At 57.3% G+C, this 229620-nt stretch carries 213 protein-coding genes, 2 tRNA genes, 2 other RNA genes, 2 pseudogenes and 1 other annotated feature (1 of these 220 running past the window's edge); of the genes and pseudogenes, 97 read left to right on the top strand and 122 right to left on the bottom strand.

The window, feature by feature from the left end:
* Positions 1 to 427, bottom strand: the start of a protein-coding gene (gene rihB / locus E7738_RS04955) for a ribosylpyrimidine nucleosidase (RefSeq protein WP_222950939.1). The gene continues 506 nt to the left of window position 1, outside the view; the window shows 427 of its 933 coding nt (coding positions 1-427); its start codon is at positions 425 to 427; the stop codon falls past the left edge of the window.
* A gap of 136 nt (positions 428 to 563) precedes the next feature.
* Here rihB and yeiL point away from each other — a divergent pair, with 136 nt between their 5' ends.
* Positions 564 to 1256: a transcriptional regulator YeiL gene (yeiL, locus tag E7738_RS04950; protein ID WP_058780660.1), complete on the top strand. Its 693-nt coding sequence runs from the start codon at positions 564 to 566 to the stop codon at positions 1254 to 1256.
* Between the two features lie 2 nt (positions 1257 to 1258).
* Here the strand turns inward: yeiL and E7738_RS04945 are convergent, their stop codons facing one another.
* Complete coding sequence (locus tag E7738_RS04945) at positions 1259 to 1993, bottom strand: SDR family oxidoreductase (protein WP_394516161.1); 735 nt, start codon at positions 1991 to 1993, stop codon at positions 1259 to 1261.
* 109 nt (positions 1994 to 2102) lie between these two features.
* Between E7738_RS04945 and E7738_RS04940 the strand changes: the two genes are divergently transcribed.
* The gene (locus E7738_RS04940) at positions 2103 to 2936 is read left to right on the top strand and encodes a LysR family transcriptional regulator (protein WP_058780566.1); all 834 of its coding nucleotides are present in this window, start codon (positions 2103 to 2105) and stop codon (positions 2934 to 2936) included.
* 40 nt (positions 2937 to 2976) lie between these two features.
* Here E7738_RS04940 and E7738_RS04935 read toward each other — a convergent pair whose 3' ends face one another.
* Positions 2977 to 3732 (bottom strand): SDR family oxidoreductase, encoded by a 756-nt coding sequence (locus tag E7738_RS04935; protein WP_394516160.1) that lies wholly within the window; start codon positions 3730 to 3732, stop codon positions 2977 to 2979.
* 322 nt (positions 3733 to 4054) lie between these two features.
* On the opposite strand from E7738_RS04935, the gene E7738_RS04930 reads away from it, so the two are divergent.
* Entirely contained in the window at positions 4055 to 4498 is a 444-nt protein-coding gene (locus E7738_RS04930; protein WP_152391002.1) for an NUDIX hydrolase, read from the top strand.
* Between the two features lie 745 nt (positions 4499 to 5243).
* Here E7738_RS04930 and E7738_RS04925 read toward each other — a convergent pair.
* The 4 genes from E7738_RS04925 to E7738_RS04910 all read right to left on the bottom strand — a co-directional run bounded on the left by E7738_RS04925 (position 5244) and on the right by E7738_RS04910 (position 8267).
* Positions 5244 to 5759: a phenolic acid decarboxylase gene (locus E7738_RS04925; RefSeq protein WP_058758650.1), complete on the bottom strand. Its 516-nt coding sequence runs from the start codon at positions 5757 to 5759 to the stop codon at positions 5244 to 5246.
* A gap of 183 nt (positions 5760 to 5942) precedes the next feature.
* The gene (locus E7738_RS04920) at positions 5943 to 6860 is read right to left on the bottom strand and encodes a nucleotidyl transferase AbiEii/AbiGii toxin family protein (protein WP_058780563.1); all 918 of its coding nucleotides are present in this window, start codon (positions 6858 to 6860) and stop codon (positions 5943 to 5945) included.
* Positions 6835 to 7389, bottom strand: coding sequence for a type IV toxin-antitoxin system AbiEi family antitoxin (abiEi, locus tag E7738_RS04915; RefSeq protein WP_021506034.1), 555 nt, complete (start codon positions 7387 to 7389; stop codon positions 6835 to 6837). Before abiEi ends, E7738_RS04920 begins: the two co-directional genes overlap by 26 nt.
* Positions 7390 to 7535: 146 nt before the next feature.
* Positions 7536 to 8267: a YoaK family protein gene (locus E7738_RS04910; protein WP_127834093.1), complete on the bottom strand. Its 732-nt coding sequence runs from the start codon at positions 8265 to 8267 to the stop codon at positions 7536 to 7538.
* A 228-nt stretch (positions 8268 to 8495) separates the two neighbouring features.
* Between E7738_RS04910 and E7738_RS04905 the strand changes: the two genes are divergently transcribed.
* Complete coding sequence (locus E7738_RS04905) at positions 8496 to 9275, top strand: alpha/beta hydrolase (protein ID WP_058780561.1); 780 nt, start codon at positions 8496 to 8498, stop codon at positions 9273 to 9275.
* An 85-nt stretch (positions 9276 to 9360) separates the two neighbouring features.
* Here E7738_RS04905 and E7738_RS04900 read toward each other — a convergent pair whose 3' ends face one another.
* Positions 9361 to 9891: a GNAT family N-acetyltransferase gene (locus E7738_RS04900; RefSeq protein WP_058769804.1), complete on the bottom strand. Its 531-nt coding sequence runs from the start codon at positions 9889 to 9891 to the stop codon at positions 9361 to 9363.
* Between the two features lie 275 nt (positions 9892 to 10166).
* Here E7738_RS04900 and E7738_RS04895 point away from each other — a divergent pair, with 275 nt between their 5' ends.
* On the top strand, positions 10167 to 11594 hold the full coding sequence (locus E7738_RS04895) for a purine-cytosine permease family protein (RefSeq protein ID WP_058780560.1): 1428 nt from the start codon (positions 10167 to 10169) through the stop codon (positions 11592 to 11594).
* A gap of 129 nt (positions 11595 to 11723) precedes the next feature.
* Entirely contained in the window at positions 11724 to 16307 is a 4584-nt protein-coding gene (locus tag E7738_RS04890; protein WP_394516159.1) for an ATP-dependent helicase, read from the top strand.
* On the opposite strand, the gene E7738_RS04885 is transcribed toward E7738_RS04890, so the two are convergent.
* The 5 genes from E7738_RS04885 to E7738_RS04865 form a co-directional block, all read right to left on the bottom strand.
* Positions 16304 to 18400 carry an FUSC family protein gene (locus E7738_RS04885; RefSeq protein ID WP_125308677.1) on the bottom strand — a complete coding sequence of 699 codons (2097 nt, stop codon included), beginning with the start codon at positions 18398 to 18400 and terminating at the stop codon, positions 16304 to 16306. The two genes, E7738_RS04890 and E7738_RS04885, sit on opposite strands and share 4 nt — an antisense overlap.
* Positions 18401 to 18722: 322 nt before the next feature.
* A complete protein-coding gene (locus E7738_RS04880) occupies positions 18723 to 19838 on the bottom strand; it encodes a lactonase family protein (protein ID WP_394516158.1) in 1116 nt (371 codons plus the stop codon).
* Positions 19839 to 20158: 320 nt separating this feature from the next.
* A complete protein-coding gene (locus tag E7738_RS04875; RefSeq protein ID WP_132462505.1) occupies positions 20159 to 21433 on the bottom strand; it encodes an MFS transporter in 1275 nt (424 codons plus the stop codon).
* On the bottom strand, positions 21408 to 22478 hold the full coding sequence (locus tag E7738_RS04870; protein ID WP_394516157.1) for an amidohydrolase family protein: 1071 nt from the start codon (positions 22476 to 22478) through the stop codon (positions 21408 to 21410). The genes E7738_RS04875 and E7738_RS04870 overlap by 26 nt, the downstream gene beginning before the upstream one ends.
* Positions 22479 to 22745: 267 nt before the next feature.
* The gene (locus E7738_RS04865; RefSeq protein ID WP_021506023.1) at positions 22746 to 22928 is read right to left on the bottom strand and encodes a DUF1289 domain-containing protein; all 183 of its coding nucleotides are present in this window, start codon (positions 22926 to 22928) and stop codon (positions 22746 to 22748) included.
* Between the two features lie 121 nt (positions 22929 to 23049).
* Here E7738_RS04865 and E7738_RS04860 point away from each other — a divergent pair, with 121 nt between their 5' ends.
* The 4 genes from E7738_RS04860 to E7738_RS04845 all read left to right on the top strand — a co-directional run bounded on the left by E7738_RS04860 (position 23050) and on the right by E7738_RS04845 (position 26247).
* On the top strand, positions 23050 to 23325 hold the full coding sequence (locus E7738_RS04860) for a metal/formaldehyde-sensitive transcriptional repressor (protein WP_058769814.1): 276 nt from the start codon (positions 23050 to 23052) through the stop codon (positions 23323 to 23325).
* Between the two features lie 46 nt (positions 23326 to 23371).
* Entirely contained in the window at positions 23372 to 23722 is a 351-nt protein-coding gene (locus E7738_RS04855) for a DUF3147 family protein (RefSeq protein ID WP_394516156.1), read from the top strand.
* 83 nt (positions 23723 to 23805) lie between these two features.
* Positions 23806 to 24831: an NADP-dependent oxidoreductase gene (locus E7738_RS04850; protein ID WP_058758571.1), complete on the top strand. Its 1026-nt coding sequence runs from the start codon at positions 23806 to 23808 to the stop codon at positions 24829 to 24831.
* A 150-nt stretch (positions 24832 to 24981) separates the two neighbouring features.
* Complete coding sequence (locus E7738_RS04845; protein ID WP_058758572.1) at positions 24982 to 26247, top strand: SfnB family sulfur acquisition oxidoreductase; 1266 nt, start codon at positions 24982 to 24984, stop codon at positions 26245 to 26247.
* Here E7738_RS04845 and E7738_RS04840 read toward each other — a convergent pair.
* From E7738_RS04840 to rluF, 6 genes are all read right to left on the bottom strand, one after another.
* Positions 26244 to 27608 carry an LLM class flavin-dependent oxidoreductase gene (locus E7738_RS04840; protein ID WP_104186636.1) on the bottom strand — a complete coding sequence of 455 codons (1365 nt, stop codon included), beginning with the start codon at positions 27606 to 27608 and terminating at the stop codon, positions 26244 to 26246. The two genes, E7738_RS04845 and E7738_RS04840, sit on opposite strands and share 4 nt — an antisense overlap.
* A gap of 3 nt (positions 27609 to 27611) precedes the next feature.
* Positions 27612 to 28595 (bottom strand): ABC transporter permease, encoded by a 984-nt coding sequence (locus tag E7738_RS04835; protein WP_282954093.1) that lies wholly within the window; start codon positions 28593 to 28595, stop codon positions 27612 to 27614.
* On the bottom strand, positions 28588 to 29601 hold the full coding sequence (locus tag E7738_RS04830) for an ABC transporter permease (RefSeq protein WP_125308654.1): 1014 nt from the start codon (positions 29599 to 29601) through the stop codon (positions 28588 to 28590). The genes E7738_RS04835 and E7738_RS04830 overlap by 8 nt, the downstream gene beginning before the upstream one ends.
* Positions 29598 to 31121: a sugar ABC transporter ATP-binding protein gene (locus tag E7738_RS04825; RefSeq protein ID WP_136547408.1), complete on the bottom strand. Its 1524-nt coding sequence runs from the start codon at positions 31119 to 31121 to the stop codon at positions 29598 to 29600. The genes E7738_RS04830 and E7738_RS04825 overlap by 4 nt, the downstream gene beginning before the upstream one ends.
* Positions 31111 to 32097, bottom strand: coding sequence for a sugar ABC transporter substrate-binding protein (locus E7738_RS04820; RefSeq protein WP_058774665.1), 987 nt, complete (start codon positions 32095 to 32097; stop codon positions 31111 to 31113). The genes E7738_RS04825 and E7738_RS04820 overlap by 11 nt, the downstream gene beginning before the upstream one ends.
* Positions 32098 to 32362: 265 nt before the next feature.
* On the bottom strand, positions 32363 to 33244 hold the full coding sequence (gene rluF, locus E7738_RS04815; protein WP_394516155.1) for a 23S rRNA pseudouridine(2604) synthase RluF: 882 nt from the start codon (positions 33242 to 33244) through the stop codon (positions 32363 to 32365).
* A 264-nt stretch (positions 33245 to 33508) separates the two neighbouring features.
* Here rluF and E7738_RS04810 point away from each other — a divergent pair, with 264 nt between their 5' ends.
* Positions 33509 to 34141: an MmcQ/YjbR family DNA-binding protein gene (locus E7738_RS04810; protein ID WP_223821222.1), complete on the top strand. Its 633-nt coding sequence runs from the start codon at positions 33509 to 33511 to the stop codon at positions 34139 to 34141.
* Here the strand turns inward: E7738_RS04810 and E7738_RS04805 are convergent.
* The 11 genes from E7738_RS04805 to E7738_RS04755 all read right to left on the bottom strand — a co-directional run bounded on the left by E7738_RS04805 (position 34125) and on the right by E7738_RS04755 (position 45987).
* Complete coding sequence (locus E7738_RS04805) at positions 34125 to 35069, bottom strand: metallophosphoesterase (RefSeq protein WP_394516154.1); 945 nt, start codon at positions 35067 to 35069, stop codon at positions 34125 to 34127. The genes E7738_RS04810 and E7738_RS04805 overlap by 17 nt on opposite strands.
* Positions 35070 to 35081: 12 nt before the next feature.
* A complete protein-coding gene (locus E7738_RS04800) occupies positions 35082 to 35900 on the bottom strand; it encodes a carbohydrate ABC transporter permease (protein ID WP_021506011.1) in 819 nt (272 codons plus the stop codon).
* Entirely contained in the window at positions 35897 to 36808 is a 912-nt protein-coding gene (locus tag E7738_RS04795) for a carbohydrate ABC transporter permease (protein WP_211724428.1), read from the bottom strand. The genes E7738_RS04800 and E7738_RS04795 overlap by 4 nt, the downstream gene beginning before the upstream one ends.
* Positions 36809 to 36818: 10 nt before the next feature.
* Positions 36819 to 38096, bottom strand: a complete 1278-nt coding sequence (locus E7738_RS04790) for an ABC transporter substrate-binding protein (protein ID WP_104092961.1) — start codon at positions 38094 to 38096, stop codon at positions 36819 to 36821.
* 27 nt (positions 38097 to 38123) lie between these two features.
* Positions 38124 to 39227, bottom strand: a complete 1104-nt coding sequence (locus tag E7738_RS04785) for an ABC transporter ATP-binding protein (RefSeq protein WP_058758581.1) — start codon at positions 39225 to 39227, stop codon at positions 38124 to 38126.
* Positions 39228 to 39383: 156 nt separating this feature from the next.
* Positions 39384 to 40349 (bottom strand): sugar-binding transcriptional regulator, encoded by a 966-nt coding sequence (locus E7738_RS04780; protein WP_021506007.1) that lies wholly within the window; start codon positions 40347 to 40349, stop codon positions 39384 to 39386.
* Between the two features lie 108 nt (positions 40350 to 40457).
* A complete protein-coding gene (locus tag E7738_RS04775; RefSeq protein ID WP_088518233.1) occupies positions 40458 to 41315 on the bottom strand; it encodes a phosphogluconate dehydrogenase C-terminal domain-containing protein in 858 nt (285 codons plus the stop codon).
* Positions 41312 to 42130, bottom strand: a complete 819-nt coding sequence (locus tag E7738_RS04770) for a sugar phosphate isomerase/epimerase family protein (RefSeq protein ID WP_262255634.1) — start codon at positions 42128 to 42130, stop codon at positions 41312 to 41314. The genes E7738_RS04775 and E7738_RS04770 overlap by 4 nt, the downstream gene beginning before the upstream one ends.
* Complete coding sequence (locus E7738_RS04765; RefSeq protein ID WP_262255633.1) at positions 42127 to 42903, bottom strand: triose-phosphate isomerase family protein; 777 nt, start codon at positions 42901 to 42903, stop codon at positions 42127 to 42129. The genes E7738_RS04770 and E7738_RS04765 overlap by 4 nt, the downstream gene beginning before the upstream one ends.
* Positions 42904 to 42905: 2 nt before the next feature.
* Positions 42906 to 44651, bottom strand: a complete 1746-nt coding sequence (locus tag E7738_RS04760; protein ID WP_262255631.1) for a dihydroxyacetone kinase family protein — start codon at positions 44649 to 44651, stop codon at positions 42906 to 42908.
* Position 44652: 1 nt separating this feature from the next.
* Positions 44653 to 45987 (bottom strand): MFS transporter, encoded by a 1335-nt coding sequence (locus E7738_RS04755; RefSeq protein ID WP_058774655.1) that lies wholly within the window; start codon positions 45985 to 45987, stop codon positions 44653 to 44655.
* A gap of 433 nt (positions 45988 to 46420) precedes the next feature.
* Between E7738_RS04755 and E7738_RS04750 the strand changes: the two genes are divergently transcribed.
* The gene (locus tag E7738_RS04750; protein WP_021506001.1) at positions 46421 to 46879 is read left to right on the top strand and encodes an RpiB/LacA/LacB family sugar-phosphate isomerase; all 459 of its coding nucleotides are present in this window, start codon (positions 46421 to 46423) and stop codon (positions 46877 to 46879) included.
* Positions 46880 to 46995: 116 nt separating this feature from the next.
* Here E7738_RS04750 and E7738_RS04745 read toward each other — a convergent pair whose 3' ends face one another.
* The 3 genes from E7738_RS04745 to E7738_RS04735 all read right to left on the bottom strand — a co-directional run bounded on the left by E7738_RS04745 (position 46996) and on the right by E7738_RS04735 (position 50047).
* Entirely contained in the window at positions 46996 to 47700 is a 705-nt protein-coding gene (locus tag E7738_RS04745) for a pirin family protein (RefSeq protein WP_394516153.1), read from the bottom strand.
* Between the two features lie 80 nt (positions 47701 to 47780).
* Positions 47781 to 48458, bottom strand: coding sequence for a glutamate racemase (locus E7738_RS04740; protein WP_394516152.1), 678 nt, complete (start codon positions 48456 to 48458; stop codon positions 47781 to 47783).
* Positions 48459 to 48625: 167 nt separating this feature from the next.
* A complete protein-coding gene (locus E7738_RS04735) occupies positions 48626 to 50047 on the bottom strand; it encodes a carbohydrate porin (protein WP_071813574.1) in 1422 nt (473 codons plus the stop codon).
* Positions 50048 to 50525: 478 nt separating this feature from the next.
* On the opposite strand from E7738_RS04735, the gene E7738_RS04730 reads away from it, so the two are divergent.
* Entirely contained in the window at positions 50526 to 51992 is a 1467-nt protein-coding gene (locus tag E7738_RS04730) for a catalase (protein WP_104186617.1), read from the top strand.
* A 59-nt stretch (positions 51993 to 52051) separates the two neighbouring features.
* On the opposite strand, the gene E7738_RS04725 is transcribed toward E7738_RS04730, so the two are convergent.
* Entirely contained in the window at positions 52052 to 54412 is a 2361-nt protein-coding gene (locus tag E7738_RS04725) for a membrane-bound PQQ-dependent dehydrogenase, glucose/quinate/shikimate family (protein ID WP_394516151.1), read from the bottom strand.
* A 574-nt stretch (positions 54413 to 54986) separates the two neighbouring features.
* On the opposite strand from E7738_RS04725, the gene E7738_RS04720 reads away from it, so the two are divergent.
* Both E7738_RS04720 and E7738_RS04715 read left to right on the top strand, forming a co-directional pair.
* Complete coding sequence (locus E7738_RS04720) at positions 54987 to 55955, top strand: GT-D fold domain-containing glycosyltransferase (RefSeq protein ID WP_394516150.1); 969 nt, start codon at positions 54987 to 54989, stop codon at positions 55953 to 55955.
* 202 nt (positions 55956 to 56157) lie between these two features.
* Positions 56158 to 57477, top strand: a complete 1320-nt coding sequence (locus E7738_RS04715; protein WP_394516331.1) for an MFS transporter — start codon at positions 56158 to 56160, stop codon at positions 57475 to 57477.
* 3 nt (positions 57478 to 57480) lie between these two features.
* Here E7738_RS04715 and E7738_RS04710 read toward each other — a convergent pair whose 3' ends face one another.
* Positions 57481 to 58113 carry a DapH/DapD/GlmU-related protein gene (locus tag E7738_RS04710; protein ID WP_104186610.1) on the bottom strand — a complete coding sequence of 211 codons (633 nt, stop codon included), beginning with the start codon at positions 58111 to 58113 and terminating at the stop codon, positions 57481 to 57483.
* A 137-nt stretch (positions 58114 to 58250) separates the two neighbouring features.
* On the opposite strand from E7738_RS04710, the gene E7738_RS04705 reads away from it, so the two are divergent.
* Positions 58251 to 59153 (top strand): ParB/Srx family N-terminal domain-containing protein, encoded by a 903-nt coding sequence (locus tag E7738_RS04705; protein ID WP_394516149.1) that lies wholly within the window; start codon positions 58251 to 58253, stop codon positions 59151 to 59153.
* A gap of 186 nt (positions 59154 to 59339) precedes the next feature.
* On the opposite strand, the gene E7738_RS04700 is transcribed toward E7738_RS04705, so the two are convergent.
* Positions 59340 to 60434, bottom strand: coding sequence for an oxidoreductase (locus tag E7738_RS04700; RefSeq protein ID WP_394516148.1), 1095 nt, complete (start codon positions 60432 to 60434; stop codon positions 59340 to 59342).
* Positions 60435 to 60536: 102 nt separating this feature from the next.
* Here E7738_RS04700 and E7738_RS04695 point away from each other — a divergent pair, with 102 nt between their 5' ends.
* A complete protein-coding gene (locus E7738_RS04695; protein WP_394516147.1) occupies positions 60537 to 61430 on the top strand; it encodes a LysR family transcriptional regulator in 894 nt (297 codons plus the stop codon).
* A 528-nt stretch (positions 61431 to 61958) separates the two neighbouring features.
* Here the strand turns inward: E7738_RS04695 and E7738_RS04690 are convergent.
* The 15 genes from E7738_RS04690 to E7738_RS04620 all read right to left on the bottom strand — a co-directional run bounded on the left by E7738_RS04690 (position 61959) and on the right by E7738_RS04620 (position 76357).
* Positions 61959 to 63254, bottom strand: coding sequence for a PQQ-dependent sugar dehydrogenase (locus E7738_RS04690; protein ID WP_058780535.1), 1296 nt, complete (start codon positions 63252 to 63254; stop codon positions 61959 to 61961).
* Positions 63251 to 63673, bottom strand: coding sequence for a DUF2231 domain-containing protein (locus E7738_RS04685; protein ID WP_394516146.1), 423 nt, complete (start codon positions 63671 to 63673; stop codon positions 63251 to 63253). Before E7738_RS04685 ends, E7738_RS04690 begins: the two co-directional genes overlap by 4 nt.
* Before the next feature lie 115 nt (positions 63674 to 63788).
* Complete coding sequence (locus E7738_RS04680; protein WP_211726161.1) at positions 63789 to 64625, bottom strand: MBL fold metallo-hydrolase; 837 nt, start codon at positions 64623 to 64625, stop codon at positions 63789 to 63791.
* 262 nt (positions 64626 to 64887) lie between these two features.
* Positions 64888 to 65391 (bottom strand): thioredoxin domain-containing protein, encoded by a 504-nt coding sequence (locus tag E7738_RS04675; protein WP_394516145.1) that lies wholly within the window; start codon positions 65389 to 65391, stop codon positions 64888 to 64890.
* Positions 65388 to 66110: a DsbA family protein gene (locus E7738_RS04670; protein ID WP_031279069.1), complete on the bottom strand. Its 723-nt coding sequence runs from the start codon at positions 66108 to 66110 to the stop codon at positions 65388 to 65390. The genes E7738_RS04675 and E7738_RS04670 overlap by 4 nt, the downstream gene beginning before the upstream one ends.
* Entirely contained in the window at positions 66110 to 68113 is a 2004-nt protein-coding gene (locus E7738_RS04665) for a protein-disulfide reductase DsbD family protein (RefSeq protein ID WP_021505981.1), read from the bottom strand. Before E7738_RS04665 ends, E7738_RS04670 begins: the two co-directional genes overlap by 1 nt.
* A gap of 49 nt (positions 68114 to 68162) precedes the next feature.
* Entirely contained in the window at positions 68163 to 68513 is a 351-nt protein-coding gene (locus tag E7738_RS04660) for a hypothetical protein (protein ID WP_394516144.1), read from the bottom strand.
* 120 nt (positions 68514 to 68633) lie between these two features.
* Positions 68634 to 70958 (bottom strand): pyrroloquinoline quinone biosynthesis protein PqqF, encoded by a 2325-nt coding sequence (pqqF, locus tag E7738_RS04655; protein ID WP_394516143.1) that lies wholly within the window; start codon positions 70956 to 70958, stop codon positions 68634 to 68636.
* Entirely contained in the window at positions 70958 to 72100 is a 1143-nt protein-coding gene (gene pqqE / locus E7738_RS04650) for a pyrroloquinoline quinone biosynthesis protein PqqE (protein ID WP_394516142.1), read from the bottom strand. The genes pqqF and pqqE overlap by 1 nt, the downstream gene beginning before the upstream one ends.
* Entirely contained in the window at positions 72087 to 72365 is a 279-nt protein-coding gene (gene pqqD / locus E7738_RS04645; protein WP_021505975.1) for a pyrroloquinoline quinone biosynthesis peptide chaperone PqqD, read from the bottom strand. Before pqqD ends, pqqE begins: the two co-directional genes overlap by 14 nt.
* 4 nt (positions 72366 to 72369) lie before the next feature.
* A complete protein-coding gene (pqqC, locus tag E7738_RS04640; RefSeq protein WP_021505974.1) occupies positions 72370 to 73125 on the bottom strand; it encodes a pyrroloquinoline-quinone synthase PqqC in 756 nt (251 codons plus the stop codon).
* Complete coding sequence (gene pqqB / locus E7738_RS04635; RefSeq protein WP_021505973.1) at positions 73122 to 74048, bottom strand: pyrroloquinoline quinone biosynthesis protein PqqB; 927 nt, start codon at positions 74046 to 74048, stop codon at positions 73122 to 73124. Before pqqB ends, pqqC begins: the two co-directional genes overlap by 4 nt.
* A gap of 55 nt (positions 74049 to 74103) precedes the next feature.
* Entirely contained in the window at positions 74104 to 74175 is a 72-nt protein-coding gene (pqqA, locus tag E7738_RS04630; RefSeq protein ID WP_010617686.1) for a pyrroloquinoline quinone precursor peptide PqqA, read from the bottom strand.
* A 149-nt stretch (positions 74176 to 74324) separates the two neighbouring features.
* Positions 74325 to 75344, bottom strand: coding sequence for a dipeptidase (locus tag E7738_RS04625; protein WP_394516330.1), 1020 nt, complete (start codon positions 75342 to 75344; stop codon positions 74325 to 74327).
* Between the two features lie 83 nt (positions 75345 to 75427).
* Positions 75428 to 76357, bottom strand: a complete 930-nt coding sequence (locus E7738_RS04620; RefSeq protein WP_040679533.1) for an ABC transporter substrate-binding protein — start codon at positions 76355 to 76357, stop codon at positions 75428 to 75430.
* 399 nt (positions 76358 to 76756) lie between these two features.
* On the opposite strand from E7738_RS04620, the gene sapA reads away from it, so the two are divergent.
* From sapA to E7738_RS04600, 4 genes are all read left to right on the top strand, one after another.
* Positions 76757 to 78379, top strand: a complete 1623-nt coding sequence (gene sapA / locus E7738_RS04615; protein ID WP_058758605.1) for an ABC transporter substrate-binding protein SapA — start codon at positions 76757 to 76759, stop codon at positions 78377 to 78379.
* A gap of 2 nt (positions 78380 to 78381) precedes the next feature.
* A complete protein-coding gene (sapB, locus tag E7738_RS04610) occupies positions 78382 to 79347 on the top strand; it encodes a putrescine export ABC transporter permease SapB (RefSeq protein ID WP_021505968.1) in 966 nt (321 codons plus the stop codon).
* A 411-nt stretch (positions 79348 to 79758) separates the two neighbouring features.
* Positions 79759 to 80769 (top strand): hypothetical protein, encoded by a 1011-nt coding sequence (locus E7738_RS04605; protein ID WP_394516141.1) that lies wholly within the window; start codon positions 79759 to 79761, stop codon positions 80767 to 80769.
* Positions 80770 to 81605: 836 nt separating this feature from the next.
* Positions 81606 to 81995 (top strand): hypothetical protein, encoded by a 390-nt coding sequence (locus E7738_RS04600; protein ID WP_394516140.1) that lies wholly within the window; start codon positions 81606 to 81608, stop codon positions 81993 to 81995.
* Between the two features lie 255 nt (positions 81996 to 82250).
* Here E7738_RS04600 and E7738_RS04595 read toward each other — a convergent pair.
* Positions 82251 to 82408, bottom strand: a pseudogene (locus tag E7738_RS04595) (Arm DNA-binding domain-containing protein); the annotation flags it as partial.
* A 78-nt stretch (positions 82409 to 82486) separates the two neighbouring features.
* Between E7738_RS04595 and sapC the strand changes: the two are divergent.
* From sapC to E7738_RS04570, 5 genes are all read left to right on the top strand, one after another.
* On the top strand, positions 82487 to 83377 hold the full coding sequence (sapC, locus tag E7738_RS04590) for a putrescine export ABC transporter permease SapC (RefSeq protein WP_104092980.1): 891 nt from the start codon (positions 82487 to 82489) through the stop codon (positions 83375 to 83377).
* Positions 83377 to 84372 carry a putrescine export ABC transporter ATP-binding protein SapD gene (gene sapD / locus E7738_RS04585; RefSeq protein WP_021505966.1) on the top strand — a complete coding sequence of 332 codons (996 nt, stop codon included), beginning with the start codon at positions 83377 to 83379 and terminating at the stop codon, positions 84370 to 84372. Before sapC ends, sapD begins: the two co-directional genes overlap by 1 nt.
* Entirely contained in the window at positions 84372 to 85175 is an 804-nt protein-coding gene (sapF, locus tag E7738_RS04580; RefSeq protein ID WP_059012295.1) for a putrescine export ABC transporter ATP-binding protein SapF, read from the top strand. The genes sapD and sapF overlap by 1 nt, the downstream gene beginning before the upstream one ends.
* A 141-nt stretch (positions 85176 to 85316) precedes the next feature.
* The gene (gene fabI / locus E7738_RS04575; protein ID WP_021505963.1) at positions 85317 to 86105 is read left to right on the top strand and encodes an enoyl-ACP reductase FabI; all 789 of its coding nucleotides are present in this window, start codon (positions 85317 to 85319) and stop codon (positions 86103 to 86105) included.
* A 194-nt stretch (positions 86106 to 86299) separates the two neighbouring features.
* Positions 86300 to 87430 carry a CMD domain-containing protein gene (locus E7738_RS04570; protein WP_104092981.1) on the top strand — a complete coding sequence of 377 codons (1131 nt, stop codon included), beginning with the start codon at positions 86300 to 86302 and terminating at the stop codon, positions 87428 to 87430.
* On the opposite strand, the gene E7738_RS04565 is transcribed toward E7738_RS04570, so the two are convergent.
* Both E7738_RS04565 and E7738_RS04560 read right to left on the bottom strand, forming a co-directional pair.
* Positions 87427 to 88323 carry a LysR family transcriptional regulator gene (locus E7738_RS04565; protein WP_058774755.1) on the bottom strand — a complete coding sequence of 299 codons (897 nt, stop codon included), beginning with the start codon at positions 88321 to 88323 and terminating at the stop codon, positions 87427 to 87429. The two genes, E7738_RS04570 and E7738_RS04565, sit on opposite strands and share 4 nt — an antisense overlap.
* 188 nt (positions 88324 to 88511) lie before the next feature.
* Positions 88512 to 90101, bottom strand: a complete 1590-nt coding sequence (locus E7738_RS04560) for a PTS transporter subunit EIIC (RefSeq protein ID WP_104092982.1) — start codon at positions 90099 to 90101, stop codon at positions 88512 to 88514.
* A 247-nt stretch (positions 90102 to 90348) separates the two neighbouring features.
* Here E7738_RS04560 and E7738_RS04555 point away from each other — a divergent pair, with 247 nt between their 5' ends.
* From E7738_RS04555 to pdeR, 5 genes are all read left to right on the top strand, one after another.
* The gene (locus tag E7738_RS04555; RefSeq protein WP_215785867.1) at positions 90349 to 92658 is read left to right on the top strand and encodes an FdhF/YdeP family oxidoreductase; all 2310 of its coding nucleotides are present in this window, start codon (positions 90349 to 90351) and stop codon (positions 92656 to 92658) included.
* A gap of 126 nt (positions 92659 to 92784) precedes the next feature.
* A complete protein-coding gene (locus E7738_RS04550; protein WP_394516139.1) occupies positions 92785 to 94719 on the top strand; it encodes an exoribonuclease II in 1935 nt (644 codons plus the stop codon).
* Positions 94720 to 94904: 185 nt separating this feature from the next.
* Positions 94905 to 96971, top strand: a complete 2067-nt coding sequence (locus tag E7738_RS04545) for a carbon starvation CstA family protein (protein ID WP_394516138.1) — start codon at positions 94905 to 94907, stop codon at positions 96969 to 96971.
* Positions 96964 to 97260: a YbdD/YjiX family protein gene (locus E7738_RS04540; RefSeq protein ID WP_058774631.1), complete on the top strand. Its 297-nt coding sequence runs from the start codon at positions 96964 to 96966 to the stop codon at positions 97258 to 97260. Before E7738_RS04545 ends, E7738_RS04540 begins: the two co-directional genes overlap by 8 nt.
* 153 nt (positions 97261 to 97413) lie before the next feature.
* Positions 97414 to 99399 (top strand): cyclic di-GMP phosphodiesterase, encoded by a 1986-nt coding sequence (pdeR, locus tag E7738_RS04535; RefSeq protein WP_394516137.1) that lies wholly within the window; start codon positions 97414 to 97416, stop codon positions 99397 to 99399.
* Between the two features lie 15 nt (positions 99400 to 99414).
* On the opposite strand, the gene E7738_RS04530 is transcribed toward pdeR, so the two are convergent.
* Both E7738_RS04530 and araD read right to left on the bottom strand, forming a co-directional pair.
* Positions 99415 to 100281, bottom strand: a complete 867-nt coding sequence (locus E7738_RS04530; RefSeq protein WP_021505954.1) for a crotonase/enoyl-CoA hydratase family protein — start codon at positions 100279 to 100281, stop codon at positions 99415 to 99417.
* A 293-nt stretch (positions 100282 to 100574) separates the two neighbouring features.
* Positions 100575 to 101273 (bottom strand): L-ribulose-5-phosphate 4-epimerase, encoded by a 699-nt coding sequence (gene araD / locus E7738_RS04525; RefSeq protein WP_021505953.1) that lies wholly within the window; start codon positions 101271 to 101273, stop codon positions 100575 to 100577.
* Between the two features lie 383 nt (positions 101274 to 101656).
* On the opposite strand from araD, the gene osmB reads away from it, so the two are divergent.
* The gene (osmB, locus tag E7738_RS04520) at positions 101657 to 101872 is read left to right on the top strand and encodes an osmotically-inducible lipoprotein OsmB (RefSeq protein ID WP_031279061.1); all 216 of its coding nucleotides are present in this window, start codon (positions 101657 to 101659) and stop codon (positions 101870 to 101872) included.
* A gap of 69 nt (positions 101873 to 101941) precedes the next feature.
* Here the strand turns inward: osmB and yciH are convergent, their stop codons facing one another.
* The 5 genes from yciH to pgpB form a co-directional block, all read right to left on the bottom strand.
* Positions 101942 to 102265 (bottom strand): stress response translation initiation inhibitor YciH, encoded by a 324-nt coding sequence (yciH, locus tag E7738_RS04515; RefSeq protein ID WP_104092986.1) that lies wholly within the window; start codon positions 102263 to 102265, stop codon positions 101942 to 101944.
* Positions 102265 to 102972 (bottom strand): orotidine-5'-phosphate decarboxylase, encoded by a 708-nt coding sequence (gene pyrF, locus E7738_RS04510; RefSeq protein ID WP_141495399.1) that lies wholly within the window; start codon positions 102970 to 102972, stop codon positions 102265 to 102267. The genes yciH and pyrF overlap by 1 nt, the downstream gene beginning before the upstream one ends.
* Positions 102973 to 103177: 205 nt before the next feature.
* Positions 103178 to 104347, bottom strand: a complete 1170-nt coding sequence (lapB, locus tag E7738_RS04505) for a lipopolysaccharide assembly protein LapB (RefSeq protein ID WP_058758617.1) — start codon at positions 104345 to 104347, stop codon at positions 103178 to 103180.
* 6 nt (positions 104348 to 104353) lie between these two features.
* Positions 104354 to 104659 carry a LapA family protein gene (locus tag E7738_RS04500; protein ID WP_058771279.1) on the bottom strand — a complete coding sequence of 102 codons (306 nt, stop codon included), beginning with the start codon at positions 104657 to 104659 and terminating at the stop codon, positions 104354 to 104356.
* Between the two features lie 126 nt (positions 104660 to 104785).
* Positions 104786 to 105550 carry a phosphatidylglycerophosphatase B gene (pgpB, locus tag E7738_RS04495; protein WP_021505947.1) on the bottom strand — a complete coding sequence of 255 codons (765 nt, stop codon included), beginning with the start codon at positions 105548 to 105550 and terminating at the stop codon, positions 104786 to 104788.
* A 230-nt stretch (positions 105551 to 105780) separates the two neighbouring features.
* Between pgpB and ribA the strand changes: the two genes are divergently transcribed.
* Positions 105781 to 106374, top strand: coding sequence for a GTP cyclohydrolase II (gene ribA, locus E7738_RS04490; RefSeq protein ID WP_058758620.1), 594 nt, complete (start codon positions 105781 to 105783; stop codon positions 106372 to 106374).
* 71 nt (positions 106375 to 106445) lie between these two features.
* On the opposite strand, the gene acnA is transcribed toward ribA, so the two are convergent.
* The 5 genes from acnA to topA form a co-directional block, all read right to left on the bottom strand.
* Complete coding sequence (acnA, locus tag E7738_RS04485; protein ID WP_394516136.1) at positions 106446 to 109127, bottom strand: aconitate hydratase AcnA; 2682 nt, start codon at positions 109125 to 109127, stop codon at positions 106446 to 106448.
* A gap of 436 nt (positions 109128 to 109563) precedes the next feature.
* Complete coding sequence (locus E7738_RS04480; RefSeq protein ID WP_021314644.1) at positions 109564 to 109740, bottom strand: hypothetical protein; 177 nt, start codon at positions 109738 to 109740, stop codon at positions 109564 to 109566.
* A 3-nt stretch (positions 109741 to 109743) separates the two neighbouring features.
* Positions 109744 to 109902 carry a YmiA family putative membrane protein gene (locus E7738_RS04475; protein ID WP_071813666.1) on the bottom strand — a complete coding sequence of 53 codons (159 nt, stop codon included), beginning with the start codon at positions 109900 to 109902 and terminating at the stop codon, positions 109744 to 109746.
* A gap of 492 nt (positions 109903 to 110394) precedes the next feature.
* Positions 110395 to 111369 carry an HTH-type transcriptional regulator CysB gene (gene cysB / locus E7738_RS04470; RefSeq protein WP_021510116.1) on the bottom strand — a complete coding sequence of 325 codons (975 nt, stop codon included), beginning with the start codon at positions 111367 to 111369 and terminating at the stop codon, positions 110395 to 110397.
* A gap of 192 nt (positions 111370 to 111561) precedes the next feature.
* A complete protein-coding gene (topA, locus tag E7738_RS04465) occupies positions 111562 to 114159 on the bottom strand; it encodes a type I DNA topoisomerase (RefSeq protein WP_127834126.1) in 2598 nt (865 codons plus the stop codon).
* A 370-nt stretch (positions 114160 to 114529) separates the two neighbouring features.
* Between topA and E7738_RS04460 the strand changes: the two genes are divergently transcribed.
* The gene (locus tag E7738_RS04460; RefSeq protein WP_058771275.1) at positions 114530 to 114778 is read left to right on the top strand and encodes a DUF2498 family protein; all 249 of its coding nucleotides are present in this window, start codon (positions 114530 to 114532) and stop codon (positions 114776 to 114778) included.
* A gap of 26 nt (positions 114779 to 114804) precedes the next feature.
* Here E7738_RS04460 and sohB read toward each other — a convergent pair whose 3' ends face one another.
* Complete coding sequence (sohB, locus tag E7738_RS04455; RefSeq protein ID WP_058758624.1) at positions 114805 to 115851, bottom strand: protease SohB; 1047 nt, start codon at positions 115849 to 115851, stop codon at positions 114805 to 114807.
* Positions 115852 to 116025: 174 nt separating this feature from the next.
* Between sohB and E7738_RS04450 the strand changes: the two genes are divergently transcribed.
* Positions 116026 to 116790, top strand: coding sequence for a YciK family oxidoreductase (locus E7738_RS04450; protein ID WP_021510112.1), 765 nt, complete (start codon positions 116026 to 116028; stop codon positions 116788 to 116790).
* Positions 116787 to 117374: a cob(I)yrinic acid a,c-diamide adenosyltransferase gene (cobO, locus tag E7738_RS04445; protein ID WP_058771274.1), complete on the top strand. Its 588-nt coding sequence runs from the start codon at positions 116787 to 116789 to the stop codon at positions 117372 to 117374. The genes E7738_RS04450 and cobO overlap by 4 nt, the downstream gene beginning before the upstream one ends.
* Positions 117375 to 117407: 33 nt before the next feature.
* On the opposite strand, the gene rluB is transcribed toward cobO, so the two are convergent.
* The gene (gene rluB, locus E7738_RS04440) at positions 117408 to 118286 is read right to left on the bottom strand and encodes a 23S rRNA pseudouridine(2605) synthase RluB (RefSeq protein WP_021510110.1); all 879 of its coding nucleotides are present in this window, start codon (positions 118284 to 118286) and stop codon (positions 117408 to 117410) included.
* Positions 118287 to 119104: 818 nt separating this feature from the next.
* Between rluB and E7738_RS04435 the strand changes: the two genes are divergently transcribed.
* On the top strand, positions 119105 to 119761 hold the full coding sequence (locus E7738_RS04435) for a serine protease family protein (RefSeq protein ID WP_394516135.1): 657 nt from the start codon (positions 119105 to 119107) through the stop codon (positions 119759 to 119761).
* On the opposite strand, the gene E7738_RS04430 is transcribed toward E7738_RS04435, so the two are convergent.
* A complete protein-coding gene (locus tag E7738_RS04430; protein ID WP_021510107.1) occupies positions 119762 to 120382 on the bottom strand; it encodes an L-threonylcarbamoyladenylate synthase in 621 nt (206 codons plus the stop codon).
* A 12-nt stretch (positions 120383 to 120394) separates the two neighbouring features.
* Positions 120395 to 121279, bottom strand: coding sequence for an RNase RNM (locus E7738_RS04425; protein ID WP_088517175.1), 885 nt, complete (start codon positions 121277 to 121279; stop codon positions 120395 to 120397).
* 155 nt (positions 121280 to 121434) lie between these two features.
* Positions 121435 to 121539 (top strand) — a sequence feature (Trp leader region).
* 23 nt (positions 121540 to 121562) lie between these two features.
* On the opposite strand from E7738_RS04425, the gene E7738_RS04420 reads away from it, so the two are divergent.
* From E7738_RS04420 to E7738_RS04395, 6 genes and pseudogenes are all read left to right on the top strand, one after another.
* Positions 121563 to 123125 carry an anthranilate synthase component 1 gene (locus tag E7738_RS04420; RefSeq protein ID WP_031280219.1) on the top strand — a complete coding sequence of 521 codons (1563 nt, stop codon included), beginning with the start codon at positions 121563 to 121565 and terminating at the stop codon, positions 123123 to 123125.
* Positions 123125 to 124718, top strand: a pseudogene (gene trpD / locus E7738_RS04415) (bifunctional anthranilate synthase glutamate amidotransferase component TrpG/anthranilate phosphoribosyltransferase TrpD). The gene E7738_RS04420 and the pseudogene trpD overlap by 1 nt, the downstream one beginning before the upstream one ends.
* A 1-nt stretch (position 124719) precedes the next feature.
* Positions 124720 to 126087, top strand: coding sequence for a bifunctional indole-3-glycerol-phosphate synthase TrpC/phosphoribosylanthranilate isomerase TrpF (trpCF, locus tag E7738_RS04410; protein WP_394516134.1), 1368 nt, complete (start codon positions 124720 to 124722; stop codon positions 126085 to 126087).
* 46 nt (positions 126088 to 126133) lie between these two features.
* Positions 126134 to 127327 carry a tryptophan synthase subunit beta gene (gene trpB, locus E7738_RS04405; protein WP_058758632.1) on the top strand — a complete coding sequence of 398 codons (1194 nt, stop codon included), beginning with the start codon at positions 126134 to 126136 and terminating at the stop codon, positions 127325 to 127327.
* The gene (gene trpA, locus E7738_RS04400) at positions 127327 to 128130 is read left to right on the top strand and encodes a tryptophan synthase subunit alpha (RefSeq protein ID WP_238561984.1); all 804 of its coding nucleotides are present in this window, start codon (positions 127327 to 127329) and stop codon (positions 128128 to 128130) included. The genes trpB and trpA overlap by 1 nt, the downstream gene beginning before the upstream one ends.
* A gap of 171 nt (positions 128131 to 128301) precedes the next feature.
* Positions 128302 to 128616 carry a BON domain-containing protein gene (locus E7738_RS04395; protein WP_021510099.1) on the top strand — a complete coding sequence of 105 codons (315 nt, stop codon included), beginning with the start codon at positions 128302 to 128304 and terminating at the stop codon, positions 128614 to 128616.
* A gap of 47 nt (positions 128617 to 128663) precedes the next feature.
* On the opposite strand, the gene ompW is transcribed toward E7738_RS04395, so the two are convergent.
* Complete coding sequence (ompW, locus tag E7738_RS04390) at positions 128664 to 129296, bottom strand: outer membrane protein OmpW (RefSeq protein WP_058771265.1); 633 nt, start codon at positions 129294 to 129296, stop codon at positions 128664 to 128666.
* A gap of 244 nt (positions 129297 to 129540) precedes the next feature.
* Between ompW and E7738_RS04385 the strand changes: the two genes are divergently transcribed.
* From E7738_RS04385 to yciA, 4 genes are read left to right on the top strand one after another with little or no spacing between them, the layout of a single operon-like run.
* Positions 129541 to 129957 (top strand): YkgJ family cysteine cluster protein, encoded by a 417-nt coding sequence (locus E7738_RS04385; protein ID WP_021510097.1) that lies wholly within the window; start codon positions 129541 to 129543, stop codon positions 129955 to 129957.
* A gap of 27 nt (positions 129958 to 129984) precedes the next feature.
* Positions 129985 to 130719, top strand: coding sequence for a YciC family protein (locus E7738_RS04380; RefSeq protein WP_262257920.1), 735 nt, complete (start codon positions 129985 to 129987; stop codon positions 130717 to 130719).
* A 60-nt stretch (positions 130720 to 130779) separates the two neighbouring features.
* Positions 130780 to 131319, top strand: coding sequence for a septation protein A (locus tag E7738_RS04375; protein WP_058758637.1), 540 nt, complete (start codon positions 130780 to 130782; stop codon positions 131317 to 131319).
* 54 nt (positions 131320 to 131373) lie between these two features.
* Positions 131374 to 131790 (top strand): acyl-CoA thioester hydrolase YciA, encoded by a 417-nt coding sequence (yciA, locus tag E7738_RS04370; protein WP_058758638.1) that lies wholly within the window; start codon positions 131374 to 131376, stop codon positions 131788 to 131790.
* Between the two features lie 52 nt (positions 131791 to 131842).
* Here yciA and tonB read toward each other — a convergent pair whose 3' ends face one another.
* Positions 131843 to 132574, bottom strand: a complete 732-nt coding sequence (gene tonB / locus E7738_RS04365; protein ID WP_193750260.1) for a TonB system transport protein TonB — start codon at positions 132572 to 132574, stop codon at positions 131843 to 131845.
* 205 nt (positions 132575 to 132779) lie between these two features.
* Here tonB and E7738_RS04360 point away from each other — a divergent pair, with 205 nt between their 5' ends.
* A complete protein-coding gene (locus E7738_RS04360; RefSeq protein ID WP_010617723.1) occupies positions 132780 to 133076 on the top strand; it encodes a YciI family protein in 297 nt (98 codons plus the stop codon).
* Positions 133076 to 133249 carry a hypothetical protein gene (locus E7738_RS04355; RefSeq protein ID WP_021510092.1) on the top strand — a complete coding sequence of 58 codons (174 nt, stop codon included), beginning with the start codon at positions 133076 to 133078 and terminating at the stop codon, positions 133247 to 133249. Before E7738_RS04360 ends, E7738_RS04355 begins: the two co-directional genes overlap by 1 nt.
* A gap of 16 nt (positions 133250 to 133265) precedes the next feature.
* Here E7738_RS04355 and E7738_RS04350 read toward each other — a convergent pair whose 3' ends face one another.
* A complete protein-coding gene (locus E7738_RS04350; RefSeq protein ID WP_088517180.1) occupies positions 133266 to 133439 on the bottom strand; it encodes a YciY family protein in 174 nt (57 codons plus the stop codon).
* Between the two features lie 162 nt (positions 133440 to 133601).
* On the opposite strand from E7738_RS04350, the gene cls reads away from it, so the two are divergent.
* Positions 133602 to 135062 carry a cardiolipin synthase gene (gene cls / locus E7738_RS04345; RefSeq protein ID WP_021510090.1) on the top strand — a complete coding sequence of 487 codons (1461 nt, stop codon included), beginning with the start codon at positions 133602 to 133604 and terminating at the stop codon, positions 135060 to 135062.
* A gap of 37 nt (positions 135063 to 135099) precedes the next feature.
* Complete coding sequence (locus tag E7738_RS04340; RefSeq protein ID WP_013509338.1) at positions 135100 to 135429, top strand: HI1450 family dsDNA-mimic protein; 330 nt, start codon at positions 135100 to 135102, stop codon at positions 135427 to 135429.
* Between the two features lie 58 nt (positions 135430 to 135487).
* Here the strand turns inward: E7738_RS04340 and oppF are convergent, their stop codons facing one another.
* From oppF to E7738_RS04305, 7 genes are all read right to left on the bottom strand, one after another.
* Positions 135488 to 136492, bottom strand: coding sequence for a murein tripeptide/oligopeptide ABC transporter ATP binding protein OppF (gene oppF / locus E7738_RS04335; protein WP_058785617.1), 1005 nt, complete (start codon positions 136490 to 136492; stop codon positions 135488 to 135490).
* Positions 136489 to 137508, bottom strand: a complete 1020-nt coding sequence (locus E7738_RS04330) for an ABC transporter ATP-binding protein (protein ID WP_021510087.1) — start codon at positions 137506 to 137508, stop codon at positions 136489 to 136491. The genes oppF and E7738_RS04330 overlap by 4 nt, the downstream gene beginning before the upstream one ends.
* An 11-nt stretch (positions 137509 to 137519) precedes the next feature.
* Positions 137520 to 138428, bottom strand: coding sequence for an oligopeptide ABC transporter permease OppC (gene oppC / locus E7738_RS04325; protein ID WP_021510086.1), 909 nt, complete (start codon positions 138426 to 138428; stop codon positions 137520 to 137522).
* A 15-nt stretch (positions 138429 to 138443) separates the two neighbouring features.
* Entirely contained in the window at positions 138444 to 139364 is a 921-nt protein-coding gene (gene oppB, locus E7738_RS04320; protein ID WP_021510085.1) for an oligopeptide ABC transporter permease OppB, read from the bottom strand.
* A gap of 81 nt (positions 139365 to 139445) precedes the next feature.
* On the bottom strand, positions 139446 to 141086 hold the full coding sequence (oppA, locus tag E7738_RS04315) for an oligopeptide ABC transporter substrate-binding protein OppA (RefSeq protein WP_021510084.1): 1641 nt from the start codon (positions 141084 to 141086) through the stop codon (positions 139446 to 139448).
* A gap of 158 nt (positions 141087 to 141244) precedes the next feature.
* Complete coding sequence (locus tag E7738_RS04310; protein WP_394516133.1) at positions 141245 to 142879, bottom strand: ABC transporter substrate-binding protein; 1635 nt, start codon at positions 142877 to 142879, stop codon at positions 141245 to 141247.
* Between the two features lie 571 nt (positions 142880 to 143450).
* Positions 143451 to 144098, bottom strand: coding sequence for a YchE family NAAT transporter (locus tag E7738_RS04305; protein WP_031280216.1), 648 nt, complete (start codon positions 144096 to 144098; stop codon positions 143451 to 143453).
* 444 nt (positions 144099 to 144542) lie between these two features.
* Here E7738_RS04305 and adhE point away from each other — a divergent pair, with 444 nt between their 5' ends.
* Positions 144543 to 147221 carry a bifunctional acetaldehyde-CoA/alcohol dehydrogenase gene (gene adhE, locus E7738_RS04300; RefSeq protein ID WP_394516132.1) on the top strand — a complete coding sequence of 893 codons (2679 nt, stop codon included), beginning with the start codon at positions 144543 to 144545 and terminating at the stop codon, positions 147219 to 147221.
* 53 nt (positions 147222 to 147274) lie between these two features.
* Here adhE and tdk read toward each other — a convergent pair whose 3' ends face one another.
* Positions 147275 to 147895 carry a thymidine kinase gene (tdk, locus tag E7738_RS04295; RefSeq protein ID WP_058757709.1) on the bottom strand — a complete coding sequence of 207 codons (621 nt, stop codon included), beginning with the start codon at positions 147893 to 147895 and terminating at the stop codon, positions 147275 to 147277.
* Positions 147896 to 147905: 10 nt separating this feature from the next.
* Between tdk and E7738_RS04290 the strand changes: the two genes are divergently transcribed.
* Entirely contained in the window at positions 147906 to 148217 is a 312-nt protein-coding gene (locus E7738_RS04290) for a hypothetical protein (protein WP_394516131.1), read from the top strand.
* 82 nt (positions 148218 to 148299) lie between these two features.
* Positions 148300 to 148707, top strand: a complete 408-nt coding sequence (gene hns / locus E7738_RS04285; protein ID WP_031280215.1) for a histone-like nucleoid-structuring protein H-NS — start codon at positions 148300 to 148302, stop codon at positions 148705 to 148707.
* A gap of 98 nt (positions 148708 to 148805) precedes the next feature.
* Here hns and E7738_RS04280 read toward each other — a convergent pair whose 3' ends face one another.
* The 5 genes from E7738_RS04280 to rssA all read right to left on the bottom strand — a co-directional run bounded on the left by E7738_RS04280 (position 148806) and on the right by rssA (position 154317).
* On the bottom strand, positions 148806 to 149813 hold the full coding sequence (locus E7738_RS04280) for an NAD-dependent epimerase (protein ID WP_394516130.1): 1008 nt from the start codon (positions 149811 to 149813) through the stop codon (positions 148806 to 148808).
* Positions 149814 to 149827: 14 nt separating this feature from the next.
* A complete protein-coding gene (locus E7738_RS04275) occupies positions 149828 to 151168 on the bottom strand; it encodes a UDP-glucose dehydrogenase family protein (protein ID WP_021510077.1) in 1341 nt (446 codons plus the stop codon).
* Between the two features lie 23 nt (positions 151169 to 151191).
* Positions 151192 to 152100 carry a UTP--glucose-1-phosphate uridylyltransferase GalU gene (galU, locus tag E7738_RS04270; RefSeq protein ID WP_021510076.1) on the bottom strand — a complete coding sequence of 303 codons (909 nt, stop codon included), beginning with the start codon at positions 152098 to 152100 and terminating at the stop codon, positions 151192 to 151194.
* 193 nt (positions 152101 to 152293) lie between these two features.
* The gene (gene rssB / locus E7738_RS04265) at positions 152294 to 153310 is read right to left on the bottom strand and encodes a two-component system response regulator RssB (RefSeq protein WP_021510075.1); all 1017 of its coding nucleotides are present in this window, start codon (positions 153308 to 153310) and stop codon (positions 152294 to 152296) included.
* Positions 153311 to 153411: 101 nt separating this feature from the next.
* The gene (gene rssA / locus E7738_RS04260) at positions 153412 to 154317 is read right to left on the bottom strand and encodes a patatin-like phospholipase RssA (RefSeq protein WP_021510074.1); all 906 of its coding nucleotides are present in this window, start codon (positions 154315 to 154317) and stop codon (positions 153412 to 153414) included.
* 96 nt (positions 154318 to 154413) lie between these two features.
* Here rssA and E7738_RS04255 point away from each other — a divergent pair, with 96 nt between their 5' ends.
* From E7738_RS04255 to xthA, 8 genes are all read left to right on the top strand, one after another.
* The gene (locus tag E7738_RS04255; protein ID WP_040679954.1) at positions 154414 to 154869 is read left to right on the top strand and encodes a YchJ family protein; all 456 of its coding nucleotides are present in this window, start codon (positions 154414 to 154416) and stop codon (positions 154867 to 154869) included.
* Positions 154870 to 154926: 57 nt separating this feature from the next.
* Positions 154927 to 155775, top strand: a complete 849-nt coding sequence (gene purU, locus E7738_RS04250; protein WP_031280214.1) for a formyltetrahydrofolate deformylase — start codon at positions 154927 to 154929, stop codon at positions 155773 to 155775.
* A 144-nt stretch (positions 155776 to 155919) separates the two neighbouring features.
* A tRNA-Tyr gene (locus E7738_RS04245) sits at positions 155920 to 156004 on the top strand.
* Between the two features lie 44 nt (positions 156005 to 156048).
* Positions 156049 to 156133 (top strand) — tRNA-Tyr (locus E7738_RS04240).
* Between the two features lie 40 nt (positions 156134 to 156173).
* A non-coding RNA gene (locus tag E7738_RS04235) (RtT sRNA) lies at positions 156174 to 156301 on the top strand.
* Between the two features lie 40 nt (positions 156302 to 156341).
* Positions 156342 to 156469: non-coding RNA, RtT sRNA (locus tag E7738_RS04230), on the top strand.
* Between the two features lie 236 nt (positions 156470 to 156705).
* Positions 156706 to 157833 carry a DDE-type integrase/transposase/recombinase gene (locus E7738_RS04225; protein ID WP_196368259.1) on the top strand — a complete coding sequence of 376 codons (1128 nt, stop codon included), beginning with the start codon at positions 156706 to 156708 and terminating at the stop codon, positions 157831 to 157833.
* 265 nt (positions 157834 to 158098) lie between these two features.
* Positions 158099 to 158905, top strand: a complete 807-nt coding sequence (gene xthA, locus E7738_RS04220) for an exodeoxyribonuclease III (protein WP_241798709.1) — start codon at positions 158099 to 158101, stop codon at positions 158903 to 158905.
* Between the two features lie 33 nt (positions 158906 to 158938).
* On the opposite strand, the gene E7738_RS04215 is transcribed toward xthA, so the two are convergent.
* From E7738_RS04215 to E7738_RS04200, 4 genes are all read right to left on the bottom strand, one after another.
* Complete coding sequence (locus tag E7738_RS04215; protein ID WP_394516129.1) at positions 158939 to 159235, bottom strand: YnjH family protein; 297 nt, start codon at positions 159233 to 159235, stop codon at positions 158939 to 158941.
* On the bottom strand, positions 159235 to 161157 hold the full coding sequence (locus E7738_RS04210) for a DNA topoisomerase III (RefSeq protein ID WP_309787035.1): 1923 nt from the start codon (positions 161155 to 161157) through the stop codon (positions 159235 to 159237). The genes E7738_RS04215 and E7738_RS04210 overlap by 1 nt, the downstream gene beginning before the upstream one ends.
* 21 nt (positions 161158 to 161178) lie before the next feature.
* The gene (gene selD, locus E7738_RS04205) at positions 161179 to 162222 is read right to left on the bottom strand and encodes a selenide, water dikinase SelD (RefSeq protein WP_241798707.1); all 1044 of its coding nucleotides are present in this window, start codon (positions 162220 to 162222) and stop codon (positions 161179 to 161181) included.
* A 153-nt stretch (positions 162223 to 162375) separates the two neighbouring features.
* The gene (locus E7738_RS04200; protein ID WP_021510067.1) at positions 162376 to 162927 is read right to left on the bottom strand and encodes an NAD(P)H nitroreductase; all 552 of its coding nucleotides are present in this window, start codon (positions 162925 to 162927) and stop codon (positions 162376 to 162378) included.
* A 171-nt stretch (positions 162928 to 163098) separates the two neighbouring features.
* On the opposite strand from E7738_RS04200, the gene sppA reads away from it, so the two are divergent.
* The 3 genes from sppA to pncA all read left to right on the top strand — a co-directional run bounded on the left by sppA (position 163099) and on the right by pncA (position 166679).
* On the top strand, positions 163099 to 164955 hold the full coding sequence (gene sppA / locus E7738_RS04195; protein WP_058781814.1) for a signal peptide peptidase SppA: 1857 nt from the start codon (positions 163099 to 163101) through the stop codon (positions 164953 to 164955).
* A gap of 85 nt (positions 164956 to 165040) precedes the next feature.
* Positions 165041 to 166054 (top strand): asparaginase, encoded by a 1014-nt coding sequence (gene ansA / locus E7738_RS04190; RefSeq protein ID WP_058757717.1) that lies wholly within the window; start codon positions 165041 to 165043, stop codon positions 166052 to 166054.
* A 16-nt stretch (positions 166055 to 166070) separates the two neighbouring features.
* Positions 166071 to 166679, top strand: a complete 609-nt coding sequence (gene pncA / locus E7738_RS04185; protein ID WP_058757718.1) for a bifunctional nicotinamidase/pyrazinamidase — start codon at positions 166071 to 166073, stop codon at positions 166677 to 166679.
* Between the two features lie 35 nt (positions 166680 to 166714).
* On the opposite strand, the gene E7738_RS04180 is transcribed toward pncA, so the two are convergent.
* The gene (locus tag E7738_RS04180; RefSeq protein WP_394516128.1) at positions 166715 to 166996 is read right to left on the bottom strand and encodes a YeaC family protein; all 282 of its coding nucleotides are present in this window, start codon (positions 166994 to 166996) and stop codon (positions 166715 to 166717) included.
* A gap of 2 nt (positions 166997 to 166998) precedes the next feature.
* Positions 166999 to 167409 carry a peptide-methionine (R)-S-oxide reductase MsrB gene (gene msrB / locus E7738_RS04175; protein WP_021510062.1) on the bottom strand — a complete coding sequence of 137 codons (411 nt, stop codon included), beginning with the start codon at positions 167407 to 167409 and terminating at the stop codon, positions 166999 to 167001.
* Between the two features lie 338 nt (positions 167410 to 167747).
* On the opposite strand from msrB, the gene gapA reads away from it, so the two are divergent.
* Positions 167748 to 168746 carry a glyceraldehyde-3-phosphate dehydrogenase gene (gapA, locus tag E7738_RS04170; RefSeq protein WP_021510061.1) on the top strand — a complete coding sequence of 333 codons (999 nt, stop codon included), beginning with the start codon at positions 167748 to 167750 and terminating at the stop codon, positions 168744 to 168746.
* 74 nt (positions 168747 to 168820) lie between these two features.
* Positions 168821 to 169696, top strand: coding sequence for a D-hexose-6-phosphate mutarotase (locus E7738_RS04165; protein WP_058771253.1), 876 nt, complete (start codon positions 168821 to 168823; stop codon positions 169694 to 169696).
* A gap of 24 nt (positions 169697 to 169720) precedes the next feature.
* Here E7738_RS04165 and E7738_RS04160 read toward each other — a convergent pair whose 3' ends face one another.
* Together E7738_RS04160 and E7738_RS04155 are read right to left on the bottom strand one after the other, a co-directional pair.
* On the bottom strand, positions 169721 to 170569 hold the full coding sequence (locus tag E7738_RS04160; RefSeq protein WP_241798705.1) for an aldo/keto reductase: 849 nt from the start codon (positions 170567 to 170569) through the stop codon (positions 169721 to 169723).
* Between the two features lie 83 nt (positions 170570 to 170652).
* Positions 170653 to 171402 carry a MipA/OmpV family protein gene (locus tag E7738_RS04155; protein WP_058774604.1) on the bottom strand — a complete coding sequence of 250 codons (750 nt, stop codon included), beginning with the start codon at positions 171400 to 171402 and terminating at the stop codon, positions 170653 to 170655.
* A 409-nt stretch (positions 171403 to 171811) separates the two neighbouring features.
* Between E7738_RS04155 and yeaG the strand changes: the two genes are divergently transcribed.
* The 6 genes from yeaG to E7738_RS04125 all read left to right on the top strand — a co-directional run bounded on the left by yeaG (position 171812) and on the right by E7738_RS04125 (position 180538).
* Complete coding sequence (gene yeaG, locus E7738_RS04150) at positions 171812 to 173746, top strand: protein kinase YeaG (protein ID WP_021510057.1); 1935 nt, start codon at positions 171812 to 171814, stop codon at positions 173744 to 173746.
* A 90-nt stretch (positions 173747 to 173836) separates the two neighbouring features.
* Positions 173837 to 175111: a YeaH/YhbH family protein gene (locus tag E7738_RS04145; protein WP_031280211.1), complete on the top strand. Its 1275-nt coding sequence runs from the start codon at positions 173837 to 173839 to the stop codon at positions 175109 to 175111.
* 231 nt (positions 175112 to 175342) lie between these two features.
* Positions 175343 to 177070 (top strand): potassium/proton antiporter, encoded by a 1728-nt coding sequence (locus tag E7738_RS04140; protein ID WP_021510055.1) that lies wholly within the window; start codon positions 175343 to 175345, stop codon positions 177068 to 177070.
* A gap of 75 nt (positions 177071 to 177145) precedes the next feature.
* Positions 177146 to 177379: a DUF1480 family protein gene (locus tag E7738_RS04135; protein ID WP_021510054.1), complete on the top strand. Its 234-nt coding sequence runs from the start codon at positions 177146 to 177148 to the stop codon at positions 177377 to 177379.
* 378 nt (positions 177380 to 177757) lie between these two features.
* Positions 177758 to 179224, top strand: coding sequence for an undecaprenyl-phosphate galactose phosphotransferase WbaP (gene wbaP, locus E7738_RS04130; protein ID WP_031280210.1), 1467 nt, complete (start codon positions 177758 to 177760; stop codon positions 179222 to 179224).
* A 120-nt stretch (positions 179225 to 179344) separates the two neighbouring features.
* Complete coding sequence (locus tag E7738_RS04125) at positions 179345 to 180538, top strand: multidrug effflux MFS transporter (RefSeq protein WP_241798704.1); 1194 nt, start codon at positions 179345 to 179347, stop codon at positions 180536 to 180538.
* Here E7738_RS04125 and dadX read toward each other — a convergent pair.
* Positions 180531 to 181601 carry a catabolic alanine racemase DadX gene (gene dadX / locus E7738_RS04120; protein WP_058757726.1) on the bottom strand — a complete coding sequence of 357 codons (1071 nt, stop codon included), beginning with the start codon at positions 181599 to 181601 and terminating at the stop codon, positions 180531 to 180533. The genes E7738_RS04125 and dadX overlap by 8 nt on opposite strands.
* A gap of 21 nt (positions 181602 to 181622) precedes the next feature.
* Complete coding sequence (locus E7738_RS04115) at positions 181623 to 182924, bottom strand: D-amino acid dehydrogenase (protein WP_394516127.1); 1302 nt, start codon at positions 182922 to 182924, stop codon at positions 181623 to 181625.
* Between the two features lie 499 nt (positions 182925 to 183423).
* On the opposite strand from E7738_RS04115, the gene E7738_RS04110 reads away from it, so the two are divergent.
* Complete coding sequence (locus E7738_RS04110; RefSeq protein WP_058781821.1) at positions 183424 to 184959, top strand: SpoVR family protein; 1536 nt, start codon at positions 183424 to 183426, stop codon at positions 184957 to 184959.
* Positions 184960 to 185283: 324 nt separating this feature from the next.
* On the opposite strand, the gene fadR is transcribed toward E7738_RS04110, so the two are convergent.
* Positions 185284 to 186003, bottom strand: coding sequence for a fatty acid metabolism transcriptional regulator FadR (gene fadR, locus E7738_RS04105; protein WP_058757728.1), 720 nt, complete (start codon positions 186001 to 186003; stop codon positions 185284 to 185286).
* A 309-nt stretch (positions 186004 to 186312) separates the two neighbouring features.
* On the opposite strand from fadR, the gene dsbB reads away from it, so the two are divergent.
* Positions 186313 to 186843 carry a disulfide bond formation protein DsbB gene (gene dsbB / locus E7738_RS04100; protein ID WP_325923765.1) on the top strand — a complete coding sequence of 177 codons (531 nt, stop codon included), beginning with the start codon at positions 186313 to 186315 and terminating at the stop codon, positions 186841 to 186843.
* A gap of 57 nt (positions 186844 to 186900) precedes the next feature.
* On the opposite strand, the gene E7738_RS04095 is transcribed toward dsbB, so the two are convergent.
* The 3 genes from E7738_RS04095 to E7738_RS04085 all read right to left on the bottom strand — a co-directional run bounded on the left by E7738_RS04095 (position 186901) and on the right by E7738_RS04085 (position 188618).
* A complete protein-coding gene (locus E7738_RS04095; protein WP_021510046.1) occupies positions 186901 to 187347 on the bottom strand; it encodes a YcgN family cysteine cluster protein in 447 nt (148 codons plus the stop codon).
* Positions 187348 to 187412: 65 nt separating this feature from the next.
* On the bottom strand, positions 187413 to 188072 hold the full coding sequence (locus tag E7738_RS04090; protein ID WP_021510045.1) for a fumarylacetoacetate hydrolase family protein: 660 nt from the start codon (positions 188070 to 188072) through the stop codon (positions 187413 to 187415).
* Positions 188073 to 188342: 270 nt separating this feature from the next.
* On the bottom strand, positions 188343 to 188618 hold the full coding sequence (locus E7738_RS04085; RefSeq protein WP_021510044.1) for a YcgL domain-containing protein: 276 nt from the start codon (positions 188616 to 188618) through the stop codon (positions 188343 to 188345).
* A 153-nt stretch (positions 188619 to 188771) separates the two neighbouring features.
* Here E7738_RS04085 and minC point away from each other — a divergent pair, with 153 nt between their 5' ends.
* The 3 genes from minC to minE are packed head-to-tail and all read left to right on the top strand — an operon-like array spanning position 188772 to position 190598.
* Positions 188772 to 189479 (top strand): septum site-determining protein MinC, encoded by a 708-nt coding sequence (minC, locus tag E7738_RS04080; RefSeq protein WP_241798700.1) that lies wholly within the window; start codon positions 188772 to 188774, stop codon positions 189477 to 189479.
* Positions 189480 to 189512: 33 nt separating this feature from the next.
* Positions 189513 to 190325, top strand: a complete 813-nt coding sequence (minD, locus tag E7738_RS04075) for a septum site-determining protein MinD (protein WP_021510042.1) — start codon at positions 189513 to 189515, stop codon at positions 190323 to 190325.
* A 3-nt stretch (positions 190326 to 190328) separates the two neighbouring features.
* Positions 190329 to 190598: a cell division topological specificity factor MinE gene (gene minE / locus E7738_RS04070; RefSeq protein WP_010616394.1), complete on the top strand. Its 270-nt coding sequence runs from the start codon at positions 190329 to 190331 to the stop codon at positions 190596 to 190598.
* 55 nt (positions 190599 to 190653) lie between these two features.
* Here the strand turns inward: minE and rnd are convergent, their stop codons facing one another.
* The 5 genes from rnd to E7738_RS04045 form a co-directional block, all read right to left on the bottom strand.
* Positions 190654 to 191775 (bottom strand): ribonuclease D, encoded by a 1122-nt coding sequence (gene rnd / locus E7738_RS04065; RefSeq protein ID WP_059009717.1) that lies wholly within the window; start codon positions 191773 to 191775, stop codon positions 190654 to 190656.
* Positions 191776 to 191880: 105 nt separating this feature from the next.
* Entirely contained in the window at positions 191881 to 193554 is a 1674-nt protein-coding gene (gene fadD, locus E7738_RS04060; protein WP_241798699.1) for a long-chain-fatty-acid--CoA ligase FadD, read from the bottom strand.
* 208 nt (positions 193555 to 193762) lie between these two features.
* On the bottom strand, positions 193763 to 194356 hold the full coding sequence (locus tag E7738_RS04055) for a Slp family lipoprotein (RefSeq protein ID WP_010616392.1): 594 nt from the start codon (positions 194354 to 194356) through the stop codon (positions 193763 to 193765).
* 60 nt (positions 194357 to 194416) lie between these two features.
* Positions 194417 to 195118 carry a tRNA (adenosine(37)-N6)-threonylcarbamoyltransferase complex dimerization subunit type 1 TsaB gene (gene tsaB / locus E7738_RS04050; protein WP_021510038.1) on the bottom strand — a complete coding sequence of 234 codons (702 nt, stop codon included), beginning with the start codon at positions 195116 to 195118 and terminating at the stop codon, positions 194417 to 194419.
* A 52-nt stretch (positions 195119 to 195170) separates the two neighbouring features.
* Positions 195171 to 197081, bottom strand: a complete 1911-nt coding sequence (locus tag E7738_RS04045; RefSeq protein WP_211724388.1) for an ATP-dependent DNA helicase — start codon at positions 197079 to 197081, stop codon at positions 195171 to 195173.
* Positions 197082 to 197206: 125 nt separating this feature from the next.
* On the opposite strand from E7738_RS04045, the gene E7738_RS04040 reads away from it, so the two are divergent.
* Positions 197207 to 197551, top strand: coding sequence for a RidA family protein (locus E7738_RS04040; protein ID WP_021510036.1), 345 nt, complete (start codon positions 197207 to 197209; stop codon positions 197549 to 197551).
* A gap of 13 nt (positions 197552 to 197564) precedes the next feature.
* Here E7738_RS04040 and E7738_RS04035 read toward each other — a convergent pair whose 3' ends face one another.
* Positions 197565 to 197750, bottom strand: a complete 186-nt coding sequence (locus E7738_RS04035) for a YoaH family protein (protein WP_021510035.1) — start codon at positions 197748 to 197750, stop codon at positions 197565 to 197567.
* Positions 197751 to 197865: 115 nt separating this feature from the next.
* On the opposite strand from E7738_RS04035, the gene pabB reads away from it, so the two are divergent.
* The 4 genes from pabB (at position 197866) to E7738_RS04015 (ending at position 203141) form a co-directional block, all read left to right on the top strand.
* The gene (pabB, locus tag E7738_RS04030; RefSeq protein ID WP_394516126.1) at positions 197866 to 199218 is read left to right on the top strand and encodes an aminodeoxychorismate synthase component 1; all 1353 of its coding nucleotides are present in this window, start codon (positions 197866 to 197868) and stop codon (positions 199216 to 199218) included.
* Between the two features lies 1 nt (position 199219).
* A complete protein-coding gene (locus tag E7738_RS04025) occupies positions 199220 to 199789 on the top strand; it encodes a CoA pyrophosphatase (RefSeq protein WP_394516125.1) in 570 nt (189 codons plus the stop codon).
* A 190-nt stretch (positions 199790 to 199979) separates the two neighbouring features.
* Positions 199980 to 201344, top strand: coding sequence for an L-serine ammonia-lyase (gene sdaA / locus E7738_RS04020; protein WP_394516124.1), 1365 nt, complete (start codon positions 199980 to 199982; stop codon positions 201342 to 201344).
* A 234-nt stretch (positions 201345 to 201578) separates the two neighbouring features.
* The gene (locus E7738_RS04015; RefSeq protein WP_021510031.1) at positions 201579 to 203141 is read left to right on the top strand and encodes an EAL domain-containing protein; all 1563 of its coding nucleotides are present in this window, start codon (positions 201579 to 201581) and stop codon (positions 203139 to 203141) included.
* A gap of 12 nt (positions 203142 to 203153) precedes the next feature.
* On the opposite strand, the gene E7738_RS04010 is transcribed toward E7738_RS04015, so the two are convergent.
* A complete protein-coding gene (locus E7738_RS04010; protein ID WP_021510030.1) occupies positions 203154 to 204722 on the bottom strand; it encodes a TerC family protein in 1569 nt (522 codons plus the stop codon).
* A gap of 510 nt (positions 204723 to 205232) precedes the next feature.
* Here E7738_RS04010 and manX point away from each other — a divergent pair.
* The 4 genes from manX (at position 205233) to E7738_RS03990 (ending at position 208464) form a co-directional block, all read left to right on the top strand.
* Entirely contained in the window at positions 205233 to 206195 is a 963-nt protein-coding gene (manX, locus tag E7738_RS04005) for a PTS mannose transporter subunit IIAB (RefSeq protein WP_394516123.1), read from the top strand.
* Positions 206196 to 206252: 57 nt separating this feature from the next.
* Positions 206253 to 207053 (top strand): PTS mannose/fructose/sorbose transporter subunit IIC, encoded by an 801-nt coding sequence (locus E7738_RS04000; RefSeq protein WP_031280203.1) that lies wholly within the window; start codon positions 206253 to 206255, stop codon positions 207051 to 207053.
* A gap of 14 nt (positions 207054 to 207067) precedes the next feature.
* Positions 207068 to 207913, top strand: coding sequence for a PTS mannose transporter subunit IID (locus E7738_RS03995; protein ID WP_021510027.1), 846 nt, complete (start codon positions 207068 to 207070; stop codon positions 207911 to 207913).
* Positions 207914 to 208005: 92 nt separating this feature from the next.
* On the top strand, positions 208006 to 208464 hold the full coding sequence (locus tag E7738_RS03990) for a DUF986 family protein (RefSeq protein ID WP_021510026.1): 459 nt from the start codon (positions 208006 to 208008) through the stop codon (positions 208462 to 208464).
* Here E7738_RS03990 and rlmA read toward each other — a convergent pair.
* The 5 genes from rlmA to E7738_RS03965 all read right to left on the bottom strand — a co-directional run bounded on the left by rlmA (position 208461) and on the right by E7738_RS03965 (position 211608).
* Positions 208461 to 209267, bottom strand: a complete 807-nt coding sequence (gene rlmA, locus E7738_RS03985) for a 23S rRNA (guanine(745)-N(1))-methyltransferase (RefSeq protein ID WP_152390951.1) — start codon at positions 209265 to 209267, stop codon at positions 208461 to 208463. The two genes, E7738_RS03990 and rlmA, sit on opposite strands and share 4 nt — an antisense overlap.
* A 140-nt stretch (positions 209268 to 209407) precedes the next feature.
* A complete protein-coding gene (gene cspE / locus E7738_RS03980) occupies positions 209408 to 209617 on the bottom strand; it encodes a transcription antiterminator/RNA stability regulator CspE (RefSeq protein ID WP_021510024.1) in 210 nt (69 codons plus the stop codon).
* An 83-nt stretch (positions 209618 to 209700) separates the two neighbouring features.
* Positions 209701 to 209775 (bottom strand): DUF2627 domain-containing protein, encoded by a 75-nt coding sequence (locus E7738_RS03975; protein WP_110866451.1) that lies wholly within the window; start codon positions 209773 to 209775, stop codon positions 209701 to 209703.
* Positions 209776 to 210315: 540 nt separating this feature from the next.
* Positions 210316 to 211314 carry an MBL fold metallo-hydrolase gene (locus E7738_RS03970; RefSeq protein ID WP_262257882.1) on the bottom strand — a complete coding sequence of 333 codons (999 nt, stop codon included), beginning with the start codon at positions 211312 to 211314 and terminating at the stop codon, positions 210316 to 210318.
* Positions 211315 to 211332: 18 nt separating this feature from the next.
* On the bottom strand, positions 211333 to 211608 hold the full coding sequence (locus tag E7738_RS03965) for a YebO family protein (protein WP_152390949.1): 276 nt from the start codon (positions 211606 to 211608) through the stop codon (positions 211333 to 211335).
* A gap of 218 nt (positions 211609 to 211826) precedes the next feature.
* On the opposite strand from E7738_RS03965, the gene E7738_RS03960 reads away from it, so the two are divergent.
* Entirely contained in the window at positions 211827 to 212063 is a 237-nt protein-coding gene (locus E7738_RS03960) for a YobH family protein (RefSeq protein WP_021510021.1), read from the top strand.
* A 40-nt stretch (positions 212064 to 212103) separates the two neighbouring features.
* Here the strand turns inward: E7738_RS03960 and kdgR are convergent, their stop codons facing one another.
* Positions 212104 to 212895, bottom strand: a complete 792-nt coding sequence (kdgR, locus tag E7738_RS03955; RefSeq protein WP_262257881.1) for a DNA-binding transcriptional regulator KdgR — start codon at positions 212893 to 212895, stop codon at positions 212104 to 212106.
* Positions 212896 to 213057: 162 nt separating this feature from the next.
* Here kdgR and E7738_RS03950 point away from each other — a divergent pair, with 162 nt between their 5' ends.
* Positions 213058 to 214440, top strand: coding sequence for an MFS transporter (locus tag E7738_RS03950; protein WP_394516122.1), 1383 nt, complete (start codon positions 213058 to 213060; stop codon positions 214438 to 214440).
* Positions 214441 to 214483: 43 nt separating this feature from the next.
* Here E7738_RS03950 and htpX read toward each other — a convergent pair whose 3' ends face one another.
* The 4 genes from htpX to E7738_RS03930 all read right to left on the bottom strand — a co-directional run bounded on the left by htpX (position 214484) and on the right by E7738_RS03930 (position 218913).
* The gene (htpX, locus tag E7738_RS03945) at positions 214484 to 215365 is read right to left on the bottom strand and encodes a protease HtpX (protein ID WP_394516121.1); all 882 of its coding nucleotides are present in this window, start codon (positions 215363 to 215365) and stop codon (positions 214484 to 214486) included.
* A 210-nt stretch (positions 215366 to 215575) separates the two neighbouring features.
* Complete coding sequence (gene prc, locus E7738_RS03940; RefSeq protein ID WP_021510017.1) at positions 215576 to 217615, bottom strand: carboxy terminal-processing peptidase; 2040 nt, start codon at positions 217613 to 217615, stop codon at positions 215576 to 215578.
* Between the two features lie 20 nt (positions 217616 to 217635).
* Positions 217636 to 218316 (bottom strand): RNA chaperone ProQ, encoded by a 681-nt coding sequence (gene proQ, locus E7738_RS03935; RefSeq protein WP_010616374.1) that lies wholly within the window; start codon positions 218314 to 218316, stop codon positions 217636 to 217638.
* Positions 218317 to 218412: 96 nt separating this feature from the next.
* On the bottom strand, positions 218413 to 218913 hold the full coding sequence (locus E7738_RS03930; protein WP_058774590.1) for a GAF domain-containing protein: 501 nt from the start codon (positions 218911 to 218913) through the stop codon (positions 218413 to 218415).
* Between the two features lie 218 nt (positions 218914 to 219131).
* Between E7738_RS03930 and yebS the strand changes: the two genes are divergently transcribed.
* The 3 genes from yebS (at position 219132) to rsmF (ending at position 224516) form a co-directional block, all read left to right on the top strand.
* Complete coding sequence (yebS, locus tag E7738_RS03925; RefSeq protein ID WP_394516120.1) at positions 219132 to 220376, top strand: membrane integrity lipid transport subunit YebS; 1245 nt, start codon at positions 219132 to 219134, stop codon at positions 220374 to 220376.
* A complete protein-coding gene (locus tag E7738_RS03920) occupies positions 220345 to 222978 on the top strand; it encodes a PqiB family protein (protein ID WP_058771299.1) in 2634 nt (877 codons plus the stop codon). The genes yebS and E7738_RS03920 overlap by 32 nt, the downstream gene beginning before the upstream one ends.
* Positions 222979 to 223091: 113 nt before the next feature.
* Positions 223092 to 224516, top strand: coding sequence for a 16S rRNA (cytosine(1407)-C(5))-methyltransferase RsmF (gene rsmF / locus E7738_RS03915; protein WP_150360568.1), 1425 nt, complete (start codon positions 223092 to 223094; stop codon positions 224514 to 224516).
* Positions 224517 to 224522: 6 nt separating this feature from the next.
* On the opposite strand, the gene E7738_RS03910 is transcribed toward rsmF, so the two are convergent.
* Complete coding sequence (locus E7738_RS03910; protein ID WP_394516329.1) at positions 224523 to 225170, bottom strand: metallophosphoesterase; 648 nt, start codon at positions 225168 to 225170, stop codon at positions 224523 to 224525.
* 251 nt (positions 225171 to 225421) lie between these two features.
* Here E7738_RS03910 and E7738_RS03905 point away from each other — a divergent pair, with 251 nt between their 5' ends.
* Positions 225422 to 226153 (top strand): class I SAM-dependent methyltransferase, encoded by a 732-nt coding sequence (locus tag E7738_RS03905; RefSeq protein ID WP_394516119.1) that lies wholly within the window; start codon positions 225422 to 225424, stop codon positions 226151 to 226153.
* A 234-nt stretch (positions 226154 to 226387) separates the two neighbouring features.
* On the opposite strand, the gene E7738_RS03900 is transcribed toward E7738_RS03905, so the two are convergent.
* On the bottom strand, positions 226388 to 226558 hold the full coding sequence (locus E7738_RS03900; protein ID WP_165899336.1) for a hypothetical protein: 171 nt from the start codon (positions 226556 to 226558) through the stop codon (positions 226388 to 226390).
* Positions 226559 to 226944: 386 nt separating this feature from the next.
* Between E7738_RS03900 and E7738_RS03895 the strand changes: the two genes are divergently transcribed.
* The 4 genes from E7738_RS03895 (at position 226945) to E7738_RS03880 (ending at position 228621) form a co-directional block, all read left to right on the top strand.
* A complete protein-coding gene (locus E7738_RS03895) occupies positions 226945 to 227175 on the top strand; it encodes a hypothetical protein (RefSeq protein WP_394516118.1) in 231 nt (76 codons plus the stop codon).
* 75 nt (positions 227176 to 227250) lie between these two features.
* Positions 227251 to 227643 carry a YgiW/YdeI family stress tolerance OB fold protein gene (locus E7738_RS03890; RefSeq protein ID WP_394516328.1) on the top strand — a complete coding sequence of 131 codons (393 nt, stop codon included), beginning with the start codon at positions 227251 to 227253 and terminating at the stop codon, positions 227641 to 227643.
* Positions 227644 to 227712: 69 nt separating this feature from the next.
* Entirely contained in the window at positions 227713 to 227883 is a 171-nt protein-coding gene (locus E7738_RS03885) for a hypothetical protein (protein WP_058774586.1), read from the top strand.
* A gap of 177 nt (positions 227884 to 228060) precedes the next feature.
* Entirely contained in the window at positions 228061 to 228621 is a 561-nt protein-coding gene (locus E7738_RS03880; RefSeq protein ID WP_199189155.1) for a diguanylate cyclase, read from the top strand.
* A 110-nt stretch (positions 228622 to 228731) separates the two neighbouring features.
* On the opposite strand, the gene E7738_RS03875 is transcribed toward E7738_RS03880, so the two are convergent.
* The 3 genes from E7738_RS03875 to E7738_RS03865 form a co-directional block, all read right to left on the bottom strand.
* On the bottom strand, positions 228732 to 228860 hold the full coding sequence (locus E7738_RS03875) for a hypothetical protein (RefSeq protein ID WP_256445323.1): 129 nt from the start codon (positions 228858 to 228860) through the stop codon (positions 228732 to 228734).
* Between the two features lie 256 nt (positions 228861 to 229116).
* Entirely contained in the window at positions 229117 to 229266 is a 150-nt protein-coding gene (locus E7738_RS03870) for a cold shock small protein YmcF (protein ID WP_223815600.1), read from the bottom strand.
* 20 nt (positions 229267 to 229286) lie between these two features.
* Positions 229287 to 229499 carry a transcription antiterminator/RNA stability regulator CspE gene (locus E7738_RS03865; protein WP_021510003.1) on the bottom strand — a complete coding sequence of 71 codons (213 nt, stop codon included), beginning with the start codon at positions 229497 to 229499 and terminating at the stop codon, positions 229287 to 229289.
* Positions 229500 to 229620: the final 121 nt, after the last annotated feature.

Below are 229620 nucleotides of genomic sequence, written 5' to 3'. Positions count from 1 at the left end.
TAGGAATGATTTTCGGCTGCATGCGCATCGCTACTGCAATATTAGTGAGCGGGCCGACCGGCACCAGCGTGATATCCCCGTCGCTGTTCATCAGCGTATCGATAATAAAGTTCACCGCGTGCTTTGTTTCCGCTTTACGCTTCAGCGGGCCGAACACCGGGCCGTCAAGACCGGTTTCGCCGTGAATATTATCGGCGACGATCTGCTGGCGCATAATCGGCTGCGGCATGCCGGCATAAACTGGCGTGTCGATATTCAGCGTCTGGCAAACGTTCAGGCCATTAACCAGCGTTTTGTCCAGAATTTGATTGCCCGCCACGATACTGATGCCGAGTAATTCAATCGCCGGATGTTTTGCGGCCAGCATGATGGCGATGGCATCATCATGACCGGGATCACAGTCCAGAATAATTTTACGTGCTGTCATGGTTTACTCCTCAGCTTCTTTATTTATCACCTTAATTTCATTGCAGAAATTTTCCGGTGCGGTAGGGTAGAGGCCTTCACCTTAGCAGCGGCGTGACACGCCAGAGTATGAGAAATCTCATAGTGGACATCGAATGATGAAAGAAATAAATAATGACGCGCTGAAGCAGCAGTTAATAATGGCGTCCGGCTATTGCGATAAATTTTCAGCCGATGTGATCCCGCACACACATTTATTTCATATTCTTGCCGGGGACTATATTGTGCGCGAGGGGACTCTGCCGGCGTATATGTTTTATCTGGCGCGCGGTCGCACCAAACTGTATGTCACACTGGCCAATGGCCGTATTTCGCTGGTGGATTTCTTTAATGCGCCCTGTTTTATTGGCGAGATTGAAGTGCTGGATGAAACGCATGCTTCACGCGCGGTGCAGGCGATTGAAGCCTGCTGGTGCCTGGCGCTGCCGGTGAAAACCTGCCGCACGCTATTGTTAAATGATGCGCAGTTCCTGCGCCACGCCTGTCTCGGTTTAGTGAAAAAGAATTTCCGCAATATTGTCACCTCAACGCGCAATCAGGCGTTTCCGCTGGTTAACCGGCTGGCGGCCTTTATCCTGCTGACCCAGCATGATGGTGTGTATAAAGAGAAGCATACGCAGGTGGCGGAGTACCTTGGCGTGACCTATCGCCACCTGCTGTATGTGTTTGCGCAGTTCAGCGCAGAAGGGGTGCTGCGTAAGCAGCAGGGGGGTTATGCGATCGGTAACCGCGCGGCGCTGACGGCCTTAGCCGAAGAGATGGAGCCCGGCGCAGCGCTGCCGGGTCACTGAGTTTATGCGCCCTGGCGGGTGGCCGCCAGCACGATCTCCCGCACGCAGACCGACTGCGGCTGCGAATAGGCGTAATCGATGGCGCTGGCCACGTCGTCTGCACTGAGCACCTTGCCGCCCATTTCAGCTTTCCAAGCGTGATAACCGTCCTTAATTGCTTCGCTGGTGGTGTGACTCAACAGCTCGGTTTCAACTGCGCCCGGCGCGATAACGATCACGCGTACATTGTGCGGCGACAGCTCTTCGCGCAAATTCTCTGACATGCCATGTACAGCGAATTTAGTGCCAACATACACTACGTGATTAGGAAACGTCTTCCGTCCGGCCACTGAGCTGATATTAATGATCGTGCCCCTTTTGCGGTCAATCATGCCTGCGGTGACCGCCTGCACGCCATTGAGCAGGCCTTTCACGTTGACGTCGAACATCTTATCCCATTCGCCGGCATCCTGTTGTTCAATCGCGCCGAGCAGCATCACGCCTGCATTGTTAATCAGCGCATCGACCGGGCCAAACTGCTGCTCAGCATCCTGCACTGCGGCGGTAAATGCGTGGCGATCGGTCACATCAACCGCGCGGCACAAGGCGTTGGGCAGGTTCAGTGCCGTCATACGATCGATACGGCGAGCCAGCAGCAGCAGGGCATGTCCACGCGCCGAAAGCAGTTTCGCCGTGGCAAGACCGATACCGGAACTGGCGCCGGTGATAACGATTAAGGGTTTAACATTCTGGGTCATAATGACTTCCTCATAGATAAAATTAATGGCGGAGCTGAGGCGTGCACTTTAAATCGCGCAGCAATTAGTGAAAAATGGTTTATTTCTTTCGCCGATATAATGATTTTCTATGGATAAGCGACAACTAAAAGCATTTATCTGCGTGTTTGAGGAGCGCAACATCACGCGCGCCGCACAGTTACTCAATCTGACGCAGCCCGCGCTCTCGGCCACGATCAAACTGCTGGAAGAGGAGCTGGCCACCACGCTTTTTATCCGCAGACCGCGTGGCGTGGAGGTCACGGAGGACGCTCGCGTCCTTTATCCGCAGGCGCGCAAGATGCTTAGCGATATGCAGGCGCTGGTCACACGCTTTCGGCAGCCGTCGGATTGCCTGCCGCTGAAGATTGGTGTCGAAGGGGATGTCGCGCCCGCCCAGCTGGCGCAACTGCTGACGGCCATCCGGCAACATTTTCCCACGGTGCTGCTTAGCGTCGAGCCCGGCTGCGTGGGCGATATCCGGCTGGCGTGTGAAAGCCTGCGCTGCGAAGACGAGCTGTTTATGCCGCTGTTTGAAGAGCACTACGTGCTGGCGTATCCCGCCAGTCATGCGCTAAATCAGCTGGAAACGCTGACCCATGACCAGTTACATCCGCTGCCGTGGGTGATGGTGCCGACTGATGAGTCACATCAGCGGCTGCTGCCTTTTTACGGTACGGGTGCGGCCGCGGCCAACGCCGGCAGCTACGCGCTGGCGCTGGATCTGGCGGAAGCCGGCTTTGGCGTCACCATTGCGCCGGCGCCGCTGGTTGCCGCGCGGCATCGCCTGGCCTGGCGCGCTTTACCCGGTCAGCCGCTGATGCGACGTGTCGGCATTTGCTATGCGGTTCAGGCGCAGGCCAATCCAGCGGTAGAACGGGTGCTGGCGCACTTCAGCCACGGCGCGCCTTTGCGTACATCATGATAGATCCGGTGCGCTGCCGGGCGCACCGGATCAAAGTGGATTAGCGCGGGTTCATCATGTCAAACATGGCGTCAAAATTGCCGTCGCGTTCGGCCCAGCGCCGCGCGTGGTCGCGCTCCAGCAGCAGTTCGCCGCGCGCAACCGGACCATTTTCCAGCATCTGCAGAATCTGCGCGATATAGTCGTCCAGCGGCATGGCGCGGGGATCGCTGAGCTGTTGATTACCGGTCAGCGCCGTCTGTAAATACGGCGGCAGCATTTCCAGCACCTCGACCGGGGTATTACGCAGCTGATGACGCAGCGAAACCAGCCAGGAATGCAGAAAGGCTTTGCTGGCGCAGTAGGTGGGAAAACTGGCCAGCGGCAGGAAGGCCAGCGCGGAACTGGTTGCCATCAACGTGGCCTGCGGCTGACGGCGCAGCAGCGGTAAAAAAGCGGCGGTGACGCGAATCACACCGAGGATGTTGGTCATCACGATTTGCTCAGCAATATCACTGGTCCATTCGTCCGCCGTCACCGTTTCCGGCTGCGAGATACCGGCGTTGGCGATCAGCACGTTGATATGCGGAAACTGCGCGTGAATCGCCGCGGAACAGCGGGCGAGGGCGGTGGTGTCATTAACGTCCAGAGCAAAGCCGGTAATGGCCGGGCGCTGGGCGGTGATCTCATCGAGCAGCGCCTGACGTCTGCCGGTGATAATGACGCGGTTACCGCGATCGTGGAAAACCTCGGCCAGGCGGCGGCCAATACCGCTGGTTGCGCCGGTGATGAGCAGGGTGTTGTTGGTCAGTTTCATAATGTGCCTTGTCAGTCAGAGAATGAAAGGCCACGTGCGGTGATGCACTGCTAGCGATCCCGATAAACAGGATGCGTAGAAAGCGTGAACGATGCCGTGGCGCTGTTCCGGTTTTCCTCTGCGCAGAGGCCCATTCCGGTTCAGGGCGCGTTGGATGACGGTAACGCCTACGGCAAGTCAGAAGTGAGATGCGCGTTTACTATATAGCGAGCCGGGGAGGGATGTCTATCCTGTCGTCCTGTTCCTGCAGACTGTGACGTTTCGTTTTCTGACCATGATCAGTTATGCTGATTTGTATTAAAAATCATAAAGGAATTATAAAGTGCGCACCCGCGATTCGGCTCGTTTGCTTATTATAAATCCTCTTAATCAGGTTTTATTATTCTGGTTTAAGCATAAAAATAATGCCCTGTCAGGCAGAGAATACTGGGCCACACCCGGCGGAGGCGTTGAACCGGGAGAGACTTTTGAACAGGCAGCTATCAGAGAGCTCAGAGAAGAAACAGGCTTTTATGTCGATGATGTGGGTCAGCCGCTAACTGAGCGCATTTTTGAAATGACGCTTCCCAGCGGTGAGGTGGTTTTGGCAAATGAACGATTTTATTTAATTAAAGTTGGAGATGAAGATATCCGTACCAGTGGTTGGACTGAAAATGAAAAGTTAGTCATTGATAGTTATCACTGGTGGGATCTTACTGAGCTGCGAAACACTCGCGACGTCGTTTATCCAACAAATATTGCTGATCTCTGCGCATTGCCAGATTAATCACGCGACGTGTCATAGCGTTGAGCGTGTGAATCTATCATTGCCGCTTTCAAATGGAATCTTATTGCAGATGATAAGAGTATGTTCAGTAGAGCAGACACAAGCTCAGGAAAGCAAAGTTTGAAGCATGAACTCACGGCAATGCTTGCAGAATTTATACAGGTATTTCAGGATTTTCAGCAGGTAGGACTAAAGCGGCCTGGTTAGCTTTGCCCCTGTGATCAAATGGCGCATAATGTATATTATGTTAAATAAGATATCTGATCACGTATCTCAATCCTTCAGTTTCGCCCTTCACGCCTCTTACCAGGCCTACAACGCATTCCACCTATCCCACCGGTCTGTTTGATGGACACCACGGCGTTATCCTGGTGCGCATCAATGCGCACCCTACAACAGACTGCCCGGTTAGCTTCAGCTATCTCTTCGCTCATCCACAATGACAACGAATCACGCGACACCATGGCGATATCCTGGTGCGCATCAATGCGCACCCTACAACTGAATACCCGGTTAGCTTCGCCCGGTGGCTTTCCATGTCTTTAGCTCATCCAGCATGACAACGCTACGCGAAAACTTCCCGGTTATCCCTCAGCGCTTTTGTCAGATTTCACGTAGCGCGATCGGTCTGTTTGCTGAATATCGCGACGTCATCTTAGTGCGCATCAATGCCTCGCCGCACTGCACAATCGCAGGGGCGCCATTCATGGCGACCGAACCCGGCGCCGTCAGCGGATTGCCAGCCTCATTTATCTTTAAAATAATCTTCCGGCATTTGTCCCGGCGGCATGTTGATTACGGCATCATTATCCGGACCTTCATTCTTCATGTAGGTCACTTTGGCAAACTCAGGAATCACTACGTACGGATACGCTGGCCCTTCATCACGGAAACGATGCATATCTTCGATAAATTCATTCTGATAGCAGATGGTTTTTTCCGGATGCTGTCCTTCGCCGGCAATCCACTGCGGGAAAAAGATGGTGCCGTGAATCACCTTGCGGTTGATATCAAACAGCAGACTGACGCAGGTGCCGGTCGGCTCGTGCCAGTCGACTTTATAAATGCCCGGCGCGAACTGCACCGCATTCATACTTTGGTTGGTCACCCAACGGCCACCAACCAATCCCTGATGGATACGATAATCACAGGTTGTTGCGTTGCGCGCGTACCACTCATATTTCCAGCCATTATCATAGGTATAAACGAAATGCGTCCCAACAAACGCAGACAAATCTTTGGAAAATTCATCCGTTATCATGGTGTTATCCATTGTTTTACCTCATCAGCAGTTTGTTGAAGCAGGAATAGTAAGTTATAGCGCCTGTGAGAAAACCAGACGGCAAATTAACAAAAAAAATCCGCTTCCTGAGCGTGCTGCCGGCTTGACAGCGCCCGTCCCCTGCTCTTTTATCTCCTCTGTACGCCGGGCCAGCTGTCGCTGTTACATTCTGAAGGCGTCGTCTGGCCGTTTTCCTGCTAAATCTCGCTGCAATCTTTGCAACAGCGAGGTCAAACGTTCGGCGATGTAATCGGTAAATTCTGCACGTCCCAGCGTTCTGGCAAATACCTGCTGGGGTATGAAACGACGCATCTCGTTGTAAAAACGTCCGTCTTTGACGATGTTTTCGATACCAGCCAGTCGTTGTTTTAATAACTTTTCATAGTCAGGAATTCGGTAATCCTCGATTTTTTGCCGAATCCAGCCCACATCATACGCAGCGCCTTGCTGCATCAGCCAGGGTAAATCCCAGACATCGCGGTAACGAAGATATTTGGTGGTCGCAACCAGGGAAATAAGCTTATCACTCATGATTTCGTCGAGACTTTCACACATTACCAGCGTATCGCTGTAGCCATCCGGCAACACCGGATAATTGCGGCTTAGCGGCAACGGTTTGCGACTGTAAGCGGGAATATTAGCAACTTCGACCTTGATGCGTTGCTTAGGCATATCGCGTTTTTCGGGTGCCGTCGTCACGGAGACCTGCCATTTATCGACTCTGATCTCTTCATAGCCCGGCTGGCGGCGAAGTTCTGCCGGCTCTTTGACCGTAACTTCTAAACCGTAACGCGTGCCGAGATAGTCTTCGATACAGACCTTCATGTTTTTTAAATCTGCACCGGAAAAATTGATGCCGCCGGCGAAATCCAGGTCCTCGCTGAATCGATTGCCGTCATAACATAGCCGCAAAGAGGTACCGCCCTGAAACGTCAGATTTTGCAGCAGACCCGCTTTATCCAGACAGTAAAGGATGTCGTAGTGTAAAAGCTCTTTTTCCACTACGTTACGCATACCCTCGAGTTGCGCTGAAGCCATGGCCTTAGCGACCAGTTCAGTGAAACTGACTTTCTGATTCATCGTTCGTTTCCGCCTCATCAATCAGATGCGTATTACGCCCCACCCGACGTAAATCGCGCAGTGCGGCTTTTTTGGTTGCCAGGCGCAAAGGTGACTCGCCCAAAATGGTGTCCTGCAAAATTTGTTCAGGCGATCGTTTGGTATGCGTGAATTCGATCACGCCATAAGGCGTAATGTGTTCTTCAGAACGGCCCGTGGTCATAACGGTAAGACGCCCCATCGGGATTTGTGAAATTACACCGTAAGCCGATAACGCCGATTCCAGGCTCAGGTAGCTGTATTCTCCTCTGCGCAACGTCTGTACGATTCTTTCCAGCGTGTAAGCGTCTTTACTTCTCGCATAGGCGTAAACATAGACGCCACGGCTGGCGCGCTGCAGGATGCCGTCCTTCACCAGACGGTTCAGGCCAGCGTTGAAAGCCTTGTCACTGTCGTCATAAAAGACTTTGGCTAAATCACGAACAGCAAAGACATAGCGCCCCTGCCTGTCAAACGCATTAAGCCGCTCGATTGCCGTCATTTTGTTCATATAAGTCTACGGGAAAACCACATTTATAGAGTATTCATGTGTACATGATTTGCCCAGCACTTTCAAGTGCACATGAATACCAGTAAAAAGTAGTATTCGTGTGCACTTAATCCGCCTGCTTCAAATCGGAAAACTCTTCGTCGGTGTTACCAAAATCGCATGCCGGTTAAATGCAGGGTCCTGGCGATGCCACCGACGGCGATCAGCGCCAGCACAATGCCCAACCCCGCCATCGCTTCAAATCCAAGGTGTCTGAACAGCAGATAACCGACAACGCAGCCGGACAGAAATGAGAAGATCGTAACCAGATGAGTAAAAAGCACGGTTCGATGGCCATCGCGATCGGCGGCCTCGCTTTGACTGAAGGATGCGCGTAGCCAGGATCCCAGTGCGATGCCGGCGTCGGTCAGTGTGCCGGTCACGTGCGTGGAGCGAACGCGACCGGAGGAAAGCTGGGTCGAGGTTGAGTTATGAATGCCCATCAGCAAACTCAGCGTAACCAGAATTTCGCCGTTGTTTCGTTCGGAATACCACAGGATTTCTACCAGGGAGGTCAGCAGCAGGAAAATACCCTCTGCCAGCAGCACCTGACAGTAAATGGTGCGCAGATTCCGCTTCAGGCCGTAAGCTACCGTCAAACGCGCCAGCATGGCACCGCAGACAAAAGCAAAAATCAGCACGGCCAGAAATAGCAGATCGTGCAGGTCAGAACCATTCACCTCTGCCGAAATTTGCGAGGTATTGCCGGTCATATGGGAAGGGAAAAAACCGAATGCGCCAAACGCCATGGCGTTGAGGATACCGGCCGTGGTGGCCAGCGTTAACGCCAGCAGGCGATCTTCGCTGTGAGAGCGGATTTTCTTCTTGCGCAACAGCATAATCTATTCAGCACTCCTTTGAGAGATTCTCGGGTTGGTCGGGTCTCATCCTTATCAAGCATAGCGGCTATGCTCCGACTCACGGCTAATCCTCTGCTTTTATTACTTTTAAATCCTCCGCTGCCACATCGTGTCGCTGTCATTTTTTTGTCATTTCCACGTCAGCGGAATGTTGGTCCCCGGCGCTTACAGTGGTGCATGAACCCCGATTAATTATGAGGACCGATCATGACATTACGCAAAATCACGGCGCTGGCGGCGCTGGTAATCTCTGCCCTGAGTGCCGGACTGGCGCACGCCGACAGCGCTGCCGCGCCGCAGGAAGTAAAAAATATTGTGCTGGTCCATGGCCTGTACGCTGATGGCTCCAGCTGGGGCAAAGTCATCCCACTGTTGCAGGCGAATGGTCTGCACGTCACCGCGGTGCAAAACCCAACGACGTCGCTGAATGATGACGTGGCGGCGGTGAAACGCGCGCTGGCACAGCAGGACGGACCGGTGATTCTGGTTGCGCACTCTTATGGCGGCATGGTTATCAGCCAGGCGGGCGATGAACCTGAAGTGAAGGGGCTGGTGTACATCGCGGCGCGCGCGCCGGAGGCCGGTGAAGATTATCCGGCGCTCACCAAAAAGTTCCCTGCAGCACCCGTTGCCGCTGGCCTGAAGTGGCGTGACGATGGCTTTGGCGCGCTCAGTGAACAAGCGTTTATCCATGACTTTGCCGGCGATCTGCCGGAAAGCGAAGCGCGGGCTTATTACGCCGTTCAGCAACCGATGGGTAAAGCCATTACCCAGGCGAAAACCAGCGTGGCGGCCTGGCATAGCAAACCGAGCTGGTATTCGGTGTCGACGGAGGATCGCACTATCAATCCGGATCTGCAGCGCTTTATGGCGAAACGCATGCATGCGCAGACCATCGAACTCAAGGCCAGCCATGTGTCGCTGATTTCCCAGCCGCAGGCGGTGGCAAATCTGATCATGAAAGCCGCGCACGTACCAGGGTATTGATCGCGCCCTTACCGGGTGCATGTTTGATAGCGGCGCAATTTATTGCGTGATAAATCGCGCCGCTACCAGAGGTGCGCGCCCTGCCTCACGAATGCGCTGGGGCACTCTTCATATCCAGTTCATAAACCACACAGGGCTGGTCGTAATGCTGCTCGATACCGCGATAGCGCATACCCAGCCGCTGCATCACCCGATGGGATGCAAGATTTTCCGGATGTGCCACCGCCACCAGATAATCTACTCCAATCTGCCCGGTAGCAAACTGCACAATTGCCGTGGCGGCTTCGGTGGCGTACCCTTTTCCCTGACTGCTGCGCAACAGTCGCCAGCCAATTTCCAGCGGCGCCTGTTCCTGATGGGCCAGATGCTGCAGACAAGCCGCCCCGACGATGTCATCGCTGCTCTTCTCGCGGAGTGCCCACCAGGAAAAACCATAGCGCTGCCAGCGTTGCTGCACGCGCTCAATGGTCGCCAGCGTCTCGTCCTCGCTCTTCACCTGTCCCTCATTGATATAACGCATGATTTCCGGGTCATCATCCATCGCGCGCAAGCCGGCGAGGTGGCTTAGCGCAAAAGGTTCCAGTCGTAAGCGTTCTGTTTCAATCACTGCCTGCATAACTCTCTCCCCGGGTTGTCCTGTTCGCCACCGGTAGTGGCTGTGTAGTTAGCGCATCATCGCCTTTGTGCGCGTCCGTTACCGGCCAGGCTCCTGACATTAACGGACAACATTGCCAGCGTCATCACAATTTCCAATGACCAGTCAGCTTGTAACCTCATCAACCTCGTGACAATATCGCTACATGTATATACATGTATGTTTCGTGACATTTACCACTGACTAACAAGAAAAATCAATGACTAACCACCTTTAGCCGTTCCAGCGAGGAAACTATGTCCGCTCAGATACCTGCCGCAGATTATTCAGGTGCAGAGAAACAGCGCCTGTCAGAAACACGTTCCATTGATTACATCCCGCTCAGCGAGCGTCACGGGCATCCGTTTAGCCAGTTCACATTGTGGTTTGGTGGCAATTTGCAGATCACCGCCATTGTTACCGGTGCGCTGGCGGTGGTACTGGGCGGCGATGTGGTCTGGTCGATTGTCGGTTTACTGGTGGGACAGATCGTCGGCGCGGCCATCATGTCGCTGCACGCGATCCAGGGCCCGCGCCTTGGCCTGCCGCAGATGATCACCAGCCGTATGCAGTTTGGCGTTTTTGGCGCGGTGATCCCGCTGGTGCTGGTGTGCATTATGTATGTGGGCTTCTCGGCCAGCGGCACGGTACTGGCCGGCCAGGCGCTGGCGAAGCTGGTCAACGTCAGCAATGCAGCCGGCATGATCATCTTCAGCGCCATCATCATTGTGATTGCGGTGCTCGGCTATCGGGTGATTCATAAACTCGGCAAAGTGGCTAGCGTCATCGGCGTGCTGGCGTTTGTTTACCTGTTCATCACCCTACTCTCCAGCCACGATTTAGCGGCCGTCTGGCAAAATCAGCACTTCAGCGTTGCCAGTTTTCTGCTGGCGGTATCGCTCTCCTCGTCATGGCAGATTGCGTTTTGCCCTTATGTGTCGGACTACTCGCGCTATCTGCCGGTGGATGTCTCCGCGAAAAAGCTGTTCAGTTCGGTGTTTTTTGGCACCGTGCTGGGCACGCAGGCATCAATGACGCTCGGCGTCATTGTGGCTGCAATTGCGGGTAAAGCGTTCTCCGGTAATGAAGTGGGCTACATCGTCGGGCTGGGCAGCAGCGCCACCATGGCGATGGTCATCTACTTCGCCATCTGCTTTGGCAAAATCACCTTCACCACGCTCAATGCCTACGGCAGCTTTATGTCGCTGACCACCATTGTGTCCGGTTTTCGCCAGCAAACCGCGATCAGCCGTGGCGGACGTATCCTGTTTGTGGTGCTGATGGTCACGCTCTCCTGCATCATTGCGCTACTCAGCGAACCGGCGTTTCTCAAATCATTTACCCACTTCCTGCTGTTCCTGCTGGCCTTTTTTGTGCCGTGGAGCGCCATCAGCCTGACGGATTTCTATCTGATTACCAAAGGGAAAGTCGATGTGCCCGCGCTGTCGCAACCGGATGGCCGCTACGGTCGCTGGAACTGGGCCGGCATTATCATTTACTTCCTCGGGGTGCTGGTACAGCTGCCATTCATTGATAACCCGCTGCATCATGGTTCCCTGACGTGGATTTTTGCCGGCAACGATGTGTCATGGATCATCGGCTGGTTTGTTACCGCATTGCTGTGGCTGGGGGCGCGTCGTTTCGACCGCCGTGGTGCACTCGCGCAGTCGATCTACCCTGAGTGACGTTGTCACAGGTATGCTGAGGGCGGCGCGATATTGCGCCTCCCTCACTCCAGTAACATCCTGATAATGCCGTAAACGCTGCGGCAGGCTACACTGCTGATCGCCCTTTCGAGAATGCAGGAGTCATGGATGCCAGCCTCAGCGCTTTCACTGTTCACCCCGGCCACGCAACAGTGGTTTCGCCGCACTTTCCCGGCGGCGACCCCCGTACAACAGGAAGCCTGGCGCGCCATCGCCAGCGGACAACACTGCCTGGTGATTGCTCCAACCGGCTCCGGCAAAACGCTGGCGGCATTTCTGCATGCGATCGACGCGCTGTTTCGCGAGCGTAGCCGCGACGAACCCGTAGCGCGCAGTCATAAGACGCGCATTCTGTATATTTCACCGGTTAAAGCGCTTGCGGCTGACGTGCAGCGTAACCTGGCGCTACCGCTGGCGGGCGTTGCCGCTCAGCGCGCGGAATTGGGTGAGGCGGATATCACGCTGGAGGTCGGCATGCGCTCCGGCGACACGCTCAGCGCCGAACGGGCAAAGCTGCAGCGCCGGCCGCCGGACATCCTGATTACTACCCCGGAATCGCTTTTCCTGCTGCTGACGTCAAAAGCCCGCGAAACGCTGCGCGGCATCTCAACCGTGATTATTGACGAAGTGCACGCGGTGGCCGGAAGTAAACGCGGCGCCCACCTGGCGCTCAGCCTGGAACGGCTCGATGTATTGCTGGCGCAGCCTGCTCAGCGCATTGGCCTGTCGGCCACTGTGCGACCGCCAGAAGCGGTGGCAGCTTTTCTCGGTGGCGCGGGCGCTACGCGCATCGTCAACCCGCCGGCGCAGCGGCCGCTGCAGCTGACAATTACTGTGCCGGTAGAGGACATGACGGATATCCAGCAGCGTCCCGATGCGCGCGCCGCGCAGGAGAGCAGCCTCGCCGCCGGTTCCATCTGGCCGCATATTGAAGCCGGCATCCTAGATGAGGTATTGCGCCATCGCGCGACTTTGGTGTTTACCAATTCGCGTGGGCTGGCGGAGAAACTCACCGCACGGCTCAACGAACTGTATGCGCGACGCGCCGCGCCAGAGCATGGCGTAGCAGAGCCAGCCCTCGCCTATGGCTCTTTTAGCGGTGGAACCGAAAAACGCGCCACGCCTGCTGAAGCGTATATTGCCCGTTCGCATCATGGCTCGGTGTCGAAAGAGCAGCGGCTGGAGATTGAGAACGCCCTGAAAGCCGGCGAGCTGCGCTGCGTGGTGGCGACATCCAGTCTTGAACTGGGAATTGACATGGGTGATATCGATCTGGTGATTCAGGTCGGGGCACCGCCTTCGGTGGCCAGCGCGCTACAGCGTATTGGCCGGGCCGGCCACCAGGTCGGCGGTACGCCGAAAGGCATTATCTGGCCGCGCACGCGCCGCGATCTGGTTGATGCGGCCGTGACGGTGGACGCGATGCTGGCAGGCGAACTGGATGCTATCGCTTTGCCACACAATCCGCTCGATATTCTCGCCCAGCATACGGTGGCGGCGGCGGCCATGGACACCCTGTCAATCGAGGCGTGGTATCAACAGGTACGCCGTGCCGATCCGTTCAAAACGTTACCGCGTAACGCCTTCGATGCGGTGCTGGACATGCTGTCTGGCCGCTACCCTTCGGACGAGTTTGCTAACCTGCGCCCGCGCATCATCTGGGATCGACAACAGCAAACCTTAAGCGGTCGCCCGGGCGCGCAGCATCTGGCCGTCACCAGCGGTGGCACCATTCCGGATCGTGGGATGTTCAGCGTGATGCTGCCGGAGGGCGAAGAACAGTCTGGTGCGCGCCGGGTCGGCGAACTGGATGAGGAGATGGTGTATGAGTCGCGGATTAACGACATCATCACGCTTGGCGCCACCTCGTGGCGCATCCAGCAAATTACGCACGATCAGGTGGTAGTGGTGCCGGCACCCGGTCGCTCGGCGCGCCTGCCCTTCTGGCACGGCGACAGTCTCGGGCGTTCGGCGACACTCGGCGAAGCCATTGGCCGCTATTTGCGACATGCCGCCAGCGGGATGTTGCCCGGCAGCGACAACCTTGACGCCAATGCCCGACACAACATTCGTGCGCTCATCGACGAACAGATCGCCGCCACAGGCCTGGTGCCTGACGATCGCAATTTGCTGATTGAGCGCTGTCGCGATGAAACCGGCGACTGGCGCGTGATTTTGCATTCCCCTTATGGTCAGCGCGTGCATGCGCCATGGGCGCTGGCCATCGCTGAGCGGATTGGCCGTCAGATGGGCCTCGATCCGGCCGTGGTCGCCAGCGATGATGGGATTGTCGCGCGCTTCCCTGACAGCGAAGGCCGGGTGCCAGGCGCTGAACTGTTTTTGTTTGCGCCGGACGAACTCCAGCGACAGGTGACGGCTGCGGTGGGACATTCTGCGCTGTTTGCCGCCCGCTTCCGCGAATGTGCCGCGCGCGCCCTGCTGCTGCCGCGCCGCAATCCCGGTAAACGTTCTCCGCTGTGGCAGCAGCGGCTGCGCGCCGGGCAACTGCTGGAGGTGGCGCGGCAGTTCGACGATTTCCCGATTTTGATCGAAACCGCGCGTGAATGTCTGCAGGACGTGTATGACCTGCCGGCGCTGCATCAGCTGATGGCGCGGATACAACAGGGCGAGGTTAAGCTGACTGAAGTTACTACCGATACGCCCTCGCCGTTTGCTGCACCGCTGCTGTTTGGCTATGTCGCCGAATTCATGTATGCCAGCGATGCGCCGCAGGCGGAGCGGCGCGCGTCAATGCTGGCGCTCGACAGCACGCTGCTGAGCGATCTGCTGGGCCAGGTTGAGATGCACGAGCTGCTGGCACCCGAGGTGGTGGCACGCGTTGAGCAGGAGCTTCAGCGCACCGTCCCCGATTATCAGGCCAGCACTCAGGAAGCTGTGGTTGATCTGCTGCGCGAGCTGGGGCCGCTCACTGTGCCGGAAATCACGGCGCGCTACAACGGTGAGGCGGCGCTGATGCCGCTGCTAACCGCGCTGCAACAGGCGCAACGCATCATTCAGGTTACGATTGCGGCAGAAGCGCGCTGGGCTGTCGCCGAAGATGGCGTGCGGCTGCGCGACGCACTGGGCACGGCGCTGCCAGCTGATCTGCCCGCCGGGCTGCTCGCGCCGGTGGCCCGTCCGCTGCATGACTTACTTAATCGCTATCTGCGCACCCACGCTGTCGCCACCAGTCTGCAAATCGCTGCCCGCTTTGGCCTGGGCCGGGTCGTGGTCGACGACACGCTGGAAGAGCTGCGTCAGCAGCAACGCGTACTGAAAGGCGATTTCCTCTCGCCTGCGGTCGATGCGTCAACGCAGTGGGTAGCGGAAAGCGTATTTCGTCGTTTGCGCGTGCGATCGCTGCAGGCGGCGCGTGAGGCCACCCGACCGGTCGAAGCGCCGGCGTACGTGGCTTTTCTGCTTGAGCGTCAGGGATTGCTGAGCGACGTCGCGGCATCTGCGGCACAGGGCGCCTTTGCCGGTATCAACGGCGTGGTGCGGGTGATCGAACAGCTGGCTGGCGTGGCGCTGCCGGTTTCGCTGTGGGAAAGCCAGATTTTGCCGGCGCGGGTGCGTGATTATCAGCCAGCGATGCTGGATGAGCTGCTCTCTTCCGGTGAAGTCATCTGGAGTGGCCAGCGGGCCCCTGGCGCGCAGGACGGACTGGTCTCACTGCACCTGAGTGAGTTTGCCAGCGAAACGTTACCTGTGCCTGATGAAGGTAATAATGTGACATTGTCACCTTTGCAGCAGGCGATTGTGGCGCAGTTACAGGACGGCGGCGGCTGGTTCGCCCGCGAGCTGCTGCCGCGCGTGATGGCGCAGCATGAACATGCTGTCGACCCCGGCGAAGTCTTTGCCGCGATGTGGGAGCTGGTATGGCGCGGCTATCTGACCATGGATACCTGGGCCGCGCTGCGCCAGCTCAGCACCACCAGCCACACGCCGCGTCCACGCCCGGCCCGTCCTGCGCGCAGTCGCCACAGTCGGGCCAGTTTCGCAGCCAGCCGCAGTGCTGCTGCGCAGCCCTCGCTCAACAGCATGGCCGGACGCTGGTCGCTGATTGTGCGGCAGCCGCTGACCGACACCGAACGCGCCCTGGCGCTGACTGAAAATATGCTCGACCGCTTTGGCGTGATCACGCGCGGTGCCGCCGTGGCAGAGCAGATTCCCGGCGGCTTTCCGGCATTGCAGCCGCTGTTGCGCGGCATGGAGGATGCCGGACGGCTGCTGCGCGGGCGCTTTGTTGCCGGCATGGGCGGCGCGCAGTTTGCTGAAAATCCGGCCATCGACCGGCTGCGCCAGCTTGGCAGCGCGCAGGCCACGCATCCGCCGGTGGCGCTGGCAGTGCTGGATCCCGCCAATCCCTTTGGCGTGCAGCTGGCGTGGACACTCAGCGTCGGTGGCGTGCGGCCTACCCGCCGCAGCGGCGCACTGGTGGTGATTGGCGATGGGCGCGTTATGTTGTGGCTGCCGCCGGGTGGTAAAGAGCTGTTAACTTTTGGCGACATTAGTGAGGAGCAACGCCAGGCCGCCATCGTGGCGCTGGGCCAGGCCTTACGCCGGGAGAAAACCCATAGCTTCATCCTCGAACGGGTGGACGATCAGCCGGCCAGTCAGTCATCGCTGCTACCGGCCCTGAAAGCCATCGGCTTTTCCCGCGTGCCGAAAGGCTACAGCTGGTATGGCTAAGCCTGCAGGCGGTAACGATGCTGCTGCAGGCGTTCGGCCTGACGCGGCGTGGCCGCCGGCCAGCTAAGTTGCGGAAACAGGTATAACCGGATGCTGAACAGATGAAACAGCGGCAGCAGCAGCGCCTCGTCACGCTGCGCCAGCTGCTCCAGCTGCATCAGCAGCACATCGAGCTCCTCCTGCAAATCTTCATGCGGTGGCGTCTGCAGCGACTTCAGCCTGCGCTTGAGAAACAGTCCCAGCTCGTGAAACATCTGCCCGCTGTCCAGCTGATAACGGCTCAGCAGCGCCTGATGGCGTGCGTAGTAGTCAAAGCTATTGACCCCCAGCCACACCTCGGTCAGCAGCATTCCCGCCGGCGCCATATCGGACTGCGGATCAAGGTGCAGGCGTGGCAGCACCACGTTGACCTTATCCAGCATCAGGCCAATAAAACGCTGGCGTCCCAGCAGCGATGAGCCGGTGCGCTCAATCTCCTTGATAAAGCGCAGCAGTTCACGCAGGCCGTGACGCACGGCACGGCGCGCGGTCCACGATGGCCGCTTGTTGCGCATCAGCGCGGTCAGGATCACCGCAAACAGCACGCCGGCCATTGAAGCAATCGCGTTATTCACCAGCAGCACCAGATCGGGTTTCAGATGATGTCCGAGCCCGATAAAGCCGGGGATCTGAATCGCCACGCTCAGACCGATCATGTTGCTGGCCGGTCGCGCAATCATCAGTCCGAGCAGCAGCAGACCCGGTGCCAGGCAGAGGATCAGCGCCTCGAACGAGGTTGCCTGCGGCAGCAGCAGCGCGACATAAATCACGCTGATAAAGATCGCCACAATCACCCCACGAATAAACAGCTTCATTGAGGTCAGCGGCGTATCGAGGCTGGCGAAGAAGGAGCTGAGAATCGCGGCCATCACTGGCGCTGATGCCCCGTCGCGCCAGCCGGTCGCCATCCACAGCAGGCAGGAGCCAAAGGTGGCGCAAAATGCCGTCAGCGCCGACAGCCGAATCAGCCCTTTGTCGAAAAAGCGATGCGTGCGTTTGCCGCGCGCCAGCGTGGTGTCGCCTGACAGATCGCTGACCAGCCCGCCCACACTCTGGTAAGCCCCGGCGATACGCACAAAATCCACCAGCCGCTCCAGCAGGCCGGTAAATAGCAGACAGTGTTCGGTAGACAATTCGCCGTTGCGCCACGCTGCATTCAGCCGATCCTGACAAAGGCTCAGTTCCAGCTGAATACCAATGACATCGCCCACCGCTTCGCCATCATTCAGCCACAGCAGGAACTGCTGCAGGGTCTGCTCAACCCAGGCAGGAAAGACAATCTGGCGCGCCGCAAGCCGCTGCAGCCGCATCTCAATCGCCGTCAGCGTGGGGATTAAGTATGAAAGATGCTGATACTGCGTGCTGACCAGGCGAATCAGACGCCGGGCCGCGTCGCCCTCGTACACGCAATGGGTAATCAGGATCTCGACCTGCTGCGGATTAGTGGCCATGCGGGTCAGGATTTCGTCGCGTTCTGGCGATCGGTCAGCGGAAATGCCAGAGAGTAAATCGCGGCACAGCTTGCGCCCGTTGAGATACCACTGGCTGACGCTCTGCTCCAGCAGACTGCGCATCGAGACCGGAAACAACAGCGCGTGCACCAGGCTACTACAGACAATGCCCAGGGTAATTTCTTCAATGCGCGACAGCACGGTACTGGTGATACCGAGCGGTGTCGTCACCTCCGGGAAACCCATAATCGCGGCGCTGTAGCCCGCCAGCATAAAGACATAGCTTTTCGGCGTGCGGTCGTGCAGCGACAGATAGAGACACAGGCTCACCCACAGTGAGATACACAGGCTGAACAGCAGCGGATGCGCCACGGTGAGTGGAAAGATAAAAAAGATAAAGACGCCACCGAGCAGCGTGCCGAGCAGGCGGAACAGCGATTTGGAGATGGTGGAGGCCGAATAAAGCTGCGATGCCACAAACACCGTGGTCAGCGCCCAGGCGGGACGATCAACATTTAGTTCTAGAGCCAGATACAATGCCAGAAAGGCGGCCAGACAGGTTTTTACAGCAAAAAAAACGGCGTTTTTCGAAAACCACTGCATGTCACGGAGACCAGAAGGCGCTAAGTGCGGCGTATCCTGCCAGAATCTGGCGGGCGCTCATCCCGATAACTACGACAAATTGTTTCGTAATCGAAAACGGTGTTCATACGCGCCTGACATCAGGCACTGAATGCTTTAAAGAAACTAATCGAACGCAGCGATCGGCGGGTCGCCGGCGGGATATCTGCGCTGCCACTGCCGCAGAAAGCAGCAATCTGCCTTCAGCGGTAGAAATGTGTCGCAGATCACACTTTGCTGCCGGACGATGCTATCCATAAAATAATTTCGCGCAATAAGGCGCAGTTTCCTGCGCCCGATCATTTTAATAGCTGACGATGGTCACCCAGTTCGCGTCCCGGCCGGCTGGCGCTTCGCCCACCCGCTGCAACGCCCCGCTGCGCGCCTCAATGGCGTAGCTGCCAATAACCGCACTCTTCTCACCGCTCACCACCAGCCAGCGGCCATCGGCGCTGATCGCCATGCCGCGCGGCTGTTTCTCCACCGGCCAGCTGCCGATCAACGTCAGTTTGCCATCCTGCTGGTTAACACGGTAACCGCTCACGGTACTACTGGTGCGCTCGCTGACATACAGAAAACGCCCGTCCGGCGTCAGCTGGATATCCGCTGACCAGATGCGCGGCGTGCTGTCGCTGTAACCCGGCGGCCGTTCACGGCCATGTTGCAGATGATACTGCGCCGCCACCGCGTTGGGCGTTTCCGCCACTTTCACCAGCTCGCCGCTGGCTTCGCGCCGGAACTGGGTAATGATGCCGCCCATTTCACCAATGTTGTACAGATAGCGATTATCCGGCGACAACACCGAGTGGCGCGGACCGTTATCGGCGGCGGTTGCTACCTCCCCCTTGCCGAGGGCGCTCAACGTGCCGTTTGCGCCCAGCCGGAGCTGCAGCACGCGATCGGTGCCAAGATTACCCACATAAGCGTGACGACCGCTGGCATCGACAATCACCGAATGCGCCGCATGACCGGTTTTATAGCTGCCGACCGGCGGCGTAGCGATGGTGCCGCTGGCTGTCAGGCGGTAAACCTGCACCACGTCGCCGTCATATGAGGCCCCCAGCAGAAAGCGTCCCTGACGGTCAGTGCTGATGTAGGGGTAACTGGCCGCAGCCGGCACGGTGTGCCGGTTGTTCAGCTCGCCGCTCTGCGAGTCAATCTGCCAGCTCGCCAGCTGCAGCGGTTTACTGCGAATCGCCGCGTACAGCGTTTTGTGATCCGCACTGAGCGCCATCGGCATCACTTTTCCCCCGGCCTCAGTGTGGCCAAGCAGCTGCAAAGCGCCGCTGCGCGCGTCCAGCGTATAGCGCGCGATGGTGCCGTCGTCGGCGGCGGATACGTACACAAAGGTCTGCGCCAGCAGTGGCGCGCTCACCGTCATTGCCGCCAGCAGCGTAACGGTGCGCAGGCTGTTTATCATGGTGTTCTCCTTGATGAGGGTAATCAGACCCGGTTATACGCAGTAAAGCACGCGCCTGTTATGTGAGATTGCCCGACGTCACCTGGGCACTTCTCCAGCAAGTCAGGCTAATCAGGCAATTAGCGCGCCGGCGAACCTGATGTTTTGTCCGGGTTTGTGCGCGGGCTCACCTGGCGTGGCCGCGATGTGGTGCAGGATTTTGCGGTGATGATTCTGGCTACGGTGGGTATACCACACAACTGGCTGAACACCTGACAGCGCGTCAGGTGTTCAACCGTGTCACAGGTTTTAACCTGCCGATTGCGCGACAGGTGCACAGCTTACTGCAACTTCACGCCTTTGGTTTCTGGCGCTAACCAGACCACCACCATCGCGGCAAGAAAGGCGATCACCGTAGTGGCCAGCCCGGCGGTGAATCCTCCAACGCTGGCCACAAAGCCAATCAGCAGCGGCGCGATAAAGCCGCCCAGGCGCCCGCCGTTATACGCCAGCCCCATTAAAAAGCCGCGTGACTGCGTGTCGCCAATGATCTCGGCGAGGAAAGGACCGGAGCCGGCAAAAATACCGTTTACGCCAAACCCTGCCATGAAGATGGCAACCATCAGAATCAGCGGCTGAGTGGTCGCCAGATACATGCCGACCGCCACCGCACCGATAAACAGGTAGAGCAGAAACATCGGCCTGCGCCCCCACTTATCGGCCAGCAGTGAGAACACCAGGAAGCCTGCAATGGCACCGGTTTGCAGGGCCAGCACAAATTTCAGGCTGTGAAGAAAATCAAGATGCTTAACTTCACGAAGATAGGTTGGCGTCCAGGTGAATACGCCCCAGAACAGGTACTGAATGAAAAAGATAAAGGTAAATGCCAGCAGCAATCCTTTGAGGTTGATTTTGCCGGTACCTGCTGTTTTGCTCTGGCGGTGAGCGCGTTCCTGCTGGCGCGCCAGCCAGACGGGTGATTCAGGCGTGATATAAGCAATAACCATCATGATAAACACCGGCAGTGCGCCAATCATGAAAAGGTAGCGCCAGCCGCCGTTTTCCAGCCCGCCGGTCAGGGCCGTCACCAGCGCCGTCAGGCCAATCGCCAGAATCGCCCCCACCGGTAACCCCATTTGCATCAGCGCGCCACCGCGTGCACGACGTTCCGGACGCCATGTTTCGGCGATCAGTGCCGCTCCTGACGTCCACATGCCGCCCATACCCAGCGCACCGCAGAATCGCAGCGCAGCAAACGCCTGAGGATTGTGGGAGAACGCCAGCAGTCCGGAGAAGAGTGAATAGATGGCGATACAGATGAAGGCCGTTCTGACGCGTCCGATCTTATCGGCAACCAGCCCAAAAAGAATGCCACCAATAATCTGCCCGCCTGCCGTGGTGCTGATAAACACGCCAAGTTCTGTTTTGCTGACATCAAATACCACGCCCAGTACCGGTAGTAACAGCGAGAGCAAAAACGAGTCATAGCTTTCAAACGTCCACCCTAACCCGCCCAGCGCCAGCGTCCTTTTTTCTGCCGATGTATACGAGATCGCTGCAGCGGACTCATCCTGCGCCAGGGGAGGCGCTTCATGCAGTCTTGATTTGATATTCATCCATATTCTCCAGGGAGGATAAGCGATAGCGTGCAGCCGCGGTGCGCCAGAACAGCTGTTCTCTTTCGGTTGGCGAAGCGTGCTCAGCCAGCTTTTTACAGGCATTCCAGAATACGCCGTAGCTGAACATCCCTTTGTCGACCGGGAAGTTGCTGGCAAACATACAGCGCCCGACGCCAAACGCGTCAACCAGGGTTTCAAACTGCGGCCGCCAGGCCTGCGAAAGCGTCTGAGAGTCCGGCGGTATGGCATGCTGGGCGAAGGAGTAGCCCATGACGGTCATGCCGAAACCGCTGATTTTGATGCTCACGTTTGGCAACGCCGCCAGCGCAATGATGGCCTTTTTCCATTCCTGGAAGGTGGCATCCCGTTTGTCGGCATACGGCCCGCTACCGATCGGCCCGCCGCAATGGTCCACAATAATGTGCAGATCGGGTAGCGCCCGTGCCAGCTCAGCGATTTCATCGAGTTGGGTGTGATAAACCCAGACATCCAGCGACAGTCCTTTGCGGGCCAGGCATGCGGCACCGCGCCGGAATGCGGCACTGGCCGCCAGACCGGCGGGCGGCGTCGCGGGACTGGATACCACGCGCGGGTCATCGTGCCAGGCCAGCGGATTACGCATCCCGCGTAATCGTCCCCCTGAACGTTCCGTCATGCTTTCAATCACCGGCAGCAGGTCATCGCCAGCCAACAGGCTGGCACCGCCGACAATCGCTTCACAGCCTGCCGCCGCGCCGTAATGGCCGCTGTCAAACATTGCCGCGACGCCGCTGGCAAACTCCACCTCACCGACGGGTTTGAAGGCCTCCGGTCCGTTGCGGCGCAGCATTGAACGGCACTGAATGTAGACGGTAGAGAGTATCCGGTGGCCGGATGTTTCGATATCGTGGCTGAATTCAGGCGCCAGATAACGCCCTGTCTGGCGGTCCCATAAGTGATGATGCGCATCGACCATCGGCAGGTCGGGCATCAAAGCGGGCTCATGATGCAGTGCCAGCCAGTGCTCTCTGACAGGCAGATGCGGTGCGTTAACGATCTCCATAGTATCCCCTCTTAACTGCCTGATTTAAATCAGGTCTGAAACGCTGCTGGCGTGCCTCATCGGTGAAGCAATGAGTTGCACCAGGTAAAACACAGTTTTACATAGTAAATTGACTATAGATTCACCGCATAACCGATAGCCAGCAAAAAGGGGATGTTAATGATGTAAGTAAGATGTTAATCACAAATGTCCTGCTACACCGTCAGGTTTCAATCTTTGGCAGCAGCGTCACCCTCAATGTGTGTCGCCTCGACCTGACGAACAAAACTACGCCTCTCGGGTTTTAAGCGCTTTCAGGCGCGCCGGAAGCGCCCGCTCTGTCGCTTTGCGATGGTAAGGCGAAAGCTTGCGCCAGCTTTGGGTTTCCCCACGGGTGCGTCCGCATCCTTCGCACCAGCCGGTTTTCGTATCAAACACACAGAGATCGATGCACGGCGATTTTGCGGCCATATCCAGCCTCCTGGGATTTGGATGTCAATGTCGGGGTAATCAGTTGCAGGCGGCCCGAAAGCGCCGTAAAGTGAGTTATATACTATACCCCAGTATAGAACATGATCAACCGGAGGCAGTAATGGCCCATACCCTGAGAAATCAGAAAAGCTTGCTCACCCGCATTCGACGTATAAAAGGTCAGGCGGCGTCGCTGGAAACCGCCGTCGAATCGGGTGAAGAGTGCCTCAAGGTACTGCAGCAGGTCGCGGCAGTGCGCGGCGCTATTAATGGCCTGATGAGCGAATTGCTCGAAGGCCATATACGCGAACATTTGATGAACGCAGAGGCTACGCCGCAGGCGCGAAGTGAGGATCTGGAAGAGATCGTGGCGGTCATTCGTTCTTACCTGAAATAGAACCTCAGGCACGCAGCCGGCTTAATAATAATTATCGGGAATAACGATGCTCTGGCTAATCTCAAAATACGCGTTAACCGCCTTTATGGTGGTACTGATCTCAGAAGCCGCGAAACGCAGCGATCGTCTGGGCGGCCTGCTCGCCGCTTTACCGCTGGTCACCTTGCTGGTGCTTATCTGGATGAAAATAGAAGGACAAACGCAGGAAAAAATTGCCGCTCACGCATGGTATACGTTCTGGTATGTGGTGCCGACACTGCCGATGTTTATCCTGTTTCCGTTTTTTTACCAGCGCGTCGGCTTCTGGCTCACGCTACTGCTCTCCTGCGTGATTACCGTGGTGCTGTTCGCCCTCTGGGCGGTAGTGCTGAAGCGGTTTGGTATCATTCTGATGTAGGCGCAAGCCGCATCAATCATCCATTCCCTGCCCGGTCATTGGCTACACTTGCTGTTTTACCCGCGCAGAAACAAGGAAATGCTATGACTCAACACGCTTCACTCAATCACGCCTGGCTGCTGGCGTCACGCCCGGACGGCGAGCCGGTGAAAGAGAACTTCCGCTTTGTCGAACAACCGCTGCCGCAGGTGCAGGCGGGACAGATGCTGCTGCGCACCCACTATCTGTCGCTCGACCCGTATATGCGTGGCCGCATGGATGACAGCAAATCCTACGCGCCGCCGGCGCAACTCGACCAGCCGATGGTCGGCGGCACCGTATGCCAGGTGGCGGAATCGCAGCATCCGGATTTCAGCGCCGGCGACTGGGTACTGGCGGCCAGCGGCTGGCAGAGCTATGCCCTGTCCGATGGCACTGGCGTGACTAAAATCGGTCATCTGCCCCATCCATCCTGGGCGCTGGGTATTCTGGGTATGCCGGGCTTTACCGCCTACATGGGCCTGATGGATATCGGTCAGCCCAAAGCCGGTGAAACGCTGGTTGTCGCCGCCGCCACCGGGCCGGTGGGTGCCACGGTCGGTCAGCTCGGTAAGCTGAATGGCTGCCGCGTCGTCGGCGTGGCCGGCGGCGAGGAGAAGTGCCGCTACGCGATTGACACCCTCGGTTTTTCCGCCTGTATCGATCATCATCGTGACGATTTCGCAGAACAGCTGGCGGCCGCCTGCCCGGACGGTATCGACATCTATTTTGAAAACGTCGGCGGCAAAGTATTCGATGCCGTCTTCCCGCTGCTCAACACCGCCGCGCGCGTGCCGGTGTGTGGCCTGGTGTCGGGCTACAGCAGTCGCGAACTGCCACCCGGCCCCGATCGCACGCCGCTGATCATGGGCGGGATTCTGAAACGCCGCATCCGTATGCAGGGCTTCATCATCTTCCAGGATTATGGCGATCGCTATCCGGAATTCCTGCAGGCGATGACGCCGCTGGTCGAGCAACAAAAAGTGTTGTACCGCGAACACATGGTAGAAGGACTGGAGCATGCGCCGCAGGCGTTTATTGACATGCTGAAAGGCAAAAACTTCGGCAAAACCGTGGTGAAAGTGGCGTAGCCAGCGGTTCTCTCCCCGACTGTAAATCCGGCCTTAGTGTGCGAGCACTAAGGCTTTTTTGCGCTTTGCTTAACCGCTATTGAGATATAAGCCCTCCGCGTGCGCATGCGATGATGCCCTCCTCTATCCTCTTCTACCGGAGAAGTCATTATGTCGCTGACCTTAGCCGACTCCGCGGCGCTGCCGCGTAAAGTCAATACGCAACAGGCGGAAGCACCGGTGCCATTACCGGCTGGCGCCGCGCATATCATTCGCGACGATGCGGAAGCTATCGCCGTAGCCCATCAGTTGGCGGCCAGCTTCGCGCGCGAGGCGGCACTGCGCGATCGTGAGGGCATTCTGCCCCTCAAAGAGCTGGATGCGTTCTCGCAAAGCGGCCTGTGGGCAATGGCCATCCCCAAAGCCTGGGGCGGAGCGGGCGTGTCGTGGACCACCGTGGCCAGGGTGATCGCCATCATTTCAGCTGCCGATCCGGCGCTCGGTCAGCTGCCGCAAAACCATCTGGCCGGTGTGGCCCATCTGCTGGAAGACGGTAGCGAAGCACAAAAACAGGTACTGCTGAGCGAGGTACTGGCCGGGCTGCGCTGGGGTAACGCCTTTTCGGAGAAGCATGGCCGCACGGTCGCCGATTTTCAGACGCGCTTTCGGCGTGACGGTGATGAGGTGGTGATTAACGGGGAAAAATTTTATGCCACTGGCGCGCTGCTGGCGCATCGAATCCATGCCGTGGCGCTGGACGAGCAGGACCGGGCGCATCTGATTGTGCTCGATCGCGACACGCCAGGCATCAGCGTCATTAATAACTGGTCGGCCTTTGGTCAGCGCACGACGGCCTCCGGTACCGTACTGCTGGAGAATGTCCGCGCCCCGCTGTCGCGCGTTATTCCAACCTGGCAGGCGTTTGAGCGGCCAACCGCTGCCGGGCCGATTTCACAGATCATTCAGGCGGCGGTGGATGTCGGTATTGCGCGCGGCACCATTGAAGACACCCTGCAATTTGTTCGCGAACGCTCGCGGCCGTGGATTGACAGTGGCCAGGCGCGCGCTGCCGATGACCACTTCACGCTGGCGGCAGTCGGTGATTTGAAAATCCGCCTGCACGCTGCCGAAGCGCTGCTGTGGCAGGCCGGTGCAGCGATTGACGCCGCGCTGACGCAGCCCGATGAGACCAGCGTGGCACGCGCGACCGTGGCCACCGCCGAGGCCAAAGTGCTGACGACGGAGATCGCTCTGCTTGCCGGTAACAAACTGTTTGAGCTGGCTGGCACCCGCGCCACGCTGCAGGAGTTTAATCTGGACCGCCACTGGCGCAACGCGCGCACCCATACGCTGCACGATCCGGTGCGCTGGAAGTATTACCACGTGGGTAATTATTATCTCAACGGCACGCCGCCGCCGCGCCATGCGTGGAGCTAAGGGCGGCGGAAGCGCGTTGCCGGATGGTCAGCTGCCAGGCGCGGCTGACCCGTGAGACGTTCACGCAAGGTTAACGGCTGTGCTGGCTGAGGACGCACCCGCCCGCGCTGGCGCAGCACCGGCATGACCCAGGCAATGAAATCGTTGAAGCTGCCCGGGCTAATAGCCCAGCCCAGATTAAAGCCGTCCACGCCCGATTCTGCCGCAAACTGATCCAGCCGATCGGCAATGGTTTCGCCGCCGCCCACCAGCAACGGATGCAGACCACCGATACCGATGTAGCGTGCTGCCTCACGCAGCGTCCAGCGTTTTTGATCGTCAATTCGCGTCAGGCTGGCCAGCGCCGAACGGCAGGCGTCGGTTGCGCGAAAGGCCAGCGGCATGTCCGGATCCTCCTGCGACCAGTCGATACCGGTCCACGCCGAGAAGAGCGCCAGCGCAGCCTCTTCACTGATGTATTGCTGATAATCCTCAAGTTTGGCCCGGGCGGCGGCATCATCTTCGGCCGTGATCACCGTGATGGCTGTGACAAAACGCAGCGACGCCGGATCGCGCCCTTCTGCCACGGCCAGCTGACGAATGCGCTGAATATCGCTGGCAATCGCCTGCGCGGTGACGCCACCGAGGAAAATGACTTCTGCGTTACGGGCAGCAAACTGCGCACCGCGTGCCGAAGTGCCAGCCTGAAACAGCACCGGGGTGCGCTGTGGGCTGGGCTCACTGAGATGTGCATCCGGCACCTGATACCAGCGACCATAATGCTGAATAGCGTGCACTTTTTGCGGATCGCTATACAGGCTGTTGGCTTTATCGCGGCTAACCGCATCTTCCTCCCATGAGCCTTCCCACAGCTTCGCGGTCACATCCAGAAACTCCTGTGCGCGATCGTAACGCTCATCATGCGGCAGCTGCCGGGTCAAACCCAGATTGCGCGCCGCGGAATCAAGCATGGAAGTCACCACGTTCCAGGCGATACGCCCGCGGGTGAGATGATCAAGCGTCGTGAACTTGCGCGCCAGCAAATAAGGATGTTCGTACGTGGCAGAGACCGTAATACCGAAACCGAGGTGCTGCGTGACGGCTGCCATGGCTGAGACCAGCAGCAGCGGATCGTTCACCGGCATCTGAGCGGCCAGGCGCAACGCCGCGTCCGGCTTGCCCTGCCACACATCCAGTTGTCCCAGCGCATCAGCAATAAACAGCGCATCAAAACCTGCTGTATCAAGCTGCCGCGCGAGGGTCGTCCAGTAATCCAGCTCGGTATAGCGGTGCGCCTGATCCTGGGGATGTCGCCACAATCCGGCAGAGAGATGACCAGGGACATTCATCATGAACGCAAACAGCAAAAACGGTGAAGGCATCCGTTACCCTCCTCGGACAGGGCGACGCGCACGCAGTGCACCCACGGCCAGTACCACAAAGATCAGTGCGCCGGTTGCCACCTGCTGCCAGTAAAAGTTCCAGCCGACCAGCAACAGTCCGTTGGCGATGAAACTCAGCAGCACGACACCCAGCAGCGTACCCGGCACATTCGGGCGGCGCGAAGGCGCGAAGGTCGCGCCAATAAAGCTGGCACCGATGGCATTCAGCAGATAGGCATTGCCCGATAACGGTACCCAGGCTTTGACATTGGCGGCGAGAATTAACCCGACGATGCCGGCGACCAGTGCACTGAATATGAATGCCAGCGCGGTGAGACGTTTGACCGCCACGCCAGAATGATGCGCTACGCTGAGCTGTTCACCCATCATGCGCAGTGCGCGACCGCTGGCGCTGCGGTGCAACAGTTGATACAGCACCAGCGCCACGCCCAGCAACAGCCAGAGCGGTAGTGGAACGCCAAGTAGCGTGCCGTGACCAATAGCGGTAAAACCCGCCGGCAGCGTCTGGCTTAGCAGATAGACCGGCTGCCCACCGTTGGACGACAGTTGCTGTACGCTCTGACCAATAAACAGCGTGCCAAGCGTGGCGAGAAACGGCTCAACGCCGAGTTGTGTCACCAGAAAAGCGTTGAACACGCCTACCAGCAGTGCCGCCGTCAGCGCACCCAACAGCGCCAGCGGCAGCGCGACCTGATGCAGTACCAGCGTCACCAGCACCAGGCAGGCGACATCAATCGCCGTACCGACGGACAGATCGATCGCGCCGATACGCGTGACCAGCGTCATGGCCAGCGCCACAATCGCCAGCGGTGCGACATTATTCAGCAGCACGCTACGAATGTTGGCGACAGTGGCAAACGCGGGCGCGGCGATGATGAAAAACAGCAGCAGCGCAACAAAGGTCAGCACCATCAGGCTGCGCAACAGCCCCGGCACTTTTTTACCGCTCAGGCTCAGTTCAGACATGAGATGCCCTCCCCGCCTGACGGCGCCGCAGTAGCGCGGTCAGCGCCACAACCAGCAGGATGAGCACACCCTCGACGCCGTTAATCCAGTAACTTGAGACGTTAACCAACTGAAAGCCGTTGGCTATCAGACTCAGAAACAGCGCGCTGATCAGTGCACCGCCCAGGGTCGGCACCAGGCGACGCGAAAACACCACGCCGAGCAGCGCGGCGGCAATCACCATCAGCAGATTGTCGTTAGCGCCCGGCGAACTGCCGCTGAGCAGCGCCACCGAGGCAATGGCTGCCAGTGCAGCGCTGAAGCCGCACAGCACATAACTCAGACTTTGATAGCGCGCCACGCTAATGCCCGCCGCGTTGGCGGCCTGCGGATGGCTACCCACCGCCTGCAGGCGCAGGCCAAACGCGGTGAAACGACTGAGCCCGAGTGCACTCAACGCCAGCAGCAGAAATCCCCAGCCGAGCCAGGAAACGCCCAGCGGTCCGCTGGCTATCAGCAGGTTTTGCAGCGCGCTGCTGGCGGAAATCGACGCGTTTCCGCTCAGCACCATCTCCAGTCCCATGGCGATGTTCATGCTGGTCAGCGTCGCCAGCAGGGGCAAAATACCAAGCCAGACAATCGCCAGGGCATTGAATATCCCCACGGCGATGCCGGTGAGCAGCGTGAGCAGCAGCGCATAAGTGACAGAGTGTTGCTCAGCGATCTGCGACGCGAATACCGCGGCACACAACCCCATATTAGCGGCAATGGATAAATCAATGCCGCCGCTAATCCCCTGAACACCGCCACCGCTTAGCACCAGCGTCAGACCCAGCGCCAGCGTTCCCACCACCGCCGTTTGCTGCAATACGTTACCGAGGTTGATCACGCTGAGGAAAATAGGCGACAGCCAGGCAAATACCGCCAGCACCAGTACAATAATCAGCAGCGCGACGTGCTGCAGCCACGGCTGCCCCTGCGGTTTGCCTGCCGCCGTCACCACCGCCGGTTGGCTCAGTTCACTCATAGGATTTGCTCCGTCAATGCGCCCGTGCCGGAAGCCAGGGACAGAATCTCCTGGTGACTGGTGTGCCGGGCGGACAGCGTGGCGACCTGCTCGCCGCGCGCCAGCACAATAATGCGGTCGGCGAGCGTTTGCAGTTCCAGCAGATCGGTGGAAAACAGGATAATCACCGCCCCGGCAGCCGCCAGCTGCTGCAGGGTTTGATAAATGGCGGCCTTGGCGGCAATGTCGACGCCAACCGTGGGCTCATCCAGCAGATAGAGCGTGGCGTGGGTGTTGAGCCATTTCGCCAGCACCGCTTTTTGCTGATTTCCGCCGGACAGCTGACGCAGCGGTGCCAGCTGGCCCGGTGTGCGGATCACAAGCTGGCGGATGTTGTCCGCCACCAGCACGGTCTCGGCGGTTGCGGAGACGCCGCCCCAGCGCAGCAGGCGCTGCACGGTCGTCAGGGTGATGTTGTCGCGCAGGCTCACATCGAGCGCGATGCCGTTGGCGCGGCGATCTTCCGGCACCAGCGCGATGCCACGTTTCACCGCGGCATGTGGCGAAGCCGGTACGCCGTGCGTCTCACCTACGCGCAGCGTCCCGCTCACGCCACGTTCCAGACCAAACAGTGCGCTGATTAACGCCTTCCCTCCGGAGCCCAGCAGGCCGGTAATGCCAACGATCTCGCCACGTCGTGCGCTGAAACAAACATTGTGAAAGCGACCCGGCGCGCTCAGGGCGTCTACGGTCAGCACCAGCTCGCCGTCAGGTGGCAGACCGCGCGGTGCAATCGCCTGCTGCGTCTCACCGATCATGGCATTAATCAGCGCCTGCGGAGAAAGGGCGTCGCCGGTAAAATGCGCGACGTCTTTACCATCGCGCAGCACCGTAACCCGCTGGCACAGCGCCTGGATTTCATCGAGATAGTGAGAAACGTAGATCAGTGCGATCCCCTGCTGACGCATACGTTCAATAACGCGAAACAGCGCCTGCACCTCGTGGCGCGCCAGCGCGGCGGTCGGTTCATCCAGTACCACCACGCGCGGCGCGCGCTGTAATACGCGACAGATCTGCACCAGTTGCTGTTCCGCCACACTTAACCCGGCGATCAGCGCATCGGGATCGATCTGCAGATCGAAGTGCTGTTGCAGTAGCTGCCGCGCCTGCTGCCGCATACGCCGGCGATCGATAAACGGTGTGCTGCCAATCCGTGGCTCATTACCGAGCAGCAGCGCTTCCGCCACCGTCAGCGTGCCTGGCAATAGCCGCTCCTGATGAACAATGGCGATGCCCTGCTGTTGTGCCTGAGCCGGACTGGTCAACACCAGTGGCCGGCCTTCCAGCGTCACGCTGCCCTCATCGGCAGCGTGGATGCCGCCCAGCACTTTGATCAGCGTCGATTTTCCGGCTCCGTTATGCCCAATCAGCCCATGCACTTCGCCGGCGTGGACATCAAGCGATACCGCTTGCAGCGCGGGAATGCCGTCAAAGGCTTTACTGATCTGGCGCAGTTGCAGTCGCACTGTCTTATTTATCATCGCTCTGGCCCAGCGTTTGCTGCGCCTGCGCCGCATTCTCTTTGGTGACCAGAATGGCCGGAACATAGGTGGCAGGCGGAAGTGAACGATCGCCGGCAAGGTATTTCGCCACATTTTGTACCGCAGTCTGTCCGATCAGATAGGGTTGCTGCGCCACCACCGCCGCCGCGCTGGATTTCGGATCTTTCACCAGCGAGACCACGTCCGGGCTGCCGTCCACGGCGTAAGTTTTGATTTCACTGCGACCGGCAGCATCAACCGCCTGAGTGGCACCAATCTGCGGTACGTCCCATGCCGCCCAGATAGCCTGTACTGACCCTTGCGGATACTTGTTAAGTAGCTGACTAATCTGCGCATAGGCATCCTGCACGGTATTGGGAATGACGTCGCGCAGTTCGGGCTGAATGATTTTAATTTTCGGATACCATTTCAGCACGGCTTTTAACTGGTCATAGCGCATCGCCACCACCGGCACGCCATAAAAACCATTAAACACCAGAATATTGCCTTCGCCGCGCAGATCATTGACCAGTTTTAATGCCAGCTGCTCGCCAATATAAAAGTTATCGGAGGTCGTGACGTTAATACTGGATGGGCTGGCGGTATCTACGGTAAATAAGGGAATGCCGGCGTCGCGAATTTTTTTCAGCCAGGGTTCCAGCACTGAGGCGGTGCCCAGCGTTTCAATAATGGCATCCGGTTTTTGTGCAATCAGCGTTTGAATTTGCGCGATCTGCTGTGACTCTTTGCGTCCGCCATCCAGCGCGATAGGCGTGCCACCCAGCCGCTTTACTTCATCAATTTGTCCCTGATAGGCTTTCAGATCCCAGTAGTGATCGGTACCGGCCACGGTAATACCGATACGTTTACCGGCCAGTGAGGGAATGGATGCATCAGCGGCGCGAGCGTGCAGCGACAAGCCGGCGAGCAGCGATGCAGAGGCCAGTAATAGTCCGGCCAGGCGGTGTTTATGCATTGTTTATATCCCTGGAAAAGGTTCAGCTAAATAAGGTGAGTGACGCCTGCTATTCGGCGTATAGCTGAAAATTATCACAGTCACTATTTATCCCTAATGCCATTTTCTCCTTTGAATATGCAGCGGATTTGCATATTGATTGCGTGAAAAAGCATGACCGGGCGCAGATATTCTGACGCCCGGTTATAAATAATAAAAACGTGGCTGGAATGAAGGCGTGCGGCGCTAAAGATACGTGATGGTCGCGGGCGCCGCGGGTGTGATTTTAACGCCCTTTTTTCTTGCGTCCCGGCTGGGTAAAGCGCTTGCGGTTAGCGCCCTGACCCGCTTTGTCACTCTGTTTCGGTGCGCTGACGGCCGGTTTTTTCGCGGCGGGCGTCGCCGCTTTCTTCTTCGCCTGTGCCTGCTGCGTTTTTTGATCTTCTGACGACGAATCCTCAATCAGCTTAAACAGATCGATCAGTTCATCGTCCGTCAGATCGCGCCACTCACCAAGCGGGATACCTTTCAGGCTCACGTTCATGATCCGCGTGCGTTCCAGCTTCGTCACTTCATAGCCAAAGTGTTTGGCCATGCGGCGAATCTGCCGGTTCAGTCCCTGCACCAGGATAATACGAAATACAAAGGTCGACTCCCGCTTCACTTTGCATTTTTTCGTCACTGTGCCGAGCATCGGTACGCCCGCCGCCATACCAGCAATAAACTCGTCGGTGATCGGCTTATCTACCGTGACCACGTACTCTTTTTCGTGATTGTTACCGGCGCGCAGGATTTTATTCACCAGATCGCCGTGATTGGTGAGCAAAATCAGCCCCTGCGAGTCTTTATCCAGCCGGCCAATCGGGAACACGCGCTTGCTGTGGTTGACGAAGTCACCAATGTTGTCACGCTCGCCCTCTTCCATGGTAGTGACAATGCCCACCGGCTTGTTGAGGGCGATTAATACCAGATCGTCTTCGTTGCGCGGTTCAATCAGCCGCCCGTTGACTTTGACCTCATCCCCGGCGAACACCTGCGCACCGACGCTGGCGCGTTTGCCGTTAATGAAAACGTTGCCTTGTTCGATGTAACGATCGGCGTCACGGCGCGAGCAGATTCCGCTCTCGCTGATGTATTTATTCAGGCGCGTGGATGAGTTGGGCAGCATGGTTCCTCCGAAAAAAAACGGACTATACAGCATGTGCGCGCGTTGCGTAAGGCTGGGTTAAGCGTCCGGTGGCGGTTGTTCTTTGCGGTGTGATATGGCGAAAAAGCGGTGCCGGGTGTCATAGCGATTTATGGCACATAAAAATCCATCCTGTCGGTTAAAATAGCCCGCACGCCCCTGAGCAAACTCCGGGTATTCTGAACACCTCTCCGTTAACCAGGCATGAAAATGTACAACGTAAATCATCTTTTCGTCAGCCGGGAAATGAATGTGAAAAAGCTGCTGGCTTACGGTTTTCGCAAGGATGGGCAGGATTACGGCTACCGCTGTGATGTGATGAATAAGCAGTTCACCCTGCAGGTAAACATCACTACTCAGGGTGACATTGCCGCCACCATTATCGATAAAGTCACAGGAGAAGATTACATTCTTCACCGTATTACTTCTGCCACCGGTGCCTTTGTGGGGCAGGTTCGTGAAGAACATGACGCTATCTTGCTGGATATCGCAGAAAAATGTTTCCCGCAGAAGCATTTCAAAACAACGCAGGCCGATGCGATCGTTCAGCACCTGAAACAGCAGTATCAGACTGAGCTGGAATTCTTATGGCCGCGCTTTCCTGAAAACGCTATCTTTCGCCGCAAAGATAATCAAAAGTGGTTCGGCGCGCTGTTGACGATTCACAGCAGCAAGCTGGGCCGACCGGATGATAGCCTGATTGAAATCGTCAATATTAAAGTCTCGCCGCAGGCGATCGCTTCGCTGGTCGATGGCGAGGTTTATTTCCCGGGCTACCATATGAACAAAAAGCATTGGGTCACCCTGTGTCTGGATGGATCAGTCCCGACGGCCGAGGTTTTGTTGCGCATTGACAACAGTTTTAACCTGGCCGGCTAGCAATCGGCGCGGCACCGTATACCTCTTCGCGGCTGATTTCGCCGCCCCATCCCCGCAGCCGCAACGTCTCGCCCGTCAGCTCCACCACCGCAAAGGGCACGCGCGACGGGCCATCCAGCATCCCCTTCAGGGTTATAAACACGGTATCCGCGCGGCGATGATAGCCGCCACGGTGATCGTGGCCGGCAAAACAGGCGCGCACGCCATAGCGGCAGAACAGTTCTGCCAGCTGCGCACCGTTGAGCAGACTGTGGCTGTAGCCCGGTGCCAGCGGATAATGGCCGAACACCACCACCTGCTGGCCGCAGGCGCGGGCCTCAATAAGCTGCGTTTCCAGCCATGCCAGCTGCGTCGCACCGACCGCGCCATTCCACGGCTGCGCCTGCGGTTGCTGGCGCGCCTGTAAATCAGCCAGCAGTGCGGCCGCGCGCTGGCGATCGTCGCCGTTGTGTTGATTGCAGTACAGGCTGATATCGTTGCCGTCGTAGACAATAAAGCGCCAGCCCTGCAGCTGAAAGGCATAGTAACTTTTTGGCAGCGGCAGCGCGTCATCGAGGTGCTGCGCGATGGTCTGGGCGTCGTGATTCCCCAGCACCACGGCATGCGGATGGAGTAGCCGATCGTAGAGCGGCAGCAGCGTGGCATAGCTGGCCCAGTGGCGATCCACCAGATCACCGAGCGTAACGACAAAATCCAGCGGCTGCTGATTGAGCGCGTTTATCGCCTGCGGCAGCTTATGCAGCGCATGACGATAGTAGAGATTCGCCGGGACATCCGCCTCAACGTCAGCATATTGCGGATCGGCCAGCAGCCCGAAGCGCAGCGTGCCGTCGAGCGGTGCCGCGCGTAAATCCGGTAACTGATACAGCTCAGCGACATCACCCAGCCGCTGGCGTTGCGCTGCGGTTAGCGCATGGGCATATCCCATCTCTGGCTCTCCTTAGCGAATGCCGGCACGCATGAATGACTGAATAAACTGCCGCTGGAACAGCAAAAACAGCAGCAGCAACGGCAAGGTGGTCATCAGCGTAGCCGCCCCAATCAGCGCCCACTGCACGCCCTGCTCCGGCGCGGAAAACAGCTGCAGCCCGACGGTTAACGGACGCACCTGAACCGAGTCGGTGATCACCAGCGGCCAGAGAAAATCGTTCCAGTGGAAACTGATCGAGACCAGCGCGAACGCCACATAGATTGGCTTTGCCAGCGGAATGTAGATGTGGCGCAGAATGTAAAACCGGCTGGCCCCTTCAACGGTTGCCGCCTCTTCCAGCACCAGCGGAATGCTCTTGAACGTCTGCCGCAGCAGAAAGATGGCGAACGCCGAGGCAAAGTACGGCAGCGCAATGCCGGTCAGGGTATCGCGTAGCCCGAGCGCGCTGATGGTGCGGTAATTATTCAGAATCAGCACATCCGGGCTGATCATCAGCTGCAGCAGAATCAGCGCGAAGAGGAAACCGGAAAATTTCAGGCGGAACCGCACCAGTGCATATGCGGCCAGCGTGGCCAGCACCAGCTGGACCACCACAATCATCAGCACCAGCAGCGTGGTATTGAGGAAGTAGCGGGCAAACGGTGCCGCGTGCCAGGCATTGATGAAGTTCTCCAGCGTCAGCGGTGCCAGCAGCGAAAAGTGCCCCTGGCCGGCGGCCGGATGAATGGCAATCCACAGCGCCACCAGCATCGGCAAGCTCCACAGCAGCGCGGCCAGCCAAATCAGCAGGTTGAGCGCAAAACCGCCCGGAGAGGATGCAGCTTTCATTGATAATGGGCTCGCTTATCCAGCAGATGAAATTTGATCAACGCAATCGATCCGAGGATCACCAGCAGCACCACCGTCATGGCAGACGCGGCTGGCATGTCCCAGAAACTGAACGCGGTACGATAGATATAAAACAGCAGCAGGCTACTGCTGTTGTTTGGGCCGCCGTTGGTCATGGCAATCACCTGATCGACAATGCGGAAGGCGTTCATCGAGGCGTTGATCAGCACAAACAGCGTGGTAGGCAACAGCAGCGGCCACTGCACGCGGCGGAAAAAGTAACCGCGCGATGCGCCTTCAATGGCGGCGGCTTCGCTGAGGCGCGGATCGATCTGCTGCAGGGCGGCGAGGTAAAAGATCATGAAAAATCCCGCCTCGCGCCATACCGAAACCGCCATCAGGCAGTACAGCGTGGTATCCGGCTCGCCGAGCCAGTTGACCGCCGGTAGCGAAAACCATGCCAGCAGGCTATTCAGGATGCCAAGCTGTGGCGTGTAGAAAAACAGCCACAGATTGGCGATGGCGATCATCGGCAGCAGCGACGGAATGAAGAAGGCCGCACGCACCAGTGCGTTGCCGCGCAGCCGACGATTGACCGCCAGCGCCATCAGCAGCGCCAGCGTCACCGCCAGCGGAATGGTGATCAGCGCATACAGCAGGTTATTCCACAGCGACTGCATAAAAATGTCGTCATCCAGCAGCGCGCGATAGTTATCCAGCCCGACAAAATGGGCCGGATGCGAAGCGCGCGCGGCGCTGAACAGGCTCTGCCACAGCGTGGCCAGCGCCGGATAATGGGTAAACAGCAGCAGGAAGCTGAGCGCGGGCAGCAGCAGCAAATAGCCGCTGAGCTGCAGTGACCACCCGCGCGGGCGCAGCGTGGTGGCGCTGCCAGAGAATGAGCTCATCACGCGGCCGTCACTGATAGTTTTTCAGCAGGCGGTCAGCCTGTTTCTGCGCATCGGCCAGCGCCTGGGCCGGGGTTTTGCTCTGCGTCACCGCTGCTTCAATGGCGTGATTGAGCGCGTCCTGAATCTGCACGCTGTTGTAGGTCGAGAGCTCCGGCTGGGCATATTTCAGCTGCTCACGCGCCACCAGTGCCTGAGGCACCTGCTGCACATAGGCTTTCATTGCCGCCGTGTCCCACGCTGCCGGCGAGGTGGCGACATAGCCGGTAGCGATACTCCAGCGCGCGGCCTGTTCCGGTGCGGTGACCCAGCGGATGAAGCGCATCGCCGCCTGCTGCTGCGCCGGTGAGGCGCTTTTGAACACGTACAGGTTGCCGCCACCGGTCGGGCTGCCGCGCTGGGTTTTCTCCGGCAGCATGGCGACGCCAAACGGGAAGGTCGCGTTGTCGTGCACGTTGGTCAGGTTGCCGGTGGTAGTGACCATCATGGCCGTTTTACCACTGATAAAGTCCTGCGGCGTGGTGCCCCAGGCAATCGCGCCTTTCGGCGAGACTTCCTCTTTCTGGCCGAGGTCGGTCAGCCACTGCAGGGTTTCCACGTTGCCCGGCGTGTTGAAATACACGGCGTTGCCCTTGCCGTTATCCAGCCGTCCGCCATTGGTGGCTGCCAACCCCTGGAAATTCCAGTAGCCGTTCGGCGTGGAAGGGATTTCAATGCCCCACTGGCTGACGCCGCTGGCCTGTTTCAGCGTCAGTTTTTTGCTGAATGCCACCACCTGCTGCCAGGTGGCGGGCGGTGTATTCGGATCGAGACCGGCTTTCTCAAATGCCTGTTTGTTCCAGTACATCACCACGGTTGAGCGCTGAAAAGGCACGCCCCACACTTTGCCCTCAATGCGACGCAAAAAGGCCGGATAGAAGCTGTCGATCCACTGTTTGCCCTCTTCACCCGTGGCTAAATCGCTGGCGGCGACGATGGCACCGGCATCCATCAGCGACCAGGCTTCAATATCTCCCATCACCGCCAGCTGCGGTGCGTTACCGCCGCGAAACGCCGTCAGCGCTTTGGTCACGGTGGTGGCGTAATCGCCGGTGTAGACCGGCTGAATGCTGATCTCAGGGTGCTGTTTTTCAAAATCCGCCACCAGGGCTTCCACGGTGTGGCTGACTTTACCGCCGACCGCAATCGGGTAGTACATCTGTAACTTCACCGGCTCAGCAGCAAACACCGACGCGGAGGCACACAGCATAACGACACAAGCCAGAGGCGAGAAACGGATCGCAGACATGATTTTCCCTTGAATAAACGACAACGGTTAAACAGCGTATTTTTTCTCAGCGAGCAACATCGGGTGTTCAGCAGCGACACAGCGCTGGCCGCTGGTGGTGGAAAACAGGTATTGCCGGCTGGTGGACCACTGCAGGCCGACCAGACTGTCATCCGTGAAGCGCTGCAGGCCGGGCACTTTGACGGTCAGTGATTCCGTGATGCCGGGCAACCGACAGACCAGCAGCGTATCCGCGCCCATGTATTCGTAGCTCACTACCCGCGCACTCAGCGCGGCCTGCTGTGGGGCGACCAGCTGGATATCCTCCGCGCGCAGGCCCAGACTCAGCGCCGTTTCGCCGGCATAGCTCAGCAGCGGTGTGCTGAGATGGCTGAGGTAGTGATGCGCGCCTTTGCTGTGCAGTGGCAGGATGTTCATCGGCGGTGCGCCAATAAACTGCGCGGCAAAACAGCTCGCCGGCTGGTTGTAGAGCTGGTCTGGCGTGCCGTGCTGCTCAATGCGGCCATCGTTAAGCAGAATGATGTGATCGGCCATGCTCATCGCTTCGGTCTGATCGTGGGTGACGTACAGCATGGTCAGCCCGAGCTGCTTTTGTAGCGCGCGGATTTCGCGCCGCATGCTCTGACGCAGTTTGGCATCCAGGTTGGATAACGGCTCATCCATCAGGCACAGCGTATTGTTGGCGATCACCGCCCTGCCCAGCGCCACGCGCTGCTGCTGCCCGCCGGAGAGCTGTGAAGGCAGGCGCGCCAGCAGCGGTTCCAGTTCAAGCAGTGCGCTGACCTGCGCCAGCCGGGCGGCAAACTGTTGCTTATCTTCACCGCGCGCCTTCAGGCCAAACAGCAGATTCTCCCGCACGCTCAGGTGAGGAAACAGCGCGTAAGACTGAAACACCATCGAAAGCTTGCGCTGCGCCGGTGGCAGAGGCGTGACGTCGGTGTGATTGAAATAAATGCGGCCGCTGTCGGCCGTTTCCAGCCCGGCGAGTGTGCGCAACAGCGTCGATTTACCGCAGCCTGAAGGCCCCAGCAGTGCGACGAAACTGCCTTGCGCCACGTCGAAGCTGATATCCTGCAGCGCGATTTTATCGCCCCAGGTTTTGGTGATGTGTTGCAGCGAGAGATGGCTCATGCATCCGCAGTCCTGAAATCAGAATGGCGGTAAGCTAGCTGAGGCGGATGAAAGATTTATGGCGCTGACGTGACGGTTGGGTGATGGACGGCGACCTGGCGCAGAATCTGCCCTCACCCGGCACGCCCGCAGGCCGTGCCGGCAGGCGTTTATGCGTTACTGCGACATGCTCAGAATGGTGCGGATGTTCTGCGCCGTGGTGGCAATGATATCGATAGCGCCGGTGCGCAGCGCGCCGAGGATCGCCATGGCTTTGGTGTTTTCAGCGGCAATGGCAATCACGCAGGGAATTTTACGCAGCTCGTCGATACTGAGGCCAATTACCCGGTCGTTCATCACCGTATCCACGTGCTGGCCCTGGGCATTAAAAAAATCATAGCCGGCCACATCACCGGTCACGCCCTGATTGACGCTGGCATCAATGATCTCATGTGGTGTGAACCAGCCGAGCTTCACCATATAGCTGTTTTCGTTCATGTCACCGATGCCCACCAGTGCCACATCCGCTTTGCGCGCGCGGTCGAGCGTCTCTTTGATGGTGCCGTTTTGCATGAAGGCGTCGCGTAGCGCCCGGTTTTCGACGTAAGCCGGGGCGTACAGGGTTTCGCTGATGCCGCCAAACTTTTTGGCCAGCCGGCGGCTGATGTGGTCCGCGTTGATGGCATCCCCCGGACGATGGGTGCCGCCGATGCCGCTGATAAACAGGCAGTTGCGCGTCGGCACCTGACCGGGATAATCGGCGACGGCCGCCACGTTGCGCCCCTGGCCCACGGCGACAATGGCGTTGTCTTTCAGCGACTGCGCGAGATGCGCCGACACCAGCGCCGCCACCTGACGCCGCTGCTCGTCGCTGTCTGGCGAATCGAGGGCAATCAGCGCGCGCTGCAGATGAGGAAAGCGCGTCTGCAACTGCTGTTCCAGCCGCGTACTGAACACCGGATGGTAGCGCACATTGATCTCGACGATGCCCTCTTCACGCGCGCGTTTCAGCAGTCGCCCCACCTTGATACGGGAAATCCCAAACTTACGCGCAATCTCCTCCTGGGTGATTTCGTCCTGATAGTAGGCGACGGCAATTTCCGTCAGCAGCTCGGAGTCCTGAGAAAGCGTGTTTTTTTCCATCCGTTACCTGTCTTGTATCGTCGTGCGGAGTGCTCAGCAGGGAGTTATATCATTGATGCGACTCGCTTCGCCAGCCAGCAACGCCGCGAGTCGCCGCTGCTGTCACGCTTAACGCTGAATGGCGTCAATTTTCAGCATGCGGGCAATAACCTTATCCAGCTCTTGCTGATCGAAGATCTGTTTCCAGTCCGGTTTGATGATCTTCTCGCGGCCATACTCCATGGCGATCATGCAGGCGTCCGAGAACGGGTTGGTGGCGCGGAAAGCCACCGCCAGCGCAATCTGAATATGGCCGTACAGCATGGCCTTCGCTGCTTCTTCCGGGACGCCGCTGTGTTTCACCGTTTCATCCAGCGCCTCTTTCATGAAGGCACCGACCATGCAAGCGACGGTTTCGACCAGCGTCGGCTCCAGATACGCCAGTTGCGTCACCGTGACCCAGTGCACCTGATCAACCGGGCCGTACATCACGCTGATTACCTTACTCAGCTCTGCCTTCTGTTCAGCGCTGCCGCTTTCCCAGGCTGCCGCGACGTGCTGAACGGCAGCGACGCCTCCAAACGCATCGGCGTGCTCCTCTTTGGTGTAGCGGGCAAGAAATACCGACGGATGGCACGGGTGCGCGACCGCGTATTCGATGCCGTCACGCTGGGCGATCAGGTTGGCGTAGGCCGCGGCCGGATCGAGCGTCAGCAGCACTGCACCGCTTTGCATTTGTGGCACCACACTTTGCGACACTTTGCCCAGTACGATATCCGGCACGGCGAGGATCACCACGTCACTCAGCGGCACCACCGACGCGGCATCCGACAGCTCGCGTCCCTGTGCAGTCACCTGCTGCTGCGCCTGCGGTGAATTCTCGCAGTAAAACACCTGATAAGCGCTGTGCTGCAAATTAGCGGAAATACGCATGCCCATTTTGCCGCCTGCGCCGATCACGGTGATGGTTTTCAATGCCTTGCTCATGTTAACGACTCCTGATCTTGTTTACTGCGTAGGAATTCAACGGCGCGGCGGGTCCATTCGGCTTCCCGCGCGCAGGTCTGCGCGGCATCGTCCTGCCACGGCAACCAGTGTTCGATGATTTGGTTGATGTCGCGATCGGCTGGCCGCACGCTGGCGATCAGCCGGTCATAATCCAGCTTTCCTTCGCCCATCGGACAGCCGGCCAGGGTAAAACCGACCCAGCCGGCACGGCGGGTAAAGGCGAAATCTTTGATGTGCAGATTGCCGACGCGCGCAGCGGTATTGGCGATCACCTGCTCCTGCAGCTCCAGTCCGGCGACGCAGTTGGCCGGATCGAGACAGACGCACAGCCACGGCGAGAGAAAGCGGTTGATCACCGACATCATCGCCGCGCTGCTGACCTGCTCGTAGGTTTCCAGGCACAGCCGCACCTTCTGGCGGGCAAAATCCGGCAGCACGGCAGCAATCAGATTGGCCGCTTCATCCAGCGATGGCCGGTGATCGGCGGTGTTGAACATTGAGCGCACCACGCGCGCGTCGAGAATAGCGGCGATGTGCAGATAGCGGCGCAGGTGCGCGCTGCCGAGACCACGCGTGCCCAGCTCCAGCGTGATGCCAAGTGCATCCGCCTGCTGACGCAGCGCCAGCAGCTGTTCATCTGACCACTGCTCAATCGCCGGGTAGTCGCAGATCTGGAATACTGACACGTCGAGATCGGCGGTGTGCTGCAGCATCTGCGCCAGCGTGAGCGGCTGTGGTACCTGAGGCGACATGCGCCAGAAAAACGCATAGGTACTAAGTCCAATGCGGCTCATGACGGCAGCTCCTCAGCCAGCTCACTGGCTTCCTGCACGATTTGCGCCAGCGCCTGCGGATCGTGGGCAAAGCGGCCGAGGAACAGGCCGTTGACGTCGCCGCCGAGGCGCTGAATCAGACCCGGCCCGGCGCTGCCGCCGTAAATCACCCGCAGCGTGATGCCGTCGGGCGTCGTCAGCTGCTGTAGCCCGCTGCACACCGCGCAGATGTAGCTGTCCGGCGCCGGCTGCGGTGCGCCAATGGCCCACTGCGGTTCGTAAGCAAACAACACCTCACCGCTGAGCGCGTGTTGCGCGGCCTCCGCCAGCGCCTCCTGCAGCTGCTGCTGACACAGCGCAATCGCCTGCTCAGGCGTGCCCTGCTGCGGTTCACCGATGCACAGCACCGGGGTCAGGCGATAACGCAGCGCCATCGCCACTTTGGCGGCAATCTGCGTTTTATCTTCATGAAAATGGCGACGGCGTTCGGCGTGACCGATCTCCGCCAGTGAGCACCCCAGCTCCTGCAGCATGCTGGCGCTGACCTCACCGGTCCAGGCGCCGTTTTCCGCCTGACACACGTCCTGCGCGCCGACGCGCACCGGCGTGCCGGCAAAGATTTCCGTCACCGCCGGGATGGCCGGATAAGCGGGCAGCACAAACAGCCCGACATCACCGCGCTGCACTGCCGGATGCTGCGCCAGCGTCGCGACCTCGCGACACCACGCCAGCGTTTGCTGATAGCCGAAATACATTTTCAGGCTGACGCCAAGCCAGATTTTAGGCTGAGCCATAATTACGCTCCCTGTTCAGATGCACTGTGTTCTTTTAACAGATCGCCAACGGTGTTGACGATCATCGCCAGTGAAACCGCACCGGCGTCCGGCGTGCCAACGCTTTTCTCGGCCAGCGGCCGCGCACGCCCCACTTTCGGTACCAGCTGCGCGGTGGCCTGCGCGGCCTGCTCCGCCACCGCTGCCGCACGTAACCAGGCTTCGGTGAGTGATGCGCCCTGCGCGACCGCAGCGCTCAGCGTGTCGCTAAACGGAACCAGCACGTCAACCATGGTTTTATCACCGACGCGCGCTTTGCCGAAGTGCATAATGCCCTCTTTGGCATCCCGGACGCCGGCAGCGACGCGTGTTGCATCCGCTGCCGCGCTGTCGCCCAGTGCGGTGCCGAGCGCGGTCAGTGCCACGCCCCACAGTGCTCCGGACGTGCCGCCCGCTTTATCCGCCCAGGCATCGGCGGCGCGACACAGCAGACTGCCAGCGCCGGCGCCACGCGCGGCCACCTCACGCGCCTTTTCTACCGCGCCGAGTACGCCGCGCTCCATACCAATGCCGTGATCGCCGTCGCCCGCTACCGCATCAATGTCGCCCAGCTGGCCGGCATGACGCTGAATCATCACCGCCACCGCTTCCAGCAGTTCAAGAACGCGCCGTGCGCTGTGTTGTGATGCAGTGCTGGCCTGCGGTAACGTCTCTTCACGGATCTCTTCGCACTCGGCGGCGCTGAGCGGTTCGGCAATCAGGACGCTGCCTTTGCGGTAGGCCGGCGTATTGGCCGGCGCGCGCCACAGCGTTTCCAGTTCATCATCGAGCCACATCAGCGTCAGCGAGACGCCCGCCATGTTAAAACTGGTAACGAATTCGCCGACATCCGGCTCCACCACCTGCAACTGCGCCGCCGACAGCAGCTGGGCGATGCGGCGATATACCACAAACAGCTCTTCATACTTGACTGAACCGAGACCGTTGAGGATTACCGCCACGCGCTGTCCCGCCACCTGCGCCACATCCGCTGGCCGCTCACTCAGCAGTCGGTCGACAAAGATTTCTGCCAGCTCGTCAGCGCGCGGCACCGCTGTTTCGCTGATGCCCGGCTCACCGTGGATGCCCAGCCCGAGCGCCATGCGCCCTTTCTCTACCTCAAACAGCGGATGCGAAGCGCCCGGCAGCGTACAGCCGGAAAAGGCCACGCCGAAGGTGCGGGTGCGATCGTTGGCGTGCTGCGCTTTTTTCAGCACCGTAGCCAGATCGTTACCCGCTTCTGCCGCGGCCGCCGCCACTTTAAACACACACAAATCGCCGGCGACGCCGCGTCGCTTCAGGCGTTCATCGTGGCTGGCGCTGGACACATCATCCGTTACTGCCAGCACCTCACAGGCAATACCCTCAGCGCGCAGCCGCTCGCACGCCTGACCAAAATGCAGCACGTCACCGGCATAGTTTCCAAACAGCAACAGCACACCCGCACCGTTATGCGCCGTGCGCGCGACGTTATAGATTTGCTGCGCCGACGGCGAAGCGAACAGGTTGCCCATTGCCGCCCCGTGCGCCAGGCCCTGGCCGACCAATCCGGCAAAGGCGGGATAGTGACCGGAACCGCCACCGACAATCACCGCCACGGTATCCGGCTGGCTGCGCGTGCTGCGCACCACGCCACCGCTCACCTGGCGTACTTTATCGGCGTTGGCGGCCACAAAGCCTTCGATCAGTTCCGCCGCAAACGCGGATGGCTGGTTAAACAGGTACGTCATGTTATTGCTCCTGTACAAATGAGGCTGGCAGAGGCTGCGCGCGACGGCGATTGAGGAACAGCATCAATACAGCGGAGAGCAGCATAAAACCGCCGACCACGAACATCGGTAACACATAACTGTGAGTGGCATCATGCAGTGCACCGGTGATGTAACCGGCGGAGAAACCCGCCACGTTGCCCAGGGTGTTAATCAGCGCAATCGCCGCCGCTGCCGATGCGCCGGTCAGGAACTGCGTCGGCAGCGTCCAGAAATTGGGCAACGCGGCGAAGATGGCGCTGGCCGTTACGGCGATCACCAGGATGGTGGTAAACGGTGAATCCATGTAGAGCGCCAGCGGTACGCTGACGCCGCCCGCGACCGCAGGAATCGCGATGTGCCAGGTTTTACAGCCACGCCGCGCGGCATCCCGCGACCAGAAAAACATCACGACGGCGGCGATCAGGTACGGCACGCCGGTGATCAGCCCTTTCTGCATCACATTGAAGGTGGTGCCAAACTGCTGCTGGAAGCCGGCGATAATGGTCGGCAGGAAGAACGCCAGCGCGTACAGGCCGTAAATAAAGCCGAAGTAGATCAGGCACAGCATCCACACGCGGCTGTTGCCCATCACCGAACGCACGCTGTGCGGGTGCTGGCCCTGCTTGTGCTGATGTTCCGCCTCCAGTTCGGCTATCAGCCAGTTTTTCTCGTCGTCATTCAGCCACTTCGCCTGACGCGGCGAGTCCACCAGCCAGAACAGCGCCACAATCCCGATGAGGATTGCTGGCAGCGATACGCCCATAAACATTACGCGCCAGCCCTCCAGGCCAAACAGCCCGTGCTGCTCAATCAGCGAGGCAGCCAGCGGTGCGCCAAATACCACCGTCAGCGGTTGTGCCAGGTAGAACAGCGAGAGAATTTTGCTGCGGTGGCGCGCCGGCACCCACAGGCTGAGATAAAGGATGGCGCCCGGGAAGAAACCGGCCTCGGCAATCCCCAGCAGCAGGCGCAGCGTGTACAGCCCTTCGACACTGCTGACCCAGGTAAACAGCAGCGAGACGATGCCCCAGCTGATCATGATGCGCGCCAGCCAGCGCCGCGCGCCGAACTTATGCAGCGCCAGGTTGCTGGGCACTTCCAGCAGGATGTAACCAATAAAGAAGATGCCGGAGGCGAGACCAAACTGCAGCGCACTGAGGCCGAGGTCCTGCGTCATGCCGTTTGGGCCGGCAAAGGAAATGGCGGTGCGATCGAGGAAGTTGATAAAGAACATCAGCGCCACAAACGGTACCAGGCGCCAGGAGATTTTGCGGATTGCGGTCTGCTCAACCGCGCTGACAGCAGAGTGATTCATAACCCACCTCCGAAACGTGCGCAGTGAGACGGTGTTGGCCAGGCGCAAAACCGGCGCTGGCGACAGACAAAATGCGAGGTAAGAAGCAAATGACACATGTTCGAGTCCTCAATGGGTCTTCTTGTACATGGATAGGGTCATGCGAACAAATGAACACTACACGGATATTTGATCACTCCTCAAGCGCAGTTGGCGAAAGTGTGACAGTGCGCATGAGATTTGATTTCAGCGACATTTTCAGGATTTTTCGCAGCAGAGCGGTGCTGCGCGACCATGGCGGCAGGGTTGGCACAAGATTTTACGTGGCAGATCGCTAAATCATATGAACTGGTATTGAACATATGTTTGAACTTGTGGCAGGCTATCAGTGAACATCTAATCACCTGACGAACATATGTGCAGGTGTCAGACCCTGTATCACTGGAGAGACGTGATGAAAACTATCGCTATTGGTGCCGATGATGCGGCTATCGATTTGAAAAACATCATTAAAAAGCTGCTGGAAGAGCAGGATTATCAGGTAACTGATTACAGTAACGACGCGCAAAATGACCGCCCGATGTATCCGGACGTGGCGTTTGCGCTCGCTACGGCGGTGCAGCAAAAGCAGTTTGAGCGCGGCATTTTGCTGTGTGGCACCGGCATTGGCGTCGCGATTGTTGCCAATAAAGTGGAAGGCGTGCGCGCCGCGCAGTGTCATGACACCTTCTCCGCCGAGCGCGCGCGCAAAAGTAATAATGCCCAGATCATGACCATGGGCTCACGCGTAATTGGGCCGGAGCTGGCGAAAAACATCGTTAACGCCTGGCTGGCATCCGAGTTTGAAGGGGGGGGTTCGACCGCCAAAGTGGAGAAGATCGGTTACTACGAACAGGTGTCACACGCGAAATAAGAGGTTATCGGGCGCTGAGTTGCAGAGCCGGCAGCGCCTGAGTGCGTGACATCGCCAGCGGCACGCTGACACGACTGGCCACTTTGGTGCGTGCCAGCCGTGTCATAGCCGGTGTTTTAACTGCCGCTTAGCGTACCGCTCAGCACCGCAGGCGCATCCTGCTGCACCAGAAAGGCGACCAGCAGGGCGTCGCGTTCACCGTGGATAGCCGGCAAGGCAGCGCTATCGCTCACCGCATCGCCTTTTTGCAGCCGCACATCCCCGGTGCGTACAATGCCCTCCAGCACCGTGACCCAGCTGGCATAACCCGGCAAATGCGGCACCTCGATCTGTGCGCCACGATCCAGCCTGACGTCATAGATGTAAACGGCCTGACGCAGCGTCAAAGGTGCCGCGCTGTGCTGCGGACCGGCCAGCAGCGTCCACTGGTTAAGTGCCGCCCCTTCTGCCCGGTACACGCTCTGCACCTGCCCTTCACCGCCACCGGATGCCGGGCGGATGTACGCCTGCAGCATTTCGCTTTCAATCAGCGGTGCTGACTCTTCATGACGTACCCCACTGCCCGCGTTCACCAGCAGTGCGCGTTTGCCGTTGAGGGCGAGAGTCTCTCCCTCCTCGCGCCGGTACTGCACCGAGCCGCGCCAGACATAGCTGAAAATTTCATCATCCTGATGACGGCGCATCGGTACCACCGCGCCGGGCTTCAGCGTCATCTGGTCGACAATCGCCAGCGCGCCCAGTTGTTCTCCCGGCCGCTGCCGGCGAATGGTAAAGGGACCGTATTCAAACAGCTGGTCACGCTGCGCTTTAATCACGTTCATCAGTGGCTTCCTCAAAAATCAGGTTCTGATGACCATCATAAAGGCTGCAAAATTGCGTAACAGTAGGGCTTTTTGTTGGCTTAAATCAGTGGTTTTGAATGACCTTCGTCCGCGCCTTTAGCCTGCTGCAGTACGAAGCTGAGCGCCAGGTGCGGGCTGGTAAGTGGCCGCTGTAGCGCAGGAAAACGCGACGCGGCGCCGGCCATTGACACCTGCGCTAACGCCACCTGAACCGCGCCCTGCTGCTGTCCCTGAGCGACGGCATCGGCTATCAGCGTGTAATAGTCGTCCAGCCGGCCAGCTTTGAATGCGGCCCAGGCATCCGGGATAAGCCTGACTTGCGGACGCTGGTCGGGTGCCAGACGCTCCGGGCAAAACAGCTGGCGTGTGCTGAGCAGCGTAGACTCTGCGGCACACAGCACCAGCGCGGGTGCGCCACGGCGATGCACTTCGTCCGCCAGCATACGGTCAGTGCGATAAACCGCACAGCGCTGTTGTGGATCGCGAAAGCTGTCTGCGGCGGCACCTAAGGTAGAGCAGGTAATCAGTATCGCGTCGAACCACGGCGTCAGGCTGAGTAACAGCTGCTCCAGACGCTGCTGCTGGACCGGCGTCATGCCACCGCTGAGCTCTGCTTCTGCCAGCAGATGTGGCATCACCAGATGGCTGATTTGCTGAGGCGGAATGCCGAGCGACTGCGCGGCGTCATCAAAAATAGCAATATTACTGGCGGCGGTATGCAGGCAGGCAATGGTCACAACGATTCCTTATCGCTTCAGGTTCAGTACGTTGCACTATAGCCATAATCGGTGACGGAATGCAGCTTTACCGCTGGCTGGCAGGCTTCGCCGGATGCGGTGCGAGGCATTTTTCAACGCCTCGCACCGTGCAACCTTCCTTCAGCCGGTCAGCGCGAAGTGCGATCTCAGAACCACACTTCTGCCTGTACGCCAAAGTTCCAGCTACCGCCAGCGGTAAAGCCCGCGCTGCCGAAATCATCGTTCAGCGCATAGTTGTCCAGCGCTTTAGACCAGTTCATCCAGGTCGCGAACAGGCGAATCTCCGGTCGCACCAGCATGTCGTTGATGTTGCCGACTTTAAATGTTGGCGCAAAGGTCAGCTTATACACGTCGCCCTTCACCGCGTTGTACGTCGCGATGCTGCCGCCATCCTGATAGCTGCGGCCATTGGGTTTGAGGTCCATATACAGCCACGACGCTTCATATTGCAGCGCAAAGTTTTCCGTAATCGCCTGGGAGGCGCGCAGGTTGATGGTTGCCCAGTCATAGCGATCGCCTTTGCGGTAGCGATCCTCGCTGTGCTGCGCCAGCAGCGACGGGGCGACTGACCAGCGATCGCTCAGTGGCATCACGCCAAAGGTGGCCAGTCGCAGCGCGCTGGCGTTGCGCGTTAAGTCGCCGTCGCCACCGATCTGCCGGGTTTCTGCGCCCAGCCCTTTCCCCCACTGAATGGCGTGAGTGCTGCTGCCCGGTGCCAGTCCGTAGAAGCGGTTTTTATCGTGCCAGGCCAGCATGGTAAACACGCCGTGCTTTGCCGTATCGTCACTGCGCAGCGCATAGCTGCCGGTGGTCGATGCGCGCCCTTTCAGCTCGTCGTTGCCGTTTGCGCTCATGCCGGTCAGCATCCACTGCCAGTTACCGTAAAACTGGTTCGAGGTCAGCAGCAGGTTTTGCACGTTGTTATCGTCGTAGCGGCTGCTGCCCAGGTCGCCAAAACTGCGGCCATAAATGGAGAAATCGCTGCGCCATTGCTCGTTCCATTGCAGGTTGCTGATGCCGCCGCCGGTGCCGCCAAGAAAGACGATATCGGTATCAGTGAAGTGCAGATCAAAATTGTCGCCGTCAAAGCGTTTACCTGCCCACAGCGAGGCATGTTGCGCGGCGCCCCCAAAGCTGGGCAGATCCCCCATTTCGACATACACCTGGCGGATATTCAGATTATTGTCGTTATTCTGCACCCACGGGTCCGGACTGGATGAGCCATCTGCCAGCAGCGCTTTGAAATTGGCCCACGAACCATTACTGAACCGGGTTTGGTTATGAAAGCCCAGCTCGATGTAGTGATCTTTTTCATTACCTAACCGGCCAATATGCGCATCGCCGCCGATCGAACTGGCAGGCGAAATAGCAGGTCCGGCACGTCCGCCGCGCCCTTTGTCATTAACCAGCAGGCCGGAACGGGCGTACCCGGAAAAGCGGAACGTGTTGGTTGTTCCGGCGCTCGCCTCCTTTTGCTGCTGCTCATCGCGCGCGATTTTCTCTTCCAGCTGGGCCAGACGCTGCTCCAGCGTTAATGACTGTGCCGCTGCACTGCCACCCACCATCATCCCCGCGATAGCCAGCGCCAGGCGCGCGGTTTTAGCCTTATGCATCACCATATTTATCTCTCTTATTATGTCCATTCATTAATTACAACGGGATTGCCTTTGACGCAGCGAGAGCATAAATAAGCGGATTGCGGTTCTTTTTGATCAATATCATTAAATTAAAAAGTGATATTTTACATGAAGTTATAAAATGATTGATTAATTCGAGGTCTGTTTTTACTTAAATGGAAAAATCCTTTGCGACCTGTCTTAAAAGACGGGTGAATTAATTTTTCTTTTCCGATCCCATTCGCAGAATGGCGCTTTTTCCGGCACGGAAAATCTGCTTAGCCAGCAGCAGAAATAAAAAAGCGAATTTGCGAGCTGTGCCGCATCGCTTAATGCGGCAACCAGATGAGACGGCGCAATTATTCGGGCAAGCCTGCGCCTCGCTGCTACGCTTAGTGGTTGGATTATCCTTACAAAAGCTGGAGATATTATGAGCAATGACGATCGCAAGCCGACCACCACGGATGCTGGCATTCCGGTAGCCAGCGACGAACATTCTTTGTCCGTCGGTCCAGACGGCCCGCTGATGCTGCACGATCACTACCTGATTGAGCAGATGGCTAACTTCAACCGCGAACGTATTCCAGAGCGTCAGCCGCACGCCAAAGGCAGCGGTGCATTTGGCTATTTTCAGGTGACAGAAGATGTCAGCCGTTACACCAAAGCGGCGGTATTTCAGCCCGGCACCAAAACCGATGTGGTGATGCGCTTCTCCACCGTGGCCGGCGAGCGCGGCAGCCCGGACACCTGGCGCGATCCGCGCGGCTTCGCGATCAAGTTTTACACCAGCGAAGGCAACTACGACATGGTGGGCAATAACACGCCGGTGTTCTTTATCCGTGACCCGATGAAGTTCCAGCACTTTATCCGCTCGCAGAAGCGCCGTGCCGACAACAATCTGCGTGATAACGATATGCAGTGGGATTTCTGGACGCTGTCGCCAGAGTCGGCGCACCAGGTCACCTGGCTGATGGGCGACCGCGGCATTCCGAAAAGCTGGCGCCACATGAACGGTTACTCCAGTCACACCTATATGTGGGTTAACGCCGCCGGGGAAAAATTCTGGGTTAAATACCACTTCAAAACCGATCAGGGTGTGGAGTTCCTGACGCAGGATAACGCCGATCTGCTGGCCGGCCAGGACGGCGATTACCATACGCGCGATCTGTTCAGCGCCATCAAAAATGGTGATTTCCCCAGCTGGACGCTGTACATGCAGATCATGCCGTTTGCCGAGGCGGAAACCTACCGCTTCAACCCGTTTGATCTGACTAAAGTCTGGCCACACAGCGATTATCCGCTGATTAAAGTCGGCAAACTGATGCTGAACCGCAACCCGACCGACAACCACGCGCAGATTGAACAGGCGGCGTTTGAACCAAACAACCTGGTACCCGGCATCGGGCTGAGCCCGGATAAGATGCTGATTGGCAGGGTGTTTGCCTATGCCGATGCCCACCGCGCCCGTCTTGGCGTTAACTACAAGCAGATTCCGGTTAACGCCCCGCAGGCACCGGTGCACAGCTACAGCAAGGATGGCGCGATGCGCATCAATCCGGTCAGCGATCCGGTTTATGCGCCGAACTCGAAAGGCGGTCCGGTGGCGGACGGCGAGCGCTACCCGACGGATTCCACCTGGGAAGCGCACGGCAACATGGTGCGTGCACCCTACACGCTGCGTCAGGATGATGATGACTTTGGCCAGGCCAATACGCTGGTCAATAAAGTGCTGGATGAGGCGGCACGTGATCGTCTGGTGAATAACGTCAGCGGTCATCTGCTCAACGGCGTGGAGGAGCCGGTGCTGTCGCGCGCGTTTGAGTACTGGCGCAACATCGACCAGACGATTGGCGATCGCATTGCCCAGCGGGTACAAACCGAGCGCGCCAAGCGTTAATGCGCTGATTTATAAATATAAAAAAGGCGCCCGCGGGCGCCTTTTTTGCATCGACAGGATTATTTCAGACGGAACGCCACCACGCTGTCGCCGGCTTTGGTGCCGAGCGAACCGTGACCGCCTGCGGCAATCACCACGTACTGCTTACCGTCGCTGCCCATGTAAGTGGATGGCGTCGCCTGCGCGCCGGCGCTAAGCTCCTGCTGCCACAGCAGTTCGCCGGTGGTGCTGTCATAGGCGCGAATGAAGTTATCTGCGGTCGCACCGTGGAACACCAGATCGCCGGCCGTCAGCAGTGGCCCGCCGTGCGCCACCATGCCCATCGGGAAGCCAATCGGGAAGCGGCCCGGCAGGAAGCTGGTTTTCAGGTTTTTCGTGGTGCCAACGCGACGCAGCCATTCGGTTTTGCCGGTTTTCAAATCCACGCCGACCATGCGGCCCCACGGCGGTGCAATGCAGGGAATGCCGAGATCGGAGGCCAGCTGCTGGATGTGGATGGCGTAATCACCGTGGAAGTTTTCGTTCCAGTAAGGCTGGCCATCTTTGGTGAACAGGCGCTCCGTCGCCGTGGCGGGCGTACGCTTGATCAGGTTGTATTTGTAGGCGAGGCGCACCGGTGCGGCAATCAGCATCTGACGCTGCGGATCAACCGCCACCGATCCCCAGTTGAACACCCCGATATTGCCCGGGAACACCAGCGAGCCGCCTTCTGTGGCTGGCGTCCACGGATTGCCGTCATAGCGCAGGCTGCGGAAATCCATACGGCAGGCCATTTGATCAAACGGTGTGATGCCCCACATTGACTTCTCAGTCAGCGGCTGCGGAATAAAGTTCAGACTGGATACCGGCTGGGTGGCGGCGAATTTCTCGCCCGGCACGCCGCCTTCCGTCGAAACCTTCACGTCGTTAACCGGATAAACCGGCTGGCCGGTCAGGCGATTGAGCACAAACAGGTTGCCGGTTTTGGTCGGCAGGATCACCACCGGCTGTTTCTGGCCCTGATAATCGATATCGACCAGCGACGGTTGTGACGGGTTATCGCGGTCCCACAGATCGTGATGGGAGCTCTGATAGCGCCATTTGAATGCACCGGTCTGCAGATCGAGCGCCACTAACGCATCACGGAATTTCTCTGTATTGCTATTGGCATCGCGCTCGATGCCCAGTTCATCCGGCGAGGCGTTGCCAAACGGCACATACACCAGGCCGTTTTTCAGGTCAGCGCTCAGCGTACCCCAGGCCACCGGCGTATCCTGCGGATAGGTCTGGCCAGCAGCTATCGGCGCGGTATTTTGCGGATTAGCCGGATCAAAGTTCCACACCAGACGACCACTTTGCACATCATAGGCGCGAATTACGCCAGACGGGTTACCGCTGTTGAAGCCGTTATCCATAACCGAGCCGCCGACAATCACCAGATTGCCCGCGACCAGCGGCGCGGCGGTCTGCATCAACGCGTGTGGACGAACCTCACCCATATTGGCATGCAGATCCACCACACCGTTGTTGCCAAAATCGGCGCACGGTTTGCCGCTGTCGGCATCCAGCGCAATCAGCCGGGCATCGGTGGTGGCGTTAAAGATGCGTTTGCGGCACATCGCCGGCGTCGCCGCCGTGTCCTGTGCGGCAACCGGTGCGCCCGCGTAATAGCTGACGCCACGGCAGGTCTGATGCTGCTGCAGATAAGAACGATCTTTCGCCGGCGTGTATTTCCACTTCACCGCACCACTCTGCGGATCGAGCGCGTGGACCTCATTGTGCGGCGTACAGAAATAGAGCATGCCGTTGGCTTTCAGCGGCGTGGCTTCGAAGGTGTATTCGGTGGCATCGTTATCCTGACGCAGATCGCCGGTGTGATAGGTCCAGGCCACTTCGAGATTGCGCACGTTCTCTTTGGTGATCTGATTCAGGGCGGAGAAACGCAGGCCGTCGGCGGTGCCGCCGTAGGCGGTCCAGTCAGCGCTCGCGCCCTGCTCGCTGTGTTGTTCACGCGCATTGCTGATGGTGCCGGCCTGCGGCAGCGGATCGTAAAAGCACAATCCAATCACCAGTACAATCATGATGGCCACCGTGCTGCCGAGCAGGCCGTGGAAGCGACGCTGTCCCTGATACAGCGGTTTGACCACCCACGGCATCGCCAGCCACAGGCCGATCACGCCAAACAGATCGCCGCGCGGGATCCACTGCCACTTGTCGAAGCCGACTTCCCAGATCATCCATGCCAGCGTTATCCACATCAGCACCGCATACAGGCTCAGCGCGCTGCGCTGATTGCGGAACAGTAAAATGGCGGTGATCAGTAATCCCACCGCCATCAATGCGTAAAATGCGCTGCCGCCCATCATCAGCAGCTTGCCGCCCATATAGAGCAGCGCAACACCCAGAATCGCCAGCACGAGACTGGTCAGTTTGTTTATCATGCGAATCCCTCAACGCTCATCATTATTAACCACCCCAAACTAAAGACACATAAACTCAACAAAATATTAACTTACGTAACCGTTAGTTAAAAATCTGCCTGGCGGCGTGTCGTTAGTGCCGCTTATCAATGTAGCTCTGCTCCTTCATGCTGCGCCCCGCTTCGCTCGTAGTGTGAGTGAAATCACGTTTCAATTTTGTTGGAGGAAATTAATCAATCATCAGGAAAATCCGCATTTTTTGATAACGCAGCGTGCGATATGACTCATGGCGCGACAGGCGTGCTGCCGGGCACAGCCTGCAATTTGTCGGCGCACGTATTTCTGGTGAAATTATTTAATTGATTAGTGGCGTACAAATGCGATTTGTCCTGGTCATGTCAGAACCTGATGGTAAAAAAGCAGGCAACGCTGCGCTTTGCTTCAAAAAATAACGCCTGTCCGGCGCGGTGACATTGATAAATGAAATAGCGTATTTATTATTTTGAGAGTTTCCTTAGCCTGCCTGCCAAATTAATCGGTGATATATATTATCTGACTGCTCTGCGGCAAAGCCGCTTATAAAAAGAAGGTTATTATGATCAGCGCAGACGCTTTTTATCGCAAATTACGTTTTCCATTTAAACTCACACACGCTGCCATTAAATTTCCCGTGGCCAATGCGCACGCCCGGCAATACCAGGTCCTGTCAGCAGAACAGACCATCGACCTGCTGCTCAGCAATGACCGGCTCTCAGTGTGCCGCTATGGGGATGGGGAACTGGAAATGACGCTATTTAAGAATATTGGCTTTCAGTCTTTTGATGAGCGCCTCTCCATTCGCCTGAAAGAGATCATGCGCCGTGGCACGCAGAGCGATAATCGCTGTCTGCTGTGTATGCCTGATGCCTTTCGCGGTACCGGGAATATGCGTTTTGGCTCAGCGCTTTTCTGGTTTTTTCATAAAGCGTTTTTCTTTCGCCACTATGAGCATTTATTAAAGAAAGGCTATCGCTATGGTAATACGTCGGTAACGCGTCCTTATCATGATTATAAAGATAAACAGCCGGCGGCGCGTATTTTTGCCAAATTTAAACAGCTGTTTCACGATAAAAAAATTCTGATTGTTGAGGGTAGCGGCACGCGCCTTGGTCTCGGGAACGATCTGCTGGATGGCGCGCGGCAGATCCGGCGCATTACCACCCTCAACCGTAACGCGTTTTCGGTTTATAACGAGCTATATAGTAATGTGCTGGCGCACGCGCGCGAGTTCGACATGGTATTGATCTCCCTTGGCCCGACGGCAACCGTGCTGGCTTACGACCTCAGTCAGCACGGTATTCGCTGCATTGATACCGGCCATATCGATATTGAGTATGAGTGGATGCGCAGCGCGGCACGCACCAAGGTGCAGGTCGCGGGGAAAAATGTGAATGAGGTCGGTTTATTACAGAGTGACGAGCAGCATGAAGCGGATGCGCATTACCGCAGCCAGATTCTGCTGCACGTTGGCTTAGGTCAGGAGCCACTGCGCAGTGCCGCAGTGGTCACGCAGCCGATAGTGTGATGCAGCGCACCGTAACCGATCGTGCCGGCGATCGGTTTGGTGCAGCACGCTCAGATAGCGAGTATTTATTAGCCAGCGCGATGGTTTCGACTGCGGCGGCGCGGGCACTTATGCCATGGCGGACACTAATTAGTTAGCAGCCTTAGCAATCTGGCATTACCTTTGCTTAATGATTCCTGTGTTCATTTTCAGGAGTCGCATGATGAAAGCGTCCTCAACCCGCTACACCATTTTCTCGCTGCTGTTTCTCATCGCACTGATTAACTACATCGACCGCGGTGCGCTGTCGTTCGCCGCCAACGCCATCTCGCAGGAATTTCACTTCAGTAAAGTGCAACTCGGTGCCGTGCTGGGCTACTTTGGCTTTGGCTATCTGTTCGGGTCGCTGTGCGGCGGCTTCCTTGCCGACCGGCTGGGCACCAAAAAGGTCTGGCTGATGGCTGGCATTCTGTGGTCGCTGCTGGAGATCGCCACCGCCTGGGCCGGAGAGCTGGGCATGGCGCTGTTTGGCGGCTCGGCGATCATGGGGTTTGCTGCACTGCGCGTGCTGTTTGGCTTCAGCGAAGGGCCGGCCTACGCGTTGATGAACAAAACCATCGCCCACTGGGCACCGGATAACGAACGCGGTTTCGCGCTGGGAATTGGCCTGCTGAGCACCCAGGTGGGCTCGCTGCTGACCGCACCGATTGCCGTCGGACTGCTGCTGCTCACCAACGACTGGCGCATGATGTTTATGCTGCTCGGCGCGTTTTCACTGCTGGCGATGCTGCTGTTTGCCCGCCACTTTACTGATACGCCACAGCAGCATCCCCGTGCCAATGCCGTCGAGCGTCAGCTGATCATTACCGGGCAACGCCAGCAGCCGCAGGACGAAGGCGCGCTGCCGTGGTGGCGCTTCTTCACCAGCCGCACGCTGGTGTGCAACGCGCTGGGCTATTTCAGTTTCCTCTACATCACCTTTACCCTGGTGACCTGGCTGCCGAAATATCTGCAGGATAATTTCCACTATGACCTGCACTCGCTGTGGTATGTGGCGATGATCCCGTGGAGCGGTGCCTGCCTGACGGTGCTGCTGGGCGGGCGCATCGCCGATCGCCTGCTGGCGCGCTTAAACAATCTGCGGCTGGCGCGCAACCTGTTTGCCGCCGTGACGCTGTGCGCCACCGCCTGCTGCTTTATGGCCATTCCCTGGGTCGGATCTGCTGCCGGGATTATCGCGCTGATGACGCTCGGCAACGCGCTCAATGCGCTGGTGAATAACGTCTACTGGTCGGTCGTGATTGACGTGACGCCGAAGGCATCGGTCGGCACCTTCAGCGGCATGACGCTGGCCATCGCCAACCTCGCGTCGATCATTTCACCGATGCTGTGCGGCTGGCTGGCGCAGTACTACGGTTATAACGCCATGTTTACCGTCACCGCCTGTATCGCCTTTGGCAGCATGCTGGCCATGACGCTGCTGCAGCCGGAGAAACGCCTGCAAGCCGATGCGCCGCCAGCCGCCGCGCAGCAGGCTGTGTAAGGGTTATCGCCCGTGCCGCTGGCAGAAGGCGGCGATATCCGGCGACTGAAAATCCGCCAGGTGCGCCATCAGCTTCTCCAGCGGCCAGTTCCACCAGGCAATCGCCTGCAGCTGCGCTGCGATGTCAGCGCTGAAACGGGCGCGAATCGGTTTCGCCGGCACACCTCCGACAATGGTGTAAGGCGGCACATCTTTACTCACCACCGCCCCGGCCGCCAGCACGGCGCCGTCACCGACCGTCACGCCAGGCAGGACAATCACGCCGTGACCGATCCACACATCGTGACCAATGATCACCCGATCGGCACGGCGTCCGGCGAAGAAACCGGCATCGCGCTGCGCGTGGCTGTCGTAATACTCCGGGCAGTAGGTGAAGCGATGCTGTGAGGCGCGATCCATCGGATGATTCGGTGCCCCGATACGCACCTGATTGGCGATGGCCGTGAAGCGGCCAATCTGCGTATCCGCCACGCAGCAGTGTTCCCCAAGGTAGGAAAAATCACCCAGTTCGCTGTATTCCAGATAACTGTGCGCCAGAATTTCACACTGCTGGCCAATCTGCGTGTCGCGCAGACGGACGCTGGGATCGATCGCGGTGTGTTGCAGTTTAGCGGGATGCTGTGTGGCAGAAATCATAAAGCAGGTACTCCGTTGTGGTCAGATGTCTGGATAAGTGGTTGCCTCAACGCAACCGCGAGCCACAACACTAGAGCGGGAAGATGACAGGAATGCTATCGTGTTGCTCCACCGGGAGATCTTCAGGAGAAAATGGAATGAAAGCGTCCCTGCCGTTATTAGCCTTGCTATTCAGTACCGCCCCCGCCTTTGCCGCCCTGCCGCCCGACATCAAAGCCGGAGAAATTGTGCAGGTCGAACTGGCGCAGCTGCATCCCACTCAGGCCGCCATTGGTTATCGCCAGCTGGATTACAAGCAGCATCGTTATCAGGCCGATCCGGAAAAGCTGTTCGATGACTATTGCGAAAGCATGGGACAAAAAGGGGTGAAAAGTTTCACGCCGCGCTCCACCCTGCGCGATCCGGCCAGTTTCAGCTGTAAGGCGCCGGTCGGAAGCGAGCCTGGCCCGATGAAAACCGCGGTGATCGGCCCGGATAATCAACTGTACCTGACTGATGGTCACCACACGTTCAGCAACTTTGCTGACATGGCCGGCCTGTCAACGCCGGTGCAGGTGCGCATTACCGATGATTTCCGCCCGCTGAAAAGCCAGGCTGCTTTCTGGCAGAAAATGGCGGCGGCACATCTGGTGTGGCTGGAGACGCCAAACGGTAAAATCGCCCCTGAAGCGCTGCCGCAGGAGCTGGGTCGCCAGCATATGCAGGATGATGAGTATCGTTCGCTGATCTATTTTGTGCGCGATATCGGCTTCGATAAGCCAGGCAACCCGCCGCCGTTCCTGGAGTTCTTCTGGGGACAGTGGCTGAGCCGGGAACTGCCGCTGAAAGCGTTCAACCTGCACGACCGCGACGGCTACGCCGCAGCGGTGAAAAAGGTGGCGGAGAAGATGGTGAGCGTGCCGAAGGACACGGTGATTGCGCAGAGTGATAGCGGTCCGCTGACGGCGCAGGCGCTCGGTGCCAGAGACGCGGTGAACCAGAAGGCGCTGAACAAGTTAAGCGCCGATAACGGTAAGCTGAGCTGGGCGTTTAAACGTTAAGCGGGCTGGGTAGTGTTGGGTTTATCCAGGTGCGCATCAATGCGCACCCTACAAAATTACACACTATTGCTGCTGGTGCGCAGCAATGCGCACCCGACAAAACCCCACACCATTGTTGCTGGTGCGCGGTCATGCGTTTTACACCGTTGTGGCAGGGTCGCCATGGATGGCGACCGAAAACGGCGGTTATATCAGCTCGCTGTTTTTAACATCCGCGGACGGTGCCAGCAGGTTTTGATCGAAGGCGCGCAGCGGCTGGCCGTGACGAACGCGCTGTGGCCAGTCCGGATTGGCCAGCGCGCTTTTGCCCAGCGCCACATAATCTGCGCCCTGATACAACGCCATGCCGGCGCGTTCGGCATCTGACAGCGATCCGTTGATCACCACCGGCAACTGTGGCGCAGCCTGGCGCGCCAGCTGTAGCAGCGACTCTGCCGCGTCCGCGAACGCTGGCTGCAACGCATCGTGCTCGGTCAGATGCAGATAATCGATACCTGATTCAGCCAGCAGCGCAAATACCTGGCGCGCTCCGGCAGCGCCCTCCTGCCATTTATGCGTAAAATCATTCACTTTCCCCTGGGAAATCCGCACGCCCAGCGTGACGTTGGCACCGATGCGCTGTCGCACCGCGGCAATCACCTCCCGCGTCAGCGTCAGTCTTGCGATAATATCGCCGCCCCAGCGGTCGCTGCGCTGGTTGGTGTAATCGGTAAAGAACTGATCGAGCAGATAACCGTTGGCCGCGTGAATTTCAATGCCGTCAAAACCGGCTGCCTCAATGGCGCGCGCCGCGCTGTCAGCAAAGGCGTCAATCACCTGCTCAATCTGTTCATCACTCATGGCGCGCGGCAACGGATAAGCGCCGTGGCCATGGTAAAACCGCAGCTGTTCGCCACGTGGCGGGATCGCCGAAGGCGCCAGCGTATCGCGCCGGTAAATATTGCCCTGCGATATCGCACCGGCGTGCATCAGCTGTGCAATGATTTTGCTGCCGTGCTGGTGCACGCTGTTGGTGATGGCCCGCCAGCCGGCGATCTGCTGGCGATTGACCAGCCCGGCCTGAAAAGCGTAAGTCTGTGACCAGGCTTCATCGATGTAGAGACCTTCGGTGATTACTGCGCCAAAGCCACCGCGGGCGAAACGCGTGTAGTACTGCTGCATACGCTCGCCCGGGACTCCATCCACACTGGCGGAGATGCGCGTCATCGGTGCCACCATCAGGCGATTGGTTAAATCGAGGTGGTTAAGAGTACTGCTCTGAAACAGGTGTTTGTCGGTCATTCGGCGCTCTGAAATAAATTATCATCAGGAGCCATTATAGTGAGTCGCCATTGTGGCAAAAATGACCGATTATGATACGTCTGCTTAACGGAAACCGTTACAATGAACTCCCGGGATATTGATGTTTTTCTGATGGTGTCACAAACCCGCAGCCTGACGCAGGCGGCGCGGCGGCTCGGCACCACCACTATGACCGTGTCGCGCCGGCTGGCCTCACTGGAGGAAGATCTCGGCGTACGGCTGCTGCATCGCACCACGCGCGCCATTGCCCTTACCGATGAAGGCGAAGAGTTTCTTCCCTATGCCAGAACGCTGGCCGAGACCGAACAGAGCGCACGCAACCTGTTCGCGCCCGATAAACAGGGGGCCACCGGCCAGCTGCGCATCACCGCGCCTACGGGGTTTGGCCGCCGCACCATCATTCCGTTACTGCCGTCACTGATGGAGCAAAACCCCGGGCTGCGCGTTGAGTTTCAGCTCAGCGACGATGTTACGGACATTGTCGGGCTGGGCTTTGATGTCGCAATTCGCATCGCCCCGCTGCGCGATTCCCGCCTGGTGGCTCACCGTCTGGCCGACAACCCGCGCCGGCTGTGTGCGGCTCCGGGCTATCTGCAATGCTTCGGCACGCCGCGTCATCTGGCGGATCTGCATCAACACCACTGTCTGCGCCTGTCGAATGTGGTGCAGTGGAGTTTTATGGTGGACGGTCATCTCTCCAGCCTGAGCGTTGACGGGCGCTTCAGCGGCAGCAATGTCGAAGGGGTGCGTGCGCTGTGCGTGGCCGGCAGCGGCATCGCGCAGCTTTCTGAGTGGGATGTGCGGGAAGAGCTGGCATCCGGCGAACTGGTGGCGCTGGAGCTGGAGGACGCGCAGCCGCAGATGCTGGGCGTGTGGGCGCTGTTTCCCACCACGCGCCACCTGCCGGCGCGCGTCAGCGTGTTTGTTGCGGCGCTCAGACAGGCGATGCAACAGCAAAGCCGGCCCGGCGCGTGACGCGGGTGTACGAAAAAAGGCGGAGGGGTGAGCTCCGCCTTGTTTCAAGTTCCGGTCAGTGCGCCTGACCGGTCAGTTGCAAAAGGGCAACGATGATTTGCAGGATCACCCGGACCAGGTCCAGGAGTAATCGAACAAGTTCCATCACTTTCCTTCTCCTCTGACAGGAGCGCACTGTTCAGCTTTCGGGGCCCTGACTCTACCCGCCGACCGCCTAAGCACATCTGTGAGGAGCGCTGAGCGGCACTCATTGTGAAAGCCACAGGCCAGCACCACCTGAAACCTGCCGGGGTTTGACTATCCGCGCCCCTGGAGTCATCAGAAAACAATAAGCATCCGCCGCGCTCAACACCTGTATAACCATACAGTATTTTAGCGAAACTTGAAATCTTTCGCTGCACATTTTATCATTCCTTTTGTGAGGAGTGCTGAGCACCCCGTTCCGAGCGCGGTTACCAGCCGGGTGACGAACATAAAAAAAGGATTTGGCGACATAAGCCAAATCCTTTTTTATTGCCTGCGATGACCCTACTGTGCGGCGCTGATACGCCAGATCGCGTTGCCGGCATCGTCGGCAATCAACACCCCGCCCTGATTATCCGTCGCCAGTCCTACCGGCAAACCGCGTACCTGTTTCTGATCGTCGGTGAGGAATCCTGACACCACCGTCTGCGGTTGCCCGACCGGTTTGCCGTTTTCAAATTTCACCCAAATCACTTTATAGCCGTTGAGCGGCGTGCGGTTCCAGCTGCCGTGTTCACTGATGAACGCGCCGCCGCGGTACTGCGGCATATTATCCGCGCCGTAGAACAGCAGGCCGAGCGGTGCCACGTGTGAGCTCAGCGCATAGTCCGGCTTGATGGCTTTCGCGACCAGATCCGGCCGCTGCGGCTGCGCGCGCTCGTCGACGTGCTGACCAAAGTAGCTGTACGGCCAGCCGTAGAAACCTTTGTCCTGCACGGAGGTCAGGTAATCCGGCACCAGATCCGAACCGATTTCGTCACGCTCGTTGGCGATGGCCCACAGCTTGCCGCTTTGTGGCTCCCACTGCAGACCGGTAGGATTGCGGATGCCGCTGGCATAAATGCGGCTGGCACCGGTTGCGGCGTCCACTTCCCACACCGCCGCGCGGCCATACTCTGCGCCGATACCGTTCTCAGTGATGTTACTGTTGGAGCCGACACCGACGTACAGTTTGCTGCCGTCCGGACTGGCGAGCAGCGCTTTGGTCCAGTGGTGATTCAGCTCACCGCCCGGCAGCGACGTCACCTCTTCCGGCGGCGTACGGATTTCGGTTTCGCCGGTCTGGTAAGGGAATTTCACCAGGCTGTCGGCGTTAGCCACATACAGCGTATTGCCAATCAGCTGCATGCCAAACGGCGCATTGAGGTTTTCGATAAACCGGTGCTGTTGCCACTTGCCGTTAACGTTGCGTAGCAGCGTGATGCGGTTGCCGCCCGGGCCACCTTTGCCGGAAGATTTCTGCACCAGGCTCATGATCAATTCTTTCGGTGCCGTGACCGGGTTTTTCACCCCGTTGGCTTCTGCCACCAGAACGTCGCCATTAGGAAGCACATACAGTTGACGCGGGTGCATCAGGCTGGCCGGGATTTTCTCGATCTTCAGGCCGTCGGCCACTTTTGGTGTCTCGCCCTCTTTCCACGCGGTGCCTTCCGGCACCTGCATCGGCGGCATAAAGAAGTTTTTGGCCTGCGGCAGCTGCGGATCAGGGCCGATTTGCCGTTGCGGATCGAGGTCCGATCCGCTGTCGCAGGCGCTCAGCAGTACCGCAATCCCCAGCGCACTCATTACACGAAATTTCATGGGCGACCTTCCTGTAAACGACGCTCGCGCAGCGCCAGCTGCAGATTCGCTATCAGCAACACCACCACCACCAGGGTGGAGAGCGTCACGCCCATCGGCACCACCGCATAGGCATCGCGGCTGTGAATGAATGCGTTGACGATGGCCAGCACGATTGCCAGCAGCGACAGCCAGAAATGGGTTTTCTCTGCGGCAGGTGCGCCACGGAATAAATGAATCAGGCTGATTAGTCGCGGCACAATCGCCAGCACCAGCCCGATGGCTATCAGCCAGCTGGCGGCTTTGGTCCACATGACGATGAAGGTTTGCAGATAGATAATATCAAACAGCCAGGCCGCAAAGAAAAAGCCCAGCGGCAACGGCTCAAGCAGGGTAAACAGCGTCACGCCAACAACCGAGCGTCCCGAGGTATGGTACATCGCACTCTCCCTATTACAGTTTTTCCAGGCGAGAGCGATCCGGCCAGGCATCGCTTCGCACGCCTGAGAAATATTAGTAAAGATAAAGAGTCATGCGCACAGCCCGCACAAAAAGTTAACCGTGCCGACGGAACTGGTTCAGTTCCTGCGCGTCGTGGCTGCAGAACAGTTGCACCTCTTGCGCGTGCTGCAGTGACAGCTCACGCAGCCGCTGCTGATTGCTGTGCCAGGCGGCGCGGTCACTGCACATCAGGCGCTGATAGGCGCGCAGGCCCGGCGTACAGTGGCGCTGGCTGTGGTACATTTCACCGCGATAAAACCAGGCGTCGCCGCCATGCAGCAGCCAGCCGCCCTGATGACGAATCGCCACGCCCGCATGGCCCAGCGTATGTCCCGGCAGCGGCACCAGCAGAATCTCATCGCTGAGATCGTCGACCGCCTTCACCGCATCAAAGCCATACCAGCGCTCGCCACCGCTGGCGTAACCGCGCCAGCCATCGTGCGCAGTCCACTGCTGCGGGCGAAACCGCTGACGCGCCAACCAGCTGCTGTCGCCCGCCTGGGTTACGGTATCCAGTTCACGCTGCAGCAGATGAATGCGGGCGGCCGGAAAATCACTGATGCCGCCGGCGTGGTCAAAATCGAGGTGGGTCAGAATAATGTGGCGCACCTCTTCCGGGCGAAAACCCAGCAGCTGAATCTGTGCCAGCGCGCTGAGCTGCTCGTTATAGCGAATATTATTCAGCGCGCGGAAAAAGCCCGACAGGCGGCGGTCAGGATGGCGCATATCCTGCGTGCCCAGACCGGTATCCACGAGGATTAAACCGTGACGGTCAGTTTCCAGCAATAAGCAGTGGCACACCAGTTCAGCAAACGGACCTTTGCTGAAACCATCGAATAACGCGCCACCGAGCGGGCACATGCAGCCACAGTTGAGGTGATGAATTCGCATTGTTCTCCCCCAAAAATAAAATGGCGCGAGCGCGCCGTTATTAAATGAATAAATAAAAAAGTGATTTAACATATATGTGCCATGATGATGACAATTGCAAATAATCCAGAGTCATTCATTTATCGCTTTATTTATTACTCATTTAATTTCAATGCATTGAAATATTGAATGCGGATTTTTAATGAGCAAAAAAAAATAACCGCAGCGCAAGGTTATTCACGCTACGGTTATTTATCGCGGTCGGTTAACCGTTAATGATTAATCAGGCAGCGCGTGCCGCCCACCACAGGCGCAGCTTCAGCCCCCAGCTGCTGGTCCAGCCGCTGCTGGTGCTGACCACCTTGCCCTGATGCAGCACGATGAACGTCGGCGTGGCGCTGATTTGCCAGCGCTGTCCCAGCGCCCCGCTTTCATCATTGACGGCGAATCCCCGTACTCCTTTTTTATCCAGCCAGGTGGCAACGCGCGCATCGCTGCCGGATCGCAGAGCCACACTGACCACCTGCGTGCCGTGCTGACTGAGCGAGGCCACCGTCGGTGTGGTGAGTTTGCACACGCCACACCAGCTGGCCCAGACGTAAACCAGCACCGGCCGCTGCTGGCTCAGCGTCGCCAGGTTCACCTCGCCCTGCAGCGCGCTGAGCGGCTGCCGGGCCACATCCGCGGGCAGCTGCGGTGCACGCAGCCAGTCCATGGCCAGCAGCAGCGCCGCTGCCATCAGCACCAACAGCACGCCTTCGCGCAGCCAGCGCGTTACCCGGCTCATGGCTGAGCCTGTAGCGCACCTTTTACCGCGGCTTCCAGCTGTGCATAAGGCACTGCCCCGCTGATCAGCTGATTGCCCACCAGCGTGGCGGGCGTACCCTGCACACCGAGCTGCTGCGCCAGCGTCAGGTTGAGGTTGATGGTGTCGAGGCTGGCGGTGCTCGGCGCCGATAAGCTGATGCCACTTTTGTCCAGCGCGGCGGCGATGCTGGCTTCATCATGGTTGCCTTTCTTTGCCATCAGCCGTTCATGCAGCTTAAGAAAGTTATTCGGCTGCTGCTCCCACACCGTCAGCGCCAGACGCGCCGAACTGAGCGAGCTTTCAGCGCGGTACGGCAGCGGCTTCAGTACCACCGCCACCTGCGGATAGTTGTGCAGCAGTTTTTCGATATCCGCCTCAAACTTTTTGCAAAAGACGCAGTTGTAATCGGTGAAATAGACCAGCGTCAGTGCCGGTTTTTTGGCACCGATGCGCGGTGAGCCGGCATCGTCAAACAGCGCCGCGCGGTTTTTCTCTACCATCTGCGCGACCACGTTTTGCTGCTGGCGCGCGGCTTCTTTATCAAATGCGTCGGCGGCTTCCGCCAGAATCGCCGGATTTTGCACCAGGGTTTCGCGAATCAGTTGTTTGATGCGCGCCTCCTGCTCGGGGGTAAATGGCGCGGCGGCCAGGGCGGGTGCCGCCAGTAACATCAGCGAAAGTAACAGGGATTTTTTCATCATTTTTTTGCCTCAGAGAGTGTTGAAATCACCGCATCACGACTTAATAACGGCGATAAAATCTGGCCGTGCGGCAGTGCCGGGCCATAAATCTGGTTAAAGGGGATCGCTACGCGATCGCGGCGGCGCAGGAACTCGCCGATGGCCGGATCCGGTTGTGTCCAGTCACCGCGCAGCAGCACCACATCCTCTGCGCCGAGGGCGGCACGCACGTCAGGCTGATTCAGCACCCGTGATTTATTCACTTTGCAGGTGATGCACCAGTCAGCGGTGACATCGACAAAGACGCGCTTATCCTGCTCCAGCGCCTGATTGATGGCGGCTTCGGTCAGTGGTTGCCACACCAGCGATTCTTCTTCCGGTGAGAGACGCGTCAGCAGTAACAGCGCGCCCGCCAGCGTCACGGTAATAAACACCAGACCTGCCTGCGGCAGCGCGCGGCGTGCGATTAGCCAGCCCGTCAGCGCCAGCATAAGGATGGCCGCCAGCAGAATGGCGACGGTGCTGCCCCAGTGGGGAATCAGCAGCGTCACCAGCCACAGCGTTGCCAGCAGCATCAGCAGCCCCAGCAGCGTGCGCAGATGCAGCATCCAGCGCCCCGGACGTGGCAGGCAGCGCGCCATACCCGGCAGCGCCGCAACCAGCAGCCACGGCAGACTCATGCCGACACCGAGCGCGACAAACAGCAGCCACAGCTGCGGCAGCGGCGCGGTCAGCGCATAGGCGACGGCGGTGCCAAGAAACGGTGCGCTGCACGGCGTCGCCAGCAGCGTGGCAAAGGCCCCCTGGCCAAAATGCCCTGCCAGGCCGGCACCGCCGTGCGTCGCCAGCCGGGTAGTCAGGCCGGAAGGCAGGCGAAAATGCAGCAGATCGAACAGACTGGCGCTGAACAGGAACATCACCAGCACCATCACCAGCAGAAAGCCGCTGCTCTGAAACTGAATGCCCCAGCCCAGCGCCTGACCGCTGAGCCGTAGCACGGTCATCAGCAGCGCCAGCAGCAGGAAAGAGAACAGAATGCCGGCGCTGGACGCGAGAAACTGCTGACGCGTCTGGCGTTGCGTCTGTCCCTGCTGCTGCACCAGACTGCTCAGTTTGATCGCCAGCACCGGCAGCACACAGGGCATCAGGTTGAGAATCAGCCCGCCGAGCAGCGCCAGCAGCACTACCGACCACAGCGTGGCGTTTCCGGCAGAGGGAGAAAACAGCGGCTGATGACCAAGGGTCAGCTGGCTTTGCTGAGCGATACCGGCGTCAGCGATAACCAGCGACAGCGCTTTACCGCGCAGGTCCGGCGCGGCCTCGCCCCATTCATCGGTTACTGCCACGCGGGCGGTCAGCATCTCGCCCTGCACGCTGATTTGCGGCGCCGCCAGCATGCTGCCCTGCGGATAATCAAAGAACAGTTCCGGCTGCTGCCAGCCCTGCTGACGCTGCGCCCGGATTTGCAGCGTGCCATCAACGAAGCTGGCATCAAGCTGATCGGTCAGCCCGCTGTCAGCCGGGATCTTCCCCATCGCCTGGGCGAAATCACGTGCAAAATCCGGACTGGCGGGCTGCGAGAGATCGAGCTGGAACGGAAAATCCGTCAGGATGCAGACGTCGCTACAGGTGGACAGCGTCAGCGTGCCGGCCAGCGTGCCCTGCGGGGCAGAATCGAGCACGATGGGCAGCGTAACGTTGCCTTTGTAGCCCTGCGTGGTGAGGCCGCTGACGTCAAAGCGCGCTGGCACTGGCCACGACCAGCGGGCGTTGACATCCGGCGTTTGCCAGCGGATTTCCGGCGCGACGCCGCCTTCGCCCGGCGAGCGCCAGTAGGTTTTCCAGCCCGGCTGCAGGCGAATATCCAGCAGCAGTTGCAGGTGATCGCCCTGCGGCGCGGCGCGCAGGCGCACTTCGGCGTGGCTGTTTTGCGCATTGCGCAGCCAGCCGGTATCGGCGGCTTGCACGCTCAGCGCGCAGCTCGCCACGAGGAGCAGCAGGCTCCTGATCAGGAATGTCATAATCGTTTCTCCGGTGAATAACAGGGTTTACGCGGTGGATCGCGTAGTGTTATTCCCGGAAGACGCAGAGCGTGAGATGGCGCCGTCGCAGCGGCACAAACAGCGGTTCACACCGCCAGACAGTGGCAGACGAGGGCTGGAAGAGCGTGGCGATCAACGCCAGCAGCAGTACGAGGAATGGCAGCGCGGTATCGAGCAGCGGCGCGCTGCCGCTGAGTGACTTAGCGCCCAGCGCACAGGGTTTATCACTGCTGGCACCGTCATCAACGGCGGCGCTGTGAGCAGTAATGCTAACGACAGGCTGAGTCGGGAGATTGAAGCTGCGCTGGACGAGACAAAACGCCAGCACCAGACAAACCAGTGCCAGAATCCATTTTGCGCGTTGGGGCGATATCGTCATGCCACAGCCTCAGAGAAAAGTGCGGCCAGTTTATGCAAAAGCAGCAGAAACACCAACCCCTGCTGTGTAAACTTTTGTCTTTATGCCAGCGGGAGCAGGCTGACTGCAGAGAGGGAGAAATTATTCACGTTGATTAATCAGCAAGCGCCAGCGGCGGCGTTCGCGCAGCAGGCGCTGATGCAGCCGCTGCAGCTGGGGTAACGTGAGTGCAGCGACCGCTTCTGGCGTAAGCACCGGCAGTCCCTGCTGTTTTCGCAGTGCCTCACTGGCGGCGTCGGCGTTCTGGTGTGGCTGGCACTGCGCCAGTAGCGTCACCTGCCAGCCCTGCAGGGTTTCATCGTTGATGGCGGCGAGTTCACTCACCATGTCACGCAAAAACGCTTTGCAGTGTTGCAGCAACGTGCGCCAGCCAATGGACGGTGATTGCAGCGCCAGCTGCAGTCCATCCACATCCGCCACGCGCTGGTAGCGCGCTGACACCACATAGCCAATCTGTTGCCCGACCCGCAGCCGCTGAAAGAAGCGTGGTTCAAACATCAGCGCCAGCGCACGCAGCGCCGCGAGGCTGGCATCATCGGCAGCGGGCAGCGGAATAAACAGCAACAAGGCCTGATCGTTCGCCGCACAGCGCAGCGCGCTGACGCCGTGCTGTAGCGCAGCCGCGCGCGTCGGCGCAGGCTGAGTCCGGACCACCTCGCTCAGCCCGTGCGCGGCGTGCAGACTGACGCTTTCGCTGTGGCCGCACCAGGCGGCCTGCCATGCAGGATGCACAGCCGGGGCCAGCAGCTGCTGCGGTAGCGCTTCCAGCAACTGACGAATCACAATACTTTGTGCAGCACGGTGCGGTTGCGGCAGCACCGGCGCATTCAGCGCCGCCAGCACGCCAGGCAGCTGTTGCAGCGCGGGCATTGCATCGTCAGGCAGATCAATCACCAGTTGCCAGACGCCCTGCTGCTGCTGCCAGCGTCCGCTGCCACCGGCATGGCGCAGCGCAGCCAGCCGTGGGCGCAGCTGCTGCTGCCAGCTTAGCGCCGCCTCGTCACTCAGGGTGTGATAAAACGCCGGGCGCACCAGCAGCGTTTCCCGCGGCTGCACCGGATTTGCGCGCAGTAACGGCGCGCAATTTGCCGGGAGTTCCGGCAAATGCAGGGCGTCAGCGCACGGATAAAATGACCAGTTAACCGGCGTGACCGGGCCAGCCGCAGTCTGTGGCCATGGCGCGCGCTGCAGACAGAATCCCTGCGTGGTATAAGGCGCGGCGGACAGCTGTCGCTGCGTCAGCAGCCGCGTACACGAGGCCTGTGGCAGTGCGGCGATAAAACCGGTGAAATCTGCGGGAACGTCAGCTGATGGCGCCGATCCCAGCGCCCGTCCGCGCAGCTGCGTCAGCGGCGACAGCGCAGCGAAATCCTGCTGTGCCAGTTGCAAATAGTGGCGATGTTGCGCTGGCGTGGCGGCGCGCACCGCACGCAGATGCTGCCAGAAGAGCTGTTCAATGCGTCTTGCCGCCGACGCTGACAGCGCTGGCGCACTGAAGCGCAACGCCAGCCAGCTATGATCGGCGCTCTGCCACAGCCATTCACACTGCAGCGATGCGCACAGTTGCTCGCTGCGCAGCTGCGCCATCAGGCTGCCAGGGGCTTCATCCTGCCAGAAAGCCTCCAGCAATGTGACGTTGTCACGCAAAGCGCTTTCTTCGCCGTTGATAAACAGGCTAAGCCAGAATGACTCTTCATCGGCAAGCTGGATGAGCGTTTCAACTGGCTCCGGCGCGGAAATGGCTGGCAATAAGGAGTGCGCCGCACCGCCTGACTGGCGAACAGCAAACGCCTCGGCCAGCTGCTGTAATTCATCCAGCGATTGCGGTCCGCTCAGCCACAGCTGCTGGTTGGCGGCGACAAAATGCTGCTGATGAAACAGCCTCAGCGCCTGCTGCAGTTCCGTTACGTTGTCACCAAAACACGCTGCACTCCCGACGCGAAAGCGGCGCAGTGCGCCACCGGCCGCGTCGAGCAGCGCTGCTTCACTCAGCGTTTCGGCATGATGCCGCAGCAGTTGATATTCTGCCTCAATGACCGCCGCTTCCTGCGTAATCGCCGTACCGGTTAGCAGTGGCGCAGCCAGCATATCTGCCAGCCTTGCCACGCCCGCCGCCTGCGCCTGCGCCGGCAGCTGGAAGAACCAGGCACTGCGGCTGAGTTGCGTGGTGGCATTCACCTGACCACCCTGTTGCTGCAGCCACGGCATCAGGCGCTCATCGCCGGTAAAGCCAGCGCTGCCGCAAAACAGCAGATGTTCCAGCAGATGCGCCAGGCCGGGCCAGCGATCGGGTTCGTGCAGGCTGCCCGCGCCGACGCGCACCAGCGCTGCGCTTTCCCGCGCGTCGGGCTGGTGCGACAGATGACAGCGCAGACCGTTAGCCAGCGTCAGGCTGCGTTCGCACATCAGGTGACCCGCTGTTTGAAAATCAGCTCAGAGTTGCTGCGGTTGCGGAACTGCAGCTGGGCGATTTTGATATCGCTGCAGCTGGCTTCGCGGCGTGCCTCAAGAATTTTTCCGTGATGCGGCGACTTGCTGCAAACCGGGTCGGTGTTGTCGGCATTGCCGGTCAGCATGTATGCCTGGCAGCGGCAACCGCCGAAATCTTTCTCTTTCTCATCGCATGAGCGGCACGGTTCCGGCATCCAGTCGAAGCCGCGATAGCGATTGAAGCCAAACGAGTTGTACCAGATATCCTCCAGGCTCTGCTCCAGCACTGAGGGAAACTGCACCGGCAGCTGGCGCGCGCTGTGACAGGGTAACGCCGTGCCTTCCGGTGTCACGCTGAGAAATATCGATCCCCAACCGCCCATACAGGGTTTGGGCCGCTCTTCGTAGTAATCCGGCGTGACGAACAGCAGATTGGTGAGATTACCGCTGCTGCCCATGCGCTCACGGTAGCGCGCAACCACCGCTTCGGCGCGGGCAATCTGCTCGCGCGTTGGCAGTAATCCCTGACGATTAAGATGCGCCCAGCCGTAGAACTGACAGGTGGCCAGTTCGACATCATCCGCCTCCAGCTCAATACACAGATCGATGATTTTATCGATCTGGTCGATGTTATGGCGGTGCAGCACGAAGTTCAGCACCATTGGGTAGCCGTGCTTTTTCACCGCCCTTGCCATCGCCAGCTTCTGCTGAAACGCCTTCTGCGAACCGGCCAGCGCTGCGTTCAGCGTTTCATCGCTCGCCTGGAAACTGATCTGGATGTGATCCAGCCCGGCGTCGGCAAAAGCGTCGAGCTTTTTCTCCGTCAGGCCAATGCCGGAGGTGATCAGGTTGGTGTAAAAACCCAAATCGCGCGCGGCGCGAATCAGCTCCGGCAGATCTTTGCGCGTCAGCGGTTCACCGCCGGAAAAGCCCAGCTGCACGCTGCCCATGGCGCGTGCCTGGCGGAACACCTCGATCCACTGTTCGGTGCTCAGCTCTTGTTCCTGCTGCGAAAAATCCAGCGGGTTCGAGCAGTAAGGACACTGCAGCGGGCAGCGATAAGTCAGCTCCGCCAGCAGCCACAGCGGCGCATTCACGCCAGGTTTATTCGGGTTCACGACACTGGATCCACTTCTGTTCAATGGCCGATTGCAGGAAGTCTTTGACGTCATCATCGACGCCGCCCGCTTCCGGAAAACGCGCATTGAGCGTGGCGATAATGGCCGCCACATCCTGCTTGCCGGTCACCAGTTCCAGAATGGCGGCAGCGGTTTCATTCAGCTTCGCCATCCCTTCCGGGTAAAGCACCACGTGGCTGTCCTGCGCGGCTTCCCACTGCAGACGATAGCCGCGGCGAAACGCCGGAATCAGAGTTTCTTTCATGTGATTACACCAGTCTTGTACTGTGCCAGGCGACCTGATCGGTCACCGTGTGGTACGGCGGACGCTGCAGCGCGTATGCCATGGTCATGGCATCCAGCATGGTCCAGAGAATGTCGAGTTTAAACTGCAGGATCTCCAGCATACGGTTCTGCTGCTCAGCGCTGGTAAAGACCTCCAGCGCCAGCGCCAGGCCATGTTCCACATCGCGGTTCGCCTGGCTCAGGCGGCTGCGGAAGTAGAAATAGCCTTCCTCTTTGATCCACGGATAGTGCTGCGGCCAGCTGTCGAGGCGCGACTGATGAATCTGCGGGGCAAACAGCTCGGTGAGCGAGCTGCACGCTGCTTCCTGCCAGTTGGCGCGACGCGCAAAGTTGACATAGGCATCAACGGCAAACCGTACGCCCGGCAACACCAGCTTCTCTGACAGCAAGACTTTGCGATCGAGACCAACCGCTTCTCCCAGCTGCAGCCAGGCTTCAATGCCGCCTTCCTCACCGTTACGACCGTCGTGATCGAGGATACGCTGTACCCATTTACGGCGCGTTGCCGGATCCGGACAGTTGGCCATGATCGCCGCATCTTTCAGCGGAATATTGGTCTGATAGTAAAAACGGTTCGCCACCCAGCCCTGAATCTGCTCGCGCGTCGCGGCACCGTTGTGCATCGCGATATGGTAAGGATGGTGAATATGGTAATACGCGCCTTTGGCACGCAGCGCCTGTTCAAAGGCTTCGGGTGACAACGCCTCGGTAATAATCACGATGCGGACTCCTGCAAATGAATCGCCATGCCGTCCCAGCTCACTTCAATGCCCTGCTGCGTCAGGAACTGGCGCTGCGGCGAATGCTCGTTGAGAATCGGATTGGTGTTGTTAATGTGAATCAGAATTTTGCGTCTGGCCGGCAGCGCGGCCAGCAGCGCCATCAGCCCCTGCTCTTCCGCCAGCGCCAGATGGCCCATGGCTTTGCCGGTATTTTTGCCGACGCCGGTGGTCAGCAGCTCATCATCCTGCCACACGGTGCCGTCGATCAGCAGGCAGTCGGCTTTTTGCAGCCACGGCATAATCACCGCATCCGGTTCGCCGAGGCCTGGCGCATACAGCAGCGTCTGCCCGCTGGCGGTGTTTTCGATAAACAGCGCCACGTTATGTCCCGGCAGCGGACGATCGCGATACGGCGAATACGGTGGCGCATTGCTGAGAATTGGAATGGCGGTGAATTGCAGACTGGCGCAGACGTCAACGCGAAACGGCTCAAGCGGCGTAAGCGCACGATGTTGCAGGCCACCGTTCCAGTGCTGCAGCATGGTAAAAATCGGGAAGCCGCTGGTGAGGTCGGCATGCACTTCCGGCGTGCACCATACCTGATGCGGGCAGCCCTCACGCAGGCTCAGCAGACCGGTGGTGTGATCGATCTGGCTGTCGGTCAAAATAATGCTGCCAATCGCCGTTCCGCGCAGCACGCCGTGTTTCACCAGTTCCGGTGTCCGGGCGATTTGCTGGCTGATGTCCGGCGAAGCGTTGCACAGCACCCAGTCGGTACCGTTATCGCTGACAATGATTGAGGATTGGGTGCGCGCCTGCGCCTGGAGCGTGCCGTTACGCAGCCCGCTGCAGTTGGCGCAGTTACAGTTCCACTGCGGAAAGCCACCGCCAGCCGCCGAACCGAGGACTTTAATAAACATGTGAAGGACCGAAGCAGGAAAAGAAAATGCCCGCACGAACGGCGGGCAGGACGTCTTAGCGGTTGGAGATGTACAGCGTTACTTCCAGGCCCAGACGCAGGTCAACAAACTCAGGTTTTTTCCACATAATATTCTTCCTCATAGTCTTAAAACGCAGAGCAGGCTCTGCTAAAAACATTGCGACAGAAACAAGGCTTCTGCCAGCAATGGATAACGCGGGGCGATGTTGCGCCAATGTAGCGAGCAGATCAACCCTGATTGCGTAAGGAAATACACTTAAGCCTGCCAGATTTGGTGCAATACCCGCTGCCAGTTGCCCCAGGCAAGTTGTTCCAGCAATGCCTGATCATAGTTGAGACTGCGCATCAGCGCATACAGCCGCGGCAAACCGGTGACATCTTTAAGCTCTGCGGGCACGCTGATGCCGTCAAAATCCGACCCCAGCGCGACGTGATCGCTTCCCATAATAGTCATCAGATGCTCACAGTGTTTAACAATTTCGATCAAGCCGCCATCATCGTCGCGCTTACCGTCGGCGCGCAGAAAGGCGTTGCCGAAGTTAATGCCGACCACGCCACCGCTATCGCGAATCGCCCGCAACTGGTCATCGGTAAGGTTGCGCGGCTGCGCGCACAGCGCGTGCGCATTCGAGTGGCTGGCGACCAGCGGCGCGGATGAGAGCCGGGCTGTGTCCCAGAACGCTTTTTCATTCATGTGCGACACGTCGATCATCATGCGCTGCTGATTCGCCAGCGCGATCAGCCGCTCGCCGTCGGCGGTCAGTCCCGGACCGCTATCCGGCAAACCGGGAAATGCGCCAGTAACGCCAGCGCCAAAGCGATTTTCCAGATTCCAGAACGGACCGATGCTGCGCACACCCGCCTGCCAGAAGGCGGCAAGATCGGCGCCGTCGCCGTCAAAACCGTCCGCACCCTCAATGTGCGCCACCATCGCCAGTACGCCGTCGCGCCGGCAGGCGGCGATATCGGCGCTGCTGAGGCACAGGCGCGCCCGGCCGTCAGAACGGGCAACCAGCGTTTTCAGAATCTCCAGCTGCTGCCACAGGATCTCCAGCGGCTGCCAGGCTTCACCGGCCAGTTGCGGCGCCACTTCGCTGACGTAGCGCTGCGGCGGCACAAACAGCGCAAACAATCCGCCGGAAAAGCCGCCCTGCTGCATGCGCGGAAAATCGAGGTGTCCTTTTTCGATACCGGTAAAGAAGGCGGCGGCTGGATCGTCGCGATGATGCAACCACAGGTTGAGCAACAGGTCATTATGACCATCAAAGGTTTTGATTAACATTGGGTTATCCGCCACGGATTTGATGCCGCCATGCTACGCGCATCACGCCTGTTCGCCAAATACCGGCGCACAAAGGGTTACTGTTGTGCCACCTGCAGACCGCGATAAAAGGTCGGCTTGACATCGAGTGGCTGAGCAATCAGGCCGTACTTTTGATAAAAGTCGGCGGTTTCCTGCTGCTGTTGTACGGTGTGGTCGTCAATGCTCTGCCAGTGTGACTGACGTCGGGCAAAAGATTTGGCGGCAGCCTCCTGAGGAAAGCCGATGATCTTCGCCAGCCTGGCGGAATATGCCTCAACGTGGCGATTGGCCCAGCGATCAGCGGCCGCCAGCCGGTTAATATAATCCTGCAGCGCCGCACGTTTACTGGCGTCACTCAGTGCCGCATCGGTGGCGGCGAGGAAGCTGTTGCCGCTGGAGAGCCCCACGCCGTTGATCAGCACGCGGCCGGTATGCGTTACTTCTGCCAGCGCGGTGTAAGGATCCCAGGTTGCCCACGCATCGACGGAACCACTTGCCAGCGCAATGCGCGCATCGGCAGGCGTGAGAAAGCGCCAGCTGACGGCTTTATCGCTCAGCCCGGCACTTTCCAGCGCTTTCAGCGCGATAAAATGACCGATCGACCCGCGCCCGGTGGCGATGCGTTTACCGCGCAGATCCCGCGGCGTTTTGATGGGTGAGTCCGGCGCAACCAGTACCGCCAGCCCGGCCGGGGTGGATTTGCTGACGGCCACCGCTTTGACCTGCGAACCTGCGGCCAGCGAGAACAGCAGCGGCGCATCACCAATAATACCGGCATCAACCGCCCCGGCATTCAGGGCTTCGGCCAGCGGAGCGGCGGCCGGAAATTCCGCCCATTCGATACGGTAGGAGAGATCGTTGAGCTGCTGCGCTGCTTCCAGCTCGGCGCGCATGTTGCCCTTTTGATCGGCAATGCGCAGGGTAACGCCGTGCGCCGCGACGCTGCCGCTGGCCAGTAACAGCATCGTTAAAGTCACTCTTTTCATTATCATTTCTCTGCTGATGAAAAGCCCAGACTACCCTGCGCGTAACAAATGACCGATGCCGATTTCGCATGAGGATTGCCGGAAGGAACATAACGATGCGCGGCTGATGAGGGCGCAAAAAAAAGCCCGCAACACGAGGTGCGGGCAACGTAATACTGGAAGCAATGTGAGCAATGTCGTGCTCTTCTTCGGTAGAGCCACCGTCGAAGCGCAGAAGAATAATAATCATTCCTATTATCATCTGTAAAGCTCTAATTGAGAATTTTTCTCATTTCCACACTAAGGTTGTGCTTACCCCCTTCTCCCGCTGGGTAAAAAAAGCGCAGATACGCGGCGGATTTGGGGAGTACGCTTGCTTTGCGATACACTCTCGCTATTGCCCGAGAATCGTTGAGTTCTATGCCAAAATTATTCCCCGCGCTGCTGCTTGGTCTCAGCGTCCTGAGTGCCTCTGCGCTCGCCGCGCCCGCGGACTCTATCCGCCACAGCGGCTTTGTTTATTGCGTCAACGGCACGGTTAACACCTTCAACCCGCAGATGGTCAGCAGCGGGCTGGTGGTCGATACGCTGGCGGCACAGTTGTATGACCGCCTGCTCGACGTCGACCCTTATACCTATCGCCTGATCCCCGATCTGGCGCAGAGCTGGGAAGTGCGCGATAACGGCGCGACTTACCGCTTCCACTTGCGCAAAGATGTTTCGTTCCAGCATACCAACTGGTTTACGCCGACGCGCAAAATGAACGCCGACGACGTGGTCTTCAGCTTTGCCCGCATGTTTGATCGCCAGCATCCGTGGCATAACGTCAATGGCGGCAGCTATCCCTACTTCGACAGCCTGCAGTTTGCCGATTCGGTGCAGAGCGTGAAGAAGCTGGATAACGATACGGTGGAGATCCGCCTAAACAGCCCCGACGCCTCGTTCCTGTGGCATATCGCCACCCACTACGCGCCGGTGCTGTCACAGGAGTACGCCAGCCAGCTGAGCGCGGCAGGCCAGCAGGAACAGCTGGATCGCCAGCCGGTGGGCACCGGCCCGTTCCAGCTGAGTGAGTACCGCACCGGGCAATATCTACGTCTGGCGCGCAATCCGCACTACTGGAAAGGCGTGCCGCGTCTGCAACAGGTGGTGATCGACCTCGGCGTGGGCGGCACTGGCCGCCTGTCGAAATTGCTGACCGGCGAGTGTGACGTACTGGCCTACCCGGCCGCCAGCCAGCTGTCGATTCTGCGCGACGATCCGCGCCTGCGCATGACGCTGCGTCCTGGCATGAACATCGCCTATCTGGCGTTTAACACCCGCAAACCGCCGCTCGACCGTCCGGAAGTGCGCCACGCGCTGGCGCTGGCGATCAATAACGAGCGGCTGATGGAGTCGATTTATTACGGCACGGCGGAAACCGCAGCCTCGATTCTGCCGCGCGCCTCGTGGGCCTACGATAATGATGCGCGCGTGACGGAATACAATCCGGCAAAAGCGCGTGAAGCATTAAAAGCGCTGGGCATTGAAGATTTGCATCTGCGCCTGGTGGTGCCGACCACCTCGATGTCGTGGAACCCCAGCCCGCTCAAAACCGCCGAGCTGTTGCAGGCGGATCTGGCGCAGGTGGGCGTGCGCGTCACCATCGCGCCGGTCGAAGGACGTTTTCAGGAAGCACAGCTGATGGCCATGAACCACGATTTAACCCTGACCGGCTGGGCCACCGACAGTAACGATCCGGACAGTTTCTTCCGCCCGTTGCTCAGCTGCGCGGCGATTCGTTCGCAGACCAATTACGCGCACTGGTGTTCGCCGGCGTTTGATGAAGCGCTGCAGCGCGCGCTGCTGTCGCAGCAGTTGTCGGCGCGTATCGATAGCTACGATCGCGCCCAGCAGATGCTGGCGCAGGCGCTGCCGGTCCTGCCGCTGGCGTCGTCGCTGCGTCTGCAGGCTTACCGGCACGATATTAAAGGCCTGGTGCTGAGTCCCTTCGGTAATGCCTCGTTCGCCGGGGTTTACCGCGATGAGCACGGCGAGGAGTAAGCATGATCATCTATCTGTTGCGTCGCCTGCTGTTGCTGATCATCACCCTGTTCTTACTCTCGCTGGTGAGTTTCAGCCTGAGCTATTTCACGCCCAACGCGCCGCTGGAAGGCGCCTCGCTGTTCGATGCCTGGTGGTTCTGGTTTAAAGGGCTGCTGCAGTTTGATTTCGGCGTCTCCAGTACCAACGGTCAGGCAATTGATATACAGCTGCGCGAGGTGTTTCCCGCCACGCTGGAACTGTGCGTGCTGGCGTTTATGCTGGCGCTGCTGGTCGGTATTCCGCTCGGCATCTGCGCCGGCGTAATGCGCAATAAATGGCAGGATAAAGCCATCAGCGCGCTGGCGCTGCTCGGCTTCTCGATGCCGGTGTTCTGGCTGGCGCTGCTGTTTACCCTGCTGTTTTCGCTGACGCTGGGCTGGCTGCCGGTTTCCGGCCGTTTCGACCTGCTCTATCCGGTGCAGAACATTACTGGTTTTGCCCTGATTGACGCCTGGCTTAGCCCTTCACCGTGGCGGCATGAGATGCTGGTCAGCGCGCTGACGCACCTGATTCTGCCGGTGATTGTGCTGGCTGTGGCACCGACCACCGAAGTGATTCGCCTGCTGCGCAACAGCACCAGCGACGTGATGGATAAAAATTACGTCAAGGCAGCGGCAACGCGCGGCTTGTCGCGCTTCACCGTGATTCGCCGTCACGTGTTGCACAACGCACTGCCGCCGGTGATCCCGCGTCTTGGCCTGCAATTCTCCACCATGCTGACGCTGGCGATGATCACCGAAGTGGTGTTCAACTGGCCCGGACTGGGACGCTGGCTGATTAACGCCATCCGTCAGCAGGATTACGCGGCGATCTCCGCGGGCGTGATGGTGGTTGGCGGGCTGGTAATTCTGGTCAGCGTACTGTCGGATATTATCGGTGCGGCGCTCAATCCGCTGAAACACAAGGAGTGGTATGCCCTCAGATAGAGTTTTATTTTAGATAAAAAACATTATATATCAATATAATGCATGAAGTGACTCAGCAAAATCATAATTGAAGCACTCTGAGATGGATACATTATTATGCTTTGGCAGCTGCGGCGATGAGTGACTAACACCCTGGTAAATAACCAGCTCTGCACAATAAGCTGTGCAGAGTATAATATTCGGTGGAAAGTTAAAGGTCGCAGGCTGGAGTAGAACTTTCAAATCATAGGCTTCAGATTATGGATGAAGCGGATTTGCGAGATTTCGAATGTTATGTTTCAGTGCGTGGTGACCACACAAAGCAGGTTATAACTCTTTTTGCGTAACGCAGTAGAATTATTTATATTATTGAAAGCTTTATTGGACGCGCCTCACTTAAGCTTGTTACACCAATAGTTGGAGAATGGAATCATGGCACGTAACATCGCCCCCGGATATTGTGTAGTAGAACGCGCCGGATCTCTGGATTATCAGGCAAGGGAGATCTTCAGGGACATTCGCAGCCCAGCCGTAAACATGTTTATGCAACTAAATGCCGATACGCCCTGGTTAAGGCCGGGACAGATACTGATTGTAGCTGACCCGGATACACCCGCTCCTCTAACTATGCAGGCACTCACAACATTAAAACAGGCAAAATCACGCACTAATAACGCATTAATCGGCGTTAATGTCGAAGAAGCCGGTTTTATGCAAAAGCACTACGGCATGATTGCGGCGCTAACCAGTGCCGGAGATAAAATTTTCGGAACCGCCGGAGATGCCGGTGAAAAATATTTCAATGCCATTGAGCAGACGCTAAAGAAAATTGAGGCAAGTTATCAGAATCAGTTTCGCACCCAGGGAACGCTGATTGGGCAGCAGTTTTTTGTCGAGCGAAATCAGTTGCTGAATCAGTTAAAGGAATTAGTAAATAAGCCCTTACTCAAAAATCTGGCCCGATACTCCATAAAATTCCAGCAGTACGAGAGTATGAAACGTGCGCTGAACTTGTCCAGTCGTTCGATAGTTCACGAGTGGTCGACGGTGGGTATAGGCGCTATACCAGGATATTCTTATTATGTAGGCAATGCAGCTAAAGCCGCCAGATTCATGAAAATGGGAGGTTTTATTGGCATTGGATTTTCTTTTGCTGGGACCACGAATGATGTGGTGGATGCTTGCAGTAAAGGCCGGGAAGGTGAATGTGGGAAAATTGCGGTTAAAGACTATTCAAAATTTGCGTTTACAACAGGTGGGGGCATGCTGGGTGGCGTATGGGGTAGTTCTGCCGCATTAGCTGGTTGTGCTGCTATAGGAATTGTAACAGCGGGTGCTGGAGGGGTTGCATGCGCAGTTGTTGGTTCAGTCGCCGGTGGTTATGTAGGAAGCACAGGGGCAGAGACAATACTCAACAAAGTAATAGACCATTATGATAACTAATAAAATATTGGCTGGCTCATCACTGTTTTTTGGGGCTTTAGGCTGCGTCCTTCTAATCGTGTCACTTGTCGTTTACATCTTTAAAAGACAGGATTACACTAATTTAGTATCCTCTTATCAAGAAAGGTATAAATTACCTGCCCCTTGCACATTCTATTATATGACTGGATTTTTTGGGGCATTCCCCGTCATTAGGTTTTTTATAAAATTAAGCAAAAAGAAAAAAATGAGCCACATTAACTTAAACGATCCCGCTTATTCTTTTTTTGATGACGAAAAAATGAAAATACGTAAGTGGATGAGGCTTTATTCTTTTCTTTGGTTCACTGCTACCGCATGTTATGTGTTATTTGCTATTTTTGGCCTGCTTTTGCCATGATACTTCAATGGTCCCTATAAGAGCCAAAGTAGAGAATCAATCCACCTCCAGACTGACATCACTTTATCCGGCATGTCAGTGAGCGCGCCGGCGCCCTTTACATCCATCTTGCCGGTTGACACGGTTTCGTTGGTGTTACGGATGTGCGAATCCAGGATCACATAGCAGTTGTGCTGGCCTTTCTTTTGCTGGGACCACGAATGATGTGGTGGATGCCCCAGTAAGGGGAATGTGGGAAAATTGCTGTAAGGGACTACTCAAAATTTATAGTTGGCACTGCCGGAGGAGTAGTTGGAGGGGCATATGGCGGTGCTGCAATGGCCGGTGTTTGTGCTGCTGTAGGTATTGCTACCGTGGGTGTATGTGGGGTGGCATGTGCTGTTGTAGGATCTGTAGCAGGTGGTTACCTTGGCAGCACTGGTGCAGAAGCGATCGTCAATAAAGTAACAGAGCTACTATGATAACTGATAAATTATTAGCGAGCACATCATTATTTTTTGGCTTATTGGGTAGTGGGCTGATAATTTTTTCATTTCTTGTCTATGTGGCAAAAAGAAAAGGCTATCATAAATTAATCTCTTCTTACAGCATGAAATATAAATTCCCCTCCCCTTGTTCTTTCTATTACATGGTGGGGTTTTTTGGTGCATTTCCGGTTATACGGTTTTTTATAAAACTGAGCCAGAGGAAGAAAATATTTCTTATGGACATTAATGACCCGGCATACGCCTTCTTTGATGATAAAAACATCAAAATACCCCGCTGGATGAAGCTTTTTTCTGCACTGTGGTTTGCAGCTACGACATGTTTCATCGTTTTCGCTATTATCGGTCTCCTGTTACCATAATAATTAAAGGCCCACCTCAGGGCCTTTTCTCAGTCCCAGCTATCCATCTTCAGCCTGTCATCCAGCATCGCCAGGCAGCCTTCAATGAACCCGTTTGCCACCTGAAACTTTATCCGGGCAAATTTGCTTCAGCCAGCACATACAGGAATCGATTATCAGAGCATCATTTTCTTTGCAACTGATACCGGGAGCGCTTTCCTGAAGCAAACTTTTAAAACCAGCCACTGTTGATGGACAGCCAATGTCGTTTTCAATTTTTATGCTGTCTGGAGCTACCTGCTGGCGAGGATCTAGCCCCTCGGTGATTAACAGTCTATATTGCTGACGCCCTTCCCTTGCCTGCGACAGGGGTATCGACGGATAATCCCCTATAGTTAGCTGGATGGGCTTGCCCTCCAGCGATACCAAAAAAAACGAAATCGAGATAACCGCCTGATATGAATTTTTTGAATAAAAATTGCGCGAATTAAACCCTAGTAAAACGGATACGTATGCCCTCAGATAACATCTACGCCGAGAAGCGGCTGCCGAGTGCGTTTCGCCTCAGCTGGCAGCGCTTTTATCGCGATACCAGCGCCATGATTGGCCTGTACGGCTTCGGCATCCTGCTGTTTCTCTGCCTGTTCGGCGGGCTGCTGTCCCCTTACGGTATCGACCAGCAGTTTCTCGGCTATCAGCTGTTGCCGCCGTCGTGGTCGCGCTACGGCGATGTCTCCTTCTTTCTCGGCACTGACGATCTCGGGCGCGATGTGCTAAGCCGTTTACTGAGCGGCGTGGCGCCGACGGTTGGCTCTGCGCTGCTGGTTACGGTGCTGGCAGCAATCTGCGCGCTGCTGCTGGGCGTGCTGGCGGGGATAACCCACGGTTTGCGCTCGGCGGTGATGAATCACGTGCTGGATACGCTGCTGTCGATTCCCTCTCTGCTGCTGGCGATTATCGTGGTGGCCTTTCTTGGCCCGCGGCTGGAGCATGCAATGCTGGCGGTACTGCTGGCGCTGATCCCGCGTCTGGTGCGCGAAATCTACACGGCAGTGCATGATGAGATGGAAAAAGAGTATGTGGTGGCGCTGCGGCTGGATGGCGCGCGCAACCTGAATATTTTGTGGAATGCGGTGCTGCCAAACGTCCTGCCGCTTCTGGTCAGTGAATTTACCCGCTCGCTGTCGATGGCGATCCTCGACATCGCCGCGCTCGGCTTTCTTGACCTCGGCGCGCAGCTGCCCTCGCCCGAATGGGGTGCGATGCTGGGTGACGCGCTGGAGCTGATTTACGTGGCGCCGTGGACGGTGATGCTGCCGGGTGCCGCGCTGATGATAAGCGTATTGATTGTTAACCTGCTGGGCGATGGCATCCGTCGCGCCGTCGCTGCGGGAGTGGAATAATGCCGTTACTGGACATCCGAAATCTGACCATTGAATTCATGACCGCTGAAGGTCCGGTGAAAGCGGTCGATCGCATCAATCTGACGCTAAACGAGGGCGAAGTGCGTGGCCTGGTGGGCGAATCCGGCTCGGGGAAAAGTCTGGTGGCGAAAGCCATCTGCGGCGTGACCAAAGATAACTGGCGCGTCACCGCCGACCGCATGGTGTTCGATGATATCGATCTGCTGCGCCTGTCGCCGCGCGAACGGCGGCGTATCGTTGGCCATAACGTGTCGATGATTTTTCAGGAGCCGCAATCCTGCCTCGATCCTTCTGAAAGTGTCGGCCGCCAGCTGATGCAGGCCATTCCACGCTGGACCTTTAAAGGCCGCTGGTATCAGCGCCTGTGGTTCTGGCGCAAAGAGCGCGCCATTGAGCTGCTGCACCGCGTCGGCATTAAAGATCACAAAGACATTATGCGCAGCTTCCCGTATGAGCTGACCGAAGGCGAATGTCAGAAGGTGATGATCGCCATCGCGCTGGCCAATCAGCCGCGCCTGCTGATTGCCGATGAGCCGACCAATGCCATGGAACCCACCACGCAGGCGCAGATTTTCCGTCTGCTGAGCCGCCTCAATCAGAATAACAACACCACGATTTTGCTGATCAGCCATGACCTGCGCACCATGAGTCAGTGGGCGGACCGCATCAACGTGATGTATTGCGGACAAACGGTGGAAACGGCGCAGAGTGACGATCTGATGGAAACGCCGCACCATCCGTATACGCAGGCGCTGATCCGCGCTATGCCCGACTTTGGCCGCGCGCTGCCGCATAAAAGCCGCCTGAATACGCTGTCCGGCGCGATACCGTCGCTGGAACATCTGCCGATTGGCTGCCGTCTCGGTCCGCGCTGCCCTTACGCGCAGCGTAAATGCATCGAAACGCCGCGCCTGAGCGGCACTAAAGCGCATCTTTATGCCTGCCACTTCCCGCTGAATATGGAGAGCCAATAATGGAAACCCTGCTGGAAGTGCGCAACCTGAGCAAAACCTACCGCTACCGCACCGGGCTGTTCCGACGCCAGCATGTTGAAGCGGTGAAAAACGTCAGTTTTACCCTGCGCGAAAAGCAGACGCTGGCCATTATCGGCGAGAACGGTTCGGGCAAATCCACGCTGGCGAAGATGCTGAGCGGCATGGTGGCGCCAAGCGAAGGTGAGATGCTGATCGACGATCACCCGCTCTCTTATGGCGATTACGGCTACCGCAGCCAGCGGATTCGCATGATTTTTCAGGATCCGTCGACGTCGCTCAATCCGCGCCAGCGCGTCAGCCAGATCCTTGATTTTCCGCTGCGGCTGAATACCGGGCTTGATGATGAAGCACGCGAAAAGCGCATTATTGCCACGCTGCGTCAGGTCGGGCTGCTGCGCGACCACGCCGGCTACTATCCGCACATGCTGGCCCCCGGCCAGAAGCAGCGTCTGGCGCTGGCGCGCGCGTTGATTCTGCAGCCAAAGGTGATTGTCGCTGATGAAGCCCTCGCCTCGCTGGACATGACCATGCGTTCGCAGCTGGTGAACCTGATGCTGGAGCTGCAGGAGAAACACGGCATCGCCTATATTTATGTTACTCAGCATCTTGGCATGATGAAGCACATCAGCGACCAGGTGCTGGTGATGCATCAGGGCGAAGTGGTGGAGCGAGGCGGCACCGCTGACGTGCTGGCCTCGCCGCTGCACGACTTAACCAAACGGCTGATTGCCAGCCATTTTGGCGAAGCGTTAACCGCCGAGGCGTGGCGGCGCGAGCGTTGAGTGCTACGGCCGTAGCGGAAAACGCGGCGCGATTTACCCCATTTGATACAGACGTGCTAGAATCCGCACGTCGATTAACGTCGGTCGCACAATTTTTAATCATCGCGACCGCCAACAACAATGACCATAAGGATTACAGCTATGGGTTTTCTTTCCGGTAAGCGCATTCTGATTACTGGCGTTGCCAGTAAACTTTCCATCGCCTACGGTATTGCGCAGGCGATGCACAAACAGGGCGCAGAACTGGCTTTCACCTACCAGAACGACAAACTGAAAGGTCGCGTGGAAGAGTTCGCTAAAGAACTGGGTTCAGACATTGTTCTGCCGTGCGATGTGGCAGAAGACGAGAGCATCACTGCCCTGTTCACTGAACTGGCAAAAACCTGGCCGAAATTTGACGGCTTTGTTCACTCCATCGGCTTCGCCCCGGGCGACCAGCTGGATGGCGACTATGTGAACGCCGTTACCCGTGAAGGCTTCAAAATCGCGCACGACATCAGCGCCTACAGCTTTGTGGCGATGGCCAAAGAGTGCCGCGCGATGCTGAACCCGAACGCAGCACTGCTGACCCTCTCTTACCTGGGTGCAGAGCGCGCTATCCCGAACTACAACGTGATGGGTCTGGCGAAAGCGTCGCTGGAAGCCAACGTGCGTTACATGGCGAATGCGATGGGTCCGGAAGGCGTGCGTGTTAACGCCGTGTCTGCTGGTCCAATCCGTACCCTGGCCGCATCAGGCATCAAAGATTTCCGTAAGATGCTGGCACACTGCGAAGCGGTTACCCCGATTCGCCGCACCGTCACCATCGAAGACGTGGGTAACTCTGCGGCCTTCCTGTGTTCAGACCTGGCGGGTGGTATCACCGGTGAAGTGGTGCACGTGGATGGCGGCTTCAGCATTGCCGCGATGAACGAGCTGGAACTGAAATAAGTTCTGCGGGCGAGCCAGGTGCTCGCCCTTTTTCTTTTCTCTCCCCGCCTTATAGCCACACGCTATTAATTATTCCCCATCATTCTTTTGCCGTGGACAGCCGTTCAGCGACGATAAGCTAGCCCTTGAGTGGCGATGCGCTTTTCAGATTTGCCCGTTGTGCACTCAGTCCGTTTTTTGCGAAAGGAATGACCATGGAACACCGCCGTTCTCCCGGCCATGACCACTGGTTTTATGAAAGCCAGACTCGCCCGCATACGTCCGCTACTGCTCCCCTGGTTCCCGAAGCCGCTCATATTGATGACCGTTTTCTGCTCGGCCTGCAGCAGGAAGCCAGCGCCCTGCAGCCGCTGCTGCAGCACTTTCAGCCAGTGCTACAGGCGGCACGTGACCTGAGCCATACCCTGCTGCCCGATGCGGTCAGCACTTCGCTGACCCATACACTAACGCTTTACGATCGTCTCAGCACCGCACTCACGGTGGCGCAGGTGGCTGGCGTGCAGCGGCTGTGCAATCACTACTCGGCGCGGCTTAATCCGCTGCCGGGACCGGATTCTTCGCGCGAAAGCAATAATCGCCTGACGCAAATCACGCAGTATGCGCGCCAGCTGGCGATGCAGCCGGAGCTGATTACCGCCAGCAGCATCAGCGCGCTGGATGCGGTAGGCCTGACTGAACCCGATATCGTTACGCTCAACCAGCTAGTAGGCTACGTCAGCTATCAGGCGCGCGTGGTCGCCGCGCTTCAGGCGATGATGGGCCTGCCGGTGCGCTGGATCCCTGGCGTCACGCCGCCCGCCGACGCCGATGCGGCGCTGTTCAGTCAGGCTGCTGCCTGGCAGCACGCCATCAAGCCGGTTGAGCTGCGCTATGCCAGCGCTGACCAGCTGGCGGCGGTGACCTTTTGTCAGGGTATGGCCGGACTCGACGACGCCGTCTGGCTGCTGGTGCACGATGCCCAGGCGCTGTATGGCTGGGCGACGCTGCGTCAGCGGCTTGAGGCTTATGGTGGGGAAGAGGAACAGCTGGCGCAGGCAGTCAGCGCGCGCGTGCTGGGCTGCCGACGCCAGTTCGCGCAGCTGGCGAACGGCTGGCGCACGCATTTGCTGCACGGTGTGGATCAGGCCAGCGATGACAGCCTGACGCAGCAGGTAATCGCGCTGAGCGCCCAGCTTACCCGGCTGCCGGAGCGCTTCAGTGCTGCCCATCTGCAGCCGCTGTTAAACGCGGGCTGGGGCAGCGAGCGCCTGTTCACGCTGATGCAGGCGGTGGCATTTGCCAGCTGGCAGGATCGACTGCTGATGGCGCTGGGCGAAGCGCGCTAATCCGCCAGGTGGCGTCGTGCTTCGTCAAAGAAGTGCTGCGACAGCGGCGACGCCCTGCCCGGCTCGGCAATCACCAGCGCCGCCTGACGTCCCATCGGCGCGATATCAATCGGCCGGCGCGCCAGATGGTGCAGCATTTCCGGTAGCAGATGGCCGCAGGGCGACACCATGACGCCCAGGCCAACCTGCGCACTCTGAATCAGCTGCATCACCGAGGCGCTTTCCACAATCACTCGCGGCAGCACGCCGGTTTCACGCAGCTGTCCGTCGAGGTAACGCCGGAAATAGCGCGTGGGCTCGGCCAGGCACAGCGGCTGGCTCGCCAGCGTGTGCAGCGACAGCCGCTCATGCTGCAGCAGCGCCGGGAAATGATCGGGATGGAAAATGGCTTCGACGCCGCGATCGTTGAGCAGCGCGGTCTGGAAATGCAGTTCCCGCAGTGACGTCAGCTCAAAAAAGCCGATACCGCCGTCCACGGTGTGGCTGTTAAGCGCTTCCAGCAGTTGATCGGCGCTCATGGCGGAAACGCGATAGTCGAGTTGCGGATAGCGCGCTTCCACCGCTTTCAATAACGCCGGCAGCGCCACGCTGCACTGCGGCATCACGCCCAGCCGCAGCGTGCCGTTGACGCCGTATTTGAGCGACTCCACTTCCAGCTTCAGTCCCTGATACACCGAAACAATTTCGCGCGCCCACGTCAGCACGCGTTCCCCTTCCGGCGTGAAGCCGTCAAAGTTGTTGCTGCGATTGATCAGCGACAGCCCAAGCTCACGCTCAAGGTTTTTAAGCCGCATCGAGAGCGTGGGCTGGCTGACGAAGCTGGCCTCCGCCGCGCGGCCAAAATGGCGCTCGCGCTCCAAATTGCACAAATAAATCAATTGCTTGATGTCGATTTTCTTATCCACCGTCGAAATTTTATCGCGTTATGGTAGCAAAACTCGTCGCGCCCCAACGCGCACTCAGCGAAGAAATTTCTGCGTTGTCAGGCGGATTGCTCAGGCGGATAGCGGGTGATGTATACGCGGAGACGCGGCGGGTCGCCACCGACCGCGCCCCACATGATTAACGGTACCGCCCGGCATCAGGCGACGCCGAGCGCACTTTTCACCTCGTTAGCGATTTTCTCGACCTGCGGCCCGTAAATCACCTGCACATCGTGCTCACTGACGCGGTTGACGCCGTTGGCACCGGTCGACAGCAGCGTTTGATCCACCACTTCTTTCATCTCTTTGACCCGCACGCGCAGGCGAGTGAAGCAGCAATCGACGTCCTCTATATTGGCCTCTCCGCCCAGCCCGCTGATGATCACGCGGGTGCGTTCATCCGCCGCCACCTGCAGCGGTTTGGCTTCCTCTTCGGATTCGCGCCCCGGCGTTTCCACCTGCATCCGGGTAATCACCAAGCGAAAGCCCCAGTAATAAACCGGCGCATAGATGGCGCCCAGCACCAGCGTCCACCACCAGTGGGTTTTGCTGCCGCCGAGAATGCCAAACACCAGCAGATCAATCGCGCCGCCCTGCACGTTACCGATCATCAGGTGCAGCATCGACATCAGCATAAATGACAGGCCGGTCAGCAGCGCGTGCATCACGTACAACACCGGTGAGACGAAGATGAAGCAGAACTCCAGCGGTTCGGTGATGCCGGTGGTAAACGAGGTCAGCGCGCCGGCCAGCACCAGCGCTTTGACCCGCTGCTTATGTTCAGGTTTGGCAGTGTGATAGATGGCCAGCGCGGCGGCGGGCAGACCGAACATCATTACCGGGATTTTGCCCTGGGCGAGAAACTGCGTGGCGGTACGCACGGTGTCGTCCGGAATCGCGCCGGGATGGGTCAGCGAGGTGTTGAAAATATTCAGCGCGCCGACGATGGTCTGGCCGTCCACCGTCGCCATGCCGCCAATCGGCGTAAAGCGCACGGTTTCATTGAGGATGTGATGCAGGCCGGTCGGGATCAGCAGGCGCTCGCAGGCGCCGAGCAAAAAGGCACCGTACTGACCGCTTTTACCGATCATCTGACCGACCCACGCGATGCCCTGACCGATGGTTGGCCAGATAAGCGCCAGCAGCACGCCCGTCAGCGGCAGCACCACCACCGTCACGATGGGCACAAAGCGACGCCCGCCAAAAAAGCTGATCGCCGTGGGCAACTGCTGGGTATAGAAGCGGTTGTGCAGCATCACAGTGAGCAGGCCGGCAATCACCCCGCCCAGCACGCTCATGTTGTAGGTAAAAATGCCGAGCATGTCGATGTACTCGGCTGACGTCATCATGGCGCTGGTCTGGTCCATGCCCGCCTGCTGCAGCGCTTCGGGCGTAGTGGTGGCTGCCGTCAGCCCTTTCGCCGCCAGCGTGGCGCTGATCCCCACATTCATGGCGATATAGCCAATCACTGCCGCAAACGCGGCGGTGGGTTTCTCCGCTTTGGCCAGCCCAATTGCGCTGGCGACGGCAAAAAATACCGGCAGGTTGGCAAACAGCGCGCCCGCCACTTTACGAATAAAACCGATGATCAACTGCGGCACCTGTAAACTGGCAAATGCTTCACCGGTGATCGCCGGATTCTGCAACGCGGCGGCCAGACCGAGAAAAATACCGGCGGCAGCAATGACGGAGATCGGCATCATTAAGGCTTTGCCGAATGCGTGAACCTGACTGGCAAGTTGCTTCATGGAGCGCGCCCTTTTGCTAACGGAAAGAGCAATTATTAGCCACTATTTGGCCGCACACTTACCCGCCGGCGCGCGACAGCCGATAATTTATGATGGCGATCACGCTTTTATCCCTGGCGCGCGATAAACGTTAACTATCGCACCATTAAGTCAATCAATTAGACAACTTTTGCCGTCAGTCGCACACTTCTCACCAACAGAAGTCATATTCTGATAACAATTCATAAACAATAAGCCTGCGACTATCATGAAATTTAAACGTAAGATTCAGCCCTATCGCGCCGCTGCGGGCGGCTGGGGCTCGCTGGAAGCCACCACCCGTTTTGTCCTTGACAGTAAAGCCGCCCTGAAAAACATGCGTAATCTGATGCGCATGAACAAAGCGCGCGGCTTTGACTGCCCGGGCTGTGCCTGGGGCGATGATAACAAAAGCACCTTCAGCTTCTGCGAAAACGGCGCGAAAGCCGTGACCTGGGAAGCGACACGCCGCGTCGTCGAGCCAGAATTTTTTGCCCAGCACAGCGTCAGCACTCTGTATCAGCAGAGCGACTATTTCCTTGAGTATCAGGGCCGTCTGACCCACCCGATGCGCTACAACAGCGCGACCGATCACTATGAACCGATTAGCTGGGATGACGCCTTTGCGCTGATCGCGCAGCATCTGCAGGCGATGGACCATCCAAACCAGCTGGAGCTGTACACCTCCGGTCGCGCCAGCAATGAAGCCTCCTGGCTGTACCAGCTGTTTGGCCGCGTGCTGGGCACCAACAATTTCCCTGACTGCTCCAACATGTGTCACGAAGCCAGCGGCACCGGACTGAAACGCAGCATTGGCGTCGGTAAAGGCACCATTCGCCTGGACGATTTCGACCACGCTGATGCGATTTTTGTCTTTGGCCAGAACCCCGGCACCAACCATCCGCGCATGCTGCACAGCCTGCGTCACGCCGCCGATCACGGCGCCAGAATCGTGACCTTTAATACCCTGCGTGAGCGCGGCCTGGAACGTTTTGCCGATCCGCAGAAGCCGCTGGAAGTGGTGACGTCGATGGCCGGCAACATCAGTTCTGCCTATTATCAGCCCAACCTCGGCGGCGATATGGCGGCGGTGCGCGGCATGGTCAAAGCGCTACTGGAAGAGCAGCGTAAACGGCTGGCCGCCGGTGAAAAAGGCATATTCGATCAGGCCTTTATTGACGCCAACACCCAGGGCGTTGAGCAGTATCTGGCGGCCGTCGACGAGACCCGCTGGGAGCAGATTGTGCAGCAGTCGGGCCTGAGCGAAGCGCAGATTCGCGAAGCCGCCGCCATTTACCAGAGCGCCGAACGGGTGATCATCACCTGGGCGATGGGCATTACTCAGCACAAACACTCGGTCGATACGGTACGGGAAATCGTTAACCTGCAGCTGCTGTTTGGCCAGCTCGGCAAACAAGGCGCGGGTCTGTGTCCGGTGCGCGGCCACAGTAACGTGCAGGGCAACCGCACCATGGGCATCGACGAGAAACCGTCGAAAGCGTTCCTTGATGCGCTGGGCGCGCATTTTGCTTTTGAACCGCCGCGCGAACACGGTCATAACACGGTTGAAGCGCTCAACGCCATGCTGCGTGATGAAGTCAAAGTGCTGATTGCGCTGGGCGGTAACCTCGCGGCGGCGGCACCGGACTCACCGGTTACCGAAGAAGCGCTGCAGCACTGTGGTCTGACGGTACACATCAGCACCAAGCTGAACCGCAGCCATCTGGTACCGGGCCACGAAGGCCTGATTCTGCCGACGCTGGGCCGTACCGAGCGCGATCGCCAGGCCAGCGGCAACCAGTTCATCACCGTGGAAGATTCGTTCAGCATGGTGCATGCCTCAGAAGGTGTCGGTATTCCGCTGGCAGAGACGCAGCGTTCGGAAACAGCCATTGTGGCCGGTATCGCGCACGCGACGCTGGGCAGCGACCACATCGACTGGCTCGGCATGGCCGCTGACTATAATGTCATTCGCGATCACATTGCGGCGACCATCCCCGGCTTCGCTGATTTTAACCGTCAGTGTGATATTCCCGGCGGCTTTTACCTCGGTAACGCTGCCGCAGAACTGCGCTTCAATACGCCATCGCGTCAGGCAGAATTCAGCGCGGCGGCGCTGCCGACCTCGCTGTTCCCGCAGCTGGGCAATGACGTTGAAGTGCCGTTCACGTTGCAGACGCTGCGCTCGCATGACCAGTACAACACCACCATTTACGGCCTGGATGACCGCTATCGCGGCGTATACGGTCAGCGTGAAGTGGTGTTTATCCACCCGGACGACATGGCGTCGCTCGGTTTCAGCGAAGGGCAGTTGGTTGACATTGAAACCCTGTGGAATGACGGTCTGACGCGTCGCGTCAGCGGCTTTAAGCTGGTGCCGTATAATATTCCGCGCGGTAACCTTGCCGCCTACTATCCGGAGACCAATCCGCTGGTACCGCTCTCCAGCTACGGTGACGGCAGCGGCACGCCCACCTCCAAATCGGTACCGGTGAAGCTGGCGCTGACCGCCGCCGCGCCCACCCAGCGTATCGCCTGAGTTCTGTGCGTTACCAGAAAGTAAAAAGCCGCGTAAAGCGGCTTTTTCGCCTGTTTTAGCCTTGCCGCGCGGACCTGATTCGCGTAAAACTGTCCACCGCTCTTAGGCCACGAAACTAAATATATTATGTTCCAGGATAACCCGCTGCTCGCGCAGCTGAAAGAGAAGCTTCACGCGCAGACCCCGCGCGCCGAAGGTGTTGTGAAAGGCACGGAAAAAGGCTTTGGCTTCCTCGAAGTTGACGCTCAGAAAAGCTACTTCATTCCCCCTCCGCAGATGAAGAAAGTGATGCACGGCGACCGCATTTCCGCCGTGATCCACACTGATAAAGACCGCGAGAGCGCGGAGCCGGAAACCCTGATTGAGCCGTTCCTGACGCGCTTTGTCGGCCGCGTGCAGAAAAAAGATGACCGCCTGTCTATCGTGCCGGATCATCCGCTGCTGAAAGACGCGATTCAGTGCCGTGCGGTGCGTGGCCTGACCCACGATTTCCAGAACGGTGACTGGGCCGTGGCAGAGATGCGCCGCCATCCGCTGAAAGGCGATCGCGGTTTCTATGCCGAACTGACCGAATTTGTTGTCACCGCGGACGATCACCTCGCACCGTGGTGGGTCACGCTGTCGCGCCACAATCTGGAGCGCGAAGCGCCGGAAGTGGGCTTTGGCGAGATGCTGGACGAACAGCTGCAGCGTGAAGATCTCACCGCGCTGAACTTTGTCACCATCGACAGCGCCAGCACCGAAGATATGGACGATGCGCTGTATGTTGAAGAGCTGGCAGAAGGTAAGCTGGCGCTGACCATCGCTATTGCCGACCCGACCGCTTACGTTGCTGCCGGCAGCGAACTCGACCAGCTGGCCTCCAGACGCGCCTTCACCAATTATCTGCCGGGCTTTAATATCCCGATGCTGCCGCGCGAACTGTCAGATGATGTCTGCTCGCTGCGCCCTAACGTCAGGCGTCCGGCGCTGGTGTGTCGCGTTACTGTGCTGCCGGATGGCAGCCTGGCTGACGATGCCCACTTCTTTGCCGCGTGGATCGAATCCAAAGCCAAGCTGGTGTACGACGAAGTGTCGGACTGGCTGGAGAACAGCGGCAGCTGGCAGCCGGAAAATGACACCATCGCGCAGCAGATTCGCCTGCTGCATCGCCTGTGCCTGGCACGTGGCGAGTGGCGTCAGACGCACGCGCTGGTGTTCAAAGATCGCCCTGACTACCGCTTCGTGCTCGGTGAGAAAGGCGAAGTGCTGGATATTATTGCGGAACCGCGCCGCATCGCTAACCGCATCGTGGAAGAAGCGATGATCCTCGCCAACGTCTGCGCCGCTAAAGTGCTGCAGGAGAAGCTTGGCTTCGGTATCTACAACCTGCACACCGGTTTCGACCAGGCGAACGCGGAACAGGCGACTGGCGTACTGGCTGGTCACGGTATCACGGTTGATCCGCAGGCCATTACCACGCTGGAAGGCTTCCGTCAGCTGCGTCGTCAGCTTGATGCGCAGCCAACCCAGTATCTCGACAGCCGCATTCGTCGTTTCCAGAGTTTCGCCGAAATCAGCACCGAACCGGGTCCGCACTTTGGCCTCGGCCTCGACGCCTACGCGACCTGGACGTCACCGATTCGTAAATTCGGCGACATGATCAACCATCGTCTGCTGAAGGCCATCGTGCGCGGCGAAAGCATTGCACGGCCACAGGATGACGTGACCCTGATCATGAGTGAGCGTCGCCGTCTCAACCGCATGGCCGAGCGCGATGTCGGTGACTGGCTGTACGCGCGCTTCCTCGCGCCGTTTGCCGGTACTGACCGTAAATTCAGCGCCGAGATCATCGACGTTTCCCGCGGCGGCATGCGCGTGCGCATGCTGGAGAACGGTGCGGTCGCCTTTATCCCTGCCCCGTTCATTCACGCCGTGCGTGACGAACTGGTGTGCTCGCAGGAGAGCGGCACCGTGCAGATCAAAGGTGAAGTGGCCTACCGCGTGACCGATGTGATTGATGTGACCATCGCCGAAGTGCGCATGGAAACACGCAGCGTGGTGGCCCGTCCGGCCGCCTGAGCATGAAATCGTGCGGGATAACAGCCGTTATCCCGCATTTTTCCCCGCCCGCCTGAGCAGTTGTTAAATTTGTTTCCCGCTTCACACTTCTGATCCGATTCTCTGTCGTTAACAATTCATTACATTACTTTTAACTTGTTGTATTCCGATCGCCTTTTTTCCCGGTCCCTACAAGGAGTTAACTCATGAACAACGTCAGAACCGGATTGATCTGGTTAGCGGTGGCGTTAATTGGTGCGGCTGCGTTCGCCATGCTGGCGCTCAGTCGCGGCGAGCACGTTAATGCCGTCTGGCTGGTGATCGCCTCCGTCGCCTGCTATAGCATCGCGTATCGCTTCTACAGCCTGTTTATCGCCAGGCGCATTTTTGAGCTGGACGACCAGCGCCGCACGCCGGCAGAGCGCTTCAATGACGGGCTGGACTATGTTCCTACCAACAAATGGGTGCTGTTTGGCCACCACTTTGCCGCCATCGCCGGTGCCGGTCCGCTGGTCGGGCCGATCCTGGCGGCGCAGATGGGTTTTCTGCCCGGCACCATCTGGATTCTGGTCGGCGTGATGCTGGCCGGCGCGGTGCAGGATTTTCTGGTGCTGTTTATCTCCACGCGCCGCGACGGTCGTTCGCTGGGTGAGATGGCGCGCCAGGAACTGGGCTCGTTCGCCGGCGTGGTCACCATGCTCGGTGCGCTCGGTGTGATGATCATTATTCTCTCCGCGCTGGCGCTGGTGGTGGTGAAAGCGCTGGCTAACAGTCCGTGGGGGCTGTTTACCATCGCCGCCACCATTCCGATTGCTCTGTTCATGGGCGTGTACATGCGCTTTCTGCGTCCGGGTAAAATCGCCGAAGTGTCGATCATCGGCTTTGTGCTGATGATGGCGGCGATCATTTACGGCGGTGACGTGGCGGCCGATCCGTACTGGGGACCGATTTTTACCCTGAAAGGCACCGAGCTGACGTGGGTGCTGGTGATCTACGGTTTTGTTGCCTCGTCGCTGCCGGTGTGGCTGCTGCTGGCGCCGCGTGATTACCTCTCCACCTTCCTGAAAATCGGCGTGATCATCGGGCTGGCGGTGGGCATTCTGTTCGCCATGCCGGAACTGAAGATGCCGGCGGTGACGCGCTTTATCGACGGCACGGGGCCGGTGTTCTCCGGCGCGCTGTTCCCGTTCCTGTTTATCACCATTGCCTGCGGCGCGATCTCCGGCTTCCACGCGCTGGTGTCGAGCGGTACCACGCCAAAACTGGTGGAGCGCGAAAACCATATTCGCTTTATCGGCTATGGCGCCATGCTGATGGAGTCCTTTGTGGCGATCATGGCGCTGATTTGTGCATCGGTGCTCGATCCAGGCGTCTACTTTGCTATGAACTCACCGGCGGCGCTGATTGGCACCACGGTGGAGAACGCGTCTCAGGTAATTAACGGCTGGGGCTTTGTGGTGACGCCGGAGATGCTGAGCGGTATCGCCGGCGAAGTGGGCGAAAGCACCATTCTCTCCCGCGCCGGTGGTGCACCGACGTTTGCCGTAGGGATGGCGCATATCATCACCGAGGTGTTTAACAGCCGTGCAATGATGGCGTTCTGGTATCACTTCGCCATTCTGTTTGAGGCGCTGTTTATCCTCACCGCCGTGGATGCCGGTACCCGCGCCTGCCGTTTTATGGTGCAGGATTTGGTCGGGACCGTGGTACCTTCGCTGGCTAACAACCGCTCGTGGCTCGGGAACATGGCCGGTACCACCGTGGCGGTGGCCGGCTGGGGTTTCTTCGTGTATCAGGGCGTGGTCGATCCGCTCGGCGGCATCAACACCCTGTGGCCGCTGTTCGGCATCGGTAACCAGATGCTGGCGTCGATGGCGCTGATCCTCGGTACTGTGGTGCTGTTCAAAATGAAAAAGCAGCGTTACGCCTGGGTGACGATTGTGCCCACCGCCTGGCTGTTTATCACCTCTATGACCGCCGGCTGGCAGAAAATTTTCCATGAGAAACCGTCAATTGGTTTCCTCGCGCAGGCCAGTAAGTTTCGTAAAGGTCTCGATGAGGGCGTGATTATCGCACCGGCGAAAACCGTGGCCGACATGCAAACCATCGTGTTCAGCAACCAGATCAACGCGGCGCTGTGCGGCTTTTTCATGCTGGTCGCGGTTACAATGCTGATTGCGGCGTTCTTCGTGATCCGGCGCGCGCTGCGCAGTTCAGTGCCGACCACTCATGAGTCAGACGTGTCACTGCGTCAGGAGGTGCGAAATGTCTGAGGCCATTTTACGCTGGAAAAAGCCGCACGCGGGCTGGCAAATTCAGCAGTGCTTACCGCTCGCTGCCCGCGCCCCTGCCGCGCCGCGCTCACGCTGGCAGCGTCTGTGGCAGGGATTACAGCAGAGCTTCCGGTTAATGGTGGGCGTGCACGACTATCAAACTTATCTGAAGCATATGCGCGAAAAACATCCGGAACAGACCCCCATGGATGAGCGCGCCTTCCATCGTTACTGCCTGGAGGCGCGTTTTCCCAGCCAGGCGGGTAAACTCGGCAAGTGCCCGTGCTAACCTTTCAGCCCCGGAATCCGGGGCTTTTTCGTGCCATTCTTTAATAAAAACAAAAATATATTCAGTTTGCATCTTGTGCTGGCGCAGGAGGTTGAATACTGTTGCTAAAATAATGAGATACCCCTGCTGCGCATTCCTCCGGAGGAAGTTTCCATGACCGATGAACAAGGGCAAACGTTGCTATATACCTTGTTTGGCACAACCAGCCCTCATTGGCGTTTAACTTCAGATAGCGATGCGCTGCATTTTGCCGAAGATGAAAATGCCAATACCAATATGGCGGTGCCCCTGACGCCGGCTCAGGCCAGTCTGCTGCGTGCCATGACGGTAATTACTTCCAGCATCAACCTGACTCTTTCACTGCACGGCTCGCCCGTGCCGATGCACTTTGTCGGCCGTAAAGTGAATCAGTCCACCTGGGCCGGTACCGCATCCGCCTGGGGCGATACCTCGTCGGTGGCGCGCGATTTAACCCTTGGCCTCTCCTTCGCCGAACAGGTGGTGTCTGAAGCGAATTCAGTGATCGTCATCCTCGATCAGCGCGGCAACATTCAGCGTTTTAACCGCCTGAGCGAAGAGTACACCGGCCTGAAAGAGCAGGAAGTAATTGGCCGCAATGTGTTTCAGCTGTTTATGACCAAACAGGAAGCGCAGGCGTCGCGCCGCAATATCGCCAGCTTCTTTCGCGACGGTAACTCCTACGAAGTGGAGCGCTGGGTTAAAACCCGAAAAGGTCAGCGACTGTTTCTGTTTCGTAATAAGTTCGTCCACAGCGGTAGCGGAAAAAATGAAATTTTCCTCATCTGTTCCGGAACCGACATCACAGAAGAGCGTCGGGCGCAGGAGCGCTTACGCGTTATGGCCAATACCGACACGGTGACGGGCCTGCCGAATCGCAACGCTATCCATCAGCAAATTAGCCTGGCACTGGAGCTGGCTAACGGCAGCCAGACCGGCGTGGTTTACCTCGATCTCGACAATTTCAAGAAGGTAAACGATGCCTACGGCCATATGTTTGGCGACCAGCTGCTGCAGGCGGTGTCGCTGGCGATCCTCAGCTGTCTCGGCAAGGACCAGACGCTGGCGCGCCTCGGCGGTGATGAGTTTGTGGTACTGGCTGAGCACACCAGTCAGGCGGCGCTGGAGGCAATGGCCTCACGCATTCTGGAGCGGCTGCGTCAGCCGTTCCGTATCGGGCTGATCGAAGTCTACAGCGGCTGCTCGATTGGTATCGCCCTCGCCCCGCTGCATGGTGAAGATCGCGAAAGTCTGATTCGTAACGCCGATACCGCGATGTACCACGCTAAAGAGAACGGGCGCGGCAAATTCTGCGTGTTCGCCAGCGAGATGAACCAGCGCGTATTTGAATATCTGTGGCTGGATACCAATCTGCGCAAAGCGCTGGAGCAGGATCATCTGGTGGTGCACTATCAGCCGAAGATCGATCGCGACGGCGAAGTGCGCAGTGCCGAGGCGCTGGTGCGCTGGAATTCACCTGAACGCGGCCTGGTGCCGCCTGGCGATTTCATCTCTTACGCGGAAGAGTCCGGACTGATTGTGCCGCTCGGGCGCTGGGTGATGCTGAACGTGTTGCAGCAAATCGTAAAATGGCGCAGCGAAGGCATTTACCTGCGTGTCGCAGTGAACGTTTCCGCCAAGCAGCTGATCGACCAGAGCATCTACAGCGACCTGAAACAGGCGCTGAGCGAAGCGGGCATCAGCGAGTGTCCGATAGACATCGAGCTGACGGAAAGCTGCCTGATCGAGAACGAGGCCGGTGCGCTGAAGCTGATGAAACAGTTTCAGGAGTTAGGCGCACAGGTGCATCTGGATGATTTCGGCACGGGCTACTCTTCGCTTTCCCAGCTGGCGCGCGTGCCGATCGATGCGATTAAGCTGGATCAAAGTTTTGTGCGCAATATCAACAAGCAACCGGTATCGCAGTCGCTGGTGCGCGCGATCGTTGCCGTGGCGAAAGCCCTGGATTTACAGGTCATTGCCGAAGGCATCGAAACCAAAGCCGAAGAGAAGTTTGTGCTGACCAACGGTGTCGATGGGCGTCAGGGTTATTATTATGCGAAACCAATGCCCGCAGAGCAGCTCGGGCATTGGCTGGCTAAGCATCCTGCCCGCGTTTAACGTCTTAGCGTACTGCTAACCGGCTTTGCGCAGTGATGCGCTGTGACGATTTTGCAGCTGTACCAGACGTTCCATGTAGGCAATATCTTTCGGTTCCAGCGTGAAAGCATAGTCGACCCAATCCTCAGTAATATCCATCAGTTCTGCCCGTGACAGCTGCAGCACGCGCTGTCGCGCTTTCAGCATGGCACGGACTCCATTCAGTTTTGGCCGCAGCGTATCGATGAAGGTGCGCGTGGTGCGGTAGCTGTCACCGGGCTGGAACACTTTGTCGACCAGACCACGGGTTTCATACCACTCTGCGCTGTGCGACTCCCCTTCACAGATCAGCTCTTCGGCCAGCTTCATCCCGGAGCGGCGGGCCACCAGTGAGTAGCCGCCCATGCCGGGGAACAGGTTGAAGGCAATTTCCGGGAAGCCCATACGCGCACTGTTCTGCGCCAGAATGAAGTGGTGCGCCAGCGCTGCTTCAAAACCGCCGCCTAAGGCACTGCCCTCAATCATCGCCAGCGTCACTGCGCCGGTATCAAACCCACGGGCCGCTGAATGGATGCAGTCAACACAGGCGCGGGCGTAGGCGCGCAGTGCTTCACGGCGGTTGTTGCGAATGCATTCGACAAAGAAACGCAAATCGCCCCCGGCGTTAAACATCTGCGGCACCAGCGATCCGGTCACCCAGAAATCAATTGGCAGACCGGAACGCTGGGCGGCGTAGCTCAGGTTCATGATCTCCTCAATTAATTCGTGGTTGAAACTGGGGCGCGGCTGAGCGCGCAGCATCATCCACATGGTGTGTCGGCCTTCCTCATAATAGGCGGCGAGCTGGGTGGTTTGGCCGACTTCGGTAAACAGGCGGCAGGTTGGTTGGTTAATTACTGTCATCGTCTCATCCTCTATTTATGTGATGCGTTAAACGCCACATCAGCGTAATGCAGAGTGAGGCCAGACCAAATGAGAGTTTGATTTATAACGTAAAATCCAGAGAGATCCCCGAGCCCCTGCCTGAGGAAAGATTAGCGGGCTTACATAATGACGGCGCAACAGCCGGCAAGCGCATAAATACGCTTAACACATAGTGAATAAATCACAGCATTAACAGTCCCCGTCTCGTCCGGGCACGCAATCCCCTTAAATAAAAAAGGCACCCGCCGGTGCCTTGAGACAACATCACGCGCTCAGCCTTGCCCGTACCAGGCGTTCTTCCCGTGCTTGCGCAGATAGTGCAGGTCAAGCAGGGTCTGAGCGATAGGCGGTAGCTCCGCGCGCAGCTGCTCAGTGTGCAGTGCCATATAGGCCACCTCTTCCAGCACCACCGCACTGTGCACCGCGCTATGTGCGTCTTTACCCCAGGCAAACGGCCCGTGGGAGTTCACCAGCGCAGCAGGAATCGCGCCGGGCTCGATGCCGCGCTGCGCAAAGGTTTCAATGATGACCTGGCCGGTGTGCCATTCATATTCCTGCTCAATCTCTGCCCGTTGCATCGCGCGGGTGCAGGGAATGGTGCCATAGAAATCGTCAGCGTGCGTGGTGCCCCATGCCGGGATGTCCCTGCCCGCCTGTGCCCAGATGGTGGCGTGGCGCGAATGGGTGTGCACGATGCCGCCAATCTCCGGCCACGCCAGATACAGTGCGCGGTGTGTCGCGGTATCCGAGGATGGCCGCAGCTGGCCCTCCACGACATTGCCGCTTTCCAGTTCGACCACCACCATGTCGTCGCGCTGCATCTGCTCATATTTAACGCCCGAGGGTTTGATCACCAGCAGCCCGCGCTCGCGGTCTACCGCACTGACATTGCCCCACGTAAAGGTCACCAGGTTGTAACGCGGCAGGTCGAGATTGGCCTCCAGAACCTGCTGTTTCAGCGCTTCCAGCATTGTGTTTTCTCCGCCATACAGTCATTACTGAATTGTGCGGAGCCACCGGTAAAAACGTTATGGAGGGAATGGCTGGATTAGCAGCGGAAAGTGGCTAAAGCGGGCAAAGTGTGGGGTTTGATACGGGATCCGGATGCGGACACCACGTCAGGATTTCAGAGTTTTCTTTCTGCATACACATCCGCTTACGCCTAGAATTATCTCAAGCCTGCGGCGGTACCAAAATGGTCTTTGCCAGCAGCGTGAACAACGCGCGCTAAGGGCTGCGCGCCAGCGTGCAGGCTGAAGGAAAAGCACCGCCTGAGTGCATTGGGCGAACAACTTCAGGGCGTAACATCTATACTTAACGAGTTGCCTCTGAGCAAACCATCAAGGAGATGTCCATGACTACAACAATGAAACGCGTGACGGTTGCCGTGCTGGCAACGACGTTAGTGGTGGCCCTGAGCGGCTGTTCCAACTGGTCAAAACGTGACCGCAACACGGCGATTGGCGCCGGTGCCGGTGCTATTGGTGGATCGGTGCTCACCAACGGCAGCGCGCTGGGTACCGTCGGTGGCGCTGCGGTGGGCGGCATTATTGGCCATCAGGTTGATTAATAATAATATTGTAGCAGGCTACGCAGCGCATCTACGTCACATCGGGCCACCTTGCGTGGCCCGCTTTCATTAACCGCCCGCCAGTTTAACCTTCATGCCTTTGGCTTCCAGCAGCGTTTTAAGCAAATCGCGCTTATCGCCCTGAATCTCAATCACGCCCTCTTTCAGCGCCCCGCCGCAGCCGCACTTCTTCTTAAGCTCGGCCGCCAGCTTTGCCAGCGCGTCATCATCGAGATCGATGCCGGTAATCAGGCACACGCCTTTACCTTTACGCCCGCTGGTCTGGCGCTGAATGCGCACGATGCCATCGCCTTTCGGTCGCTGCGGTTTCTCTTCAGTATGTGTAATACGGCCGGTTTCGGTGGAGTAAACCAGCGGATTGTCCTGAGCCATTAGCCCTCCTGTAAACTGTGCAGGATTTGCTGCAGCGTCTGCGCCGGATCGGCAGATTGGGTGATCGGTCGCCCAATCACCATGTAATCCACGCCGGCCTGTTGTGCCTGCTGCGGCGTCATGATGCGGCGCTGATCGCCGGCCTCGCTCCCCGCCGGGCGAATACCCGGCGTGACCAGCGCGAAATCCTGCCCGATAACCTGTTTAAAGTGCGCGGCTTCCTGCGCCGAGCACACCACACCATCAAGACCACACTCGCGGGTCAGCCGTGCCAGACGCTCAGCCTGCTGCGCCGGCGATAAGGTGATGCCAAGACCTTTGAGATCGTCTTCGTCCATGCTGGTCAGCACCGTAACCGCAATCAGCAAGGGCGCATCACTGCCAAACGGCAGCAGCGCTTCGCGTGCCGCATTCATCATCCGCGCCCCGCCGCTGGAATGCACGTTGACCATCCACACGCCGAGATCCGCTGCCGCCGCGACCGCATGTGCCGTCGTGTTCGGGATGTCATGAAACTTGAGATCGAGGAACACCTCAAAACCGCGCGCCTGCAACGTCTTCACCAGCGACGGTCCAAACAGGGTAAACATCTCTTTACCCACTTTCAGACGACACTGGCCCGGATCGATACGGTCAACGAACTGCAGTGCGCTATTGAGATCATGATAGTCGAGTGCCACCAGAATCGGTGAGTGAGTAACAGGCATAACGTTTCCTCAGAGGCTGGCACCCGCAGGCGCGATGGACAAACGGCAAGCATTCTACCCGTGCAACCCGGCCACGACAACGTTGCGACGGCGATTGCCTTGCTGTTTGACGAGGTGATGCACAGTGCTGAAGCGTGGATGATAATTTCTCCTTTAGTATGTTGTAACTACTATGCGTTATGAATAATCACCGAACGCGGCCAGCTTACTGGCCGTCGAGTCCGCGAATCGGTTTAACGGAAGACCAGGCACGGCACGATGGGCAGTGCCAGTAAAGCGCATGCGCGGTGAAGCCGCACTTCTGGCAGCGGTAGCGCGGTTTAGTACGAATCTGTTCGCCAACCATGTCGCGCAGCACCATCAGACTCTCTTTGGCGCGGCCATCTTCTGCCTCGTGCAGGTGGAAATCCATCAGACGATGGAACACGCGCATGGTGGGATGACGCTGCAGCTGACGGTTAATGTAAAGCTGAGCCGCTTCCGGCCCCTGCTGCTGCTCCAGAATGTCCGCCAGATAGAGTTCCGCCGCGGCACCGGTGTTCTCTTCAACGCAGCGTTGCAGGAACTGCGCCCAGCTGTCAGGCTGCTCCAGTCGCTGATAGCAGGTTTCCAGCATCGGCAGCGTTTCGCTCACCAGTTCTTTGTCCTGCTCCAGCACGCGCTGCAGCCGCTGCGCCGCTTTCGCGTATTCGCCCTGCTCCATCAGGATACGTCCCATCATGATGGAAACGCGCGCGCTTTGGTGGTCGGCCGCTTCACCCTTTTTCAACAGGCTCATGGCACGATCGAGGTCATCACTGCTCAGCGCCTGCAGCGCCAGCTCGCAGTAGAAATGGGCGATTTCGCCCTTCTGCTTATCCTTACCGAGTTTTACCAGCCGCTCCGCCACCTCGATGGCTTTCTGCCAGTCGCTGGTCGCCTGATGAATCAGCAGCAGCTGCTGCAGCGCGCTGATGCGAAAATCGGTTTCATCGATCAGCTGACTGAACATGTCTTCGGCGCGATCGTACAAGCCGGCGGCCATATAGTCGCGTCCCAGCTGCTGAATGGCCAGCAAACGCTGATCGTAGGTAAGCGACGCGCTTTCCATTAGCGACTGGTGGATGCGGATGGCACGGTCGACTTCGCCGCGCGAACGGAACAAGTTACCGAGCGTCAGGTGGGCTTCAACGGTGCCGCTGTCCTCTTTCAACATATCGAGGAACAGATCGACCGCTTTATCCTGCTGATTAGAAAGGAGAAAGTTGACCCCTGCCACGTATTCGCGTGACAGACGGTTAGCTTCCTGTTGCTTATCCTGTTGCGCGCTGCGGCGGCCCATATACCAGCCGTACGCCGCCGCGACAGGAAGAAGCAGAAACAGCAATTCAAGCATCGAACATTAATCCCGACGCACTGCAGTGGAGGTGCTATTTACCGCAGCAGATTGTTCATTTTGCGCCTGCATACGTTTCAGTTTGCGCTGTGCATGCGCCAGCGAAACACGAATGCGCAGCCAGAACAGGCCACAGATCGCCCAGCCCAGCAAAAATCCGGCACCAAACAGGCAGGCCAGCAAGGTTGAAATGCGGAATTCGCCCTGCGCCAGCAGATAGTTGAAGGTGACAATCTGGTCATTATGCGCTCCGAGCGTGACGGAGATGATGAAAATGACCAAAACCACGAGAAAAATCAGCAAATATTTCACAATGCGTCCTGTCGTGAGGTTATCCGGTAGAGTATGCCAAAAAAGTGCCGCCGTTGCTGCTTATCCGCGCAGCAGTTAGTGCCCTTTCTGCAAGTACAATCAATCATATGGGGGCAAAGGGAGAAATTACAATCCGTCATCGCGCCCGGCAATCTCACGCTGCTCTTCCGGTGGCACGCTGAGCGGGCCACAAAAGCGCTGCGCCAGCCAGGTTGCCAGCGTCACCAGCAGCCACGAGATCAGCGTCGCGACCACCAGATCGCGCGGCCAGTGCATGCCCAGTACCAGCCGGCTGCCCATGACCAGCGTCGCCCAGACAAACAGCACCACCACCGTAACAACATGCCGGCGCGGCCATAACAGGCCAATCACCAGCAGCGCCCAGCTGGCGGCAAACATGGTATGGCCAGACGGAAAAGCAAAGCCCGTCTCAAACGCCCAGTGATTTTTTAACCAGGCGGGCAGCTTTGTGTCATTGGCGAGCAAGGCGGACACCATTTCGCCGCGCTGCTGCCGTTTCAGCTGATAAAACTGCTGTTCGTTGACGCCGTGGCTGTGCTCAAGCCAGACCACATACGGCCGCGGCTCCTGCACCTGCTCTTTAATAAAGGTTTTGGTCGACTGACCGGCCAGAATCGCGCCGTTCATGATAATCAATAACAGAATGGCCGGCCTGAGGCGAAAGCGCAGGCACCACAATACCCAGCCGCTCAGAATCAGGCTGGTCAGCGTGCCCCACGGACTGGTGACGGTTTCGGTGATCCAGAACAGCACGCGCAACAGATGCCCGCTCTCCCCCGGTTGCCACTGCCAGCCGGAAAGCCATACGCCCAGCGGCATCAGCAGTAATAAAAACGCACCCAGCGTGGTGCGTTGCACAATTTTTAACATCTCGTCCCTTTATTGTTTCCCGACCTGACAGGCGTATTGCATAACTTTAGTTGAAAAAAGAATAACATACCCGTTGCGGCTTAGATAATTGTGCTTTATCACTACAATCACTCTGACTGATTAGCGGCCCTGGTTCAGGTTGTGGCACAATATTGGCAGTTTCGTCGGGCCAGTCGGGCCCGTGCGTTATCATGATGATAGCGCATCCTCTGAAGGTTCTGGAGAGTCACATGCAGCTGAAACGGGTAGCAGAAGCCAAACTGCCCACGCCATGGGGAGATTTCCTGATGGTTGGTTTTGAAGAACTGGCAACCGGCCACGACCACGTCGCGCTGGTTTATGGTGATATTAGCGATCACAATCCGGTGCTGGCGCGCGTCCACTCCGAATGTCTTACCGGCGATGCGCTGTTCAGCCTGCGCTGCGACTGCGGCTTCCAGCTGGAAGCGGCGCTGACCGCCATTGCGGAAGAAGGACGCGGCGTGCTGCTGTACCATCGTCAGGAAGGGCGCAACATCGGGCTGCTGAACAAAATTCGCGCCTATGCGTTGCAGGACAAAGGCTACGATACGGTGGAAGCGAACCATCAGCTGGGCTTTGCCGCCGATGAGCGTGACTTCACCCTGTGCGCCGACATGTTTAAACTGCTGGGCATTAATGAAGTGCGTTTGCTGACCAACAATCCGCGCAAAGTGGAGATTTTGTCAGAAGCGGGCATCAATATTGTCGAGCGCGTGCCGCTGATCGTCGGCCGTAATCCGAAAAATGCGCACTATCTCGATACGAAAGCTGAGAAGATGGGGCATCTGCTGCCGAAATCGTAATGCGGCGGTGCGCTCTCGCATCATGCACTTTCTGCGTCAATAATAAAGCCGGGCATGCCCGGCTTTGTTTTTTAGTTGAGCATATTGCGTATCACGTAATGCAGGATGCCGTCGTTCTGGTAATAGGTCAGCTCATTACCGGTATCGATACGACAACGAGTATCCAGCGTCTGCTGACTGCCGTCAGCCCGCGTCAGCGTTACCGGGACGCTGCAACCGGGCTGCAGCTGCGCCAGATTTGCCACGTCGATACGCTCTTCCCCGGTCAGCTGCAGCGTCTTACGCGTTACGCCCGCCGGGAATTCCAGCGGTAAAATACCCATGCCGATAAGGTTAGAGCGGTGAATACGCTCGAACGATTCGGCAATCACCACGCGCACGCCCTGCAGACGCGGACCTTTCGCCGCCCAGTCGCGGCTGGATCCGGAGCCGTACTCTTTCCCGGCGATCACTGCAAGCGGCACGCCCTCCTCCTGATACTTCATCGCCGCATCGTAGATAGCCAGCTGTTCCTGGCTCGGATAGTGCCGGGTATAACCGCCCTCGACACCAGGCACCATTTCGTTGCGAATACGGATGTTAGCGAAAGTACCGCGCATCATGACTTCGTGGTTGCCGCGTCGTGAGCCATACGAGTTGAAGTCGTTACGCTCAACGCCGTGCGCAAGCAGATAACGCCCCGCCGGACTCTCCGCTTTAATGCTGCCAGCAGGGGAAATATGGTCGGTCGTCACCGAATCACCGAGCATCGCCAGGATGCGCGCGCCACTGATGTCCTGCACCGGCTGCGGCGTTTTTTCCATATCGTCAAAGAACGGGGACAGCCGGATATAGGTGGAGCCTTCATCCCAGTCGTAGGTGGCGGCTTCGCTGACTTTGATCTGCTGCCACTCGGGCGTACCGTCGAACACCTCGGCATACTCTTTATGGAACATGTCGCTGGTGACTTTCTGCACCGATGCGGCAATCTCTTCCGGCGATGGCCAGATGTCCTGCAGATAGACATCATTGCCCTGCTGATCCTGACCGATCGGATCGGTCTGCAGGTTGATCTTCATGTTACCCGCCAGCGCATACGCCACCACCAGCGGCGGAGACGCCAGCCAGTTGGTTTTCACCAGCGGATGGATGCGCCCTTCAAAGTTACGGTTGCCGGACAATACGGCACCCACCGTCAAATCGCCCTCTTTGATCACGCTTTCGATCTCATCCGGCAGCGGGCCGGAGTTACCGATGCAGGTGGTGCAGCCGTAACCCACCAGGTTAAAGCCCAGCTCATCAAGATACGGGGTCAGCTGCGCCACGGCGAGATAGTCGGACACCACTTTTGATCCTGGTGCCAGCGAGGCTTTTACCCAGGGTTTACGCATTAGTCCGCGCTCGACGGCTTTTTTCGCCAGCAGGCCAGCCGCCATTAAGACGCTGGGGTTGGAGGTGTTAGTACAGGACGTAATCGCGGAGATCACCACGGCGCCATCATCCAGCTGGATGCGGTCGCCGGTTTCACTGTCCAGATAGCTGACCGTTTTATGCGGCTTCTGCGCGTGATTCACTTCCAGCTCGTTACTGGCGTCAAAGGCCGCCGGTACGTCGCCGAGGGAGACGCGGTCCTGCGGACGTTTCGGACCGGCGAGGCTCGACTCAACCTCGGCCATATTCAGCGCCAGCGTGCTGGTAAAGATGGGCTCATCGCCCGGGTTACGCCACAGCCCCTGCTGTTTTGCATAGGCTTCCACCAGCTCAACTTGCTGCGCATCGCGCCCGGTGAGCGTCATGTAGCTGAGCGTTACTTCATCAATCGGGAAGAAACCGCAGGTTGCGCCATATTCTGGTGCCATGTTGGCGATGGTTGCGCGATCCGCCAGCGGCAGATCGGCCAGTCCGTCACCATAGAATTCGACAAACTTACCGACCACCCCATGCTTGCGCAGCATCTGCGTCACGGTTAATACCAGGTCGGTGGCGGTGATACCGGGGCGCAGTTTGCCGGTCAGCTTGAAACCCACTACATCGGGAATCAGCATCGAAACCGGCTGGCCCAGCATGGCGGCCTCAGCTTCAATGCCGCCCACGCCCCAGCCAAGCACACCCAGGGCGTTGATCATGGTGGTATGGGAATCGGTGCCGACCAGCGTATCCGGATAAGCCACTTCTTTGCCGTCCAGCGTTTCATGCCAGATGGCTTTACCAAGGTACTCCAGATTGACCTGATGACAGATACCGGTGCCCGGCGGCACGACGCGGAAACGGTTAAAGGCTTTTTGCCCCCAGCGCAGGAAAACATAGCGTTCGTGGTTGCGTTCCATCTCCAGGCGCACGTTTTCTTCAAATGCATCGTCATCGCCAAAATGGTCGACCGTGACCGAGTGGTCAATCACCAGATCGACCGGTGACAGCGGGTTAACTTTCGCCACATCACCGCCCAGCCGCTTAACGGCTTCACGCATCGCCGCCAGGTCAACCACGGCCGGTACGCCGGTGAAATCCTGCATTAATACGCGCGCCGGACGATAAGCAATTTCGCGATCGGCATGTGCAGTTTGCTGCCACGCCACCAGCGCCTGAATATCTGCTGCCGTTACGGAATCTTCATCCTGCCAGCGCAGCAGGTTTTCCAGCAGAACCTTGAGGGATTTTGGTAAGCGATCGATGTCACCGACCTGCTGAGCGGCTTTCGGCAAGCTGTAGTAATGATATTTTTTTGCCCCTACTTCCAGCGCATCCTGACTCTGCTCACGTAACGTTAACGACATAACTCCTCCTTTTATGGGCTCTTCTGCTAAACCTCAGAGAGTGCAAGGTTTAGCTTAAAGATAGACCACATTTTCGTTAACGTTTTGATAACAACACGAATTGACACACAAAACCGCAACGAAAAATGCCCTGACTAGTGTCAGGGCATTCAGAAAGCGTTAACTGGCAGGATTAGCGAATTACAGGACGGCCCAGACGGCCGCAGCCCAAAAGGCCATTGAGAAGGCATAAACGCTGAGCCATGAAAAAGTTGTGGTATTCATCTGTCACTCCTCCCGGATCGCGGGCAACAAAAAGCCATCGTCTTCAGCGTTGTACTGATGACACCGTTTTTTTAGATGCTGAGTGTTAAAGGACGGGCTTTTAACGTGCCCACCGGAGAGTCCGGTAAAATGCGCGACAGTATGTCTTAATAAGAATTGGACGCAGACTGCGTTATTTAGACTTCGGATCCATGAATGATTCGATAAAGCTGCGCTGCTGCTCACTCAGTTCCCAGGAAGCCGGGATTGCCACTTGCGGTTCAGCAGGCGCTTCTTTGGCTTTGCACACCGGTGCTTTAGGCTGACGCGCAGCGACCGGATATTTACGACTGAGTGTATTTGCCCACATGGCTTAACCCCACATACGCCAAATCATTAACGCCACCACTACCCAGAACAGTGCTGAAGCAGCGAAGACAGTCAACCAGGCTTTGCGACGGATGTTACCTGAACGCTCTACCTTGGTGCTTTTAGCCCGGAAGTCCGGTTGTACAGTTAATCTCGTAGTCATAGTTTTTGATAATCACTCTCAATAAAACGATTGATAACAACGATGAAGATTTAGGACGAATCCTAAACTTGTTAAGTCCAAAAATCCAGTTATTTTTATTGAGCACAACGATTAACGCTATTTATCAAAACCGCCAAAACTGATGAGATAAATTTAAGCACGCTGCAAACTATTAATTTAATAGTTACATTGTAAATTTGGCTTAAACCAAAATTAGATCCACTCTAAATTTGAGTTTAATTTAACGAGCCAGTTAAAAAGCCCTTTCTCATCAGCTCTTAACTGGAGTATGGGAATATTCCTGGCAGTCCGCAAAGCGGCAAAGTAAAAATTGTGTACTGATTCGCATTTAATAAATAACAATGAAAAAACATGTGACGCATGTTTCATTTACAAAAAAATAATGGAATTTTTTGAGGTTCTGCTGGTGCTAAGCGGCGGGAAGTGTGCGGGAAGTCGCTGGACATCCCGCAAAAATAATGAGTTAGGTGATTACCTGAAAGGAAGCTTGATATCGCGGAACATCGCTTCAATATCTTCGTTTGAGCGCAGCGCCACAGCGGCGTCCACCACGTCTCGCGTCAGATGCGGTGCGAAGCGCTGAATGAAATCATACATATAGCTGCGCAGGAAGGTGCTGCGCCGGAAACCAATCTTGGTAGTGCTATTGGTGAAGATTTCTGAAGCTTCGATGCGCACCAAATCCGGATCGGAAACCGGGTCCACCGCCATGCTGGCAATCACCCCAACCCCCAGGCCTAAACGCACATAGGTTTTGATAACGTCGGCATCGGTTGCGGTAAAAACAATACGCGGCGTTAAACCGGCACGGTTAAACGCAGTATCCAGTTCTGAGCGGCCGGTAAAACCGAAGGTGTAAGTCACCAGCGGGAAATCAGCCAGCTCCTCAATCGACACATTGGATTTCCCCGCCAGCGGATGATCCGGTGTGACCACAATGGCGCGGTTCCAGTGATAGCACGGCAGCATAATCAAGTCGTCGTACAGGTGCAGCGCTTCGGTGGCAATGGCGAAATCGGCGTTGCCTTTGGAGACCGCCTCAGCAATTTGTGTGGGCGAGCCCTGATGCATATGCAGGGAAACGCGCGGATAGCGTTCGATAAAGCCTTTGATTACGCCAGGCAGTGCATAACGTGCCTGAGTGTGGGTCGTGGCCACGTACAGCGATCCTTTATCTGGCCAGGTGTGCTCACCGGCAACCGATTTGATCGCATCCACTTTGGACAAAACTTCGCGGGCAATACGGATAATCTCTTCACCCGCTGGCGTCACCTGCGTCAGATGTTTGCCGCTGCGGGCAAAAATCTGCACGCCCAGCTCATCTTCCAGCATGCGCACCTGCTTACTGATGCCCGGTTGCGAGGTATACAGCCCCTCTGCCGTGGAGGAGACATTGAGGTTGTGGTTAACGACTTCAACGATGTAACGCAACTGCTGCAATTTCATAGTTATATCTTCCCGATAGCGACAGAGGTGCATTCCCTGCAGGCGTGTATCCGCCCTGATGGCGTAATAATGAGGGAAAGCGAGTCAGCAAAATGCAATAAGCTATAACTACTATATCAGTTAACGTAAGAATGTAGAACGATTAGCTATAAGGATGGGAAAAAGGCCAGCGAACGCTGGCCTCCAGGGGGGTTACTTCTTCGCTTCCTGCCACTTACCGTCGATATAGAAAACCGACCAGCCGGTCGCTTTGCCCTCTTTTTCTGAGGCAACATACTGCTGTTTGGTCTTACGGCTAAAACGCACCAGCGTTTTATTGCCTTCCGGATCCACTGCCGGCGCTTCGGCCAGATATTTCAGTTTCTCCGGCAGACGGTCAGCAAAGCGCTGCAGCTCTTCCACCAGCGGCGCACGGGTTTCACGCGATTTCGGGAAGGTGTTAGCGGCCAGGAACACGCCCGCAGCTCCGTCACGCAGCACAAAATACGCATCCGATTTTTCGCACGGCAGCTCCGGCAGCGGTACCGGATCTTCTTTCGGCGGCGCGACTTCGCCGTTACGCAGAATCTTACGGGTATTTTTACACTCGTCGTTGGTACAGGCCATGTACTTACCAAAACGCCCCATCTTCAGGTGCATTTCAGAGCCACATTTTTCGCACTCAACAATCGGACCGTCATAACCTTTAATACGGAATTCACCCTGCTCGATTTCATAACCGTCACACTCCGGGTTATTACCACAGACGTGCAGTTTACGGCCGTTGTCGATCAGGTAGCTGTCCATCGCGGTGCCGCATTTCTGGCAGCGACGACGGGCGCGCAGCGCGTTGGTTTCGGCATCATCGCCTTCCAGCACGTTAAGCACTTCGTTTTCCGGGATCAGGTTAATGGTCTGCTTGCAGCGCTCTTTCGGCGGCAGTGCATAACCGGAACAGCCCAGGAACACGCCGGTGCTGGCGGTGCGAATTCCCATTTTGCGTCCGCAGGTTGGGCAGTCGATGGAGGTCAGCACCATCTGGTTCGGCTGCATGCCGCCCTCTTCCGGATCTTTCTCCGCCTGCTCCAGCTGCTGGCTGAAATCACTGAAGAATGAATCCAGCACCGCTTTCCATTGCGCTTCGTTATTCGCGACCTGGTCGAGACTGTCTTCCATGTGCGCGGTGAAATCATAATTCATCAGCTCACGGAAGTTCTCTTCCAGACGATCGGTAACAATCTCCCCCATCTTCTCGGCGTAGAAACGGCGGTTTTCCACCCGCACGTAACCGCGATCCTGGATGGTGGAAATGATCGAGGCATAGGTAGACGGGCGGCCAATGCCACGCTTCTCCAGCTCGCGCACCAGCGAAGCTTCGCTGAAGCGCGCCGGCGGCTTGGTAAAGTGCTGGCCCGGCAGCAGGGATTTCAGATCCAGCGTGTCGCCCACGTTCACCGGCGGCAGCGTCAAATCTTCATCATTTTTACGCAGCGCGGGCATCACTTTGGTCCAGCCGTCGAAACGTAGCGTACGCCCTTTCGCTTTCAGTTTGAAATCTGCCGCGCCGACGGTCAGCGTGGTGGAATCATATTGCGCAGGCACCATCTGGCAGGCCACGAACTGGCGCCAGATCAGCTGATACAGCTTCTGCGCATCCGCTTCCATATCCTTCAGCTGCTCGGCGGCAACGTTGACATCAGAAGGACGAATCGCTTCGTGCGCTTCCTGTGAATTCTCTTTGCTGGCATAGGTGTTGGGCGCATCCGGCAGGTAGTTCTTGCCGAATTTTTTCTCCACATAGCCACGCGCCATCGCCACCGCATCCTGACTCAGGTTGGTGGAATCGGTACGCATATAGGTGATGTAACCGGCTTCATACAGACGCTGCGCCATCATCATGGTTTTCTTCACGCCAAAACCAAGGCGGGTGCTCGCCGCCTGCTGCAGCGTCGAGGTAATAAACGGCGCCGACGGTTTGCTGCTGGTCGGCTTGTCTTCACGATCCAGAACGGCGTAACGCGCCTTTTCCAGGATGGCCACGGCCGCTTCGGTTTGCTCGCGGTTCACCGGGCGGAACGCTTTGTCGCCCTGATGCGTCACCCTGACCGCCAGCGCATCGCCTTTCGGCGTCGACAGATCGGCGTCAATTTCCCAGTACTCTTCCGGTACGAAGGCTTTGATTTCGCGCTCGCGCTCCACCACCAGGCGCACGGCAACCGACTGCACGCGTCCGGCCGACAGGCCACGGGCAATTTTTTTCCACAGCAGCGGTGAGACCATATAGCCCACCACGCGGTCCATAAAACGACGCGCCTGCTGCGCATTGACGCGCTCAATATTCAGTTCGCCCGGCTTCTCGAACGCCTGACGAATCGCATTTTTGGTGATTTCGTTAAACACCACGCGGCTGAAGCGTTTGTCATCGCCACCGATCACTTCCCGCAGGTGCCAGGCAATGGCTTCCCCTTCGCGGTCAAGGTCGGTTGCGAGATAGATGTGGTCGGCATCGGCAGCCAGGTTCTTCAGTTCGGAGACGACTTTTTCCTTGCCGGGCAGAATCTGGTAGTCCGCTTCCCAGCCGTGCCACGGGTCAACGCCCATGCGATTAACCAGCGCGGCCTTTTCATCTTTCTTTACTTTCTTGCCGGTTTTCGCCTTTTCCCCGTCGGCACTTTTACGGGCCGTTGAACCACTGGTCGGCAAATCACGGATATGACCGACGCTGGATTTCACCACGTAGTCATTACCGAGGTATTTATTGATTGTTTTGGCCTTTGCCGGGGACTCAACGATGACGAGTGCTTTACCCATATGTACCTTTACCTAATTGAAACGTCCTGATAAACGGGAGAGGATTGGCAGCCCCAAAACCCAATGGGTTCAATATTGCTGCTGACTTTTTGCTTTTCAAGCCAGCGGGGACAATCTCTGGTCAGATTGCATCGGCATTTGCAACTTGATGATTAAGAGCGAGTTTTCCGTCTGACGGTATCACACATCCTGGTGTGATCTCCCTGAAAGCTGAATCGCCCACACTCTACCTGATAAAATCTGTTACGCAACTTAATTAGCATTCTGTTTAATTTCTCGCCAGTTTTCTGACCGAACGCTGATTTGCTGAACGCACCGACAGGCAAGTAATATAGAAGGAGAAAATTCGCTGTCAAAAAAGAGGTGAAAAATGTCAGCAGAAACGGAATCCATTTCACACCAGGCGCTACTGGAAATCGCTAATCAGCTCCTTCAGCAGCACGATGAATATTTTGCCGGGATGGAAGCCACTGAGGTGATTCAGCAGGGCGAGGTTCTGGTGTTTCGCGGCCCGTGGTTCCTCGACGATGAAGGGTTGCCGACCGCCAAAACCACGGCGGTGTTTAACGTGTTTAAGCACCTTGCCGTGGTGCTCTCCGCGCAGTATCACCTGGCATAAAAAAACCCGGCCTGCGCCGGGTTGGTTCACAACAGCGGTTTATCACCGCGCTGCCAGATTTTCAGAATCAGCCGCTCGGCTGCCACGCTGGCACTGTGGGTCACGCGATCAATCATTTTTTTCTTGCGCGCGAAGTGCACGCCCAGCACGCTAAAACGGTCCATGCGCGCAATGATCAGCGCATCGCTGGTACCAATCTCATCAATTAGCCCCAGATCCAGCGCCTGACGGCCATACCAGTGTTCGCCCGTCGCCACTTTGTCCAGATCCAGCGCCGGACGCATCTGATGCACAAAATCTTTAAACAGCTGATGGGTTTCATTCAGGTCTTCCTGAAACTTCTCCCGCCCTTCCTCGGTATTCTCACCAAACAGCGTCAGCGTACGTTTGTACTGGCCGGCAGTGTGCAGCTCCACATCAATGTCGTTACGCTTCAGCAGCCGGTTAAAGTTAGGGATTTGCGCCACCACGCCGATGGAACCAATGATGGAGAACGGCGCCGCCACGATGCGATCCGCAACGCAGGCCATCATGTATCCACCGCTGGCGGCAACTTTATCCACCACCGCCGTCAGTTGCAGCCCCGCATCACGCAGACGTTGTAACTGCGACGCGGCCAGGCCATAACCGTGCACCACGCCACCGGGGCTTTCCAGCCGCAGCAGCACTTCATCACCCGGCTGTGCCACCGCCAGCACCGCGGAGATCTCTTCGCGCAGCGAGCTGACTTCGCCGGCGTCCATACTGCCTTTGAACTCCAGCACATAGAGAGTCGGCTTCGCCGCTTCAGTTACACCGGCTTTGGCATTGCGCTTTTCGGCTTTGGCTTTCTGTTTCTCTTCTTTCTTATGCTGCTTCAGCCACACTTTTTGCGCCTGCGGCTTCATCTTCGCCAACTGCAGGTCCTCTTTCATCTCACGATAGGCTTCGTCGAGATGGGTTAAGCGCAGCTGACCGCCGCTGTGACGTTTACGCAGCGCGGCATTTAGCACAATCAGTACAATAGCTGCGATCGCCACCACGACGGTGACGGCCTTGGCCAGAAATAATCCATAGCTGGAGAGTAAATCCATTCTGCCGCCTTATTAAACAGTGAATTACAGTCAAACCCTGAGTTTACCCGCTTTGATGCCGTTCGTCGCCTGAAATGCCGGCAGGCGGCACAGAATGCGCGTTGCGGCGATTGCACCTTGCGCCAAATTGAGGCATAAAGCCAAAAAACCCTCTGACCTGCAAAGGACATCGCTGTGCATTATCAACCGAAAAGCGACCTGCTGGACAATCGCATCATTCTTGTGACCGGCGCTTCCGACGGCATCGGCCGCGAAGCCGCCCTGACCTATGCGCGCTACGGTGCGCGCGTGATTCTGCTCGGCCGCAACGCCACCACGCTACAGCAAACCGCTGAGGCGATTAATCAGCTCAATAAACAGCCCGCCGCTACGCTGCTGCTGGATCTGGCGCACGCCACACCGGAAAGCTGCCAGCAGCTGGCACAACAGGTTGCCGCGCTGGTGCCGCGGCTGGATGGTGTGCTGCATAACGCCGGCATTCTCGGTGAGATCGTGCCGCTGGCGGAACTCGATCCGGCGGTCTGGCAGCAGGTGATGCAAATCAATCTCGACGCCACCTTCTATTTAACGCAGGCGCTGCTGCCGCTGCTGCTGAAATCCGACGCCGGTTCGCTGGTGTTCACCACCTCCAGCGTGGGCCGCACCGGCCGCGCAGGCTGGGGCGCGTATGCCGTGTCGAAATTCGCCACCGAAGGCATGATGCAGGTGCTGGCCGATGAGTATAAAAACCGCCATCTTCGGGTGAACTGCATCAATCCCGGCGGCACGCGCACCAAAATGCGTGCCAGCGCCTTCCCGGAGGAGAATGCCAGCCTGCTGAAAACCCCGGCCGACCTGATGCCGCTCTACCTCTATCTGATGGGCGATGACAGCCGCCGTAAAACCGGCATCAGCTACGATGCACAACCGGGGCGCAAGCCGGGACCGGCCAGCGCATGAGCGATCGTCACCAGCAACGCCAGCAGCGGCTGAAAGAACAGGTTGACGCCCGCATCGCCGCCGCCACCGAAACGCGCGGCATCCTGATGGTGTTTACCGGCAACGGCAAAGGTAAAACCACCGCCGCTTTTGGCACCGCGCTGCGCGCCTGCGGCCACGGTAAAAACGTGGCTGCCGTGCAGTTTATTAAGGGTGAATGGCCTAACGGCGAACGCAATCTGCTGGCGCAGCACGGCGTGGAGTTTCAGGTGATGGCCACCGGTTTTACCTGGGAGACGCAAAACCGTGCCGGCGATACGGCCGCCTGCCAGCAAGTGTGGCAACAGGCCAGACGTATGCTGCAAGACGCGTCGCTGGATCTGGTGATCCTCGATGAAATCACCTACATGGTGAGTATGGATTATCTCGATCTGGATGAGCTGATTGCTGCATTGAAGCAGCGTCCGCCGCAGCAAAGTGTGATCATTACCGGGCGCGGCTGTCACCGCACGCTACTGGAACTGGCGGATACCGTCAGCGAGATGCGTCCGGTCAAACACGCGTTTGATGCCGGCATTCAGGCACAGCAGGGAATCGACTGGTAAAAACTGACGCCGCAGGCGCGGCGTCGGGGAGCATCAGGCACCGCGTTTGGTGTTGTTGCGACGCGGGCTGTTATTGCTTACCGCGCTATGGCGTTTCACCGCCCGGCGGATTTGGTTCGCTTTGGTGCGGCGACGATCTTTCTCGACCGCCACTTTGGTCACGGTCTCTTCCGGCAGTCCCACCAGCTTACGCAGGTAGTTGACCGCCGGCAGTTCCATCTCCATCCAGCCGCCGCGCGGCAGACCTTTTGGCAGCTGAATATCGCCGTAGCGCACGCGCATCAGACGGCTAACCTGCACGCCAACCGCTTCCCACAGACGACGCACCTCACGGTTACGCCCTTCCGTCAGGGTGACGTTGTACCACTGGTTAATGCCTTCGCCGCCGGCGAATTTGATGGTTTTGAACGCTGCCGGACCGTCTTCCAGCTGCACGCCCTTGCTCAGCTGACGCACTTTTTCGTCATCCACTTCACCAAATACGCGCACCGCGTATTCACGCTCAACTTCGCGGCTTGGGTGCATCAGGCGGTTGGCCAGCTCACCGTCAGTGGTGAACAACATCAGACCGCAGGTATTCACGTCCAGACGGCCGACGGCAATCCAGCGTGAACCGCGCAGGCGCGGCAGACGATCAAATACTGTTGGGCGCCCTTCAGGATCGTTGCGCGTGCACAGCTCACCTTCCGGTTTGTAATACGCCAGTACGCGACACACCTCGGTGGCCGATTCAGCAATCGATACCAGATGGCCATCAATACGGATTTTCAGGGTTTTGTCATTTTCGATGCGATCGCCCAGCGTCGCCAGTTTGCCATCGACGCTGATGCGTCCGGCTGAAATCATTGCTTCGATTTCACGGCGCGAACCGTGTCCGGCGCGCGCTAATACTTTTTGTAATTTCTCGCTCATGGAGCTGCCTCGTTGTCGCCTTCCCAGGCGTCGTGGTAATGAAGAGGTAAGATACCGGCGTTACCAGGTCCCGTATCAGAATCTGTGACCGCTTCGCGCCAGGTGCCAGCGCGGACGGCCGGAGATTTTACACCAGCTACAGTTTCGTTAACACCTTTTCCTTTTCTGCCGATAATAAAGCGCCTGTGATCCGGAGGCTGAAGCGGGCAGTAAGGTCATTGATTCAGATTTCTGATTGATTTGCGTAACGAGCGTCAGGATAGCCTGCGCAACCCGCTGAAATTACGTCGTTTTGCCTGAGACCGTTTATTTATTTAATGTTGCGCCGATTAGTGCCGCAATAGATTAAAGAGGCTCACCAGTCTGTTACCCGCAATGTTCCCGGCCAGGCTGCAGTTGTGCAAACAGAAAATCGGCGCAAAACACCAAAATCAGCACAAAGAACTGAATAGTGGTGTTAGTAAAGCTTATTGCAGCCAGCAGCCCCAGCCATACAGCGGATTGGCGCTGCAGGTTGGATTAAGTCTGTATTTTCGCTTTTATTTGATAAAGATTAAATATGATGAATTGTTCTGCCGCGAAAACTGTGTAAAATTTAATCCTGAATTCGGCTAAGCAGTATCAGAAATTATTTTAATTACTTTTTATAAGCTTTAAAACAACAAGCCATTAACAAATAATGGTACAGCTGGCCTGATAATATAATCCGGCGCGCTCAGGAAATGGCGCGCTAATCGTTTCACGGATTGAATTTAATTTGTCTGTCGAAAGTCTTCACCAGGGATTTTGCTGACGGACATTAAATGAAGACCGCCATCATGAGAACCTCCCTGCTTTGGCCGGCGCTTGCAGCGCTGGCACTGAGCGGCTGTTCCGTGGGCCATACTGAGTACAGTCGTACGGCGCTGCAGCACGTGGATATGAGCGTGACCGGCATCCCGACGGTACTGGGTTTGGGCATCCTCGGTACAACCATTCCGTTAACGCCGGAATACAGCCTGACTGCCGCGCACGTGGCCAAAACCGCCGTGCAGCGCGTGAAGGCTTATCACCCCTATTGCGACGTCGCAATTATTTATCATAAAAATAGTCCGGATACGCTGGCGAAATTCCGCAGCAGCGCGGTGGGCGAGCCAATTAAAATGTATGGCTATAGTTTTATTTCCGCGATGCCGGTGGAGTCGAGCGGCGTTAATCTGGCGCGTACCGCCATTAATAATCGCTGGAATAAAAAGCCCTGTATGGCAATGGCTTCCGATGCCGGTGTCGTTCAGGGGATGTCGGGCGGCGCTGTCTATAATGCCGACCAGACAATTAGCGGAGTGATTGTGGGTTACAGCCATGAAATTGCTAACGTACGCAGCAAAAAAGTCATCTTAAAAGATGTCTCGCTGTACATTCCGTACGGCGATTTCAAACGCTGGCTGGAAGCCAATATCGGCCAGACGCCACAAACAGCGCCTGGCCAGGCGTAATCACAGGAATGGGCGGGTATCGCCTGCCCCTTCACGCACGATGACGGGCGCATCGCTGGTGAGATCGATCACGGTGGTTGGCTGCTGGCCCAGCGTGCCGCCATCGATAATTAAATCCACCAGCTTGCCGATGCTGTGCTGGATCTCTTCCGGATCGGATTCAGTGAAATCATTGCCTGGCAGCATCAGTGAGGTCGACATCATCGGCTCATTGAGGCGTTCCAGCAGCGCCAGCGCCACCGGGTTTGACGGGACGCGCAGGCCGATGGTTTTACGTTTATCGTTCATCAGGCGACGCGGCACTTCTTTAGTGGCCTTCAGAATGAAGGTGTAATTGCCTGGCGTATTGTTTTTCAGAATGCGAAACGCGCTGTTATCCACCTGCGAATAGGTCGACAGCTCAGAAAGATCGCGGCACATCAGGGTAAAGTTATGGTTACCATCGAGCTGACGAATGCGGCAGATGCGTTCCATGGCATTCTTCTCTTCCAGACGGCATCCCAGCGCGTAGCCGGAATCGGTCGGATAGACAATAACGCTGCCTTTATTGAGATAATCCACCGCCTGATTAACCAGACGCGGCTGCGGATTTTCCGGATGAATGTGAAAAAGTTGACTCATAAAAACCTCATATCACCCATCAACGTGCGATCTGACCGGCGCTAAAGCGGGAAAACGCTCCCAGACCGGCTCCACGCCGCCCGGCAGCCATAGCTTGCGCCCCAGTTCAATCCACGGACAGGGTTGGTGAAAATCGGACCCCTGCGAAGCCGCCAGCTGATTATCGCGCGCATAGCTCGCCAGCTGGGTACGTTCATTCGGTGCCTGCTGACACTGTGCCACTTCCATCGCATCGCCGCCTTCTGCGGCAAAATGCGCAATCAGTCGCTTCAGCCATTTGGCCGACAGCCCGTAGCGCGCAGGATGGGCCAGCACCGCCACACCGCCAGAATGATGAATAGCATCAATGGCTTGTTTAATTGTACACCATTGTGGTGGCACGTAGCCGGTTTTGCCGCGCGCCAGATAGTTTTTAAATACCTGCGCCATGTTATCGGCTTTGCCCAGCTCTACCAGATAGCGGGCAAAATGCCCGCGGGTGATCACCCCGCCCTGCGCCAGACGCTGAGCGCCGGCCAGCGCGTCAGGAATGCGCGCGCGCTCCAGCCGTTCAGCAATCAACTCTGCACGTGCCATACGGCACTGGTGCTGCTGCGCCAGAAAAGCGGTTAACGCCGGATGCTGCGTATCAACGTTGAGCCCGACAATATGAATTTCGTGGTTTTCCCACAGCGTCGACGCTTCCACACCGGCCAGTACCCGTAGCGGTAGCTGAAGCTGCTGCACCGCCGCCTGCGCTTCAGCAACGCCCGCCACGCTGTCGTGATCGGTAATCGCCAGCACGCCGACGTGCATCTCAACGGCGCGCTGCACCAGCGCGGTCGGCGTCAGCAAACCGTCAGAAGCCTGGGTATGGCTGTGTAAATCATAAAGTGGAAAACGGGCGATATCTGACAAGGTCACTCCAGCGACTGCATTAAACCGGCTGGCATGATAACGATTTTGCCCGTAACTGAAAAAGGGTATTGACTTTTTTCACCCGAACCAGTTAACTAGTACACAAGTTCACACGTAACGGGTATTTAATCATGGCTCTTATCGGTACGCATGTTAATGGTTGGTGGCGCGATGATCCCTTTCACGGGCGACGTCGTCATGCACATTTTGCGTAACCGCAGTGCAGATACCTGAGCCCGCCACCGAGCGGGCTTTTTTTTGAGCGAAATTCAGAGAATCCATTATGGCTAATGCGAAACCTACATTGAAGTTGATTACCGGTACCGCGCCCTACCGCGAAGATCCGGCCGCAGTGTTTCATCAATTATGCGGCGCACGTCCGGCAACTCTGCTGCTTGAATCTGCCGATATCGACAGCAAGCAGAACCTGAAAAGCCTGCTGATTGTCGACAGCGCGCTGCGCATCAGCGCCCTGGGCAATGTTGTTACCCTGCAGGCGCTGTCGGAAAACGGCCGCGCGCTGCTGCCGCTGCTGGACGAAGCACTGCCCCCCGAGGTGCGCATCGCCGTGCGCCCGGACGGACGTGAGCTGCATTTCACGCCGGTTGAGGGTCTGCACGATGAAGACTCCCGCCTGAAAGCGCTGTCGGTGTTTGATGCGCTGCGTCTGATTCCGCATCTGGTTAACAGCCCGGCCGAAGAACGTGAAGCCATGCTGCTGGGCGGCCTGTTTGCCTACGATCTGGTGGCGGGATTTGAAGATCTGCCGCCGCTGCGCAATGACCAAAGCTGCCCGGATTACTGTTTCTACCTCGCCGAAACGTTACTGGTGATCGATCACCAGCAGCGCAGCGCCCGTCTGCAGGCCAGCCTGTTTGCGCCGTCCACCAGCGAGTTTCAGCGTCTGCAGAGCCGTATTGAACAGCTGCACGGTCAGATGACGCAGCCAGCACCTGCGCTGCCGGTGCAGCGCGTCGAGCAGATGACGCTGAGCACCAGCCAGAGCGATGAAGCTTACTGCAACGTGGTAAGCGAACTGCAGCAGGCCATTCGCATCGGCGAAATCTTCCAGGTGGTACCGTCGCGCCGCTTCTCACTGCCGTGCCCGTCACCGCTGGCGGCTTACGATACGCTGAAAAACAGCAACCCCAGCCCGTACATGTTCTTTATGCAGGATCAGGACTTTGCGCTGTTCGGCGCTTCGCCGGAGAGCTCGCTGAAGTATGACGCCAGCTCGCGCCAGATCGAAATCTACCCGATTGCCGGTACGCGTCCGCGCGGTCGCCATGCGGATGGCTCGCTGGATCGCGACCTGGATAGCCGTATTGAACTGGAAATGCGCACCGATCATAAAGAGCTGGCTGAGCACCTGATGCTGGTGGATCTGGCGCGCAACGACCTGGCGCGTATCTGTGTGCCCGGCAGCCGTTACGTGGCGGATTTAACCAAAGTGGACCGCTACTCGTTTGTGATGCATCTGGTGTCCCGCGTGGTAGGCACGCTGCGCAACGATCTTGATGTGCTGCACGCCTATCGCGCCTGCATGAACATGGGCACGCTGAGTGGCGCACCGAAAGTGCGCGCGATGCAGCTGATTGCGGAAAAAGAAGGTACGCGGCGCGGCAGCTACGGCGGCGCGGTCGGCTACTTCACCGCCAGCGGCGACCTGGATACCTGCATCGTCATCCGCTCCGCCTGGGTGGAAGGTGGCGTCGCCACCGTGCAGGCCGGTGCCGGCGTGGTGCTGGATTCTCAGCCTCAGGCTGAAGCGGATGAGAGCCGCAACAAAGCCCGCGCGGTATTGCGCGCCATCGCTACTGCCCATCACTGCAAGGAGATTTTCTGATGGCCGATATCCTGCTGCTCGATAATATCGACTCCTTTACCTACAACCTCGTTGATCAGCTGCGTACTTTTGGCCACAACGTGGTGATTTACCGCAACAACGTCCCGGCAGAAGTGCTGATCGACCGCCTGCAGCAGATGGAAAACCCGGTGCTGATGCTCTCACCCGGCCCTGGCGCACCGAAAGATGCCGGCTGCATGCCGCAGCTGTTACAGGCGCTGCGCGGTCAGCTGCCGATCATTGGTATCTGTCTCGGCCATCAGGCTATCGTCGAAGCTTACGGCGGGCACGTCGGCCAGGCGGGCGAAATTCTGCACGGCAAAGCCTCCGCCATTACCCATGATGGCGAGGCGATGTTTACCGGCCTCAGCAACCCGCTGCCGGTGGCGCGTTACCACTCGCTGGTGGGCAGCAATACGCCGGCGGAACTGACGGTTAACGCCGGCTACAACGGCATGGTGATGGCGGTGCGTCACGAAACGGACCGCGTGTGCGGCTTCCAGTTCCATCCCGAGTCGATTCTCACCACGCAGGGCGCACGTCTGCTGGAGCAAACACTGGCCTGGGCGCTGGCGAAATAACAGGGAGATGATGATGCAAACTATTCTGGAAAAACTGTATCAGGCGCAAACGCTGAGCCAGGCCGAGAGCCACCAGCTGTTCAGCGCGATTATTACCGGACAGCTGGAGCCGACGCAGCTGGCAGCGGCGCTGATCGCCATGAAAGTGCGTGGCGAGCGCCCGGAAGAGATCGCCGGTGCCGCCTCCGCGCTGCTGGCCGATGCCAGACCGTTCCCGCGTCCGGACTATACCTTTGCCGATATCGTTGGCACCGGCGGTGACGGCAGCAACAGCATTAATATTTCAACGGCCAGCGCCTTTGTCGCCGCCACCTGCGGGCTGAAAGTGGCCAAGCACGGCAACCGCAGCGTCTCCAGCAAATCCGGATCTTCCGATCTGCTGGCCGCTTTCGGTATCAATCTCGACATGCCGGCGCAGCAGGCACGGCAGGCGCTGGACGATCTCAACGTCTGCTTCCTGTTTGCGCCGCAGTATCACAGCGGTTTCCGCCACGCGATGCCGGTGCGCCAGCAGCTGAAAACCCGCACGCTGTTTAACGTGCTGGGTCCGCTGATCAACCCGGCGCGCCCACCGCTGGCGGTGATAGGCGTTTATAGTCCGGAACTGGTGCTGCCCATCGCCCAGACGCTGAAAGTACTGGGCTACCAGCGTGCTGCCGTGGTGCACGGTGGCGGCATGGATGAAGTGGCGCTGCACAGTGCGACCCAGGTCGCTGAGCTGCGTGACGGCGAGATCACCAGCTATCAGCTGACGCCGGAAGACTTTGGCTTCAGCTTCCAGCCGAAAGAGGCACTGGCCGGCGGCACACCGGAAGAAAACCGTGACATTCTGACGCGTTTGCTCCAGGGTAAAGGCCAGCCCGCCCACGAGCAGGCCGTTGCGGTAAATGTCGCAATGTTGCTGAAAGTATTCGGAAATGAAGATTTGCGCGATAACGCTGAGCGCGCCATGGCTGCCATTCGCAGCGGTCAGGCGTACGAGCGCGTTGTGGCACTGGCAGCGAGAGGATGAAATGAGTATCAAGGGCACCGTATTAGAGAAAATTGTGCAGGATAAAGCCCTGTGGGTTGAAGCACGTAAATCGCAGCAGCCGCTGGCCTCCTTCCAGAACGATCTGCAGCCGGCGGAACGTCATTTTTACGAGGCGCTGCGTGGCACGCGCACCGTCTTCATTCTGGAGTGTAAAAAAGCCTCCCCGTCTAAGGGACTGATTCGCGCCGATTTTGATCCCGCGACTATCGCCGGGATCTATCGCCATTACGCCTCTGCAGTGTCAGTGCTGACCGATGAGAAATATTTCCAGGGCAGCTTTGATTTCCTGCCGGTGGTCAGCGCCGCCATCACGCAGCCGGTGCTGTGCAAAGACTTTATTATCGATCCCTACCAGATTTACCTGGCGCGCCATTATCAGGCCGATGCCATTCTGCTGATGCTGTCCGTACTGGATGATGAGCAGTACCGTCAGCTGGCTGCGGTGGCGCACAGCCTGAAAATGGGCGTGCTGACCGAAGTCAGTAATGAAGAAGAGCTGGAGCGGGCTATCGCGCTGGAAGCTAAAGTGGTCGGCATCAATAACCGCGATCTGCGTGATTTGTCGATTGACCTGAATCGCACGCGTCAGCTGGCCCCGCGTCTCAGCCATGGCGTCACCGTGATCAGCGAGTCCGGCATCCATAATTACGCCCAGGTGCGCGAGCTGAGCCATTTTGCTAACGGCTTTTTAATTGGCTCAGCGCTGATGGAAGAGCACGACCTCGACGCCGGCGTGCGCCGCGTGCTGCTGGGCGATAACAAGGTGTGCGGCCTGACCCGCCCGGAAGACGCGCAGGCCGCGCATCAGGCTGGCGCGCTGTATGGCGGCGTGATTTTTGCCGCCGGTTCGCCGCGCCAGGTTAACGAGGCGCAGGCGCAGGCGTTGATCGCCGCTGCGCCACTGAAGTATGTCGGCGTGTTCCGCAATCAGGTTATCAGTGACGTTGTCACGTTAGCCGCGCGTTTATCGCTTGCGGCCGTCCAGTTGCACGGCGACGAAGACAAAGCCTACGTTGCGGAACTGCGCCAGGCGCTGCCAGCCAGCGTGCGCATCTGGAAGGCACTGAGCATTAAAGATCGGTTGCCGCCACGTGACTGGCCGCACGTTGATCGCTACGTGCTGGATAATGGCCAGGGTGGCAGCGGTCAGCGCTTTGACTGGTCGCTGCTGCAGGGTGAAGACCTGGCTGATGTGCTGCTGGCCGGTGGCCTGAGCGCCGATAACTGCGTCGAAGCCGCTCAGCTCGGCTGTGCCGGCCTCGACTTCAACTCCGGCGTGGAATCCGCGCCGGGCATCAAAGATGCCAGCAAAGTCGCGGCGGTATTCCGCACGCTGCGCGCCTATTAATTGCGTCTGCCCGCCTGCGGGCGGGCCGGATAAGGAAGAGGACACGATGACGACATTACTTAATCCCTACTTTGGCGAATTTGGCGGCCAGTATGTGCCGCAGATTTTGATGCCAGCACTGCGTCAGCTGGAAACGGCCTTTGTTGAAGCACAGCGCGATCCGGCGTTTCAGGCTGAATTCACTGACCTGCTGAAAAACTACGCCGGTCGCCCGACGGCCCTGACGCTGTGCAGCAACCTGACCAAAGGCAGCAAAACCCGCCTGTACCTGAAGCGCGAAGACCTGCTGCACGGCGGCGCACACAAAACTAACCAGGTGCTGGGCCAGGCGCTGCTGGCAAAACGCATGGGCAAAAACGAGATCATCGCGGAAACCGGCGCCGGTCAGCACGGCGTGGCGTCGGCACTGGCGTGTGCTCTGCTCGGCATGAAATGCCGTATTTACATGGGCGCGAAAGACGTTGAGCGTCAGTCACCCAACGTGTTTCGCATGCGGCTGATGGGCGCAGAGGTGATTCCGGTACACAGCGGCTCGGCCACGCTGAAAGATGCCTGTAACGAGGCGCTGCGCGACTGGTCCGGCAGCTACGAAACCGCGCACTACATGCTCGGCACTGCCGCAGGTCCGCACCCGTTCCCGACCATTGTGCGTGAATTCCAGCGCATGATTGGCGAAGAGACCAAAGCGCAGATTCTGGAAAAAGAGGGTCGCCTGCCGGATGCGGTACTGGCGTGCGTCGGCGGCGGTTCTAACGCCATCGGCATGTTTGCGGATTTCATCGAAGAGAGCAGCGTGCGCCTGATCGGTGTGGAGCCTGCGGGTCACGGTATTGACACCGGCGAGCACGGTGCGCCGCTCAAGCACGGTCGCGTCGGCATCTATTTCGGCATGAAGGCGCCGATGATGCAGACCGAAGAGGGACAGATCGAAGAGTCCTACTCCATCTCTGCCGGTCTCGATTTCCCGTCGGTCGGTCCGCAGCATGCGCACCTGAACAGCACCGGCCGCGCTGACTACGTGTCAATCACGGATGATGAAGCGCTGGAGGCCTTTAAGACGCTGTGTCGTGCAGAAGGCATCATTCCGGCACTGGAGTCATCGCACGCGCTGGCGTATGCGCTGAAAATGATCCGCGAAAACCCGGACAAAGAGCAGTTGCTGGTGGTGAACCTTTCCGGCCGCGGCGACAAAGACATCTTTACCGTTCACGATATTCTGAAAGCTAAGGGAGAGATCTGATGGAGCGTTATAATCAGCTGTTTCAACGTCTGTCCGCGAAACAGGAAGGCGCGTTTGTGCCCTTCGTCACCCTTGGCGATCCGTCGCCGGCGCTATCTCTGAAAATCATTGATGCGCTGGTCGCGGGCGGTGCGGATGCGCTGGAGCTGGGCATTCCGTTCTCTGATCCCCTGGCCGATGGACCGACGATTCAGGGCGCTACGCTGCGCGCCTTTGCCGGCGGCACCACCGTAGCGCAGTGTTTTGAAATGCTCGCCACCGTGCGCCAGAAATACCCCGATCTGCCGATTGGCCTGCTGATGTACGCCAACCTGGTGTTCAGCAGAGGTATCGACAACTTCTACGCGCAGTGCGCTGCGGTGGGCGTTGACTCGGTGCTGGTGGCTGACGTGCCGGTGGAAGAGTCGGCCCCGTTCCGCCAGGCGGCGATGCGTCACAACATTGCGCCGATCTTTATCTGTCCGCCCAACGCGGATGACGATCTGCTGCGCGAAATCGCCTCGCACGGCCGTGGCTACACCTATCTGCTGTCACGCGCCGGCGTTACCGGTGCGGAAAATCGCGCCAGCCTGCCGCTGCACCATCTGATCGAGAAGCTGCGCGAATATCATGCTGCGCCGCCGCTGCAGGGCTTCGGCATTTCTGAGCCGGGTCAGGTGAAAGAGGCCGTTGCCGCCGGAGCCGCCGGAGCCATCTCCGGCTCGGCCATCGTGAAAATCATCGAGCGTAATCAGAACGACCCAACGGCGCTGCTCAGCGAACTGCAAACGTTCGTCAGCGATCTCAAAGCGGCTACCCGCTAAGTTGGCACGGCCCTGCACTGGCTGCGGGGCCCTTCTTACTTCTTACCCCTTTTTTCTCCCCTGCGACAAACTTTTTCATCGCGCCTGAGTTGCCGAAATGCGAGGCACGGCCCACACTTAAGCGTGCCGTCACGTTACGGTGCACCACCATCTATGACAGGGAGATAACCAATGAAATTGTTCAAAGTCGTTGCGGGTTTTTTAGTGGCTGCAGTGATGGCGCTCACCTTAAGTGCCTGTGCACCAACAGCAACAAAGGAAGGGACCGGCGGTTACATTGATGACACGGTCATTACCACCAAAGTGAAGGCTCAGCTGCTGAATGACGAGGCGCTGAAATCGACAGAAATTAACGTTGAGACCTTCAAAGGGAAAGTACAGCTGAGCGGCTTTGTCAGCTCGCCGCAGATGGCCAACCGTGCGGTTGCGGTAACGCGTAACGTGGCGGGGGTAAAATCCGTCGTCAACAATATGCAGATTAAGTAACTAAACGGGCGACCTGCGGGTCGCCCTTTTTCTTTCTGGTGTAAAAATCAGAAACGGTAGCCCGCGCCAAAGAAGAACACCCACGGATCGATGCGGGTATTGATATTCTGCTGTTCGCCCGCCGCTTTGAATTTCACTTCGGTATCGATGTCCATGTACCACAATGACGCGTTGAGCATCCAGTCGCGGTTGATCTGATAATCCAGCCCGACCTGACCCGCTACGCCCCAGGAGTCTTTCACGCTTAAATCGCTCAGCTGCGCATCCTGCCCGGTCTGGTTGAACTTCGCATCGTAGAAGGTGGTGTAGTTGATCCCGACGCCAACGTAAGGGCGCAGCGCGCTTTGGCTGTCGAAAAAGTAGTACTGCGCCATCAGGGTGGGCGGCAGCTGACGCACGGTAGCGAGGTTGCCGGTCGGGCCAAGTCCCACTTTGTGGCGAAACGGCGTGGCCGCCAGCAGCTCAACGCCGATATTGTCGGTCGCCATCCAGGTAAACGTCAGACCCAGCTGGGTATCATTACTGACGCTGAAGCCGCCCATACCCAGCACATTATCAGAGCCTTCGGTCGGACGAACGGTCGCGCTACCGGCGCGCACAAAAAAATCACCGGCCTGGTGAGCCAGTGCCAGTTGCGGGATCGCCAGCGCCAGCAGCAGCGCGCATTTAGCCAGTTTCATAATCACTCCTTTGCCGGAAAACAGGGTATTGAGGTTAATCGCGGCACAAGATTTACCCCTTTTTTGCGAAAAGATCATCAGCATCAATTCAAATTAATCACTTATAAAACAATGAATTGATTCAGATCAATTTTGCCTTTACAAGCGGACATAAAAATCCTGTTGCCGCCATGACACGGCGTGATTATGTTGCTATTCCCTTTTGTGATTTTGGTTCGAAGCCTCAGGAGTGGCGGGCGATCAGATGAGCGATTTACTTAACCCCTGTATGACCTGTGGCGCCTGCTGCGCCCATTTTCGCGTTTCTTTTTACTGGGCCGAAGCCGATGACGGCGGTGGCGCGGTGCCGGTTGAACTGACGGAACCCCTGAGCCTGATGATGCGCAACATGCGCGGCACCAACGATCGTGCCCCGCGCTGCGTGGCGCTGCAGGGCGAAATTGGCGGCTGTGTATCCTGTGGTATTTATGCGCAGCGGCCGTCACCGTGCCGGGAGTTTGCCATGTCCGGCGAAAATGGCGTGCCGAATGACGCCTGCGATCGCGCGCGGGCGCGCTATGGTTTACCCGCGCTTTTTCACCCTTCTTTACCTGAGATGACAGAAAGTTATGGGATTCCGGGTGCCAGCCTGCCTGCAGAACATGTACAATCGCCGGGTTAATTAACCCGGTTCCTTCAAGGAGTGTACATGTCTATCACGGCAAGCTCGTTATACCGTGACACAGGAAATTTTCTGCGCCATCAGCTGGTCACCATCGTGCTGATGGCGTTGCTGGCCTCGTTTATTACCGTGATTGTTGGCCACGCCCTGACGCCGGGCGAGGATCAGTTATCCCTGCTCAGCCAGACCGACAGCAGCGCCTCTTCGCTGTTTGAAATCGTCCAGAACATGTCACCGGATCAGCAACGCATTCTGCTGCGCGCCTCTGCCGCCGGCACTTTCGCTGCCCTGATTGGCAACACGCTGCTGCTGGGCGGCATGCTGTGCCTGCTGCCGATGGTATCCAGTGGACAGCGCGTCAGCGCGCTGCGCGCGATTGGCGCCTCTGCGCCGCTGCTGCCGAAACTGCTGGTGCAGACCTTCCTGATCACCCTGCTGGTTCAGCTGGGCTTTATGGTACTGATGGTGCCGGGTGTGATTCTGGCGATTCTGCTGTCGCTGGCGCCGGTGATGCTGGCAAGTGAAAAAATGGGCATTTTCAGTGCGATGCGCGCCAGTATGCGTCTGGCCTGGAAGAACATTAAGGTGATCGCCCCGGCGATTATTTTGTGGCTGCTGGCGAAAATTGCGCTGATGTTCTTCTTCTCCTCGCTGACCGTGCTGCCTGCCAATATCGCTTCGGTGGTGCTCAACGCGCTGGGCAACCTGGTATCAGCCATTCTGATTATCTATTTGTACCGGCTGTATATGCTGTTACGTTAAGCGTTACGGCGCCCGCTGCGGCGCCGTAACTCAACGCTCCTGCCCCTGACTGGAAACGCTATGAAGCAGTTACTCGATTTTCTTCCCCTGGTAGTTTTCTTTATTTTCTACAAGCTGTACGACATTTTCGTCGCCTCCGGCGCGCTGGTGGTAGCGACCGGTATCGCGCTGGTGGTCAGCTGGGTGCTGTACCGCAAGCTGGAAAAGATGACCATTTTCACCTTTGTGCTGGTTGCGGTGTTCGGCACCCTGACCTATGTGTTCCACAACGATGAGTTCATCAAGTGGAAAGTCACGGTGATCTACTCGCTGTTCGCGCTGGCACTGCTGTACAGCCAGTGGTTTATGCAGCAACCACTGATCCAGACCATGCTTGGCAAAGAGCTGCAGCTGCCGGGTGCGGTATGGCGTCGGCTGAATATCGCCTGGGCCCTGTTCTTCCTGGCCTGCGGCCTGGCGAATATTTATGTCGCGTTTTGGTTATCCCAGGCGTTTTGGGTTAACTTTAAGGTGTTCGGTCTTACCGGCCTGACCCTGCTGTTTACGCTGTTAAGCGGCCTGTACATCTGGCGACAGATGCCGCAACAAGAACAAAAATAATCGATGCAGCCCGGTCTCCGCCGGGCTTGTCTTCACCTGCAGAAGAACTGAGCAATGGACGAAAAACATAAGTTGCCGCAAGGCGAGATGGTCTCGCGTACCCTGGCGATGCCGGCAGATACCAATGCCAACGGTGATATCTTCGGCGGCTGGCTGATGTCGCAGATGGATATGGGCGGCGCGATACTGGCTAAAGAGATTGCCAAAGGCCGCGTGGTAACGGTGCGCGTGGATGGTATGACCTTCCTCAAGCCCGTCGCCGTCGGGGATGTGGTGAGCTGCTACGCGCGCTGCATCCGCACCGGCAATAGCTCGATGACCATTAACGTGGAAGTGTGGATTAAAAAAGTGTCGTCCGAACCGATCGGCCAGACTTACTGCGCCACCGAAGCGGTGTTTGTTTACGTAGCGGTCGATAACAGCGGGAAATCCCGTCCGCTGCCGGAAGGCCAGGCCAATCTGAGCAATTAAGCGTATAAAAAAAGCGGCCCGGAATGGCCGCTTTTTCTTTGCCTGTCTGGCTTTACTCGATGTTCGCGCCGCCGTTAATGCGGAACACGATGTTCATCGTCAGCCCCTTGCCCGGCCGCCCTGGCTGATAGCGCCACTTCTTCATCGCCTGCTTCACTTCGCGCTCAAACATGTTGCGCGGCTCGGCGGACAAAATCTCGACGTTATCGACGCGCCCATCGCTGTCCACGTCAAACTTCACCCGCACCCGCCCTTCAACGCGCAGCGCGAACGCACGCGCCGGATACGCCGGCTTGCTGACGCTCATCGCTTTCGGTCCATCCGACACCGTCTGCGTCGGGGCCGGGTTATTCTTCGGTGCCGTCGAGGGGCGAGTTTGCGCGGCTGGCGCGTCCTGTTTAAACGGATTCTCCTGCGGCTTCACCTGCTGACGCGGTTTCGGCTCTGCCTTCTTCTCCACCTTTGGCTTCGGTTTCGGTTTTGGCTTCGGTTTAGGTTCCGGCTTAGGGATCGGCACCGGCTCGGCTTTTGGTGGCTCTGGCGCGACTTCCGGCTCGGGTTCCGGCTCGGGCGGCGGCGGCGGGGTTACAGCTGCCGGTGCCGGTTCAGGCTGCACTTCGGGGGCCACCATGCTAATGCTGATAGGCTGAGACGCTTTAGGAACCTCAATGGTCTGATGAAATGAAGCATAAAGAATGCCGGCGATTACCGAACCGTGAAGGAGCACGGATAAAATCACGGACACAGGCGTTCGGGTTGGAAAAGGCGTAGTCAACGTCGTCATATCAGTCATGTTCATTGAGTGAAGCGCTGATTTTAAATGCAAATAGCAATCAGTTTCAATAAGCACGCTACTGAAGGCTAAAAGAAAGGCGCTTTTTAACCCTGCCTGCGTTGCAGCGCGCGCCCATTATCTTTCGTTTGCACTCTGTTTAGCGATCACTTAACGTGTCTCGCAAATTCGGCAAGTCTAACGGGAGTATCCCATCGTGCTTTACGTCATTTATGCGGAAGATACCGCAGATTCACTGGAAAAACGTAACTCTGTGCGCCCGGCACACCTGGCGCGTCTGCAGCTGCTGCAGGATGAGGGGCGTCTGATTGTCGCCGGTCCTCTGCCTGCCGTCGACAGTAATGAGCCGGGCCCGGCTGGTTTCACCGGTTCTGTGATTGTTGCCGAGTTCTCATCGCTGGAAACGGCCCAGTCGTGGGCCAATGACGATCCGTATATCGCCGCTGGTGTGTACGACAAAGTCACGGTTAAACCGTTTAAACGGGTGTTCTGATGCAGTGGCAGCCCCTTCTGTTGTTAGTGCTGGTGCTGCTGCTGATTGGTCGTGCGCTGTGGCTGTGGCGCCGTCAGGGCTGGCGTCAGGCGCGCCAGCACATCGTCATGCTGGTGGTACTGGCGGCGGCCCTGCAGATAGTGAATGTTTCACTGGTATTACGCGGCCACTGACGACCGCGTTCATTGCTCAGGTATTCTGCGTGATAAACAGGATGGAGCGGCGCTGCTGCTGCGCTACCTGATGACGAATCGCATGGATGCGCTTATAACGACGTGACTGCCCTTCCAGCCAGCGGGCACGACGGCGATGCGCCTGGCGTAACATTCTCCAGCGGGCCACTTCATTTCTGCTGCGTCTCATCACATCCTCTCTGACTGGCTAAACCCGCGACGCATTATAGTGATCTGGCTAAAAATGCCAAATCGAAACCTTCATCGAAACGTCATCAACGATTAAAGGTTTCGCTGGCGCAGATCAACACGTAAACTTTGCCCATCAAAGCGCGAACGGGACGTCCACTTTATGACCACATTTTATACCCTTATCAGCTGGTTGCTGCTGTTTGGCTACTGGCTGCTGATTGCCGGGGTTACGCTGCGCATCCTGATGAAGCGGCGTGCGGTGACCTCGGCGATGGCCTGGCTGCTGATCATCTACATTCTGCCGCTGGTGGGTATTATCGCCTATCTGTCGTTTGGCGAACTGCATTTAGGTAAACGTCGCGCAGAACGCGCCCGCACCATGTGGCCCTCGACCGCCAAATGGCTCAACGACCTGAAACAGTGTCGTCACATTTTCGCGACTGAACACAGCGACGTGGCGCGTTCCCTGTTCGAGCTGTGCCGTCATCGTCAGGGTATTGCCGGCGTTAAAGGCAATCAGCTGCAGCTGCTAACCAGCGCCGATGACGTGATGCAGGCGCTGATCCGCGATATTCAGCTGGCGCGCCATAATATTGAGATGGTGTTTTACATCTGGCAGCCGGGTGGTCTGGCTGATGATGTAGCGGAATCGCTGATGGCTGCCTCACGGCGCGGCGTGCACTGCCGCCTGATGCTGGACTCCGCCGGCAGCGTGGCGTTCTTCCGCAGTCCGTGGGTGGGCATGATGCGCAACGCCGGTATTGATGTAGTCGAGGCATTGCAGGTCAGCCTGTGGCGTGTATTCCTGCGCCGCATGGATTTGCGTCAGCATCGCAAAGTGGTACTGATCGATAACTATATTGCCTATACCGGCAGCATGAACCTGGTGGATCCGCGCTTCTTTAAACAGGATGCTGGCGTGGGTCAATGGATTGATCTGATGGCGCGCATGGAGGGCCCGGTGGCCACCACCATGGGCATCGTCTACGCCTGCGACTGGGAAATCGAAACCGGCAAACGCATTCTGCCGCCAGCGCCGGACGGCAATGTGATGCCGTTTGAGCAGGAGAGCGGTCACACCATTCAGGTGATCGCCTCAGGTCCGGGCTTCCCGGAGGACATGATTCATCAGGCGCTGCTGACGGCGGTGTATTCGGCGCGCGAGCAGCTGATCATGACCACGCCCTACTTCGTGCCGAGCGACGACTTACTGCACGCCATCTGTACCGCCGCGCTGCGTGGCGTTGAGGTGAGCATTGTTGTACCGCGCCACAATGACTCGCTGCTGGTCGGCTGGGCCAGCCGCGCCTTCTTCACTGAACTGCTGGAAGCCGGGGTGAAAATCTATCAGTTTGAAGATGGCCTGTTGCACACCAAGAGCGTGCTGGTGGACGGTCAGCTCAGCCTGGTGGGCACGGTGAACCTGGATATGCGCAGCCTGTGGCTCAACTTCGAGATCACGCTGGTGGTGGATGATGACGGCTTTGGTAGCGATCTCGCCACCGTCCAGGATGATTATATCGCCCGTTCGCGTCTGCTGGACGGCGCGCGCTGGGCAAAACGTGCCTGGTGGCAGCGCATCGTCGAACGACTGTTTTACTTCTTTAGCCCTTTACTGTAAAACGAGCGAAAATATTACCGCCTCAGGGCAAGCAGGAATGACCATGGATTTAAATAATCGCCTTACTGAAGATGAAACGCTGGAACAGGCTTACGATATTTTTCTTGAGCTGGCAGGCGATAACCTCGATCCGGCAGACATCATTCTGTTCAATCTGCAATTTGAAGAGCGCGGCGGTGCCGAGCTGTTTGATCCATCCGAAGACTGGCAGGAACATGTGGATTTCGATCTCAACCCTGACTTCTTCTCAGAAGTGGTGATCGGCCTCGGTGAAGCGGACGGCGAACCGATTACCGATGTGTTCGCGCGCATCCTGCTGTGCCGCGAGAAAGACCATAAGCTGTGTCATATTCTGTGGCGTGAATAAGCCGCAGCGCATAAAAAACGCCGGGCACTGCCCGGCGTTGTTGTTTATGGCACCGCTATTAAAGCGGATCAACCTTCAGACAGGACACCGCATGGCGGAAACTGCCTTCGAGTAGCGGTCGGGTTTTGGCGCACTCCGGGCCGGCAATCGGGCAGCGGGTGCGGAATACGCAGCCTGATGGCGGATTGATTGGCGACGGCAGTTCCCCTTCCAGCAGCTGAATCTGCTTATTTTTCTCCAGGTCCGGATCAGGAATCGGCACCGCCGACATCAGCGCTTTGGTGTACGGATGCTGCGGATCGTTATATACCGCATCATAGGTCCCCAGCTCAACCGCGTGGCCGAGATACATCACCAGTACGCGATCAGAGATGTGCTTCACCACCGCCAGGTCATGCGCGATGAAGATCAGCGACAGGCCCATTTCACGCTGCAGTTTCTGCAGCAGGTTGACCACCTGCGCCTGAATCGACACGTCGAGCGCCGACACCGGCTCATCACAGATAATCAGCTTCGGCTCAAGAATCAGCGCACGGGCGATACCGATACGCTGGCACTGGCCACCGGAGAACTCGTGCGGATAGCGGTTGATGAGGTTCGGCAGCAGACCGACCTTCATCATCATGGTTTTAACCTTATCCTTCACTTCCTGACGCGGCATCTTTGGATAGTAGGTGCGCAGCGGTTCGGCGATGATGTCACCAATGGTCATACGCGGGTTGAGCGAGGCCAGCGGGTCCTGGAAGATCATCTGAATGTCACTGCGCGCCTGACGCCACTCTTCCTGGCTCTGGCCCAGCAGATCGCGCCCCAGCCACGCCACGCGTCCGTCGGTAGCTTTCACCAGGCCGATAATGGCGCGCGCCAGCGTGGATTTGCCGCAGCCGGATTCACCGACCACGCCGAGGGTTTCGCCTTCATACAGACGCAGACTGACACCATCCACCGCTTTCAGGGTTTTCGGCGGCTGCCAGAACCACTGCTTGCCGTCTTTGATATCGAAATGCACCTTGAGATCGGCGATTTCCAGCAACACTTTTTTCTCTTCAGTTACGGTGCTCATACTAACTCCTCCACCGGTTTGAAGCAGGCGCGCAGGCGCCCTTCGGCAAACGGTTCAAGCGGCGGTGATTTGGCACAGATATCCATGGCATATGCGCAGCGCGGCTGGAACGGACAGCCCTGCGGCAGACGCAACAGGTTGGGCGGGTTGCCGGGAATGGTGGTCAGCGACTCACCCTCCGCGTCAAGACGCGGCACCGCGCTCAGCAAACCGATCGAGTACGGATGCGCCGGCTGGTAGAACACATCGCGCGCACGGCCATATTCCATGGTGCGCCCGGCATACATCACCAGTACCTTGTCACAGATCCCGGCAACAACGCCGAGATCGTGAGTGATCATGATGATGGCGGTGTTAAATTCACGCTTCAGCTCATTCAGCAGCGTCATGATTTGCGCCTGCACGGTGACATCCAGCGCGGTGGTTGGCTCGTCGGCGATCAGCAGCTTTGGTCGGCACAGCAGCGCCATGGCGATCATTACGCGCTGACGCATGCCACCGGAAAACTCGTGCGGGAACATCTTCATGCGCTTGCGCGCTTCCGGCATTTTCACCGCATCCAGCATGCGCACCGACTCTTCAAACGCCTGGGCGCTGCTCATGCCTTTGTGCAGTTTCAGCACCTCCATCAGCTGTTCGCCGACGCGCATGTACGGATTGAGCGATGTCATCGGGTCCTGGAAAATCATCGCAATCTGCTCCGCGCGCAGCTTGTTCAGCTTGCTTTCCGGCAGATTGAGGATTTCGCTGCCGTTAAACTGCGCCGAGCCACCAATGCGACCATTTTTCGCCAGCAGTCCCATCAGCGCAAACGCGGTTTGCGATTTTCCGGAGCCGGATTCACCAACAATGCCCAGCGTTTCACCGGCGCGCAGGGAAAAGTTGAGGTCGTTCACAGCGGTCACGTCGCCGTCGTGGGTACTGAAGGTGACGCGCAGATCTTTAACGTCCAGCAGCAGGTTAGCGTTTCCCGCAGGTGCAGCCGCCAGCGGCTGCTGAGTATCATGATGGGTCATCGGGAAACTCCTTAACGATCTTTCGGGTCGAGGGCGTCACGCAGGCCATCGCCGATAAAGTTGAAACAGAACAACGTCACCACCAGGAATCCCGCCGGGAACATCAGCAGCCACGGTGATACTTCCATCGAGTTGGCGCCGTCGCTCAACAGCGCGCCCCAGCTGCTCAGTGGCTCCTGAGTGCCGAGGCCGAGGAAACTCAGGAAGGATTCAAACAGGATCATGCTTGGCACCAGCAGCGAGGCATACACCACCACCACACCCAGCACGTTCGGCACGATGTGGCGCAGCACGATATTGCCGGTAGAAACGCCGCCGACCTGCGCCGCTTCGATGAACTCTTTGCGCTTCAGTCCCAGCGTCTGGCCGCGCACGATACGCGCCATATCCAGCCATGACACCATGCCAATGGCAACGAAGATTAGCAGGATATTGCGGCCAAAGAAGGTCACCAGCAGGATGACGAAGAACATAAACGGAAACGAGTTGAGGATTTCCAGGATACGCATCATCACCGAGTCAATCTTGCCGCCGAGGTAGCCGGCCAGCGAACCGTACAGCGTGCCCACCAGCACCGCGATCAGTGCTGAAGCGATGCCGACCATCAGCGAGATACGGCCGCCAATCGCCACGCGCACCAGCAGGTCACGTCCGGAGGAGTCGGTGCCAAACCAGTGGCCTGAGGTGGTGTCCGGCGGTGCAGACATCATCGCCCAGTCGGTATCATCATATTTGAACTGCGCCAGCATCGGGGCGAACACCACGAACAGCGCAATCACCAGCAGTACCAGCAGGCTGATAAGGGCCGCACGGTTATGAATAAAGCGGCGACGTGCGTCCTGCCACAGGCTGCGCCCTTCCACTTCCAGCTTTTCGCTGAACGCGTCCAGAGCTTCGCTATTTTTCTTACTTAACATCATGAGCGAGCTCCACCATCAGTAACGAATTTTCGGATCGATAACGGCGTACAGCACGTCAACGATCGCGTTGAACAGGATGGTCAGCACGCCGACCAGAATGGTCAGGCTCATCACCAGCGAGTAGTCACGGTTCAGTGCGCCGTTGACGAATAGCTGACCGATGCCAGGCAGACCGTAAATTGATTCGATTACCATCGAACCGGTGATGATGCCAACAAACGCCGGCCCCATATAGGAGAGCACCGGCAGCAGCGCCGGCTTCAGCGCGTGGCGCAGCACGATACGGCGCAACGGCAGCCCTTTCGCACGCGCGGTGCGGATGAAGTTGGAGTGCATCACTTCAATCATCGAGCCGCGGGTGATACGGGCGATACTGGCGATGTAAGCCAGTGACAGCGCCACCATTGGCAGCAGCATGTAGTTCCACTGCCCGCCATTCCAGCCGCCGCCCGGCAGCCAGCGCAGAGTGATGGCAAAGATCAGTACCAGCAGCGGTGCCACCACGAAGCTGGGAATGACCACCCCGGTCATCGCCACCCCCATGACCGCGTAATCCCACAAACTGTTTTGCTTCAGCGCGGCGATAACCCCCGCCGTGACGCCCAGCACCACCGCAAGGAAGAAGGCTGCCAGCCCCAGTTTGGCCGATACCGGAAACGCATGACCGACCAGGTAGTTAACCGAGTAGTCTTTATATTTAAACGACGGCCCGAAATCACCGTGTGCCAGCTGCACCAGGTAGCTGAGATACTGTTTGCCGATCGGGTCGTTGAGGTGATATTTGGCCTCAATGTTGGCCATGACTTCCGGCGCCAGCGCACGCTCGCCGGTGAACGGACTGCCGGGTGCCAGTCGCATCATAAAGAAGGAGATGGTGATCAGAATGAATAGCGTCGGGATGGCTTCAAGGAGCCGACGCAGGATGAATTTTAACATTGCCGTACCTACCAGGCTGTTGCTTCACAAAGTCAAAAAGGCGGCGCCGCAGCACCGCCACTGTCGATAGCCTGAGTGCTATTAATGCTTAATGATGTACAGGTTCTTATCCAGGGTTTTATCCAGCGGATCGTTGCCGGTGTAGCCGCCAACGTACGGTTTCACCAGACGCGCGTTCACATAGTAGTAAACCGGCACGATGGTGCTGTCCTTATCCAGGATCTGCTCTGCTTTCTGATAATCGGCCACGCGCGCTTTGTCATCCGCCGCTTTCACCGCATCGTGAATCACTTTGTCGAAGTCCGCGCTCTTATAGTGCGAGGTGTTACTGCTGCTGTCCGACAGCATGATGTTCAGGAAGGAGGTCGGTTCGTTATAGTCGGCACACCATGCCGCGCGGGAGACATCGAAATTGCCCTGATGACGGGTATCCAGGAAGGTTTTCCACTCCTGGTTTTCCAGCTTGATGTTGACGCCGATGTTCTTTTTCCAGATAGACGAGGCGGCAATCGCCAGTTTTTTGTGCAGATCGGAGGTGTTGTACAGCAGGTTGAAGGTCAGCGGTTTGTCAGCGGTATAACCGGCTTCGGCCAGCAGTTTCTTCGCTTCTTCATTACGCTTGTTCTGATCCCACTTGTACCAGTCCGGCGGCAGCAGTTCCATGCCGTCAGTGGCTGGCGGTGTGAAGCTGTAGGCCGGCTGTTGACCCTGCGCCAGCACTTTGTTCACCATAATGTCGCGATCCAGACCCAGCTTCAGCGCGGTACGCACGCGGACATCGGTAAACGGTGCTTTCTGGTTGTTGATTTCATAGTAGTAGGTGCACAGATACGGTTTCACCATCAGCTCTTTACCGTTATCACGCTGCAGTTTTTTAAACAGCTCGATCGGCATGTTGTTGTAAGTGATGTCGCTGCCGTTCTCAGAGAAATAACGGTTCACATCGCTGACTTCGGAATTGATTGGCAGGAAGGTGACTTTATTCAGTACGGTATGTTCGTTGTCCCAGTATTCCGGGTTACGCACCAGCGTCACGCGTTCGTTGATCACGTGAGATTCCAGTTTAAAGGCACCGTTGCCGACCCAGTTCTGCGGCTGCGTCCACTGGTCGCCAAACTTCTCAATGGCTGGCTTATACACCGGTGACATCACCGCGTTGATCAGCAGCTTATCGAAGTACGGTACCGGCTCGCTCAGCGTCACTTCCAGCGTGTGGTCATCCAGTGCTTTCACGCCAAGATCGGAGGTCGGTTTTTTGCCGGCGATGATGTCATCCACGTTGAGGATGTGGCCATACTGCGGGTAGCTGGCATACGGCGATGCAGTTTTCGGATCGACCAGACGCTGCCAGCTGTAGACGAAGTCCTGCGCGGTGACCGGCTCGCCGTTTGACCATTTGGCATTTTTACGCAGATGGAAGGTCCAGACTTTGTAGTCTTTGTTTTCCCAGCTTTCCGCGACGCCCGGAACCGGCTTGCCGTTGCTGTCGCTCACGATCAGACCTTCATACAGGTCACGGGCGATATTATCTTCCGGCACGCCTTCGATTTTGTGCGGATCCAGCGACTGCACTTCATCGCCATTACCGCGCACCAGTTCCTGTTTCGCTGCCAATTCGGTACCCGCCGGTACGTTGGCCGCCAGTGCAGCATTCCCTGCCAGCGCGCCGATGGCCGCCAGTACGCCTGCGGCGATCAGGCTTTTTTTCGTGATGTTGTTCATTATTACGCTCCAGTTTTATTATCGTCACCGGGTCGGCTGACCGCCCGGCGTACCCCGTTTCCGGGAGATCTCCGCCTGTCTGCGCGAAGATCACTACCACCCTGCAGGGTTACCACGGCAACGTGACGCCCGACTGTAGCGCCGGATCGTCACATTACTCAATGTTTCTTTATGTAATAGTATTTCAGCGCCAGCATATCCTGCGGATCTTTACCGCTGAAACCGCCCACCCACGGCTTCACCAGCCGCACGCTAACGCGGTAGTAAACCGGGATGATCGGTGAATCCTGATCCAGCTGTTGTTCCGCCTGCTGATAGAGCTGCGCGCGCTGCGCGTCATCCGCGGTGTTGAGCGTTTGCGCCATCAGCGCATCAAATGCGGCGCTGTGATAAAACGCGGTGTTGATGGAGGAGCCACTCAGCAGCAGATTGAGGAAGCTGGATGGCTCGTTGTAATCCGCACACCAGGTGGCGCGCACCACGTCAAACTGTGCCTGATGACGGGTCTCCAGTAGCGTTTTCCACTCCTGATTTTGCAGCGTCACCTGCGCACCGAGATTCTTTTGCCACATTGAGGCAGCCGCAATCGCCTGACGCTTGTTCTGTTCTGAGGTGTTATACAGCAGAGTAAAACGCAGCGGATGCCGGGCATTGAAGCCAGCTTCCGCCAGCAGCTGCTTCGCTGCCGCGTTACGTTGCGCCTGCGTCTGCTGCGCCCACGCTGACGTATTGAGGGAAATACCGTGAATAAAGGGCGGCGTCAGGCCGAAGGCCGGGATCTGTCCCTGCCCCATAATTTTCTGCGCGATGATGTCGCGGTCGAGCGTTAACTTCAGCGCGCTGCGTACGCGGACGTCGTCAAACGGCGCTTTCTTGTTATTGATTTCGTAATAGAAGGTGCACAGTAGCGGGCTGACTTTTACTTCATCTCCCAGCGCCTGCTGCAGTTTTTTGAACATATCGGGCGGCACCACGCTGTTGGTCATGTCGGTGCCGCCACTGCGATAGCGGTTTATATCGCTATTCTCAGAGGTGAGCGCCAGAAACACGCCTTCGTCCAGCGTGGTATGGGCATTGTCCCAGTAGTGCGGATTACGCTTCACCACGATCTGCTCGTTCACCACCCAATCTGCCAGCGTGTAAGCACCATTACCCACGTAGTGCTGCGGCTGTGTCCAGGCATCGCCCCACTGCTCTACCGCCGGACGATACACCGGTTTCATCGAAGTATGAGCCAGCATATCAACAAAATACGGGACCGGTTCAGAGAGCGTAACCTGCAAATGATGGTCGTCCAGCGCTTTCACGCCCAGCTGGGAAGGCGCCGCTTTACCGGCGAGGATGGCATCAATGTTGCTGATGTGCGCAGCCTGCAAATAGCTGGCGTACGGCGAGGCGGTGCGCGGATCGGCCAGACGCTGCCAGCTGTAGACAAAATCCTGCGCGGTGACCGGCTCACCATTGCTCCAGCGGGCGTCTTTACGCAGCGTGAACGTCCAGATGCGGCCCTGCTGATTTTGCCACTGCTGCGCCACGCCGGGCACCAGTTGACCGTTGTTGTCGGTCTCAACCAGTCCTTCCAGCAGATTGCGAATCACATTGGATTCCGGCACGCCCTCGACTTTTTGTGGATCAAGCGAGGACACTTCGCTGCCATTGTTAATAACGATGCGTTGCGTATCCGCTAATGACGTCCCGGCTGGGATCTCAGCGGCCTGACTTTGCGCCAGCGCACTGGAGAGGCAAAGCGCCAGAAACGTGCGCGCTGCCGTTTTCGCTACCATGCTTTTCATCAACCAATATCAACCTTCAACATAAACCTGATAGCAGCAAGCAAGAAGCGTACACATTTGTTGCTAGCAGATAAAAAATTTTGCGGTGAGCCGAAAATTATCAGAAGCGTTGCCCGCACGCCAAAGCTAAACCACAAAAATGTTAGCTGATTCTCTTTTATCACGTTGCCGCGCACAGGAAAAGTGTTAATTCTTGAGCAGAATTATCGATTAATCCACTGATAAACAATGAATTTCAGCCTGATTTGCACGTTAATTATTCGTTAATCAACTAACTTTATAATATTTACGAATATTGCTGCTTTTAATGCTGAAGCCCGGATATTTATTCGGATTTACAGTGCAAGCTATAGAATGATACTGCGGATGATTTACAGAGTAGCGGGATATACTGTGACGATTATCACAGTATTTTGAGGCTCAGGCTGTGTGCGGGATAACACCAGTAGTAAAACTGATGCGGTCGGGCCGATATTAAGCGCGACAAATAAAATCACTATATTGGTGCAATATTTCATTTATTTGCACCATTCTGGTTCACAAAGCGCTTAGCGATAAAAAATAACCGCCGTTAATTCAGTAATCCTGGAAACAGGGCTTTCATTCCGGTCACGACAAATTCAATGCCCAGCGCCATGAGCAGCAGACCCATGATACGCGTAATGACGTTGATACCGGTTTGTCCCAATACGCGCACCATCAGCGGTGCGGCCCGGAACAATAACCAGCAGCAGAAGGCAAATATTGCAATCGCCAGGGTAAAGCCCAGCAGATTTGGCCAGCTGTGATAACGCGAGCTCCAGACAATAGTCGAGCTGATCGCGCCCGGCCCTGCCATCAGCGGCAGCGCCAGCGGCACCACGCCGATGCTTTCGCGAATCGCCGTTTCTGACTTCTCCTGCTTGTTCTGTTTGTCTTCACCCAGCTTGCCGCTGATCATCGACATGGCGATGGTGACCACCAGAATGCCACCGGCGATGCGGAAAGAGTCAATCGAGATACCAAACAGATGCAGGATACCGTCGCCAAGGAATAGCGAGGTCCAGAGGATAATCGCCACCGCCAGGTTCGCGGTCAGGTTAGTTTTATTGCGCTCCGCCACCGCCTGGTAGCTGGTCATGCTGATAAATACCGGAATAATGCCGACCGGGTTAACCAGCGCGAACAAACCCACAAAAAATTTAATGTAGCCAGAAAGATCGAGTAGCGCAGGGGTCACGGTGGGCTCCAGGTGATGGCGAAAAAAATCGCGCTTAATGTAGTGCAAAAGCCTGGCGAAACACCAGAGGCTAACGCAGAAATAAATGCTGCACTTAAAGCACTATCCCAGTTTATTCCGCTACTGTTATCACGATGTTATAGGCCTGCAGCCGGTCAGATCGGCTTCTGTAGCCGTCGACGCTAACTTTACTTGCAAAAGTGAGCGCTGAAAGGTGTCAGCTGATAGTTAAATTGATCTGCATCATAAATTGCCTACCCCATCAGGGGTAATCTTAGCCCATCGGAACTCAACCCTGTGACACAGGTCATCCTGGCGGAAAAACCTTTTTAGTAAGCAACGGCACGGGCATCGCCATCCTTAGCTATCCATAAGCGTAACGAGACTATACTTCTGGATTCAGGCTTGTTTACTAAAAAAGTTTAACTTCCTTAGGAGAGTATTATGGCCGTTACTAATGTTGCCGAGCTTAACGCACTGGTAGAACGTGTTAAAAAGGCACAGCGCGAATACGCCAATTTTAGTCAGGAACAAGTTGATACCATTTTCCGTGCAGCCGCCCTCGCCGCTGCCGATGCCCGTATCCCTCTCGCCAAAATGGCCGTTGCCGAATCCGGCATGGGTATCGTTGAAGATAAAGTCATCAAAAACCACTTCGCTTCCGAATATATCTATAACGCTTACAAAGACGAAAAAACCTGTGGCGTGCTGGATACCGATGACACCTTTGGCACCATCACCATCGCTGAGCCGATTGGCCTGATTTGTGGCATCGTGCCCACCACCAACCCGACCTCTACCGCCATCTTCAAGGCCCTGATTAGCCTGAAAACCCGTAACGGTATCATTTTCTCTCCTCATCCACGTGCCAAAGATGCCACCAACAAAGCGGCAGATATCGTACTGCAGGCTGCTATCGCGGCCGGCGCGCCAAAAGACATTATTGGCTGGATTGATGCGCCATCGGTTGAGCTCTCTAACCAGCTGATGCATCACCCGGATATCAACCTGATTCTCGCCACCGGTGGTCCGGGCATGGTGAAAGCGGCTTACAGCTCTGGCAAACCAGCGATTGGTGTGGGTGCGGGTAACACCCCGGTGGTGATTGACGAAACGGCCGATATCAAACGCGCGGTTGCCTCGATCCTGATGTCAAAAACCTTCGACAACGGCGTGATTTGTGCGTCTGAACAGTCAGTGATTGTGGTGGATTCTGTCTATGATTCCGTGCGCGAGCGCTTCGCCAGCCACGGTGGCTACCTGCTGCAGGGCAAAGAGCTGAAAGCGGTGCAGGATATCATCCTGAAAAATGGCGCGCTGAATGCGGCGATTGTCGGTCAGCCGGCTTACAAAATTGCTGAACTGGCAGGGATTAGCGTGCCGGTGAGCACCAAGATTCTGATTGGTGAAGTGAAACTGGTGGATGAGTCTGAGCCATTCGCCCATGAGAAGCTCTCGCCTACGCTGGCCATGTACCGCGCGAAAGACTATTACGATGCGGTGGATAAAGCAGAAAAACTGGTGGCAATGGGCGGTATCGGCCACACCTCCTGTCTTTATACCGACCAGGACAATCAGCGCGAGCGCGTAAACTTCTTCGGCGACAAAATGAAAACCGCGCGCATCCTGATCAACACCCCGGCTTCTCAGGGCGGGATCGGTGACCTGTATAACTTCAAGCTGGCCCCATCACTCACGCTGGGCTGCGGTTCATGGGGTGGTAACTCTATCTCTGAAAACGTGGGTCCAAAACACCTGATCAACAAGAAAACCGTGGCCAAGCGAGCTGAAAATATGTTGTGGCATAAACTTCCGAAGTCTATCTACTTCCGCCGCGGTTCTCTGCCAATTGCGCTGGAAGAAGTGGCGACTGACGGTGCAAAACGCGCCTTTATCGTCACCGACCGCTTCCTGTTCAACAACGGTTATGCTGACCAGGTCACCCGCGTGCTGAAATCACACGGTATTGAGACCGAAGTGTTCTTTGAAGTAGAAGCAGACCCAACGCTGAGCATCGTACGTAAAGGTGCCGAGCAGATGAACAGCTTCAAACCTGACGTGATCATCGCACTGGGCGGCGGTTCACCGATGGATGCGGCCAAGATTATGTGGGTGATGTACGAGCATCCGGAAACCCACTTTGAAGAACTGGCGCTGCGCTTTATGGACATCCGTAAACGTATCTACAAGTTCCCGAAAATGGGTGTCAAAGCGCGCATGGTGGCCATCACCACCACTTCCGGTACCGGTTCAGAAGTTACCCCGTTTGCGGTAGTCACCGACGATGCCACCGGCCAGAAATATCCGCTGGCAGACTATGCCCTGACGCCGGATATGGCGATTGTCGATGCCAACCTGGTGATGGAGATGCCGCGTTCGCTGTGCGCCTTTGGTGGTCTGGATGCCGTCACCCATGCGCTGGAAGCCTACGTATCGGTACTGGCTAACGAATACTCCGATGGTCAGGCGCTGCAGGCACTGAAGCTGCTGAAAGAGAATCTGCCTGCCAGCTACCGCGACGGCGCGAAAAATCCTGTGGCGCGTGAGCGCGTTCACAATGCGGCGACCATTGCCGGTATCGCTTTCGCCAACGCCTTCCTCGGCGTGTGTCACTCCATGGCGCATAAACTGGGCTCTGAGTTCCACATTCCACACGGTCTGGCCAACGCCCTGCTGATTTGTAACGTGATTCGCTACAACGCGAATGACAATCCAACCAAGCAGACTGCCTTCAGCCAGTACGACCGTCCGCAGGCACGCCGCCGCTATGCGGAGATTGCTGACCATCTCGGTCTGAGCGCTGCCGGTGACCGTACCGCGCAGAAAATTGAAAAACTGCTGGCATGGCTGGAAGAGATGAAAACTCAGCTGGGCATCCCAACTTCTATCCGCGAAGCGGGCGTGCAGGAAGCTGACTTCCTGGCGAAAGTCGACAAACTGGCGGATGATGCGTTCGATGACCAGTGTACCGGCGCTAACCCACGCTATCCGCTGATTGCCGAGCTGAAACAAATCATGCTGGATACCTTCTATGGTCGTGAGTTCTCAGAAGCAGATAACAGTGTTGCCGCTGAGGGTGAAGCTAAAACCGTAAAGAGTGAGAAGAAAACCAAAAAGGCCTGACTGGCCTGATACAAAAAAACCCGCTGCGGCGGGTTTTTTTATGCTGCGGCTATTCAGGCGTGAGGCAGTTGTGAACCGTAAATGGCGTTTAGCGAGCCGTCATTAATCGCCTGTTTATAGTGCTTGCGGCACACAGAGATATAGCGCTCATTACCACCGATCACCACCTGCTCCCCTTCGCTGAACGGTTTACCCTGCGCATCCAGTCGTAACACCATGCTGGCTTTGCGTCCACAGTGACACACGGTTTTCAATTCCACCAGCTTATCGGCCCAGGCCAGTAAATACTGACTGCCGGTAAATAACTCACCGCGAAAGTCGGTACGCAGACCATAACACAGCACCGGAATATCCAGATTATCTACCACGTCCGACAGGGCTTTCACCTGCTCCCGCGTCAGAAACTGGCTCTCATCCACCAGTACACAGTGAACCGTTTGCTTCGCGTGCTGTTCCGCTATTTCACTTTCCAGGTTGGTCTGCGCGTTATATAAAAAAGCCGGAGACGAAAGACCAATACGCGAGCTGACTTTTCCGGCGCCGAAGCGGTCGTCAATTTCCGCGGTATACACCAGCGTACGCATGCCGCGCTCATGGTAATTGTAGGAAGACTGCAGCAGTGCGGTGGATTTTCCCGCGTTCATCGCTGAGTAATAAAAATAGAGTTGCGCCATAAAATGTCTCTTGTCACTGCCTGAAACTGTTGCGCGTGAGTCTATCATAAAGCTGCTGCACTGTTGCGATGCATTATTTTTATCAACTGCTCAAATTAACGTCATCGTCATAGATCAGCAGCATCGTTATCAACATTTCGCACGTTATGTCAAAGCCGTCATCATGCAGCAATTTTATTCAGCATTATTAGCGCTGATGCCCGGGCGAAAGGGGCACAGCGGTATTTATCCCTGCAAAACCTGTGCTATCAAATCTATAAAAAGAATAATAAATAGCGCCTTAAAAAGCTTAACAACATTAACTTTACGTTTTGCTTTTTAATCTGGCTATTGCAGTTATTTTTCACCGCCACTATTATGAGGCGGCAGAACAACTCCATTTATTATATTTTGAGATTAGGACAATGAGCGAAGCACTTAAAATTCTTAATAATATCCGTACATTGCGCGCGCAGGCTCGGGAATGCTCTCTGGAAACACTGGAAGAGATGCTGGAAAAACTTGAGGTTGTGGTGAATGAACGTCGTGAAGAAGAATCTCTTGCCCAGGCGGAAAATGCCGAGCGCAGCCGTAAGCTGGAACAATATCGTGAAATGCTGATGGCAGACGGTATTGATCCAAACGAACTGCTGCAGGCATTAGCGGAAACCAAAGCGCCAGGTAAAGCCAAACGCGCGGCACGTCCGGCGAAGTATGGTTACGTCGACGAGAACGGTGAGAACCGTACCTGGACCGGCCAGGGACGTACGCCAGCCGTGATTAAAAAAGCGATTGAAGAACAAGGTAAACAACTGGACGATTTCCTGCTGTAAGGAACCAGTGCTTCGCAGCATGCCAGCCCTGGCGCTGTGCTCTGTTTTACACCGGGTAAGAAAAAAGGAAGCCGCTGGCTTCCTTTTTTTATCGCGACTTATTGCTGATAGAAGTCGCGGTACCAGTCAACAAAATGCTGCACGCCCTGCTCTACGCTGGTCTGCGGGCGGAAATTTATCGCGTCATACAGCGGCTGGGTGTCTGCACTGGTGCCTAATACATCGCCGGGCTGCATCGGCAGCATATTTTTCTTCGCCTCAATCCCCAGCGCTTTTTCCAGCGACTCAATGTAAGTCATCAGGCTGGTAGGCTGACTATTGCCAATATTGTACACACGATACGGCGCCGAACTGGTAGCAGGCGAGCCGTTTTCCACCGTCCAGTTTTCATCTGCCTGCGGAATCACGTCCTGCAAACGCACAATCGCTTCGGCAATATCATCAATATAGGTAAAGTCACGTGTCATCTGGCCGCGGTTATACACATCAATCGCGTCACCGGCCAGCATCGCGCGGGTGAACTTAAACAGCGCCATATCCGGACGGCCCCACGGACCATAAACGGTAAAGAAGCGCAATCCGGTGGTGGGTAATTGGTAAAGGTGTGAATAAGTATGCGACATTAATTCGTTGGCTTTTTTCGTCGCAGCATAAAGTGATACCGGATGATCAACCGAATCATCCGTGGAGAACGGCATTTTACGGTTCAGGCCATAAACCGAACTTGATGAAGCATACAGCAGGTGGCCAATTTTATGATGACGGCAACCTTCCAGAATATTTAAGTGACCAATCAGGTTGGCATCAGCGTAGGCGTGCGGATTCTCGATAGAATAGCGAACACCCGCCTGTGCACCTAAATGGATCACACGCGCAAAAGCATACTGTTCAAACAGGGAAGAAATGGCCTGGCGATCTGCCAGGTCCATTTTAAGAAAAGTAAACGCGGGATGTGCGGTAATCTGGTCGAGGCGCGCCTGTTTCAGGCTGACATCGTAGTAATCATTCAGGTTATCGATACCAACAACCTGGTGACCGGCAGCCAGCAAACGCTGACTAACGTGAAAACCAATAAATCCTGCCGCGCCGGTGACCAGAAAATTCATACATCCCTCATTTATTACACAATTTGAATAGACGCTCCGCGGCCGATTGCATAATAAACGAAACCGCGTTTGCTGATACGCTCCGGATCATACAGGTTACGACCATCAAAAATCACGGGTTGTTTTAACGAGGATTTAATCACGTCGAAATCCGGAGCACGGAAGTTCTGCCACTCGGTGCAGATCACCAGACCATCAGCGCCCTGCAGCGCAGCTTCTTTAGTGCCGCACAGCTTCAGATCGTCACGATGGCCGTAGATGCGCTGAGCTTCTTCCATCGCTTCCGGATCAAACGCCTGCACCGTTGCGCCCGCCTGCCACAGTGCTTCCATCAGCACGCGGCTTGAGGCTTCACGCATGTCGTCGGTGTTCGGTTTGAACGCCAGCCCCCACAGCGCAAACGTCTTGCCACGCAGATCGTCGCCAAAGTGACGTTTGATAAACGTCGGCAGCTTGTTCTTCTGCGAATCGTTGACGTCTTCTACCGCCTGCAACAGGCGCGGGGTGTAGCCGATTGACTCTGCAGTGCGAATCAGCGCCTGCACGTCTTTCGGGAAGCAGGAACCGCCGTAACCACAGCCCGGATAAATAAAGTGATAACCGATGCGTGAATCAGAACCGATGCCCTGACGTACTTTTTCCACGTCAGCACCCAGGCGTTCCGCAAGGTTGGAAATCTCGTTCATGAAGCTGATTTTGGTCGCCAGCATGCAGTTAGCTGCATATTTGGTCAGCTCTGCACTGCGAATATCCATCAGAATCATGCGATCGTGATTACGGTTAAACGGCTCGTACAGTTCACGCAGCAGTTCGACCACTTCATCATTGTCGGTGCCCACCACGATACGTTCCGGACGCATGCAATCGTTAACTGCGGCGCCCTCTTTCAGGAACTCCGGGTTGGAGACCACATCGAACGCGATATTGGCATCACGCTGCTTCAGCGTTTCGCTCATCACCGCGCGCACGCGGTCAGCGGTGCCTACCGGTACGGTAGATTTGTCGATGACGACTTTGTGATCGTTCATGTGCTGCGCGATAGTACGCGCAACCGCAGTCACATATTTCAGGTCGGCAGAGCCATCCTCATCCGGCGGCGTGCCCACAGCAATAAACTGCATTACGCCATGGTTTACGCCCTCTTCTGCGTTGGTGCTGAATTTCAGGCGCCCCGCTTCATAGTTCGACATAACCAGCGGCGTCAGGCCCGGTTCAAAAATTGGGATGATGCCCTTTTTCAGGTTTTCGACTTTCTTTTCGTCGACATCAATACAGAGAACGTCATGTCCGACTTCGGCCAACACCGCAGCCTGAACCAGACCGACATAGCCGATACCAAATACAGTGACTTTCATTGAATTATCCTGTGCTTAATGAATTACTTTTTGTTGCCTGCAACGCCGTCGAGCCACTGAGCGAAATCTTTGCCCAGCACCGGATGACGCACGCCATACTCAACAAAAGCTTGCATATAACCCAGTTTGTTACCGCAGTCGTGGCTCACGCCGGTCAGGTGGTAAGCTTCTACGGTCTCTTTTTCCATCAGCATGGCGATGGAGTCGGTCAGCTGTACTTCGCCGCCAGCACCCGGAGGGGTTTTCGCCAGCAGAGGCCAGATGTCCGCAGACAGCACGTAACGACCGACTACCGCCAGGTTAGATGGCGCTTCCGAGGCTTTTGGCTTCTCAACCACGCCCACCATCGGTGCACTCTGGCCCGGTGCCAGCTCTGCGCCCTGGCAGTCAACCACGCCGTAAGCGGTGACATCGGCAACTGGCTCAACCATGATCTGGCTGCGACCGCTCTCTTCGAAGCGCGTCAGCATTTCTGCCAGGTTATCTTTGGTTGGGTTAGATTCGTACTCATCAATGATCACGTCTGGCAGAATCACCGCGACTGGCTCATCACCGACCAGCGGATGAGCACACATCACGGCGTGACCGAGGCCCTTGGCGATACCCTGACGTACCTGCATGATGGTGACGTGTGGCGGGCAGATTGACTGGATTTCATCCAGCAGCTGACGCTTCACGCGTTTTTCCAGCATCGCTTCCAGTTCGAAACTGGTATCAAAATGGTTTTCGATGGAGTTTTTAGAGGAGTGCGTAACCAGCACGATCTCATTAATACCCGCAGCAATACACTCGTTCACGACATACTGGATCAACGGCTTATCGACCAGCGGTAACATCTCTTTTGGAATAGCTTTGGTGGCAGGCAGCATACGCGTACCCAGACCTGCAACCGGGATTACCGCTTTTTTTACTTTAGACTTATAGGCAGACATCAAATACCTCTCTTAATAGGCCGTTCAAGTTAATACTTGATATGTCGGTTTAAAAAACGAAATGAGTATATCAGTTAGTGTCAGACGGATTTATCCTGGATGGAGTTAATCCGCGGAATTTAAGACTATTACCCAAGTGTAAAGCTAAGCTTTGGCCCTGTCTTTAACCCGCGGAAAATATAAATCTGAGTGGCTATTCTTCGGACGATAACATCAGGCGAAGCCGGCCGCCGGCTCCCCAGACGTGACATTGCCAGGCATCGGCGCGCTGGCTGATTTGATTAAGATGGGTGCTGCCCATAGTGCCAAGCGGCACGCCGTTACTGAGCTGGATTTGCTGAGTATTGATGTGCAGTGTGGCATTCAGGCCGGCTGAAACCAGAATCAGATTTTTCAACTGACGATGGTAGTAGCCCACCAGCAGCGGGAACTGACCGTTCAGGTTGGCCTGACGCAACAGCATATTCACCTGGCGTAGCAGACCATTGAGTTCCGGCAGACGCTGCTTTTGCCCGGACAGTTGCTCCTGCAATAAACCGTTAAACAGTGCTCTGAGCAATAATGCAGCCAGCACGCCGTTGTCGCCGGCACGCGTCACGTCCAGGCAATAAAACGCCAGATCTTTGTCCGACAGCGCGGCAATATCCAGCACCAGCCCCGGCTGTTCCGCCATGGTGAGTTGACGGTAGTTTATGCGGCAGCTGGCGATGGTTTGCTGGACTGGCGGTTGCAGTTGTTTGAGCAGCTTGGCGGCAGCGAGCGGATCGCGCACCAGGGCATCCCAGTCCTGAAACAGCTGTTCATCTTCTTCCACTTTCGAGGTGAACATCGAAGGATAGAGGCACTCAAACACCGCTTCACGGAAACGTTCCAGGTTTTTTAGCGGCTTGAGCAGCACGTCCTGCACGCCAAGGCGCAGCACGTGGGCGATGTCGGCCATGTTCTGCGTGGCGGAGATGATCAGGATGGGCACGCTATTACCGCGTGTACGAATTCGCTCGACAAACTCAATACCGCCCATGCGCGGCATTTCCAGATCGCAAATGACCAGGTCCACCGACTGCGCGGCGAGTAAATTCAGGCCGTCGAGTCCGTCGCCCGCTTCGAACGTGCTGGCTCCGAGGCCAGTTAACAATGTGTCCAGCAATGAACGGAAAACGACCTCATCTTCGACAATGAGTATCTTTTTGCCGATTAGCGGTTTTTCCATTCTCTCCCCCTGCGTACCAGATATTTCAATAGTGGTTCATAAAACGCCGTTGCGCCTTTCAGAATTGGCTGAAGTCACAACCCCCGTGAATGAACAACTGATTATCTGCTACGGACCAGCGGTAATAGTTCATCCATTTTTTTCTCCACGGCGGCCTTGCCTGCCGCAATGGCCTCTTCAGCCCGATGAAAGTCCAGCGTTGAAATCTGCGGACAAAAAGGCTGAATCAGCACATCCGGCGGATCGCCTGCCATACGATTACGTTTCAGGCGATTTTCCAAAACCTGGATTGACGTAGACATAATTTCCATCGCGCCTGGAGACTGGCTGGCGCGCCGATGGGTCAACCCCATCAGACGCTGGCGCAGTTTTTTGCCCCAGCTCAGTGCTTCTGCCGCTGCCGCCTCTTCACCGCTCTGCGGCGTGACCGACAGCAGATCCTGCTGCATCAGGTGCGCATCATGTTGCAGGTCAACGGCAATCACAATGTCAGCGCCCAGCGCGCGGGTCAGCGAAATCGGCACCGGATTGACCACCGCACCATCCACCAGCCAATAACCATTGTAGCCAACCGGAGGCAATAAGCCTGGCATACTACACGAAGCACGCACCGCCTGGTGCAAATCCCCTTCGGTCAGCCACAGCTCGCGTCCGGTGCTGAGGTTGGTTGCCACCACACCAAAGCGCTTATCCGCGTCTTCGATGAGCTCGTTAGGGATCAGCTGACGGATATGGCTAAACACCCGGTCACCGCGCAGCAGGCCGCCACGCTGCCAGGAGAGATCCATCAGACGGATAACATCCCAGTAGCGAAACGCGCTGACCCACTTCTCCATCAACGCCAGACGGCCGTTGACGTAGGCAGAACCCACCAGTGCGCCGACGGAACAGCCGGCGACGACATCCACCTCAATACCGGCGCGCTCCAGCGCGTTGATGACACCAATATGCGCCCAGCCTTTGGCAGCGCCCGATCCCAGGGCCAGCCCAATCCTGACTTTTCTCATCTCACCTCGTGATCAACCTGATGCGTAGCTTCACGCTGGCCAGTCGGCTAACATAGCGCACACTTTCATTAACTTTAATCACTCTCAGGAGATGATGTGTCCGAAAAGTGCCCCTGCTGCAGCGGAGAGCAGTATAGCCTATGTTGTCAGCCCTTTCTGAACGGGCAACAAACGCCACAGCGCGCTGAACAGTTAATGCGCTCGCGTTACAGCGCTTACGTTAAGCAAAACGCCGCCTGGCTGGTAGAAACCTGGCATCCCAGCCAGCGCGTGGCCGGACTGGAGACGCTATTATCCGAAAGTTTCGCCACCACAGAATGGCTTGGCCTGAATGTAACCCGTTGTAATCACGGAAGCCATGAGAATGAAGCCTTCGTGACTTTTTTTGCGCGTTATCTCGAAAAAGGCCGTACCTGCAGCCTGTATGAATGTTCACGCTTTCTTCGCGAGGATCAACGCTGGTACTATGTCGACGGAACAACGCCGGAGTTAGGGCGTAACGATCGCTGTCCTTGTGGCTCCGATAAAAAATACAAAAAATGTTGTGGCTAATCTGGACAGATGCCCAACAGCTTCACCATTCATCGCTTTGACAGGACTCTGATCGAGATGCAAGCGCAAACCATGCAACGAAAAGTTTTACGGACCATTTGCCCCGATGCCAAAGGTCTGATCGCCAAGATCACCAACATTTGCTACAAGCACGAACTGAACATTGTGCAGAACAATGAGTTCGTCGATCACCGTACCGGGCGCTTTTTCATGCGCACAGAGCTGGAAGGCATTTTCAACGACAACACGCTGCTGGCTGACCTCGACAGCGCGCTGCCGACCGGTTCGGTACGTGAGCTGCACAGCGCCGGACGTCGCCGCGTGGTGATTCTGGTCACCAAAGAGGCGCATTGCCTGGGCGATCTGCTGATGAAGAGTGCCTTTGGTGGTCTGGACATGGAAATCGCCGCCGTTATTGGTAACCATGAAACGCTGCGTTCGCTGGTCGAGCGTTTTGACATCCCGTTCGTGCTGGTCAGCCATGAAGGCCTGACGCGCGAAGAGCACGATAACCGCATGGCGGATGAGATCGATCGCTATCAGCCGGATTACGTGGTGCTGGCGAAATACATGCGCGTGCTGACGCCGGCGTTTGTGCAGCGTTATCCCAACCAGATCATCAATATTCACCACTCGTTCCTGCCAGCCTTTATTGGCGCCCGTCCTTATCATCAGGCCTATGAGCGCGGCGTGAAGATCATCGGTGCCACCGCGCACTACGTGAACGACAACCTGGATGAAGGCCCGATCATCATGCAGGACGTGATTAACGTCGATCACAGCTATACCGCTGAAGAGATGATGCGTGCCGGACGCGACGTGGAAAAGAATGTACTGAGCCGCGCGCTGTATAAAGTGCTGGGCCAGCGCGTGTTTGTTTACGGCAACCGCACGATCATTCTTTAACCACTGCGGCGCTGATTTGCGCAACTCTTCAGCGCCGCGCGTAAAAAGTGGGCAAACGATTGAGTTTTTTACTGTGGGCGCTTTACAGACTGAACGCATTTGGTATGATGCGCCCCGCTTTCAGGCATAAAGATTCAGGCCAGTGGCGGGATTCCCGAGCGGCCAAAGGGAGCAGACTGTAAATCTGCCGTCATCGACTTCGAAGGTTCGAATCCTTCTCCCGCCACCATCTGAATCCATTCTGTGCCTGAATCTTCTGAGCTTCATATCCCTGGCGGGATTCCCGAGCGGCCAAAGGGAGCAGACTGTAAATCTGCCGTCATCGACTTCGAAGGTTCGAATCCTTCTCCCGCCACCATCTCATGCTGCACTCCTCTTCCAGCCAGTCAATAAAGCCAGTTAATAACACCTGGAGAAGGATGAGAAGCTTCGACCGAAGGTTCGGGTCGAACGCAGTGAGACAACGCGCGTCAGCGCGGCCCGCAGGGTGAGCCGCTTGCGGCGAATAATCCTTCTCCCGCCACCATTTCATGCTGCACTCCTCTTCCAGTCAGTCAACAAAGCCAGTTAATAACACCTGGAGAAGGATGAGAAGCTTCGACCGAAGGTTCGGGTCGAACGCAGTGAGACAACGCGCGTCAGCGCGGCCCGCAGGGTGAGCCGCTTGCGGCGAATAATCCTTCTCCCGCCACCATCTCATGCTGCACTTCTCCTCCAGTTGTCTTCTGAATTCAGGCAATGCCAGGTCGCCATCAATGGCGCCCCTACAGTGGTGCGTACTGATATCTTACCTATGAGACTGGGGCTGGTAGGGTGCGCATTAAGGTACAAACCGGCCACATGGGTAACACTTTAGACCGGGCACATGGGTAACAGTTATAAACGGCATAGCAGAGGAGACTCACTATGCCCTGGACTGAGACTGTTACCATGCAACGCCTTGAATTCATCCTCGCCTGCCAGGCAGGCGGGGAATCCATGACGCAGCTGTGTCACCGCCACGGCATCAGCCGCAAAACCGGCTACAAGTGGCTCAGCCGCTTTAACCCCGGCGAGCTCTCCTCGCTTGAAAATCTCTCCCGCGCCCGCCATCTCCAGCCCGATAAAATCGCCCCCGACATCGCCGCGCGCCTTGTTCAGTTCCGCCAGCAGCACCCCGACTGGGGGCCAAAAAAAATCCGCCACTGGTTCCTCAGCAACGGCGCTGACTTCATCGTGCCCGCCGCCAGCACCATCGGCGACCTGCTGAAGGCGGCGGGAATGGTGCAGCCGCGGACGCCGCGTAAGCGAACGCCGGGCAACCTGCGCAGTCTCACGACACCCGTGAGGAATAACCACGTCTGGAGCGCTGATTTTAAAGGGCGCTTCCGCCTGAAAGACGGCAGCTGGTGCCGCCCCTTCACGCTCACCGATAACCACAGCCGCTACCTGCTGTCCTGCGAGCCGGGCACGTCGGAGACCACGGTGTTCGTGCGCGGCTGCATGGAAAAGGCCTTCCTGGAAGGCGGGCTGCCCGACGTTATCCGCACCGACAACGGCTCGCCCTTCGTTGCGCCGGGCATCCTCGCGCTGACGCAGCTGAGCGTGTGGCTGATAAAACTGGGGATACAGCCGGAAAGAACCGCACCGGGCTGTCCGGGGCAGAACGCCCGCCACGAGCGGATGCACCGGTCGCTGAAGGTCGCCATGAGCCATCACGACGTCTTTGGCTCGCTGCCAGAGCAGCAGGCGTGGTGCAGCGGATGGCGGAACGAGTTCAATCAGGAAAAGCCGCATGAGGCACACGGGCAGCAGCCGCCCGCAAAAATATGGACGCCTTCACCGCGGAAATGGAACGGAAAAGTGCCGGAGGTGGGTTATCCGGAGGGGGCGAAGCTGTACAAAGTCGGTGAAAAAGGCGACCTGAGGCTGAACGGGCGGACCTTCCTGAGCGCAGCGTTACGGGGCGAGTACGTGCGGTTCCTGGAAGTGGACGACGGCATTGACGTCATCCTCTTCGACAGGCTCATCCTTGCGTATTATGACCGGGCAGAAAAGCGTATTATCCGGATCGACTGACCACAAAAAGTGTTACCTGTGTGCCCGGTCTGATCTGTTACCCATGTGCCCGGTCGTACCTTAATGCGCACCTGGATATTCACATCAACGCTCCTAAGCTGAACGTCATCGCCTGTCTTACCCCGCTATCCTGCGTCCACCACGATAAATCACCTGCGTTCTGCCTCTCGCTCTTATCGGCACGCTCTTATGACGCAAGCCATGACTTTTGCCGCAAACCTGGTTACCATCGCCGCAACCTTTTGCGACGAAAAATGGCAGCGAAATGAAATTTGTCTCTTTTAACATCAACGGTTTGCGCGCACGCCCTCATCAGCTGGCGGCGCTGGTTGAACAGCATCAACCGGATGTCATCGGCCTGCAGGAAACCAAAGTGCACGATGACATGTTCCCGCTGGAAGAGGTCAGCAAGCTCGGTTACAACGTGTTTTATCACGGCCAGAAAGGCCATTACGGCGTGGCGCTGCTGACGAAGACGCAGCCGGTGGCAGTTCGACGCGGTTTTCCCGATGACGGCGAAGATTCCCAGCGACGTCTGATCATGGCAGAAATTCCCAGCCCGATAGGCGATATCACTGTCATCAACGGTTACTTCCCGCAGGGGGAAAGCCGTGACCATCCCATCAAGTTCCCGGCCAAAGAGAAGTTCTATCGCGACCTGCAAAGCTATCTCGAGCAGCAACTGGCGGCCGACAAGCCGGTGCTGATCATGGGCGATATGAACATCAGCAGTACCGACCTGGACATTGGTATTGGTGAAGAGAACCGCAAGCGCTGGCTGCGCACCGGCAAATGCTCTTTCCTGCCGGAAGAGCGCGAGTGGATGGACCGTTTGCTGCAGTGGGGGCTGGTCGATACGTGGCGTGAGAAAAACCCGGAAACCGCAGATCGCTTCTCGTGGTTCGACTATCGCTCCAAAGGATTTAATGACAACCGCGGTCTGCGCATCGATCTGCTGCTGGCCAGCCCACCGCTGGCATCACGCTGCATCGACAGCGGCATCGACTACGACATTCGCAGTATGGAAAAGCCGTCCGATCACGCGCCAGTGTGGTCCAGTTTCAGGCTGTAACTGAACAGCGTGGCGCCTGCGCGCCACGCCCGCTTACTTAATGATTTTCCAAATCAGCGGATTGGTACCCAGCACTTTTTCATCACGCGCACACTGCAGCAGTACGCCCTCTGCTTTCACCACGGCGCCTTCGGAGTAGCTGCGGTTTTCATAGATACAGCACTGCAGGCAGTTGTTCTGCTGACGATTCTGCCCCTGCGTCCACACTTCCGGCGGCATATCCGCCACCACATCGGTATTGCCCATTCGCGCGGGCTCCGGCTGGCGATTAGCCAGCGCGGCATGGCTGCACAGCAGCAGCCCACTCAGCAACAGCGTTGCGTAACGCATTATTCCGTCTCCTTCGTTTTGCGCCGGGGCGTTTTGCCTTTACTGCGCGTCTTCGCTCCGGTCGCGGCTAATCCACGAAAAGCCTGCAGCGACGGCCTCTGGCGCGCCTCACCGATTAGTCCGATTAAGGTACTGACCAGCGGCTGCATAAACTCATCATAGCGACAGGCTTTTTCACTGATGCGGGTAAGCGTTGACTCCCAGTGCGCCGTCATATCCGGCCGCGCGGCCATCTCAGGTAACGCATGAATCAGCGCCCTGCCCGCCTCGGTTGAGTGAATATAGCGACCTTTTTTCACCAGAAATGTACGGCGGAACAGCAATTCTATGATGCCGGCACGCGTCGCTTCCGTTCCTAAACCATCGGTCGCACGCAGCACTTTCTTTAATTCTTTATCCTGCACAAAGCGGGCAATACCGGTCATGGCCGACAGCAGCGTGGCGTCGGTGAACGGCCGCGGCGGCTGAGTCTGCTTCGCCAGCACCTCACCACGCTCACACAACAGCTCATCGCCTTTACTCACCACCGGCAGCGGCGTGCCATCATTCTCTTCATCGCGCTCTTTACTGCCCAGCAGCGCACGCCAGCCGGCTTCGGCAAGAAAACGTGCTTTGGCAACGAACCTGCCACCGCCGATATCGAGGTCGATGACGCATTTGCGAAATACCGCGTCGGGACAAAACTGCATCAGATACTGGCGCGCAATCAGAGCGTAAATATTGGCTTCATTGTCGCTCAGGTTCACCTTGCTGGCGCGCGCCGTAGGAATGATGGCATGGTGCGCATCCACTTTTTTATCGTCCCAGCAGCGATTTTTCTGATCCGCATTGAAATCCGCTGGCAGCGACACGTCCGGCTGATGCGCCTGAATGGCGTTCAGCACCGCATGACGTCCGGCAAAATGTTCATCCGGCAGATAGCGGCTGTCTGAACGCGGATACGTAATCAGCTTATGGGTTTCATACAAACGCTGACAGCAGTCCAGTACCGTCTGGGCACTCAGGCCAAAACGCTTCGCCGCCTCGATTTGCAGGCTGGAGAGGGAAAATGGCAGCGGCGCCGTTTCTGACTCCCGCTTATCGTTGTAACCGGTAACCCACGCCGGTTTGCCGTTGATACGTTCAAGCACGTGGTCAGCGAGAGGACGATGCAGCAAACGGCCCTCGTCATCCTGCCACGGTTCACAGGCATCGCTGGGGATCCAGCTGGCAACGAAGCGCTCCTCTTTCGGTGTGACGATGTGCGCTTTGACCTCGAAGTAATCCTTCGGCACAAAGTTTTCGATCTCTTCATCGCGCCTCACCACCAGCCCCAGCACCGGCGTCTGAACGCGTCCCACCGAGAGCACGCCGTCGTAACCGGCGTTGCGGCCCAGCAGCGTCCAGGCGCGCGTCATGTTGATGCCATACAGCCAGTCAGCGCGCGCCCGGGCCAGCGCCGAGACACACAATGGAATGAATTCACGGTTCTCGCGCAGACGGCTCACCGCGCGCTCGACCGCCGCAGGATTCAGGTCGTTAATCAGGCAGCGCTGCACCTGCTGGCGCTTTTCAGCCGGCAGTTGCAGATAATCGAGCACTTCGTCGACCAGCAATTGTCCTTCGCGATCCGGGTCACCGGCGTGCACCACCACGCTGGCCTGCTGCAGTAAACCCTCGATCACTTTGAGCTGCTTCGCCACCGACGGGCGCGGCTGCAGGCGCCATTTATCCGGGATGATGGGTAAATCCGCCAGATTCCAGCGCGCATAGCGGCTGTCATAGCTGTCAGGCTGCGCCTGCTCCAGCAGATGCCCGACACACCAGGTCACAACCTGGTCATTACCACAGGCAATATAGCCGTCGCCACGTCGATGCGGTTTGGGTAGCACATCGGCGATGGCGCGTGCCAGACTGGGTTTTTCAGCAATAAACAAACGCATGAATGGCGTCGTTCCTTTACGTCAGGTGACTACAGTAATCAGTGGATGGGCGTGGTCTGCCGGCAGTAGCGAGCCAATTACCGTGGCCTCAACGCCAGCCTGCGCCGCGCACGCGCGAAACGCCGCAATAGCGTCAGGCTGTACCGCCACCAGCAGTCCGCCGGAAGTTTGCGGATCGCACAGCAGTGCGCGCGTGGCCTCATCCAAGGCAGAAATGTGCTCGCCATAGCTGGCGAAGTTGCGGCTGGTGCCGCCCGGCACCGCGCCGGCCGCAATGTACTGGTCCACGCCGGGCAGACGCGGTACCTGTGCGGCCTGCACGTGTGCGCGCAGGCCGGAGCCCAGACAGATTTCACTCAGGTGCCCCAGCAGACCAAAGCCGGTGACATCGGTCATGGCGCTGACACCGGGCAGTTTAGCAAATTCCGCCCCTGCGCTATTGAGCTGGCACATCACCTGCGCCGCCAGCGTCTGATGCTCCGCACGCAGCAGCCCTTTTTTCTCTGCGGTAGTCAGAATACCGATGCCGAGCGGTTTGGTGAGGAACAGCTCGCAGCCCGCCTGCGCAGCGCTGTTCTTTTTCACGCGCGCCACGTCAACGATGCCGGTAACGGCAAGGCCAAAAATCGGCTCCGGCGCATCGATTGAGTGGCCCCCCGCCAGCGCGATGCCAGCCGCCTGGCAGGCCGCGCGACCGCCTTCAATCACCTGCTGTGCCACTTTCGCGTCCAGCACATTAACCGGCCAGCCGAGAATAGCGATGGCCATGATCGGTTTGCCGCCCATGGCGTAAATATCACTGATGGCGTTGGTGGCCGCGATACGGCCAAAGGTGTGCGGATCGTCAACGATGGGCATAAAGAAGTCAGTGGTGCTGACCACCGCCGTGCCGTTGCCAAGATCGTACACAGCAGCATCGTCACGGGTTTCATTGCCGACCAGCAGTTGCGGATCGTGAAAGGCAGCCAGTTCGCTGTGCAGAATGGTCTCAAGCACCTGAGGTGAAATTTTACAGCCGCAGCCAGCGCCGTGGCTGTATTGCGTCAAACGAAGCGGTTCGCTCATGGCGGGTTCCTTGTGCGCTGAACAGAGAGGGCTATGTTAGCCTGGCTGCCCGCTGCTGGTAAGCGCTGTCGCCGCTAAGCGCGATCTTTCGCACAGCGACTGTGCAATCAGAGTCGTTGCATGCACCTTGCCGCAGAAACCCGCTGCTGTCTGTCAGAAATAACTGACAAACGCCTCGCTGTCGGGCGCGACCACGGTGGTATTGGCTTTCAGCTGCGGCGTACCGAGGTAGAGGAAACCCACAATTGCATCCTGCTCGCGGCAGCCAAAGGCGGCGCGTACCTGCGGATGATCGGTCCATGGCCCGCTGCGCCAGATGCCGTTAAAGCCCTGCGCGACGGCCGCCATTTGCATCGCCATCACCGCGCAGCCCGCGGACACGACCTGCTCCCAGCGCGGCACTTTGGCGGAAGCTTCGCAGTGCGCGACAACGGTAATGATCATCGGCGCGCGGAACGGTGACATCCGGGCCTTCTCAATGGCTTTGTCATCCAGCTGGCTGTCGCGTGCGGCCTGCTCCAGCAGATGACTAAAGCGTTCGCGCCCCTCATTTTCAATGATGATGAAGCGCCACGGCTGCAGCGTGCCGTGATCCGGTGCGCGCATACCCGCGTGCAGAATATTCTGCAGCACCTCACCGGCCGGTGCCGGCTCGGTCAGACGCGACGCTGAACGACGGTTTACCAGTAATTCCAGTGCATCCATCTTGATTCTCCCGTGATTAACAAAGCGTGGGCTAATCCTGGCACAGCGCGATCTTTTGTAACAGTCTGGCGCGATTTCCTGCTGACTTTTCGCACGCTGCTCTTTAGGATGAACCCGACATCGGGGCAGACCGCATACCGGCTGCCCTGGCTACGTGAATATGGAGAGTTTATGCGCACATTGTGGCGAATTATTGCTGGCCTGTTCCGCTGGAGCTGGCGGGTGCTGAATTTTATCCGGGAATTTATCCTGAATCTGTTCCTGATTGTGTTAATTCTGGCCGGCGTCGGCATCTGGCTGCAGCTATCCAGCGCCAGCAGCAGTGAACCGGTGCAGCAGGGTGCGCTGAAAGTCGATCTGAGCGGCGTGCTGGTGGACAAACCGTCGGTCAGCAATCGTCTGAGCCGCATCAGCCGCCAGCTGCTGGGTGCCAGCAGCGATCGTTTGCAGGAAAATTCGTTGTTTGATGTGGTCGATGCCATTCGTCAGGCAAAGAGCGATAAAAATATCACTGGCATGGTGCTGGATCTGCGCGATTTTGCCGGCGGCGATCAGCCTTCGCTGCAGTACGTGGGTAAGGCACTGCGCGAATTCCGCGACGCGGGCAAACCCATTTTTGCCCTCGGCGACAGCTATAGCCAGGCGCAATATTATCTCGCCAGCTACGCCACGAAGGTCTATCTGTCGCCGCAGGGCACGGTAGATCTGCACGGTTTCGCCACCAACGGCCTGTATTACAAATCCCTGCTGGATAAGCTGAAAGTCAGCTCACACGTGTTCCGTGTCGGCACCTATAAGTCCGCGGTTGAACCTTTCCTGCGTGATGATATGTCGCCGGAAGCGCGCGATGCTGATGGCCGCTGGGTCGGCCAGCTGTGGCAGAACTACCTCAACACGGTGTCCGCCAACCGGCAAATCACGCCGCAGCAGCTGTTCCCGGGGGCGGCGGGCATCATCAGCGGTCTGCAGGCCGTTCAGGGCGATACCGCTAAATATGCCCTGGATAACAAACTGGTGGATGTGCTGGATTCGCGCGCTGCCGCCGATCGCGAGCTGGTGAAAACCTTTGGCTGGGATAAAGCCAGCAACGACTACCGCAACGTCAGCATCTATGACTACAACGTCAAACAACCGACGCAGCAGGATGGCAACATTGCGGTGATTCTCGCCAGTGGTGCCATCATGGACGGCGAAGAGAGCGCCGGCAACGTCGGTGGCGACACCACCGCTGCACAGATCCGCGACGCCCGCCTCGACGACAAAATCAAAGCTATCGTGCTGCGCGTCAACAGCCCGGGCGGCAGCGTAACGGCCTCTGAAGCCATCCGCGAAGAGCTGGCGGCGGCGCATGACGCCGGTAAGCCAGTGGTGGTTTCAATGGGCGGCATGGCGGCATCGGGCGGCTACTGGATCTCCACGCCGGCCGACTACATCGTTGCTGCGCCGAGCACCCTGACCGGGTCGATCGGCATCTTCGGCGTGATCAATACGGTGGAGAACAGCCTGAGCAGCATCGGCGTGCACAGCGATGGCGTTGCCACCTCGCCGCTGGCGGATGTGTCGACCACCAAAGCGCTGCCGACTGAAGTGCAGCAGCTGATGCAGCTGACCATTGAAAATGGTTATCGCAACTTTGTCGGTCTGGTCGCGGCGTCACGCCATAAAACGCCACAGCAGATTGATGCCATTGCGCAGGGTCACGTCTGGACCGGTAGCGATGCCAAAGCCAACGGGCTGGTGGATGCGCTGGGCGACTTCGACGATGCGGTAGCCAAAGCCGCCGAGCTGGCGAAGGTCGCGAAACCTGAACTGAGCTGGTATCAGGACGATCCGGGGATGATCGACCTGCTGCTTAACCAGATGAATGCGTCGGCGCAGGCCGTGCTGCCGGCCGCGCTGAAAGTGTGGCTGCCGGCACCGGTCAGCGAAGTGATGGGCGCGCTGCAGGCGCAGCCGGGCCTGATGAATAATCTCAACGATCCGCAAAACCGTTACGCGTTCTGCCTGACCTGCGGCAACGTACGCTAATCTTTACAGCCCGGCCGCTGGTCGGGCTGCTTTTCCCCGCTAATCCCCTTATACTGCGCGTTTTACGGCAAGTCTGAGTCCATTCATGCAAAAGAAAAATATCTATGTAGCCTACACGGGCGGGACCATCGGCATGCAACGCTCCGCGCAGGGTTACATTCCGGTCTCTGGCCATCTGCAGCAGCAGCTGGCGATGATGCCAGAGTTTCACCGTCCGGAAATGCCGGATTTCACCATCCACGAATACCACCCGCTGATTGACTCCTCGGATATGACGCCGCAGGACTGGCAGTCAATCGCTGACGACATCCAGCTGAACTACGATCGCTATGACGGTTTCGTCATTCTGCATGGCACCGATACCATGGCGTTCACCGCGTCGGCGCTGTCGTTCATGCTGGAGAACCTGGCCAAGCCGGTGATCGTCACCGGGTCGCAGATCCCGCTGGCCGAGCTGCGCTCAGACGGTCAGCAGAACCTGCTGAACTCGCTGTATGTCGCGGCCAACTATCCGATTAATGAAGTGGCGTTGTTCTTCAACAACACGCTGTTCCGCGGTAACCGCACCACCAAAGCCCACGCCGACGGTTTTAATGCGTTTGCCTCACCGAACCTGTCGCCGCTGCTGGAAGCGGGCATCCATATTCGCCGTCTCAATACGCCGCCGGCACCGCGCGGCAGCGGTGAGCTGATCGTCCATCCGATCACGCCTCAGCCGATTGGCGTGGTGACCATCTATCCAGGCATCTCTGCCGACGTGGTGCGCAATTTCCTGCGTCAGCCGGTCAAAGCGCTGATTCTGCGCTCTTACGGTGTGGGCAACGCGCCACAAAACGCCGAGTTTCTTGCCGAACTGCAGCAGGCCAGCGAGCGCGGCATTGTGGTGGTGAACCTGACGCAGTGCATGTCCGGTAAGGTCAATATGGGCGGTTACGCCACCGGCAATGCACTGGAACACGCCGGCGTGATCAGTGGTTTTGATCTGACCGTCGAGGCCACCCTGACTAAACTGCACTTTTTGTTAAGCCAGAACCTCACCAGCGCTGAAATTCGTGCCAAAATGCAGCAGAATTTACGTGGCGAACTGACCGAAGACTGATACGGAGCAAAATCCCATGAAGCGGGCATTGATAATCATCGATATTCAGAACGATTTTTGCCCCGGCGGCCCGATGGCCGTGCGTGAAGGTGACCAGACGGTTGCCGTTGCTAATCGCTATGCACGCGAATTCCGCGCGCGCGGTGAATGCGTGGTGGCGTTGCAGGACTGGCATCCGGCCAATCACGGCAGCTTTGCCTCGGTCTCTGGCGAGCCGGTGTATACGCTCGGTGAACTGAATGGCCTGGCGCAGATCTGGTGGCCGGATCACGGCGTGCAGCACTCACACGGCGCGGATTTCCATCCGGATCTCGATCGCAGTCTGATTGATGCGGTGTTCCATAAAGGCGGCGATGTGGATGTGGATAGCTATAGCGCCTTTTTCGATAACGGGCACCGCCGCAAAACCGAGCTCGACAGCTGGCTGCGCGAGCGCGGCATTACTCACCTGGTGATGCTGGGCCTGGCGACCGATTACTGCGTGAAGTACAGCGTGCTGGATGCGCTGGAACTGGGATATCACGTTGAAGTGGTGCAGGAAGGCTGCCGGGGCGTCAATCTCAATCCGGACGACAGCGAGATCGCGATCGCGCAGATGCAGGCGCAGGGTGCGGTCATTATCTGAAAATCAGGGCTGGAACTCTCCAGCCCTGCAGCCGGTCAATGCAGGTTAATGCGCGTCACGTCGGACTCGATTCCCCACTCTTCCTTCAGCTGTTTTTTCGACTTCATCACCATCTCGCCGCCTTTACCGATGGTCATGTGCTGCGGTTCGTCGTTGTGCCGCGCCTGCCACAGTATCACCAGCTGCAGACAGTTATCTTTCTGATCCTGCGTCAGCGCCACGCCGTCTGGCCACTTGCCGGTTTCCACCGCAGTGGCGAGGCGCTCGTAGACTTCCGGCGTCATCGCCGCCAGCATTGCTTCCAGTTCCTGCTTCATGCTCAGCCCTCGTGCTGATTGCCCTGCTCGTCGGTAAAGTTCAGCGACGCTGAGTTGACACAATAGCGCTCACCGGTTGGCTGCGGGCCATCCGGGAAGACGTGGCCCAGATGGGCGTCGCAGTTACCGCAGCGGATTTCGACGCGGTGCATACCGTGCGAGTCATCTTCCAGATAGCGGATAGCTTCATCGTTATACGGCTGATAAAAGCTCGGCCAGCCGCAGCCGGAGTCATACTTGGTTTCGGAGAGAAACAGCGGTGCGTTGCAGACCAGGCAGTGATAGATACCCTCCTGCTTGTTGTGCAACAGCGCGCCGGTGAAAGGCGGTTCGGTTCCACGATGCTGAGTGACGTAGCGCTGCATTTCCGACAGCTGGGCAATTTTTGCCTCGGGTGCGGTGTCTTTAGCCATTTTGAGTTCCGGAGTGTCATTCTGTAAAAATCGTCTAGTATTCTAACAAACGAACAACATCTTCCGGGTCTTTTTTCGTGCGGATGCTTTTGCCCCGACCAGCACTGCGCAATTTTGTGATGACGATCACTCTTTGCAACAGTCATCCCTTTTTAGTCTGCATTCGGCGTAAGATAGGTGCGCAATAAGGGCGCTGCGCAAGCGTTTGCGCACCCAATTATTCCTGGCGCTGGAATTGACCTGTCGCAACAATTGACACGATTCCGCTTGACGCCTGGTAAGGTTTTTGTAATTTTACAGCCAACCTTTTATTCACTAACAAATAGCTGGTGGAATATATGACTATCAAAGTAGGTATCAACGGTTTTGGCCGTATCGGTCGCATCGTTTTCCGTGCTGCTCAGCAGCGTTCTGACATCGAAATCGTCGCGATCAACGACCTGCTCGACGCCGATTACATGGCTTACATGCTGAAGTATGACTCTACACACGGTCGTTTCGACGGCACCGTAGAAGTGAAAGATGGCGCGCTGATCGTTAACGGTAAAAAAATCCGTGTTACCGCTGAGAAAGACCCGGCTAACCTGAAATGGGACGAAGTGGGCGTTGACGTTGTTGCTGAAGCAACCGGTATCTTCCTGACCGACGAAACCGCACGTAAACACATCACTGCCGGCGCGAAGAAAGTGGTTCTGACTGGCCCGTCTAAAGATGACACCCCAATGTTCGTTCGTGGTGCCAACTTCGACAAATATGCCGGCCAGGACATCGTGTCTAACGCTTCCTGCACCACCAACTGCCTGGCGCCGCTGGCTAAAGTAATCAACGATAAGTTCGGTATCGTTGAAGGTCTGATGACCACTGTTCACGCCACCACCGCCACTCAGAAAACCGTTGATGGCCCGTCTCACAAAGACTGGCGCGGCGGCCGCGGTGCAGCGCAGAACATCATCCCATCTTCTACCGGCGCAGCAAAAGCAGTAGGCAAAGTTCTGCCAGAGCTGAACGGTAAACTGACCGGTATGGCGTTCCGCGTACCAACACCAAACGTCTCTGTGGTTGACCTGACCGTTCGTCTGGAAAAACCAGCGTCTTACAAAGACATCTGCGCAGCCATCAAAGCCGCTGCTGAAGGTGACATGAAAGACGTGCTGGGCTACATCGAAGACGACGTGGTTTCTACCGACTTCAACGGCGAAACCCTGACTTCCGTGTTCGACGCGAAAGCCGGTATCGCTCTGAACGACAACTTTGTGAAACTGGTTTCCTGGTACGATAACGAAACCGGTTACTCCAACAAGGTTCTGGATCTGATTGCACTGGTTGCTGCTAAGTAAGCTAACCGGCTAAACAGACAAGGGGTGACTTCGGTCGCCCCTTTTTTTTCGATTGGATGAGAGAAGGTCTGACAATGCACAATTCGCTCTTTAACTTGCCCGTGGTGACGCAGATCACCCCTTACCTGTCGCAGCGTCAGATGGGTGAATTATCGATTCTGGTGATCAGCCATCCGAAAGTGCGCGCCGCCATTGCCCTGCAGGGTGCGCACCTACTGGCATGGCAACCGGCCGGTCAGCAGCCCGCCATCTGGCTCAGCGACAAGACGCCATTCGTCAGCGGAAAAGCCATTCGCGGCGGCGTGCCGGTCTGCTGGCCGTGGTTTGGTCCGGCAGGTGAACCTGCGCATGGCTTTGCCCGCAATCAGCCGTGGACGCTGACGGCGCATGATGAGAACGAAGATGCGGTCATGCTGACGTTCACGCTGGAAAGTAATGCACAAACGAAAAAACTGTGGCCGCACGACTTCACACTGCTGGCGCGCTTCCGCATTGCTGAACACTGTGAGATTGAGCTGGAAGCCTGGGGCGATTATGAAGCCACTGCCGCGCTGCACAGCTATTTTCAGGTGGCGGACATTGCGCAGGTTGAAGTCAGCGGGCTCGGCAACAGCTACATCGATAAGGTGCAGGACAGTGCCATCGGCAGCGCAGCGGACGGGAAACAAACTTATCCCGATCGGGTTGATCGCATTCATACCGCAGCGGAAGACTGCAGCGTGATCCACGATCGCGCCGGTAAACGCCAGATTGAAGTCTATCACCATTATCAAAGTGACGTTGTCACCTGGAATCCTGGCCCGGCACTGTCCTGCAGCATGGCCGATATGCCTAATGATGGTTATAAAACCATGGTATGCGTGGAGACGGCGCGGATTAGCAAACCGATGAAAAGTGCCGGAGAAACCCCTGCCCGCCTTGGCGTCACGCTGAGAATCCGCAATAAGTAATGCTGAACGGCGCGCACGCGCCGTTTACACCACATCCAGCGCCAGTTTATGCTGCGGCGGCGGAAAGGCGCGATCCAGCAGCGCCAGCTCATCGCTGGTCAGGATGATATTCAGGGCCGCCGCATTCTCCTGCACGTGCGCCACGCTGCCCGCCTTTGGAATGGCCATTACGCCCGGCTGGCGAATCACCCAGCTCAACAGCAACTGAGCGATGCTGATGCTCTTCTGTTGTGCAATCTGCTGCAAAGTCGCATCGTCAAACAGCGCCTGACGCAGCCGTCCGGCCTGCGCCAGCGGACAGTAAGCCATGACGGGCGTATGGTGCTGCTGACAGAGCGGCAGTAAATCGAATTCAATACCGCGTGAAGCCAGATGGTACAGCACCTGATTAGTCGCGCAGCCCATCCCTCCGGCTTCACTCCACAACTCCTGCAGATCGTCGCTATCAAAATTGGAGACGCCCCAGTGGCGGATTTTGCCCTGCTGCTGCAGCGTTTGCATGGCGCGCACGGTCTCCTCCAGCGGCACATTACCGCGCCAGTGCAGCAGATAAAGATCGAGATAGTCCGTCTGCAGACGGCGCAGACTGCGCTCACAGGCGTCAATCGCATCGACCTCACCGGCGTTCCACGGGTAAACTTTTGATACCAGCCAGGCTTGATCGCGCCGTCCGCGCAGCGCTGCGCCGACCACCTCTTCCGCGCCGCCTTCGGCATACATCTCAGCGGTATCGATCAGTTTCAGTCCGGCGTCCAGTCCAGCCTGCAGCGCAGCGATTTCCTGCGCCCGCTGTGCCGGATTTTCGCCCATATACCAGGTGCCCTGGCCGATAGCCGCTAACGGCGTATCGTCATTAAACTGAATTGTCTTCATCCCACCTCCCGTTGCGCCATTACGGGGCGCAATATTGGTGCAGGGTAACAAAAACGCCTCATTATGAGGCGTTCGTACGGTCATCAGAAGCTGTAGCTAACGCCGGTCCACAGCGTAAACTGACCGTCTTTATCCACCATCGGACTGTCTTTAATTTCACTGGCGAAGCGGGTGTATCGGCCTGACAGGCTGGCGTTCCAGCTCTCGCTTATCTGGTAGCTGGCGTTCATCTCGACGTAAGGCGACCAGCTGTCGTCCGGGTGATAGCGATCAATGCCGGTACGCGCGCTTTCGTGGCCGGAAACGCCGTAGTAATAGCGGTTTTGGTTGGCACTGTTCCACATTGCGCCAATGCCCGGTGTCAGGCTGAACGCGCCGAAATCAAAGCGGTACAGGTAGGTCAGGTCCCAGATCATGCCGTTGCTGTTATTCAGCACATCGCCCAGCAGCGCGGTACGCACAATTCCCCAGTCAGCAACGTGACGATAAGTCGCGCCGGCCATCAGCGTCATACGACGCTTGTCCAGCCCTTTCATATCGCCCAGATCGTTATCTTTCGGGTCATACTGCTGCGGCGAGCCCAGCAGCGTTAACGACAGCTGATTCTGCGGGTCTTTCCACAGGTAATAACCGCCCTGTAGGCTGCGGAACCAAAAGTTTTCCCCCTCATAATTGATGACCGGGATCGGCAGATAACGGTCCTGGCCGCCGCGGTACGGCGACTGGGCATAAATAACCGAAGCCCCAAGTGACACGGGTTCAGCGTAAGTGCTGAACGCCGCAAAATAGCAAGGACACATCAGAGCAAGCGCTTTAAGTTTGAAATGGTTCACAATTTATTCATTCCATTAATATAACAATCACACGCAGAGTCTAACCAAATTTTGCCACTGGTTTAACTTTTAATGTTGATTTCCTTTTTATCCTGTCAGAAGCGTCTGAGACGCAGCGCACCTGTTGCCGCAAGGGCGTGACGGCCTTAGCGCTTATGAGACTTTGTTATTGATATATCGCTAAATAAGGAGAAAAGACGGAGCAATTTTTCTGATTGCCTTCTACAGTAAAAGTAAGACGAGAATTTTTTGTACGAGCAGAGTAACCATAAGAATTGTGAATCCCGATAAAAAATCGTCAGGTTGGCATAAGGGTTGCTGTACTCAATAAAGAATATCTTCCGGGAGCTGCAAGAGCATCTTATTACGCTCCTTTACCTGTGCTAAAAACGAAAGGACGGGCATCGCTATGAATATATTCGATCACTATCGTCAGCGTTATGAAGCTGCCAAGGACGAAGAGTTCACACTGCAGGAATTCCTCACCATCTGTAAGCAGGATCGCAGTGCATACGCCAACGCGGCAGAACGACTATTGATGGCCATCGGTGAGCCTGTGATGGTCGATACTGCCCAGGAGCCTCGCCTTTCCCGTATCTTCTCGAACCGCGTCATCGGACGCTACCCGGCCTTTGAAGAGTTTTACGGTATGGAGGAAGCGATTGAGCAGATCGTCTCCTACCTGAAACACGCCGCACAGGGGCTGGAGGAGAAGAAACAGATTCTGTACCTGCTCGGCCCGGTGGGCGGCGGTAAATCCTCGCTGGCCGAACGGCTTAAAGCGCTCATGCAGCGCGTGCCAATCTATGTGCTGAGTGCCGACGGTGAACGCAGCCCGGTCAATGACCATCCGCTGTGCCTGTTTAATCCGCAGGAAGACGCCAATATTCTGGAAAAAGAGTACGGCGTGCCGCGGCGTTACCTTGGCACCATTATGTCGCCGTGGGCGGCAAAACGGTTGCATGACTTTGGCGGCGACATCACCCGCTTCAAAGTGGTGAAAGTGTGGCCGTCGATTCTGGAACAGCTGGCTATCGCCAAAACCGAACCGGGTGATGAGAACAACCAGGATATTTCAGCGCTGGTGGGTAAAGTGGATATCCGTAAGCTGGAAAACCACGCGCAGAACGATCCGGATGCCTACGGCTATTCGGGTGCGCTGTGCCGCGCCAACCAGGGCATCATGGAATTCGTGGAGATGTTTAAAGCACCCATTAAAGTGCTGCACCCGCTGCTGACCGCTACTCAGGAAGGTAACTATAACGGTACCGAAGGGATTTCCGCCCTGCCGTTTAACGGCATCATTCTGGCGCACTCCAATGAATCAGAGTGGGTGACGTTCCGTAACAACAAGAACAACGAAGCTTTCCTTGACCGTGTGTACATCGTGAAGGTGCCTTACTGCCTGCGCGTGTCCGAGGAGATCAAAATTTATGAAAAACTGCTCAACCACAGTGAACTGACCACCGCGCCTTGCGCACCCGGCACGCTGGAAACGCTGGCGCGTTTCTCAATTCTGTCGCGCCTGAAAGAGCCGGAAAACTCCAGCATCTACTCGAAGATGCGCGTCTATGACGGTGAAAGCCTGAAAGACACCGATCCGAAAGCGAAGTCGTGGCAGGAGTATCACGATTACGCCGGGGTGGATGAAGGCATGAACGGCCTGTCGACCCGCTTCGCGTTTAAGATTCTGTCACGCGTGTTTAACTTCGACCATGCCGAAGTAGCGGCTAACCCGGTGCACCTGTTTTACGTGCTGGAACAGCAGATCGAGCGCGAGCAGTTCCCGCAGGATCAGGCGGAGAAGTATCTGGAACACCTGAAAGGCTATCTGATTCCGAAATATGCGGAGTTCATTGGCAAAGAGATTCAGACCGCTTACCTCGAATCCTATTCGGAGTATGGTCAGAATATCTTCGACCGCTACGTCACTTATGCGGATTTCTGGATTCAGGATCAGGAGTACCGCGATCCGGATACCGGCCAGCTGTTCGATCGTGAATCACTCAACGCCGAGCTGGAAAAGATTGAGAAACCTGCCGGGATCAGTAACCCGAAAGATTTCCGTAACGAGATTGTCAACTTTGTGCTGCGCGCACGGGCACAGAATAACGGACGCAATCCAAACTGGACCAGCTACGAAAAACTGCGCACGGTGATCGAGAAGAAAATGTTCTCCAACACCGAGGAGTTGTTGCCGGTGATTTCGTTCAACACCAAAACATCCACGGACGAACAGAAAAAACACGACGATTTTGTCGATCGCATGATGGAAAAAGGCTATACCCGCAAGCAGGTGCGTCTGCTGTGTGAATGGTATCTGCGCGTGCGCAAATCGTCATAATCGACAGCGGTAAGCTACGCGGCATCCACATGCCGCCTGAGGAGGCCGGACCCGTTCCGGCCTGGCTTACAGCGTAGTTTGGGGGAATTTATGGCCTATTTCATCGATCGGCGTCTTAACGGCAAGAATAAAAGTGCGGTCAACCGGCAGCGCTTTTTGCGCCGTTATAAGTCGCAAATCAAACAGTCGATCTCCGAGGCCATCAACAAGCGTTCGGTCACCGACGTGGAGAGTGGCGAATCGGTGTCGATTCCTGTTGACGACATCAACGAGCCGATTTTCCATCAGGGGCGCGGCGGCAGTCGTCATCGCGTGCATCCGGGGAACGACCACTTTGTGCAAAACGACCGCATTGAGCGGCCGCAGGGCGGCGGTGGTGGCGGCAGCGGTCAGGGCAATGCCAGCCAGGACGGAGAAGGTCAGGACGAGTTCGTGTTTCAGATTTCCAAGGATGAGTACCTCGATCTGCTGTTTGAAGACTTAGCGCTGCCTAACCTGCGCAAAAATCAGCATCGCCAGCTCAATGAGTACAAAACTCACCGCGCGGGCTTCACCTCGAATGGCGTGCCGGCCAATATCAGCGTGGTGCGCTCGCTGCAAAACTCGCTGGCGCGAAGAACCGCCATGACCGCAGGCAAACGTCGTATGCTGCACGAACTTGAAGCCACACTGAGCGAAGTCGAAAACAGCGAGCCGGCGCAACTGCTGGAAGAGGAGCGGCTGCGTAAAGAGATTGCGGAACTGCGGGCGCGCATTGAGCGCGTGCCGTTTATCGACACCTTTGACCTGCGTTACAAGAATTTCGAGAAGCGGCCTGAACCGTCCAGCCAGGCGGTAATGTTCTGCTTAATGGACGTTTCCGGCTCGATGGACCAGGCAACCAAGGATATGGCGAAACGCTTTTATATCCTGCTCTATCTGTTCCTCAGCCGGACTTACAAAAACGTCGATGTGGTGTATATCCGTCACCATACTCAGGCGAAAGAAGTCGATGAACAGGAGTTCTTCTACTCGCAGGAGACCGGCGGCACTATCGTCTCCAGCGCGCTTAAGCTGATGGACGAAGTGGTGAAAGAGCGTTATGACCCGTCGCAGTGGAATATTTATGCGGCGCAGGCCTCGGACGGCGATAACTGGGCGGATGACTCACCGTTGTGTCATGAAATTCTGGCGAAGCATATTCTGCCGGTGGTGCGCTACTACAGCTACATTGAGATTACCCGACGGGCGCACCAAACTCTGTGGCGCGAGTATGAGCATCTGCAGGCGATGTTTGATAACTTTGCCATTCAGCACATCCGCGAGCCGGAAGACATCTACCCGGTATTTCGTGAGCTTTTCCATAAACAGGTCGCTGAAGCCTGAGTTTACCAGCCGGTCACCGACCGGCTTTTTCTTTACCCCGCCCGGCTTAACCCCTCTGAAAACCCTGCTGTTTTTCTGTGCGGATTTAACCTTCTATGGGATAGCGCGCCACAGAATGAAAAAATGTGCAATTAACCGCTGACAAGCTATTGATAAGGCATTATCTTTTCACCTTGTCTGTGTGAATTGCCCGCAATTTGCTTTTTTATGCCCCGCCGCAGGAGAACGCCGTTGAATGCCAGCATGATTTACAGTTTGTTCATTATTGGTTCCGTGCTGGTCGCAGCAAGTATTCTGCTGAGTTCCTTCTCGTCGCGTCTCGGTATCCCGATTCTGGTGATCTTCCTGGCGCTGGGGATGCTGACCGGCGTGGACGGCATCGGCGGTATTGCCTTTGATAACTATCCGGTGGCCTATCTGGTGTCCAACCTGGCGCTGGCGATTATTCTGCTCGACGGCGGCATGCGCACCAAGGCCAGCTCGTTCAAGGTGGCGCTTGGTCCGGCGCTGTCGCTGGCCACCGTTGGCGTGATGATTACCGCCGGCCTCACCGGTCTGGCTGCCGCCTGGCTGTTTAAGCTCGATCTGATGCAGGGCTTCCTGATTGGCGCCATTATCGGCTCGACCGACGCCGCAGCGGTGTTTTCACTGCTGGGCGACAAAGGGCTTAACGAGCGCGTCAGTTCCACGCTGGAGATTGAATCAGGCAGCAACGATCCGATGGCGGTGTTTCTTACCATTACGCTAATCGACATGATCCAGCAGGGGCAGAGCGGCCTGAGCTGGATGTTTGTGGTGCATCTGGTGCAGCAGTTCGGCCTTGGCATTGTGCTCGGACTGGGCGGCGGCTGGGCGCTGCAGCAACTGATCAACCGCATCAGCCTGGCACAAGGGCTCTATCCGCTGCTGGCGCTGAGCGGCGGCATCATTGTGTTTGCCCTGACCACGGTGATGGAAGGCAGCGGCATTCTGGCGGTGTATCTGTGTGGTTTTCTGCTGGGCAACAGCCCGATTCGTAACCGCCACGGCATTCTGCAGACTTTCGACGGCATGGCCTGGCTGAGCCAGATTGGTATGTTTATCGTGCTCGGCCTGCTGGTGACGCCGTCTGACCTGTGGCATATCGCGCTGCCGGCGATGATTCTCTCACTGTGGCTGATTCTGGTGGCGCGTCCGCTGTCGATTCTGGTCGGGCTGCTGCCGTTTAAAGGCTTTACCGGACGTGAACGCATCTTTATCAGCTGGGTAGGCCTGCGCGGTGCGGTGCCGATTATCCTCGCGGTGTTCCCGATGATGGCCGGGCTGGAGAATTCAAAACTCTACTTCAATATCGCCTTCTTCGTGGTTCTGGTATCTCTGATGCTGCAGGGCACGTCGCTGGGCTATGCCGCTAAACGGGCTAAGGTGGTGGTACCGCCGACCGCGTCGCCCATCAGCCGCGTCGGGCTGGATATCCATCCGGAAAATCCGTGGGAGCAGTTCGTTTATCAGCTCAGCGCCGACAAATGGTGCGTTGGCGCCGCGCTGCGCGATTTGCAAATGCCGCGCGAAACGCGCATTGCCGCCCTGTTCCGCGATAACGCGCTGATGCACCCCAACGGCAATACGCGTCTGAAAGAGGGTGACGTGCTGTGCGTTATTGGCCGTGAGCGCGATTTGCCGGCGCTGGGCAAGATGTTCAGCCAGACGCCGCCGGTGGCGCTGGATCAGCGCTTCTTTGGTGACTTTATCCTTGATGCCGAGGCGCGCCTGCGCGATGTCGCGCAGATCTATGGCCTGGAGCTCGATGAAGAGACTAACGATCAGCAGTCGCTCGGCCAGTTGATTATGGGTCTGCTCGGCAGCACGCCGGTGGTGGGAGATCAGGTCGAGTGGAACCAGCTGACGTGGACGGTGGCGGAAAAAGAGGATAACCAAATCGTCAAAATCGGGGTGCGCGTGCGGGAAGAGAAGGAATAATCTGAGGCCGTATCGCTCGTAAACTGCGTGTCAGCGTCTATGATCACTATTCCACCCAGCAAACGGGAGAAGATGATGGGACACGTGGTGAAGATTGGTCGTTACGAGATCGTCGATGCAGTAATGGATGTGGAGAAGCTGGATACCGTCGGCATCCCCTGTCATACCAACCCCGGCCTGAGTTATCAGCTCGACGGCTGGGATCATGAAACCAGCGTACCGGCGTGGATTGATGGCGAACCGGTTGATCTGCAAATCGGCCACTATGACAAGCAGCAAGACCGCTGGGTATTGAAAAAACCGGCCTGATATTTTCCTCACCGCCATTCACTTTGACTGGCGGTCATTCCGAAAAGTAGTCTTAAAATAGTCTGTTATTTCATGGCGCCTTTTACTTTTATTATTATTTTTCAATAAATTAGCTGACCTGTACTTTAATCAAATATTGTTTTTTCAGACTCTTTCCATATTAACTCTGTCAAATAACTCCTGCATACTCTTAAACGTTGCTGCAGCTTTTCGTGACGTAAATCACGTCTCAAACGGCCCTTTCCATGCAGCGCTTATGGCAGCACTGACTCATATCTCGCTGAATATTATTTTATTTCTGCTTTCAGCGGACGACTCCTGAGCGCGTACTTGATTCTGGTCAGGCCATCTTTTACTTAAGAAAAGAGAGCAGGTTTTATGGCAAGTACATTGGTAATGAACGATGCAACCCGCTCGTGGAGCGGACTGCGCAAAAATCTCATCGCGAAAGTGGCACTCAGCTTTTCGGATTTAATTGCACTGAACCTGGCATTATTTTTATCCGCGGCCACCGTCCAGGGTATTTGGGGAGAACTGGACAGTTTTATTCCGCCGCAGCAAATTGAATACCGATTTGTCGCACAGTTAGGTCTGTCAGTGCTGTGCACAGCCTGGTTCTGGGTGCGTATGCGCCACTACACCTACCGCAAACCGTTCTGGTTTGAGCTGAAAGAAATCGTCAAAACGCTGTTTGTGTTTTCGCTGCTGGATCTGGCGCTGATTGCCTTTTCCAAATGGGACTTCTCGCGCATGGTGTGGGTGTTTAGCTGGACCTATGCCCTGCTGCTGCTGCCGCTGATGCGCGCCGGCGTGAAGCGTGCCATCAATCGCGCTGGCCAGTGGCAGAAAGAGACCATTATCATCGGCTCCGGTAAAAACGCCATGGAAGCCTACGCGGCGCTGCAGAGCGAGGAGATCCTCGGCTATAACGTGCAGGCGTTTATCTCGCTGGACGATGAGCATCATCAGGAGAGCGTCAACGGCGTGCCGGTGATCACCTGGAAAGACATCAACTGGCAAACCATGGACCGTGACAACACGCAATTTATCGTCGCCACCGAATTTGAACAGCAGGTGGTGCGCGATAAATGGCTGAAGTTTCTGTCCAAGATGAAATGCCGCTCAATTTCGGTTATCCCTACGCTGCGCGGTGTGCCGCTGTATGGCACCGATATGTCGTTTATCTTCAGCCATGAAGTGATGATCCTGCGCGTCAGTAACAACCTGGCGAAACGCTCCTCGCGTTTCCTCAAGCGCACCTTCGACGTGGTGGTTGCCTCACTGCTGCTGCTGTTTCTTGCCCCGGTGTTCGGTCTGCTGTGCTGGATGGTAAAACGCGATGGCGGCAATGCCATTTACGGCCACGAACGCGTCGGTCAGGATGGCGTGAAGTTTAAATGCCTGAAGTTCCGTTCAATGGTGACCAACTCGCAGGAAGTGCTGCAAAATCTGCTGGCCACCAGTGCCGAAGCGCGCGCTGAGTGGGATCGTGATTTCAAACTGAAGAATGATCCGCGCATCACCAAAATCGGTGGCTTCCTGCGGAAAACCAGCCTGGATGAACTGCCCCAGCTGTGGAACGTGATTCGTGGCGAAATGAGTCTGGTGGGACCGCGTCCGGTGATTGAAGCTGAGCTGGAACGCTACGCGGGCGATGTCGACTACTATCTGATGGCCAAACCGGGCATGACCGGCCTGTGGCAGGTCAGTGGGCGTAACGATATCGACTACGACACGCGCGTCTATTTTGACTCCTGGTACGTGAAGAACTGGGCGCTGTGGACCGACATCGCTATTCTGTTCAAAACCGCTGGCGTGGTGCTGCGCCGCGACGGTGCTTACTGATACCCTCGACGCGATGTCTGCGCCGTCCCGGCAGACATCGCCTTTTCGTTTTAGCCCTTTCTTTTTGGCCGCAGACTCATTACCCTTCTCGCCTGTTTAACAGGACGTTACTGGTTCGTAATGCAAAAGTTTACCCTACTTCTTTTGAGCCTGGTGCTGCTGGCACCGCTGGGCATCGATCTCTACCTCCCCACGCTGCCGCAGATTGCCGAAGGTCTTAACAGCCCGGTCAGTCTGATCCAGACCACCATTCCGCTGTTTTTGCTGGTGATGGGTATAGGTCAGCTGGTCACCGGTCCGCTGGTGGATAATTTTGGCCGTAAGCCGATCGCGCTGATCGGCCTCGCGCTTTACATCATCGGCAGCGCAGTGGCTGCAACCTCCACCGTCTGGCCGGTGTTCTTCCTGGCGCGCCTGATTCAGGGCTGCGCGGTATGCTGTAGCGCGGTGGTGGCATTTAGCGGCGTGCGCGATCGGCTGAGCGGCGATGCCGCGGCGCGGGCTTATGGTTTCCTCAATGGCGCGCTGAACATCGTGCCGGCACTGGCACCGCTGCTCGGCGGTATTCTGGCGGAAGCCTATGGCTGGCGTGCGCCCTTCTGGTTCCTGTGCGGTTATGCGCTGGTGATTGCCATTATTGTTGTGGTCGCACTGCCGGAAACACGTCCGGCGGACACGCTGCGCGTTAACGGGCTGCCGCTGGCGCAGTATGCTGCCATCGCCCGGCAGCCGCGCTTTCTCGCTTTCGCCTTTGCCAACGCGGGCGCGCTCGGCATGGTGCTGACCTACGTTTCGCTGGCGCCGCACGTGTTGATGACCGAAGGTGGCCTGACGCCGCTGCAGTTTTCCTTTGCCTTTGGCGCCAACGGTTTCTGGATCATGCTGGTCAGCGCCTTTGTTAATAAAACCATTCGCAAGGCGGGCCGCCCGTTTTGTCTCGCCATGGGGTTTGTCACCATGCTGCTCGGTGCGCTGCTGCTGGTGGCGGGGATGACGCTGTTACCTGCGGCCTGGCAAACCCACTGGTCGCTGTACATGATTCCGGTGGCGATCTCGGTAGCCGGCCTGGCCTTCACCGTCGGGCCGGCCACCAGCTATGCGCTGGAACCCTATCAGCAGCAGGCGGGTGTGGCGGCGGCGCTGCAGGGATTTATTCAGATGGCGGGCGGTGCGGGTGGCAGCCTGGCGATGGTGGCGCTGCCGGTGGCGGAGAAATCAGCGTTAGCGCTGATGATGCTGGTGGGTGCAGCGCTGGCGCTGATCGCCTGGCGCTGCAGTAAGAACATGCGTGGTACAGTGACGGCGCTTAACTAAGCGTGACCGGGACGCGCGGCGCGAGTGCACACATCAGCTCGTAGCCTACCGTTCCGGCGGCTTTCGCTACCTCATCAATTTTCACCTCGTTGCCCCATAGCTCCACGCGCGAACCGATACCCGCCTGCGGGCAGGGTTCGAGGTCAATCATCATCATGTCCATCGAGATCGCCCCAAGCGTTTGCGTGCGGATGCCATCAACGCTGACCGGCGTACCGGTCGGCGCATGGCGCGGATAGCCGTCAGCATAGCCACAGGCCACAATACCGATACGCTGTGGCGCGGCCGCGTGGTAGCGATAACCGTAGCCAACACCCTCGCCGGCACCGATCTGCTGTATGCCAATAATTTCACTGCTGAGCGTCATTACCGGCTGCAGACCGGTACTGGCGATATCCTGCCAGTCGCCGCTCGGTGACGCGCCGTAGAGAATAATCCCGGGCCGCACCCAATCAAAATGCGCTTGCGGATGCCACAGCGTGGTCGCTGAGTTGGCAAGCGAACGCGGACAGTTCAGCCCTTCCGCCGCCTGTTCCACGCGCTGCATCGGTTCCACCAGCCCCTGCGGGTTTTCCGCATCGGCAAAGTGCGCCATCAGCGTCATTTCCCCCACGTTGGGCAACGCACGCAGCTTGTGCCAGGCCGCCTGTGCCTGTTCCGGACGAAAACCGAGACGGTTCATGCCGCTGTTGATCTTCAGATAAACATCGACTGGCGCCGACAGCTGCGCCTTCGCCAGCGCCTGAATCTGCCAGTTACTGTGTACGCTGGTGGTCAGGCGATAGCGATCGATCAGCGTCAGGTCATCGGCGTGAAAGAAGCCTTCCAGCAGCAGAATTGGCTTTTTCCAGCCCTGCTCGCGTAGCAGGATCGCCTCTTCCATATTCAGCAGCGCGAAACCGTCGGTTTCCGCCAGACTCTGCCATACGCGGGCAATGCCGTGGCCGTAGGCATTGGCCTTCACCACCGACCAGACGCGCGCGTGCGGTGCCGCCTGACGCACAATCGCCAGATTGTGGCGCAGCGCCTGTTGATTAATGGTGGCACCCGTAGGACGTGACATGTTTTTACTCTCCCTGAAGTATCAGCGCGTCGCGCTGGCATTACGCAGCGGCGATGCCGGGGCCGCAAAGCCCGGCAGATAACGCAGCACCGACAAGTCGTCGGCGGCGATGGCCGGTTTACGTCCCGAAATCAGATCGGCCAGCAACTGGCCGGAACCACAGGCCATCGTCCAGCCCAGCGTACCGTGCCCGGTGTTCAGCCAGAGATTGGTCAGCGGCGTGCGCCCGACAATTGGCGTGCCATCCGGCGTCATCGGGCGCAGTCCGGTCCAGAACGTAGCCTGTTCAACATACCCGCCTTCAGGATAGAGATCGCGGACCACCATCTCCAGCGTTTCACGTCGTGCCGGCAACAGTTTGGTGTTAAAACCAACGATTTCGGCCATGCCACCGACGCGAATGCGGTCATCGAAGCGTGTCACCGCCACTTTATAGGTTTCATCCAGGATGGTGGAGACCGGCGCGCCCTGCGGATCTTTGATCGGGATAGTGAGGGAATAGCCTTTCAGCGGATAGACCGGAATCGACACGATGTCTTTCAGCAGCGCCGTGGAGTAAGAGCCAAACGCCACGACGTAAGCATCGGCTTTGATGACCTCATCGCCGCACTTCACGCCATAGATGCGATTGCCTTCGCGCAACAGCTGATCCACTGACGTGTCGTAACGGAAAGTGACGCCGGCTGCGGCTGCCATTGCCGCCAGCCGCTGGGTAAACAGCTGGCAGTCACCGGTTTCGTCATTCGGCAGGCGCAGGCCGCCGGTCAGCTTGTGCGCGGTACCTGCCAGCGCCGGCTCTACGCTGTGCAGCTGATGCGCTTCCAGCAGCTCATAAGGCACATCCGCTTCACGCAGCACCGCAATGTCTTTGCTGGCGCTGTCAAACTGTTGCTGCGTGCGGAACAGCTGCAAAGTGCCGCCCTGGCGCCCTTCATAGGCGATGCCGGTGCTGCTGCGCAGTGCCTTCAGGCAGTCGCGGCTGTATTCGGCGATGCGCACCATACGGCCCTTATTTTCCTGGTAGTGACGCATGTCGCAGTTGCGTAGCATGTTCCACATCCACTCCAGCTGGAATTTGCTGCCGTCGAGTCGCACTGCCAGCGGCGCATGCTTCTGAAACATCCACTTTAACGCCTTGAGCGGTACACCGGGCGCCGCCCAGGGTGCCGCATAGCCGGGCGAAATTTGCCCGGCATTGCCGGCACTGGTTTCCAGCGCCGCGCCGGGCTGGCGATCGATTACGGTGACGTCATGCCCCGCCTGCGCCAGATACCACGCACTGGCTACCCCTACGACACCACTACCCAGAATGACTACGCGCATAAGCCCCTCATCGCGAAAAGCATAATTAACTGGTATCACCATCGGGTTTAGCATAACCCGATGACTGAACTGATATTACATTCGACCCTTTCATTTCACATGTTTTTCACTTAACTGCACACTAAAATCATGCGGTCGCGCCAAAATCAGAGTTTTTTGTGCCTTAAAAGCGTTAACCAGCGAATTATTATGCGAAAGGCAGAGCGTCTCACTTTTTTCAGGAGAAAGCGCCGCAGTCATATCGCGCGCTTATAAACAGGATTTAATGCTGCAATTTATCATTCAGATAACACATAACCTTATTAGCTACCAAAGCACGCCTATTATGATGATTTTGTACCAAAAGAATTCGATTGAGTTCCCGCATCGGATAAGCGACAGTGGACTATCATTGAAGTGTTCGCTCAGTTTTTTTGGGCTGTCTTTCTCAGGATGAAGCCTTAAACGATCGTGACAGGTGACACTCTGTTGCCTGCCGCTTGCAAAACAGAGGTGCGCTATGACGACAATGTTTGACGAGCCAACCCGCAGCAGCAAACGACTCAGTGACGGTCCCGACTGGACCTTTGAACTGCTGGATGTGTATCTGGCTGAAATCGACCGCGTGGCGAAAAGCTACGGGCTTGATACCTACCCGCACCAAATCGAAGTGATCACCTCCGAGCAGATGATGGATGCGTACTCCAGCGTGGGGATGCCCATCAATTATGCCCACTGGTCGTTCGGCAAGAAGTTCATCGAAACAGAGCAGCGCTATAAACATGGCCAGCAGGGACTGGCGTACGAGATCGTCATTAACTCGAATCCCTGTATCGCTTACCTGATGGAAGAAAACACCATGACCATGCAGGCGCTGGTGATGGCGCACGCCTGCTATGGCCACAACTCTTTCTTCAAAAATAACTATCTGTTCCGCAGCTGGACCGATGCCAGCTCGATTGTCGATTACCTGCTGTTCGCGCGTAACTACATCTCTGATTGCGAAGAGCGTTATGGCGTGGAAGAGGTCGAGCGGCTGCTGGACTCCTGTCATGCGCTGATGAACTATGGCGTCGATCGCTATAAACGCCCGCAAAAGATTTCGCTGCAGGAAGAGAAAGCGCGGCAGAAAAGCCGGGAAGAATATCTGCAAAGCCAGGTCAATACGCTGTGGCGCACCCTGCCACGCAAAGAGAAAGAGTTAACTCAGGTCGAGGCGGCGCGCTATCCCTCTGAGCCGCAGGAAAACCTGCTGTACTTTATGGAAAAGAACGCGCCACTGCTGGAGTCGTGGCAGCGTGAAGTGCTGCGCATTGTGCGTAAAGTCAGCCAGTATTTTTACCCGCAGAAACAGACCCAGGTGATGAATGAAGGCTGGGCGACCTTCTGGCACTACACCATCCTGAATCACCTGTACGATGAGGGCAAAGTGTCGGAACGCTTTATGATGGAATTCCTGCACAGCCATACCAACGTGGTGTATCAGCCGCCGTATAACAGCCAGTGGTATAACGGTATCAACCCGTATGCGCTGGGCTTTGCCATGTTCCAGGACATCAAGCGCATCTGCCAGTCGCCAACTGAGGAAGATCGCTACTGGTTCCCGGACATCGCCGGCTCCGACTGGCTGAAGACGCTGCATTTCGCCATGCGCGAATTTAAAGACGAGAGCTTCATCAGCCAGTTCCTGTCGCCGAAAGTGATGCGGGATTTCCGTTTGTTTACGGTGATGGACGACGATCGCAATAATTATCTTGAGATTGCCGCCATTCATGATGAGGCGGGATATCGCGCAATTCGTCAGCAGCTGTCGGCGCAGTACAATCTGAGCAATCTGGAGCCGAATATTCAGGTGTACAACGTTGACCTGCGCGGTGACCGTTCGCTGACGCTACGCTATGTGCCGCAGCAGCGCGCCCCGCTTGATAAGAGCCGTCGCGATGTGCTGAAGCATGTGCATCGGCTGTGGGGTTTTGATGTCAATCTGGAACAGCAGAACGAAGATGGCAGCGTGGAGCTGCTGGATCGCTGTCCGGCGCGCGGACCGGCGCTTTAAACAAAATCTCCATGCTCAGGGACGAGCATTTATCTTCCTGCCTGGTAGGCCCCTAATCTCACAGATAATCCTGCACCAACTTCACAGACAGTCAGTATCCGCTGATGCAGCGGGCTATTCGCAGCGCTGAGGCTTTTACGTTGCGCCAGGAGATTCCCGCGGGGAGGCGGGAATCAGGCCGGGCCGGTCAGGAAGACCGATACCGGCCGGTCCGTCAGGCGCAACGTGAACGCCGAAGGTACCGCGTAAGCGGCGCGAGGAGCAGCCCGGCAGCAGCGAATACTGACTGTCCGGGACTGGAACCCGCGAAACGTTTGTGCGCTGTTAACGCTTACTGCTCAAATCATCCGGCATGCTTTTCTGCATGCTGTGCCAGATTTCACCGCTGCGGCGGCCGTAGTTACGCACGCTGTCGACGATCTGATCCTGCGTTGGCTGTTTGCCACACAGATCCGCCAGTTGACGATAAAAGTTACGCGCCAGTTCACGCGCTTCCGGATTTGAGAAGTAATGGCGGCCAACGCGGGTGTACAGCCCTTTCAGACCGTTGAGAATCAGGCCGTAAATCGGGTTGCCGGAAGCAAAGGCCAGGCCGCGAAACACGCGGTAATCCAGCTCGGTATAGGCTTCAGCCTGATCTTCCTCGCTCAGCGCACTCTCCAGCACTTCACGCGCCTTATCCGGATGATGGCGCAGCGCGCGGCTGATAAAGATTGACGCGATATTGGTACGCACTGACAGCAGGTTATCAATTAACTGCGGCACACTGTCGTGGTCAAGACGGGCGAGCGTTTCGAGGATATTAAGACCAGACGTTTCCCAGAAATCATTGACGCGGGTGGGTTTACCATGCTGAATGGTCAGCCAGCCATCACGAGCCAGCCGCTGCAGCACTTCACGCAGAGTGGTGCGGGTCACGCCGATCAGTTCAGAAAGCTCACGTTCGGCAGGAAGAATCGATCCCGGCGGAAAACGGCTGTTCCAGATGCTTTCAATTATGTACTCTTCAGCGAATCCTGCAGGGCTCTGTGCCTTAATCACCATAGCATTTATTTCTCATTGCTTTCTTTGTCGTAATGGCACTCATCATACCAGAGGGGTCATAGCGGAAATAGCCTGCCAGCGGATTAAAAGCGCGCGCTGGCGCAAAATTCAGCAGCTGCGCAGCGAAAAAAGCCGTGGGTTACGCTGCGCTTGCGTGGGCGCTTTTGATGCCGTGTGCTAAAAGCCACGATTTTTTGGCGTGGATCAGGGATAAGTCATTTTTATACATGATTTTTTCCCCCTGCCTGGCTGGCACGGGTACGCTTTTGGTTTACACTGCGATGCATTAACGGCTACGGGAAAAGCAATATGTTGCGATACTTGAATCAATGCTCACGCGGACGCGGTGCCTGGTTATTAATGGCCCTGACCGCCCTGTTTTTTGAACTGGTTGCGCTGTTCTTTCAGCACGTGATGGGACTGCAACCCTGCGTAATGTGTATTTATGAGCGTTGTGCGCTGTTTGGCGTCATGGGCGCCGGCCTGGTGGGTGCAATTGCGCCTAAAACGCCGCTGCGCTGGGCAGCCATCGCCATCTGGCTCTACAGCGCTTATGAAGGGGTACGCCTCTCTTATGAGCACACCATGATTCAGCTGCATCCCAATCCGTTTGTGACCTGCGATTTTGCTGCTCGCTTCCCGAGCTGGCTGCCGCTGGATAAATGGCTGCCGGCGGTATTTGTCGCCAGCGGTGACTGCGCCGAACGCGGATGGACTTTCCTGACCTGGAGCATGCCGCAGTGGATGATTGTGATTTTTGCCGCTTATCTGCTGGTGGGCATTCTGGTATTGATTGCGCAACCGTTCAAAGCAAAACGTCGCGATCTGTTTGGTCGCTGATTCCCAGTCAAACTAAGTCTCAGACAAAACAGGCAGCCGCGGCTGCCTGTTGCGTTATCAGCCGTTCCGATCCGGCCGGTCAATAATGTGTTCTTCCCAGTCGCGCACTTCACTCTCGCGCACCGCGATGTATCGCACCGAAATACGCTGAGCATGCATCGCTTTCTTCGACCCGGCAATCAGCGGGTGCCACGCCGGCAGCGTTTTGCCCTCCCCTAACAGCCGGTAAGCGCAGGTGCGCGGCAGCCAGTTAAAGGTGGTGAGATTCTCGCGCGTTAGCTTAATGCAATCTTCTTCGTACTCGAAGCGACGCTCATAATTGCGGCACTGACAGGTCTTGATATTGAGCTGATTGCAGGCGACGTTGGTGAAGTAAATCTCATCGGTATCCGCATCCTGCAACTTATTCAGACAGCACTGTCCACAGCCGTCGCACAGCGATTCCCACTCTGCGTCGTTCATTTGGTCCAGGCGTTTGGTCTGCCAGAAAGGTTGGTCGGTCATGATAGCGGTCCGGGTTGAGCAACAAGACCGCACCTTATAAAGCTTCAGGTGCGGTGATGCAAGTATTACAGTACGCGGGTGCTAATACCGTGACCGGCCAGCGACACTTCCAGCTTATCGCCGGAGCGCAGCGGGCCCACGCCTTCAGGCGTACCGGTCAGCACCACGTCACCGGCGCGCAGCGTGAAGTACTGGCTCATGTAAGCAATCAGCGGCAGAATTTTGTGGATCATGTCTGCCGTGGTGCCGTGCTGACGCACCTCGCCGTTAATGACCAGCTTGAGTTCGGCATCCTGCGGATCGACGCTGAATTCAGCCGCCGGGATAAACCCGGACAGCGGACAGGAGTTATCGAAACTCTTGGCGCGCTCCCATGGCTGACCGGCTTTCTTAAACCCGGCCTGCAGATCGCGCAGCGTCAAATCCAGCGCGACGCCATAACCGGCAATCGCTTTTGCCACGTGCTCTTCACTGGCCTGCTTCAGGGTGGCGCCAATCAGCACCGCCAGCTCCACTTCATGATGCACCTCACCAAAGCTGGCCGGGATCGACAGTGGCTGCCGCAAATCACACACCGCGGTTTCCGGTTTGATAAACACCACCGGCTCACTCGGGGTGGCGCTGCCCATCTCTTTAATATGCTTTGCATAGTTGCTGCCGACGCACACCACTTTGCTGACCGGATAATCCAACAGCGCGCCCTGCCAGTTACGATGCTGATACATGCTAATCCCCTGCTTGAGTTGTGTTTGGTGCCAGCCGCGCTGGCGAAGATGTCTCATCAGCCGCCGGAACGTGGCAGGCTGCTGAGCACTATATTAGCGGGTTTATCGCGGCGCACGTGACGGAAAGCGGCAAAAGCCGTTCCCCTGTTCATCAGGTCCGCCGCTTAAGACAACGATTATTGCCCACAATAATGGGTTAAGGTGAGCAATTAAATTAATGCCGAAGCACTGATTATATTTACAGGATATATTTTTACAGATGAATCTGAATTAAACTTTTTTACCCTGTTCAAGATGAATGTTGAGCAGACTTTCAACCGGTGGTGGGATCTGCAAATAATAACCTTGTTCGCTTAAACCCTGCTTCACTTTATTGATGTCAGCGTTGGCCAGCCTGTCGCGCTGGTCGAGCGACAGCACCATCGCCAGCTGCGGTTTACCAAAGCCGCGCAGCAATTCTTCCGGGACGCGCGAAAAATCGTCTTTTTTTTCTACATACAGATAAGTCTGGTCACGTTGCGGGCTTCTATAGATCACACAAAACATATTTTTTACTCGAATTAACTAAGGGCGTCACTTGCCTGAATATAGCAGTAACTATAACATGCTTGCAGAACTTCGAATATTGACCCGCGGATGTTAATGACGATTTTATCGGCGTTTACTTCAGGGTCGTAAAACAGGACTGAGTCAGGACAGATGTCGCAATCGCCAATCGAATTCAAGGGCAGCAGTTTTACCCTGTCAGTTGTTCATCTGCACCATTCGCAACCCGAGGTGATTCGTCAGGCGCTGCAGGACAAAATCGACCAGGCCCCGGCTTTTCTGCACAACGCGCCGGTGGTGCTGAACGTGTCAGCCCTGAACGGTGACATCAACTGGAAGCAGATGCAGCAGGCCGTCAGCGCCACCGGCTTACGCATTGTGGGCGTGAGCGGCTGTAAAGATGAAGCCCTGAAAAAGATGATTGCCCGCGCTGGCCTGCCGGTGCTGTCAGAGGGTAAAGAGAACCGCAAACGCGCTGATGCGCCCGCGCCGGAGCCGGAAGCGGTCGCGCCGCCGGTCAGCGAACCGGCCAGCAAAACGCGTATCATCAATATGCCAGTGCGTTCCGGTCAGCAGATTTACGCGCGCAACGCCGATTTGATCGTCACCAGCAGCGTCAGCGCCGGTGCCGAACTGGTGGCTGACGGCAACATTCATATTTACGGCATGATGCGCGGCCGCGCGCTGGCCGGTGCCAGCGGCGATCGCGACTGCCAGATTTTTTGCACCAACCTGTCAGCAGAGTTGGTCTCCATTGCCGGCGAATACTGGATCATGGACCAGATCCCGGCGGAATTCTTTGGTAAAGCTGCGCGCCTGTGCCTTAAAGAGGGCGCGCTCACCATCCAGACACTTAATTAGGCCCCTTTTCTTTCGTTAAGGAAATCAACATTTATGGCACGCATCATTGTAGTTACATCGGGTAAAGGGGGCGTTGGCAAGACCACGTCAAGCGCGGCCATCGCCACAGGGTTAGCGCAGAAAGGCAAAAAAACCGTGGTGATCGATTTCGATATCGGTCTGCGTAACCTCGATCTGATCATGGGCTGTGAACGCCGCGTGGTGTATGACTTTGTCAACGTTATTCAGGGCGATGCGACGCTGAATCAGGCGCTGATTCGCGACAAGCGCACCGAGCAGCTTTACATTCTGCCCGCCTCACAAACCCGTGATAAAGATGCCCTGACCCGCGAAGGCGTGGAAAAAGTGCTGAACGACCTGGCGGCAATGGACTTCGATTTTATCGTCTGCGACTCGCCGGCCGGTATCGAAACCGGTGCGCTGATGGCGCTGTACTTCGCAGATGAAGCGATCATTACCACCAACCCGGAAGTCTCTTCCGTGCGTGACTCAGACCGTATTCTCGGCATCATCTCATCGAAATCGCGCCGCGCTGAAAACAGCGAAGAGCCGGTAAAAGAGCACCTGTTACTGACCCGCTATAACCCGGGACGCGTAACGCGTGGCGACATGCTGAGCATGGAAGACGTGCTGGAAATCCTGCGCATTCCTCTGGTCGGCGTGATTCCGGAAGATCAGTCGGTGCTGCGCGCGTCTAACCAGGGTGAGCCCGTGATCCTCGATGCAAACTCTGACGCCGGTAAAGCTTACGCTGATACCGTAGATCGCCTGCTTGGCGAAGAACGCCCCTTCCGCTTTATCGAAGAAGAGAAGAAGGGTTTCCTGAAACGCCTGTTCGGGGGATAACCAATGGCATTACTTGATTTCTTTTTATCCCGTAAGAAGAACACAGCCAACATAGCCAAGGAAAGGCTGCAGATTATCGTGGCCGAACGCAGAAGGGGCGACAGTGAGCCCCACTATCTGCCGCAGCTGAAGCGCGATATCCTGGAAGTGATCTGTAAATACGTGAAAATTGACCCGGACATGGTCACGGTGCAGCTGGATCAGAAAGGGGATGACATCTCTATCCTCGAGCTCAACGTGACGCTGCCGGAGACGGAAGACGTTCCTAAATGATTGTAGCGGGTTCCTGATTTTCCCCTGCGTGGTTGCGCAGGGGAAAACGTTCCGCTTACAGCGTGTGTAAAATCTCGTCGATACCGGCTTTCAACACCTCACCCCGCCAGCCTGCCAGCAGTTCCGGCGGACGCGTGGCGCTTTTCAGTCCCCAGTGCACGCTAAGCACCTGGTTAATCTGGCGCCGTGATGCTAACAGCTCCTGACTGTAACCGGTCTGCTCACTCACCTGCTGTACCAGTGCTTTAATCGCTTTGAACGCCTGCTTGTAATGCGCGTGGTCAATCAGATTAGGCAACGGCGGCGGTAACGCGGCCTCATCCAGCGCCTGCGCCTCTGCCACCATCGCCACCAAAGCCTTACCGTGGAAGCGGATTTCGTGACCGTTCAGTCCAAGATGATCCAGCTCGCCAAGGCTGCCGGGCATAAAGCGCGCGACTTTCCACAGGTTCTCTTCGCGCACCACAAAATTCACCGCCATGTCTTTCTGCCGGGCGAGGTTGAGACGCCACGCGGCCAGGCGCTGCAGCACCGCCAGCTGGCGCGGACGCAGCTGCCACGCATTGGTGATATCGCGCCACGCCTCTTCCGGCTGCAGCACGTCAAGACGGCGCTGACACAACGTAGCGCACTCACTCAGCGCCGCCGCCATGTTGCCTGCCGCTTCGGTTTGCGCCACCAGCTGATGGGCGATCGGCAGCAGATAAGCCACATCGGCCGCAGCGTACTGGCACTGCCGCTCAGTAAGCGGACGCGCCAGCCAGTCGGTGCGCGCTTCGCTCTTATCCAGCTCAATCTGGTTGAAATGATTGACCATCGCGGCAAAGCCCCATGACAGCGGCTGCCCGGCGAAAGCGGCCAGAATCTGCGTATCGATCATCGGCTCCGGCAGACAGCCGAAACGATGCAGGAAGACTTCGAGGTCTTCCCCGCCGGCGTGCAGGAACTTGGTCAGCTGACGATCCTGCAGCAGCGCAATAAACGGTGCCCAGTCGCTGATGGTTAACGGATCGATCAGAACCAGTTGCTCGCCATCGAAGAGCTGGATCAGGCCAAGCTGCGGATAGTACGTGCGGGTGCGCACGAATTCGGTATCCAGCGCCACGGCGCGATGCTGACGGGCCTGCTGGCATACGGCGGCCAGCTGGTCATTATGGTCGATCAGGGTGTAATTCACGTTGTCTTTCTCGCTGCGGCAAACCTCGCACAGCGCTCCATGTTAAAAGCAATAAAAACGCCGGACGGTGCCGGCGTTAACCTGAGCATTCAGCGGAAGCCAGTACTACGCTTCGCGCTTCGCCTCGTCGCGCAATTCGCGACGTAAAATTTTACCGACGTTGGTCTTCGGCAGCTCATCACGAAACTCGATAATCTTCGGCACTTTATAGCCGGTGAGCTGACGGCGACAATGATCCAGCACTTCCTCTTTCGTCAGGGATGGATCTTTTTTCACGATGCACACTTTCACCGCTTCGCCGGAGAGATCGCTCGGCACGCCAATCGCCGCCGCTTCGCGCACCTTGGCGTGCTGCATCAGCACATCTTCGATTTCGTTAGGATACACGTTAAAGCCGGACACCAGAATCATGTCTTTTTTACGATCGACGATGCGGATAAAACCTTCAGCGTCCACGGTAACAATATCACCGGTGTGCAGCCAGCCATTTTTCAGCACTTCCTCGCTGGCATCCGGCCGCTGCCAGTAGCCAATCATGACCTGTGGCCCGCGAATGCACAGTTCGCCCGGTTCGCCCGGCGGCACGTCGCGATCTTCATCATCGACAATACGCACGTCGGTGGACGGAACCGGCAAACCGATGCTGCCGGTGTGGCAGGTAATATCATAAGGATTAACCGACACCAGCGGTGAGCATTCGGTGAGTCCGTAGCCCTCCAGCAGATAGTGTCCGGTGAGTTTCTCCCAGCGCTCGGCCACCGCTTTCTGCACCGCCATACCGCCGCCGGCAGACAGACGCAGCGTGGAGAAATCCAGCTGGTTAAAATTGGCATCGTTCAGCAGGGCGTTGAACAACGTATTAACACCGGTGATGGCGGTAAAGGGAAATTTGCTCAGCTCTTTAACGAAGCCGGGAATATCGCGCGGGTTGGTAATCAGCAGGTTGGTGCCGCCCAGGTCGAGGAACAGCAGACAGTTCACCGTCAGGGCAAAGATGTGATAAAGCGGCAGCGCGGTCACCACCTGCTCCTGACCGGCGCGCAGCAGTTTACCGTAGGTGGCTTTGGTCTGCTCCAGATTAGCCTGCATGTTGCCGTGGGTCAGCATGGCGCCTTTCGCCACGCCGGTAGTGCCACCGGTGTACTGCAGAAATGCCAGATCCTGATTATTGATCACAGGACGATGATAGCTCATCTGCTCGCCCTGCTGCAGCGCATGACGGAACGGTACCGCCCCTGGCAGATGGTATTTCGGTACCAGCTTTTTCACATATTTAACGACGAAGTTCACCAGCGTGGCTTTTACCGGCGCCAGCTGATCGCCCATGCGCGTCAGCATCACGTGCTTAACCGGGGTTTCCGCGACCACTTTTTCCAGCGTATGGGCGAAGTTGGAGACAATGACAATTGCATTGGCACCGCTGTCATTAAGCTGGTGCTTCAGCTCGCGCGGCGTGTACAACGGGTTAACATTCACCACCACCATACCGGCACGCAGCACACCAAACAGCGCCACCGGATACTGCAGCAGATTCGGCATCATCAGCGCGACGCGATCGCCCTGCTGTAAGCCTAATCCCTGTTGCAGCCAGGCCGCAAAAGCACGGCTCTGCTGCTCCAGCTGGCGGTAAGTCATTGGCTGGCCCATGTTAATGAAAGCCACCTGATCGGCATAACGTTGCGCTGCGTGTTCGAAAAGATCGACCAAAGAGGGATAACGGTCTGCGTTAATTTCCGCTGGTACATCTGGCGGATAGCGTTTCAGCCAAACCTTGTTCAAAGATTCACCCCGATATTCTTGTTGCGTAGCCATCGCCGCCTCTGCAATCAGTGTTGTTAACAATATTTTAACTGATTGTACCAGTTTGCCTGTTCCGGCATTTTCAGGTTGCGAGGCGCATCACTAAATTTCGCGCATCGGTTGCGCGCCCAATAAAAAGGCCCGTTCGCGAGCACCGCGACCGGGCCGTAAAAAAACCTGTTTAGCGCTATTCGGTAAGAATGGTCTCGACCTGCGCCGGACCGCCGGTATTCATGCCCCAGTAGGGGTTAGGCCCCCAATAGCCGGGATGGCGACGCGTCGGCCCGTACCAAATCCACGGATCGATCGGCTGCGGCGGCGTCATCACCTGCTGAGTCAAATGCCAGCGCTGATAACCGCGCACATCAATCACCACAAAGTTGTAACTGGCTTTGCCAATTTCCCCTTTCTCGGTGCCTTTGATGTTGCCCAGCACCGTGACGTACTGATTATTGACGTCGATCGGATCAACAAAACCATGAATGTCCGCATAAATGCGGCCAATTGAGGCAGCACCGAGGCGCGGTCGCGCGCTGTCATCCAGCGGCTGAGTGGCAATTTCCAGCCGGGTCAGGCCGTTGAGGTTAGTTACCTTCACGACTTTGCCGCCGAAGCGCGACTCCTGGCCGACATACAGCTGCGGCGCATTCATCACGCGTAATAAATCCTGCTGTGGAAGCTGAGAACTCCCTTTAATGGCATCCGGCACTGACACGCAGCCGCTGAGCAACAGCGCACAGGCTAACAGAGCGCCAGACATCCCTTTACGACTAATTGGCATAGCACTTCTCCTGTTATTTCTCCGTTAGACTGAAGGCGCAAAAATAAGTTGCGTGGGCGCCTAGCGTCCCGGCAATTTTTTCCATGCCACTTCATTGCGCAGATAAACCGGCTCAGCATTTTCCACTGCCACGCTGTCGCCGCGCTGCCAGGCGCTGAGCGCCAGCGGCAGCATATCTTCTGCGGCAGGCAGCGTGACCGTGGTGGTCAGCAGTTGTGCCCCGGTCGCGCCAGCCAGCAGCTGCGGATAAGCCTGCCAGCCGGTGCCGACGGTGGCCCACTCGCCGCTCAGCTGCGCGATGCGCGCCTGTGCCGCTTCCGGCTTGAGTACGGCTTCGCTCTCAGCGCCCTGCCACTCGCCCTGCTCATCACGCTGATACTCTGCCCAGTAGACTTCACCCATGCGCGCATCAATCGCCGCCAGCACGCGCGTTGCCCCGGTCAAACGCCAGGCGCCCTGCGCCATGGTTGCCAGCGAGGATACGCCAATCATCGGCAGATTTGCGCCCAGCGCCAGGCCCTGCGCGATGCCAATGCCGATGCGCACGCCGGTAAAACTGCCGGGCCCGCGGCCAAACGCCAGCGCGTCCAGCGCGCTCAGCGCCAGCGACTGCGCCTGCAGCAATTCCTGCACCAGCGGCAGAATACGTTGAGTATGATCGCGGGGCGCGATTTCGAAGCGGGCATCGATCTGCTGCTGATTCAGCAGCGCGGCAGAGCAGGCTTCTGTCGCGGTGTCCAGGGCTAAAATTCGGGCGGACATAACAACCTCAGAGAATCAAAATGGCGCGCATCTTACCACAGCCGGGCACAAATTAGTGCTGCTCTGGCGGACGCACAAAGTCAATCGCACGCTGTAAATCGCGGGTGCGCGGTGTCGGCGGCAGGCTATTAAGGAACAGACCGCCATACGGACGCGACACCAGCCGCTGGTCACAAATCACCAGCACGCCGCGATCGTCGGTATCGCGAATCAGACGGCCCACGCCCTGCTTGAGGGTGATCACCGCGTCCGGCAGCTGCACATCGTTGAATGGATCGCCGCCGCGCAGACGGCAATCCTCCATGCGCGCCTTCAGCAGCGGATCTTCCGGCGAGGTAAACGGCAGCTTGTCGATGATCACCAGCGACAGCGCATCACCGCGCACGTCAACGCCTTCCCAGAAGCTGCTGGTGGCCACCAGCAGTGCGTTGCCAGCATCAAGAAACTGTTTGAGCAGCTGCCCTTTGCTGGTTTCGCCCTGCAACAGCACTGGTAAGGTCATGGAGGCGCGGAATTCCGCCGCCAGCTCGCGCATCATTTTGTGCGAGGTGCACAGGAAGAAACAGCGCCCTTTGTTGGCTTCAATCAGCGGTTTCATCATGCGTGCCAGCTGACGCGCACCGCCAGGATAGTTGGGTTCCGGCATGTTGCGCGGCACGCACAGCAAGGCCTGCTGCGCATAATCAAACGGACTTTCGAGGATCAGGGTGCGGGCATTATCCACGCCGAGCCGGCTGGCGAAGTGGCTCATCTGTTCGTTGACCGCCAGCGTCGCCGAGGTAAATACCCACGCCGCTTTGCGTCCGTCCATCACTTCGCGGAAGCGCTCCGCAACCGACAGCGGCGTCAGCGCCAGCGTAAAGTGCCGGCTGCTGCATTCGTACCAGTAGCTGAAGCCCGGTTCATCAATCGCACGTAAACGCTTGAGCCGGGTGCGATACAGCGCGGCACGCTCGAAGGCGGCGTCCAGCAGCGCGGAACGGCCCAGCGACAGCTTAATCACGTCGTAACACAGCTCGAGCGCATCATCCAGCAGCGTAAACATGCGCATGATGTTGTTGTCGCTCAGCAGGTCACGCAGATTACCGCGAAAACCGGGCTCGCCCAGCGTCAGGCGGAAATCCTGTGCGCACTGCGCCAGCCGGTCGGCGGATTTCTGCAGCTGCTGCACATCGCGCACCTCGGTGCGGTAGGCAAGGATAATGTCTTTGGCGAGATCCTGCAGTTGCCGGCTCGACAGCTGCTGGCCAAAATACTGGCTGGCGATATCCGGCAGCTGGTGCGCTTCATCGAAGATCATCACGTCGGCTTCCGGAATCAGCTCGCCAAATCCCCCCTCTTTGACCACCAGGTCGGCGAGAAACAGGTGATGGTTCACCACCACCACATCCGCATCCATCGCTTTTTTGCGCGCCTTCACCACGAAGCAATCTTTATACAGCGGGCAATCGCTGCCGAGGCAGTTATCGTTGGTACTGGTGACGTAAGGCCAGATCGGGCTGTCTTCCGCGACGCCAGCGCAGCTGCTGACGTCGCCATCAACGGTCTCCGATGACCAGCTGCGCACGTTAATCAGATCGCCGAGCGCCTGCACGCTGAGATCGCCGCCGGTCTGATTTTGCTGCTCCAGCCGTTCCAGGCACAGATAGTTGGAGCGCCCTTTCAGCAGCGCAGTTTTGCCGCTGAACGCCAGGGCGCGGGCAATGGTCGGCAGATCGCGGTTGTAGAGCTGATCCTGCAACGCTTTGGAACCGGTCGACACAATGACTTTTTTCTTCGCCCGCAACGCCGGTGCCAGATAAGCATAAGTTTTACCGGTGCCGGTGCCGGCCTCGACCACCAGCTCGCCCGCCTGCTGCACCGCTTCGCTCACTGCCTGCGCCATTTCGCGCTGTGCCTCGCGCGGCTTAAAGCCGGGAATCGCCTGCGCTAACGCGCCATCCGCTGCAAAATCGTCTGCCACACATCCTCACCGATTGCTCTTAAAACTACTGTAATTATGTCAGGATTCACCGCAGGCGACCACAACAGATGACAGCCGGCCATGGGATATGGCAGGCTAACGCAGCTAAAATAAAGGAGAACAGCATGACCATTACGCGTATTGATGCCGAGCACCGCATGTCCGAAGCGGTTGTACATGACCAGACCGTGTATTACACCAGCGTGCCGGAGAATCTGGATGACGATGCGGAAGCGCAGACCGCTAACGCGCTGGCGGTGATTGACCGCATCCTGACGCGCGTGGGTTCGGATAAAAGCAAAATTCTCGACGCCACCCTTTTCCTGGTAGACAAAGAGGACTTTGCCGCGATGAACCGCGCCTGGGATGCGTGGGTCTCGCCGGGTAATGCGCCGGTACGCTGCACGGTGCAGGCCGGCCTGATGAATCCGCGCTATAAAGTGGAAATCAAAATCATCGCCGCGCTATAACGCTCGCCGGGCGCTATTCGTCGTCTTCGTCCTCTTCGAAGCGCGCCCGAATCGCTTCGCCCTGATGGTTCTGGCGAATTTCCTGCGCCACCTGCGCAATCGCCTGCCCGCTGGACATGCCGCCGGCCATCAGTTCCTGAATACGTTCCACTGCCTGCTGCTGCTGTTCGTGCGATAAAGCCGGAAGACCTGAAAACATGATGCACTCCTGTAATGGGGGGACGCATTATTCCACGCTGAACAAACAGGTGCCAGCAGCAAAAAAATATGCCAGGCTACGCGCCTGCCTGCTGAACTGATTTAGCCAAACGAACGTGAAAACCCTCTCGCTACAGTATACGCCCGATACACTTTTACACCGTTTTTCCACGCTGGCGCACCGCCCTTGGGCGATGCTGCTGACCTCTGGTCATGCCGAGCACGCGGATAACCGTTTCGATATTCTCACCGCCGACCCGCGGGTGACCCTGACGACGCGCGGTGACAGCACCGTCATCGACGATGGCACAGGCATCAGCCACTCTAACGCCGATCCGCTGCAGCTGGTGCAGCAGCAGCTGGACGCGCTGGGCATCCGGCCGGCGTTTGATGCAAATCTGCCGTTTCAGGGCGGCGCGCTGGGTCTGTTTGGTTATGACCTCGGTCGCCGTTTCGAAACGCTGCCGCAGCGGGCGCAGCAGGATTTACACACGCCGGATATGGCGGTCGGCATTTATGACTGGGCGCTGATTGCCGATCATCATCGCCAGACGCTGACGCTGATTGCCCTGCACGACGCGGAGCAGCGCTGGCAGTGGCTACAGGCGCTGGCGGTGCCGCAGCCCAAACCCTTTGCCCTGACCAGCGACTGGCAGGCCAATATGAGCTATGCGCAGTACGCCGCGCGTTTCCAGGCGGTGCAGGCCTACATCCAGGCGGGCGATTGCTACCAGGTTAATCTGGCGCAGCGTTTCCAGGCCAGCTATCGCGGCGATGAGTGGCAGGCGTTTTTACGTCTCAACCGCGCCAACCGCGCGCCGTTCAGCGCCTTCCTTCGTCTGCCGCACAGTGCCGTGCTGAGCCTGTCGCCGGAGCGTTTTCTCTCGCTGCAGCAGCAGCAGATTGAAACCCGGCCGATTAAAGGCACGCTGCCGCGTCTGGCCGATCCGCAGGCCGATCGGTTGCAGGCGGAGAAACTGGCCAGCGCCGAAAAAGATCGGGCGGAAAACCTGATGATTGTGGACCTGCTGCGTAATGATATTGGCCGCGTCGCCGAGCCGGGCAGCGTCAGCGTGCCGGAGCTGTTCGTAGTAGAGCCGTTCCCAGCGGTGCATCACCTGGTGAGCACGGTGCGGGCCAGGCTGCCGGACGCGCTCTCCGCTACCGATTTGCTGCGCGCCTGTTTCCCCGGCGGCTCCATTACCGGCGCGCCCAAGATCCGCGCCATGGAGATCATCGAAGAACTCGAACCGCAGCGGCGCAATGCGTGGTGCGGCAGTATCGGCTACATCAGCCTGTGCGGGCGTATGGACAGCAGCATTACCATCCGCACGCTGATTGCCGAAAATCAGCAGCTGTACTGCGCGGCGGGTGGCGGTCTGGTGGCTGACAGCGATGCTGAGGCGGAATATCAGGAGACGCTGCACAAGCTCAACCGTATTCTGCCCTGTCTGCGTGATGAGGCGTGATATGGAGTTGACGCTGGCGCAGTTTCTCAGTCGCTTTGTGCTGCAGCCGCCGCTAGCGACCGCGCACAGCGTGACCAGCGGACGCCGTGCCGCGGTGCTGGTACCGGTGATTGATGGCGACCAGCCCGAACTGCTGCTGACCCGCCGCTCCGCGCTGCTGCGCAAACATGCCGGGCAGGTGGCGTTCCCCGGCGGCATGATGGATGCCACTGACGATTCGCTGATCGCCACCGCGCTGCGTGAAGCGCAGGAAGAAGTGGGCATCGCGCCGCAGCAGGTGCGGGTGGTCGGCGTGTTACCGCCAGTCACCAGCAGTACCGGTTTCGCCGTCACGCCCGTGGTCGGTATCATTCCGCCGCACTTACCGCTGCGGCTCAACCCGGATGAAGTTGAAAGCGCCTTTTCCATGCCGCTCGCAGAGGCGCTGCGGCTGGGGCGCTACAGCGGACTGACGCTGCGCCGCGGTCATCGCCAGCACCAGGTGTGGCTGTCTTGGTATGAAGATTATTTTATCTGGGGCATGACCGCCGGTATCCTGCGCGCGCTCGGCCAGCAGATCGCCCTGCCCTGATCCCCCGTCCCGTTTCACCCTGGCCGAAAAATTGATCCCGTTCACATCCGGGGATACGGATAACTATTTCTGTGGTTTATAATTAGTTTATTTCATGCGAAAAGCTGCTCGCTGCTGCCCGCTGGCGATTACTATTAGCCGCATTAACGGCCTGCGCCGTAGAAAAGAAGATTTGTGAGGAGCGTCACCGGTGATAAGTGTTTTTGACATGTTCAAAGTGGGTATCGGCCCGTCCAGTTCGCATACCGTTGGCCCGATGAAAGCGGGCAAGCAGTTTGTTGATCTGCTGATCGAGCAGGGCAAGCTGCAGGACGTGACGCGCGTGGCGGTGGACGTCTACGGCTCACTGTCGCTCACCGGTAAAGGACACCACACCGACATTGCCATCATTATGGGTCTGGCCGGCTTTGAGCCTGCCAGCGTCGACATCGACAGCATTCCGGCGTTTATCAAAGATGTCGAAACGCGTGAGCGCCTGCTGCTGGCACAGGGCGCGCGCGAGGTCGACTTCCCGCGTGACGGCGGCATGGTCTTCCGTAGCGAAAACCTGTCGCTGCATGAAAACGGCATGACCCTGTACGCGTTTGCCGGCGATCGTCTGCTTGAGCGCAAAACCTATTACTCGATTGGCGGCGGCTTTATTGTCGACGAAGCGCATTTTGGTCAGTCAGTGCTGGATGAGGTCGCCGTACCCTACCCGTTCCATTCAGCCAAAGAGTTGCTCAGTCATTGCCGCGATACCGGCATGTCGCTTTCCGGGCTGGTGATGAAAAACGAACTGGCGCTGCACAGCCGTGACGAGATTTACGCCTATTTTGGCAACATCTGGCAAACCATGCAGGCGTGTATCGATCGTGGCCTGAATACCGAAGGCGTTTTGCCGGGCCCGCTGCGCGTGCCGCGTCGGGCGGCGTCGCTGCGACGTCTGCTGGTCTCCTCAACCAAACATTCTAACGATCCGATGAACGTCATCGACTGGGTCAATATGTTTGCGCTGGCGGTGAATGAAGAGAATGCGGCCGGTGGTCGTGTGGTCACTGCACCGACCAACGGTGCCTGCGGCATCGTGCCGGCGGTGCTGGCGTATTACGATCACTTTATCGAAACGGTCACGCCGGATATCTTTATCCGCTACTTCCTCGCCTCGGGCGCGATTGGCGTGTTGTATAAAATGAACGCTTCGATTTCCGGTGCCGAAGTCGGCTGCCAGGGTGAAGTGGGCGTGGCCTGCTCAATGGCCGCCGCCGGCCTTGCTGAATTACTGGGAGCCAGCCCGGAGCAGGTGTGTGTTGCCGCTGAAATCGGCATGGAACACAACCTCGGACTGACCTGCGATCCGGTCGCTGGTCAGGTACAGGTGCCGTGCATTGAACGCAACGCCATTGCCTCCGTCAAGGCGATTAATGCCGCGCGAATGGCGCTGCGCCGCACCAGCGCGCCGCGCGTATCGCTGGATAAGGTGATCGAGACGATGTACGAGACCGGCAAAGACATGAATGCTAAATATCGTGAGACCTCGCGCGGCGGTCTGGCGATCAAGGTGCAGTGCGACTGACCGGCAAAGTCGCGTTTCGCTGCTGACAATTGCAGCGATCGGCCATTATTTCTGCAATGGCCTCTACCTCCGCGTTATCAAACCAGATACATTATTTTTGCGCGCGACCTCTAATGGTCGCGCGATTTTTTAGTGCCGCTTTTTTTCTCCAGCCGCGCTAAATTTGGCCGCCGCCATGCCGATAACCTTTACGTTAATTTGGCCTCATTCTTTGTCTTAGCAAGGTGGTTACTGATGCTCCTTCCCCAGCAATTTGTGGGTCAATTTCGCCGTAAGCGCCTGCTTATTGCGTTGGTGATCGCGTCGCTGGTTCTCATTCTTACGCTGACTTTTCGCTACATCGAAGAGAAGTCACGCATTGAGCAGCAGTCCCTTGACTTTGCCACCCGCGCGATTGAGCGCTTTGACCGCATGTTTTCGCCGCTGGACGTCTCCGCCAACAACACGCTGGGGCTGGTGGGCGTGCCCTGCACGCAGGTGCGCTATCCGCTGATTGAGAAGATCGCCGCGCTGCAAACCGTGCGCACCGTGCTGCTGGTGCAGGACGATACCATCTACTGTTCGAGTATTTATGGCCCGCGCCACATCTCGTTCAGCCAGACCTATCCCGAGCTGGCGATCAACAACCAGCGCATGATGCTGTCCACCGACGACTACCTGCTAAAAGGTTCGCCGGTGCTGCTGCTGTGGACGCCAAAGTCGCTGGATAACCAGGACGGCCTGCTGCAGATCATCAACATTGAGCTGATGACCAACTATCTGCTGGAGCCGCAGCTGCCGTGGGTGGAACGCGCGATCTTCAACGTAGGCGGACAGAGCCTCGAGTACGGTAATCCGCTGATCGAGCATACCGTGCCGTCCGATGACGAAGTGGCGTACGATCAGGCCTCGCTGCGTTATCCCTACAGCATTACGCTGTACGGTCCCTCTCCGGCGCGGCTGGCGCTCAACACGCTGCCGTCTCAGCTGCCGCTGGCGGTACTGCTGAGCCTGCTGCTGGGCTATATCGTCTGGCTGGCCACCGCCAATCGCATGAGTCTGAGCTGGCAAATCAGCTATGGCATCACCGCTAACGAATTTATGGTTTACTGCCAGCCGCTGATCAATGCCCGCAGCGGCGACTGCGATGGTATCGAGCTGCTGCTGCGCTGGCACAATCCGCGTCAGGGCTGGATTGCCCCGGACGTATTTATTCCGCTGGCCGAACGCCAGAATCTGATTGCACCGCTGACGCGCTTTGTGATTGCCAGAGTCGTCGCGGAGTTGCCTAATCTGCCACAGTGCCCGGCATTTCATATCGCGATTAACGTCGCGGCCAGCCACTTCCGCGACCGCCTGATTGTTGAGGATTTACAGCGCTACTGGTGGCCCGCCAATCCCCTGCCGAAACTGGTGGTGGAGCTGACCGAGCGCGATGCGCTGCCGGTCATCGACCAGACGGTCGTGGCGCAGCTGCATGAAATTGGCGTGCGGCTGGCGATTGACGATTTCGGTACCGGCCACAGTTCGCTGGCCTATCTGAAAGACCTGAAGCCGGACGTACTGAAAATCGATAAAATCTTTACCGCCGCGATTGGCACTGACGCGATCAACGCCACGGTGACGGATATGGTGATTTCACTGGCGCAGCGGCTGAATATCGCGCTGGTCGCGGAGGGCGTAGAAACCGCCGAGCAGGCGCATTATCTGCGCGAGCGCGGCGTGGATCATCTGCAGGGTTACTACTATGCGCGCCCGATGCCGATTGAGGACTTCCCGCAATGGCTGGCGCAGCATCAGGCGCAGCTGGGCGCCTGATGCCGGACGACATCAGGCGTCGCCCTCTTCCTCGTCGTGGTGCGGCTTGTCTTTGGTGACGCGCACCAGATCGATACGGTAATCCGTGGCTTCGATAATCTGGAAGTGCAGCGGTGGCAAATCGATAATCTCGCCCGGCAGCGGCAGCTGTCCCTTCTGCTCAATCAGCAGGCCGGCGAGCGACGCGTGATCTTCATCCGGATCGACCAGCTCATGGTGGTCGAGCAACTGCTGCAGCGAGTGCAGATCGGTACCGCCCTTCACCAGCCAGCCGTCGCCATCCGCCACCACATCCGGCGTTTCGTCTTCGTCCGGGAACTCACCGGCAATCGCTTCCAGCACGTCCAGCGGCGTAATCAGGCCCTGTACCACACCAAATTCGTTGGTAACGATGACGAAGCTCCCTTTAGCACGACGCAATACGCCCAGCAGGTTGATCGGATCCAGCGTTTCCGGTACCACAATCGGCGGCGTGTTGGCCGCGAAGGTCGCGACATCCATACCGTGCTCCAGCGCCACCAACAGCTCTTTGGCGCGCACCACGCCGATGATCTCATCCAGTTCGCCACGACACACCGGGAACAGACTGTGAGGCGTATCCAGCAGCTGAATGCGGATCTCATCCAGCGGACGCGAGACGTCGACCCACGAGATATCGCCGCGCGGCGTCATGATGCTGCGAATCGAACGCTGTGACAGCGTCAGCACGCCGTTAATCATGTAACGCTCTTCGTCTTTAAACGCTTCCTGCGGCATCGCTTCGGTCAGCGACGCTTCTTCAGTATGCGCCGGCTGGTTACGCTGGCGCCCGCCCATCAGACGCAGAATCGCTTCGGCGGTACGTTCACGCATCGGACGGTGCGCCTGATGACGGATAAAGTTCCGGCGCGCAATCTGGTTAAACAGCTCGATCAGAATCGAGAAGCCAATTGCCGCGTACAGATAGCCTTTCGGAATATGGAAACCAAAGCCTTCCGCCACCAGCGACAGACCGATCATCAGCAGGAAGCTCAGACACAGCACCACCACCGTTGGGTGCGCGTTGACGAAGCGGGTCAGCGGTTTTGAGGCCAGCAGCATCACGCCCATGGCAATCACCACCGCCGTCATCATCACCGGCAGATGGTTCACCATACCGACGGCGGTAATCACCGCATCCAGGGAAAACACCGCGTCCAGCACCACAATCTGCGTCACGACCGCCCAGAAGCTGGCATAGGCTTTATTGCCCTGATGCTCCATGCCACGGTTTTCCAGCCGCTCGTGCAGTTCCATGGTGGCCTTAAACAACAGGAACAAACCACCAATCAACAGAATTAAATCTCGTCCGGAAAAGCTGAAATCGCCTACGCTGAATAGGGGTCGCGTTAGCGTCACCATCCAGGAGATCAGCGACAGCAGGCCGAGGCGCATCACCAGCGCCAGCGACAGACCAATCAGGCGCGCTTTATCACGCTGTTTCGGTGGCAGCTTGTCGGCAAGAATGGCGATAAACACCAGGTTGTCGATGCCGAGCACAATCTCCAGCACGATCAGCGTCAGTAAACCCGCCCAGATTGAGGGGTCGAAGAGAAATTCCATCAATGACTCCTTGCTAAACGTAAGGGCGAACGCGACTGAGCCTGCGCCGGAAGGCGAGACGAGAGAGCGTTAACGGATGAGGCAACACCGGCAGGTGTCAGGGTGCGCGCTGAGCAGCGCGGGGAACAAGTGAAGCGACGTCGGTGACGGTCCATATAGGTGAGCTAAAGCCCGGTACTCCTGAGTAATAAACAGAAAGCTAATGTATCAGTTACATCAACAACGTCAAAAAATTTTCTTACATTTACAAATAACTGCGCCAGCGCAAGAAACTGCCATAAAAATGCCCGTTGCCGCCGGTACGCTCTGAATAGCAGAGCAACGTCACATATTTTATTTTTTCGCTCACTAAAATAAATCGCGACCTTACTGCTGTATCGCGGAATGTTTTGGGCCTTTTCCTGATGACTTTCTTCAATTTAGTCCCGGGCGATCCACAGAAAATAACAACGGTAATTCTCAATGATTCCCGGCCATGGTCGGGAACTCTCATGCGAACGGAGGTAGCAAGTGACCATTGCGCTTGTAATTGGTACACATGGCTGGGCGGCAGAACAGCTGCTTAAAACAGCAGAAATGCTGTTGGGCGAGCAGGAAAATGTCGGATGGATTGATTTCGTGCCCGGCGAGAATGCAGAAACGCTAATCGAAAAATATCAGGCGCAGCTCGCCAGACTCGACACGTCGAAGGGCGTGCTGTTTCTGGTGGACACCTGGGGCGGCAGCCCGTTTAACGCCGCCAGCCGCATCGTGGTGGACAAACCGGACTATGACGTTATTGCCGGGGTCAACATTCCCATGCTGGTGGAAACCCTGATGGGCCGCGATGACGATCCATCGCTGGAAGAGCTGATCCACATCGCCGTCGAGGCCGGCCGCGAGGGGGTGAAAGCGCTCAAAACCGAATCCGCCGCGCCGGCCGCGGCCGCACCGGCCCCGAAAGCCCCTGCCCAGCCGCAGAAACAGCTGGCGCCGGGCGAGCACATGAAAATTGGCCTGGCCCGTATCGATGACCGTCTGATCCACGGCCAGGTGGCCACGCGCTGGACCAAAGAGACCAACGTGACGCGCATCATCGTCGTCAGTGATGAAGTGGCCAACGATCACGTACGCAAAACCCTGCTGACTCAGGTGGCGCCGCCGGGCGTGACCGCCCACGTGGTGGATATCGCCAAGATGATCCGCGTGTGGAACAACCCGAAGTACGGTTCCGATCGCGTTATGCTGCTGTTTACCAATCCGACCGATGTTGAGCGCGTGGTGGAGCAAGGCGTGGATATCAAGTCGGTGAATATCGGCGGCATGGCCTTCCGTCAGGGGAAAACGCAGGTTAATAACGCGGTGTCGGTGGATGAGAAGGACATCGCTGCCTTCCGCAAGCTGAATGAGCGCGGTATCGAACTGGAAGTGCGTAAAGTCTCCAACGACCCGAAACTGAAAATGATGGACCTGATTGCGAAGGTCAATGCCTGATTCGCCTGTGCCTGCGCGCGTGGGCAAAAAGTTCTGATCTTGCTGAGGAAAAATGCAATGGAAATAACCTCGCTACAAATAGTGTTGATATTTATTGTGGCCTGTATTGCCGGGATGGGATCCATTCTCGATGAGTTCCAGTTCCACCGGCCGCTGGTGGCCTGTACCCTGATTGGTGCAGTGCTGGGTGATATGAAAACCGGCATCATCATCGGCGGTACGCTGGAGATGATCGCGCTGGGCTGGATGAACATCGGTGCGGCAGTGGCACCGGATGCGGCGCTGGCTTCCATCATCTCCACCATTCTGGTCATTGCCGGCGGTCAAAGCGTCGGTGCCGGTATTGCGCTGGCCATCCCGCTGGCCGCGGCCGGTCAGGTGCTGACCATCATCGTGCGTACCATCACTGTCGCCTTCCAGCACGCCGCGGATAAAGCTGCGGAGAAAGGCAATCTGACGGCGATTTCATGGATCCACGTCTCTGCCCTGCTGCTGCAGGCGATGCGTATCGCTATCCCGGCGCTGATTGTGGCGGTCTCGGTCGGTACCAGCGCGGTACACAGCCTGCTGAGTTCGATTCCGGAAGTGGTCACCAATGGTCTGAACATCGCCGGCGGCATGATCGTGGTGGTCGGTTACGCGATGGTCATCAACATGATGCGTGCCGGTTATCTGATGCCGTTCTTCTATCTTGGCTTTGTCACCGCCGCGTTCACCAACTTCAACCTGGTGGCGCTGGGCGTGATTGGCGTGGTAATGGCGGTGCTGTACATCCAGCTGGCGCCAAAATACAACCGCGTCGCAGGCGCTGCCTCGGCGGGCCCGGCTAACAACGACCTCGACAACGAACTCGACTAGGAACAGGTGACATCATGGTAGATACAACCAATACTCCAAAGAAACTCACCCCCGGTGACGTGCGCGGTGTGTTCCTGCGCTCCAACCTGTTTCAGGGTTCGTGGAACTTTGAACGCATGCAGGCGCTGGGCTTCTGCTTCTCAATGGTGCCGGTGATCCGTCGCCTGTATCCGGAAAACAACGACGAGCGCAAGCAGGCGATTAAGCGTCACCTTGAGTTCTTCAACACCCATCCTTACGTGGCCGCGCCAGTGCTCGGCGTGACCATGGCCATGGAAGAGCAGCGCGCCAACGGTGCGGCGATCGATGACGGTGCCATTAACGGCATCAAAGTGGGCCTGATGGGGCCGCTGGCTGGCGTGGGCGACCCGATTTTCTGGGGGACCGTGCGTCCGGTGTTCGCCGCGCTGGGTGCCGGTATCGCGATGAGCGGCAGCCTGCTTGGTCCGCTGCTGTTCTTCTTCCTGTTTAACATTGCGCGCATGCTGACCCGTTATTACGGCGTGGCTTATGGCTATCGCAAAGGGGTGGATATCGTCAGCGATATGGGCGGCGGCTTCCTGCAAAAACTGACCGAGGGGGCATCGATACTCGGCCTGTTTGTCATGGGAGCGCTGGTCAACAAGTGGACGCACGTCAACGTGCCGCTGGTGGTATCCCGCATCACCGACCAGACCGGCAAGACCACGGTCACCACCGTGCAGTCGATTCTCGACCAGCTGATGCCCGGCCTGATTCCACTGCTGCTGACCTTTGGCTGTATGTGGCTGCTGCGCCGTAAAGTTAACGCGCTGTGGATCATCGTTGGCTTCTTTGCCATCGGTATCTTTGGTTACTGGATCGGCCTGCTCGGTCTGTAATCTCACCGCCGGGAGTCAGACTCCCGGCGTTTTTTGAACGGCGTGACCTGAGCGCCAACGCTGAGGTCACTTCGGTTGAGGAAGAAGCCTGTATGTCACTGACTGACGCCCTGATTGCCCTGCTGATCGCCGCTCTCGCCCTGTTTGCGATTTACGACGATGTCATCCTGCCCCGCCGCAATGGACCGACCCGACTGCGCGTCACCCTGCGCCGCCGCCATAAAATCGACAGCGGCATCTTTATCGTGCTGCTACTGATTCTGCTGTGGAACAACGTCAGCCATCATGGCCCGCAGCTCACCACCACTTTGCTGATGGTGCTGTGCTTTATGGCTATCTGGCTGTTCTGGATCCGCAGCCCGCGGCTGCTGATGAAAAATGACGGCCTGTTTTTCGCCAGCGTGTGGATCGATTACCGGCGTATTCAGAGTATGAACCTGTCAGAGGATGGCATTCTGGTGATGCAGCTGGAGCAGCGTCGCCTGCTGATTGCGGTGAAACAGCTCGACGACCTGGAGAAAATCTACCATACGCTGGTGGAGGCGCGTTAAACGCGCTGCCACAGCGTCAGGGTGAAATCCGCGTCACAGCTAAAGGTGGCGCTGGAGGCCAGCTGCTGCCACACCGCTTCACGCGCACGCCAGGCAAAGGGGGTCATCTGCAGCAGGCTCACCGCTTCCGCCCCGTTCAGCGTCATCGTATAATGGAGGTTTTGCTGATCGATCTGCTCAAATCCCGCATAGTTTTTCTCTTCCGCCGTATGCAGCTGCACTTCACGATAGATCAACGCCTTAAACTGCTGCAGATGGTGCGGCCCCGGTGTCACCGTCAGCAAATAGCCGCCGGGCCTGATGACGCGGCTCAGCTCCTGCTCGTTACAGGGCGCGTAAATGCGCACGATAGCGTCCAGTGAGCCATCGGCAAACGGCAGGCGCTGGCTGGAGGCGACACAAAAGTTAACCGCGCGATAGCGCTTTGCCGCCATGCGCACCGCGGCTTTGGCCACATCCAGACCGTACAGCTGGCTGTCGGGCAACGCGGCAGCCAGGGCGGCGGTGTAATAGCCTTCGCCACAGCCGATATCCAGCAGCTGCGCGGGCCGGTTTGTGAGTGGCTGAGCCAGACGCTGCGCCACCCGATCGCGCAGCGGCTGATAGTGTCCGGCATCCAGAAAGGCCCGGCGCGCCTGAAGCATCTCTGCGCTGTCGCCCGGTTCGCGTGAACCTTTGTGCTGCACCGGCAGCAGGTTGACGTACCCCTCTTTCGCCCGATCGAACTGATGACCGGACGCACAGCGATAACTGCTGGCGTGCAGGTGCAAAGCGAGGTGGCAAAGTGGGCAAATCAACGACATAGATAACTCCGGGTTAGCGATTCGCGGCGCAGTTTACCCTGATCATCCGGTAACAGAAAGGATAAAGAAAAGCCCCGCTCATTGAGCAGGGCTTTTAAGATTCGATTCAGCGGTGCATGACACCGAGCCTGAGAGCGAAATCAGATAGCAGTAACGTTAACTGCTGCCGGGCCTTTCTGGCCGTCCTGAATTTCAAACTCAACTTGTTGACCTTCGGCCAGGGTTTTAAAACCGTTGCCCTGGATAGCAGAGAAGTGAACGAACACGTCTTTGCTGCCGTCAGCAGGAGTAATAAAACCAAAACCTTTAGACTCGTTGAACCACTTAACCTGACCTTTAATCTTTGCCATTTTTGCAAATTCCTTAGAGTGTTTATATTGCCCGCAGGCAGTCTTACAGAGAAACCAGAGACATTACTGAATGAGGCACTAATTTAAGGTTCGGCAAGGAAGCGGTATTCAACGTCAACGTCTTTACTCGTAACTTCTTTACTGAAGATGCCATACATAAACAGAACTGTACCTCGTTTGACCCACGATTCGTTATCACATATCCGCTAATTAATGGCAAGCCATTTTTAAACAGTGATCGACATGCCGCACATAATTGCCTGAAACCGGCAGCGAAAGGTGGATAACGTTATTGACAGCAACGCCTCAACGTGTGCAAAAAAAGTCTATGCGTCAGTATAGTTAGCGCCAGACTCGCGTTTCGTCAAGCGCAGCGGTAAACGCTGCCTTTTCACATTTAAACCGAATAAGTTTAGGCAAAAAATATTGCATTAATATGGCACAGATAAGCTATTTCACTGGCCGTTGTGCAATGAGCAACATAAACTGCGTAGCGCTCAAATCTTGTACAATAAATTGCTGGCAGTACAAGTTAAAAATAGTTTTGCACCAAAATCAGGAAAATATAATCGCCGTTGCCCCAAATATAAGCAGACTGCACGCTGGCATTTATCTCATTTTTTTCTAAACACCCAACAATTAAATGTTAAAAAGCGCGGAAGCCGCTGGCATTTAACAAAAATGGCTTAGGATAAATCTTAATCGTAATTCATCAGGCTGCGGCTCTCGCCAATTCGCCATGGGGCAAAAGGCGCATCCACCTCGCCCGCCTGCTGCAAGGCTTGCGCCAGCACCGTCGGCGGATCGTCAAGCGATTCGTCCGCAAGCTCAAATACGCCCCAGTGAATGGGAATCGCCAGCGGTCGCCCTATCTGCTGCCAGAGCTGTACCGCCTGATCCGGGTCCATGTGCTGGCCGCGCATGAACCATTTTGGTGCATAGGCACCTATCGGTAACGCAGCAAGATTAAACGGCCCCAGACGCTGCGCGATGGCAGAGAGATTATCGCTGTAGCCGCTATCGCCGGAGAACCAGAAATTGAGCGGCGCATTATGCACTACCCAGCCGCACCACAGCGACCGGTTGCGATCCCAGAAGGTGCGCATGCTCCAGTGGCGCGCGGGAACGGCTGTGAAGCTGATGTCGTCCAGTTGCACCTGCTGCCACCAGTCCAGTTCGGTGACGGTGCGCACGCCACGCCGGCGACACCAGTCGGCCATCCCCAGCGGCACCAGAAAGTGCGCGGCAGGAAAGCGGCGGGCGATGCGTTTTACCGTAGGCCGATCAAGGTGGTCGTAATGGTTATGCGAGATCAGCACATAATCAAGATACGGCAGCTGCGCCACGCTGAGCGGCGCCGGGGTTTTACGCTGCGGCCCGGCAAACGGCAACGGCGAAGCACGTGCCGACAGCGCCGGGTCGATCAAAATATAGCGCTGATTGAGACGCAGCAGCAGCGCGGCATGGCCCAGCCACCAGACACGGTCATCTTCACCGCTCAGGTCGGCCTGCTGGCACCAGCTGGCGGTAAAGGCCGCATAGCCGGACTGCGGTGGCAGCGGCAGATTCTGCTGCTTACGCTCGCGCCGCCAGCGCTGTAGATCGCCAGGCTGACGCAACTCCTCTTCCGGGTTACGAAAGCCGTGCGGCGTATGATGGGCCAGCGAAGCGTCATACCAGGGATTTTGCCAGGCCATGGCCTCTCCGTTGTGTGCTTAACGTTCCGGAATCAGGCGAATAAAGTCGCGCTTATCCCCGGCATCCTGCTCATCCTGCGCTTTTTCGGCCACCGGCTGCGCCTCAGCGATACGGCGCAGCAGCGCGTTCTGTTTCTTTTGCTCTTCCAGCAGCGCTTCCAGCAGCTGAAGCTGTTCACTGGCGCGCACGCTGGCCCGGTTAACAAAAAACCAGGCAATAAAGGCCACAACCACAATGATGGCCAGCACGCCATAGTTAAACAGCGGACCGGTACTGGCGGCTAATTCGTTCATAACTGCATCAATCCTCAAACATCATTCAGGTACATCGCCGCTGATTCTACTCGTTGCGTGCGGAAAAGATATGGTGGCGGAGATAAAGCAGATTATCCCGCCTGCGTGCCGCTTTCAGTTATCTCTGATCGATCCGGCGAGAAAAGCGAGGCATGCTGCTACTATAGAGTTCGCAGCAATGCGGGAACAGCTGCGTTATGTAACACAAGGAGATAAAAATGAAACTACTGATTCGTGCGGTGATGGTGCTGGCTGTCTTGTGGCTGGCGATGCTGTTTACCGGCTACGGCGTGTTAACCGGCAGCAATAAAAACGCAGCCGGGCTGGGCTTACAGTGCAGCTACCTGACCGCGCGCGGCATGATTACCGCACAGTATCTGCACACCGACAGCGGCATTGTTGGCGTTACCGATTGTCCACTGCTGAAGAAAAGCGGCGAAGTGGTCGATAACTAAGTTAAGCCGCCTGCCGGGCTGCGCGTCAGCCCGGCAGGATTCAGAACGGATAGTCGTAATAGCCCATTTGCTCCGACACCATGCGCGCAGCACGATGCAGCATCGCCACATACTCTTTTTTTGCCGGTTCGGAGAAGCGCACCGTCGGGAAAGAGAGGCTCATGCCGGCAATCACCACGCCGAAGCGATCAAATACCGGTACCGCCAGACAGCGAATTCCCGCTTCCTGCTCTTCATTATCCTCGCCAAAGCCCTGTTGCCTGACCTGCTCCAGCACCGGCAGTAGCGCCTGCGCGCTGACGATAGTGTTAGCGGTGCTGCGACGAAATTCCACTTCACGCAGAATGTCGTTCACCTCCGCGCGCTCACGCCACGCCAGCAGCACCTTGCCGATGGCGGTACTGTGCAGCGGATTACGCCGGCCGATGCGTGAATACATGCGCAGGTTATACAGCGAGTCAATCTTGTGGATATAGACGATGCTGTCCTCTTCCAGCGCGCCGAGATGAATGGTCTCTTTGGTCTGGCGCGACAGTTCGCGCATCTCCACATCGGCGCTGCGAATCAAATCCACGTTCTGCAGCGCGTGCGCGCCAAGTTCAAACAGCTTGAGCGTCAGCGAATATTTTTCGCTCTCGCCCTCCTGCGCCACATAGCCGAGCGATTTCATGGTCTGCAGAAAGCGGTAGACCGTGCTTTTCGACATCATCACCCGCTGCGAAAGCTCGGTAATGCCGTGATCGCGCTCTTCGCCCAGCGCCTGCAGAATGCCAAACACTTTCATCACCGATGATACGGCATCCGGCTGTTTATCGTTATCGCGGCTCGCCATGCGGGACTTCCTTAACGCTTTTGCAAAAAACGCCAGTATAGAGGTTACAGCCGGACGGCGGCAACGACACATCCACTTGTAATTTTTGTCCATCAATGCGGTGATTTCAGGCAGAAAATTGATTAGCATGATGATATTCACTTACTTCACTTCTCCCTGTTTATGTCTCCTACCGTGTCTCAGGATGGATTACCCGTTCCACAGCGCTACGGCGCAATAATTACCATTGCGCTTGGCATCATGATGGCGGTGCTGGACGGCGCGATTGCCAACGTGGCGCTGCCGACCATTGCGCGTGAGCTGAACGCCAGCCCGGCGGAATCGATCTGGATCGTCAACGCCTATCAAATCGCTATCGTGATTTCGCTGCTGTCGCTGTCGTTTCTTGGCGATATGTTCGGCTACCGGCGCGTCTATCAGGTCGGGCTGGTGCTGTTTGTATTCACCTCGCTGTTCTGCGCCCTTTCCTCTTCGCTGAATATGCTCACCGTGGCGCGCGTGCTGCAGGGCTTCGGCGGTGCGGCGCTGATGAGCGTCAACACTGCGCTAATCCGTATTATTTACCCGCAGCGCTTTCTGGGACGCGGCATGGCCATCAACTCGCTGATCGTGGCCGTTTCCAGCGCCGCCGGTCCCACGGTGGCGGCGGCGATTCTCTCCATCGCCAGCTGGAAATGGCTGTTCCTGATCAACGTGCCACTCGGTGTGGTGGCGCTGTGGCTGGCGCTGCGCTTCCTGCCGGATAACACGCAGAAAGCGAAGCAGCAGAAATTTGATGTGCCGAGCGCCATCATGAATGCGCTGTTTTTCGGCCTGCTGATTTCAGCGCTGACCGGCTTCGCGCAGGGAGAAAATGGCTGGCTGATTGCGGGTATGCTGCTGGCGCTGCTGCTGATCGGCGTGGTGTTTGTGCGGCGTCAGCTGGCAATGCCGGTGCCGCTGTTGCCAGTGGATTTGCTGCGCATTCCGGTGTTTTCGTTGTCGATCGGCACCTCGATCTGTTCGTTCTGTGCACAAATGCTGGCGATGGTGTCGCTGCCGTTTTTCCTGCAAAACGTACTGGGCCGGGATGAAGTCGCGACCGGCCTGCTGCTGACGCCGTGGCCGCTGGCTACCATGGTGATGGCACCGATTGCCGGCCGTCTCATCGAGAAGTTTCATGCCGGGCTGCTGGGTGGGCTGGGGCTGGCGCTGTTTGCCGCCGGGCTGTTTCTGCTGGCGCTGCTGCCTGCACAACCCACAGATGCCGATATTATCTGGCGCATGATGCTGTGCGGTGCCGGCTTCGGGCTGTTCCAGTCACCCAACAATCACACCATCATCTCGTCGGCTCCGCGCCAGCGTAGCGGTGGTGCCAGCGGCATGCTCGGCACCGCACGACTGGTCGGGCAAAGCACCGGTGCCGCGCTGGTGGCGCTGATGTTTAACCTGTTCAACGACAGCGGCACGCATGCCTCGCTGCTGCTGGCCGGAACCTTTGCCAGCGTGGCGGCGATCGTCAGTATGCTGCGCATGACACAAAGCCTTCAGCCGGCAGAGTCATAAAAAAAAGGGCGCCCGCAGGCGCCCTGTTCATTTTCTATATGGCTTACTTAAGGTAGGCACCGCTGCGCAGCGCTTCGATACGCTTGTCGAGCGGCGGGTGCGACATAAACAGCTCGCTCAGCGACTTACCTTTACCGTTAATACAGAACGCCATCATGCTGCTGGGTTCCTGCGGTTCGTAGCTGGTTTTCAGGCGCTGCAGCGCGGCAATCATCTTTTCACGCCCCACCAGCTTCGCAGAGCCGGCGTCGGCGTGGAATTCGCGATGGCGCGAGAACCACATGGTGATGATGCTGGCGAGAATACCAAACACCAGTTCCAGCACTGTCGCCACGGCAAAATAGACCAGCGGATTGCCGTTGCTGCTCTCTTCACCGTCGCGGTTGCCGGACAGGAAGCCAGACGCCACCTGCGCAATGATACGCGAAATGAAGATCACGAAGGTGTTCACGATACCCTGAATCAGCGTCATGGTGACCATGTCACCGTTCGCGATGTGGGCGATCTCGTGCGCCAGCACCGCCTCCGCTTCATCGCGGCTCATGTTCTGCAGCAAACCGGTGGAGACCGCTACCAGCGAGGCGTCACGGCGTGCGCCGGTGGCAAAGGCGTTGATATCGGGCGCGTGGTAAATCGCCACCTGCGGCATCGCAATGCCGACCTGCTGAGCCTGGCGGCCGACGGTTTCCATCAGCCAGCGTTCCGTCTCGTTACAGGGTTGTTCAATCACTTCACCGCCGACCGAGCGTAACGCCATCCATTTGGACATCAGCAGTGAAACAAACGCACCGCCAAAGCCAAACAGACCTGCCATAATCATCAGACCCTGAACACTGCTTGACTGGATTCCTGTCAGACTCAGAATCAGTCCGAATACCAACATCACCGCCAGGTTGGTGACCAGGAAAAGCGCAATACGCATCATAAACGTTAATCTTCCTCAGTTGTGCTCGCGCTCATGCGCGGATATACATCCTATGTCCATTGTGGCGCTTTTCAAGCGACCTTAATCTTTAAGTGCCTAAAAAGACATAACTTTACATTTGGTAATGGTAGCGGCTGCAGCCTGCCGGGCGGCGAGTTGCAGGCAAAAAAAAGCACCGCCGCAGCGGTGCTGTGATTTCAGGCCGAAGGGTTACTTCGCTGCCGCCGGCGCTGGCTGGTCTTTTTCCAGCTGGGCCAAATCGTTAGCGATTTTCACCGTTTCATCCAGATATGGATCCGGCTCTTTGTAGTCTTTCGGCAGATCGTCCAGGCTCTTCAGCGGCGCTTTGCCTTCCGCCTGGTAGCGCGCATTGATACGTTCCAGACGCAGCGCATCTTCTTCGTGGTTCTCTTTCTCGCGCTGGGCCAGATTCAGCGACACGATGTTACGCTTATCCTTCATCGCGTTGAAACGCGCGATGTCTTTCATGATGTACTGGAACTCGCGATCTTTGGCGATGCGATCGGCGTGCTCTTTGGTCAGCTGCGGCACCAGCGGCGTGATATCGCCGGTTTTGGTGTAGGTCGCCGCGTTGATGCTGTCCCACGGCAGCGCGTTATCCTCAAACTTCTCGCCGGTCTCTGCTGCTTCCACACCGGTCGGCATCAGCAGGTCTGGCGTGACGCCTTTCCGCTGAGTACTGCCGCCGTTGATGCGGTAGAACTTCTGAATGGTGTACTGGACTGAGCCCAGCGCCGGCCATTCCGGACGCAGCATCTGATCGTAGATGCGGTTAAGTGAGCGATACTGCTGCACCGTGCCCTTACCAAAGGTCGGTTCGCCGACAATCAGCGCGCGGCCGTAATCCTGCATCGCCGCGGCAAAGATTTCCGACGCCGAGGCGCTGAAGCGATCGACCAGCACTACCAGCGGACCTTTGTAGTAAACGATGCCGTCGTTGTCGCTGTCCTCACGCACGCGACCATTATTGTCACGCACCTGCACCACCGGACCACTCGGAATAAACAGGCCGGAGAGCGATACCGCTTCGGTCAGCGCGCCGCCGCCGTTGGTACGCAGATCGATGACGATGCTGTCGACGTTCTGCTTCTGCAGTTTCTGCAGCTGCACTTTCACATCATCGGTCAGGCCAACGTAGAAGCCCGGGATATCCAGCACGCCGACTTTCTCTTTGCCGACGTTGTGCACGGTGCCCTTCACCGCGCGATCTTCCAGACGGATTTTCTCACGCGTCAGCGTCACGGTACGGGTTTTGGTGCCCTTGCCGGCTGGCAGGATCTCGAGGCGCACTTTGCTGCCCTTCGGCCCTTTAATTTTGGACACCACGTCATCCAGACGCCAGCCAATCACATCTTCCATTGGCTTGCCCGGCTGGCCGACGCCCACAATGCGGTCGCCCACGCTGATGGATTTGCTCTTGGCCGCCGGACCACCGGCGACCATCGAGTTGATCACCGTGTAGTCATCATCCATCTGCAGCACGGCACCGATACCTTCCAGCGACAGGCTCATTTCGGTATTGAACTGCTCGGTGTTGCGCGGTGACAGATAGTTAGTATGCGGGTCGATTTCATGCGCGAACGCGGTCATAGCCAGCTGGAACACATCTTCGCTGTTGCTTTGTGCCAGACGACGGATGGCAAAGTTGTAGCGCTTGGTCAGCGTCTCGCGAATCTCTTTGTCATCTTTCCCGGCCAGCTTCAGGCTCAGCTCGTCATACTTCACCTTGGCATCCCACAGCGCGTTTAGCTCATCTGTGCTTTTCGGCCACGGTGCTTTGGCACGATCGATATCGATGGTGTCATTGCCGGTGAAGTTCATCGGGCGGTTCAGCACGCTGAGCGCATACTGATAGCGCTCGAAGCGGCGCTTCTGCGCCAGATTATAAAGATCGTAAAACACATCCAGCTTGCCGCTGCGCAACTCATCACCGAGCGTGGTTTTCTTGTCGGCGAATTGTGCCACGTCCGACGCCAGCAGCACGTTATGGCTGTAGTCGAGCAGATTCAGGTAGCGGTCAAAAATTTTCGCCGAAAAATCCTGATTCAGATCGAACTGACGATAGTGAGAGCGGGTGAAACGCGAGGTGACGCGTTCACTGACGGTGGGATGCTGTGCTTCTTCGTGTAACTGGGGAATCTGGTCGGCGCGGGTAATGTTGTCCGCGCCAAAGGTGGGGCCTGCCAGCAGCAGGCCCGCGATCATACCGATCTTAAAAATGCTGTTCATGCCAGGGTCGGGCCTCCGTTTCAGAACTGCAAGTGTTCTGCGCGCACAATCATTGCCAGGCCGGAAGCGAGCTGGACCCGGACGCCATCTTTGGTAATTTCCAGGATGGTAGCGTCCATTGCACTTTTGCCTGCTTTGACTTTGATGTTTTGACCCGCTTGCAACGTTGAAGTGTCAGTGACGGGTTTTGCCCGCGGTGGACGCGGAGCAGCCTGACGCTCACCGGCCGCAGCACGCGGTGCCTGTGGACGTGGCTTGCGCGGTGCGTCGCCCTCCGCCGCTTTACGGGCAGCAGGCTTGCGCGGACGGCGCTCAGCGGTCTCTTCACCGGCTTCACGTTTTTTCGCTTTTTGCTGCTCGCGCTGCGCCTGCACGCGCGCTTTGGCTTCTTCCAGCTGCTTGCGCGCATGTTCTACGTGCTGCTCATCCAGCACGCCACAGGCGTTGCCGTCGAGATCGACACGGGTGGCACCGGCTTTAATGCCGTAAAGATAACGCCAGCTTGAGGTATAAAGGCGTAAGGCCGAACGCAGTTGCGTCTTGCTCAGGCTGTTTTCGCCCTGAACGCGCTCCACCAGATCCTGAAAGATACCGATTTTGAGCGGACGCGCTTCACCTTCGGCGCTAAAGCAGTGCGGAAAACGCTGCGCCAGAAAGGCGATGACTTCTTTACTGCTGTTCAACTTAGGTTGATTTTCCATGAAATTTCCTGATTACAACGGGTTTGCCGACCAGAGCAGGCATGAACAGGCGACATTATAATGACAACATCGCCAAATGCTATGTGATCCAGTCGATTAGCTGCGCGTCAGCTGAAGAAATTTTTCAATGTCGCTGTTCGCCAGCACTGCACAAAGCCCGTCGGTAAGGGCTACCAGCCCCGCTTCATCCTCGCTATCGAAGCGAGAATAAACCGTACTGTCGATGTCGAGAACACCGACCATCGTGCCATTCACTTTCAGAGGAATCACGATTTCCGCGTTACTGGCGGCGTCGCAGGCAATGTGCCCCGGGAAAGCGTGCACGTCTTCAACCCGCTGCACGCTATCCTCCGCAACCGCGGTGCCACATACTCCTTTACCCACCGGAATGCGTACGCAGGCGATTTTGCCCTGGAAAGGCCCCAGCACCAGCGTCTCCGGCTCGGTCAGCAGATAGAAGCCTGCCCAGTTAACCCCTTCCAGGCGTTCAAACAGCAGCGCACTGCAGTTGCCCAGCGCCGCCAGGAAAGAAGTTTCGCCCGCTAACAGTGCGCGGACATCGCGATTTAAATCCTCGTAAAAGGCTTTTTTGTTCATTGTTTAACCATAACTCATCACTGGCGTGACCTTGTTGTCACTCAGTTGTTAAAATAAGCACTAATAATCCAACCCCACAAGGTGAATCATTGTGTTAGTTACTATACCCTTAGCACGCTATGCTTGAGACTATTCTCGTACCATAGATTGATGCAGACAGACGAGCTCTGCTCCGCATGCCGGTAACTGTAACGAATAATGGGCCCCTTGCGTCATTTATGAAAATTCACGCCATCAGCCAGACGTTGCCCCACGCACGTTATCAGCGTTGCCCGCAATGCGATACCCTTTTTTCCTTACCGGATGTGAAATCGCATCAGTCGGCTTATTGCCCGCGCTGTCATGCCCGTATTCAGAACGGTCGCGACTGGTCAATGACGCGGCTCACCGCCATGGCCGTCACGATGATCGTACTGATGCCGTTCGCCTTCAGCCTGCCGCTGGTGGATATCCGCCTGCTTGGCATGCGCATCAACGCCAGCCTGCTGGAGGGCGTGCTGCAGATGGCGCAACAGGGCAACGTGCTGACAGCCGCCATGGTGGCGTTTTGCACGATTGGCGCGCCAGTGACGCTGGTGGCCGGCATCTGCTATTTGTGGATTGGCCACGCGCTCGGCATGAACCTGCGCCCGGTCCTGCTGATGCTGGAGAAGCTCAAAGAGTGGGTCATGCTGGATATCTATCTGGTCGGCGTAGCGGTGGCATCGATTAAGGTGCAGGATTATGCCGCGCTGGAGGTCGGCTACGGGCTGGTCGCCTATATCGCGCTGACCATCATGAGCCTGCTGACGCTGATTCATCTCAACGTGGAGGAGCTGTGGGAACATTATTACCCGCAGTCGGTGCCGCACGAACCGCCCGAGCGGTGGCAGGTTTGCCTGAACTGCCACCATACCGGTATGCCCGATGAACGCGGACGCTGCACGCGCTGCCATACGCCGCTCAATTTTCGCCGCCGCCACAGCCTGCAAAAATCCTGGGCGGCGCTAATCGCCTCGATTGTGCTGCTGATCCCGGCTAACCTGCTGCCGATTTCGGTGGTGTACGTCAACGGTGCGCGGCGCGAAGACACCATTTTCTCCGGGATTCTCGGCCTCGCCTCCGGTAATGTGCCGGTGGCCGCGGTGGTGTTTATCGCCAGTATTCTGGTGCCGTTTACCAAGGTGTTAGTGATGCTGACGCTGTTGCTCAGCATCCATTTTAAGTGTGAACAGGGTTTGAAAACCCGCATCCGTCTGCTGCGCGCCGTCACCTGGGTGGGCCGCTGGTCGATGCTGGATCTGTTCGTCATCGCTTTAACCATGTCGCTGGTCAATCGTGACCAGCTGCTGGCTTTTACCATGGGACCTGCCGCCTTCTACTTTGGCGCGGCAGTCATCCTGACCATTATGGCCGTTGAGTGGCTCGATAGCCGCCTGATCTGGGATGCACATGCAACAGGAAACGCCGACTACACCGACTAGCGCTAATCTGCGTAATAAACGCAAGATTTCGCCGTTCTGGCTTTTGCCCATTATCGCCCTGCTGATTGCCGGCTGGCTGTTATGGACCAATTATCAGGAGCGCGGCACCACCATCACCATCAACTTCCAGACCGCGGATGGCATCGTGCCGGGCCGCACGCCGATTCGCTATCAGGGCGTGGAAGTGGGCACCGTGCAGGGCATTGTGCTGAGCGATGACTACCGCAGCATTCAGATCAAAGCCAGCATCAAGAGCGACATGCGCGATGCGCTACGAGAGAACACCCAGTTCTGGCTGGTGACGCCAAAAGCCTCGCTGGCGGGCGTCTCCGGGCTGGATGCGCTGGTGGGCGGTAACTACATCGGCATGATGCCCGGCGACGGCAAAGAGCGCGATCACTTTACCGCGCTGGATACCCAGCCGAAATACCGGGTAAACACCGGCGAACTGCTGATTCACCTGCACGCGCCCGATCTCGGCTCGCTCAACACCGGTTCGCTGGTCTATTACCGTAAAATTCCGGTCGGCCGCGTCTATGACTACAGCATCAACGGTAATACCGATGGCGTGACCATCGACGTGCTGATTGAGCGGCGCTTTACCAACCTGGTGAAAAAACAGAGCCGCTTCTGGAATGTGTCGGGCGTTGACGCCGATGTCAGCCTGAGCGGCGCCAAAGTGAAGCTGGAGAGCCTGGCCGCGCTGGTGAATGGCGCGATTGCCTTTGACTCGCCGGACAGCGGCGAACAGGCCAACAGTGATCAAAACTATCAGCTCTATTCGGATCTGGCGCACAGCCAGCGCGGCGTGCTGATTTCGCTCGATCTGCCCAACGGCGACAACCTGAAAGCCGACAGCACGCCGCTGATGTATCAGGGACTGGAAGTGGGCACCCTGACCAAACTGACGCTGCTGCCGGGCGGCAAAGTGTCCGGCGAGCTGACGATCGATCCCTCCGTCACCGGCCTGATGCGCAGCGGCACGCGGATTGAGATGCGCGCGCCGAAACTCAGCCTGACCGACACCAGCCTGAGCAGCCTGCTGACCGGCAATACGCTGGAACTGGTCCCGGGCGAAGGTGAGCCGCAGGATCACTTCAGCGTGCTGCCGGCCAGCGAAACGCTGTTGCAGAAGCCGGATGTGCTCACCGTTCAGCTCAGCGCGCCGGAAACCTACGGTATCGACGCCGGGCAGCCGGTGATGCTGTATGGCGTGAAGATCGGCCAGGTAATTTCGCGCCGGCTGGATGAAAACGGCATCAGCTTTGTGGCAGCCATCAATCCGGAGCACCGCCAGCTGGTGCACGCCGACAGCAAGTTCATCGTTAACAGCCGTCTCGACGTTAAATTTGGCCTCGACGGCATGCAGGTGCTGGGCGCCAGCGCGCGCGAATGGGTCGACGGCGGTATCCGGCTGGTGCCGGGTGCGAAAGGTCAGCCGTCCAGCCGCTATCCGCTGTACGCCGACTCAGAGCGCGCGGCGGAAGGCATTACCGGCGATCAGCCGCCGACCACGCTCAAACTGACCGCCAACAGCCTGCCGGATGTGCAGGCCGGCTCGGTGGTGCTGTACCGCAAGTTCCAGGTCGGTGAAGTGGTAGATGTGGTGCCGCGCGCCGATGCGTTTGAGATTTCGGTCCATATCCAGCCGCAGTATCGCAAGCTGCTGACCAGCGAAAGCGTGTTCTGGGCCGAAGGCGGCGCCAAAGTCCAGCTCAACGGCAGCGGTCTGACCGTGCAGGCTTCGCCGCTGAACCGCGCACTGAAAGGCGCAATCAGCTTTGATAATCTGACGGGCGCGCAGGCAGCGAAAGGCGTTAAGCGCGTACTCTATCCGTCAGAGACCGCCGCGCGTGCGGTCGGCAGCCAGATTACCCTGCACACCTTTGATGCCAGCAAACTGTCGGCCGGCATGCCAATCCGCTACCTCGGTATCAACGTCGGTCAGGTGGAGTCGCTGGCGCTGAGCCAGGATAACAACCAGGTGGTGGCGAAAGCGGTGCTCTATCCGGAGTATGTGCAGGACTTCGCGCGCATCGGCAGCCGCTTCTCTGTCGTCTCGCCGGAGATTTCGCCCGCCGGCGTCAATCACCTGGAAACGCTGCTGCAGCCGTATGTGAACGTGGATCCGGGCAAAGGCGCGCTGGCGCGCAGCTTTGAGCTGCAGGAGAGCACCATTACCGACTCGCGTTACCTTAACGGGCTGAACATCTATGTGGATACCACCGAAGCCGGATCGCTGTCGATTGGCACGCCGGTGCTGTTCCGCGGTGTAGAAGTCGGCACGGTAACCGGCACTTCGCTGGGTAACATGGCCGATCGCGTGCAAATCGCGCTGCGCATCAGCAAAAAGTATCAGCATCTGGTGCGTAACAACTCGGTGTTCTGGCTGGCCTCCGGTTATAACCTCGACTTTGGCCTGATTGGCGGCGTGGTGAAAACCGGCACCTTCCAGCAGTTCATTCGCGGCGGCATCCAGTTTGCCACACCACCGACGGTGCCGCTGGCACCACAGGCCGGTGCCGACAAGCACTTCCTGCTGCAGGATGAAGCGCCAAAAGAGTGGCGCAACTGGGGCACGGCGATTCCGTCGCCAAACTAAGACAACGGGCAGCCTGCGGGCTGCCCGACTTATTTGCGTCAGGGATATTGCGCACGGCTGTACCTGAGCCGGGCTCAGCGTTACACTTCGCCCTCACTTTGTTAGTCCGGTAGATATCCGTGTCCGATCGTTTTCCTGAAGATTTTCTCGCGCTGATGCGCGCCAGCCTGGCCGACGAGGCCGAACTCGAACGCTTTCTCGCCATCAGTCAGCAGCCACTACGCCGCAGTCTGCGCGTCAATACGCTGAAAATCAGCGTGGAGGATTTTCTCACGCGCGTGGCGGGCTACGGCTGGCAGCTGACGCCGATTCCGTGGTGTCGGGAAGGCTTCTGGATTGCGCGTGATGACGAATCGCTGCCGCTCGGCAGCGTCGCGGAACACCTCAGCGGTCTGTTCTATATTCAGGAAGCCAGCTCAATGCTGCCGGTCAGCGCGCTGTTTGACGCCGCGCCGGATGCCCGCCAGGTGATGGATGTGGCCGCTGCGCCAGGCTCTAAAACCACGCAGATGGCCGCACTGATGCGCAATCAGGGCGCGATCCTCGCCAATGAATACTCCGCCAGCCGGGTGAAAGTGCTGCATGCCAATATCAGCCGCTGCGGCGTCAGCAATGTGGCGCTGACCCATTTTGACGGGCGCGTCTTTGGTGCCGCGCTGCCGGAACAGTTCGATGCCATACTGCTGGATGCGCCCTGCTCCGGCGAAGGCGTGGTACGGAAAGATGCTGACGCGCTGCGCAACTGGACGCTGGCCAGCACCGAGGCCATCGCCGCCACCCAGCGCGATTTACTCGACAGCGCTTTTCACGCGCTGCAACCGGGCGGCACGCTGATTTACTCGACCTGTACGCTCAATACCATCGAAAACCAGCAGGTGATTGCCTGGCTGCAGCAGCGCTATCCGCAGGCGCTGGAAATTGTGCCGCTCAACGATTTGTTCGCTGGCGCCGAACGCGCGCTGACGCCGGAAGGCTTCCTGCACGTGTTTCCGCATATCTACGACAGCGAAGGCTTTTTCGTCGCGCGGCTGCGCAAAACTGCCAGCGTGCCGCCATTGCCGGCACCGACCTACAAACTCGGTAAGCTGCCCTTCTCACCCGCCAGCCGCAAGCTGGTGGCGGAGGTGGCGCAGGCCGCGCACAAGGTGGGACTGCATTGGGATGAGAGCCTGACGCTGTGGCAGCGCGACAAAGAGCTGTGGCTGTTCCCGGCGGCGCTGGAGAGCTGGCTCAGCAAAGTGCGTTTCTCGCGTATTGGTCTCAAACTGGCGGAAACCTTCCCGAAAGGCTTTCGCTGGCAGCATGAAGCGGTGGTGGCGCTGGCGCAACCGGACAGCGCGCTGGCGTTCGAACTGGACGAAGCGCAGGCGGAAAGCTGGTATCGCGGTCAGGATATCCATCCCGACACGCCGCCCGCGCGCGATGAAGTGATTGTCACTTACCAGCAGCAGCCGCTGGGCCTGGCGAAACGCGTCGGAAGCCGCGTCAAAAACAGCTATCCGCGTGAACTGGTGCGCGACGGCCGGCTGTTCCGCTAACATGCATTACTGCAATTGCACCAGCGTCAGCCTGTTGCCAAATACCGCGCCGGTATCAATGTAGTGCTGATTCGCGGCGTTAAGCGACTGCTCCAGCGGCGTGTGGCCAAAGTAGAACGCACTGGCACCGGCGATCGGCTGCGAACGACCGCGCTGATGGCGAGCGAGCCGGTCGCGGCTCCAGACGACCTGATGCCAGTCGACATCCTGTCCCAGTGCATAGGCACTGGCAGGATAGTCAGCATGAGCAATGACGATGACGCGCTCCTCGAATTGCAGATGTAATATCAGCGGCAGTTCGGCACAGCGCTTCAGCGCATGACGCGCGGCAATCAGCCGCGCACCGCTCAGCTGCCAGAACCAGTCCCCGCCGTTCATCATCCACAGCATCGGATCGTCGCCCTGCAGCGCATCGAGCGCCATCTGCTCGTGATTACCGCGCACGCAGCGGAACCACGGCTCTTCCAGCAGTTGCAGACAGCCAAGGCTGTCCGGCCCGCGGTCGATTAAATCCCCGACCGATAGCAGCAGATCCTGTTGCCGATCAAAGCCCTGCCGCAGCAGCTGCGCATCAAGCTGCGCGCGGCAGCCGTGCAAATCACCGACCACCCAAATATTGCGCCAGTTATTTGCACGCAGCGTCTGATAAAACATGTAATCTGCCCCGGTTGACTGGAAGTTTAGTAAACCCGGCATAAAGTATAGTCCGGTGAGGGGTAGCCGCGGAGGCATCAGCGTGAGCAGTCGGAAACAGTTTGTTGGCATCCTCGTGATGATTTTTATTGGCAGCCTGCTACTGCTGGAGTCGCTCGCGCGCCTGGTGCATCTGCTTTTTGTTGGCTGAGCGGTGTTTCATACCGCGCTAAACGCTTACACTCCTTTGCGTCTTACTGAAAGGAGTCGCCATGAGTCAGAATATCTACGATAACCCCGATTTTTTTGCTGGCTACGCCACCCTGCCGCGTTCGGTCAACGGACTGGACGGCGCGCCCGAGTGGCCCGCGCTGCGGGCAATGCTGCCTGAACTGCGTGACCAGCGCGTGCTGGATTTGGGCTGCGGCTACGGCTGGTTTTGTCGTTACGCGCAGCAGCAAGGCGCGCGTGAAGTTGTGGGGCTGGATGTGTCAGAAAAAATGCTGGCGCAGGCCGCTGCCATGACCGATCGTCCCGGCATCACTTACCAGCGCGCTGATCTCGAAACCCTGCAGCTCAGCAGCACTTTTGACGTGGTGTACAGTTCACTGGCGCTGCACTATCTCAGCCATATCGACGCCCTGTTTGCCACGATCTTTCATGCGTTACGTCCCGGCGGCGCGCTGGTGTTTTCATGCGAGCACCCGATTTATACCGCTCCGCGTCAGCAGGAGTGGATCATTGATGATGCCGGGCAGCGCAGCTGGCCAGTCAATCAGTATCAGCAGGAAGGGGAACGGGTCAGCAACTGGTTTGCCGCTGGCGTGAAGAAGCAGCACCGCAAGCTGGCAACGTGGATCAATGCGCTGATTGCCGCCGGTCTGGTGATTGAACGGCTGGATGAGTGGGGTCCGGATGTACAGCAGGTAGCGGAGAATCCGGCGCTGGACGAGGAGCGCGAGCGTCCGATGCTGTTTTTGCTGGCGGCGCGCAGGCCGCTGTAAGGTTTTCAGCAGTGGCTGCATCCTGCAGCCCTGTGAAAATTCCCCCCGGCGCTTATCTCCGGCACTCAATCAAGGTGTTAGCTCTGTAAGGGACGGCACCTACTGTAGCGCTTAAGATTATTCCGAACAAGTTAAATGATATTAACTATCATTCTCAACTATTGATCTGGCACGCTGTCTGGCTGAGTCAACGGTGCATATCACAATCACACTACTGCTATGGCCAATCTATGCCTAACGCGTGATTAAAAAGATCGCCAGCATAAAACCGACAAACAAACCGGCAAAGGTCAGCAATCCGGTGCGCGGCGTTTTGGCCTGACCGACAATCGCGCCGATAAAAATGCTCAGAATGGTGAGCGTGCCAATCATTACCCAGAGAAGATAGTGTGTATTTGCTGCCATGCGAAATCCTGTTAAGCGGCCATCAATCAATGCGCCCTGTTATACCATTTTTCGCTGTGGCTGGCTGCTGCAAATATCCGCTGTGTTGAATCCAGCATAACAATGCATCACATGTGACAACGTCACTTGTGTATTATCTCACGCAATGTTATCGCGCTTAATAAATGCGCTAATTGAGCAAATAAAGTCCGGCAACAAGGGTACCGACGGAAATAATATGGAATAGCTCAGTCATGGTAGCAACCTCAATTTAATGCCTGTACGACTCAGTCAAGAACAGCATCTGGCGTTCGTCAAATCATCACCGCCTGCAATAAGCGCAGCCGATGGCATAAATACCAATCGATGCTTAACTGAATACGTACCCATAAGACAGGAGGAAAGCCATGAGCCAGTCTGCATTAGCCACCTACCTTGCGTTAAGCGACGAGGACCTCAATGATATGGGCATCCGTCCGGACACGCTGTTCGAAGCGCAGCCCGACGATAACGGCGCCGCCGGTTACTATTTCAACGTACCGGACACCACGCCGCAGCGCGTGCTGGGGCAGAAACGCTGGTCGCTGGGCGATCGCATCGACATTCCGGCCAGCGTGCTAAATAACGATTCAGCGTAACGGCTCCCGCGATGCGCGATCCTGTGCCAGGCTTAAGTCATTGTGGAATGTTGCAATCAAGAGGGAATGATTATGATGAAAAAAACGGTACTGGCGTCACTGCTGATGGTGTTTAGTCTGAGCGCTATCGCTGAACAGGGCGGCTTTGAGGGCGGTAAAACCCCGCCGCCGCAGAAACAACAGGACGCCGGTTATAAAGGTTCTGAAGATACCGGCCAGACACATATCGAACAGATTCGGGATTTTCGTCAGGGCGGCTATGTCACGCTGGAAGGTTATATCGTTAAAAAGTTAAGCGGTGATAATTATCAGTTTCGTGACAGCACCGGCACCATCACTATTAAAGCCGCTGCCGATACCTTCAAAGGCAAAACCTATAACGCTGAGGATCAGGTACGGGTAAGCGGCAAAGTGTATGGCCGGGGCGAAAATACCCGCGTCGATGTTGCACGTATTGAAGAACCTTAATGCATTATTGTCCGGTCCGCCGTCGCGTGTGCGGCGGACGTTATCTTTCCCTTCGCAGGAAATCATCGCATGAAGAGCCTGTTTGCCAGTCTGTTAATCCTCTCCACCCTGACCGCGCTGGCTGGCTGTCAGCAACCTGAACGGCCAATTGGTCCGGACGGACGCCCTAATGTCCCTGCAGAACAACCGGTGCCCGGCGGTCCAATGAGTAAGGGGCCGGTAGGTCAGCCGCAGGCCTGACTGTTAGCGGCATCAGCACTTATCACGCCCTGCCCTGAAAATTTATCGTCCTCATTGCCGCCTGGTTTTATTCCCGGCGGCATTTTTACGTCTGGCTTAATTAAAGTTCACCGCCATTATCCTGATTAATTTTTCATAGCTATGCTTGGTTATTACGCTGAAATATAGGATATGCTGATGCACAGTCTTGATCCACAGATGTTGCTGTTACTCTATTTTGTCTTACCGGTTTGGCTTATTGCTGGTTTTGCCGACTGGCTTTGTCATCGCGCAACCGAAATAGAGCACACCTCCGGCGTTAAAGAGACGTGGATACATATTTTAATGTTTCTGGAGATGGGCACTCCGCTGCTGCTGGCATTATTTCTTGAGGTGAATGCGCTGATTATTGCGCTAATGATCGTGCTGTTTTTTTGTCATGAAGCCACTGCGTTATGGGACGTCAGCTATGCAGTGAAAAGCAGAAAAGTGACGCCGGTCGAACAACACATCCACAGTTTTCTCGAAATGGTGCCGCTGATGGCGCTGCTACTGGTGATCTCCCGTCACTGGCCGCAATTTCTCGCGCTGTTTGGGGCTGGCAATGAAACGCCCCGGCTTACTCTTACGCTGCGTGCCGATCCGCTGCCGCAGGGTTATATTATTGGCGTACTGTGCGCAATCGTGGTGTTTGAACTGCTGCCTTATCTGGAAGAATATCTGCGTACCCGGCGCGCGAAGAAAAACGCCTCAACGTGAACAGCATAAACCACCGCGCTGAATGGAAATGTGGATGATTGGGGAAGCTATTGATTCCACCACAGCCAATACCCACATGATAAAAAAACCTCCCGCGGGAGGTTTATCGATTAGATCGGTTTTTGCCCATCGTCTTCAGGCAATCCGGTGTCGGTATCATCATCGTCATCAAGCGGCTCTTCGCCGGGTACCTGCGCATCATCAGGCAGCGGAGTGACATCATCGGGTCGTTCTGACATAAGCACCTCCATACCCCACATTGGGTAATAACTATTTTAGTTGCGTTATCCTTCAGCCCGGCGGGTTTATCACGCATCTGTGAATTAAGCGTAAGAAGTAAATTAGTTATGGGTTAACGCTTTGCTTATCGCCTGCCCTCGGCTAACGCGATAAACAAAAAAGGCCACCCGAAGGTGACCAATAATAGGGTACTCGCTGCGTTAGTCATCAGGTGTGGTTATTAATTTATTTCGCCACATGAATAACACAACTGAATTAATTCGCTTCTTTCATCACATACAACGACGAGGCGATGGCAATCATAATCGACTTACAAAAAATACATTTTGCGCCGAGTGGGTTTTGCCTGTTCCTGTCAAAAACGGACTGGCGATACTGAGAGCCCTGACATTGTGGGCATCTCATAGCATTAATTACTGTAATAATCAGAGACCTGTAACGTTAACAGCTGACGGACCTTTAGGGCCGTTTTCCACAGAGAATTCAACTTTCTGACCGTCATCGAGTGAGCGGAAGTCAGTTCCCTGAATGGCAGAGAAATGGACGAAAACGTCTTTGCTGCCGTCTTCCGGAGAAATGAAGCCGAAACCTTTCTCAGCGTTGAACCATTTTACTGTACCGAGCATTTTATTTGACATGTTTATACCTTGATAATGAGCCATATGGCATTAGAGGCTGAACCGCAGCGACACATCAGAACCTGAGATAAAACTCAAAGAGAAAGGCACAGGAAAGGCACTAACACAGATGAGAGATACA

The organism is Pantoea sp. SGAir0430 (assembly GCF_043549295.1).
This window is presented reverse-complemented; position numbering and strand designations above follow the sequence as displayed.

What these genes read in the sequence shown, in the direction of transcription:
- E7738_RS04475 (WP_071813666.1), bottom strand. Translation starts at nt 109,902, where the DNA reads ATGACTACGAGATTAACTGTACAACCGGACTTCCGGGCTAAAAGCACC.
- yeaG (WP_021510057.1), top strand. Translation starts at nt 171,812, where the DNA reads ATGAATATATTCGATCACTATCGTCAGCGTTATGAAGCTGCCAAGGAC.
- sapF (WP_059012295.1), top strand. Translation starts at nt 84,372, where the DNA reads ATGGAAACCCTGCTGGAAGTGCGCAACCTGAGCAAAACCTACCGCTAC.
- E7738_RS04000 (WP_031280203.1), top strand. Translation starts at nt 206,253, where the DNA reads ATGGAAATAACCTCGCTACAAATAGTGTTGATATTTATTGTGGCCTGT.
- E7738_RS04790 (WP_104092961.1), bottom strand. Translation starts at nt 38,096, where the DNA reads ATGTCTGCGATCCGTTTCTCGCCTCTGGCTTGTGTCGTTATGCTGTGT.
- E7738_RS04275 (WP_021510077.1), bottom strand. Translation starts at nt 151,168, where the DNA reads ATGAAAGTCACTGTATTTGGTATCGGCTATGTCGGTCTGGTTCAGGCT.
- E7738_RS04560 (WP_104092982.1), bottom strand. Translation starts at nt 90,101, where the DNA reads ATGAAGCAACTTGCCAGTCAGGTTCACGCATTCGGCAAAGCCTTAATG.
- E7738_RS04180 (WP_394516128.1), bottom strand. Translation starts at nt 166,996, where the DNA reads ATGAAGCAGGAACTGGAAGCAATGCTGGCGGCGATGACGCCGGAAGTC.
- cysB (WP_021510116.1), bottom strand. Translation starts at nt 111,369, where the DNA reads ATGAAATTGCAGCAGTTGCGTTACATCGTTGAAGTCGTTAACCACAAC.
- hns (WP_031280215.1), top strand. Translation starts at nt 148,300, where the DNA reads ATGAGCGAAGCACTTAAAATTCTTAATAATATCCGTACATTGCGCGCG.
- ansA (WP_058757717.1), top strand. Translation starts at nt 165,041, where the DNA reads ATGCAAAAGAAAAATATCTATGTAGCCTACACGGGCGGGACCATCGGC.
- E7738_RS03910 (WP_394516329.1), bottom strand. Translation starts at nt 225,170, where the DNA reads ATGTTTTATCAGACGCTGCGTGCAAATAACTGGCGCAATATTTGGGTG.
- E7738_RS04685 (WP_394516146.1), bottom strand. Translation starts at nt 63,673, where the DNA reads ATGTACCATACCTCGGGACGCTCGGTTGTTGGCGTGACGCTGTTTACC.
- topA (WP_127834126.1), bottom strand. Translation starts at nt 114,159, where the DNA reads ATGGGTAAAGCACTCGTCATCGTTGAGTCCCCGGCAAAGGCCAAAACA.
- E7738_RS04210 (WP_309787035.1), bottom strand. Translation starts at nt 161,157, where the DNA reads ATGCGTTTGTTTATTGCTGAAAAACCCAGTCTGGCACGCGCCATCGCC.
- E7738_RS04670 (WP_031279069.1), bottom strand. Translation starts at nt 66,110, where the DNA reads ATGAAAAAATCCCTGTTACTTTCGCTGATGTTACTGGCGGCACCCGCC.
- E7738_RS04695 (WP_394516147.1), top strand. Translation starts at nt 60,537, where the DNA reads ATGAACTCCCGGGATATTGATGTTTTTCTGATGGTGTCACAAACCCGC.
- E7738_RS04855 (WP_394516156.1), top strand. Translation starts at nt 23,372, where the DNA reads ATGCTCTGGCTAATCTCAAAATACGCGTTAACCGCCTTTATGGTGGTA.
- E7738_RS04605 (WP_394516141.1), top strand. Translation starts at nt 79,759, where the DNA reads ATGGCACGTAACATCGCCCCCGGATATTGTGTAGTAGAACGCGCCGGA.
- minD (WP_021510042.1), top strand. Translation starts at nt 189,513, where the DNA reads ATGGCACGCATCATTGTAGTTACATCGGGTAAAGGGGGCGTTGGCAAG.
- E7738_RS03965 (WP_152390949.1), bottom strand. Translation starts at nt 211,608, where the DNA reads ATGAACGAATTAGCCGCCAGTACCGGTCCGCTGTTTAACTATGGCGTG.
- E7738_RS04215 (WP_394516129.1), bottom strand. Translation starts at nt 159,235, where the DNA reads ATGCGTTACGCAACGCTGTTGCTGAGTGGGCTGCTGCTGTGCAGCCAT.
- E7738_RS04850 (WP_058758571.1), top strand. Translation starts at nt 23,806, where the DNA reads ATGACTCAACACGCTTCACTCAATCACGCCTGGCTGCTGGCGTCACGC.
- pqqB (WP_021505973.1), bottom strand. Translation starts at nt 74,048, where the DNA reads ATGTTTATTAAAGTCCTCGGTTCGGCGGCTGGCGGTGGCTTTCCGCAG.
- E7738_RS04750 (WP_021506001.1), top strand. Translation starts at nt 46,421, where the DNA reads ATGAAAACTATCGCTATTGGTGCCGATGATGCGGCTATCGATTTGAAA.
- E7738_RS04885 (WP_125308677.1), bottom strand. Translation starts at nt 18,400, where the DNA reads ATGCAGTGGTTTTCGAAAAACGCCGTTTTTTTTGCTGTAAAAACCTGT.
- E7738_RS03930 (WP_058774590.1), bottom strand. Translation starts at nt 218,913, where the DNA reads ATGAACAAAAAAGCCTTTTACGAGGATTTAAATCGCGATGTCCGCGCA.
- rluB (WP_021510110.1), bottom strand. Translation starts at nt 118,286, where the DNA reads ATGAGCGAGAAATTACAAAAAGTATTAGCGCGCGCCGGACACGGTTCG.
- htpX (WP_394516121.1), bottom strand. Translation starts at nt 215,365, where the DNA reads ATGATGCGTATTGCGCTTTTCCTGGTCACCAACCTGGCGGTGATGTTG.
- E7738_RS04355 (WP_021510092.1), top strand. Translation starts at nt 133,076, where the DNA reads ATGCAGTGGCAGCCCCTTCTGTTGTTAGTGCTGGTGCTGCTGCTGATT.
- E7738_RS04760 (WP_262255631.1), bottom strand. Translation starts at nt 44,651, where the DNA reads ATGACGTACCTGTTTAACCAGCCATCCGCGTTTGCGGCGGAACTGATC.
- E7738_RS03990 (WP_021510026.1), top strand. Translation starts at nt 208,006, where the DNA reads ATGTCACTGACTGACGCCCTGATTGCCCTGCTGATCGCCGCTCTCGCC.
- pdeR (WP_394516137.1), top strand. Translation starts at nt 97,414, where the DNA reads ATGACCGATGAACAAGGGCAAACGTTGCTATATACCTTGTTTGGCACA.
- E7738_RS04125 (WP_241798704.1), top strand. Translation starts at nt 179,345, where the DNA reads ATGCAAAAGTTTACCCTACTTCTTTTGAGCCTGGTGCTGCTGGCACCG.
- rlmA (WP_152390951.1), bottom strand. Translation starts at nt 209,267, where the DNA reads ATGTCGTTGATTTGCCCACTTTGCCACCTCGCTTTGCACCTGCACGCC.
- oppF (WP_058785617.1), bottom strand. Translation starts at nt 136,492, where the DNA reads ATGAGCACCGTAACTGAAGAGAAAAAAGTGTTGCTGGAAATCGCCGAT.
- pncA (WP_058757718.1), top strand. Translation starts at nt 166,071, where the DNA reads ATGAAGCGGGCATTGATAATCATCGATATTCAGAACGATTTTTGCCCC.
- E7738_RS04380 (WP_262257920.1), top strand. Translation starts at nt 129,985, where the DNA reads ATGTCTATCACGGCAAGCTCGTTATACCGTGACACAGGAAATTTTCTG.
- E7738_RS03875 (WP_256445323.1), bottom strand. Translation starts at nt 228,860, where the DNA reads ATGTCAGAACGACCCGATGATGTCACTCCGCTGCCTGATGATGCGCAG.
- rssB (WP_021510075.1), bottom strand. Translation starts at nt 153,310, where the DNA reads ATGGAAAAACCGCTAATCGGCAAAAAGATACTCATTGTCGAAGATGAG.
- yciH (WP_104092986.1), bottom strand. Translation starts at nt 102,265, where the DNA reads ATGGCTCAGGACAATCCGCTGGTTTACTCCACCGAAACCGGCCGTATT.
- pqqD (WP_021505975.1), bottom strand. Translation starts at nt 72,365, where the DNA reads ATGAAAGAAACTCTGATTCCGGCGTTTCGCCGCGGCTATCGTCTGCAG.
- minE (WP_010616394.1), top strand. Translation starts at nt 190,329, where the DNA reads ATGGCATTACTTGATTTCTTTTTATCCCGTAAGAAGAACACAGCCAAC.
- E7738_RS04935 (WP_394516160.1), bottom strand. Translation starts at nt 3,732, where the DNA reads ATGAAACTGACCAACAACACCCTGCTCATCACCGGCGCAACCAGCGGT.
- E7738_RS04945 (WP_394516161.1), bottom strand. Translation starts at nt 1,993, where the DNA reads ATGACCCAGAATGTTAAACCCTTAATCGTTATCACCGGCGCCAGTTCC.
- E7738_RS04710 (WP_104186610.1), bottom strand. Translation starts at nt 58,113, where the DNA reads ATGATTTCTGCCACACAGCATCCCGCTAAACTGCAACACACCGCGATC.
- E7738_RS04395 (WP_021510099.1), top strand. Translation starts at nt 128,302, where the DNA reads ATGAAATTGTTCAAAGTCGTTGCGGGTTTTTTAGTGGCTGCAGTGATG.
- E7738_RS04870 (WP_394516157.1), bottom strand. Translation starts at nt 22,478, where the DNA reads ATGGAGATCGTTAACGCACCGCATCTGCCTGTCAGAGAGCACTGGCTG.
- E7738_RS04840 (WP_104186636.1), bottom strand. Translation starts at nt 27,608, where the DNA reads ATGCCTTCACCGTTTTTGCTGTTTGCGTTCATGATGAATGTCCCTGGT.
- sohB (WP_058758624.1), bottom strand. Translation starts at nt 115,851, where the DNA reads ATGGATTTACTCTCCAGCTATGGATTATTTCTGGCCAAGGCCGTCACC.
- E7738_RS04385 (WP_021510097.1), top strand. Translation starts at nt 129,541, where the DNA reads ATGAGCGATTTACTTAACCCCTGTATGACCTGTGGCGCCTGCTGCGCC.
- E7738_RS04430 (WP_021510107.1), bottom strand. Translation starts at nt 120,382, where the DNA reads ATGAGTCAACTTTTTCACATTCATCCGGAAAATCCGCAGCCGCGTCTG.
- oppA (WP_021510084.1), bottom strand. Translation starts at nt 141,086, where the DNA reads ATGAACAACATCACGAAAAAAAGCCTGATCGCCGCAGGCGTACTGGCG.
- E7738_RS03920 (WP_058771299.1), top strand. Translation starts at nt 220,345, where the DNA reads ATGCAACAGGAAACGCCGACTACACCGACTAGCGCTAATCTGCGTAAT.
- E7738_RS04280 (WP_394516130.1), bottom strand. Translation starts at nt 149,813, where the DNA reads ATGAATTTTCTGGTCACCGGCGCGGCAGGATTTATTGGTTTTCACGTT.
- E7738_RS03900 (WP_165899336.1), bottom strand. Translation starts at nt 226,558, where the DNA reads ATGGCAGCAAATACACACTATCTTCTCTGGGTAATGATTGGCACGCTC.
- E7738_RS04865 (WP_021506023.1), bottom strand. Translation starts at nt 22,928, where the DNA reads ATGGCCGCAAAATCGCCGTGCATCGATCTCTGTGTGTTTGATACGAAA.
- E7738_RS04200 (WP_021510067.1), bottom strand. Translation starts at nt 162,927, where the DNA reads ATGGATGCACTGGAATTACTGGTAAACCGTCGTTCAGCGTCGCGTCTG.
- E7738_RS04810 (WP_223821222.1), top strand. Translation starts at nt 33,509, where the DNA reads ATGAATGTGAAAAAGCTGCTGGCTTACGGTTTTCGCAAGGATGGGCAG.
- cspE (WP_021510024.1), bottom strand. Translation starts at nt 209,617, where the DNA reads ATGGCAAAGATTAAAGGTCAGGTTAAGTGGTTCAACGAGTCTAAAGGT.
- E7738_RS04015 (WP_021510031.1), top strand. Translation starts at nt 201,579, where the DNA reads ATGCTCCTTCCCCAGCAATTTGTGGGTCAATTTCGCCGTAAGCGCCTG.
- yebS (WP_394516120.1), top strand. Translation starts at nt 219,132, where the DNA reads ATGAAAATTCACGCCATCAGCCAGACGTTGCCCCACGCACGTTATCAG.
- minC (WP_241798700.1), top strand. Translation starts at nt 188,772, where the DNA reads ATGTCGCAATCGCCAATCGAATTCAAGGGCAGCAGTTTTACCCTGTCA.
- abiEi (WP_021506034.1), bottom strand. Translation starts at nt 7,389, where the DNA reads ATGAACAAAATGACGGCAATCGAGCGGCTTAATGCGTTTGACAGGCAG.
- E7738_RS04785 (WP_058758581.1), bottom strand. Translation starts at nt 39,227, where the DNA reads ATGAGCCATCTCTCGCTGCAACACATCACCAAAACCTGGGGCGATAAA.
- E7738_RS04350 (WP_088517180.1), bottom strand. Translation starts at nt 133,439, where the DNA reads ATGAGACGCAGCAGAAATGAAGTGGCCCGCTGGAGAATGTTACGCCAG.
- E7738_RS04730 (WP_104186617.1), top strand. Translation starts at nt 50,526, where the DNA reads ATGAGCAATGACGATCGCAAGCCGACCACCACGGATGCTGGCATTCCG.
- E7738_RS04310 (WP_394516133.1), bottom strand. Translation starts at nt 142,879, where the DNA reads ATGAAAAGCATGGTAGCGAAAACGGCAGCGCGCACGTTTCTGGCGCTT.
- gapA (WP_021510061.1), top strand. Translation starts at nt 167,748, where the DNA reads ATGACTATCAAAGTAGGTATCAACGGTTTTGGCCGTATCGGTCGCATC.
- xthA (WP_241798709.1), top strand. Translation starts at nt 158,099, where the DNA reads ATGAAATTTGTCTCTTTTAACATCAACGGTTTGCGCGCACGCCCTCAT.
- E7738_RS03885 (WP_058774586.1), top strand. Translation starts at nt 227,713, where the DNA reads ATGAAGAGCCTGTTTGCCAGTCTGTTAATCCTCTCCACCCTGACCGCG.
- yciA (WP_058758638.1), top strand. Translation starts at nt 131,374, where the DNA reads ATGGACGAAAAACATAAGTTGCCGCAAGGCGAGATGGTCTCGCGTACC.
- tsaB (WP_021510038.1), bottom strand. Translation starts at nt 195,118, where the DNA reads ATGTCCGCCCGAATTTTAGCCCTGGACACCGCGACAGAAGCCTGCTCT.
- pgpB (WP_021505947.1), bottom strand. Translation starts at nt 105,550, where the DNA reads ATGTTAAAAATTGTGCAACGCACCACGCTGGGTGCGTTTTTATTACTG.
- E7738_RS04555 (WP_215785867.1), top strand. Translation starts at nt 90,349, where the DNA reads ATGAAATTTAAACGTAAGATTCAGCCCTATCGCGCCGCTGCGGGCGGC.
- E7738_RS03950 (WP_394516122.1), top strand. Translation starts at nt 213,058, where the DNA reads ATGTCTCCTACCGTGTCTCAGGATGGATTACCCGTTCCACAGCGCTAC.
- E7738_RS04920 (WP_058780563.1), bottom strand. Translation starts at nt 6,860, where the DNA reads ATGAATCAGAAAGTCAGTTTCACTGAACTGGTCGCTAAGGCCATGGCT.
- sapD (WP_021505966.1), top strand. Translation starts at nt 83,377, where the DNA reads ATGCCGTTACTGGACATCCGAAATCTGACCATTGAATTCATGACCGCT.
- E7738_RS04115 (WP_394516127.1), bottom strand. Translation starts at nt 182,924, where the DNA reads ATGCGCGTAGTCATTCTGGGTAGTGGTGTCGTAGGGGTAGCCAGTGCG.
- fadR (WP_058757728.1), bottom strand. Translation starts at nt 186,003, where the DNA reads ATGGTGATTAAGGCACAGAGCCCTGCAGGATTCGCTGAAGAGTACATA.
- E7738_RS04375 (WP_058758637.1), top strand. Translation starts at nt 130,780, where the DNA reads ATGAAGCAGTTACTCGATTTTCTTCCCCTGGTAGTTTTCTTTATTTTC.
- adhE (WP_394516132.1), top strand. Translation starts at nt 144,543, where the DNA reads ATGGCCGTTACTAATGTTGCCGAGCTTAACGCACTGGTAGAACGTGTT.
- oppC (WP_021510086.1), bottom strand. Translation starts at nt 138,428, where the DNA reads ATGATGTTAAGTAAGAAAAATAGCGAAGCTCTGGACGCGTTCAGCGAA.
- E7738_RS04725 (WP_394516151.1), bottom strand. Translation starts at nt 54,412, where the DNA reads ATGATAAACAAACTGACCAGTCTCGTGCTGGCGATTCTGGGTGTTGCG.
- E7738_RS04905 (WP_058780561.1), top strand. Translation starts at nt 8,496, where the DNA reads ATGACATTACGCAAAATCACGGCGCTGGCGGCGCTGGTAATCTCTGCC.
- trpA (WP_238561984.1), top strand. Translation starts at nt 127,327, where the DNA reads ATGGAGCGTTATAATCAGCTGTTTCAACGTCTGTCCGCGAAACAGGAA.
- E7738_RS04660 (WP_394516144.1), bottom strand. Translation starts at nt 68,513, where the DNA reads ATGACGATATCGCCCCAACGCGCAAAATGGATTCTGGCACTGGTTTGT.
- E7738_RS04765 (WP_262255633.1), bottom strand. Translation starts at nt 42,903, where the DNA reads ATGGCTCAGCCTAAAATCTGGCTTGGCGTCAGCCTGAAAATGTATTTC.
- E7738_RS04090 (WP_021510045.1), bottom strand. Translation starts at nt 188,072, where the DNA reads ATGTATCAGCATCGTAACTGGCAGGGCGCGCTGTTGGATTATCCGGTC.
- trpB (WP_058758632.1), top strand. Translation starts at nt 126,134, where the DNA reads ATGACGACATTACTTAATCCCTACTTTGGCGAATTTGGCGGCCAGTAT.
- tdk (WP_058757709.1), bottom strand. Translation starts at nt 147,895, where the DNA reads ATGGCGCAACTCTATTTTTATTACTCAGCGATGAACGCGGGAAAATCC.
- E7738_RS04055 (WP_010616392.1), bottom strand. Translation starts at nt 194,356, where the DNA reads ATGCCAATTAGTCGTAAAGGGATGTCTGGCGCTCTGTTAGCCTGTGCG.
- E7738_RS04745 (WP_394516153.1), bottom strand. Translation starts at nt 47,700, where the DNA reads ATGAACGTGATTAAAGCGCAGCGTGACCAGCTGTTTGAATACGGTCCC.
- E7738_RS04460 (WP_058771275.1), top strand. Translation starts at nt 114,530, where the DNA reads ATGTCAGCAGAAACGGAATCCATTTCACACCAGGCGCTACTGGAAATC.
- E7738_RS04715 (WP_394516331.1), top strand. Translation starts at nt 56,158, where the DNA reads ATGAAAGCGTCCTCAACCCGCTACACCATTTTCTCGCTGCTGTTTCTC.
- E7738_RS04435 (WP_394516135.1), top strand. Translation starts at nt 119,105, where the DNA reads ATGAGAACCTCCCTGCTTTGGCCGGCGCTTGCAGCGCTGGCACTGAGC.
- E7738_RS04700 (WP_394516148.1), bottom strand. Translation starts at nt 60,434, where the DNA reads ATGACCGACAAACACCTGTTTCAGAGCAGTACTCTTAACCACCTCGAT.
- fabI (WP_021505963.1), top strand. Translation starts at nt 85,317, where the DNA reads ATGGGTTTTCTTTCCGGTAAGCGCATTCTGATTACTGGCGTTGCCAGT.
- E7738_RS03995 (WP_021510027.1), top strand. Translation starts at nt 207,068, where the DNA reads ATGGTAGATACAACCAATACTCCAAAGAAACTCACCCCCGGTGACGTG.
- E7738_RS04675 (WP_394516145.1), bottom strand. Translation starts at nt 65,391, where the DNA reads ATGAGCCGGGTAACGCGCTGGCTGCGCGAAGGCGTGCTGTTGGTGCTG.
- E7738_RS04085 (WP_021510044.1), bottom strand. Translation starts at nt 188,618, where the DNA reads ATGTTTTGTGTGATCTATAGAAGCCCGCAACGTGACCAGACTTATCTG.
- dadX (WP_058757726.1), bottom strand. Translation starts at nt 181,601, where the DNA reads ATGTCACGTCCTACGGGTGCCACCATTAATCAACAGGCGCTGCGCCAC.
- kdgR (WP_262257881.1), bottom strand. Translation starts at nt 212,895, where the DNA reads ATGGCGAGCCGCGATAACGATAAACAGCCGGATGCCGTATCATCGGTG.
- msrB (WP_021510062.1), bottom strand. Translation starts at nt 167,409, where the DNA reads ATGGCTAAAGACACCGCACCCGAGGCAAAAATTGCCCAGCTGTCGGAA.
- cobO (WP_058771274.1), top strand. Translation starts at nt 116,787, where the DNA reads ATGAGCGATCGTCACCAGCAACGCCAGCAGCGGCTGAAAGAACAGGTT.
- E7738_RS04910 (WP_127834093.1), bottom strand. Translation starts at nt 8,267, where the DNA reads ATGCTGTTGCGCAAGAAGAAAATCCGCTCTCACAGCGAAGATCGCCTG.
- E7738_RS04145 (WP_031280211.1), top strand. Translation starts at nt 173,837, where the DNA reads ATGGCCTATTTCATCGATCGGCGTCTTAACGGCAAGAATAAAAGTGCG.
- E7738_RS03895 (WP_394516118.1), top strand. Translation starts at nt 226,945, where the DNA reads ATGAGCCAGTCTGCATTAGCCACCTACCTTGCGTTAAGCGACGAGGAC.
- E7738_RS03880 (WP_199189155.1), top strand. Translation starts at nt 228,061, where the DNA reads ATGCACAGTCTTGATCCACAGATGTTGCTGTTACTCTATTTTGTCTTA.
- E7738_RS04860 (WP_058769814.1), top strand. Translation starts at nt 23,050, where the DNA reads ATGGCCCATACCCTGAGAAATCAGAAAAGCTTGCTCACCCGCATTCGA.
- E7738_RS04420 (WP_031280219.1), top strand. Translation starts at nt 121,563, where the DNA reads ATGGCTAATGCGAAACCTACATTGAAGTTGATTACCGGTACCGCGCCC.
- araD (WP_021505953.1), bottom strand. Translation starts at nt 101,273, where the DNA reads ATGCTGGAAGCGCTGAAACAGCAGGTTCTGGAGGCCAATCTCGACCTG.
- cls (WP_021510090.1), top strand. Translation starts at nt 133,602, where the DNA reads ATGACCACATTTTATACCCTTATCAGCTGGTTGCTGCTGTTTGGCTAC.
- E7738_RS04165 (WP_058771253.1), top strand. Translation starts at nt 168,821, where the DNA reads ATGCACAATTCGCTCTTTAACTTGCCCGTGGTGACGCAGATCACCCCT.
- E7738_RS04025 (WP_394516125.1), top strand. Translation starts at nt 199,220, where the DNA reads ATGGAGTTGACGCTGGCGCAGTTTCTCAGTCGCTTTGTGCTGCAGCCG.
- E7738_RS04530 (WP_021505954.1), bottom strand. Translation starts at nt 100,281, where the DNA reads ATGACAGTAATTAACCAACCAACCTGCCGCCTGTTTACCGAAGTCGGC.
- E7738_RS04895 (WP_058780560.1), top strand. Translation starts at nt 10,167, where the DNA reads ATGTCCGCTCAGATACCTGCCGCAGATTATTCAGGTGCAGAGAAACAG.
- ribA (WP_058758620.1), top strand. Translation starts at nt 105,781, where the DNA reads ATGCAGCTGAAACGGGTAGCAGAAGCCAAACTGCCCACGCCATGGGGA.
- E7738_RS04845 (WP_058758572.1), top strand. Translation starts at nt 24,982, where the DNA reads ATGTCGCTGACCTTAGCCGACTCCGCGGCGCTGCCGCGTAAAGTCAAT.
- E7738_RS04795 (WP_211724428.1), bottom strand. Translation starts at nt 36,808, where the DNA reads ATGAGCTCATTCTCTGGCAGCGCCACCACGCTGCGCCCGCGCGGGTGG.
- ompW (WP_058771265.1), bottom strand. Translation starts at nt 129,296, where the DNA reads ATGAAACTGGCTAAATGCGCGCTGCTGCTGGCGCTGGCGATCCCGCAA.
- pyrF (WP_141495399.1), bottom strand. Translation starts at nt 102,972, where the DNA reads ATGCCTGTTACTCACTCACCGATTCTGGTGGCACTCGACTATCATGAT.
- E7738_RS04620 (WP_040679533.1), bottom strand. Translation starts at nt 76,357, where the DNA reads ATGAAAAGAGTGACTTTAACGATGCTGTTACTGGCCAGCGGCAGCGTC.
- rluF (WP_394516155.1), bottom strand. Translation starts at nt 33,244, where the DNA reads ATGCTGCCCAACTCATCCACGCGCCTGAATAAATACATCAGCGAGAGC.
- E7738_RS04600 (WP_394516140.1), top strand. Translation starts at nt 81,606, where the DNA reads ATGATAACTGATAAATTATTAGCGAGCACATCATTATTTTTTGGCTTA.
- E7738_RS04880 (WP_394516158.1), bottom strand. Translation starts at nt 19,838, where the DNA reads ATGATAAACAGCCTGCGCACCGTTACGCTGCTGGCGGCAATGACGGTG.
- E7738_RS04820 (WP_058774665.1), bottom strand. Translation starts at nt 32,097, where the DNA reads ATGCATAAACACCGCCTGGCCGGACTATTACTGGCCTCTGCATCGCTG.
- E7738_RS04755 (WP_058774655.1), bottom strand. Translation starts at nt 45,987, where the DNA reads ATGAATCACTCTGCTGTCAGCGCGGTTGAGCAGACCGCAATCCGCAAA.
- E7738_RS04545 (WP_394516138.1), top strand. Translation starts at nt 94,905, where the DNA reads ATGAACAACGTCAGAACCGGATTGATCTGGTTAGCGGTGGCGTTAATT.
- E7738_RS04780 (WP_021506007.1), bottom strand. Translation starts at nt 40,349, where the DNA reads ATGGAAAAAAACACGCTTTCTCAGGACTCCGAGCTGCTGACGGAAATT.
- proQ (WP_010616374.1), bottom strand. Translation starts at nt 218,316, where the DNA reads ATGGAAAATCAACCTAAGTTGAACAGCAGTAAAGAAGTCATCGCCTTT.
- E7738_RS04705 (WP_394516149.1), top strand. Translation starts at nt 58,251, where the DNA reads ATGAAAGCGTCCCTGCCGTTATTAGCCTTGCTATTCAGTACCGCCCCC.
- prc (WP_021510017.1), bottom strand. Translation starts at nt 217,615, where the DNA reads ATGAACAGCATTTTTAAGATCGGTATGATCGCGGGCCTGCTGCTGGCA.
- sapA (WP_058758605.1), top strand. Translation starts at nt 76,757, where the DNA reads ATGCCAAAATTATTCCCCGCGCTGCTGCTTGGTCTCAGCGTCCTGAGT.
- E7738_RS04040 (WP_021510036.1), top strand. Translation starts at nt 197,207, where the DNA reads ATGACCATTACGCGTATTGATGCCGAGCACCGCATGTCCGAAGCGGTT.
- E7738_RS04110 (WP_058781821.1), top strand. Translation starts at nt 183,424, where the DNA reads ATGACGACAATGTTTGACGAGCCAACCCGCAGCAGCAAACGACTCAGT.
- E7738_RS04830 (WP_125308654.1), bottom strand. Translation starts at nt 29,601, where the DNA reads ATGAGTGAACTGAGCCAACCGGCGGTGGTGACGGCGGCAGGCAAACCG.
- E7738_RS04925 (WP_058758650.1), bottom strand. Translation starts at nt 5,759, where the DNA reads ATGATAACGGATGAATTTTCCAAAGATTTGTCTGCGTTTGTTGGGACG.
- E7738_RS04825 (WP_136547408.1), bottom strand. Translation starts at nt 31,121, where the DNA reads ATGATAAATAAGACAGTGCGACTGCAACTGCGCCAGATCAGTAAAGCC.
- oppB (WP_021510085.1), bottom strand. Translation starts at nt 139,364, where the DNA reads ATGTTAAAATTCATCCTGCGTCGGCTCCTTGAAGCCATCCCGACGCTA.
- osmB (WP_031279061.1), top strand. Translation starts at nt 101,657, where the DNA reads ATGACTACAACAATGAAACGCGTGACGGTTGCCGTGCTGGCAACGACG.
- E7738_RS04690 (WP_058780535.1), bottom strand. Translation starts at nt 63,254, where the DNA reads ATGAAATTTCGTGTAATGAGTGCGCTGGGGATTGCGGTACTGCTGAGC.
- acnA (WP_394516136.1), bottom strand. Translation starts at nt 109,127, where the DNA reads ATGTCGTTAACGTTACGTGAGCAGAGTCAGGATGCGCTGGAAGTAGGG.
- E7738_RS04010 (WP_021510030.1), bottom strand. Translation starts at nt 204,722, where the DNA reads ATGGAATTTCTCTTCGACCCCTCAATCTGGGCGGGTTTACTGACGCTG.
- E7738_RS03890 (WP_394516328.1), top strand. Translation starts at nt 227,251, where the DNA reads ATGAAAAAAACGGTACTGGCGTCACTGCTGATGGTGTTTAGTCTGAGC.
- sppA (WP_058781814.1), top strand. Translation starts at nt 163,099, where the DNA reads ATGCGCACATTGTGGCGAATTATTGCTGGCCTGTTCCGCTGGAGCTGG.
- E7738_RS04570 (WP_104092981.1), top strand. Translation starts at nt 86,300, where the DNA reads ATGGAACACCGCCGTTCTCCCGGCCATGACCACTGGTTTTATGAAAGC.
- E7738_RS04035 (WP_021510035.1), bottom strand. Translation starts at nt 197,750, where the DNA reads ATGTTTTCAGGTCTTCCGGCTTTATCGCACGAACAGCAGCAGCAGGCA.
- E7738_RS03870 (WP_223815600.1), bottom strand. Translation starts at nt 229,266, where the DNA reads ATGAGATGCCCACAATGTCAGGGCTCTCAGTATCGCCAGTCCGTTTTT.
- E7738_RS04550 (WP_394516139.1), top strand. Translation starts at nt 92,785, where the DNA reads ATGTTCCAGGATAACCCGCTGCTCGCGCAGCTGAAAGAGAAGCTTCAC.
- E7738_RS04890 (WP_394516159.1), top strand. Translation starts at nt 11,724, where the DNA reads ATGCCAGCCTCAGCGCTTTCACTGTTCACCCCGGCCACGCAACAGTGG.
- E7738_RS03960 (WP_021510021.1), top strand. Translation starts at nt 211,827, where the DNA reads ATGAAACTACTGATTCGTGCGGTGATGGTGCTGGCTGTCTTGTGGCTG.
- E7738_RS04875 (WP_132462505.1), bottom strand. Translation starts at nt 21,433, where the DNA reads ATGAATATCAAATCAAGACTGCATGAAGCGCCTCCCCTGGCGCAGGAT.
- E7738_RS03970 (WP_262257882.1), bottom strand. Translation starts at nt 211,314, where the DNA reads ATGGCCTGGCAAAATCCCTGGTATGACGCTTCGCTGGCCCATCATACG.
- yeiL (WP_058780660.1), top strand. Translation starts at nt 564, where the DNA reads ATGAAAGAAATAAATAATGACGCGCTGAAGCAGCAGTTAATAATGGCG.
- lapB (WP_058758617.1), bottom strand. Translation starts at nt 104,347, where the DNA reads ATGCTTGAATTGCTGTTTCTGCTTCTTCCTGTCGCGGCGGCGTACGGC.
- E7738_RS03905 (WP_394516119.1), top strand. Translation starts at nt 225,422, where the DNA reads ATGAGTCAGAATATCTACGATAACCCCGATTTTTTTGCTGGCTACGCC.
- pqqF (WP_394516143.1), bottom strand. Translation starts at nt 70,958, where the DNA reads ATGTGCGAACGCAGCCTGACGCTGGCTAACGGTCTGCGCTGTCATCTG.
- rssA (WP_021510074.1), bottom strand. Translation starts at nt 154,317, where the DNA reads ATGAGAAAAGTCAGGATTGGGCTGGCCCTGGGATCGGGCGCTGCCAAA.
- E7738_RS04480 (WP_021314644.1), bottom strand. Translation starts at nt 109,740, where the DNA reads ATGTGGGCAAATACACTCAGTCGTAAATATCCGGTCGCTGCGCGTCAG.
- E7738_RS04835 (WP_282954093.1), bottom strand. Translation starts at nt 28,595, where the DNA reads ATGTCTGAACTGAGCCTGAGCGGTAAAAAAGTGCCGGGGCTGTTGCGC.
- galU (WP_021510076.1), bottom strand. Translation starts at nt 152,100, where the DNA reads ATGTCTGCCTATAAGTCTAAAGTAAAAAAAGCGGTAATCCCGGTTGCA.
- dsbB (WP_325923765.1), top strand. Translation starts at nt 186,313, where the DNA reads ATGTTGCGATACTTGAATCAATGCTCACGCGGACGCGGTGCCTGGTTA.
- E7738_RS04225 (WP_196368259.1), top strand. Translation starts at nt 156,706, where the DNA reads ATGCAACGCCTTGAATTCATCCTCGCCTGCCAGGCAGGCGGGGAATCC.
- sapC (WP_104092980.1), top strand. Translation starts at nt 82,487, where the DNA reads ATGCCCTCAGATAACATCTACGCCGAGAAGCGGCTGCCGAGTGCGTTT.
- wbaP (WP_031280210.1), top strand. Translation starts at nt 177,758, where the DNA reads ATGGCAAGTACATTGGTAATGAACGATGCAACCCGCTCGTGGAGCGGA.
- E7738_RS04135 (WP_021510054.1), top strand. Translation starts at nt 177,146, where the DNA reads ATGGGACACGTGGTGAAGATTGGTCGTTACGAGATCGTCGATGCAGTA.
- E7738_RS04720 (WP_394516150.1), top strand. Translation starts at nt 54,987, where the DNA reads ATGATCAGCGCAGACGCTTTTTATCGCAAATTACGTTTTCCATTTAAA.
- E7738_RS04735 (WP_071813574.1), bottom strand. Translation starts at nt 50,047, where the DNA reads ATGATGGTGGGTGGCAGTGCAGCGGCACAGTCATTAACGCTGGAGCAG.
- E7738_RS04805 (WP_394516154.1), bottom strand. Translation starts at nt 35,069, where the DNA reads ATGGGATATGCCCATGCGCTAACCGCAGCGCAACGCCAGCGGCTGGGT.
- E7738_RS04775 (WP_088518233.1), bottom strand. Translation starts at nt 41,315, where the DNA reads ATGAGCAAGGCATTGAAAACCATCACCGTGATCGGCGCAGGCGGCAAA.
- E7738_RS04900 (WP_058769804.1), bottom strand. Translation starts at nt 9,891, where the DNA reads ATGCAGGCAGTGATTGAAACAGAACGCTTACGACTGGAACCTTTTGCG.
- tonB (WP_193750260.1), bottom strand. Translation starts at nt 132,574, where the DNA reads ATGACGACGTTGACTACGCCTTTTCCAACCCGAACGCCTGTGTCCGTG.
- E7738_RS04940 (WP_058780566.1), top strand. Translation starts at nt 2,103, where the DNA reads ATGGATAAGCGACAACTAAAAGCATTTATCTGCGTGTTTGAGGAGCGC.
- E7738_RS04800 (WP_021506011.1), bottom strand. Translation starts at nt 35,900, where the DNA reads ATGAAAGCTGCATCCTCTCCGGGCGGTTTTGCGCTCAACCTGCTGATT.
- E7738_RS04540 (WP_058774631.1), top strand. Translation starts at nt 96,964, where the DNA reads ATGTCTGAGGCCATTTTACGCTGGAAAAAGCCGCACGCGGGCTGGCAA.
- sapB (WP_021505968.1), top strand. Translation starts at nt 78,382, where the DNA reads ATGATCATCTATCTGTTGCGTCGCCTGCTGTTGCTGATCATCACCCTG.
- selD (WP_241798707.1), bottom strand. Translation starts at nt 162,222, where the DNA reads ATGAGCGAACCGCTTCGTTTGACGCAATACAGCCACGGCGCTGGCTGC.
- E7738_RS04680 (WP_211726161.1), bottom strand. Translation starts at nt 64,625, where the DNA reads ATGCGAATTCATCACCTCAACTGTGGCTGCATGTGCCCGCTCGGTGGC.
- E7738_RS04095 (WP_021510046.1), bottom strand. Translation starts at nt 187,347, where the DNA reads ATGACCGACCAACCTTTCTGGCAGACCAAACGCCTGGACCAAATGAAC.
- E7738_RS04330 (WP_021510087.1), bottom strand. Translation starts at nt 137,508, where the DNA reads ATGACCCATCATGATACTCAGCAGCCGCTGGCGGCTGCACCTGCGGGA.
- E7738_RS03865 (WP_021510003.1), bottom strand. Translation starts at nt 229,499, where the DNA reads ATGTCAAATAAAATGCTCGGTACAGTAAAATGGTTCAACGCTGAGAAA.
- E7738_RS04665 (WP_021505981.1), bottom strand. Translation starts at nt 68,113, where the DNA reads ATGACATTCCTGATCAGGAGCCTGCTGCTCCTCGTGGCGAGCTGCGCG.
- trpCF (WP_394516134.1), top strand. Translation starts at nt 124,720, where the DNA reads ATGAGTATCAAGGGCACCGTATTAGAGAAAATTGTGCAGGATAAAGCC.
- purU (WP_031280214.1), top strand. Translation starts at nt 154,927, where the DNA reads ATGCAAGCGCAAACCATGCAACGAAAAGTTTTACGGACCATTTGCCCC.
- E7738_RS04770 (WP_262255634.1), bottom strand. Translation starts at nt 42,130, where the DNA reads ATGAGCCGCATTGGACTTAGTACCTATGCGTTTTTCTGGCGCATGTCG.
- E7738_RS04340 (WP_013509338.1), top strand. Translation starts at nt 135,100, where the DNA reads ATGACCATGGATTTAAATAATCGCCTTACTGAAGATGAAACGCTGGAA.
- E7738_RS04160 (WP_241798705.1), bottom strand. Translation starts at nt 170,569, where the DNA reads ATGAAGACAATTCAGTTTAATGACGATACGCCGTTAGCGGCTATCGGC.